Origin of the sequence: Pectinatus sottacetonis (assembly GCF_015732155.1) — a bacterium.
Lineage (GTDB): Bacteria > Bacillota > Negativicutes > Selenomonadales > Selenomonadaceae > Pectinatus > Pectinatus sottacetonis.
Genome location: NZ_WIQK01000001.1, coordinates 1113014 through 1343699, shown reverse-complemented (window position 1 = coordinate 1343699; position 230686 = coordinate 1113014). Strand labels below are relative to the sequence as shown.

Annotated in this window: 210 protein-coding genes, 2 pseudogenes, 1 riboswitch and 1 other annotated feature (2 of these 214 cut by a window edge); of the genes and pseudogenes, 110 read left to right on the top strand and 102 right to left on the bottom strand. The window is 34.0% G+C overall.

Annotated elements, in window-relative coordinates:
- From cydC to I6760_RS06160, 7 genes are all read right to left on the bottom strand, one after another.
- Window positions 1-892, bottom strand: partial view of a thiol reductant ABC exporter subunit CydC gene (cydC, locus tag I6760_RS06190; RefSeq protein WP_196593629.1) — the 5' portion only. The gene continues 797 nt to the left of window position 1, outside the view; 892 of the gene's 1689 nt are visible here — the first part of the coding sequence; its start codon is at window positions 890-892; the stop codon falls past the left edge of the window.
- A 1-nt stretch (window position 893) separates the two neighbouring features.
- Window positions 894-2606, bottom strand: a complete 1713-nt coding sequence (gene cydD, locus I6760_RS06185) for a thiol reductant ABC exporter subunit CydD (protein ID WP_196593628.1) — start codon at window positions 2604-2606, stop codon at window positions 894-896.
- Between the two features lie 58 nt (window positions 2607-2664).
- On the bottom strand, window positions 2665-3675 hold the full coding sequence (gene cydB / locus I6760_RS06180; protein ID WP_196593627.1) for a cytochrome d ubiquinol oxidase subunit II: 1011 nt from the start codon (window positions 3673-3675) through the stop codon (window positions 2665-2667).
- A complete protein-coding gene (locus tag I6760_RS06175) occupies window positions 3675-5030 on the bottom strand; it encodes a cytochrome ubiquinol oxidase subunit I (RefSeq protein WP_196593626.1) in 1356 nt (451 codons plus the stop codon). Before I6760_RS06175 ends, cydB begins: the two co-directional genes overlap by 1 nt.
- Before the next feature lie 465 nt (window positions 5031-5495).
- Window positions 5496-5876 carry a hypothetical protein gene (locus tag I6760_RS06170; RefSeq protein ID WP_196593625.1) on the bottom strand — a complete coding sequence of 127 codons (381 nt, stop codon included), beginning with the start codon at window positions 5874-5876 and terminating at the stop codon, window positions 5496-5498.
- An 11-nt stretch (window positions 5877-5887) separates the two neighbouring features.
- A complete protein-coding gene (gene ptsP, locus I6760_RS06165) occupies window positions 5888-7618 on the bottom strand; it encodes a phosphoenolpyruvate--protein phosphotransferase (RefSeq protein ID WP_196593624.1) in 1731 nt (576 codons plus the stop codon).
- 33 nt (window positions 7619-7651) lie between these two features.
- Window positions 7652-7915: an HPr family phosphocarrier protein gene (locus tag I6760_RS06160; protein WP_196593623.1), complete on the bottom strand. Its 264-nt coding sequence runs from the start codon at window positions 7913-7915 to the stop codon at window positions 7652-7654.
- Between the two features lie 506 nt (window positions 7916-8421).
- On the opposite strand from I6760_RS06160, the gene I6760_RS06155 reads away from it, so the two are divergent.
- Window positions 8422-9600 carry a MalY/PatB family protein gene (locus I6760_RS06155; protein WP_196593622.1) on the top strand — a complete coding sequence of 393 codons (1179 nt, stop codon included), beginning with the start codon at window positions 8422-8424 and terminating at the stop codon, window positions 9598-9600.
- Between the two features lie 69 nt (window positions 9601-9669).
- Here the strand turns inward: I6760_RS06155 and I6760_RS06150 are convergent, their stop codons facing one another.
- The 3 genes from I6760_RS06150 to I6760_RS06140 all read right to left on the bottom strand — a co-directional run bounded on the left by I6760_RS06150 (window position 9670) and on the right by I6760_RS06140 (window position 11436).
- Window positions 9670-10602, bottom strand: coding sequence for an NAD(P)/FAD-dependent oxidoreductase (locus I6760_RS06150; protein ID WP_196593621.1), 933 nt, complete (start codon window positions 10600-10602; stop codon window positions 9670-9672).
- Between the two features lie 4 nt (window positions 10603-10606).
- On the bottom strand, window positions 10607-10939 hold the full coding sequence (gene trxA / locus I6760_RS06145; protein ID WP_196593620.1) for a thioredoxin: 333 nt from the start codon (window positions 10937-10939) through the stop codon (window positions 10607-10609).
- A gap of 119 nt (window positions 10940-11058) precedes the next feature.
- Entirely contained in the window at window positions 11059-11436 is a 378-nt protein-coding gene (locus I6760_RS06140; RefSeq protein WP_196593619.1) for a hypothetical protein, read from the bottom strand.
- A 306-nt stretch (window positions 11437-11742) separates the two neighbouring features.
- Between I6760_RS06140 and I6760_RS06135 the strand changes: the two genes are divergently transcribed.
- The 6 genes from I6760_RS06135 to I6760_RS06110 all read left to right on the top strand — a co-directional run bounded on the left by I6760_RS06135 (window position 11743) and on the right by I6760_RS06110 (window position 18581).
- Window positions 11743-12444 carry a response regulator transcription factor gene (locus tag I6760_RS06135; protein ID WP_196593618.1) on the top strand — a complete coding sequence of 234 codons (702 nt, stop codon included), beginning with the start codon at window positions 11743-11745 and terminating at the stop codon, window positions 12442-12444.
- A complete protein-coding gene (locus I6760_RS06130) occupies window positions 12413-13981 on the top strand; it encodes a sensor histidine kinase (protein ID WP_196593617.1) in 1569 nt (522 codons plus the stop codon). The genes I6760_RS06135 and I6760_RS06130 overlap by 32 nt, the downstream gene beginning before the upstream one ends.
- A gap of 52 nt (window positions 13982-14033) precedes the next feature.
- The gene (locus I6760_RS06125; RefSeq protein WP_231036122.1) at window positions 14034-15398 is read left to right on the top strand and encodes an NAD(P)-dependent oxidoreductase; all 1365 of its coding nucleotides are present in this window, start codon (window positions 14034-14036) and stop codon (window positions 15396-15398) included.
- A gap of 356 nt (window positions 15399-15754) precedes the next feature.
- Complete coding sequence (locus I6760_RS06120) at window positions 15755-16192, top strand: PaaI family thioesterase (RefSeq protein WP_196593616.1); 438 nt, start codon at window positions 15755-15757, stop codon at window positions 16190-16192.
- A 19-nt stretch (window positions 16193-16211) separates the two neighbouring features.
- Complete coding sequence (locus I6760_RS06115) at window positions 16212-17396, top strand: D-alanyl-D-alanine carboxypeptidase family protein (protein ID WP_196593615.1); 1185 nt, start codon at window positions 16212-16214, stop codon at window positions 17394-17396.
- 231 nt (window positions 17397-17627) lie between these two features.
- Window positions 17628-18581, top strand: coding sequence for an AEC family transporter (locus tag I6760_RS06110; RefSeq protein ID WP_196593614.1), 954 nt, complete (start codon window positions 17628-17630; stop codon window positions 18579-18581).
- Window positions 18582-18758: 177 nt separating this feature from the next.
- On the opposite strand, the gene feoB is transcribed toward I6760_RS06110, so the two are convergent.
- From feoB to I6760_RS06095, 3 genes are all read right to left on the bottom strand, one after another.
- Window positions 18759-20795, bottom strand: a complete 2037-nt coding sequence (gene feoB / locus I6760_RS06105) for a ferrous iron transport protein B (protein WP_196593613.1) — start codon at window positions 20793-20795, stop codon at window positions 18759-18761.
- Window positions 20788-21021, bottom strand: coding sequence for a FeoA family protein (locus I6760_RS06100; RefSeq protein WP_196593611.1), 234 nt, complete (start codon window positions 21019-21021; stop codon window positions 20788-20790). Before I6760_RS06100 ends, feoB begins: the two co-directional genes overlap by 8 nt.
- 149 nt (window positions 21022-21170) lie before the next feature.
- Complete coding sequence (locus tag I6760_RS06095) at window positions 21171-22337, bottom strand: pyridoxal phosphate-dependent aminotransferase (protein WP_196593609.1); 1167 nt, start codon at window positions 22335-22337, stop codon at window positions 21171-21173.
- A 381-nt stretch (window positions 22338-22718) separates the two neighbouring features.
- On the opposite strand from I6760_RS06095, the gene I6760_RS06090 reads away from it, so the two are divergent.
- Together I6760_RS06090 and I6760_RS06085 are read left to right on the top strand one after the other, a co-directional pair.
- Window positions 22719-23408 carry a Crp/Fnr family transcriptional regulator gene (locus tag I6760_RS06090; RefSeq protein WP_196593607.1) on the top strand — a complete coding sequence of 230 codons (690 nt, stop codon included), beginning with the start codon at window positions 22719-22721 and terminating at the stop codon, window positions 23406-23408.
- 140 nt (window positions 23409-23548) lie between these two features.
- Window positions 23549-25465 carry an OPT family oligopeptide transporter gene (locus I6760_RS06085; RefSeq protein WP_196593605.1) on the top strand — a complete coding sequence of 639 codons (1917 nt, stop codon included), beginning with the start codon at window positions 23549-23551 and terminating at the stop codon, window positions 25463-25465.
- 86 nt (window positions 25466-25551) lie between these two features.
- On the opposite strand, the gene I6760_RS06080 is transcribed toward I6760_RS06085, so the two are convergent.
- The 4 genes from I6760_RS06080 to I6760_RS06065 form a co-directional block, all read right to left on the bottom strand.
- Window positions 25552-26421, bottom strand: a complete 870-nt coding sequence (locus I6760_RS06080; protein ID WP_196593599.1) for an aldose 1-epimerase family protein — start codon at window positions 26419-26421, stop codon at window positions 25552-25554.
- 45 nt (window positions 26422-26466) lie between these two features.
- Window positions 26467-27174: a flagellar brake protein gene (locus I6760_RS06075; protein ID WP_196593597.1), complete on the bottom strand. Its 708-nt coding sequence runs from the start codon at window positions 27172-27174 to the stop codon at window positions 26467-26469.
- A 57-nt stretch (window positions 27175-27231) separates the two neighbouring features.
- Complete coding sequence (locus I6760_RS06070; RefSeq protein WP_196593589.1) at window positions 27232-27933, bottom strand: flagellar brake protein; 702 nt, start codon at window positions 27931-27933, stop codon at window positions 27232-27234.
- A gap of 261 nt (window positions 27934-28194) precedes the next feature.
- Window positions 28195-28740: an NADH peroxidase gene (locus I6760_RS06065; RefSeq protein WP_196593583.1), complete on the bottom strand. Its 546-nt coding sequence runs from the start codon at window positions 28738-28740 to the stop codon at window positions 28195-28197.
- Window positions 28741-29717: 977 nt separating this feature from the next.
- Between I6760_RS06065 and I6760_RS06060 the strand changes: the two genes are divergently transcribed.
- From I6760_RS06060 to I6760_RS06050, 3 genes are all read left to right on the top strand, one after another.
- Window positions 29718-30287, top strand: a complete 570-nt coding sequence (locus I6760_RS06060) for a DUF3793 family protein (protein ID WP_196593580.1) — start codon at window positions 29718-29720, stop codon at window positions 30285-30287.
- A gap of 20 nt (window positions 30288-30307) precedes the next feature.
- Window positions 30308-30739 (top strand): flavodoxin, encoded by a 432-nt coding sequence (locus tag I6760_RS06055; protein ID WP_196593578.1) that lies wholly within the window; start codon window positions 30308-30310, stop codon window positions 30737-30739.
- A 275-nt stretch (window positions 30740-31014) separates the two neighbouring features.
- On the top strand, window positions 31015-33003 hold the full coding sequence (locus tag I6760_RS06050; protein WP_196593576.1) for a methyl-accepting chemotaxis protein: 1989 nt from the start codon (window positions 31015-31017) through the stop codon (window positions 33001-33003).
- Between the two features lie 75 nt (window positions 33004-33078).
- Here I6760_RS06050 and I6760_RS06045 read toward each other — a convergent pair whose 3' ends face one another.
- Complete coding sequence (locus I6760_RS06045) at window positions 33079-34461, bottom strand: amino acid permease (RefSeq protein WP_196593575.1); 1383 nt, start codon at window positions 34459-34461, stop codon at window positions 33079-33081.
- Between the two features lie 164 nt (window positions 34462-34625).
- The gene (locus tag I6760_RS06040; protein WP_196593573.1) at window positions 34626-36341 is read right to left on the bottom strand and encodes a methyl-accepting chemotaxis protein; all 1716 of its coding nucleotides are present in this window, start codon (window positions 36339-36341) and stop codon (window positions 34626-34628) included.
- A 272-nt stretch (window positions 36342-36613) separates the two neighbouring features.
- Here I6760_RS06040 and larE point away from each other — a divergent pair, with 272 nt between their 5' ends.
- Together larE and uraA are read left to right on the top strand one after the other, a co-directional pair.
- Entirely contained in the window at window positions 36614-37408 is a 795-nt protein-coding gene (gene larE / locus I6760_RS06035; RefSeq protein ID WP_231036120.1) for an ATP-dependent sacrificial sulfur transferase LarE, read from the top strand.
- Window positions 37409-37726: 318 nt separating this feature from the next.
- Window positions 37727-38998 (top strand): uracil permease, encoded by a 1272-nt coding sequence (gene uraA / locus I6760_RS06030; protein ID WP_196593563.1) that lies wholly within the window; start codon window positions 37727-37729, stop codon window positions 38996-38998.
- A gap of 103 nt (window positions 38999-39101) precedes the next feature.
- Here uraA and carB read toward each other — a convergent pair whose 3' ends face one another.
- The 10 genes from carB to I6760_RS05980 all read right to left on the bottom strand — a co-directional run bounded on the left by carB (window position 39102) and on the right by I6760_RS05980 (window position 50703).
- The gene (gene carB / locus I6760_RS06025) at window positions 39102-42329 is read right to left on the bottom strand and encodes a carbamoyl-phosphate synthase large subunit (protein WP_196593555.1); all 3228 of its coding nucleotides are present in this window, start codon (window positions 42327-42329) and stop codon (window positions 39102-39104) included.
- Window positions 42330-42331: 2 nt separating this feature from the next.
- Window positions 42332-43399 carry a carbamoyl phosphate synthase small subunit gene (locus I6760_RS06020; RefSeq protein WP_196593552.1) on the bottom strand — a complete coding sequence of 356 codons (1068 nt, stop codon included), beginning with the start codon at window positions 43397-43399 and terminating at the stop codon, window positions 42332-42334.
- Between the two features lie 120 nt (window positions 43400-43519).
- The gene (locus tag I6760_RS06015) at window positions 43520-44809 is read right to left on the bottom strand and encodes a dihydroorotase (protein ID WP_196593551.1); all 1290 of its coding nucleotides are present in this window, start codon (window positions 44807-44809) and stop codon (window positions 43520-43522) included.
- Window positions 44793-45752 (bottom strand): aspartate carbamoyltransferase catalytic subunit, encoded by a 960-nt coding sequence (locus I6760_RS06010; protein WP_407947297.1) that lies wholly within the window; start codon window positions 45750-45752, stop codon window positions 44793-44795. The genes I6760_RS06015 and I6760_RS06010 overlap by 17 nt, the downstream gene beginning before the upstream one ends.
- Before the next feature lie 183 nt (window positions 45753-45935).
- Window positions 45936-46586 carry a lytic transglycosylase domain-containing protein gene (locus I6760_RS06005; RefSeq protein ID WP_231036118.1) on the bottom strand — a complete coding sequence of 217 codons (651 nt, stop codon included), beginning with the start codon at window positions 46584-46586 and terminating at the stop codon, window positions 45936-45938.
- Window positions 46553-47158: a dephospho-CoA kinase gene (gene coaE / locus I6760_RS06000; RefSeq protein ID WP_196593550.1), complete on the bottom strand. Its 606-nt coding sequence runs from the start codon at window positions 47156-47158 to the stop codon at window positions 46553-46555. The genes I6760_RS06005 and coaE overlap by 34 nt, the downstream gene beginning before the upstream one ends.
- Window positions 47159-47183: 25 nt before the next feature.
- Window positions 47184-48026 (bottom strand): DNA-formamidopyrimidine glycosylase, encoded by an 843-nt coding sequence (gene mutM, locus I6760_RS05995; protein ID WP_231036117.1) that lies wholly within the window; start codon window positions 48024-48026, stop codon window positions 47184-47186.
- A gap of 32 nt (window positions 48027-48058) precedes the next feature.
- Window positions 48059-48721: a hypothetical protein gene (locus I6760_RS05990; RefSeq protein ID WP_196593549.1), complete on the bottom strand. Its 663-nt coding sequence runs from the start codon at window positions 48719-48721 to the stop codon at window positions 48059-48061.
- 26 nt (window positions 48722-48747) lie between these two features.
- The gene (locus tag I6760_RS05985) at window positions 48748-49647 is read right to left on the bottom strand and encodes a DMT family transporter (protein WP_196593548.1); all 900 of its coding nucleotides are present in this window, start codon (window positions 49645-49647) and stop codon (window positions 48748-48750) included.
- A 180-nt stretch (window positions 49648-49827) separates the two neighbouring features.
- The gene (locus tag I6760_RS05980) at window positions 49828-50703 is read right to left on the bottom strand and encodes a LysR family transcriptional regulator (protein WP_196593547.1); all 876 of its coding nucleotides are present in this window, start codon (window positions 50701-50703) and stop codon (window positions 49828-49830) included.
- 259 nt (window positions 50704-50962) lie between these two features.
- Between I6760_RS05980 and I6760_RS05975 the strand changes: the two genes are divergently transcribed.
- Window positions 50963-52303, top strand: coding sequence for a threonine/serine exporter family protein (locus I6760_RS05975; protein ID WP_196593546.1), 1341 nt, complete (start codon window positions 50963-50965; stop codon window positions 52301-52303).
- Window positions 52304-52482: 179 nt separating this feature from the next.
- Window positions 52483-53898, top strand: a complete 1416-nt coding sequence (locus I6760_RS05970; protein WP_196593545.1) for an alanine/glycine:cation symporter family protein — start codon at window positions 52483-52485, stop codon at window positions 53896-53898.
- A gap of 63 nt (window positions 53899-53961) precedes the next feature.
- On the opposite strand, the gene ablB is transcribed toward I6760_RS05970, so the two are convergent.
- The 12 genes from ablB to I6760_RS05915 form a co-directional block, all read right to left on the bottom strand.
- Window positions 53962-54822 carry a putative beta-lysine N-acetyltransferase gene (ablB, locus tag I6760_RS05965; protein WP_196593544.1) on the bottom strand — a complete coding sequence of 287 codons (861 nt, stop codon included), beginning with the start codon at window positions 54820-54822 and terminating at the stop codon, window positions 53962-53964.
- Between the two features lie 15 nt (window positions 54823-54837).
- Entirely contained in the window at window positions 54838-56106 is a 1269-nt protein-coding gene (kamA, locus tag I6760_RS05960; RefSeq protein WP_196593543.1) for a lysine 2,3-aminomutase, read from the bottom strand.
- Between the two features lie 222 nt (window positions 56107-56328).
- Window positions 56329-56844, bottom strand: coding sequence for a YjbQ family protein (locus I6760_RS05955; protein WP_196593542.1), 516 nt, complete (start codon window positions 56842-56844; stop codon window positions 56329-56331).
- Between the two features lie 17 nt (window positions 56845-56861).
- A complete protein-coding gene (locus I6760_RS05950) occupies window positions 56862-57542 on the bottom strand; it encodes a triose-phosphate isomerase (protein WP_196593541.1) in 681 nt (226 codons plus the stop codon).
- A 13-nt stretch (window positions 57543-57555) separates the two neighbouring features.
- Window positions 57556-58398, bottom strand: a complete 843-nt coding sequence (locus I6760_RS05945) for a class II fructose-bisphosphate aldolase (RefSeq protein ID WP_196593540.1) — start codon at window positions 58396-58398, stop codon at window positions 57556-57558.
- Between the two features lie 78 nt (window positions 58399-58476).
- Window positions 58477-59115 (bottom strand): class II aldolase/adducin family protein, encoded by a 639-nt coding sequence (locus I6760_RS05940; protein ID WP_196593539.1) that lies wholly within the window; start codon window positions 59113-59115, stop codon window positions 58477-58479.
- Between the two features lie 14 nt (window positions 59116-59129).
- Window positions 59130-59366 carry a hypothetical protein gene (locus tag I6760_RS12705; protein WP_231036115.1) on the bottom strand — a complete coding sequence of 79 codons (237 nt, stop codon included), beginning with the start codon at window positions 59364-59366 and terminating at the stop codon, window positions 59130-59132.
- Window positions 59367-59604: 238 nt separating this feature from the next.
- Window positions 59605-60981, bottom strand: a complete 1377-nt coding sequence (locus I6760_RS05935; protein WP_196593538.1) for a PTS galactitol transporter subunit IIC — start codon at window positions 60979-60981, stop codon at window positions 59605-59607.
- A 30-nt stretch (window positions 60982-61011) separates the two neighbouring features.
- Window positions 61012-61293: a PTS sugar transporter subunit IIB gene (locus tag I6760_RS05930; RefSeq protein ID WP_196593537.1), complete on the bottom strand. Its 282-nt coding sequence runs from the start codon at window positions 61291-61293 to the stop codon at window positions 61012-61014.
- A gap of 10 nt (window positions 61294-61303) precedes the next feature.
- A complete protein-coding gene (locus tag I6760_RS05925) occupies window positions 61304-61789 on the bottom strand; it encodes a PTS sugar transporter subunit IIA (RefSeq protein ID WP_196593536.1) in 486 nt (161 codons plus the stop codon).
- A gap of 27 nt (window positions 61790-61816) precedes the next feature.
- Entirely contained in the window at window positions 61817-63763 is a 1947-nt protein-coding gene (locus I6760_RS05920; RefSeq protein ID WP_196593535.1) for a BglG family transcription antiterminator, read from the bottom strand.
- Window positions 63764-63991: 228 nt separating this feature from the next.
- On the bottom strand, window positions 63992-64843 hold the full coding sequence (locus I6760_RS05915) for an AraC family transcriptional regulator (RefSeq protein WP_196593534.1): 852 nt from the start codon (window positions 64841-64843) through the stop codon (window positions 63992-63994).
- A 333-nt stretch (window positions 64844-65176) separates the two neighbouring features.
- On the opposite strand from I6760_RS05915, the gene I6760_RS05910 reads away from it, so the two are divergent.
- The 4 genes from I6760_RS05910 to I6760_RS05895 all read left to right on the top strand — a co-directional run bounded on the left by I6760_RS05910 (window position 65177) and on the right by I6760_RS05895 (window position 72820).
- Window positions 65177-66514: an MFS transporter gene (locus I6760_RS05910; protein WP_196593533.1), complete on the top strand. Its 1338-nt coding sequence runs from the start codon at window positions 65177-65179 to the stop codon at window positions 66512-66514.
- Window positions 66515-66644: 130 nt separating this feature from the next.
- A complete protein-coding gene (locus I6760_RS05905; RefSeq protein WP_196593532.1) occupies window positions 66645-67913 on the top strand; it encodes a hypothetical protein in 1269 nt (422 codons plus the stop codon).
- A gap of 29 nt (window positions 67914-67942) precedes the next feature.
- Window positions 67943-69811 (top strand): phosphatase domain-containing putative toxin, encoded by a 1869-nt coding sequence (locus I6760_RS05900; protein ID WP_196593531.1) that lies wholly within the window; start codon window positions 67943-67945, stop codon window positions 69809-69811.
- Between the two features lie 90 nt (window positions 69812-69901).
- Entirely contained in the window at window positions 69902-72820 is a 2919-nt protein-coding gene (locus I6760_RS05895) for a metallophosphoesterase (RefSeq protein ID WP_196593530.1), read from the top strand.
- A gap of 66 nt (window positions 72821-72886) precedes the next feature.
- Here I6760_RS05895 and I6760_RS05890 read toward each other — a convergent pair whose 3' ends face one another.
- The 10 genes from I6760_RS05890 to dnaA all read right to left on the bottom strand — a co-directional run bounded on the left by I6760_RS05890 (window position 72887) and on the right by dnaA (window position 83836).
- Window positions 72887-74500 (bottom strand): peptide chain release factor 3, encoded by a 1614-nt coding sequence (locus I6760_RS05890; protein ID WP_196593529.1) that lies wholly within the window; start codon window positions 74498-74500, stop codon window positions 72887-72889.
- 448 nt (window positions 74501-74948) lie between these two features.
- Window positions 74949-75851, bottom strand: a complete 903-nt coding sequence (sucD, locus tag I6760_RS05885) for a succinate--CoA ligase subunit alpha (RefSeq protein WP_196593528.1) — start codon at window positions 75849-75851, stop codon at window positions 74949-74951.
- Between the two features lie 16 nt (window positions 75852-75867).
- Window positions 75868-77037 carry an ADP-forming succinate--CoA ligase subunit beta gene (gene sucC / locus I6760_RS05880; RefSeq protein ID WP_196593527.1) on the bottom strand — a complete coding sequence of 390 codons (1170 nt, stop codon included), beginning with the start codon at window positions 77035-77037 and terminating at the stop codon, window positions 75868-75870.
- 150 nt (window positions 77038-77187) lie between these two features.
- Window positions 77188-77538 carry a PTS glucitol/sorbitol transporter subunit IIA gene (locus tag I6760_RS05875; RefSeq protein WP_196593526.1) on the bottom strand — a complete coding sequence of 117 codons (351 nt, stop codon included), beginning with the start codon at window positions 77536-77538 and terminating at the stop codon, window positions 77188-77190.
- A 117-nt stretch (window positions 77539-77655) separates the two neighbouring features.
- Window positions 77656-78615, bottom strand: coding sequence for a glycosyltransferase family 8 protein (locus tag I6760_RS05870; RefSeq protein WP_196593525.1), 960 nt, complete (start codon window positions 78613-78615; stop codon window positions 77656-77658).
- The gene (gene remB / locus I6760_RS05865; protein WP_196593524.1) at window positions 78616-78861 is read right to left on the bottom strand and encodes an extracellular matrix regulator RemB; all 246 of its coding nucleotides are present in this window, start codon (window positions 78859-78861) and stop codon (window positions 78616-78618) included. It lies immediately after the preceding gene.
- A gap of 2 nt (window positions 78862-78863) precedes the next feature.
- A complete protein-coding gene (locus I6760_RS05860) occupies window positions 78864-79772 on the bottom strand; it encodes a DUF721 domain-containing protein (RefSeq protein ID WP_196593523.1) in 909 nt (302 codons plus the stop codon).
- Window positions 79773-80882, bottom strand: coding sequence for a DNA replication/repair protein RecF (recF, locus tag I6760_RS05855; RefSeq protein ID WP_196593522.1), 1110 nt, complete (start codon window positions 80880-80882; stop codon window positions 79773-79775).
- Between the two features lie 169 nt (window positions 80883-81051).
- Entirely contained in the window at window positions 81052-82170 is a 1119-nt protein-coding gene (dnaN, locus tag I6760_RS05850) for a DNA polymerase III subunit beta (RefSeq protein ID WP_196593521.1), read from the bottom strand.
- 241 nt (window positions 82171-82411) lie between these two features.
- On the bottom strand, window positions 82412-83836 hold the full coding sequence (dnaA, locus tag I6760_RS05845; RefSeq protein ID WP_196593520.1) for a chromosomal replication initiator protein DnaA: 1425 nt from the start codon (window positions 83834-83836) through the stop codon (window positions 82412-82414).
- Between the two features lie 432 nt (window positions 83837-84268).
- Here dnaA and rpmH point away from each other — a divergent pair, with 432 nt between their 5' ends.
- From rpmH to I6760_RS05800, 9 genes are all read left to right on the top strand, one after another.
- Entirely contained in the window at window positions 84269-84403 is a 135-nt protein-coding gene (gene rpmH / locus I6760_RS05840) for a 50S ribosomal protein L34 (RefSeq protein ID WP_196593519.1), read from the top strand.
- A gap of 119 nt (window positions 84404-84522) precedes the next feature.
- Window positions 84523-84879 carry a ribonuclease P protein component gene (gene rnpA, locus I6760_RS05835; RefSeq protein ID WP_196593518.1) on the top strand — a complete coding sequence of 119 codons (357 nt, stop codon included), beginning with the start codon at window positions 84523-84525 and terminating at the stop codon, window positions 84877-84879.
- On the top strand, window positions 84880-85092 hold the full coding sequence (gene yidD, locus I6760_RS05830; protein WP_196593517.1) for a membrane protein insertion efficiency factor YidD: 213 nt from the start codon (window positions 84880-84882) through the stop codon (window positions 85090-85092).
- Window positions 85093-85122: 30 nt separating this feature from the next.
- Window positions 85123-85791 (top strand): YidC/Oxa1 family membrane protein insertase, encoded by a 669-nt coding sequence (locus I6760_RS05825; protein WP_196593516.1) that lies wholly within the window; start codon window positions 85123-85125, stop codon window positions 85789-85791.
- A 23-nt stretch (window positions 85792-85814) separates the two neighbouring features.
- Window positions 85815-86444, top strand: coding sequence for an RNA-binding cell elongation regulator Jag/EloR (jag, locus tag I6760_RS05820; RefSeq protein ID WP_196593515.1), 630 nt, complete (start codon window positions 85815-85817; stop codon window positions 86442-86444).
- A 197-nt stretch (window positions 86445-86641) separates the two neighbouring features.
- The gene (gene mnmE / locus I6760_RS05815) at window positions 86642-88033 is read left to right on the top strand and encodes a tRNA uridine-5-carboxymethylaminomethyl(34) synthesis GTPase MnmE (RefSeq protein ID WP_196593514.1); all 1392 of its coding nucleotides are present in this window, start codon (window positions 86642-86644) and stop codon (window positions 88031-88033) included.
- A gap of 178 nt (window positions 88034-88211) precedes the next feature.
- On the top strand, window positions 88212-90101 hold the full coding sequence (mnmG, locus tag I6760_RS05810; protein ID WP_196593513.1) for a tRNA uridine-5-carboxymethylaminomethyl(34) synthesis enzyme MnmG: 1890 nt from the start codon (window positions 88212-88214) through the stop codon (window positions 90099-90101).
- On the top strand, window positions 90088-90804 hold the full coding sequence (gene rsmG, locus I6760_RS05805) for a 16S rRNA (guanine(527)-N(7))-methyltransferase RsmG (protein WP_196593512.1): 717 nt from the start codon (window positions 90088-90090) through the stop codon (window positions 90802-90804). Before mnmG ends, rsmG begins: the two co-directional genes overlap by 14 nt.
- A gap of 30 nt (window positions 90805-90834) precedes the next feature.
- A complete protein-coding gene (locus I6760_RS05800) occupies window positions 90835-91515 on the top strand; it encodes a hypothetical protein (RefSeq protein WP_196593511.1) in 681 nt (226 codons plus the stop codon).
- A 278-nt stretch (window positions 91516-91793) separates the two neighbouring features.
- Here I6760_RS05800 and I6760_RS05795 read toward each other — a convergent pair whose 3' ends face one another.
- The gene (locus tag I6760_RS05795) at window positions 91794-92969 is read right to left on the bottom strand and encodes a phosphoribosylaminoimidazolecarboxamide formyltransferase (protein ID WP_196593510.1); all 1176 of its coding nucleotides are present in this window, start codon (window positions 92967-92969) and stop codon (window positions 91794-91796) included.
- A gap of 418 nt (window positions 92970-93387) precedes the next feature.
- On the opposite strand from I6760_RS05795, the gene I6760_RS05790 reads away from it, so the two are divergent.
- Complete coding sequence (locus I6760_RS05790) at window positions 93388-94350, top strand: ATP-dependent 6-phosphofructokinase (protein ID WP_196593509.1); 963 nt, start codon at window positions 93388-93390, stop codon at window positions 94348-94350.
- Between the two features lie 33 nt (window positions 94351-94383).
- Here the strand turns inward: I6760_RS05790 and I6760_RS05785 are convergent, their stop codons facing one another.
- Both I6760_RS05785 and I6760_RS05780 read right to left on the bottom strand, forming a co-directional pair.
- On the bottom strand, window positions 94384-96762 hold the full coding sequence (locus I6760_RS05785) for a homocysteine S-methyltransferase family protein (RefSeq protein WP_196593508.1): 2379 nt from the start codon (window positions 96760-96762) through the stop codon (window positions 94384-94386).
- A 42-nt stretch (window positions 96763-96804) separates the two neighbouring features.
- Window positions 96805-97485, bottom strand: a complete 681-nt coding sequence (locus I6760_RS05780; RefSeq protein ID WP_196593507.1) for a vitamin B12 dependent-methionine synthase activation domain-containing protein — start codon at window positions 97483-97485, stop codon at window positions 96805-96807.
- Window positions 97486-97891: 406 nt separating this feature from the next.
- Here I6760_RS05780 and I6760_RS05775 point away from each other — a divergent pair, with 406 nt between their 5' ends.
- The 21 genes from I6760_RS05775 to I6760_RS05680 all read left to right on the top strand — a co-directional run bounded on the left by I6760_RS05775 (window position 97892) and on the right by I6760_RS05680 (window position 120076).
- Window positions 97892-98650 carry a ParA family protein gene (locus I6760_RS05775; protein WP_196593506.1) on the top strand — a complete coding sequence of 253 codons (759 nt, stop codon included), beginning with the start codon at window positions 97892-97894 and terminating at the stop codon, window positions 98648-98650.
- The gene (locus I6760_RS05770; RefSeq protein WP_196593505.1) at window positions 98643-99554 is read left to right on the top strand and encodes a ParB/RepB/Spo0J family partition protein; all 912 of its coding nucleotides are present in this window, start codon (window positions 98643-98645) and stop codon (window positions 99552-99554) included. The genes I6760_RS05775 and I6760_RS05770 overlap by 8 nt, the downstream gene beginning before the upstream one ends.
- Window positions 99555-100009: 455 nt before the next feature.
- Window positions 100010-100498 (top strand): DUF4446 family protein, encoded by a 489-nt coding sequence (locus tag I6760_RS05765; protein WP_196593504.1) that lies wholly within the window; start codon window positions 100010-100012, stop codon window positions 100496-100498.
- 264 nt (window positions 100499-100762) lie between these two features.
- Window positions 100763-101335, top strand: coding sequence for a TetR/AcrR family transcriptional regulator (locus I6760_RS05760; protein WP_196593503.1), 573 nt, complete (start codon window positions 100763-100765; stop codon window positions 101333-101335).
- A gap of 15 nt (window positions 101336-101350) precedes the next feature.
- Window positions 101351-101902: a TlpA family protein disulfide reductase gene (locus I6760_RS05755; protein WP_196593502.1), complete on the top strand. Its 552-nt coding sequence runs from the start codon at window positions 101351-101353 to the stop codon at window positions 101900-101902.
- The gene (locus I6760_RS05750) at window positions 101895-102590 is read left to right on the top strand and encodes a cytochrome c biogenesis CcdA family protein (RefSeq protein ID WP_196593501.1); all 696 of its coding nucleotides are present in this window, start codon (window positions 101895-101897) and stop codon (window positions 102588-102590) included. The genes I6760_RS05755 and I6760_RS05750 overlap by 8 nt, the downstream gene beginning before the upstream one ends.
- 346 nt (window positions 102591-102936) lie before the next feature.
- Window positions 102937-104127 carry an SAM-dependent methyltransferase gene (locus I6760_RS05745; protein WP_196593500.1) on the top strand — a complete coding sequence of 397 codons (1191 nt, stop codon included), beginning with the start codon at window positions 102937-102939 and terminating at the stop codon, window positions 104125-104127.
- A 390-nt stretch (window positions 104128-104517) separates the two neighbouring features.
- On the top strand, window positions 104518-105159 hold the full coding sequence (locus I6760_RS05740) for an outer membrane beta-barrel protein (RefSeq protein ID WP_196593499.1): 642 nt from the start codon (window positions 104518-104520) through the stop codon (window positions 105157-105159).
- A gap of 431 nt (window positions 105160-105590) precedes the next feature.
- Entirely contained in the window at window positions 105591-105800 is a 210-nt protein-coding gene (locus I6760_RS05735; protein WP_196593498.1) for a hypothetical protein, read from the top strand.
- Window positions 105801-106958: 1158 nt separating this feature from the next.
- Window positions 106959-107136: riboswitch (cobalamin riboswitch) on the bottom strand.
- 236 nt (window positions 107137-107372) lie between these two features.
- Entirely contained in the window at window positions 107373-107735 is a 363-nt protein-coding gene (locus I6760_RS05730; protein ID WP_196593497.1) for a demethoxyubiquinone hydroxylase family protein, read from the top strand.
- A 35-nt stretch (window positions 107736-107770) separates the two neighbouring features.
- Entirely contained in the window at window positions 107771-108586 is an 816-nt protein-coding gene (locus tag I6760_RS05725; RefSeq protein WP_196593496.1) for a family 1 encapsulin nanocompartment shell protein, read from the top strand.
- Window positions 108587-108665: 79 nt separating this feature from the next.
- Complete coding sequence (locus I6760_RS05720) at window positions 108666-109040, top strand: desulfoferrodoxin (RefSeq protein ID WP_196593495.1); 375 nt, start codon at window positions 108666-108668, stop codon at window positions 109038-109040.
- Window positions 109041-109581: 541 nt separating this feature from the next.
- Entirely contained in the window at window positions 109582-111057 is a 1476-nt protein-coding gene (locus I6760_RS05715; RefSeq protein ID WP_196593494.1) for an aldehyde dehydrogenase family protein, read from the top strand.
- Window positions 111058-111092: 35 nt separating this feature from the next.
- Window positions 111093-111698 carry a nitroreductase family protein gene (locus I6760_RS05710; RefSeq protein ID WP_196593493.1) on the top strand — a complete coding sequence of 202 codons (606 nt, stop codon included), beginning with the start codon at window positions 111093-111095 and terminating at the stop codon, window positions 111696-111698.
- 22 nt (window positions 111699-111720) lie between these two features.
- A complete protein-coding gene (locus I6760_RS05705) occupies window positions 111721-112272 on the top strand; it encodes a glutathione peroxidase (protein WP_196593492.1) in 552 nt (183 codons plus the stop codon).
- Window positions 112273-112529: 257 nt separating this feature from the next.
- Complete coding sequence (locus tag I6760_RS05700; RefSeq protein WP_196593491.1) at window positions 112530-114314, top strand: methyl-accepting chemotaxis protein; 1785 nt, start codon at window positions 112530-112532, stop codon at window positions 114312-114314.
- A 366-nt stretch (window positions 114315-114680) separates the two neighbouring features.
- A complete protein-coding gene (locus tag I6760_RS05695) occupies window positions 114681-114950 on the top strand; it encodes a type II toxin-antitoxin system RelB/DinJ family antitoxin (protein WP_196593490.1) in 270 nt (89 codons plus the stop codon).
- Complete coding sequence (locus I6760_RS05690; RefSeq protein WP_196593489.1) at window positions 114943-115215, top strand: type II toxin-antitoxin system YafQ family toxin; 273 nt, start codon at window positions 114943-114945, stop codon at window positions 115213-115215. Before I6760_RS05695 ends, I6760_RS05690 begins: the two co-directional genes overlap by 8 nt.
- Before the next feature lie 480 nt (window positions 115216-115695).
- The gene (locus I6760_RS05685; protein WP_196593488.1) at window positions 115696-116946 is read left to right on the top strand and encodes an efflux RND transporter periplasmic adaptor subunit; all 1251 of its coding nucleotides are present in this window, start codon (window positions 115696-115698) and stop codon (window positions 116944-116946) included.
- Entirely contained in the window at window positions 116943-117464 is a 522-nt protein-coding gene (locus I6760_RS12830; protein ID WP_330997947.1) for an efflux RND transporter permease subunit, read from the top strand. The genes I6760_RS05685 and I6760_RS12830 overlap by 4 nt, the downstream gene beginning before the upstream one ends.
- Window positions 117446-120076: an efflux RND transporter permease subunit gene (locus tag I6760_RS05680; protein WP_330997946.1), complete on the top strand. Its 2631-nt coding sequence runs from the start codon at window positions 117446-117448 to the stop codon at window positions 120074-120076. Before I6760_RS12830 ends, I6760_RS05680 begins: the two co-directional genes overlap by 19 nt.
- Window positions 120077-120201: 125 nt before the next feature.
- Here the strand turns inward: I6760_RS05680 and I6760_RS05675 are convergent, their stop codons facing one another.
- Complete coding sequence (locus tag I6760_RS05675; RefSeq protein ID WP_231036111.1) at window positions 120202-121449, bottom strand: multidrug efflux MFS transporter; 1248 nt, start codon at window positions 121447-121449, stop codon at window positions 120202-120204.
- Complete coding sequence (locus I6760_RS05670; protein ID WP_196593487.1) at window positions 121433-122014, bottom strand: TetR/AcrR family transcriptional regulator; 582 nt, start codon at window positions 122012-122014, stop codon at window positions 121433-121435. Before I6760_RS05670 ends, I6760_RS05675 begins: the two co-directional genes overlap by 17 nt.
- 202 nt (window positions 122015-122216) lie before the next feature.
- On the opposite strand from I6760_RS05670, the gene I6760_RS05665 reads away from it, so the two are divergent.
- The 4 genes from I6760_RS05665 (at window position 122217) to I6760_RS05650 (ending at window position 126692) form a co-directional block, all read left to right on the top strand.
- Window positions 122217-122690 carry a MarR family winged helix-turn-helix transcriptional regulator gene (locus I6760_RS05665; RefSeq protein ID WP_231036109.1) on the top strand — a complete coding sequence of 158 codons (474 nt, stop codon included), beginning with the start codon at window positions 122217-122219 and terminating at the stop codon, window positions 122688-122690.
- A gap of 51 nt (window positions 122691-122741) precedes the next feature.
- Window positions 122742-123911 carry an MFS transporter gene (locus tag I6760_RS05660; RefSeq protein WP_196593485.1) on the top strand — a complete coding sequence of 390 codons (1170 nt, stop codon included), beginning with the start codon at window positions 122742-122744 and terminating at the stop codon, window positions 123909-123911.
- Between the two features lie 389 nt (window positions 123912-124300).
- Window positions 124301-125047 carry a GDSL-type esterase/lipase family protein gene (locus I6760_RS05655; RefSeq protein ID WP_196593484.1) on the top strand — a complete coding sequence of 249 codons (747 nt, stop codon included), beginning with the start codon at window positions 124301-124303 and terminating at the stop codon, window positions 125045-125047.
- Window positions 125048-125114: 67 nt separating this feature from the next.
- Complete coding sequence (locus I6760_RS05650; RefSeq protein WP_196593483.1) at window positions 125115-126692, top strand: ClC family H(+)/Cl(-) exchange transporter; 1578 nt, start codon at window positions 125115-125117, stop codon at window positions 126690-126692.
- 61 nt (window positions 126693-126753) lie between these two features.
- Here the strand turns inward: I6760_RS05650 and I6760_RS05645 are convergent, their stop codons facing one another.
- Entirely contained in the window at window positions 126754-129666 is a 2913-nt protein-coding gene (locus I6760_RS05645) for an EAL domain-containing protein (protein ID WP_196593482.1), read from the bottom strand.
- A gap of 672 nt (window positions 129667-130338) precedes the next feature.
- Between I6760_RS05645 and I6760_RS05640 the strand changes: the two genes are divergently transcribed.
- The 3 genes from I6760_RS05640 (at window position 130339) to bioF (ending at window position 134684) form a co-directional block, all read left to right on the top strand.
- Window positions 130339-130698 carry a helix-turn-helix domain-containing protein gene (locus I6760_RS05640; protein WP_196593481.1) on the top strand — a complete coding sequence of 120 codons (360 nt, stop codon included), beginning with the start codon at window positions 130339-130341 and terminating at the stop codon, window positions 130696-130698.
- 445 nt (window positions 130699-131143) lie between these two features.
- Window positions 131144-132532 (top strand): class II fumarate hydratase, encoded by a 1389-nt coding sequence (gene fumC / locus I6760_RS05635; RefSeq protein WP_196593480.1) that lies wholly within the window; start codon window positions 131144-131146, stop codon window positions 132530-132532.
- A 229-nt stretch (window positions 132533-132761) separates the two neighbouring features.
- Window positions 132762-134684, top strand: a complete 1923-nt coding sequence (gene bioF, locus I6760_RS05630; protein WP_196593479.1) for an 8-amino-7-oxononanoate synthase — start codon at window positions 132762-132764, stop codon at window positions 134682-134684.
- Between the two features lie 202 nt (window positions 134685-134886).
- Here bioF and larA read toward each other — a convergent pair whose 3' ends face one another.
- A complete protein-coding gene (gene larA, locus I6760_RS05625; RefSeq protein ID WP_196593478.1) occupies window positions 134887-136176 on the bottom strand; it encodes a nickel-dependent lactate racemase in 1290 nt (429 codons plus the stop codon).
- Between the two features lie 609 nt (window positions 136177-136785).
- On the opposite strand from larA, the gene gpmA reads away from it, so the two are divergent.
- Window positions 136786-137529 carry a 2,3-diphosphoglycerate-dependent phosphoglycerate mutase gene (gpmA, locus tag I6760_RS05620; RefSeq protein ID WP_196593477.1) on the top strand — a complete coding sequence of 248 codons (744 nt, stop codon included), beginning with the start codon at window positions 136786-136788 and terminating at the stop codon, window positions 137527-137529.
- Between the two features lie 81 nt (window positions 137530-137610).
- Here gpmA and I6760_RS05615 read toward each other — a convergent pair whose 3' ends face one another.
- The 4 genes from I6760_RS05615 to I6760_RS05600 form a co-directional block, all read right to left on the bottom strand.
- Window positions 137611-139455 carry a carbon starvation CstA family protein gene (locus I6760_RS05615; RefSeq protein WP_196593476.1) on the bottom strand — a complete coding sequence of 615 codons (1845 nt, stop codon included), beginning with the start codon at window positions 139453-139455 and terminating at the stop codon, window positions 137611-137613.
- Window positions 139456-139886: 431 nt separating this feature from the next.
- Window positions 139887-140267, bottom strand: coding sequence for a hypothetical protein (locus tag I6760_RS12700; protein WP_231036105.1), 381 nt, complete (start codon window positions 140265-140267; stop codon window positions 139887-139889).
- A gap of 170 nt (window positions 140268-140437) precedes the next feature.
- Entirely contained in the window at window positions 140438-141229 is a 792-nt protein-coding gene (bioC, locus tag I6760_RS05605; RefSeq protein ID WP_196593474.1) for a malonyl-ACP O-methyltransferase BioC, read from the bottom strand.
- 15 nt (window positions 141230-141244) lie between these two features.
- Complete coding sequence (locus I6760_RS05600) at window positions 141245-141916, bottom strand: alpha/beta fold hydrolase (protein ID WP_330997984.1); 672 nt, start codon at window positions 141914-141916, stop codon at window positions 141245-141247.
- A gap of 738 nt (window positions 141917-142654) precedes the next feature.
- Between I6760_RS05600 and I6760_RS05595 the strand changes: the two genes are divergently transcribed.
- Together I6760_RS05595 and I6760_RS05590 are read left to right on the top strand one after the other, a co-directional pair.
- The gene (locus I6760_RS05595) at window positions 142655-143353 is read left to right on the top strand and encodes a hypothetical protein (protein ID WP_231036103.1); all 699 of its coding nucleotides are present in this window, start codon (window positions 142655-142657) and stop codon (window positions 143351-143353) included.
- A 55-nt stretch (window positions 143354-143408) separates the two neighbouring features.
- On the top strand, window positions 143409-145130 hold the full coding sequence (locus tag I6760_RS05590; RefSeq protein ID WP_231036102.1) for a methyl-accepting chemotaxis protein: 1722 nt from the start codon (window positions 143409-143411) through the stop codon (window positions 145128-145130).
- Between the two features lie 126 nt (window positions 145131-145256).
- Here the strand turns inward: I6760_RS05590 and I6760_RS05585 are convergent, their stop codons facing one another.
- From I6760_RS05585 to I6760_RS05570, 4 genes are read right to left on the bottom strand one after another with little or no spacing between them, the layout of a single operon-like run.
- Window positions 145257-145778, bottom strand: a complete 522-nt coding sequence (locus I6760_RS05585; protein ID WP_196593470.1) for a nitroreductase family protein — start codon at window positions 145776-145778, stop codon at window positions 145257-145259.
- A 35-nt stretch (window positions 145779-145813) separates the two neighbouring features.
- Entirely contained in the window at window positions 145814-146443 is a 630-nt protein-coding gene (locus I6760_RS05580) for a class I SAM-dependent methyltransferase (protein WP_231036101.1), read from the bottom strand.
- Window positions 146444-146503: 60 nt separating this feature from the next.
- Window positions 146504-146683, bottom strand: coding sequence for a hypothetical protein (locus I6760_RS05575; protein ID WP_196593468.1), 180 nt, complete (start codon window positions 146681-146683; stop codon window positions 146504-146506).
- A gap of 57 nt (window positions 146684-146740) precedes the next feature.
- Window positions 146741-147151 (bottom strand): Lrp/AsnC family transcriptional regulator, encoded by a 411-nt coding sequence (locus I6760_RS05570; RefSeq protein ID WP_196593467.1) that lies wholly within the window; start codon window positions 147149-147151, stop codon window positions 146741-146743.
- 407 nt (window positions 147152-147558) lie between these two features.
- Between I6760_RS05570 and I6760_RS13125 the strand changes: the two are divergent.
- Both I6760_RS13125 and I6760_RS05565 read left to right on the top strand, forming a co-directional pair.
- Window positions 147559-147729, top strand: a pseudogene (locus I6760_RS13125) (zinc ribbon domain-containing protein); the annotation flags it as partial.
- A 39-nt stretch (window positions 147730-147768) separates the two neighbouring features.
- Window positions 147769-148434 (top strand): isochorismatase family cysteine hydrolase, encoded by a 666-nt coding sequence (locus I6760_RS05565; RefSeq protein ID WP_196593466.1) that lies wholly within the window; start codon window positions 147769-147771, stop codon window positions 148432-148434.
- Window positions 148435-148443: 9 nt separating this feature from the next.
- On the opposite strand, the gene I6760_RS05560 is transcribed toward I6760_RS05565, so the two are convergent.
- From I6760_RS05560 to I6760_RS05520, 9 genes are all read right to left on the bottom strand, one after another.
- Complete coding sequence (locus I6760_RS05560) at window positions 148444-150303, bottom strand: glycosyl hydrolase 53 family protein (RefSeq protein ID WP_196593465.1); 1860 nt, start codon at window positions 150301-150303, stop codon at window positions 148444-148446.
- A gap of 34 nt (window positions 150304-150337) precedes the next feature.
- Entirely contained in the window at window positions 150338-151702 is a 1365-nt protein-coding gene (locus tag I6760_RS05555) for an S-layer homology domain-containing protein (protein ID WP_196593464.1), read from the bottom strand.
- Between the two features lie 131 nt (window positions 151703-151833).
- The gene (lacG, locus tag I6760_RS05550) at window positions 151834-153237 is read right to left on the bottom strand and encodes a 6-phospho-beta-galactosidase (protein WP_196593463.1); all 1404 of its coding nucleotides are present in this window, start codon (window positions 153235-153237) and stop codon (window positions 151834-151836) included.
- A gap of 97 nt (window positions 153238-153334) precedes the next feature.
- A complete protein-coding gene (locus I6760_RS05545) occupies window positions 153335-155011 on the bottom strand; it encodes a PTS lactose transporter subunit IIBC (protein WP_196593462.1) in 1677 nt (558 codons plus the stop codon).
- 14 nt (window positions 155012-155025) lie between these two features.
- Entirely contained in the window at window positions 155026-155343 is a 318-nt protein-coding gene (locus I6760_RS05540) for a PTS lactose/cellobiose transporter subunit IIA (RefSeq protein WP_196593461.1), read from the bottom strand.
- A gap of 137 nt (window positions 155344-155480) precedes the next feature.
- Entirely contained in the window at window positions 155481-155810 is a 330-nt protein-coding gene (locus I6760_RS05535) for a PfkB family carbohydrate kinase (RefSeq protein WP_330997983.1), read from the bottom strand.
- A gap of 42 nt (window positions 155811-155852) precedes the next feature.
- Entirely contained in the window at window positions 155853-156707 is an 855-nt protein-coding gene (locus I6760_RS05530) for a tagatose-bisphosphate aldolase subunit GatY (RefSeq protein WP_196593459.1), read from the bottom strand.
- A gap of 68 nt (window positions 156708-156775) precedes the next feature.
- Window positions 156776-157291, bottom strand: a complete 516-nt coding sequence (gene lacB / locus I6760_RS05525) for a galactose-6-phosphate isomerase subunit LacB (RefSeq protein ID WP_196593458.1) — start codon at window positions 157289-157291, stop codon at window positions 156776-156778.
- 20 nt (window positions 157292-157311) lie between these two features.
- Window positions 157312-157737, bottom strand: coding sequence for an RpiB/LacA/LacB family sugar-phosphate isomerase (locus I6760_RS05520; protein ID WP_196593457.1), 426 nt, complete (start codon window positions 157735-157737; stop codon window positions 157312-157314).
- A gap of 438 nt (window positions 157738-158175) precedes the next feature.
- Between I6760_RS05520 and I6760_RS05515 the strand changes: the two genes are divergently transcribed.
- The gene (locus tag I6760_RS05515; protein ID WP_196593456.1) at window positions 158176-158979 is read left to right on the top strand and encodes a MurR/RpiR family transcriptional regulator; all 804 of its coding nucleotides are present in this window, start codon (window positions 158176-158178) and stop codon (window positions 158977-158979) included.
- A 65-nt stretch (window positions 158980-159044) separates the two neighbouring features.
- Here the strand turns inward: I6760_RS05515 and I6760_RS05510 are convergent, their stop codons facing one another.
- Complete coding sequence (locus I6760_RS05510; protein ID WP_196593455.1) at window positions 159045-159254, bottom strand: cold-shock protein; 210 nt, start codon at window positions 159252-159254, stop codon at window positions 159045-159047.
- A 247-nt stretch (window positions 159255-159501) separates the two neighbouring features.
- Here I6760_RS05510 and I6760_RS05505 point away from each other — a divergent pair, with 247 nt between their 5' ends.
- From I6760_RS05505 to I6760_RS05490, 4 genes are all read left to right on the top strand, one after another.
- A complete protein-coding gene (locus I6760_RS05505) occupies window positions 159502-160167 on the top strand; it encodes a TetR/AcrR family transcriptional regulator (RefSeq protein WP_196593454.1) in 666 nt (221 codons plus the stop codon).
- Between the two features lie 89 nt (window positions 160168-160256).
- On the top strand, window positions 160257-161279 hold the full coding sequence (locus I6760_RS05500; RefSeq protein WP_196593453.1) for an HlyD family secretion protein: 1023 nt from the start codon (window positions 160257-160259) through the stop codon (window positions 161277-161279).
- Window positions 161279-162433, top strand: coding sequence for an ABC transporter permease (locus I6760_RS05495; protein WP_196593452.1), 1155 nt, complete (start codon window positions 161279-161281; stop codon window positions 162431-162433). Before I6760_RS05500 ends, I6760_RS05495 begins: the two co-directional genes overlap by 1 nt.
- A gap of 1 nt (window position 162434) precedes the next feature.
- Window positions 162435-163601, top strand: a complete 1167-nt coding sequence (locus I6760_RS05490; protein ID WP_196593451.1) for an ABC transporter permease — start codon at window positions 162435-162437, stop codon at window positions 163599-163601.
- 141 nt (window positions 163602-163742) lie between these two features.
- Here the strand turns inward: I6760_RS05490 and I6760_RS05485 are convergent, their stop codons facing one another.
- The 3 genes from I6760_RS05485 to I6760_RS05475 form a co-directional block, all read right to left on the bottom strand.
- Complete coding sequence (locus I6760_RS05485; protein WP_196593450.1) at window positions 163743-164204, bottom strand: Fur family transcriptional regulator; 462 nt, start codon at window positions 164202-164204, stop codon at window positions 163743-163745.
- A 107-nt stretch (window positions 164205-164311) separates the two neighbouring features.
- On the bottom strand, window positions 164312-165208 hold the full coding sequence (locus I6760_RS05480; RefSeq protein ID WP_196593449.1) for a cation diffusion facilitator family transporter: 897 nt from the start codon (window positions 165206-165208) through the stop codon (window positions 164312-164314).
- A 58-nt stretch (window positions 165209-165266) separates the two neighbouring features.
- On the bottom strand, window positions 165267-165800 hold the full coding sequence (locus I6760_RS05475) for a MarR family winged helix-turn-helix transcriptional regulator (RefSeq protein ID WP_196593448.1): 534 nt from the start codon (window positions 165798-165800) through the stop codon (window positions 165267-165269).
- Between the two features lie 211 nt (window positions 165801-166011).
- On the opposite strand from I6760_RS05475, the gene I6760_RS05470 reads away from it, so the two are divergent.
- The gene (locus tag I6760_RS05470) at window positions 166012-166401 is read left to right on the top strand and encodes a DUF362 domain-containing protein (protein ID WP_196593447.1); all 390 of its coding nucleotides are present in this window, start codon (window positions 166012-166014) and stop codon (window positions 166399-166401) included.
- A gap of 160 nt (window positions 166402-166561) precedes the next feature.
- On the opposite strand, the gene I6760_RS05465 is transcribed toward I6760_RS05470, so the two are convergent.
- The gene (locus I6760_RS05465) at window positions 166562-168046 is read right to left on the bottom strand and encodes a methyl-accepting chemotaxis protein (protein ID WP_196593446.1); all 1485 of its coding nucleotides are present in this window, start codon (window positions 168044-168046) and stop codon (window positions 166562-166564) included.
- A 247-nt stretch (window positions 168047-168293) separates the two neighbouring features.
- On the opposite strand from I6760_RS05465, the gene I6760_RS05460 reads away from it, so the two are divergent.
- The 10 genes from I6760_RS05460 to I6760_RS05415 all read left to right on the top strand — a co-directional run bounded on the left by I6760_RS05460 (window position 168294) and on the right by I6760_RS05415 (window position 176312).
- A complete protein-coding gene (locus I6760_RS05460) occupies window positions 168294-169691 on the top strand; it encodes an aminotransferase-like domain-containing protein (protein ID WP_196593445.1) in 1398 nt (465 codons plus the stop codon).
- 73 nt (window positions 169692-169764) lie between these two features.
- Window positions 169765-170454, top strand: coding sequence for an aspartate/glutamate racemase family protein (locus I6760_RS05455; protein ID WP_196593444.1), 690 nt, complete (start codon window positions 169765-169767; stop codon window positions 170452-170454).
- A 25-nt stretch (window positions 170455-170479) separates the two neighbouring features.
- Entirely contained in the window at window positions 170480-171742 is a 1263-nt protein-coding gene (locus I6760_RS05450) for an L-cysteine desulfidase family protein (RefSeq protein ID WP_196593443.1), read from the top strand.
- A gap of 204 nt (window positions 171743-171946) precedes the next feature.
- On the top strand, window positions 171947-172147 hold the full coding sequence (locus I6760_RS05445) for a hypothetical protein (protein WP_196593442.1): 201 nt from the start codon (window positions 171947-171949) through the stop codon (window positions 172145-172147).
- A gap of 190 nt (window positions 172148-172337) precedes the next feature.
- Window positions 172338-172700, top strand: a complete 363-nt coding sequence (locus I6760_RS05440; RefSeq protein ID WP_196593441.1) for a NifB/NifX family molybdenum-iron cluster-binding protein — start codon at window positions 172338-172340, stop codon at window positions 172698-172700.
- Window positions 172701-173540, top strand: a complete 840-nt coding sequence (locus tag I6760_RS05435; RefSeq protein WP_196593440.1) for a nucleotide-binding protein — start codon at window positions 172701-172703, stop codon at window positions 173538-173540.
- Window position 173541: 1 nt separating this feature from the next.
- Window positions 173542-174399 carry an ATP-binding protein gene (locus I6760_RS05430; RefSeq protein ID WP_196593439.1) on the top strand — a complete coding sequence of 286 codons (858 nt, stop codon included), beginning with the start codon at window positions 173542-173544 and terminating at the stop codon, window positions 174397-174399.
- Window positions 174400-174498: 99 nt separating this feature from the next.
- Window positions 174499-174855 (top strand): NifB/NifX family molybdenum-iron cluster-binding protein, encoded by a 357-nt coding sequence (locus I6760_RS05425; protein ID WP_196593438.1) that lies wholly within the window; start codon window positions 174499-174501, stop codon window positions 174853-174855.
- A 107-nt stretch (window positions 174856-174962) separates the two neighbouring features.
- Complete coding sequence (locus tag I6760_RS05420; RefSeq protein ID WP_196593437.1) at window positions 174963-175340, top strand: DUF134 domain-containing protein; 378 nt, start codon at window positions 174963-174965, stop codon at window positions 175338-175340.
- A 204-nt stretch (window positions 175341-175544) separates the two neighbouring features.
- Window positions 175545-176312, top strand: a complete 768-nt coding sequence (locus I6760_RS05415) for an EFR1 family ferrodoxin (protein ID WP_196593436.1) — start codon at window positions 175545-175547, stop codon at window positions 176310-176312.
- A gap of 202 nt (window positions 176313-176514) precedes the next feature.
- Here the strand turns inward: I6760_RS05415 and I6760_RS05410 are convergent, their stop codons facing one another.
- Complete coding sequence (locus I6760_RS05410) at window positions 176515-177180, bottom strand: type 1 glutamine amidotransferase domain-containing protein (RefSeq protein ID WP_196593435.1); 666 nt, start codon at window positions 177178-177180, stop codon at window positions 176515-176517.
- A gap of 53 nt (window positions 177181-177233) precedes the next feature.
- The gene (locus tag I6760_RS05405; protein WP_196593434.1) at window positions 177234-177842 is read right to left on the bottom strand and encodes a TetR/AcrR family transcriptional regulator; all 609 of its coding nucleotides are present in this window, start codon (window positions 177840-177842) and stop codon (window positions 177234-177236) included.
- A 354-nt stretch (window positions 177843-178196) separates the two neighbouring features.
- Between I6760_RS05405 and I6760_RS05400 the strand changes: the two genes are divergently transcribed.
- The 8 genes from I6760_RS05400 (at window position 178197) to I6760_RS05365 (ending at window position 190035) form a co-directional block, all read left to right on the top strand.
- On the top strand, window positions 178197-178865 hold the full coding sequence (locus tag I6760_RS05400) for a YjbE family putative metal transport protein (protein WP_196593433.1): 669 nt from the start codon (window positions 178197-178199) through the stop codon (window positions 178863-178865).
- A gap of 171 nt (window positions 178866-179036) precedes the next feature.
- Window positions 179037-181025, top strand: coding sequence for a cache domain-containing protein (locus I6760_RS05395; protein WP_196593432.1), 1989 nt, complete (start codon window positions 179037-179039; stop codon window positions 181023-181025).
- A 2-nt stretch (window positions 181026-181027) separates the two neighbouring features.
- Entirely contained in the window at window positions 181028-182347 is a 1320-nt protein-coding gene (locus tag I6760_RS05390; RefSeq protein WP_196593431.1) for a putative bifunctional diguanylate cyclase/phosphodiesterase, read from the top strand.
- 427 nt (window positions 182348-182774) lie between these two features.
- Window positions 182775-184766, top strand: a complete 1992-nt coding sequence (gene tkt / locus I6760_RS05385; RefSeq protein WP_196593430.1) for a transketolase — start codon at window positions 182775-182777, stop codon at window positions 184764-184766.
- Window positions 184767-184981: 215 nt separating this feature from the next.
- On the top strand, window positions 184982-185206 hold the full coding sequence (locus I6760_RS05380; protein WP_196593429.1) for a helix-turn-helix domain-containing protein: 225 nt from the start codon (window positions 184982-184984) through the stop codon (window positions 185204-185206).
- Between the two features lie 402 nt (window positions 185207-185608).
- On the top strand, window positions 185609-187330 hold the full coding sequence (locus tag I6760_RS05375) for a methyl-accepting chemotaxis protein (protein WP_196593428.1): 1722 nt from the start codon (window positions 185609-185611) through the stop codon (window positions 187328-187330).
- A 75-nt stretch (window positions 187331-187405) separates the two neighbouring features.
- Window positions 187406-188635, top strand: a complete 1230-nt coding sequence (locus I6760_RS05370; protein ID WP_196593427.1) for an EAL and HDOD domain-containing protein — start codon at window positions 187406-187408, stop codon at window positions 188633-188635.
- 56 nt (window positions 188636-188691) lie between these two features.
- Window positions 188692-190035, top strand: coding sequence for a sensor domain-containing protein (locus I6760_RS05365; protein ID WP_196593426.1), 1344 nt, complete (start codon window positions 188692-188694; stop codon window positions 190033-190035).
- A gap of 102 nt (window positions 190036-190137) precedes the next feature.
- Here I6760_RS05365 and I6760_RS05360 read toward each other — a convergent pair whose 3' ends face one another.
- The 6 genes from I6760_RS05360 to I6760_RS05335 all read right to left on the bottom strand — a co-directional run bounded on the left by I6760_RS05360 (window position 190138) and on the right by I6760_RS05335 (window position 195567).
- Window positions 190138-190947, bottom strand: a complete 810-nt coding sequence (locus I6760_RS05360) for an HAD-IIA family hydrolase (RefSeq protein WP_196593425.1) — start codon at window positions 190945-190947, stop codon at window positions 190138-190140.
- Between the two features lie 142 nt (window positions 190948-191089).
- Entirely contained in the window at window positions 191090-192442 is a 1353-nt protein-coding gene (locus tag I6760_RS05355; protein WP_196593424.1) for a sn-glycerol-1-phosphate dehydrogenase, read from the bottom strand.
- Window positions 192443-192478: 36 nt separating this feature from the next.
- Complete coding sequence (locus I6760_RS05350) at window positions 192479-193297, bottom strand: PTS system mannose/fructose/sorbose family transporter subunit IID (RefSeq protein WP_196593423.1); 819 nt, start codon at window positions 193295-193297, stop codon at window positions 192479-192481.
- A complete protein-coding gene (locus I6760_RS05345) occupies window positions 193297-194061 on the bottom strand; it encodes a PTS mannose/fructose/sorbose/N-acetylgalactosamine transporter subunit IIC (RefSeq protein WP_196593422.1) in 765 nt (254 codons plus the stop codon). The genes I6760_RS05350 and I6760_RS05345 overlap by 1 nt, the downstream gene beginning before the upstream one ends.
- Before the next feature lie 35 nt (window positions 194062-194096).
- Window positions 194097-194573 (bottom strand): PTS system mannose/fructose/N-acetylgalactosamine-transporter subunit IIB, encoded by a 477-nt coding sequence (locus I6760_RS05340; RefSeq protein WP_196593421.1) that lies wholly within the window; start codon window positions 194571-194573, stop codon window positions 194097-194099.
- A gap of 580 nt (window positions 194574-195153) precedes the next feature.
- Window positions 195154-195567 (bottom strand): PTS sugar transporter subunit IIA, encoded by a 414-nt coding sequence (locus tag I6760_RS05335; protein WP_196593420.1) that lies wholly within the window; start codon window positions 195565-195567, stop codon window positions 195154-195156.
- Between the two features lie 286 nt (window positions 195568-195853).
- On the opposite strand from I6760_RS05335, the gene I6760_RS05330 reads away from it, so the two are divergent.
- The 4 genes and pseudogenes from I6760_RS05330 to I6760_RS13055 all read left to right on the top strand — a co-directional run.
- Window positions 195854-198481 (top strand): sigma-54-dependent transcriptional regulator, encoded by a 2628-nt coding sequence (locus I6760_RS05330; RefSeq protein WP_196593419.1) that lies wholly within the window; start codon window positions 195854-195856, stop codon window positions 198479-198481.
- Window positions 198482-198557: 76 nt separating this feature from the next.
- Window positions 198558-198821, top strand: coding sequence for a hypothetical protein (locus tag I6760_RS05325; protein WP_196593418.1), 264 nt, complete (start codon window positions 198558-198560; stop codon window positions 198819-198821).
- A 64-nt stretch (window positions 198822-198885) separates the two neighbouring features.
- Window positions 198886-199173 (top strand): transposase, encoded by a 288-nt coding sequence (locus tag I6760_RS05320; protein ID WP_196593417.1) that lies wholly within the window; start codon window positions 198886-198888, stop codon window positions 199171-199173.
- A gap of 133 nt (window positions 199174-199306) precedes the next feature.
- A pseudogene (locus tag I6760_RS13055) lies at window positions 199307-199648 on the top strand (IS3 family transposase); the annotation flags it as partial.
- On the opposite strand, the gene I6760_RS12695 reads toward I6760_RS13055, so the two are convergent.
- Window positions 199546-199842 (bottom strand): phage terminase small subunit-related protein, encoded by a 297-nt coding sequence (locus tag I6760_RS12695; protein WP_231036365.1) that lies wholly within the window; start codon window positions 199840-199842, stop codon window positions 199546-199548. The pseudogene I6760_RS13055 and the gene I6760_RS12695 overlap by 103 nt on opposite strands.
- Window positions 199843-199952: 110 nt before the next feature.
- Here I6760_RS12695 and I6760_RS05305 point away from each other — a divergent pair, with 110 nt between their 5' ends.
- From I6760_RS05305 to I6760_RS05295, 3 genes are all read left to right on the top strand, one after another.
- The gene (locus tag I6760_RS05305; protein WP_196593415.1) at window positions 199953-200696 is read left to right on the top strand and encodes a DUF4393 domain-containing protein; all 744 of its coding nucleotides are present in this window, start codon (window positions 199953-199955) and stop codon (window positions 200694-200696) included.
- Window positions 200697-201054: 358 nt separating this feature from the next.
- A complete protein-coding gene (locus I6760_RS05300; RefSeq protein ID WP_196593414.1) occupies window positions 201055-201402 on the top strand; it encodes a transposase in 348 nt (115 codons plus the stop codon).
- Window positions 201353-202213 (top strand): IS3 family transposase, encoded by an 861-nt coding sequence (locus tag I6760_RS05295; protein WP_330997944.1) that lies wholly within the window; start codon window positions 201353-201355, stop codon window positions 202211-202213. Before I6760_RS05300 ends, I6760_RS05295 begins: the two co-directional genes overlap by 50 nt.
- Here the strand turns inward: I6760_RS05295 and I6760_RS05290 are convergent.
- On the bottom strand, window positions 202167-202586 hold the full coding sequence (locus tag I6760_RS05290) for a hypothetical protein (protein WP_196593412.1): 420 nt from the start codon (window positions 202584-202586) through the stop codon (window positions 202167-202169). The genes I6760_RS05295 and I6760_RS05290 overlap by 47 nt on opposite strands.
- 166 nt (window positions 202587-202752) lie before the next feature.
- Between I6760_RS05290 and I6760_RS05285 the strand changes: the two genes are divergently transcribed.
- On the top strand, window positions 202753-202980 hold the full coding sequence (locus I6760_RS05285; RefSeq protein WP_196593411.1) for a hypothetical protein: 228 nt from the start codon (window positions 202753-202755) through the stop codon (window positions 202978-202980).
- Between the two features lie 24 nt (window positions 202981-203004).
- Here the strand turns inward: I6760_RS05285 and I6760_RS05280 are convergent, their stop codons facing one another.
- Window positions 203005-203187: a hypothetical protein gene (locus I6760_RS05280; RefSeq protein ID WP_196593410.1), complete on the bottom strand. Its 183-nt coding sequence runs from the start codon at window positions 203185-203187 to the stop codon at window positions 203005-203007.
- Window positions 203188-203236: 49 nt separating this feature from the next.
- Here I6760_RS05280 and I6760_RS12825 point away from each other — a divergent pair, with 49 nt between their 5' ends.
- From I6760_RS12825 to I6760_RS05240, 9 genes are all read left to right on the top strand, one after another.
- Window positions 203237-203368 carry a hypothetical protein gene (locus I6760_RS12825; RefSeq protein ID WP_269140273.1) on the top strand — a complete coding sequence of 44 codons (132 nt, stop codon included), beginning with the start codon at window positions 203237-203239 and terminating at the stop codon, window positions 203366-203368.
- Between the two features lie 209 nt (window positions 203369-203577).
- A complete protein-coding gene (locus tag I6760_RS05275) occupies window positions 203578-203826 on the top strand; it encodes a hypothetical protein (protein ID WP_196593409.1) in 249 nt (82 codons plus the stop codon).
- A gap of 114 nt (window positions 203827-203940) precedes the next feature.
- A complete protein-coding gene (locus I6760_RS05270; RefSeq protein WP_196593408.1) occupies window positions 203941-204498 on the top strand; it encodes a hypothetical protein in 558 nt (185 codons plus the stop codon).
- 110 nt (window positions 204499-204608) lie between these two features.
- Entirely contained in the window at window positions 204609-205055 is a 447-nt protein-coding gene (locus I6760_RS05265; RefSeq protein ID WP_196593407.1) for a hypothetical protein, read from the top strand.
- 142 nt (window positions 205056-205197) lie between these two features.
- Window positions 205198-205515: an IS66 family insertion sequence element accessory protein TnpA gene (gene tnpA, locus I6760_RS05260; protein ID WP_407947296.1), complete on the top strand. Its 318-nt coding sequence runs from the start codon at window positions 205198-205200 to the stop codon at window positions 205513-205515.
- A complete protein-coding gene (gene tnpB, locus I6760_RS05255) occupies window positions 205505-205861 on the top strand; it encodes an IS66 family insertion sequence element accessory protein TnpB (protein ID WP_196592910.1) in 357 nt (118 codons plus the stop codon). Before tnpA ends, tnpB begins: the two co-directional genes overlap by 11 nt.
- 456 nt (window positions 205862-206317) lie before the next feature.
- Window positions 206318-207700, top strand: coding sequence for a group II intron reverse transcriptase/maturase (gene ltrA, locus I6760_RS05250; RefSeq protein ID WP_231036100.1), 1383 nt, complete (start codon window positions 206318-206320; stop codon window positions 207698-207700).
- 120 nt (window positions 207701-207820) lie between these two features.
- On the top strand, window positions 207821-209356 hold the full coding sequence (gene tnpC, locus I6760_RS05245; RefSeq protein WP_196593405.1) for an IS66 family transposase: 1536 nt from the start codon (window positions 207821-207823) through the stop codon (window positions 209354-209356).
- Between the two features lie 78 nt (window positions 209357-209434).
- Window positions 209435-209713: a hypothetical protein gene (locus tag I6760_RS05240; protein ID WP_196593404.1), complete on the top strand. Its 279-nt coding sequence runs from the start codon at window positions 209435-209437 to the stop codon at window positions 209711-209713.
- 193 nt (window positions 209714-209906) lie between these two features.
- Here I6760_RS05240 and I6760_RS05235 read toward each other — a convergent pair whose 3' ends face one another.
- Both I6760_RS05235 and I6760_RS05230 read right to left on the bottom strand, forming a co-directional pair.
- Window positions 209907-210467, bottom strand: a complete 561-nt coding sequence (locus I6760_RS05235; protein WP_196593403.1) for an N-acetylmuramoyl-L-alanine amidase family protein — start codon at window positions 210465-210467, stop codon at window positions 209907-209909.
- A 51-nt stretch (window positions 210468-210518) separates the two neighbouring features.
- Window positions 210519-210671 carry a hypothetical protein gene (locus I6760_RS05230; RefSeq protein ID WP_196593402.1) on the bottom strand — a complete coding sequence of 51 codons (153 nt, stop codon included), beginning with the start codon at window positions 210669-210671 and terminating at the stop codon, window positions 210519-210521.
- 83 nt (window positions 210672-210754) lie between these two features.
- On the opposite strand from I6760_RS05230, the gene I6760_RS05225 reads away from it, so the two are divergent.
- Together I6760_RS05225 and I6760_RS05220 are read left to right on the top strand one after the other, a co-directional pair.
- Window positions 210755-211300 (top strand): hypothetical protein, encoded by a 546-nt coding sequence (locus I6760_RS05225; RefSeq protein WP_196593401.1) that lies wholly within the window; start codon window positions 210755-210757, stop codon window positions 211298-211300.
- Between the two features lie 106 nt (window positions 211301-211406).
- Window positions 211407-212636, top strand: coding sequence for a hypothetical protein (locus tag I6760_RS05220; RefSeq protein WP_196593400.1), 1230 nt, complete (start codon window positions 211407-211409; stop codon window positions 212634-212636).
- A gap of 61 nt (window positions 212637-212697) precedes the next feature.
- On the opposite strand, the gene I6760_RS05215 is transcribed toward I6760_RS05220, so the two are convergent.
- The 5 genes from I6760_RS05215 to I6760_RS05195 form a co-directional block, all read right to left on the bottom strand.
- Window positions 212698-214290: a PPC domain-containing protein gene (locus I6760_RS05215; RefSeq protein WP_196593399.1), complete on the bottom strand. Its 1593-nt coding sequence runs from the start codon at window positions 214288-214290 to the stop codon at window positions 212698-212700.
- A gap of 676 nt (window positions 214291-214966) precedes the next feature.
- Complete coding sequence (locus tag I6760_RS05210; RefSeq protein ID WP_196593398.1) at window positions 214967-215221, bottom strand: Txe/YoeB family addiction module toxin; 255 nt, start codon at window positions 215219-215221, stop codon at window positions 214967-214969.
- Window positions 215214-215471 (bottom strand): type II toxin-antitoxin system Phd/YefM family antitoxin, encoded by a 258-nt coding sequence (locus I6760_RS05205; protein WP_196593397.1) that lies wholly within the window; start codon window positions 215469-215471, stop codon window positions 215214-215216. The genes I6760_RS05210 and I6760_RS05205 overlap by 8 nt, the downstream gene beginning before the upstream one ends.
- Before the next feature lie 303 nt (window positions 215472-215774).
- Window positions 215775-216797, bottom strand: a complete 1023-nt coding sequence (locus I6760_RS05200) for a substrate-binding domain-containing protein (RefSeq protein ID WP_196593396.1) — start codon at window positions 216795-216797, stop codon at window positions 215775-215777.
- Between the two features lie 13 nt (window positions 216798-216810).
- A complete protein-coding gene (locus I6760_RS05195) occupies window positions 216811-218508 on the bottom strand; it encodes a methyl-accepting chemotaxis protein (RefSeq protein WP_196593395.1) in 1698 nt (565 codons plus the stop codon).
- Window positions 218509-219129: 621 nt separating this feature from the next.
- On the opposite strand from I6760_RS05195, the gene I6760_RS05190 reads away from it, so the two are divergent.
- Window positions 219130-219483 carry a helix-turn-helix domain-containing protein gene (locus I6760_RS05190; protein WP_196593394.1) on the top strand — a complete coding sequence of 118 codons (354 nt, stop codon included), beginning with the start codon at window positions 219130-219132 and terminating at the stop codon, window positions 219481-219483.
- Between the two features lie 195 nt (window positions 219484-219678).
- Here the strand turns inward: I6760_RS05190 and I6760_RS05185 are convergent, their stop codons facing one another.
- A complete protein-coding gene (locus I6760_RS05185) occupies window positions 219679-221400 on the bottom strand; it encodes a methyl-accepting chemotaxis protein (RefSeq protein ID WP_196593393.1) in 1722 nt (573 codons plus the stop codon).
- 607 nt (window positions 221401-222007) lie between these two features.
- Complete coding sequence (locus tag I6760_RS05180; RefSeq protein WP_196593392.1) at window positions 222008-223465, bottom strand: DASS family sodium-coupled anion symporter; 1458 nt, start codon at window positions 223463-223465, stop codon at window positions 222008-222010.
- 460 nt (window positions 223466-223925) lie between these two features.
- On the opposite strand from I6760_RS05180, the gene panC reads away from it, so the two are divergent.
- Both panC and panD read left to right on the top strand, forming a co-directional pair.
- Window positions 223926-224780, top strand: coding sequence for a pantoate--beta-alanine ligase (gene panC, locus I6760_RS05175; protein WP_196593391.1), 855 nt, complete (start codon window positions 223926-223928; stop codon window positions 224778-224780).
- Complete coding sequence (panD, locus tag I6760_RS05170; protein ID WP_196593390.1) at window positions 224780-225187, top strand: aspartate 1-decarboxylase; 408 nt, start codon at window positions 224780-224782, stop codon at window positions 225185-225187. Before panC ends, panD begins: the two co-directional genes overlap by 1 nt.
- Window positions 225188-225399: 212 nt before the next feature.
- Here the strand turns inward: panD and I6760_RS05165 are convergent, their stop codons facing one another.
- Together I6760_RS05165 and I6760_RS05160 are read right to left on the bottom strand one after the other, a co-directional pair.
- Complete coding sequence (locus tag I6760_RS05165; protein WP_196593389.1) at window positions 225400-226569, bottom strand: aminotransferase class I/II-fold pyridoxal phosphate-dependent enzyme; 1170 nt, start codon at window positions 226567-226569, stop codon at window positions 225400-225402.
- Window positions 226566-227045 carry an Lrp/AsnC family transcriptional regulator gene (locus tag I6760_RS05160; protein ID WP_196593388.1) on the bottom strand — a complete coding sequence of 160 codons (480 nt, stop codon included), beginning with the start codon at window positions 227043-227045 and terminating at the stop codon, window positions 226566-226568. Before I6760_RS05160 ends, I6760_RS05165 begins: the two co-directional genes overlap by 4 nt.
- 139 nt (window positions 227046-227184) lie before the next feature.
- Window positions 227185-227385: a binding site (T-box leader), on the bottom strand.
- A gap of 293 nt (window positions 227386-227678) precedes the next feature.
- On the opposite strand from I6760_RS05160, the gene I6760_RS05155 reads away from it, so the two are divergent.
- Window positions 227679-230686, top strand: the 5' portion of a protein-coding gene (locus I6760_RS05155) for a phosphoribosylformylglycinamidine synthase (protein ID WP_196593387.1). It continues 880 nt past the right edge of the window; 3008 of the gene's 3888 nt are visible here — the first part of the coding sequence; the start codon lies at window positions 227679-227681; its stop codon lies off the right edge, out of view.

Sequence of the window (230686 nt, the reverse complement as noted above, 5' to 3'; positions counted from 1 at the left end):
TTTCCACTGCATCAGCAGCCTTTCTAAATTGACTTCCCAACTCAGAAAGAGGCAGCATGACTTCAAAAGCAGCAGTGACTGCCAATATTATTACTGCTGCATCTATTGCAGTAATCTGTGCAGGAGAAACAATAAAGGCTGCCAACACAGCTACTATGGTCACAGCCGTTGTAATCCGGGCAGACACAGCTGCCAGCATACTAAATCTAAATGAACTATTTTCAACTACCACATTGTTGTTTATTTTATTATAAGCCGTCTTCTTTCTTTCATTTTGATAGCCAAATGCTGCCATATCTTTTGCTCCTTCAAGAAATTCCAATAATTCAGCTTCAAACGATACCATTTTTTTCTGCTTGTATGGATAAAAAATCAACGGTAGTAAAATAGCTGTAACAAAAAAGGCTGTCAAAAATATTTTTGCAGCATATACACTATATGGATATATAAATAAAAACAAAGCCAGTACCATAAAAAGAGCGGTAAATGGCGGTAAAAACAGTCTCAATACAGCATCTCTCAGATCCTCAAGCGAGCTAATTACTGCTGTAAATATATCACCGTCATGCATTGCTTTTTCCGAAAAAGGTAATGCTCTTATGACATTTCTATAAATATTCTTTCTTAACTGCTGCCAAACAGTAAAAGCTGCATTATGAGAAATATATCTTTCTGCATAACGAAAAACTGCTCGAAAAATACCACAGGCCCGTACCCCGGTTATTGCCAAAGCCAGCTTATAAAGAGGTATTTTCAAGGCGGCACTTGTTACAAGATAAGCTGAAGCTGCCATAAGGCCTATAACACTCATATTACAAAAAAAACCTATAATCAAAGACAAAACTATATAAAACTTTACCGATCTAAACAGCTGCCAAAGATTTATCTTCATATCAAAATGCCTCCGTACTTTCCATCATTTTATAATAAAGGCCTTTCTGCTTCAATAAATTTTCATGGCTGCCACTTTCAATGATCTGTCCTTGCGACAGAACATATATCTGATCAGAATTTTTTATTGATTCTAGTCTATGTGCAATGATTATAACAGTTTTATGTTCTGCCAATATGTTAATGCCACGCTGTACAACTTCCTCCGTCGCTAAGTCTAATCCTTCCATTGGTTCATCAAGCAGCAATATTGATGCATCAGACATGAATACCCTTGCTAAAGCTATACGCCTTGCCTGCCCATAACTCAAACCAATTCCTCCATTGCCAATAATCGTATTTATCCCTGCCGACAGATTTTTCACAAAATCAGTCATTCCAGCTTCTTTTATGGCGTTTTTTACAGCACTGTCAGAATAGTTCTTACCCATACAGATATTTTCTCTGACACTTGCACTGAAAATATGAGCCTGTTGGGGTACATAAGCTATATTTTTCCGCCATGCAACTGATTCCAGTGAGTCTAAATTTATCCCATCAACCAAAATACTGCCGCTACAAGGAGCTATAAATTTTAGCAACAACGAAAATATTGTTGACTTACCTGCTCCACTATTCCCTACTAAACTAGTAATTTTTCCTGCGGCAAAAGTAATATTTACATCACATAGAGCTTTTTCTCTCGCAGCATCATACTGAAAATCAATTTTTTCTAAAACGATTTCAGGTGGTTTTGGGATGCAGGGTATTTTATGTCCAAGCCCTATTTCCACTGAAGCATTAACTATAGCATAAATTTTATCTGCATTAGTAAGTGCTCCCATAGCATCATGGAACATACTTCCAGTCTGCCGCAGTGCCTTATAAAATTCCGGTGCCATGAGTAAAATGAAAAAAACCGGCAAAAAATGAGCCTGTCCATATAAAAGCCTTAGCCCTATATTTACTGCTATAATAGCAATACTTAAAGTAGCTGTAAGTTCCAAAAAAAATGCTGACAAAAATGCAATACGCAAAACTTTCAATACTGCCTGAGAAAATTCACTGCCAGTTTTAACTATTTTTTTCAACTGATTTTCTGCTTGATTATACATCTTAATAACAGCAATCCCTGACAGCAATTCCATAAAAACAGCACTTAGCTGTGTTAGTGCTGACCATTGCTTCTTATTTTCCAACTGAGCTTTCTTCCCTATGAGCATCATAAAAAAAGGAATAAGCGGTAATGTAACCAAAAATATCAAACCGGATATCCAGTCATTATAAAAAGCTGTAGGAATAATAAACAATGGAACCAGTACTGTTACAAGCAACTGTGGCAGAAATCGGGAAAAATACGCATCAAAAGAATCTATTCCCGTTGATGCTGTTTGTAAAATATCCATTTTATATACCTGTGACATAAAATCAAACTCTGCCAATTTATCTATAATCTTAAAACGCAATTTTTTTCTAATATCAACAGATATCCCATGTGTAATAAATCGTACCCATAAATTAAGTACAGCCTCCATCATAAAACAGAAAAACAGCAGGGCCAGATACGGCTCTGCTGTTTTTAAATCTAACCGTGAAAATAACATTCTATTGATAATATATGCCAAGCTATAACAGCGGCCAATAATAGTTGCTGCCCCAATTATATCTAAGACAATAATATTATATATTTTTCCTTTATAAGGCTGTAATTCCTTCAATAAATTTTTATCAATCATCTATTATATTCCCTATTGCATCCCTTAAAATATATACATATCTTCTCAGTTTTATTCATTAATACTCTAAATCCTTAGCTGTTATGCGCTTCCGGAAAATCCAATATACCCATATCTGATATATAAGCACTATCGGCACAAAAATAACTGCCGCTACAGTCATTATGGAAAGTGTATATGGAGAAGATGATGCATTAGTAATAGTCAAGCTCCATGCTGGATTCATCGTTGATATCAAAATTCTCGGGAACAATCCTACAAAAACTCCTGCTGTTGTGAGTGCTATAGCCAAAGAACTGCCAATAAAAGCCCAGCCACAACTATTCTGCCTCCGGGCAATAACAGCCAAAACAAATACTATAGCCGCAAACAGCATTAGTCCCAGGGATAACGATGATTTATACATATCAGTATTGGTATAAGTAAATGCCATACAAATAAGATAAAAAATAGCAGCTGTTCCTCCCAGACATGTTCCTACTAAGCGAAGTCTTGGCATAACAACAGACTTTTTATCTAATTTTAACGATAAATATGTCACACCATGAAAAGCAAATACCAATGCGAAAGTTATTCCGCCGATTATAGTATATATTGACAATAAATCCCAAAAAGTTCCCATGTATATTTTATCACTGTTTATCATGAACCCTTTCATAAGATTGGTCACAGCTACGCCCCATAAAAAAGCTGGCAGAATACTGCCTATGAATATCATATAATCCCATAAACTACGCCAGGATGAACTATTATATTGTCCACGAAATTCAAAAGCAACACCACGTACAATAAGTCCCAAAAGCATCAAAAACAAGGCCATGTAAAACATACTGAACATAGTTGCATAAACATGAGGAAATGCTGCAAACATTGCCCCACCAGCAGTTATCATCCATACTTCATTGCCATCCCACACAGGCCCAATACTATTTATAAACATACGTCGTTCTATATCATTTTTAGCAGCAAAAGGCAGTAAAATACCTACGCCGTAATCAAATCCCTCCAGAAAAAAGAAACCAGTAAATAATACTACAATAAGAATAAACCACACCAATTGCAAGTCCATTATAAACCGCCCCCTTCTTCAGCAGTAACATCCTTTTTAATAATCCTGACCGAAACAAAAATAGCAGCTACCGCCAGTAGTGCATATACAACAGTAAATCCGATCAATGATATCCACACTTCTGTAGAAGTAATATTCTGAGATACCGCATCAGCAACTTTTTGCAAACCTTCAACCATCCACGGCTGCCGTCCTCCTTCGGCTATATACCATCCTACAGTATTGGTTATAAATGGCAAAACTATACTCCATACCAAGAGCCTCAACCATCTGGTATTATACTCACTCAAACGTTTTTTCCAAACCAAATATAATGTTATAAGCATCATAGCCAGCATAAGCATACCTAATCCCAGCATTATGCGAAAACTCCAAAATAATAATTCCACATTTGGTATATAATTATAATAGCCGTATTTTTTCTGGTCCTGAAGCTGTAGTGCCTTAATTCCCTTAACTTCACCAGATGGTTTATTGTTAAGCATAAACGACAATGCATATGGTACTTCTATCACATTTGTATTTTTCTGTTTTTTTGTATCTATTGTTGCATAAAGAGTAAAGGGTGCCGGATCAGCATTATTCCATAAAGCTTCCATAGATGCCAGCTTCATCGGTTGATTATGACCTATATATTGAGTATGTAGATGTCCCGTCCCCATAACAGCAAAAAGTCCTATTACTGCATATATAGCACCTATCTTAATTCCCTTTTTAAATATTTCTACATTTTCTCCGCACAACAGCTTATAAGCACTTACTGATACTACTAAAATACCTGCTGTTGTTATTCCCGAAGTTAAAACGTGGGCAAACTGTCCATATACATATGGATTGGTTAATAGCGCCAAAAAATTAGTCATTTCTGCACGTCCATTATTAATAACATAACCTACGGGATGTTGCATAAAAGAATTAGCTACCAAAATCCAATAAGAAGATAAATTACTACCAAATGCAACTAACCATATAGACAGACAATGAATTTTTTTCGGTAACCGATTTTCCCCGAAAATCCAAACTCCCAAAAATACTGATTCTAAAAAAAATGCGGTCAAAGCTTCAAGAGCTAAGGGTGCACCAAAAATATCCCCCATAAATCTGGAATATTCAGACCAATTCATTCCAAAATGGAATTCCTGTACTATGCCTGTAACAACACCCATAGCAAAAGAAACAATAAATAATTTACCAAACAATTTTGCCAGCCGCTTATATGCCATATTACCATTTTTTAAATATATTGTTGACAATATAGCAACCAAAATTGACAATCCTAAGGATATCGGAATAAATAAATAATGATAAATAGTTGTTATCGCAAATTGTAATCGCGATAAAGTAATAACATCCATTTTGTATCCTCCCTATGTAAGTCAAAATATGATTCTTATTATATAGTATAAATTTTTATCGAAAAAAATGCAATCCATTATTAATTAATAATCTTAACTAATACTATGCTTTTTCTCATATGAAAAGACTTATTAATAGAATCCGGCTGTATATTATATAAAATTTATATAATTTTACTTTATAACTGAATTTTTTCTTAAAAAAATGAACTGCTGCACATAAACATCTTCCCTTATAAAATACAATATTCCGTCCTCTGCCCATCTCTTAAAAGACGAATAAGTAACTAAATAACTGTATATTTATGAGATCAATGCCGTTCGTACAGCAGTTCCCTGCCATAATAGTATTACTACTTTATGGAATAATATAAAATCCGTGGTAAAATCTCTCGATGTAAAGTCAAAATAATTTCACCGCATACTATTAAAATGAAATTAATATTATCCTTTTTAAGGCATATATCAAATTCCATTAGCTTTTTTTATTTTTTTTTCTAAAAAAGCAGCAAGCTTTTTATGATGTTCAATAGCAAATTTAATTCGTTTCTTTACATCGTCACTACTAACTTCCGTCAATGATTTTTCTAGTTTATTGCATCTTTCCTGTACCTCAGAAAGTTCCTCAGACAAGGGTTTTTGCTCATCTAGTCCCACACCATAAACCGCATGTATACATTCACGTATATTATCTGCATATCCGCTTTCACCAGATTTTTTTTCCAGATATTCGGCTATATAAAGGATTATCCCATAAGGATCTTTTCCCTCATTAATCATATGCATAATATCTATTTTTATATTTTGCTCTTTTCCATATACTGCCTTAATTTTTTCATCATTCATATTTATGCCGATTATTTTTTACTACTTATATTACCGAATTTTTCATGCAAATATTCTTTAATATCTGATGCATGTTCCATTTCCATAACTTTATTCATAGCTTTTTTAGCATCTGCTATGCTTACACTTCTTATCAATTCTTTAACTCGCGGAATTGACGGTGCACTCATTGAAAGTTCTGTAATTCCCATAGCCATGAGAATAATAGCCGCATATGGATCACTGGCCATTTCGCCACACATTCCTGCCCAAATTTTATTCTTGTTCGCGGAATCAATAGTACGCTTAATAAGAGCAAGTACACCCGGATTAAACGGATCATATAAATAGCTTACATTACTATTGACACGGTCTACTGCCAGTGTATACTGAATAAGATCATTTGTACCAATGCTGAAGAAATCAACATGTTTAGCAAATATAGGTGTCATAACAGCAGCAGCCGGTGTTTCCACCATAATACCCAGCTGAACATTATCAGAATATGCTTTATTTTCCTGTGAAAGTAGTCCCTTAGCTTCTTTTATTATTTCCTTAACTTTATCAACTTCACTAAGTCTTATTACCATAGGAAGCATCATTGCTGCCTTGCCATAAACACCTGCACGCAGTATAGCCTTTACCTGCGGCATAAAAATATCACGACGGGCCAGGCAGATACGAAGTGCGCGCCAGCCAAGGAAAGGATTTTCTTCCTTAGGAATATTAAGATAAGGAAGCGGCTTATCCCCGCCAATATCCATTGTGCGAATAACACATAAATGACCCTTACATTTTTCTACGGCATCCTTATATGCCTGAAATTGAGTTTCTTCATCCGGGGCTTCGCTCCTGCCCATAAATAAAAATTCTGAACGAAAAAGGCCGACACCCTCAGCACCGAAATTAGTAACTGCAGCTTCAACATCAAGATGTGTGCTTATATTAGCAACCAGCATAACTTTATGACCATCAGTTGTTTCTGCCGGCAATGAAGTAAGTTCTGCGTAATGCTGCTTTAGTCTATTTTGTTCCTTAATATGTTCATTAAAAGATTTGATAAGCTCATCTGTAGGATTTACATATACTTCTCCAGTTTCTCCGTTAATAATTAACCGATCACCATTTTTTATATCCTTAAGATTCACTTCAAGTCCGACAACAGTCGGAATTGCACGAGCTTTCGCAATAATAACTGCATGGCAAGTTGTACTGCCCTGCCCTAACAGTACACCGGCAATTTGCTCAGTAGGAATATTTGCAATAACAGATGGTTCTATTTCATGACCGCATAAAATAACCGGTTCATTACCAACATCCGGTCCTTTAAGCCCCAAAATTTGACGGACAACTCTTTTACCTACGTCGCGAATATCAACGGCCCGTTCACGAAAATAAGCATCATCCATATTTTCAAAAATCGCAGCTGACTCTTCAGATGCTGCCAAAACTGCTTTAGGTGCAGACTTTAATTCACCTGCTTTACCCACGGCATTATCTTCAAGCATTGGGTCCTGCACCATAATACGATGTGCTTCCATAATTCCTGCTTGTTCTGCCATTCCCTTACTTTTGAGATTTTTCACATTCTCAGCAAGCATATCTGCGACTTCATTAATAGCTTTTTTTACCTTGCTTATTTCAGCTTCGGCATTTCCCGGTGTATACAAATTAATATATTTATCTAAATCCTGTTCAAGAGTTATAGCTTTTGCTATAGCAATACCGGCAATAACGCCTTTACCGCGTAATTTTACTGACATCAATAGACCTCCCTGGGGCTTTATGAATGAATATTATTCTTCGCCAAATTTAGATTTTACAAGGTCTGTTAACGCTGTAATAGCAGCCTGTGCATCTTCACCTTCAGCACTTACAGTTACATCTGTACCCTGCTGAAGTCCCAGACTCATAATCATAAGAATACTTTTAGCGTCAACACTTTTCCCTTTGGCTGTTAATTTAATTTTTGCTTTAAATTTATTTGCTGTTTGAACAAACATTGATGCAGGACGAGCATGTAAACCTGTTTTGTTTTCAATAGTTAGTGTTTTTTCCATGAATTATATCCCCTTTTATCAAAAAAAATTAATTATAGCAGCTATACTGCACTCTTTAAATTATACCGAATACAAAGAAAAATTACCAGTAAAAATTTACATAAAATATATAATTATTTAACATATATCATGCCCATTTATCATTTTCGTCTTATTATTACTTACAAATCATATTTTTTGAGGCTGTTTGAGTATATTTTAAGAGCAAAATTACATATAAATATATCTATATGTAATTTTTAGTATTTTCATTAGCAATGAAAATACAGCTCTTATCAGTAACAATTAATTTCTTTTATAATCAATTATAGATATATAAATAAACATAATTATACTTGTTTATAATTTCCATTTTACTAAAATTTAATTATAGCTTTTATTCTTTTTTCTCTGCTTTTTCCCATAAAATATAAATTTATTGGAAAAAATAAGCCAAAAATAGTACACTAATAATAGTATATTAACTATTTGTATCTGTTAAAATTTTTTATAAAGAAGGTGTGCTTATGTATGATTTCTCTACAGTTCCCGATAGAACAGCTCTCGGCTCCGTTAAATGGCTGAATATGAAAAAAAATAATCCTGCTGTCCCTGATAATATTCTTCCCTTTTCCATTGCTGATATGGAACTACCTGTTGCACCAGAAATAATTGCCTCCTTACAGGAATTTATCTCTCACAGCTTTTTAGGATACAGTATGCCTACAGAAAACTATTTTCGTGCTGTAAGTATGTGGATGAAAGACCATCATGCATGGCCGATAAAAGCTGACTGGATTCTCCCCTCTCCCGGAGTTGTCCCAGCATTATTCAACGCAGTCCGCGCTTTTACTAAAAAAGGTGATGGAGTCATTGTCATGACTCCTGTTTACTATCCATTTTTCCGAGCTGTTGAAAAAAATGAACGTAAACTCATATCCGTCCCTTTAATCTATAAAAATACTCATTATCAAATAGATTTCGATACATTAGCCAAAGCAGCACATGACAATAATAATAATTTGTTGATTTTATGCAATCCACACAATCCTGTAGGCAGAGTATGGAATAAAAAAGAACTGCTAAAAATTGCTGATATATGTCTTCAAAAAAATGTTCTCATGATTTCTGACGAAATACACTCTGACATAATAATGCCTGGACATGAACATACTGCATTGGCATCTTTAAACGACACTATTGCTAATAATTGCATCACCTGTACTGCTCCCAGCAAAACTTTTAATATTGCGGGTATACAGGTTTCAAATATAATAATAAAAAATCACGCGCTGCGCCACAAATTTATGAATACTGCCTTACAGGCAGGTTATGGCGCTTTAAATATACTAGGATATAAAGCTTGCGAGACTGCATATACAAAATGCAGTAACTGGCTGGATGAATTTATCACTCTCATTGTTCACAATAAAAAATTATCTGAAGATTATATAAAGAAAAATCTACCTCAGATAAAAGTTATTGATATGGAGGGAACCTACCTTCAATGGTGGGATTGCAGCGGACTTGGTTTAACTTATAAGAACCGGGAAATACTTATGAATAAAAAAGCTTTTTTATTTTCTGATAATGGCTATATGTTTGGCAGAGAAGGAATAAATTTTGAACGAATAAATTTAGCCTGCCCCTCCAATGTACTAGAAAATGCTTTAATAAGACTGACAAACGTATTAAAGAACTGCTGAATTTCGTGCAGTAAAAACACCGTGAGACAATAATTAATTATCTCACGGTGTCCCTATTGTTCGTTATTTTTAAATTTCATCTAAATATTTTTCCGCAGCCTGAACCGCAATAGCTCCATCACTTACAGCAGTTACAATCTGCCGCAGAAACTTCTGACAAACATCGCCGGCTCCATAGATTCCTCTGACTTTAGTTGCCATGTTTTCATTAACTATAATATAGCCTCGTTCATCTGTAATCCCCAGATTTTTAACAAATCCAGTTATGGGATCATTGCCAATATAAGGAAATATACCATCCGCATAAACATTCTGTAACTTACCTGTCTTAGCATCCTTTACAGACAGTCCAGCAGCCCGCCCATCTTTAAGCAAAACTTCCTGCGGTAATTTATTCCTTATTATTTCTATTTTATCATTTGCTAAAACTTTTTTTTGTATGACATCATCAGCCCTGAATACATCACGGCGGATAATAATAGTTACCCTTCTGACTACTCGTGACAAATAAACTGATTCTTCAAGTGCAGAGTTACCTCCACCAACTACAATTACATCCTTATCCTTATAAAAAGCTGAATCACAAACAGCACAAAAACTTATGCCCTTGCCAATAGCTTCCTGCTCTCCCGGAATATTCATAAGACGTTCGATTGTTCCTGATGCAATTATGACAACATACCCTTGATATGTCTTACCATCTGCGCAGAAGACAGTTTTTATCCTACCATCATTTTTTATATCAACCACTTTAGTAAATACAAAATCAGGACAAAGCGCTGTTGTCTGTTCATACATCGACCATGCTAAGTCTGCACCATTGACAGATTTCATCCCCGGCCAGTTTTCAATAGAAAATGTCTTGACCAGTTTTCCTCCTGGAGCATCAGCTTCCAATACTACTGCTTTAAAACCTGCCCTGCTTGCATAAACAGCTGCGGTCATGCCTGCTGGTCCGCCGCCAATTATAACAATATCATATAGGTTCTTATTTTCTGTCATAGTATCACTCAGCATTTTTTTCTGCTAAACTCTTTAATTTACCTACCAAAGCTTCTTCTGGAACAAATCCGCTCATAGTTTCCACTGATTCACCATTAGCAATAAAATAGAGTGTCGGCACTACTGACACATTATATTTCTGTGCAAGTTCCGGTTCCTTATCAATATCTATTTTTACAATATCTATATTTACCTCAGATTTTTTATCTATTGATTCAAAAACACGTCCCAGCATCTTACAAGGACCACACCAAGTTGCAAAAAAATCTGCCAAAAAAGTTTTCTTTTCAGCCACCATTTTATCAAAAAGTTGTTTATCTGCATGAATTATAGCCATAACAGATTCCTCCTATCTTATATATCATATCTCTTACTGCTTATATTATAGTTTATAAACTATAAATTGTCACGTGTTTTTAAGTCTTTTTATTTATAAATAATCATTCCCGATAAGCATTATTTATTCTCATTAGCACTACTGTATATAGCAAAATTTGTTTGTGCTGATTCTTTATAGTCAGCAGCTAATTTTTCCAGCATACCTTTTTCCTGTTTCTTATTTATTCGGCTGGAACTATGCTGTTTTAACGTATTATCCTGCACAAAAGAAACCTGCTTTTTAAAATCATCCAGCTTCCCTGCTTCATCAGCAATCTGGGCAAAAGTTTTATGCTGACTATAGCTTTCCCGTAATACACTATCAATACTCCTATTGGTCAGGGTTGCTGCAATTTCTGCTGTTCTTGTCTCTGCTGCCGTAGCCGCGAAAGCTGTAATAGATGCCATAGCTATAGCAACAGCAACTGTAAGCGATATTATAAGTTTATTTCCCATTATTATATTATTCTCTCTTTCATAAAATTCTTAAATTGTTCCTGCACTATTTAATTTTCCAAGTCAATCCGACTAATATTTAAAGTTTAACAATAAAATATGACAAAATTATGGCAAAAGCTATTACCTTTTATTTACAATTACTAGGTTATACAAAGAAATAATTTTATCTCATATCATAAAAAAAACAAATTTATCTGATATTATTTTAGTAAAGTTATCTTATTTATAACATAAAATTACTATAACGCATTCGTTAAATTTTTATACAAATAATCATACCTGTAATAGAGAAAGGAATATATTATGAAAAACATGCTCATTGCGGAAGATAATGAACAAATAGCCGTTGTTTTGGGCGAATATGCCAGACAGGAAGGTTTTAATGTATTTTTTGCAGAAGATGGAATGGCTGCTACTGCTATATTTGACAAAGAAAAACTTGACATAATTCTACTCGATATAATGATGCCCAAAAAAGACGGCTTTGCCGTATGCCGTGAGATTCGTAAGAGTTCTAATGTTCCTGTAATAATGATAACAGCTCGCGGTGAAGATTTTGAACGCATCATGGGACTTGACATTGGCGCTGATGATTATATTGTAAAGCCCTTTTCTCCCGCGGAAGTAATGGCCAGAGTACGAGCCGTACTGCGCCGTATGGATACTACTTCATCAGATAAAAAACATATATTAAAATATGATACTATGGTCATTGATCTAGATAGTTATGCTGTTACAATTGATGAAAAAGATGTTTCTCTGACTAAAAAAGAAATTGAACTTTTATGGCTTCTAGCTTCAAATTATGGTAAAGTTTTCTCCCGTGATAATCTCTTAGACAGTATTTGGGGATATGACTATTTCGGTGATACCAGAACAGTCGACTCCCATATAAAACGTCTACGGGCAAAGTTAAATACTAAAAGTATTTATGGTAAAATGATAAAAACAGTATGGGGAGTGGGATATAAATTTGAAACCGCCGAAACCGAAGATGAAAATTAAAATTGTATATAAATTATTTGCCTTTTTTTCTGTGGTTTTACTCATTTTTATGCTTATAATAAACAGCTTTTTTTATTTTTTCTTTAATAAGCAAACCATTGAACTGCACAGAAATGATTTAAAAGAAAAAGTTGTAACCATTTCTAATACAATTAGTCTTTTTCTGCAAAACGATGTCCCAGAAAAAGAACCACCTCCTTATCTACGTATACACCATCATCACATGGATATGATGGGACAAGATATGCGGATACCCCCTTCTATGGATCCTACAATTCCCTACTATAAGGCACTCGGTTATTATATAAAGCTTCTCAATAATATGGATAAGTGTGATATATGGATAATAAACAATAATCGACAGTTCCTGATAAGTAACAATCATTTTCATCATTCTGTGCAATATAATGAACTTCCCCCCGGAGGTGTTCAGGTTATCAATAAAGCTTTAAAAGGTAACATTGTCGTCGCCAACAGTTTTAGCAGCGTTTTGGGCACACCTTCTACCACAGCAGCTGCCCCCATAAAAGATTCTAACGGTAAATTCGTAGGTGCAGTTCTCATGCATGCGCCTATCAATCAACTAAATAGTTCTATTTTTTATGCCATAAAACTTTTAATAATAAGCTCCTTATTTGCCATGCTCATTTCATTGCCAGCTTCATTATTTCTTTCTTATTACTGTACAGAACCACTGCGTAAAATGAAGAAACTTGCCCTTTCTATTGCTGATGGCAATTATAATAGCAAGACTAATATTAATCAATCTGATGAAATAGGTGATTTAGCTGATTCTCTCGACCAGATGGCTATAAGGCTTGATAAAGCGGCTCAGGAAAGCGGCCGCCTTGATAAGGCTCGCCGTATTTTTACTGCTAATGTATCTCATGAACTTAGAACGCCTGTTACGGTACTGCGTGCCTCACTTGAAGCGCTTACCAGCGGAGTAATAAAAGATGAAACAAAACAAAAAGAATACCATCAACAGATGCTCAATGAAACTATATATCTTGAGCGCCTGGTAAATGACATGCTAGAATTATCCAAATTGCAAAATCCCGATTTTAAAATAGAAATGTCAAAATTTATTTTAAACGATCTTGTAAATGACGCTGCAAGATCAATGCGTCCATTTGCTGCCGCAAAACAGATACAGCTCAAGACAAATATAGAAATTCCTCCTGTAAAATTTCTTGGTGACTATGGACGTTTGCGACAAATGCTAATGATCGTTTTGGACAATGCAATAAAATTTTCCCAGCAGAATAATGAAATAAAAATCCATCTTTATGATAAAGACAGCATTGCTTACCTGCAAATAGCTGATAATGGCTGTGGTATATCACCGCAAATACTCACCCATATTTTCGATCGGTTCCATAAAGTAAATAACGAACGCAACAAAAAGGGAACTGGACTTGGTCTGGCTATAGCTAAACATATAGCAGAAAGACATGACATTACTATAAAAGTAGACAGTATTTTAGATAAAGGAACCACTTTTACTTTTGCTTTCACTAATATTAAAAGGGTATAATATTTATAATAAATGGATTTAGTTTTTAGGAAGTTTACAAAGGAGAATTAGTTTGAAAGAATTAGAAAGGTTCATTGACTACGATCCAGCCGGTTTTACCCTGCGTGAAGCAGTCATTGAAGCAAAGCGCTGTCTGCATTGTGTTAAACCCCTGTGCCGTACTGGCTGTCCTATTGAAAATGAAATACCTGATTTTATTGCTGAAATGGCCAAAGGTAATTTGGGTGCTGCCAGTGCCATAATAGCCCATCACAGCAACTTACCCGCAGTGTGCGGCAGGGTATGTCCCCATGAAAAACAATGCGAGGGTTCCTGTATTTTAAACAAGCGTGGTAAAGGTATAAAAATCGGTAAAATTGAGCGATTTATTGCTGACATGGATGGAGAGTTATCCCTGACTCCTATAGTAATCAAGAAAAAAGTCCCCGGTAGAATTGCTGTTATTGGATCCGGTCCTGCCGGGCTTACCGTAGCCGGTGATTTGAGTAAAATGGGCTTTAGTGTAACAGTTTTTGATGCCCAGCATGAAGCAGGCGGAGTATTAATGTACGGGATTCCTGAATTCAGGCTTCCTAAACAAGTGGTACGGCGCGAAGTAAAAAAAATAGCTAATTTGGGCGTTGAATTTAGGCTCAATACAATGATTGGTACTAAGCTTACACTTGATATGCTTTTTGAAGAGGGATTTGATGCTATTTTCATTGGAACCGGCAACGCTTTATCAAAGTTTTTGCCTCTTCCCGGCATAAGACTTCCAGGAGTTATCCAGGCGACTTATTTCTTACAAATGGTCGCCCTTGCCAAGCAGAAAAGTATTGCTTCACGCGAAGTCCCCATTCATGCTAATGATAATGTCGTAATAATTGGTGCCGGAAACACTGCTATAGATGCTGCCCGCACCGCTATTCGCTGCAAAGCTAAAACTGTAACAGTAATCAACAGAGCCCGTACCAATGAAATAGCCGCTCTTGAGTCCGAAGTAAAATCAGCACAATCAGAAGGCATAAAATTTCTTTCACTGCTCAACCCGCTCGAATTAATCGGCAAATATTTTGTTACTGGTTTACGTTGTAATATAATACATGATCCTGGAAAAGACAAAAATCTCATAATAACGGAAAAAATAACTACAATTCCTGCCAACAAAGTAATAATTGCCATTGGACAACGGCCTGCCAGTCGGATAATAGGCTCCACACGCGGCATTGAAGTCGATGAAAACGGCTATGTAAAAACACGCGATATTCCTTATGGCATGACTATGCGCAGCGGCGTATTTTCCGGTGGCGATGTTGTCAATGGCCCCGCTACTGTTGTAAGAGCAATGAAAGACGCTAAAATGGCAGCAAGGGGAATAGCTCAATATGTAGAAGCAAAAAAACTCATGGAAAAATGTGGCTTAAAAATGACCGACTGATTTATTACAAATTTTTACATTTTTTTAAACCTTTTTTGGATTGAGGTTTATACTGCAAAGGTGTATAATATTAAAATATTTTTAAATAGCAGCAGGATTAAAAAAAATCAATATATCGCCTAGTTTTTCCCAAAAATTTACTTTTGTCTAAGATAATGATAATAAAGTATCTCCTGCACTTACGTGAGTGATGATACTTTATTGCTGTTATATAATATCTCCAGAAACTTAATGCTTTAAAAATATAGAAATAATATTGTTCTCGCGTCTTATATATTATTTTCTACCGTAAAATTATTTTAATGATTCAGAACAAATAATTGTTCTTTACCTACTGTGAAAGGAATGGCTCAAATATGATAAGATCTAATCTTCATTTGGATGACTGTACCCTGAATGAAGCAATAAAATCATTCTATAATGATAATACTTTTACCAAAAATTTAGGAATAATCAGTGATAAAGTTGATGATAATACAACCGTTACTAAACTTGATATAAAGCACTGCCATACAAATGTATATAATATTGCCCATGGCGGTGTCATGATGTCTCTTGCTGATACAGCTATAGGTGCCGCCTGCCTGCGGCTTAATAAACGCGTTGTAACACTAGATTTTAATATAAATATGCTGAAAGCAGTTCCCCAGGGTGATACAATAACAGCCAAAACTCAGGTAATACATAATGGTAAGCAAACTATCGTTGTTGAATGTGCTATTTCAGATAACACTGATAGATTATGCTGTAAAAGCCGTGCTACAATGTTTGTCTTAGGCGAATTTCAAAAATAAAAAATAAAGGGGGATCTTTGTGCGATTTTTACAATACCTGATTTTCACCATAATATTTTCTCTATCATCTGTGTCTTCTGTATTTGCACAAAATACATCCGCACAGCAGTTTAATTTTAATGCTCCGCCCCAATATGGACTTACTGCTCATTCCGCTATTTTGATTGAAGCTTCAACAGGCCGTGTAATATTTGAAAAAAATGCTGATGCTCAAGAATATCCTGCCAGCATGACCAAAATGATGACTGCAATATTATCTTTGGAAATGACCCGCCCAGATGATATCGTGCATATATCTAATGAAGCTGCTAATGTCGACGGTTCGTCTTTATATTTGGAAAAAGGCGATATTATGCTAATGAGCCAATTACGTCAGGGAATGATGCTCGTTTCCGGTAATGATGCTGCTGTTGCTATAGCAGATGCTGTAAGCGGCAGTATCCCTGCTTTTACTAATTTAATGAACAAAAAAGCTATGGAAATAGGCGCAACGCACACACATTTCGCAAATCCTAATGGTCTTCCTAATCCTAGCCATTATTCAACAGCACGTGACATGGCAAAAATCGCAGCCTATTGTTATCGCAACGAAGATTTTCGCAAAATAGTTGCCGCCAAAGAAAAGGCTGTACATTGGATATATCCTAATAAAACGGTTACTTTTGACAATACTAATCATTTACTCTGGACATACCCCTATGCAGATGGCATCAAGACAGGCTATACCGATGAAGCTGGTGGCTGTCTTGCTGCTTCTGCCACGCGCAATGGTGTTACCCTCATTGCCATTGTCATGCATACAAATGATGGTTTAGATCGTTTTTCTGAAGCCAAAGAGCTGCTCAATTACGGTTTTCAACAAGTCTATATGAAATCTGCTTATAAAAAAGGAGAACTTGTAAAAGCTATACATATCCATGATGGTGAAACAGCATCTATAAATGTATCCCCCACCCATGATATAGATTATCCTATAATTAATGGTCAAAATAACAAAGATTATTTTATCAAGGTAAACATACCACGTTATTTAACAGCTCCTATTAAAACAGGCGAAAAAGTTGGTTCAATAGATATATTTTATAACAGCAAAAAAGTAGAAGAAGTTCCTGTTGTTGCTGACAGTTCAAGTAATAAAGGGTTTAGCTTCAAATCACTCTGTTATAATTTATATGATCATTTAACAAGTTTTTTTATGGTATGATTAATCCCGCTGCTACTTTTATAAATATAATACAGTAAAATATATGAGGCTGTCACACAATGGCATTGACCCTCACAAAAATGCAACCTGCTGCCCACTGTGCAGTTTTACTCCACCATTTTTTTATGGACAACAGGGAAAAACGTTATTGCATATTTGTGAAGGAAAACATTTACGTGTAACAGTCTTATTTTATACTTAATATTCTCATATAAACAGGAGGTTATGACTTTGACTGTTTTCCTCAATGCTATAGAAGGGGTATTAACACTTCTTCTAATGGGACTAATTGGCTGGTTTATGGCTCATAAAGGCTGGATTAACGATGACAATAAATCTTTGCTGCCAAAATTAGTAAACTATATATCACTGCCAATGTTTTTTATTTATAATCTCACCACTACATTCTCTAAAAACCAACTTGAAAACTTGATTTCAGGTGCATCTATCCCTTTTCTATCCATGCTCATTTGTTTTCTTCTCAGTACAATAATCATTCATCTATTAAAAATTTCTCATGGTCATCGTGGAACCTTCAGCACCTCTTTTACTAACTGTAATTCTGTATTTGTAGGCATTCCAGTAACAGTTGCATTATTCGGCCAAGCTGCACTCCCCTACGCTCTACTATTTTTCTTTGCCAATACGACTCTTTTCTGGACTTTAGGTAATGCACTCATTCAATCAGATGCCAATAAAAAAAATTATTGGAGAAATTACCTGACCATTGATACTATGAAAAAAATTTTTTCCATACCAATTTGCGGCTTTTTGCTATCACTGCTATTAATATTATTAGATATAAAACTTCCCTCTTTTATCATGGATACCACAAAATATCTCGGCAGTATGACAACGCCAGTTGCTCTTATTTTTATAGGTGCCACCTTGCAATCAATGAACTTTGCCAAATTAAAATTCAATCGAGACCTAAACGGTGTCCTTATCGGACGTTTTATTATTACACCACTGGTCACATACATTGTTGCATCCCAATTTTCTATTCCATCACTTATGTTCAAAGATTTTGTTATCATGTCTTCTCTTCCAGCCATGATACAAACTGTTTTGCTATCCAGTTTATACAAAGCAGACGTTGAATATGCTACTGTTATTGTATCAGTTACTACTATTGCTTCAATTATTACTATACCTATTTATATGGTTATACTAAGTTATATATGATCACCAAAATTATCCTTTTTTTAATATATAGTAATTCACATTGTGTTAGTTAATAAAATAATGTATTTCACAAAAAAGGCTCAACAGGCTATCCTTTTAAGTGTCTAATCCCCAAAAAGTGTAGCGAATGTTGAACCAAAACAGTAATTTTAACTAGCACAACAAGAATATTATTTACTAACTAAATATAATACTTCCCACTTGATAAACTAAGACGGCCGCCACCCAGGCGACAGTAAGTTGAAAAAATACAGAAAAAACAGCCCATTTTATCTTGCCGGTTTCCTTTCTTATTGTGACTATACTAGCTATACATGGTGTATATAAAAGACAGAATACCATCAATGCATATGCGTTAAGCTGAGAAAAGCCCATATTAGAAAGCTGATTAATAACACTAGCCATACCCGTACTTGAACTGATATCTGCCACACCATAAAGAATACTTATACTAGAAACTACTACTTCCTTAGCCGCTATTCCCGATAATAAGGCTACTGCCAGTTGCCATATACCAATTCCTGCCGGTGCTAAAATTGGTGCTGCAAACTTACCAATATATGCACCAAAACTATCACCAATATTGCTTACCATACCCGTCATGTTAAAATGTAAAATAAACCACATAGCCAATGATGCCACAAAAATAGTAGTACCTGCCTTTGACAAATAAGATTTTACTTTTTCCCATGCATAAATAAAAATAGATGCAATATTAGGCGTCTTATATTCCGGCAACTCAATAAGCAATGTATGTGTATTTTTATTTTTATCGACACGGGAAAATAATAACGCCAGCACTATAGCTGTGACAATTCCTATAACATACATAGAAAAGGCCGCATATACAGCCATATCTCCAAAAAACATACCCGATATAAGAATATATATTGGCAGTCTGGCACTGCATGACATAAACGGTGTAATTAATATTGTTTTAAGTCTGTCTCGAGGATTTTCCAATGCCCTTGAGGCCATTATTGCCGGCACACTACAACCAAAACCCAACAGCAGGGGTATAAAAGCACGTCCAGATAAACCAACTTTCCCCATTATTCCATCCATAACATAGGCAACCCGTGACATATATCCGCTATCCTCTAAAACTGCCAAAGCTAAAAACAAAATAAAAATATTCGGCAAAAAAGATAATATACTACCTACTCCTGTAATGGCACCATCAATAAGCAGTGAACTAAGAACCGGAGTAACATGTAAAAACCCCAAAAAATTTCTGATAACTGCTGATATCGTATCAATTCCCATTACTATCCAATCTTGAAAAAAATCACCAATAGTAAATGTTAAGAAAAATATAAATGCCATTATTGCCAAAAATATAGGAATTCCCAGATAACGATGCGTCAATAAAGAATCTATTCTGTCTGTGCTCTTAGATTCCTTTTCTTTATTTACAACTACTTCTTCAATAATTTCTCCAATAAAATCATATTTTTGTTTTATTATCTCTTTTTCATAACTTTTATCCAGCACCTGTGGTAAATCCACTGGATATTTTTTTACTATTTCAGCATCAAAAGCCAGTAATTTCAATGCATACCAGCGAGGATTAGCTATGTCGCCATACTTTTCCTTTAACGCCGTTTGCACCGCTTCGATCTTATCTTCCAACCATTCGCTGTATATCATTACCGCATTTTTTTTTCTTCTGGTCCCATTATAATATTCATGTTTGATATTATCGGCTATAGGCCGGTCCTTATGGTGTGCAACAGCGTGAAGAAGTATTTCCAAGCCTCTCTTACGCCTGGCACAGACGGGAATAACAGGCACCCCCAGCATTTCAGGCAGGCGATGTAAATCTATATCCATACCTCGTTCCTCAATTACATCCATCATATTAAGTGCTATTATCAAGGGTTTGCCTAATTCAATAAGCTGTAAAGCCAGATAGAGATTACGTTCTAACGAAGATGCATCAACAACGTCAACTATAATATCTACCTCATCCTCCAAAATATACTGTCTTGATAACTTTTCTTCCATAGTATAAGAGGTAAGACTATAAATTCCTGGAAGATCCACTAATTTGTAATTATTATTATGATATTTTAATGCCCCTTCTTTTTTCTCTACAGTAACACCCGGCCAATTAGCAACTTTCAAATGTGCCCCAGTATAAGCATTAAATAAAGTTGTCTTACCACAGTTAGGATTACCAATAAAAGCTACATGAACGTCTCTTTTATCCATTTTTCAAACTCTCCCTAATTTTTATTCCATCAGTAATTTCCCGTCCTAATGCAAACCTAGTTCCACGTACTTTTAAAATAGTCGCTCCATTATGCTTCTTATTTAAAATAAGTAGTTTTACGCCAGTTGTCATTCCCAGCATTTCCAGTCGACGTTCGATTTCATTACTAAGCTGTATATCCTCCACGATATATGTACTTCCAATAATTCCCTCAGATACAACCATTAATAATCTTCTCCATTGCTTAAAGAATGAAATACCCTGCCGATGTTTTTCACCACGTCGACAGGGTATCTATATAACAAATAAGTTTAGTATAATAAAATAACTGGCTAAAATCAAGATTAATTTTTATAAAAAAACTGTATAAATATCTATTTACACTTTATAACTTTACGCATTTTTGCCAGTCTTTCCAATGAATCATTTAACACTCTTTCACTTTTAGCAAAATGTAATCTAATAAAACTATTTATATCGCGATGAAAAAATGATGATCCTGGTACTGCCCCGACGCCTACGTCTCGCGCTAAAACTTCACAAAATTTCAGATCATTATCATAGCCAAACTCACTTATATCCACCATAACATAGTAAGCTCCCTGCGGATTAGTATAAATTATCCCCAAATCATCCAACCCTTTTGTGAATAAATCACGCTTTTTAGTATATAACTTCCTTAAATTATCATAATAACTATCTTTCATTTTTAAGCCAGCCACTGCTGCTTGCTGCAATGGTGCTGCTGCCCCGACAGTCAGAAAATCATGTACTTTCCTGGCTCTTTCAATAATATCCGGCGGTGCTATTATATATCCCAGACGCCATCCCGTTATCGAATATGTCTTGGACAAAGAACTACACGATATAGTTCTTTCATACATTCCTGGCAAAGAAGCCATATAGATATGTTTGTAGGGTCTATATACAATATGTTCATAAACTTCATCAGTTATCACAAAAGTATCATATTTCATCGCCAATTGTGAAATTATCTTCAATTCATCATATGAAAATACCTTACCCGTAGGATTAGAAGGATTACACAAAATCAAAGCTTTTGGCTTCTGCTCAAAAGCATCCTCCAGCTCGTCATCATCAAAATGAAAATCAGGTGCATAGAGCGGCACATATATAGGTTCTGCACCACTTAATACCGCATCAGCACCATAATTCTCATAAAAAGGGGAAAACACTATTACCTTATCACCTGGATCAACAGCACTCATCATTGCTGCCATCATTGCCTCTGTACTTCCGCATGTAACAACAATATTTTTATCAGGATCTATGTTAATGCCCATAAAATGTTTCTGTTTTTTTGCTAAAGCCTCGCGAAAATTCTGTGCTCCCCAGGTAACAGCATACTGATGAGGTCCTTCATAAGCAGCTTTGGCAAGAGAATCCATCAATTCCTGCGGCGGGGAAAAATCTGGAAACCCCTGTGACAAATTAATTGCACTATATTTTAACGAAATTCTGGTCATGCGGCGAATTACTGAATCTGTAAAATGCATGGTTCTTTTTGATAAATCTGGCATACAATTCCCCCTTAAAATACTATATTTTTCAACATAGTATATCATATAATATAATAATATACTATTATACTAAGAATACTATTTTTACCTATATAAATTTAATTTACTATATAACATTCATATATTTTATCTGAAATAAATATTCTTTTATAAAAAAATATGTTATTTGTTTTGTTGCCAAAATAAGCACCTATTTTTTTTCTTTTATGACAATAAACATGACATTTATAAAATCCACTTTTTTATAATGTATACATTATAAAACTGTAGCGTCAGCTACAGTTTTATTTATATTTATAACGTATAATTAAAAAGATGCATTTTATACGCTATAATATTAATAAGTTTTAATTTATATATTATTAATCAGGATGTGATAATATGCATCAAAATTTATTTATCGAAGATCAACAAACTTTAATGCGTGACTATTTTCTAAATGAATTAGCACAACATGGTACAATAAAACACTATAATAAACGGCAAACCATAACTGCAGACCCGGTCAGTATGTCCATAGGCATTGTAGTCAAAGGACAGGTAACTATAAGTGTAATAAGTTCCAAGGGACAAGAAAAGATTTTATATACTTTACTGCCAGGAGAATGCTTTGGTGAAATGAATCTTTTATCTGATAGCTTTTTTAACTATATTATAAAGGTAAAAAAAAATACCTGGATATCCTTTGTTCATAATAAAAAGTTTAACCTCATTTTAAAAAATAATCCTGCTGTTTATCAATATTTTATAAATGTTATAATAATAAAATTTAGAATTGTCCTACTGCAAATGGTCAGTAATATATTTAATAATTCTGCCGGTAAAATTGCTGATACCCTGCTTCGTCTTTCATTAGCATCAGTTCCCCTGAAAAATTCTCCAGCAGACAATAATACCATTGCCATTCCATTTACCCAGGGAGAGCTGGCAAATATCACTGGCTGTTCAAGAATTACCGTAACCAGGATATTAAACCAATTTATCAACAAAAATTTCATCAGCATAAGCAATAAAAAAATTATTATAAAAAATCCTGAAGCTCTGCTACAGCAAAGTATTCATCTGCAATAATACTAATCTGCATAAAAATCCATTCAGGATTATATATCTCTCTCCATACAGTTTTCTTATTAAATTATATCCATGACTTACAATCATGAAACTTACCGTTGTAACAATATCTGCTACATTAAAACTTAGGAGGAATCTTCATGACAGAAAACCCCAAATCACCACATTCTTTATCACCATATAAAGAATATAACGAAATCAATATGTATGTCATATTTTGGGGATTATTTTATGCTGCAATTTTTGCTTTAGCAATAGGGTATCTCTGCCTGAAAATTGGTCAGACTGTTGATGCCTTTGCCCCTGTTTCAGCCATGGCCATGGGCATGGGGGTAATACTAAAACGAAAAAATCCCTTTCCAGAAAATATACACATTCAAGCGATTGCCAGTGCCGGCACCAATGGTATCGGCGGTGCAATGTTTATCCTGCCTGCTTTTTACATTTTAGGAAATAACCATCTTACGTACTTTGAATTGGCCGTTCCAATTGTTCTGGGAAGTGTATTAGGCGTTTTGATTGCTGCTGTTTTCCGGCGTTATTTCTGTGAAGAAAAAGCTGATATATATCCCTTTCCTGCCGGACAGGCTGCCGCTGAAGTTCTAACTTCGGGAGAAAAAAGCAAGGTAAAACTAATGGTAGGCAGTGGTATTATTGCTCTTATCTACGATTTTATCCTTAACACTTTTGGCTGGTGGCAGGAAGTAATATCCAGCAATGCCTTCACCTGGGGGCATTATCTAGTTGCAAAAACAAAACTTCTTTTTAGTTTAGATACTGAAACAGCGCTATTAGGTATAGGTTACTTTACTGGGTTGCGCTATGCCGCAATAATAACTGCTGGATCTTTCTTTTCTTGGACCGTATGTGTTCCCATTATATATTATCTGGGTGGCAGCCATACTATGGTAATCAATGGACATAATATTTTACTTGCTAATGCACCTGTGACAGCTGTTTTCAGCGAATACGTTCGTCATATTGGCATTGGTATGCTAGCCATGGCTGGTATCATTGGTCTTTTATCAATGTCAAAAGTTATGCTGCATGTAGTAAAAAATGTATTTGTTGGTATTTTTAAAGGATCCACCAATATAAAAGAAAACTTATTGCGAACCCAGCAGGATATTCCGATTCCAGCTATAGTTATAGGTGCTATTTTAGTAACAATACTATTTACCGTATTCTTCCATATTTATTTTTCGCAGAACATACTTCAGACACTATTGGCATTTATCATTATAGCCATTTTTACCATGCTTTTCTCCGTTGTCGGAATAAGTTCCATTGCTTTTACCAGCAGTGAACCCGTCTCCGGTATGACTATTTTTATGCTTATAATATCATCTGTTGTTTTGGGTAAAGCCGGTATGCATGGTTCTATGGGCATAACAGCCGTTCTGATGATGGCCGCTTTTTTATGCACATCTTTAGGTGTATCTGGTAATTTTATGTCTGAATTAAAAGTTGCCAACTTATTAGGTGCCACTCCGAAAAAAATGGAACAATGGCAAATTGTTTCTCTTATAATGACTTCTGTATTATCCATAGGCGTCATTATCCTGCTCAATCAGGCCTATGGATTTGTCGGGAAAGAAGCTTTACCTGCTCCGCAAGCTAACGCTATGGCTGCCATAGTAAAACCTCTAATGGATGGTGGCAGCGCCCATTGGATGCTGTACCTGGCAGGTGCCTGCATGGCTGTTATTTTATGGATGATAAAAATTCCTCCGCTTGCATTTGCCCTAGGGGCTTACCTTCCCATGCAGATAAGTACACCCCTGCTGGTCGGTGGACTTATTTCCTATCTTGTTTCTCACAGCAGCAAAGATGCTATACTAAATTCGCTGCGTCTAAGCAGAGGACAAACCATTGCTTCAGGTTTAATAGCCGGTGGTGCTATTGGCAGTTTGCTAAGTGCTATAACTAGAATATTAGGTTTTAACTATTTTCAAGAAGCCTGGGCTAAAACTCCAACCGCCACATATCTAGGGTTGTTTCTTTATTTGATTTTATGTGTGTTCATATATAAAAAAGCCATGACAGCAAAAAGATAACTATAAATATTACTTATATAATAAAGGATACATATTATATAATATGTATCCTTTATTATATAGAAATTCAAATAAGTACTTCATATTCAGCCAAGTTCAATCTCATACTTCGTTGAAAAAGCTGCCCCGCCAGGTAAACTATTTCCATATTCCCGGTTCCTTAATTCCCCAGAATAATTTACTGCATCACAGCGGCCATACCATGGTTCAATACAGATAAAAGGTGCATTTTTATGCGCCGGAGACCAAATTCCTACAACTGGTGCCGCAAAATGCATAGTTAGATACGGTTTATCTTCATTATCCAGCATCGCCACTTCCTTAATCTGATAATCTTCAAATACCAGAGCATCATCAGCAAATACATCTTTGGTAAAACTCCATATATTATTTTCTAATGATAAATTATATTCCGTATTTTCCATTAAGGAATCACTATTCAATAATTTATATGTCAACGGTCCAGCCGTATCAAACTGCAAATGACAGATTTTTTCTGCTGGTGCTGACGGACATATGAACGCTGGATGTGCCCCTATAGAAAAATATATTAATTTATTATCTGTATTAATGACTTTCCACCTGACAATTACCTTTTTATCCAACAACTCATATTCTATGAATAAGTTAAACCTAAATGGATAAATTTGATATGTACTCTCATCATCGCATAACAAAAATGTTATTTTATTTTTTTCTTTTTCAAACAATTTAAATTCTTTATCTCGGGCAAATCCATGCTGGCTCATTTCGTATAGCTTACCATTATATCTGTATTTTTGCTCTTTTAACCGTCCCACTACAGGAAACAAAATTGGGGACCGCCTTTTCCAATAAGCAGGATCTCCATTCCACATATTTTCTCTGTTGTTTTCTCGTGAAAACAAAGATTTAAGCTCTGCTCCTAAACTATCCACAGCAATTTTTACATATTTATTTTCTAGACTATATAACATAATCATACCTCTTCCATAAATTTAAAATAAACACCCGTCATAAGCCTAATTAAGTAAATTTAATGGTCTTTTTTTCATTTGTTGTTTACTGCGAATTTTGTCAAAAACATAATGGTTAATATTTTCCTGTACTGCAAATGATGTTCCAATAAATTTCACGGCAACAAGATACTTTCCTTTTTTAGCATTAATTTTAGTGCAACGCAGTACCTCTGCCCTCTGTCGCCGATCTTTTAATTTTGGTGAAATAAATTCCATATCAATTACTATTTCCGTATTTATTTCTAGAGAATTTTTATTATAAAACGCCAGTCCACCACCGCTTATATCAATACTTTTTACATTAGTAACCTTTACATCCATACTTTTAGCCAAAGAATTTATATTTCTTTTTTCCTCTTTATCAATGACAAAAATCAATATATCCCTATCAATATCCACCCGAACAAACTCCCTGTTTTGTTTTCTATGCATGTTTTTGGGATAATCTATGCTCAAGGTGAAAAACTGCCCTTTATGTATACCAATACATCGTTCCTTAAAATTATAGCAGCAATTCTCCATTTTCAAGCTTCCAATAACATATTCTCCCTTTTTAAAAAAATTTTCATTATTATCCATTGCCAATACAAAATCTACTTCACTGTTCATTATTAATTCAATTTTTGCCTTATAGACTTTTTCCTGCCTATGCTCAGGTCGTAGCTCTACACTCAAAACTTTCTGCAAAATATTTTTTATATTGTCTGCCATAACAGTCCTACTTTCTCATCCTTAATAAAATTTCCATTATTCATTTTTCCATCACCATCAAGATGATTTCTTTTTTTCCTGTGCTTTTTTTCTTATCTGCGTAAATACAAATTTATTTATCCGTTCCTGCACTGCAAATGGTATGTCCATAAATTCAGCTGCTGTCATATATAACTCTTTATTATTTTCCACCTTATTACACCGTAATATAGTAGCTTTCTGACGTAAATCACCCAATTCAGGCGCAACAAATTGTAAATCAATAACAACATCTGTACCTGGCTTTATGTATATATTATTATAAAAAGCCATTCCTCCGCCACTTATATCAACACTTTTTACGTTATTCAGCTTTATGGAAAAACTATTTGGCGGCATTTCTACTTTCCTTCTATTTTCATCTCGGCAGACTAAAAACAGCGTTAGTTCTTTATCTATGCTTGTCCTGACAAATTCCCTATTTTGTTCTCGCTGTAAATTGCGAGGATATGTTACACTTAAAGTAAAAAAATAGCCTTTTTTTATATAAGTACACTTTCCTTCAAAGCTATAACAACATTCTTCCGTTTTTAACTTAACTGTAACAAAATCATTTTCCTTAAACGGCAATTTATTTTTATCATATATTCTCAATATTTCAAAATCGATTTCACTATTCATTATCAATTTTATTTTTGCTTTATAATAAAATTGATTAGTATTATCGGCAATTTCCACGCTTAAAACTTTTTTTAGTATGTCCTTTATTTTATCAGCCATAACCCAACACTCTCATCCATAAATATTTTATATTTATATAATATCACAAAATAAATATGACTGGTTAATAAAAACATTTCTATTTATAGAATAAAATATTCAATTCATATTATACTAGTGTACTAATATAATATATATTGCAAATATTACTATACTACAGTCCTTTTTATTTATAAAAAAGAAAGGGCTGTATGTTAATATGCCTTTTCCCTTAAAAACATATTAACATACAGCCCTTTCGCATTCTTATATAATTATATTTTATTTACCAAAATAACGTTTTAAGAGTCCATTAAAGCCACACCCGTGACGGGCTTCATCTTTTGCCATTTCGTGAACAGTATCATGAATAGCATCCAAGTTCAATTCTTTAGCTAATTTAGCTAAATCAAGCTTACCCTGGCAAGCACCATGTTCGGCTGCTACACGCATTTCTAGATTTTTCTTAGTACTATCAGTAACAACTTCACCAAGCAATTCAGCAAACTTGGAAGCATGTTCAGCTTCTTCAAATGCATAGCGCTTATAAGCTTCTGATATTTCAGGATATCCTTCACGTTCAGCCACACGGCTCATAGCAAGATACATCCCTACTTCGGAACATTCACCACTAAAATTCTGACGCAGACCTTCTACCACACGTTCATCAACACCTTTAGCTATTCCGACACGATGTTCGTCAGCAAATACAAGTTCACCGGTCTGTTCTACAAATTTAGCAGCAGGAGCTTTACAAATAGGACATTGCTCAGGTGGCTGTTCTCCTTCATAGACATAACCACAAACGCTGCAAACCCATTTTTTCATAATAAATATTCCTCCAATTTATGTACTATATTATCCAGCCTTACTATAAGCTGTCTTTATCTTTGACGTTTATAATTATAATAATTATTACTTAAAAATAAAATCTCTATATTTAGGATTAACTAATATTTTTTACGAATTTATCTCATTATTTCTAGCGTTTTCATTTTTTATCTTAAATATTTATTTTCCTATAATTTTTTTTATTTTTAAATAATAATTATTGCTAAATAAAAAAGTAACAAAATCAGCTATATCCTTATTCACATATAGCTATTACATAAACAGGAATTTTTTATATTAATACTATTTATAATATCCATTTTATTATTGTCTATTCTATTATTATCCACAACTAAAAAATAAATACATCTATCCTTATTATACATACACCAAATTATAAATATTTTATTAAATACGATAAAGCCTTTTAATAAAAGCTTTACCGTATTTACAATAAAACATTGCATGTGTTTTTTACACACACTCCGCAAAAACATACTACCATATATTTTGTATACGTTTACTCTTTGTTGATAACTATCTAATTATAGGTAGTTATCTTTATTTCTATAAATCCTTTAACCATAAGGTTCTATTATGATATATAGTTGTGCTTTTATTAAATTATCCACAGCCTGTTGATAATTTTGTGCATAACTTATTTACTACAAAAATACTTTTTTTAAAGTTATCAACACTATATTTTTTCTCTTGTGGATAATTTAATACAATAATTATAATACTCTCCAAAAACTTATACACAATTTTATCCACTTATCAACAAAATTGTGTATAAGTTGTGTATAACTTAACAAAAAATAGTTTTGTTGTTTATCCTTCAAGATTTTTCTTTATTTCCATAAATATTATATATATTTTAAGATTTTTTTATTTTATTATTAAAAACAATTATCATTTATATTATAATTGTTTATGCTATTGAAAATCATTATCAATTATTTGGAGGAAAACATATGGGCTCTTTCGACCAATTTGAACACTTACTGGCTTTTCATTGCGCTCCCACTCTTGCTGGAATAAAAGCTGGCAATTTAATTTCCATAAATAAGAATAAACTTAATAATTTCAGGCAGATCCAACAAAAATATCAAAAATGCCTAAAATGCAACGATGTTTATATGTTTACAGTATCTGACTCCTTACATTATCGTCTTATTCTTATTTATCACAAACCTATTTTAAAACAATTGTTATCAAAAAAAGAAATTAAAAATTTTCTCCAGACATATGGTTATAAAGATTTTAATAATGTCCTGTCGTGTCTGCGCTATTTAAAAGTACGGATGCTTTTGCAAAAAGGCTTTCCTCACGAAATAGGAATTTTTTTAGGTTATCCCCTTCCCGATGTTCAAGGATTTATCAAAAATAATGGACAAAATTTTAAATTCTGCGGTCAATGGAAAGTATATTCTGATACAGAAGCCGCAGAAAAATTATTTTCACAATATACAAAATGCTGCCATCGCTTCTGTCGTTATCTGGCCAATGGAATGCATCTTGAAAATATTATGACTGCTGTATAGTAAAAGAAATGAGGTATAATATGGAAAAAACTGCTGTAATTTATTGGAGCGGCACCGGTAATACTGAACAAATGGCTAAAGCTATTGCTGAGGGGATTAGTGATGCAGGTAACAATTGTGAAATATTTGAAATATCAAATTTTTCTTCTGAACGTATAAAAGAATTTCCCAAAATAGCTTTTGGCTGTCCAGCCATGGGTGCCGAAGAATTAGAACCATCTGAATTTGAACCTGTTTTCACCACACTTGAACCTTTTCTAAAAAATAAAAAAATTGCCTTATTTGGTTCTTATGACTGGGGTGATGGTGAATGGATGCGCTTGTGGCAGGAACGCATAAAAGATGATCATGCTTTATTATTCGACAATAAAGGGCTTATTGTACATTCTTCCCCCGATGATAATGATATCAATGCTTGTAAAATTTTTGGAACACTTTTTTCCCAATATTAATATAAATACTATAACTACTTTTTTATTATTTTTTATAGTATACATAAAATGTCTTAACGTACAAATTTATTATGCGTTAAGACATTTTTATTAATATTATTTGCAAAATGTATCCCTCATTTACTATTTTTAATGGACAATATATACAATATAATATAATATATATAGTAACGGATTTGGTAATTTATTATATTCCCAGTCAATGAAGACTAAGCATTATACTTATTGCTATAGTCTTTTTTAGAATATAAGAACATAGAATCGAGGGATACGAAATGAATCTGAAGAAAAAAATGACTCTTGTATTTTCACTATTAATAACGATAATAGTCATAGCAATTTCCTGTGTTGCATATTTCTATGCGGAAAAAATGCTGACTACACAAATTCAGGAAAGATCAAAATCAATAGTAAATGCAACCAGCAATCAGCTTGACGGCTGGCTGACCAGCAGGGCTGCCGTCTTAAAAACAAAAGCAGCTACTATCAATGAATTAGCCGGAGATGGGCCAATAACCTTATCTATGGTAACCGGTTTTAAAAATGCTGATGCTAATATCAGTGATCTATACTTTGGCAGCAAGACTGATGGTTCTATTGTCGACGGTTCTGGATGGACTGCCCCCGCCAACTTTGATTCACGGACGCGCTCGTGGTATAAAGATGCCATAGCTGCCAGCCAGCTCACTTTCGGTGAACCTTACCTTGATAAAGTAACCAATAAGGTAGCCATGCCTATATGTATGCCACTAAAAAATAATGCTGGTGAAACACGTGGAGTCCTATCAGAAGATGTACTTGTAGATACGATTTTTGCAACAGTAAATAAAATTCATCCATTTGAAGGAAGTTCCGCGTTTCTGCTTAACACCAAAGGAATTATTATGGCCTATCCTGATAAAAAACTTTTAAATAAAAATATTAATACATCCAGTGAAACAGCCCCACTCAGCCAGGCATTAAAAACTCTGGATATAACAAATAAAACGACCGGTATAACAACCTATTCTATGAACGGGCAGAAACTTTTGCTTGTATTTGAAAAAATACCTTCTACTCAATGGATTCTCGGCATAAATATTCCTACAACTGTAGCTTATGCTCCGCTTAATACGCTTAAACTGATTTTTATCATTGGAACAATAATTGCTCTATTAATAGTCCTTATATTAACAAGATTAATCGCCGTTAAATTCACCGCACCAGTCAATGCTCTGGTCGAACATGTAGAAAAAATTGCCAAAGGTGATTTTACTCAGGAAATTACCGTATCCAGTGAAGATGAAATTGGCCTTTTAAGTAAAGGCTTTAATAAAATGCGCAAAGAACTATATACCTTAATAAAAAAAGTTCAGGAACAATCCGAGCATATTGCTGCTTCATCGGAAGAACTTACTGCAAGTGCCCATCAGACTGTCCAAGCTGCCAATCAGGTAGCAAATTCCATAACAAATGTTGCTGATGGAATACGCAAACAAACTTCATCTACTGATGAAGTATCATCAACAGTAACGACCATGACTTCAACTATTGAAAAAATAGCAAATGACAGTGTCAACGTTGCCAATGAATCCACTAAGGTAGCTAAATATGCCGACGAAAGCAGCCACAATGTAGATTTAATGGTAAAAAACATGGGCGATATAGAAATATCAGTACAAAACGCAACTGATGTAATTATGAAATTAGGCGAACAATCCAAAAACATCGGTAAAATAACCGAAACTATTTCCAATATTGCTTCCCAAACTAATCTTTTGGCACTCAATGCTGCTATAGAAGCGGCAAGAGCCGGAGAACAAGGCAAGGGCTTTGCCGTTGTTGCCGAAGAAGTACGGAAATTAGCTGAAGAAGTACAGCAGGCAGCACAACAAATATCAGAAGAAATACTTACAGTCCAAAATGATACTGAATCTGCTGTTACAACTATGAGTTCAGGCAATGAAAAGGTAAAATCGGGTGTTAAAAGTGTAAATATAGTCAGTGATAATTTAAAATCAATAACCGGCTTAATCCTGACCAGCAGCAACAGCATAAGAAACATTCATTCTTCACTAAAGGAAATTGCTGATAACAGTAAACTGCTCAATCGTTCTACTAAATCAATTGATGATGTAAGTAAAACTAATACTGATGAGGCACAAATGGTATCGGCAGCAGCTGAACAACAGCTTGCTTCCATGGATGAAATTTCATCTGCCAGCCAAAACCTGGCACAAATGGCCCAGGAATTACAAACAGCTATCAACGTATTCAAAATATAATAATATTGTCTTATTATAAATAAAAAGCCGCTTAGTAAAGCATCCTGAACAAGGAAACTTAACTAAGCGCTTTTTTCATGCTGACTTTTTATTCATGCCGGCAGCATAATATATCACTATAAGTATAATCAACCATACCGGAAAAATAAATAAAGCTATCTGCGTTTTTTCATCAAGTGCTGAAGCGATTACAACACCAGCAATAAACAGTAATGACAAATAATTGGTATACGGTGATAATGGCATCTTATAGTGTAATTTTATCACCTGCTCAGGTGATAATGTCTTTCTATAACATAATTGAGAAATAAGAATAACTACCCATGTCCACATAGCACCAAAAGAAGCCACACTTGTAATATATATAAAAATCCGTGATGGCGCTATATAATTAAGCAGTACTCCGATTAGAAGCACACATGAAGAAATTAATATGCCTCTCTTGGGTACATGATTTTTATTTACTTTAGCCAGAAAAGCCGGTGCTTTTTTCTGTAATGACAAATTATATAACATGCGACCTGTACTAAATAATCCACTGTTGCAGGAAGATAGTGCTGAAGTTATAACCACAAAATTTATAAAATCAGCTGCAAAACCTATTCCCAATTTATTAAACACCAATACAAAAGGACTTCCTATGTCACCTATCTGATCCCATGGATAAATACACATTATTACCGCTAGTGATAACACATAAAACAGTAATATACGCCAAAATACTTTGTCAATTGCCGCTGCCAGAGTTTTGCGCGGATCATGGGCTTCTCCAGCAGTCACTCCGACAATCTCTATACCCAGATATGAATACATAACCATGACCATCGCCAATAATACACCATGTATTCCATTAGGCATAAAGCCTCCATGTGTCCATAAATTCGCTATTCCAGTAGGTATCCCGTTATTGCCTACGCCAAAGACTATAATTCCAATACAACCTATTATCATTAATACTATTGTCACTATTTTTATTAACGCAAACCAAAATTCAAATTCGCCATATGCTGATACAGCAATAAAATTTACTGCTGTCATAAACAAAAGCGCACCCAATGCTGTGAGCCACTGCGGCAGATCGGGAAACCAATGATGCATATAAATCCCAATAGCTGTTATCTCGGCCATTCCTGTCCCTATCCACATAAACCAGTATGACCATCCAGTCAAATATCCCATAAGTGGACCTTGAAATTTAGCTGCATGAGCACTAAACGCTCCTGAAACAGGATATTCAATAAGTACTTCTCCCATTGCCCTCATTATAAAATAAATCACTATCCCGGCAGCAGCATATGCCAGCAAAACTGCCGGTCCAGCGGCCTCTATTGCCGTTGCTGATCCCAGAAACAGCCCTACACCGATTGCTCCGCCAAGGCCGATGAGCTGTATATGACGATCTTTCAGTCCTCGATCAAGATTTTCATTTAAACCATAATTTTCTTTACCCTTTTCCACAAATCCACCTCAAAAATATAATGATACTATTATATCGCTTTAATAAACTTATTACAACATCAACTAACTATATATGTACAGCAAATAAAGCAGGTTGGTTCACTAATGGCAACCAACCTGCTTTATATTACAATTAACTATATTTTTTATTTCACCTTATCTAATTATACACTAAAAATACTGACTTGTTTTTTTAACTGCCTGGATACATCAGTCAATGACCGGCCTGAAGCTGCTATTTCTTCCAAAGATGCTGACTGTTCTTCAATTGCAGCTGATGTACTTTGTATCTGTTCATTAACATTATTTATTTCTATATTTATCTGTCCCACACTTTTAACAACATTTTGTGATGAGCTCGATAATTCTATAATATTATGAGAGATCTTTTCTATTTCAGATGACATTCTGCCGCTTATACCTGCTAATTTCCGGAAAGATTCACCTGATCGGTTTACATCAACTGCCCCTGCATCAACTTCTCTACTATTCATTGTCATTATAGTTACTGTATTATCGGTCTGTGCTTTTATTCCATTTATTATTTTTTCGATTTGCTTGGCAGCATCTTGCGACTGCTCCGCAAGATTGCGCACTTCATCAGCGACTACGGCAAATCCTTTACCATACTGGCCGGCCCGTGATGCTTCTATTGCGGCATTAAGTGCTAAAAGGTTTGTCTGAGAAGCAATACTGGTTATAGTATCTACTATCTGCCCAATCTGGCCTGAATTTTTACCTAATGAATCTATGCCATGTACTAATTTCTGATTAGTTTTTGCAATAGAATCCATTTGTCCTATTGCCTGTTTAATAGAGCTTCCCCCATTATTAGCTATTTCTACGGATGACATTGCTGCTTTGACTGATGATTCTGCCTGTTTTGATATTCCTTCTATATTAGTTGACATTTTATTTACCAGCAAAGCTGTCCCATCAATATTTTTCACTTCATTTTCCACTGAAACTGCTGCTGATGACACCGCCTGTGCTATCTGATTTATTACCTCTGATGACTGCGACGAAACAGCTGTTATCTGCTCTGATGTCTGTGTCACATTATTTGCCGTATCCTGTATTAATTTTATTAGTGAGCGTATCTTAGCAATCATGCTATTATAGGAAGTGGCAATCATGGCAAATTCATCATTTCCAGTAAATTCAAGCTGTTCCTGTAGATTTCCCGCTGCATTTTTCTCAGCTGTAGCAAGAAATTTTCTAATAAATCTATTAATATAATGTCCAAACAGAATTGCTATTATAAGTGTAGCTATAATTACTACAACCACTCCGCCGACAACTGCAGTTGCTGCCTTTTTATATTCACTGTCACTATTTTTTACTGCTATATTCACATATCCTTCATTGAGTTGCTTAAAGCCTTCTGATAAAGTCACTAGTTTACTGTAATCCTTACCTAAATCACCTGTATTTGATAAATTTTTTTCTATTTTTACATTATCAGCATTATTTTCATCATCTATTACTGCTGTCTTAGTCAGTATTTTATAATTTCCCCATGTTTTTTCAATATCATTAATATTATTCTGCTGGTCTTTATCCGCAAATTTTTTCATCAACTTCACATGTCTGTCTATTTTCTCTGCCGTATCATTTATATCCTTGATTATAAAAGTTTTGTCCTGCTGTGAATGCTGCATATTATTTCTTTCCCATAACAGTTTATATGTATCGGCACGATATTGTTCCAATAATCGCACAGTTTCCTGCATAGCTGTCATGCGCGGCAGATTGACGTCTGCCATCATTACCAGATAATTATTTACTGTCTTAAGACAAAAAACAGCATATATTCCAATAATTGCTGTCAAACAAATCGTAACTGCAAAGCTTATTCCCAGCCTGACTTTTATTCCCACACAAAATCCTCCTAATCAATATGACGATATCAAATTTATATTATTAAGTTATCATAATTTTTCCCTGCTTTTTTTAATTCATTGTAAATTTTATGTAAAATATTATCTTTATAATAATAATTTTTTCTATTTGTAAAAATTATATTTTAGCTGTAAACTATTAATTAAATTACCATCCCTAAAAATCATCGTAAAAAAGCATCAGATTCGTAAAAACCTAATGCTTTTTTATCTTCAATTCACAAAACCAGAGGTGTAAAATGGATAAATTTATGAATTTAATCAATATTATAAGAAAATACCAAAAAGTCATTGTTGCCTTTTCAGGTGGTGTTGACAGTTCTGTATTATGCCAAGCAGCCCATTTGGCTTTGGGAAAAGCAGCTATTGCTATAACTGCTGACTCGCCCTTACTACAGGAAAGTGAAAGAACCGATGCTGTCAAAGTTGCTAATATAATTGGTATCAAGCATATTATGCTGAAAAGTGATGACCTTTCTGTCCCAGAAATAACTGTCAATGATAAAAACCGTTGTTACTACTGTAAAAAATTTCGGTTCAATAATATGTGCCTATGGGCTGAAATAAATAATTTTTCATATATCATTGAAGGTTCCAACCTCGATGATAAAAATGATTATCGTCCTGGTATGCGAGCTATAACAGAACTGTCCAGTATGGTCAAATCGCCTTTTTTGGCAGCGGAGATAAATAAACAAGAAATTAGAGAAATTGCCCGAAAATATGGTCTGCCTGTATGGGATAAACCAAGCCAGGCCTGCCTTGCCTCACGCTTATCTTATGGATTAAATCTGACGGATAAACGACTATCGCAGGTTGATAAAGCTGAAAACTTTTTGCATAAATTTATCAATGGACAACTCCGTGTCCGCCATCACGGTAATCTGGCCCGTATTGAAATAATGCCGCAGGAATTTCCCAAGCTGATGGAAAACAACCTACGGACAAAAATTTATACTGAATTTAAAAATTTGGGGTTTACCTTTGTTACCATTGACATGGCCGGCTATAAAATGGGCAGCCAAAATGCTGCTATTATAAATTAGTTTGCTTACTTAAATTTTTTCTCTATTTGTAAAAAACAAGTTATACTTTAAATATAAAGCACTAAATATATTTATCCAGCTTGTTTTTCAATATTCTTTGTGGCAAAATATATAGAGCAAATATATTACTCAGCAAATTATTGCATGTGTGCAGTTATATACCGAATAATTGCCTTGATTTTAGTCTTTATAATTAAATCAAGGCAATTATAATGTAATTATTAAATTTTATTACATCTTCTTATGATAAAATAATCATATTTTATTTTCGCTATCAATAATATATTTGCCACTAATTTTTTACAAAGGACGTATTACATGAAAAAATATTATGATGTCGAGGAAAAAGTTCCTTTATTAGAAGGTATTCCGCTTAGTCTACAGCACTTATTCGCTATGTTCGGCTCCACAGTACTTGTTCCTTTCCTGCTTAAAGTCAATCCGGCTACTGCATTATTTATGAATGGGATAGGTACTATTTTATATTTATTTATCTGTAAAGGACGTCTGCCCGCTTACCTTGGCTCTAGTTTTGCTTTTATATCTCCTATTCTTGCTGTTTTAGGCACAAGCGGTATGAGCTACGGTGATGCTCAGGGAGGCTTCATAGCTTTTGGTATATCCTTTATAATCTTGTCATTAATAATTAATAAAGTCGGCACTAAATGGATCGATTTTATCCTGCCGCCTGCTGCCATGGGTTCAGTAGTTGCCGTTATCGGACTGGAACTTGCTCCATTAGCCTTAACTATGGCCGGTTTTATAACTACACCATCCAGTACATCACATATTCCCCATGATTCAGCAATGATTGCTTCTGGTTTTACATTGCTCGTAACTATCCTCGCTTCTGTATTAGGCCGGGGATTTATCGGCATTATTCCCGTTTTAATTGGTGTAGTAGCCGGTTATATAATTTCTTTTTTTCTTGGCATTGTTGATTGGTCTAGTGTGCAGACAGCTCCATGGTTTGCTGTCCCTACCTTTTATGAACCCAAATTCAATCTAAGTGCCATAATGATGATAATGCCTGCCTTATTTGTTGTTTTTGCTGAACATATTGGCCATCTATTTGTTACCGGCAGTATTGTTCATCGTGACCTTATCAAGGACCCGGGATTGCATCGCTCATTATTTGCTGACGGTCTCTCTAACATAATATCCGGCCTGGTTGGTTCTACTCCCAACACTACCTATGGAGAAAATATGGGAGTAATGGCTATAACACGCGTATACAGTGTATGGGTAATTGGTGGAGCTGCTGTATTTGCCATAGTATTTTCCTTTATTGGTAAAATTGCTGCCATCATTCATGCTATCCCCGTTCCGGTCATGGGCGGCGTAAGTATCCTGTTATTTGGCATCATTGCCTGTTCTGGTATCCGTATGCTCATCGAAAAAAAAGTAGATTATACTAAATCCAAAAACATGATACTCACTGCCGTCACAATGGTAAGCGGGTTAAGCGGAGCTGTTCTTACTATTGGGCCTGTACAATTAAAAGGCATGGGACTAGCCACAGTTGCTGCTATGATTTTAAGTATATTCTTCGGCATTTTTGAAAAATTTAACATAGATAACAAAAACTAATAATATTATTCCTTATCACCATACAGATTTTATACAAATAACCCGTTGGTCTTATAAGACCAACGGGTTATTTGTATAATTATAAAAAACTATATTCAATCATTCAGGCAAGATCATCGCCACCGCCAATATAGTCTTGTAATGCTAATGCATAAACGAGACGGCGTTCACGCATAAACGATAAAACACGCAATACCTGCCATGCAGTATCAAGGGCTGTCAAACATGCAATACCATGTTCTACTGTCGAGCGGCGTATTTTAAATCCATCTTTGGCAAAAGCCCTGCCCGGAGTAAGTGTATTTATTACCATATTTATCTTACCGGCTTTTATCATTTGTAAAATATCGCCTTTACTTTCATGTACTTTTCCTACGACATCTACTTTTATCCCCATTTTTTCAATAGCTTTTGCTGTACCTTGTGTAGCTACAAGCTTGAATCCCAGTTCAAAGAAAGCCTTAGCCAGTTGCTGCATTTCCTCTTTATCTTTATCAGCAACTGTGAATAATATTGTTCCTTTTTTCGGGATATTCATTCCTGCCCCGGTTATTGCTTTATATAAAGCTCGTGAATAATGATAATCTATCCCCATCACTTCACCAGTCGATTTCATTTCCGGCCCAAGTGAAATATCCACATCCTGCATTTTAGCAAAAGAAAATACTGGCGCTTTTAATGCTACATATGGTTTAGGTGTTATCAGCCCTGAATGGTAACCCATTTCCTTCAGCGAATGTCCCAGGGCCACTCTCGTAGCTATATTGACCATTTTTACATCTGTCACCTTGCTAAGAAATGGTATAGTACGGCTTGAGCGGGGGTTTACTTCTATTACATAAACATGTTCATTAAGTATTACATACTGCACATTCATCAAGCCTTTTACGTTAAGCCCTAATGCCAGCCTTTTAGTATAATCAACTATCGTGTATATTACTCTGGCAGAAAGTGTCTGCGGCGGATAGACTGCAATACTGTCACCCGAATGTACTCCGGCACGTTCAATATGTTCCATTATTCCTGGTATAACCACATCAGTGCCATCACAAATAGCATCAACTTCTACTTCCCGTCCCTGCATATAATGATCTATGAGTACAGGATGTTCCGGTGATACTTTAACCGCCCGTGCCATATAATCACGCAGTTCTGTTTCATTATAGACAATTTCCATCGCTCTTCCACCCAAAACATACGATGGACGGATAACACACGGATAATTGATATCTTTTGCGGCTTTTACTGCATCAGCGACATTAGTCACGCTTTCTCCACGCGGACGCAGTATCTGTATTTTTTCCAGTAGTTCATCAAAACGTTCTCTATCTTCAGCACGGTCGATATCGTCAACAGCTGTTCCTAGTACTTTTACACCTGCTTTTTGCAGATCAGCCGCCAGGTTTATTGCTGTCTGTCCACCAAACTGAACTATTACACCTTCAGGTTTTTCTTTATCAATAATATTCAGCACATCTTCTGCCGTCAATGGTTCAAAATAGAGTCTATCCGAAATATCAAAATCTGTACTTACTGTTTCTGGATTATTATTGATGATAATTGCTTCTATCCCCATTTCACGCAAAGCCCATACAGAATGTACCGAGCAATAGTCAAATTCTACTCCCTGCCCTATGCGGATGGGACCAGAACCCAAAACTATTACTTTTCTCTTAGATGAAGTCTTAACTTCATCTTCCTGGGCATGAAAAGTAGAGTAATAATATGGCGTAGCAGCCTCAAATTCAGCCGCACAGGTATCAACCATTTTATAGCATGGTTTTATGCCCATAGATATGCGTGTATTACGTATATCTGTCATATTTTTTCCCGTTATTTCTCCTATGGATTTATCAGCCAAACCGATATTTTTGGCTTCCAGAAGCAATTTTCTCGTTAACTGCTGTGCCTTGAGCTTATTTTCAACATCAGTAATATTCTTTATTTTTCTTATAAACCATTTATCTATCTTTGTTATATCATTTATTTTATCAACCGATGCAATGTTACGGCGCAGTACTTCCGCAATGACAAATATTCTTTCATCGTTAATCAGCTCTAATTTTTTAATGACTTCAGCATCCGTCCATGCCGCTACATGCTCCATGGATAAACGATTGACTCCTATTTCCAAAGACCGTACAGCTTTTAAAATAGCTCCTTCAAAATTACGGTCTATTGACATGACTTCTCCGGTTGCCTTCATCTGTGTACCCAGCGTATGATCAGCTAAAACAAATTTATCAAACGGCCAGCGGGGAAACTTTACCACACAATAGTCCAATGCCGGTTCAAAACAGGCTTTGGTTTTCTGCGTTACCGCATTGGTTATTTCATCAAGAGTATATCCTATAGCAATTTTAGCCGAAACCTTTGCAATAGGATAACCTGTTGCCTTTGATGCCAAGGCCGATGACCTGCTGACACGCGGATTTACTTCAATAACATAGTAATTATTGGTCTTGCTGTCCAAGGCATATTGGGCATTGCAGCCGCCTTCTATCCCTAGTTCACGAATAATACGTAATGATGCCGAACGAAGCATCTGATACTCATGATCAGTCAATGTCTGTGAAGGAGCAACTACAATACTATCGCCGGTATGAACACCTACCGGATCAAAATTTTCCATATTACATACAGTTATACAGTTATCATTACCATCGCGCATCACTTCATATTCTATTTCTTTCCAGCCAGCAACAGAACGCTCTATGAGTACCTGCCCGATCATACTATATTTCAAGCCACGTATAACGATTTCTACCAGTTCATCTTCACTGTCTGCTATACCGCCGCCGGTTCCGCCCATTGTATATGCCGGGCGGACTATTATCGGATATCCTATTTCATTGGCAAATTTTACTGCCGCATCCACATCTTCTACAATTTTACTTTCCGGTATTGGTTCACCAAGTTTCTGCATTGTTTCCTTGAATAATTCGCGATCTTCTGCTTTTTTTATTGCCTCTAAAGGTGTACCTAGAAGTTCTACATTATGTTTTTTCAAAACACCACGTTCATGTAGTTTTACTGCCAGATTCAATCCGGCCTGTCCCCCCAGAGTAGCCAGAAGACCATCCGGTTTTTCTTTAACTATTATTTCTTCTAAAAACTCCACTGTCAGCGGTTCTATATATACACGATCTGCGATATGTGTATCAGTCATTATCGTAGCTGGATTGCTATTTACCAAAACTACTTCTAATCCTTCTTCTTTGAGTGCCCGGCAAGCCTGCGAACCCGCATAATCAAATTCTGCTGCCTGACCAATAATTATCGGGCCGGAACCGATTACCATAACTTTCCTCAGATATTCTTTTTTCGGCACGATTAATTTGCTCCTTTCTTCATCATTGCACAAAATTCATCAAATAGATATGTATTATCATCCGGTCCCGGTGAAGCTTCAGGATGGTACTGCACTGAAAATAATGGTAAACTTTTATGATGTATTCCTTCAATTGTACCATCATTCATAGAAATATGGGTTATAACAAAAGGTAGTTTTTCCAACGACTTTTTATTTACAGCATAGCCATGATTTTGGGAAGAAATGTACACACGTCCTGTCCGCAAATCTTTTACTGGTTGATTAGACCCACGATGTCCGAATTTTAATTTATAAGTATCGGCCCCGCTGGCCAATGCAATTAATTGATGTCCCAGGCAAATACCAAAAATAGGCTTTTTACCAATTAATTGTTTAATAGTTTCTACTATATCCATTACATCTTTAGGATCTCCCGGCCCATTAGACAAAAATATACCATCAGGTTTCAGTGCCAAAACAGCTTCTGACGTCGTATATGCCGGAACAACTGTAATTTTACAGCCTCTTTCATGCATTGATTCCAGCATATGTCTCTTTATACCAAAATCCATTACTACGATATGCATTCCTTTATTATCAAGTACGTATTGTTCAGGTGTTGTCACTTTTTTAACTGTCTTTTTATCAATTGGTAAAGCCATTAATTTTTCACATTCTGCCTTTGGCGTATCTTCACAAACAATAATTCCCTTCATTGTTCCTGATGAGCGCAGGCAACGTGTCAACGCCCGCGTATCCACATTATAAAGACAAGGGATTTGATTATCCTCCAGGAACTGTGCTAATTCATTTTCCTTCTGCCAGTTACTACCCGCCTCACACAATTCTCCTATTACAAGGCCATTAGCAAAACATTTACGACTTTGATTAAACTTCTCAGCCGTACCATAATTTCCTATAAGCGGATATGTCAATGTTATAATTTGCGAACAATAGGAAGGATCCGTAAGTATCTCCTGATATCCCGTCATTCCTGTATTAAATACAACTTCACCGGTTGCTAATCTGTCATCCAGCAAATTTCCAGTAAAAGTACTGCCGTCCTCAAGAATCAATTTACCTTTCAAATAAAGCACCTCCGTAATCATCAGTTATTACCTTCACACTGTTCTTTCTTTTATCTCCAAACAGTGTATATCGGAAAGCCTGCTACCTTAAATCTAAATATTTTATCATACTCAAGTAGATTATTCTATAATTATACCATCTTGCATAATTATTCGTCCATTAATGATAGTCATAACTGGTTTTCCCTTTAATTTTCTTCCAGCAAATGGTGAGTGAGTACCTCGGGTATAAAACTTATCTTCATCAACGGTCCATTGTTCTTCTGTATCTATTATCGTTATATCAGCTACTGCATTTTTACTCAATGTTCCTTTATCAAGGCCAAATAATTCAGCTGGTGCAGCTGTCATTTTATTTATAATAAGCGGCAGATCAACTTTTCCAGTATGATAAAGATCTGTCAGCAACACACCTAATGCTGTTTCTAAGCCGGGAAAACCACTCGGAGCATATCTGAATTCCCTATCTTTTTCTTCTTCAGCATGCGGGGCATGATCCGTTACTATATTATCAATCGTTCCATCAATAAGTCCTTCTATCATCGCAGCCAGATCTTCATCTGTACGCAGCGGTGGATTAACTTTAGTTGCTGAATCAGTAAGATCTACCATATCTTCTGTCATTGTAAGATTATGCGGTGTAACCTCAGCACTTACCTTAACGCCACGTTTCTTTGCCTGTCTGACAAAATCTACTGCCTTCCTTGTACTGATATGGGCTATATGGATGGGGGCATCGGCATACTCGGCCAGTAATATATCGCGCATAACTGCTATATCTTCAGAAACAGCAGGCCGTCCCTTCACTCCGAGCATTGCGCTTCTTTTACCTTCATTCATAATACCATCTTCAACCAGAGTAGGCTCTTCGGCATGTGATATTATTATTTTATGAAAAGGTTTCAGATAATCTAATCCATTAAGCAGGACGTTTGCTTTCTGTACATAATGTCCGTCATCAGAAAAAGCTACTGCACCAGCCTGGCTCATATCCCCGACTTCTGCCAGTTCTTCTCCCTTTTGTCCTTTAGTCAAAGCCCCGATTATTTCAATATTAACTACAGCATCTTCCCTGGCCCGCTGCTTAAGTCCTTTTATTAAAATAGAATTATCTACAACGGGTTTTGTATTAGGCATAGCTGCAATAGTAGTATAACCACCGGCTGCTGCAGCCCTTGAACCTGAAGCAAAATCTTCTTTTGATTCTTGTCCCGGTTCCCGCATATGCGTATGCATATCAATAAGTCCCGGTACTACTATTTTACCAGCAGCATCTATTACTTTTGCATCATCAGCCACTATATTTTCCTCTACTGCAGCAATTTTATCGTTTTCTATAAGTACATCAGCTGTTTTATCTATTTTATTAGCTGGATCTATAACTCGTCCGCCCTTAATCAATAATTTCACTATTTTTTCCTCCTGTCAAAATAAGTGTCAAAAGTGCCATACGCACAGCAACCCCATTCTTAACCTGTTCCTGAATAGCAGAATTACTGCTGTATGCAACTTCAGGAGATATTTCCCAACCTTTATTCATTGGTCCCGGATGCATAATCAAAACATCTTTTTTAGCCAGTGATAACCTTTTTTTATTAAGGCCAAAAATACGGGCATACTCTCTTGTTGAAGGGAAAAGTCCTGATTTTTGACGTTCCAGCTGAATCCTAAGTACATTTATAACATCAGCATTTTCAATAGCTTCTTCTATCCGATCATGGATGAAGATACCTTCTTCTTCATATAAAAAACGCGGCATCAATGTTCTGGGTCCCGCTAAATGTACTTCTATTCCCATTTTTCTCATTCCCCAGATATCACTGCGCGCTACTCGGCTATGCAGAACATCTCCTATTATTGCGCATTTCAGGCCTTTAAACCCACCCTTATACTGTCTTATAGTAAATAAATTGAGCAGACCTTGCGAAGGATGGGCATGTGCTCCATCACCGGCATTAACGATTACTGGTTTTACTACTTTGGCTGCATATTCCGCTGCACCTTCAGCTTTATGACGCATAACAATAGCATCAATCCCCATATCTTCAACTGTCAGCAGAGTGTCTCGTAAACTTTCTCCTTTTACTATACTACTGGAACTAGCCGTTATGTTTATCACATCTGCTCCCAAATATTTACCAGCAAGTTCAAAAGAAGATCGTGTCCTGGTACTAGGTTCATAAAATAAATTAACAATAGCTTTCCCCCGTAAAGCAGGAACCTTCTTTATATCACGATGAATGATATTTTTCATTTCCTTAGCTGTCTGCAGTACCAATTCAATTTCATCGGGAGAAAAATATTCCAGTCCTAAAATATTTTTGCCCCTAAGTGAAACACTCTTATTTTCCACTATATCTGCTCCTTTTCTTATATATAAAAAAAAGCTTTCTCATGCGCAAGGCATAAGAAAGCATAGCTATCCCATCAGTTCATTATAAAAGCTCCCTTTCAACCTCGCTGGATTTTATTAAAGGGTAATACCATATTGCTAAAATAATAGCACACAAAGACTTTAATTGTCAATATTTTATAACTAATTTGGGGAATACAATTTTTTATATGATTTTCTATTATCTAATACTCTTTTTACATAATCCCTGGTTTCCTTATAAGGTATTTTTTTATAATCGGCAAAATTTCTTCCCCAATGATAAATCTGCTGCCACTGCTCAATTTGCCCATGTCCGGCATTATAAGCTGCAACAGCCAATATTTCATTATGCCTGAATTCTCGCATTAAAAATGCCAAATACCATACACCATACCGAATATTAGTTTCCGGATCGTACAATTTATCGTCCGTATAGTTGTTATCACTTATATTCTTAGCTATCCACTGCCCTGTTTCCGGCATTATCTGCATGAGACCGATAGCTCCACGGTGCGATTTTGCATTTGGTACAAATTTACTTTCTGCCAGAATTATACCGGCAACTAAAGTACTGTCCATATTATATTTTTGCGCATATTTATTAATGACTTGTTCATACGGATAGGGATAGAAATATTTTTTTTCTACTTTTTCTATTACGTGTGTCTGGAGTCCCTCATAAATGCCGGCAAAAGTCACTGTTAAAAACAGCAGCATTATCATAAACCCCTGAATAATGCGCATTACATAACTTGTAGACTCATCTTTGGTATTACTCATCATATATCCAGCCTGTTCACAAGGGCATGCCATAATCTTTTTACATTTTTTTTATTTATTTCCAATGGGTTAACCGTATTAATTACCTTATCTGCCAGTTTTATTTTCAACTGCAGGGACATCTGTGACCGTATGCGATGCCTTGCTTCAGCAAAAGTATAGCCATTTCTTTGCCGCAGCCGCTTCAATTGTGTTTTTCTATCAACATATATAACCCATATCTCGTCAACAAACTTATCCCATCCTGTTTCAAATAAAAGTGGTACATCAATAATAACTATTTTTTTTCCTGATAATTCTATTTCCTTTATTTTTTTATCAACTTTTTCCCAAATCAACGGATGGCTTACAGCGTTTATCCATTCCTTTTCTTTTATATTTGCAAATACGATATTGCCTATCATACGCCGGTCAAGCGTATTATCTGCTGCTAATACTTTTTCCCCAAAATGGTCATAATAAGCCTGCCACAAAGCACCACCGGGCTGTACCAACTCATGGGCAATTTTGTCTGTATCAATTATTGCAGCTCCTTCTTGTCGCAAAAAAGAGCATACTGTCGTTTTTCCACAGGCAATTCCGCCTGTTAATCCAATCTTATACATCTGATGATATCCTTCATAATAATTTTTATTTTATTAATTTCTGGCAGTGAGGACAAAAACATGTCCCCCGTCCTCCGACTTTTATTTTTTCTATTATTGTACCACATTTTTTACATTGTTTTTTATCCCGACCATAAACAAATAGTTTTTCCTGATGAGTTCCCTTTTCTCCCTTGCCATTAACATAATCACGAAAAGTAGTTCCTCCGTCATTTATTCCATCCTTTATTACCTTATTAACTGCTTCTATTAATTTTCCTGCCTTTTTTTTATTAATATTGCATGCTTTGGTTTCTGGATATATACCTGCCAAAAACAACGACTCATCTACATATATATTTCCCAGACCTGCTATATTTTTTTGGTTCAATAAAAATGATTTTATTTTCCCCCTATTATTTTTTAATTTACTTTGTAAATATTCTAAAGTAAATTCTGCCGACAATGGTTCTGGCCCTAGTTCATACAAACCTTTTATCTTATCTAATTCTCCCGGTTTTATACAATATAATGTTCCTAAAGTTCTTGTATCTGCATAAATAAGTTTATCTCCATTATTTAATTCAAAAATAATTCTTTCGTATTTATCTTCCTGCTTATTTTTATTTACGTAACAAAGTCTTCCCGTCATCCGTAAATGAAATACTGCCATTATCTCATTATCCATCTGCATTATAAGATATTTGCCACGTCTTTGTATCTGCTTTATTTTATGTCCACTAAGCATTTTTACATAAGAAATACTGTCAGGATACTTTATCATACGCGGCAGCAATACTATAACATTTTTTATAACTTGTCCGTTTATATTTTTTTCCAGCGTTCGCTTAATACTTTCAACTTCAGGCATTTCCGGCATTGAAATCATTCCTTTTACTATTTTATTTGCAACAGTTTTACTTATTTTACATTTTCTGCCCTCAACTCAATAAACTTCATGTACTCTTTCATATTTTTTATTCCAGTAACTTTCCAGGTATTATCAGACAGTTTTTCCATTTCCAATTCCAAAATCATTGATTTATTTTTATCTGTCAAATATATATCAATTCCTACAAGAGCTGTACTGCCACTAACTTTTGTATAAGCAATATTATGAAATTCAATATTTTTCAGACCTATTTTACTACTTGTAGTTCCATTATCTGATATTAACTGTTTATTTGCACTTTCCCTTTTATTTGGCTCATTCTGCCATTTCCCTGTTTTTACGTAGGTATTTATTTCTTTTTTTATTTTATTAACCGCCATAGTTTTAGTCATTTTAACTATTCCTTGTGCTAGCCCTCTCAATGGATTATTTTTCATAAAAGAATCATTAGAAAAATAAACTTCAAAATATACATCGTAAGCACTGCTTATTATATTGTCAACATCTACATGTTTGTTAAATAATTCTGTATTATGCTCCCTTACTGCTTCCATTATTATCTCTATAGAGTGCTGTGGTGTTTTTAACCAGTAAGCTTTATAAAAGATGACTCCTGATGAGAATATTAATATTATAAATACCATAATGTATATTTTTATATTTTTTCCTGATTTTATAAAATTTTCTTTCATATGGTCCTCTCCATAATTAATTATTTTTAATCCAACTTGCTGCCACTCTGCCTATACACATGTTTTTTTCGTTTCTTATTATTTTTTTGCTTAACTAACGTCAAATATATAGAGCCACCTATTATTAACAGTCCACCTATTACTGATAATATATGCATTATTTCCCCGAAAAATAAATATCCCCACAGGATATTAAAAAAAACTCCCAGATATAAGACAAAGCTTACTAGCACCGTATTTGAAGTCCCGTAAGCCTGTGTCATTAAGGCCTGGGCTAATAAAGAAGCCACTCCTATACCTATCATTAATACTATCTCATAACTGCTAGGCATATGGCAGTTTTCTGACATAGTGGTCAGACCAATGACTGTACTACATAAAAGAAAATAGAATACGATTTCCCATGAGTTATGCCCACCACTTTGAAATAATTTATGAATAGTAGTATAAGCAACTGCCGATAAAAACGCTGCCAAAATTACCAATATTGCATAAAAAGAAAAAGAATTATATTCCCATGGACGCAGCAGTAATATTGTCCCTGCGATGATAATTACTAACGGCAGTATAGCCTTTGACGGTATTTTTTCCTTCAGCCATAATGCCGACAAAAATATTACAAATATCGCTGATAGTTGCTGTAATATGGCAACATCGCCCAAATGCATACCAGATATTGCAGTAAAAATAAGAAACATTCCTGTTCCTCCCATAGTCCCGCGAAAAATAAGCAATGGTATATCCTTATGGGAAAATTTAATATCATATTTTTTCATTATTAACAAAAGAATAACTACTCCTACTATACTTCTACCAAAAACTATTTCCCCACTGCCCATTGACCCACTGAGTTCCTTTACCATTAAATTCATTATACTAAAAACTAATGCTGCTCCCATTGCCAAAATCAAACCTTTATTTCCCAATTTCTTTCCTTCTTACATATCATTGTTGATAATATTGTTTATAACTAATATTATCATACACAACTTATTTTTTAAGCATAAAAGCCGCGGTATATATACACCCGCGGCTGTGTGGCTAATAATAACATATTATATAAATAAAATCAATTTTCTATAAAAAATTATTTTTTATTAATACTATTATTTATCATCAGAAAAACTATTTAAGGCAAATTTTTGAAATTCATAAACTGATGCCGATAGCATCCGGCTTGTGTCCCAAGCTATACCTATAGTTCTCCGGCAATGTGGTGAAGATAATTTTAAAAACTTTAAATTCAGATATTCTAATCCCGGTATCTTAGGAATAAGCGATACACCAAGATCTGCTGCTACTAGATTAGCCACCGTAACAATTTCGTCACCTTCGAATTCTATATGTGGTGACATCCCTGACATATCAAAAAGCTGATTAGCTAAGAGCCTTAATCCATAAAATGGTTTAAGTGTTATAAATGATTCATTGGCAATTTCCTTTAAATTAACACTATTCTTTTTTGCTAGAGGATGATCTGCTGGAACTATAACAAATAGCTCTTCTGAACATAACGGCAGCCATCCTATAGTTTCATTCATTAACAAATTAGAGCAAATACATAAATCGGCCTTTCCCTCTATAAGTTGTTCTGTCAAAACGGTAGAATTATTTTGATACAATCTGAATTTACATTGGGGATGCGTTTTTCTAAATTCACCTATAAGCTTGGGAACTATATAACTCCCCAAAGAATGTAGAAATGATAAATTTATTATCTGCCGGTCCGGTTTAAATATTTCCATCTTGGCCGCTGTTTCTTCTTTTACAATCCTCTCTGCATGGGTCAACAGCATTTCCCCGTAATGTGTCAGAGATATTTCCTTTGTACTACGATTTAATAATTTAACTCCGAGTTCTTTTTCTAAACGTATAATGGAACGGCTAAGTGCAGATTGTGTTATTGACACAGCTTTAGCTGCTTTTGTAAAATTTCCAATATGCGCTATCGCCAAAAAATATTCCAATTGTTGTAGTTCCATTTTATCTCCTGTTTATATTATTATGATATTTTATCATAATAATAGTTTCTTATAGTAATAATGATTATTCCTTTATATCCCTATAATTCAAAAATAATTACACTTCTGTATTGATTATAGTCTCTTTTATAATATATTTCCAGTCTGTATAGTGTATTACATTTGGGAATATATATCTCATAAAATAGTAATTTGACTCTTTTACCATTATGGATAAAATTATGTATACACTATACGAAATTTAAAAGGACATGATACCATGATTACAGAAGAAACTTATATTGATGATCCATATTTTGAAATTGGCAGAAAGCTTTTATTAATTCTCAAAACAGGTCAAATATTAATGGAAAGTGCTGCCGATACAAGTCGTATAGCACGAACGATGAAAAGAGTATCTGCGTTTATGATGATTCCCCAAAAGGCACTGCACATTCATATAACTTATACTACAATAATGATCAGCATCAGTGATGGAAATCACTCTATAACAAAATTCCAAAAATGCCTGCGCCATTCTATTGATATGAAAAAAATATCAGCATTAAGTAAATTATCCTGGACAGCAATGGAAAAAAATTATTCGCTTGATGAATATGAAGCCAATTTAAAAAAAATAGCAGAATCTCATAAAGAATATATCTCTACATTTGTTGCAATTGGTGCCGGTTTTGCATGTGGCGGCTTTTGTAAACTATTTGGCTGTGACTGGGTAGCCTTCTTTTATACAGCATTCTGTGCTATGATCGGTTTCAGGATACGTTTTCTATGCAATAACTGCAATATCAACCCTTATGCTTCTATTGCTATTTCGTCTTTTGCTGCTACCACCCTTGCTTATCTGACACATTTACTTCCCGGTTCACTTACTCCATGGCATCCACTTTTAGCCTGTTCTTTATTTATTGTTCCTGGTATTCCTCTGATAAATGCTGTCGACGATTTACTTGATAATTACATTGTTTCTGGAATGACCCGCGCCATAAACACTATATTAATGGTAGGCAGTATGAGTTTCGGCATTGTTTTAGCTATAAAAATCTGCTATGTAACTGATTTTACTATGATAAATACTCGCCCAAACAGCTCTTTTCTTGTCTACGCAGTAGCAGCTGCTATTGCTGCTGTGGGATTTTCTACAATATTTAATGTTCCCAGAAGACTTTTATGGGTGGTCGCACTTGGTGGAATTATTTCCGTATGTACTAGAAATTTTGTTAATTTTAATTTAGATATGGGACTGCCTATGGGCTCTTTTATAGGCGCGATGCTTGTAAGTTGTCTATCAATAAAAGTAGTACATTACGTCCATACACCGATTCATGTAATAACCCTGCCCTCTGTTATTCCCATGATTCCCGGTGTGCTTATGTATCGCCTTATGTTCGGTTTTATAAACATAAGCACAATGGATATTGCTTCTTTTATGCAGCTATTTCAAAGTGGCGTTATCGCAAGTCTTACTATTCTAGCTATAGCAGTAGGAATAGCTATTCCTAATATATTTGCTAGGGGCTATCTTGGTCACAGTAAAAAAGAACATTTTAAACAGCTTCTGCAAAAAAGAAAAGGCATGTGTTTTAAAAAATCCACTGTATAACTTTTTTAATATCATATAATAATTTTAATAAATAATTAAGTAATAAATATAATTTATGCATATATATTAAGTAAATAAATGTTTCGTAAAATAAAAAAAAGGGTTTTATCCATTTCACACGAATAATAAATACTTTGTATAAATATTTATTATCTATAATTTTTAAGGATGGTGTTGTAATGGATATACTTAACAACTTAGTTTCACAAATCAATGGCATATTATGGAGTTATATACTCATAATATTACTCATAGGTGCAGGTCTTATATTTACAATAAGAACTAATTTTGTTCAAATACGTTATTTCACAGAAATGTTCCGTCTAATAACGGATAGTGTTGGTACCAAGACTGAAGGCCACAGTATTTCATCGTTCCAGGCATTTTGCGTAAGCACCGCCTCCCGTGTTGGTGTAGGAAATATTGCTGGTATTGCTATTGCTATTGTCACCGGCGGCCCGGGGGCTATCTTCTGGATGTGGATAATTGCCCTTTTGGGGGCAGCTACCGGTTTTATAGAAAGCACCCTGGCACAGATATATAAAGTTCCCCGCCAGGATGGCAAAGGCGGTTTCTTAGGCGGTCCAGCATATTATATAAGAAATGCCCTTCATGCTCCACATACAGCAATATTTTTTGCTATTCTTATAAGTATTACTTATGGACTTATTTTTAATTCAGTACAAGCTAACACCATATCATTATCACTGCAGACTGCTTTTGGCTTTGATAAGACAATCACCGGTATTGTAATTGGCCTCATTTCTGCTTTAATGGTCTTTGGCGGAATGTCCAGAATTGCTAAAATAACTGAATACATGGTTCCCATAATGGCTGGTATATACATATTGGTTGCCCTTGGAATCTGCATTTATAATTTTGCTAAACTTCCGCTCATTTTCACTATTATCTTCAAAAGTGCCTGGGGAATGGACCAAGTTATTGGCGGCGGACTTGGCGCTGCTATAATGACAGGTATAAAGCGCGGTCTTTTCTCCAATGAAGCCGGTATGGGATCTGTTCCTAATGCCGCAGCAACTGCCGATGCTGAACATCCAGCAAAACAAGGTCTTATCCAGGCTTTTGGTGTATTTGTTGACACTTTATTCATCTGCTCCGCTTCAGCATTTATTATACTTATTACAGGAGATTATTCCACTGTCGGGCTGACCGGTGTGCAATTAGTACAACATGATCTATCTCTGTATTTTGGTAATGCGGCCTTAAGTGCAATGGCTATCATTGTATTTCTCTTTGCTTTTACTTCTATTATTGGCAATTACTATTACGGTGAAATAAATATAAAACATCTTTCTGATAATCCTGTTTATCTAAATCTCTTTCGCATCTTAGTAATACTAATGGTATTTTTTGGTTCTATTGCTAAGCTCAGCCTGGTGTGGAACCTGGCCGATTTATTTATGGCCTTTATGGCAATAACTAATATAATTGCAATACTACGACTTTCCAAACAAGCTTGTATCACTTTAAATGATTATACAAAACAAAAAAAAGCTGGCATAAAGACGCCTGTCTTTGATGCCAGTATTCTTCCCAAACAAGATGGTATTGTATGGTGGAAAAACAATAAATAAAATTTTATAAAAAACAAAGGTAGTATCAATTTAACTTTTTGTTGATATTACCTTTGTTTTTTATTATATAATTTTTGACCAAACATTCATATCTTCAAATTGTCCACAGATATCACAATTTTTTATCAGCTGACCGCAATATTCATATTCCTGGTTATAAAACACTTTATTTATTCCTATGGAACATGCTCTAGCAATTGTATATATTGTCCGCAGGCCCTTCTGTTTTGCTTCCTGTTCCAATGCCTTTATTATGTTAGCCATGAGGCCCTTTCCGCCATAATCTTTAAGTGTTGCACAATCAGTAAGTTCCGCATTTTTATCGGTCATATTTATATCCAGTGACGCCGCACTTACTATATTACCTTTATAACGAACCACTTTAAAAATATAGTCCTTGTGCAGCATCTTTTTAAAATAATCTGGATCATTTATTGGTGTTGGATAAGTTTTAAATATTTTACTATAAAGTTCTGTCAATTCTTTTATATCATTTCTGGCCACACTATCTATAGAAAAATCCTGTCCCAAAGGTTTTAATTTACTTTTAGGATGACTTATAACAGTCTGCAATATTTTCTTATGCAGTATATAATTTTCTGCTTTAAATCTATCTGCCGCTAAAAACAATGACATATGAAAACCATCTTCACCATCATAAAAAGCCGGATGAAGTGCTTCTAAAACAAAACTTTTAACAAAAAATTTTTTCCAGTCATCACTTTTAGCTATAAGCAAAATTTTTTCCAATTTATATTTTTGGGCTGTGCGATAAAGTTCCCGGCATAAGATATCATAGTCACTACAGCGATACTTTACCACTTTTAACCGCCTGTTTATAAAATCTACTAACAGCTTTACTTCCAACTGTTGAGATGATTTTTCTATATAAAAATTTTTATTTACTACCGCATTCATCTGCATAAAAATCTCCCCAAATTAAAAATTACTACGACGGTTACGGCGATTATTATCGTTGGGAACCAGGCTTCTCTTTTTCTCACAAAATAATTTTTCTAAACCTGTTTTACGTAAATCAGCTGATTTTTCACCGCAAATCCCACAATGATGGCAATGTGTTTCTTTGTTTTTAGGTTCATCATAAGTAGTTATGATTCCTTCATAATTTCTTAATATTACCTTACTTTCCGACATTGAAATAAGATATTGCGGTCCTACAGGTATTTTTCCGCCGCCGCCTGGTGCATCAATCACATATGTTGGTACTGCAAATCCCGAAGTATGCCCCCGCAGCATTTCCATTATTTCAATTCCTTTAGAAACCGGCGTTCTAAAATGCTCTATGCCATTAGATAGATCACACTGATACATATAATAAGGACGAACTCGTATCTGCACTAATTTTTGTACCAGCTTTTTCATTATATAAGGACAATCATTTATCCCTTTTAATAAAACAGTTTGATTCCCCACAGGAATTCCTGCATTTGCCAACTTTTCACATGCCTTCCTAGTTTCAGGTGTTATTTCTTTAGGATGGTTAAAATGTGTATTTATCCATATAGGATGATATTTCTTGAGCATATTACAAAGATCATCTGTTATTCGCTGCGGCATGACTACTGGCGTCCTGGTACCAAATCTTATTACTTCCACATGATCAATTTTACGCAGCCGCTGTAAAATATTTTCTAAATATTCATCGTTTAGGACAAATGGATCTCCTCCTGAAATTAATACATCTCTTATTTCTTCATGTTCACGTATATATTCAATGGCAGCTAAAGTTTCTTTTATAGAACGTGGTTCATCTGTCGTACCAGCATAACGCCTTCTCGTACAATGACGGCAATACATAGAACACTGGTTAGTAACCAAAAAAAGAACCCTGTCAGGATAACGATGTGTTATACCCGGAACAGGTGAATCAGTATCTTCAGACAACGGGTCATCTAAATCATAAACAGAATGGGAAAGTTCCTTTGCTGATGGCACCGCTTGTTTTCTTATCGGACATTCGGGGTCATCTGCATCTATTAATGATGCATAATAAGGCGTTATTGCCATTCGCAGACTTTTTAAACAATTTTGTACACCTTTTGTTTCATTATTTGTCAAATTAATATGTTTTTTCAGATTTTCCAAAGTCATTATACGATTTTTTAATTGCCAATGCCAGTCATTCCATTTTTTCTGATCTTCAACCGATATTGGGTGATTGGACTTTATTTCCAGAGTTAGGCTCATTATATCATCCTTTCCTGTCCCAAAGTTTATTAACTAACAATTTAATTTTATATCAAAGTTGTTAGTATGTCAAATTTACACTTAGTATATTACCTTTTCAAACTATTAGTTTACACAAAAAAACTCTTTTCCGCAAAATGATACAAACCTTATTATCATTAAGCTTAAAAGAGTTTTTTATTATAAAATCAACTTATTTTAATACTTTTTATTAAAAAATATTTATTCCCCCATAACAGCTACTTTACATATTCTTTTTCTGGGACGATTTTGATCCCAATCAATAAAATAGTAATAACCTGTTACCTGATTTATCTGTATAATCCCATTTTCTATTGCACTAGTTACACTTTCTCCCACTAAAGAAGCTTTTAAATGAGCTTCGGTATTTAACAATGACCGGCGGTCAGGAACCAGTGATTTTTCACAATCCTTTTCCCCAAAAGCCACATGCTGAGGACCGGGATGATAATATTGATTTTCCGTCAGACAGCGTGGAATTATTTTTTCTAAAATATTATTAAAATCCACTTGCAAATATTCATCACCACAATAATTAAGATCATGGGAATATTCTTCATATATAACTGAACATGTAGTATGTGTTGATGTTATCACTACTATGCCATTTTTTATTTTGCTTTTCTGGACTATCTCACGTACCTGCTTTGTTATTTCATGGTATGACACTCTGTTTCCATTTGATAATACTTCAATTGTTTCTATATATGCAGCCATTTTTGTTCCCCTTTTATTTAATTAATAATTTTGCTTATCGCATCAAGCATTTCTTTTACCATTTTTTTAGGATTATCTGCACACACTATACCACTGGTACAACCTGTACCATCTGCACCATTTTTTATTGTTTCGTATACATCTTCTCCAGTGCTTATACCTGCCGCCTGCATTATAAGTATATCCTTGTTTATACTTTTTATGGCTTCATTGGTTTGTTTTATATATGATTTATCACTTACTTTACCCGTCCCTATAAGCTCTGTTGGTTCACACAATAAAATATCAGGTGCCATCATCGCTATTGCTTTAGCCTCTTCCACAGAATCAGCACAAACAACTGTATATAAACCTAATTTCTTTGCCATTTTGACATCTTTTACGAGATCAGCCATTTTCAAGGGATTTTCTGCATGATTCAAAAAAACTGCCTGTGCACCGGCTGCTTTCAAAGCCTCTGGAATTATATGACCCATCCCTCGTCCGGGAGTCAATGGCTCCATATGCTGAGCTGTAACTATAAGGTTTTTTGTATGTTCAGCAATATTTCTTAAATCTACAAATGGTACAGTAAAAAAAACATCAAAGTTTCTTTTTTCTGCTTCTTTATCTGCTTCCAACGCCAGTTCCAGTAATTTATCTCCATATAAATATGATTTTGGATTTACCATAAAAAACGGTATTCTTATTTTTTTCATTCTGCCACATCCTTTATATTTTCTGCGTATGGAAAACTTTGTAATAATTTTCCAGCGTATTTTTGATGCCATTTTCTAATAATTTTTTTGCTGCAAAATAATCATCATAATCATTATTCTGTAAATTTTTATAAGCATTTACTACAAAATCTGTATATATATTTATCTTGGCAATACCATTCAAAGCACATTTCTCTAAATTACTGTCACCAGAAGAAGAACCACCATGTAATACCAGCGGAATTTTTACAGCTTCAGACAGCTCTTTTAATCTTGCAAAATTTATCTTGGGTGTTCCTTTATAAAGACCATGCGCTGTGCCTATCGAAACCGCCAGGCTGTCTATTCCACTCTGCTCAGACATCTGCCTTGCTTCTTCTGCTGTAGTATAAATACTATCATCATCTACATCTGTTTCTCCCTGTCCGACATTAACACCTGTTCCAACATGGCCTATTTCTGCTTCCACTACTACATTATGCTTATGGGCAAAATCTGCTACTTCTTTTGTCATTTCTATATTTTTTTTAATACCTTTTTGCGAAGCATCGATCATAACAGATGTAAAACCTGCTTCAATGGCTTTTTTTATAAAATCAATATCCATACCATGATCTAAATGCAGTGCTACTGGTACTTTTACTTTTTCTATATAAAATTTCCCCAGCAGTGCCGCTTCTTCTATACTCTGATATGCCCTATGTGCCTGCGCATAGGATAAGATCAGCGGCAATCCATATTTTTCAGCTACTTCAAGTTGTGCTTTGCCTGTTATTTGATCGACAAAATTGACTGATGGTATGGCAAAGCCCTTTTTCTTAGCTTCTTTGAGCATTTTCCTCGTTGATACCAGCATTTTTATTACCCCTTTTTTCCAACGTATAATTATTAGTCAATGTATTAACTTACCTGCAATATGATATCTATCCGTCAGCTATTGCCCATAATGGTTAAATACTTCCACTGCTTCAATTATCTGCTTTTCAGTAAGTTGGGCTATATCTGCCGTTACAGCTCTGGCTGCTAAATATGTTTTGGCTGCTTCTTCCAAATAAACACACGCACAAAGAGCTTGTTTTAAATCAATTCCCACAGATATTACTCCATGATTTTTTAATATTACTGCCAATTTGTCACCAATATTTTTTACTGTTTCCTTTCCCATTTGTATATTAGCAGCAGAACTGAACGGACAGACTTTAACACTGCCTTTCACCGCATTTGCAAGAGTAGTAAGAATACATGGCAGTTCATCCGCAATAAGTCCAACTGCTGTGGCATAAGGCTGATGAGTATGAATAACCGCATTTACCTTCGGCATATTGCTGTATATATATATTAATGCTAATGTATCCACCGAAGGACGTCTTTTGCCCTCCAATATTTTTCCATTGATATCCGCTACTAAAATATCTTTTTCTGTAAGTTCTTCATATATCATCCCAGAAGGAGTCAATAAAATTTCACCGGTCGGCATACGACAGCTTATATTTCCCCCTGAAAGGGCAATTAATCCATATCTGTCTATTTTTATGCCAGTCTCAATAATTTTTCTTTTTTCTTGTTCAAACAATTTTTCTCCCCCATTTATATATACTGATTATTAGCAATACTCTTTAATGACCGCGGATGTATTTTATATTCTAAATTAATTATATATTCATATAATTCTTTACTATCATTAAAACCATTTGCATTTATCCAAAATCTTCCCTTTCCTAGTAATGGTTTATTTATCCTGATAAACATATTTCTAGAATATCTTGCTTCTCTTACTTTAAAATACTTTATTTTGTCATATCTATATTTTTGGAACCGTCCCATAAACCCAAATAAGATATACTTATCTGTTATTATGACCTGGTCAGGATAACTACTTGTAAAAAAAGTGTTATAAATCGTATATAAACACACTATTCCTAACAATCCGCAAAATATAATATATTCATTATAAATATATGCAGTTACTGTCAATATAATTAATCCGCCCAATGAAATTATACAGGGGAACATAATTTGAAAAATAAATTCTCTTTTAGAACAATTATATTTTTTCATGCTGTCACATACCCGAATTGTCAATTGCACCATGTATTTTCTTTGCTTCTTTTATTATCCTTTTTCTATTCATCACTGCCATTATAACAGCTACCACGGTTAGTGCTCCCACTCCTATAATGCCAATATCATTTAAGTGAACAATAGCCCATGTAAGAGGATTGGCTCCATCACATATACTGGAGATTGCCATGGCTCCTTCCGGCATTTTAAACTTAGCATTTACCGCTGCTGTAGTTATCAATGGTGATAAGTTAGTCGCTATCAGCAGCCCTGCCGCAATTGTTAATATACCTGTTACCAACGCTCTGAATCCATTACCGTTTACCATAGGAATTATCAAAACAAACATAAATGGAATAACCGCCAGATCCGCAAATGGTAAAACTCTATTTCCCGGAAGGATCACTGCCATAAAAACTGTCAGGGGAACTAAAATAAGCGAAACTGCTAACGTTATTGGGTGCCCTATTCCTATTGCCGAATCAAGGCCAATATATATTTTTCCTCTGTTTTTGAATCGTTTTTCAATAAATTCAGAAGCTGCATCAGATATCGGCAATAATCCTTCCATAAGCATAGCTGCCATCTTAGGTATTAATACCAGCACACCACCAAGAGTTATTCCTAAAGTGAGCACCGGCCCTATTTCATAGCCGGCCACTATCCCAATAATCAATCCTAATACCGTTCCTACTAAAATAGGTTCGCCAAAAACACCAAATCTATCTTGTATTTTATTAAGATCTATATTTATATCTCTGATACCAGGAATTAAATCTATAACCTTATTAATTATCAGTGCTATTGGCACATATGCTCCACTAAAACCATGCGGCAGAGAAATTCCTGTTAATCCATTAGTTTTTTCCAATGCCGGTGCCGTGTAATCAGCAATTACCATTATTATTATCATATTCAACACAGCTGCTACAATTCCCAATATCTGACTTCCTGTTATTATTGCGACTAATGCTCCGGTAAAGGCAAAATGCCAATAATCCCATATATCTACATCCACAGTTTGTGTTGTATTAGTCAAGAGCATAATAATATTTATAATCAAGCATAAAGGAATTATCACCGTGCCTATCGTTGAAGCAAAAGCTATTGCTGCTGCTGCCGGCCAGCCAACATCAATTACTGATAAACTCAGCCCATATCTTTCCACCATTTGCTGTGCTGCCGGTCCCAAGTTTGAACTCATCATCCCTATTACTAAATTCAGTCCAATAAATCCTATACCTACAGTCAACCCTGCCCTTATTGCTTTTCCTATACCCGTTTTTAATATAACTCCCAAAACGAATATTATTATTGGCATCATTACAGACGGACCTAATCCCTGTATAAATTTAAAACCAGCCAGTATATTATCCATTCATTCCCACCTCTTTGATGATTTTTATTATTATTTTCTCAACTCTGCCAAAATTTGTTCAACCACAGCATCCAGACCTCGTCCTGTTAAAAAAGGAATTCCCATAATAAACGGACATTTTACATCAGATACGGTTGTAGTTGCTACACATAGATCAAAACCTGATGACTTTGACGGCACTTCTGCCACTTTGCATTGTGATAATTCATATTTTCCCTTCATTCCATTATCATCCAATATTTTTTTCATCTTATTCAGTACCGCCGTAGATGTACATACACCTGCTCCACATGCTACAAGAATTTTTTTCATAATTTCTTTCCTACTTTCCTAAAATATTTTTAAATTTATTTAATAATTCTATTTTTGATTCACTTTTTATCAGACTTTTCAATATACCTTTTTTTTGGAACGCAGTCATCAATGTCTGTAAAAATTCCACCTGTCCATGAGCTGTTTTAATTGCCAGCATAAATACTATTTCTACATTTATTTTTGTGTCCGGCATTCCCATTTCACGAAAAACCAATGGTTTTTTTAAAACAGCAATGCTTATTGCCGGCAAATTGACATGTTGTACATCAGTATGCGGAATAGCTATACCAGCTTCATCAAACTGCAGTCCCGTACAAAACTTTTTTTCCCGTTCCAGCACAGCACCTATAAAACTTTTCTTCACCACTCCCTCCTTATTAAAATTAACAGCCATTTTCTTAATTGCATCCATATCACTTTCAGCATCTAAATCTATAAACAAATTATTTAAGCTTATATTCATATTCAATAATTGACTATTGGGGGATATCATTTAACCCCTCCTGACTTTTGTATTATTTTACTGCTTGAGTTCAGCAAGCAATGTTTCAAATTTAGGTGATTTGATCAGATTTTCACTACTTTTGCCTTCTATGAAATTATCATATATCTTTTTGAATATATGTTCCCATACACTATGAAGATTTTGTGGTATCCCCAGCAAAAACACTATTTGGACTCTTTCCTTGTTCCAAATTATAGGTTTCTTCAATACAGCTACTGCTATAGACGGTTTTTCCATATTATTTTCTAAAGGATGCGGAATAGCTATTAAATTAGAAAATTCTGTTGATGCCATTTTTTCTCTGGCAAAAATAGATTTTTTTACATGTTCATCAATATAACCTGTTTTTATCATTTCATCAGCTATTTTTTCTATTACTGTTTCTGCCGATAACGCCTTAAACTCTGAAAAGAATAATCTTTTTTTAAAAAAGTCATCATAATTTACAATATTTTTTTCTGCTGCGTTATTTATTTTTTTACCTGTTTTTATAAGATCATATTCTGTCATTATAGGTTCAACACGTATTATCTTTGCTGATTTAATATGATTTATCGGCACTGTGGTAAATATAAAGTCGGTATTATTTATAATTCCATCATTAAGTTCATAACAGCTCATTACTTTTTTTATCTTTAATATGCTGCCAAACCTCCGTTGTAATTTACTTTTCAGTAAAAGTGCAGTAGAAAGACCTGTGCCGCAGACAATTATGGCCGTTTTGCCCATATCTTTGTAAAGTTTATTACGTTCCATTGCCGCTCCAAAATGAATGGCAAGAAAACCTATTTCATTTTCATTAGTTTTTACATTTTCCTCCCGTTCCATTATTTCACTGGCCATTACTGCCATATCAAATGCCAGCGGATAATTATTTTTTATTGATTTTAATATATCGTTTCTTATGTTCATATTAAAACGCAGCCGACTTATTGCTGCTATAAGATGTATGGTTATTCCTGAAAGCAGCTCTTCATCGCCTGATAAATCAATTCCTATATTTTTTTTAATCTTATATAAAATATTGCCGATCAATTTCTTAAAGTTATTTCTGCTTTTAGATGATTCTATAAACTTTTGACTGGCTATAAAATGCTGCGTCAAATAATATATTTCATTATTAATATCTATTCCCAGCTGTTCTTCTACTATATTAAGAATCTCTGCCGCTGGAACAAAATATACTGATTTTTTTAGTTTATTGCGCTCTTCCCCAGTATATTCAACTGTATTTTCCCGTCCAGCCCGCCGCATTGTAATAATAATATGGACAAGTAAATTCTTAAAAGCAATATCAGTCAAATGTATATTATGTTTCAAAATTATTTTCAGTAAAATATGTTTTACCAGCTCGATTTCCTGTTTAGGAAATATGTCATTAAAAAACTTGTTGTTTGATAAATTCAACAGATCATCACGATTAAAAACATATTCAGATATGCAATACCGTATCTGTGCTTCATCACCATTTATTTTTATACCGTTTTTTCTATCAGTTGTAAGTTTTAAATTAAATCTGGCAACACTTTTCTTTATATCCCCAAGATATTTTTTCAATGTAGATAAACTGATAAATAATTCATCAGAAAGATCTTCCTGTCTCACTACCTTATTATGCAGTGAATTCAGCAAAATTCTGGCAATAATAAACGATATCCGATCATTATAATCAGCAGGAACTATATTTGTCCCCTTATAAGCTTTGGAACTATTAAGCGAATAGTCATCTACAAACTTTTCATATTTTTTCTCATTATCTATTAATAGAGCATATCCACTGCCAGTTTTAGAAACTATATGAACACCCCTTCCTTCTAAAAATTCGGCAGTCTCCCTCATATCACTCCTTATGGTACGACTACTCACACCTATCAAGTCAGCCAGGTATTTTCCTGTCATAATTTTGTTATTCTCATTAAATAATTTTAATATCTGCAAAATTCTCTTATTTTGAATAACCATTTATTTATCCTCCGTTATTTTTATTATATAAATATTATTCTGACAATTCCAGTTATGAAATTTCCTAAATTGCGGAAATAAGTGATTTTTTATTATACACAAAAAAACCCACAAAGAAAACTCCTGTGGGATAAAATAAATAAACAAAAACTTTTTTAGACATACTTGTAAAATTAATTTTTTTACATAAACCATCTCTCTTAGTATGATAATAACTAATCTAATATATCATTCCCGCCAGTTTTTCCTATATTTTCCCGGTGTCATCCCCACAATATTATTAAATACTACTTGAAAATAATTGGAATTATTATACCCGCATTTTAAAGCTATTTCTGTTACCGTTAGATCTGTAGAAATTAATAAATTCTGCGCCTCGGCAATTCGTTTATTTATAATATATTTCATTGGTGTCTGTCCTATGAATTTTTTAAATGTATGTGACAGGTAGTATATATTTATTTTTAGGGCAGCAGCTATACTTGTCAGATTTATTTCTTCCAAATAATGGCTGTCTATATATTCTTTTATTCTTAATCCAATGTTATATTTTTCTTTTTCTGTCCCCGACTTAACATCTTTCATACAATTATTAATCACTATTAAAACAGCTTTCATAATATATTGTGCCGCTTCATCAATATTATAATTTATTCCATTTTTTAGCAAATACTCCAAAATCATGACAATTTTTTGTACCCAAAAAGTCATTTCAGTGTTTGATATAATTGGTGACTGATTTTCGTTAATAAAACAATTTCTTTTATATCCTTTTATATGCATATTTTTAATTCCTATTATATAAAAATCTATTTTCTTATTCTTTTTAACTGAAATACTATATAGTACACTTGTGTTTATTAAAATAATATCATTTTTCTTTATGCTGTATATTTTCCCACCAATTGAACAGTTACCCACACCATTTTTTATAATTATAATTTCAGCACCATCGTTATGCAGACGCTTTTTAGATATTATATCTACCTTGCTGCAAAGCTTACAAAAATATAATAGTTGTGGATTTGTATTCCATTCAAAAATTTTCTTATTTATTTTAGAAAAAAAATATTTCAACATCAAAACTCCTCCTGATATATTTCAATAATTTAATCTGAATATTATTATAAGTTTAATAAAAAGCAATATTATGAAGTTTTATACATATTAAACTAAAAACATAGCAATATTTTAAAGATAAGTTATATTTTTTCATCTTATACTGAGTATTAGAAGATAAGTTGTTGAGTATATTAAGGAAATATATTAATCAAAATATAATCAAAATTATTATTATAATATCAAATAAGTTAACAAAAAACCAGCTTATCTTCTTAATTATTATTTTTATCAGATAATTTAATTAATTTTTATTAACTAAATATATAAAAAAATTTATTAGGAAGTGTTAAAATGCTAAAATGGTTTTTGACAGGACCAAACCTGCCGCGTATAAGTGATAAAAATCTTATACAAAAAATGTATCACAGCTCTCGGCTCCAAGCCGTTTCTTCAATGATAATCGGCTATGGTATGTATTATGTTATGAGAATGACTTTAGGTGTAGCTAAAGAACCTATGATCAATGCCGGTTTTACTCCAACCGAACTTGGGCAAATCGGTGCAGGGATGCTTATTGCTATAGCTGTAGGGAAATGCGCCAATGGATTTATTGCCGATTACTGCAATATTAAGAAAATCGTTCCCCTAGGATTATTAGGTGCAGCCATAGTCAATGCTACACTGGGCTTTTCCAATTCTTATTGGATATTTTTGATATTATGGTTCATAAACGGTTGTTTTCAATCTATGGGATCAGCTCCCTGTATAGTTTCTCTATCCCAATGGTTTTCCAAAAGTCAGCTGGCAACTTACTATGGTGTTTTCAGTATAGCCCATTATGTCGGCGAAGGAGCGACTTATCTTGGTACTGCTATGATAATTGTTGCTTTTGGCTGGCATGCTGCATTTTATATTCCTGGAGTTGCCTGTATTGTCCTTGCCTTTATTATGTACCGATTCATGAAAGATCGTCCTGAAACTTATGGACTGCCTTCTGCTAACGAATTTGAACAGGAAGTAATCCAAGAAAAAAAAGAACAAACCGTTTCTACACATGAAGCGCAGTTGATGGTACTAAAAAATCCCTATGTCTGGCTTTTAGTTGCCGCAGCAATATGTCTAGGAATTTCACGTTATTCAATAAGCAGCTGGGGTGTCATTTTTTTACAGGAATCCAAAGGATTCGATCTTGTAACTGCTGGCAGTATAATGTCACTTTCTCCTATTCTGGGTGGTATAGGTTCATTTTTTTCCGGCATAATTTCCGATAAAATTTTTCAATCACATCATTCTATTACTACCATAGTATTTGGTTTAATTATGCTTTTGGGTATTGCTGGTGTATGTTTTGTTCCAAGCGGCCAGCCTTTCCTAACAGCTATGTTTATTTCTATTTTTGGTTTTGGTTTAGGTGTCATATTATGTTTTGTTGGTGGATTACTCGCAGTCGATCTGTGTCCACGAAAAGCTACAGGGGCAGCTATGGGAGCCATTGGCCTATTCGGTTATGGCGGAGCAGCCCTTCAAGATATAGTAAATGGTATTTTAATGGATGCCGCCAAAGTAGTTACCAATGGTCACGTCATTTATCATTTTGAAACAATAACAACTTTCTGGATTGCTTCAGTGGCAGTAATGACTGCATTAATTATTCCTACATTATGGGCTAAAAAAATAAAAAATTCCTGATTATTATGTAAGCAAATTTTAATAATATTAAAAAAAAATTAATAAATACTTAACTAAACATAAGATTAATATAAATATAATAAATAACTGTATAAAAAATATTTTATCTTATTTTAGGGGGAGTAAAAATTTGCTTGCAAAAAAATTATTAAGTTATATTATTTTAATGGGGTTAGTTTTCAATTTTACGGCATCTACACATGTTTATGCCTCAAGTCCAAGTAATTCTGATAATCAGAAAAATGTTTCCAGTGCTGATATTTTATCTTTAGAAAAAAAAGTAGAAGAACTAACACAAAGGCTGAATACTTTGGAAAATCAACTACAAGAAAAAAAATCCATCAAAAAAATTTCATCAAAACAAAACAACGACCATAAAATGATTTGGTCAGGTTCCACTAAAAATGGCTATATGTATGATGAAACAGGCAGCGGAAAAGTAAAATCTGAAGTCAAGCTTTTTGGTGATACCAATATTGACGATGGATACCATGTTAGACTGGGTTTAAAATTTAAATCCACGACCTCAGAACCATCGGCTTCATCATATCCATCAGAAAAAAATAAGATAAAACTTGAAGCTGCCAATATCAGTAAAAATTTTACCAAAAATTTAAAACTCACAGTTGGTACACAAAAAGTTGAAGTTGGGGAAGGGCTTTGGCTTGATAAGGGTGGTATTAACGCTTTTAAGTTAAATTATAATTTATCCCCTAATGATAAATTACAAGCTGTTTATGGTCGTAATTCCCAGGATTACTTAGTCAATGATACTAATAAATTGACTGATCCGCCATCACGTACCCGTCTACTGAAATTATTAGATTACAAACATAACTTCAACAAAAAAGCTTATGCTGGTATATATCTTGGCGCCCAGCAGCCTGAAAAATATATTGGCTTTTACGGTAAAACACCTTTAAGCGGAAAATGGAGTATTTCCGGTGAATATGTGATCAATACCAATAAAAACAAACCCGAACAAGCTGTAACTGAAAATAAAATACATCTGGATAAAAAATACACCAGTACAGCAAAAATCGGTTACGGTTATGATTATACAGGGGCTAATGATACTACCAGAGGCTATGTTTTAGGATTACATTATGGAAAAGCCAAAAAAACCGGTGACTTTGCCACCAGTCTTGAATTTATAAATGTAGACCAAAATACATTCATGGATAATAATTATACCGACTGGGATGACTATATTGATTCCAGAGGGTTTAAAGGTGTTGGCCTGATCTTTAATTACGCTGTCAGCAAAGCATCAAAACTATCATTATCACGCTATTGGGCACATACAAAACCTGATAAAAATAATGTAGATGATGATGGTAATTCTGCTGCTAAAGAAAATTACAATACCGTATATCTAAAACTAACAACCAAATTTTAGCAATATCTAACCTAGGAGCTGATACATTAATGTGCATAAAAAAGAAACACTTTCTGTCGATATTATTTGTCTCTTTCATCTGTCTGTTACAGGCAAGCAATATAGTTTTTGCCAACCATCATACTAAACAGCCTGTAAATCAGTCTGCCCCTGTCCTAAAAATTGACCGCAGTGATATTTATCAGCTCCCACGCAACTTCAGGATGAGTACAGATAAGTTTCAGGGGCTGACCAAAGACGGCATTATGCCTACACACCGTGGACTCGGCAAACTGCGTGAATCAGGCAGTAGCACCTTCTCTGAAAAAGAGTTTGAAAAAATATTAGCTACTGTACCTGTTTCACCTAATCAATTCTATGATATTGACCTTCGCGGTGAATCACACGGATATTTGAACGGAACTAATGTAAGTTGGTTTTCTGACCATGATTGGGGAAATGATGGACGAAGTCAATACATCATCGAACATATAGAAAAAGACCTGCTACAAAAAACTCTGCATGATTCACCTGTAAAAATATATAGATTTGACGATAAAAAAAATATACTGCTTTCCCCAATAACTATGCAGGTAAATTCAGTACGCACAGAAGAAGAAATGGTACACCAGCATCATGCTCATTACTTCCGTTTAGCTTTAATGGATCATTTTCGTCCCGACGATCAGGCTGTAGATAAATTCCTTAAATTTTATAAAACCCTGCCTCCCAATGCCTGGTTGCATTTCCATTGTTATGCTGGAATGGGACGCACAACAATATTCATGGTAATGGATGACATTTTAAAAAATGCTTCTGATGTAAGTTTCCATGATATAGTAAAACGCCAGGGACTTATTGGTATTGTTGACTTAAGCAATATTCCTGATAAAAAAAAGAACTGGGGACGTAAAGCATATTTTGAACGTTATCAATTTGTCAGACATTTTTATGACTATGTAAAAGCCAATCCTGATTTAAAACTTCCATGGAGTACCTGGGCTAAAAAACATGAATATGAAACATATACACCTGATTATGCTGGATATATATGGTCTTTGGACGCTGCTGATAAGAAAAAACTTCCACGTAATTTCAGGACATCACAATCTCCATATAATGCTCCTAATCCTAAATATAATCTGGATAAAGATTATATTCCTACCCGCAAGGGACTTGATACACTGAATATCTCCGGCAGCGCTCAATTTTCCGTAGAAGAATTTAAAACCATGCTGAAAAAATTAAGAACTTTAACCAGCGGTCCTATTTATGATATTGACTTAAGGCAGGAATCTCATGGCTTTTTCAATAATAATGCTGTAAGCTGGTATGGTTACCATGACTGGGGAAACTATGGAAAAACGAAAAAACAAGTCATAAAAGACGAAAACAAACGTATTGCTGATGCCCTCCACAAAACTTTAATTATTTCCCCGTTAAACAAACAGAAATTGGCAGCAGCACCTGAAAAAAAATATATAAAAACAGCGTTTACTGAAAAGGAACTTGCCCAAAAAGAAGGTGTCAACTATTTAAGAATTACAGCTACTGATCATATCTGGCCGTCTTCGGAATGCGTAGACCAATTTATTAATTTTTCCAAAACACTTCCAGCTGATGCCTGGCTGCATTTTCATTGTCATGCTGGTGTAGGACGGACAACTGCTTATATGGCTATGTATGATATAATGAAAAATCCTTCTGTTTCCTTAAAAGATATACTTTACAGACAACATTTAATTGGCGGTAATTATGTTGCTTACACTGTAGAAAATCCTAAAAAAGGTATTTGGAAAGCAGATTATTATAATGATAAAGCCAGAATGATAAAACTCTTTTACAAATATGTACAGGAAAACTATAAAAACAATTATAAATTAAGCTGGACAAACTGGCTGCAGCAAAACGATAAATAATATCTCTTTATAACTAAACCGCACTTATTATTGAAAAATAATTCAGGGCGGTTTAGTTATAAAAAACAATATGTAATACCGGAGAAAACCATGAATATTATCAATAAAATTATCAATGGACCATATCTTCTTGCTCCTGGCTTAGAAAAAATTACTATTTCCTGGGAAATGGCACAATTAACTAAGCTGCAATTAAAATACCAGCAGGCAAACACCACCACCATTATTTCCATCAATCCCGAATTTATCCATGAGCCCGCTTGCCGCAAGTATCCTGATGGTTGTTTCTTATATACAGCGGTCCTTAAAAAATTGCTCCCGGGAAAATTATATTATTATAAAATTTTCACAGAAGACAATATTCTTCTGTCATCAGGCCACTTTAAAACATTGCCGCAAAAAACAGAAAAGATTAGTATTATTACCATATCTGACTCCCATCTTTTTAATACAGAAAAACAATTTTCCCAAATGGTATCAACAAAACAGCCCGACTTTATCATACACAGCGGTGATATATCATTTGGCACTGGTTATCAACATGAACAATATGTACAAAACTGGTTTCAAAAAATACCAGATATATTAAGGACAACTCCTTTTTATTATATTCCCGGCAACCATGATGAAGGACCTTTCTATAATATATTTTTTGCCCAGCCACAGGCAAAAACCGTCAATGGCATTTATAACGGCCACTCCTATTCCTTCGATTATGGATCTGTACATTTTGCAATGGTTGACAGCAATTCCTGGGGATTATTTGAAATGAATGCTGTAAATTCAGGACTAAACCCTGATAACACTACAAAAAAATGTATAACAAAAACACTACAGTGGCTAAGAAATGATCTGGAACAAAAAAACTCTCGTCATGCCAGTTGGCGAATCTTAATCTTACACCACCCATATACAGACGAATTTAATAATAAATATATAATTCCCATCGCAGAAAAATATAACGTTGATTTAGTAATAAGCGGTCATCTTCATTATTATGTAAAAGCAATATCTATTAATCCTGCCATTGGTACCAAAACCACGTATATTTCTCAAGGCAGCCTGCAGGATCCTAACGCTTCCCTTAATAAATCCGGAGAAAAACGCTTTTTAGGAGATTTTCCTGAAATAACCGCCATGGGCAAAAACAACTATGGACAACTGGAAATAAGCAAAGATTTAATTTGTTATAAATTTTTTGGTTTTTATAAAAATACTGATAAATTAATAGACACTGTTATTTTATCGCATGAACCGCCCAAAATAGAATTAAATAATGTACAGATCAACCGACTTGATAATAATGGGCATATAGAAATAACAGCATCCGCTATAAATAAAAGTAATATTCCTTCTGCTGTAAATATCAACTTATTTGATAATGATAAAAAACATACCATCAATTTATTTGGCAGTAAAAATAACAGCCATGTAGTCGTATTAGATCCCTTTGAAGAAAAAAAATTAACAGCATTATATAAAGCTGTTTACCAGGGAGAACATATCATCACGATTGGCAATACTAACAAAAAAATAGTAGTATTTGAGCCTACGCAGCTATCCTTTTCTCACATGAAATTATTTACAGGAAAACAATTGTCTTCAAATTATTTATCCGCATCAATTGAAGCTGTAAATAATCTTGACAGAGAAATATTCACAGCTATACCTCTTTATATAAACCAGCATATAGCAGTAACAAAAAATTTATTTTTTCGCGGTCATGAACAAAAAAATATCGACTTCGCATATAAATTTTCCCAATGCGGAAATTATCAAATAAGTATTGCTGATCAACTTCCCAAAGAAATATCTATTGAAGGCGGCATCCGCGTAATTCCCCGTATACATGATAAATCAGGGCACGGACACTATGGTCTGCTGCATGGTACACCTAAAATAATTAGTAAAAAAGATTGTGTAGAAATATATCTGGAACAATATGGTGATTATATAGAAATTCCTTCTACACCAGATATGGAAACAGACACTTGTTTTACTGGCATTGTCAATGCAAAAATAGAGCGTCTGGCAAAAGAAAATGAAATGAGCCATAATCCCTTAATGGTAAAAGGAAAATCTGTCGGCTGGGGTGCAACTTATCTCCTGCGAATGGTCGTTGAGCGCAGCGGCAGCTTAAAATGGGGAATATGCCATGACAGTACAGAATATTCCTGGCAGGGCGGCAATGCCAATATAGGCAAATGGACTCAGTATGCAATAACATTTGATAAAAAAACTGGCGGCAATTCATACTGTAACACAGAAAACACTGCTCATGTAACTGGTATTTCTTCCGAATGTCAATTGCGTCAATGGAAAAAAGAACCCATATTTATTGGTTATTCGTATATCGGACATATAATTAAAGAAATAGACCGGCCGAAATATTTCACACATTTACCGGGACATATCAATCAAGTACGATTTTACAAAACAAATTTATCAGAATCTGAGATCCAGTCTGTTTATAATTCTCCTTATAAAGATGGCCCCAAGAAAAAAGATTTAATAGTATGGCTTGATTTCCATAATATTCTCACCGTAGGAACACATATAACAGAATGGCGCCATCCAGCTGTTTATGATCCTGAATATAAAACAGAAAAAAAATATTGGTCGTTTAAGCAATTAAAAACAAAAGCATCCATTCCCTTACCAACTGATATAAAGTCAACCATAGAAGTTTCCGATGACTGTCTTTTTATCAAGGGAAGCATGGAAATAATATTAAAAACCGGGACTAATTACACAGATATTTCTAATCTGCCGCCGGCACAATATATACGCATAATAACAAATTTTTCTGCCCAAATAGGTCCTGAAGGAACGTTTACCCCAGAACTTCAGGAATATCAGATAACAGCTGCCAATGAAAACAATTTTACTGAAATATTTTGGTCAACACGTAAAGACTGGGAAAAAGGTACTTTCAATGGTGCTATAGGTTTCGCCCCTGTCGACAGATTGCGTAATTTTACTGAGTATACCGATATAATACACGGATAATCCATTTCAGAAAAATATCTAAAAGACCGACCTATTAAATAATACTTTTAGTAGGTCGGTCTTATTTTATGCTTCTTTTTTATCAGGTGGTACATTATGCAAAATAAGTTCCGGATTATTATCCATAATCCATCCTAAAGCCCATTCATTATTTACCAACAATACCGGCCGACCCTTCATATCTTTTACAAACATCCCTCTGTCTGCTCCGTTAAGGCTTTCCGGTTTTACTTCCAGTCCATTTTTAAATTCCAGCCATCTTGCTACTTCAAATGGCTGCATTGTTATTACAATATCAACATTATATTCTTTTTCAAGTCTATATTTCAACACATCAAACTGCAGCTGTCCAACCGTACCAACTATATAACTTTCCATCCCAGTTCCAGGCTGTTCAAAAAGCTGTACAGCTCCTTCCTGTGTCAGCTGATTTATTCCTTTGATGAACTGTTTGCGTTTCATAGTGTCCTTGGCTTCAACACGGGCAAAACGTTCTGGTGGAAATACTGGGAAATCAGCAAATCTAAATTTTTTATTAGAATCACATATAGTATCACCTATGCCAAAAATTCCCGGATCAAATAAACCGACAATATCCCCTGGATAAGCATTATCAATAATCTGTCTGTCCTGCGCTAAAAACTGCTGTGGCTGAGAAAGCTTTATTTGCTTATTTTCTTGAACATGCATTACCTGCATATTTCTTTCAAATTTTCCTGAACAAATACGAATAAATGCAAGACGATCATGGTGTGCCGGATTCATATTAGCCTGAATCTTAAATACAAAGGCAGAAAATTTATCATCTTCCGGCGATATTATTCCGCTATCAGAAATATGCGGCTGAGGTGGTGGTGCCAATCTTAAATATTCTTCCAAAAAATTTTTTACACCAAAATTAGTCATAGCACTACCAAAAAACATTGGTGTAAGCTCACCTTTGGCAACCTTATCATCATCCCATGATTCCCCTGCTTCATCTAATAAAGCTATATCTTCTAACAAAGTATTATATTCATGCTCACTTATTTTATTTTTAACCATTTCATCCTGTGCCGCAAAAATAACTGATTCACGTTCTTTTTGTCCATGTGAATCATCCGCAGAAAACAATTCTATCTGTTTTTTTCTTCTGTTATAAACACCTTGATAACGCCCATCAATTCCTATTGGCCAATTCATAGGATATGCTTTTATCCCCAACACATTTTCAATTTCATCCATTAAATCAAGTGGTGCTTTACCATATCTATCTAATTTATTTACAAAAGTAAATATAGGAATATTTCTTTGCTTGCACACCTTAAAAAGTTTCTTTGTCTGTGTTTCTATACCTTTAGCTGCATCTATAACCATTACAGCACTGTCTACTGCCATAAGTGTACGATATGTATCCTCACTAAAATCCTGATGGCCCGGTGTATCCAATATATTTATACGACAGCCCGCATAATCAAACTGCAATACGCTTGATGTAACAGAAATACCCCGCTGTTTTTCTATTTCCATCCAATCTGAAACAGCATGGCGCTGCGTTTTTCGCGACTTTATTGAGCCCGCTAAATGAATAGCTCCTCCGTATAAAAGCAGCTTCTCTGTAAGTGTTGTTTTTCCGGCATCTGGATGTGATATTATAGCAAATGTGCGTCTTCTTTTTATCTCATCTTGCAACTGTCCCATTATTATCTCCTTCTTATGGATGCTAGAAGATTTCTTAATTTAGAGATTAATACTTACATCATCTAAAATCTAAAAATCATTACTTATAAATCCAATTTATCTTTTTAATAATATTTAAATATTCACTTTATTATTTTATCATAACTAAATAATAAAATCATCGTAACACAGTAACAAAAAACATTATTTTATATATATACCGGGAAAAGAACAAAAAATAAAATATTTTATAAAGTATCAAATATATAACAGATATAAAACTATTACAAACTTCCAACGAATAACATTAATAAAACACGATAAAATATTTTATCGTGTTTTATTAATGTTATTGTTATTCTTATTCGTATATATTAATATAGATTAACCTATCATTCTAACTAACGCCTAAAAATTTTTTCTTCTTACTAATTTAAGAAAACTTATTATAAATATTTAGTCAATAATATCAACAATTGTGACAAATATCATATATGCCTGCTCTTTTAAGAGTCTTAACCATTGTTTCTCCCATATGAGCAACAGTATCAGCTACGTCTATTCCAGCAGCATTAAGTGCTTTTATTTTATCAGCAGCTGATCCCTTACCACCGGATATAATAGCACCTGCATGTCCCATACGTTTTCCCGGAGGAGCCTGGCGACCGCTTATAAATGCAGCAACTGGTTTTTTCATATTAGCGCTTATCCAATCTGCAGCATCTTCTTCTGCTGTACCGCCTATTTCACCAATCATTAACACTGCTTTAGTATCATCATCTTTGTTAAAAGCTTCTAAGGCATCTATAAAGTCTGTTCCTTTTACAGGATCTCCACCTATACCAATAATAGTAGTCTGTCCAATACCGGCATTACTCATCTGATACATTGCTTCATAAGTCAATGTTCCTGAGCGGGAAATAATCCCTACATGTCCTTTTTTATGTATTGAACCTGGAATAATACCTATATTGCATTCATCGGCCGTCATAATTCCTGGGCAATTAGGTCCGATGACACGTGTCTTTTTACCTTTTAAATAGCGACGAACTTTGACCATATCCTGTACAGGAATATGTTCTGTTATACATATTACAATATCCATTTCATTATTAATTGCTTCTAAAATACTATCAGCAGCAAATTTAGCAGGAACAAACACTACTGATGCGTTAGCTCCTGTCTGTTCTTTCGCTTCTGCCACGGTATTAAATACCGGTACGCCTTCAACAGTTTGTCCACCTTTTCCCGGAGTTACTCCTGCTACTACATTAGTCCCATAATTCAACATATTTTTTGTATGAAATAATGCTTGTTTACCTGTAATTCCCTGTACTAGCACTCTAGTATTCTTATTTATAAAAATTCCCATTAAAAACCCCCCTTAGTTATGCATTTTTTACAAGTTCAACAACTTTTTTAGCCCCTTCAGTCATTGATTCTACCATAATAACATTAGGAATATTAGCATCTTTAAGTATTTTTCGTCCAGCTTCTACGTTAGTTCCATCAAGACGTACCACAATAGGAAGTTTTAAATCAAGCATTTTATTAGCTTCTATTATTCCTTCTGCAATTATATCGCATTTATTAATTCCGCCAAAAATATTAACGAAAATGCCCTTCGCTTGTCCATCTTCTGTCATTATTTTAAAGGCTTTAGCATCATCTTCAGCTGAGCCTTGACCACCAACATCAAGGAAGTTAGCTGGTTCTCCACCATAATGTTTTATAATGTCAACTGTTGCCATAGCAAGACCCGCACCATTTACCATACAAGCAACGTCTCCACCAAGATTTACATAATTAAGACCTAATTCAGCAGCTTCTCTTTCCTTTGGATCTTCTTCCGATTCATCGCGCAATGCATTGATATCAGGATGACGGAATAATGCACTATCATCAAAATTTAATTTTACATCAAGAGCCATAACATTCTGATCTTCCGTCAATACAAGCGGATTTATTTCGGCAAGTGAACAATCCTTGTCAATAAATACTTTATATAATCCAGTCATTAAAGCAGCTGCTTTATTTACTAATGCTGGTTCAATATTAAGCTTAAATGCCATGCGCCGTGCTTGAAATGGTGCTAACCCTATAAATGGATCTATATACTCTTTAATTATTTTTTCTGGAGTTGATGAAGCTACTTCTTCAATTTCCATGCCACCTGCTTCAGAACCAATCATTACTGTTTGAGCTGTAGTACGATCAATAGTAAAACTTAAATACAGTTCTTTTTTGATTTTGCAACCTGCTTCGATTAAAAGACGATTTACTTTTTTCCCTTCTGGCCCTGTTTGTTTTGTTACTAAAGTCTTACCTAATAAATCTTTAGCGTATCCTGCAACTTCATCAAGAGATTTTGCAATTTTTACGCCGCCAGCTTTACCTCGTCCTCCTGCATGAATCTGTGCTTTTACCACTACTACATCCTGTCCAAGTTCCTTTGCTGCTTCTACTGCTTCATCAGCAGAAAATACAGGTTTACCTACAGGTACTGACACGCCATAAGAACGAAGAATTTCTTTACCTTGATACTCATGAATATTCATTTAAACACCCCAATCCTTTAAATTTAAACAATTTATATATTGGAAATTTTCACAAAAAAAATAAAAGCGGAAAAATTATACTTACACTACTTTATTTAGCTATTAAAAACAGCAAAATAAAATAGAAAATGACATAATATCCGTAAAATATCAGTAAATCTTTACAACTTCACCTGTTCTGAAATGAGGTAAATAAACTCCCTCAACTGCCATCTGTCCAGGTAGATTTACTTTTCCATTGAAAACTATAGTGCAGTGCCCCAATTCAGCTAAGTTTTTATTAACATTAGCACCTATCTCCACTATTTTAAATTTAGACGAACCCCATTCCAAGGTATCTCCAATGGAAATATCAGACTCAAGCTTTCCCTTAGTGTGTACTACTGACATTGCAGCCAACCCTTCACTACAGCCTTCATCAATAATAGTAATACATTTGCTTGTACTGAGAAAATTTGCTACATTTTCTCCAATAGATACAACATCAAATTTGTATTTCATTTTCACACCGCCTTATTTTTTTTCTATTATACCACAATTCAATAAAATCATAAAATAATTTAAATTAATTTCTTTGTAAATATAAGTAATAATTATTATGATTTTTTTTTATTACAGCTATAATTTTTCTCTATCTAAATAATATTTCATCAGTTTTTGTGCCGTAGTCCCATAGTAATATGTTGCCTTTTTATAATCTTTTTTTTCTTCATAATTTCTACCAGCAAGTATCATTAATTCGACACTATCAGGTATAATGAATTCAATATCATTCCATAGAGATTGGGAAACATAAAGTTTATACATTTTATCAAATTTAATCGTATTACCATCAATCCATGGTTTCGCCTCATTAACAAAATGAATTAATATATCTCCCTTCTCACATAAATCCAGAGTAGGGTCATTTGGTGCTGTCATACGATTAAATTTATAGGGAAGACAATAAATGTTATTTTGCAAAACAACATTTATTGCATCTTGGTCCGGTAAAAGAAAAAATTCATAAAATTTATTATAACAATCTATTATTATATCTGTTATATTTTTCACCCGCCATTTTTCCATATTTATTAAAAGAACACCCGAATTAAAATAAAGATTTGTATTTAATCCTAAGCGCTTAATCTGTTCAGGTCCATGTTTTTTTTTATAAGGACAAGCTCCTAATATAAAATTTTCTATATCAATTTGCCATAATTCTTTGATATTACCGATACATAAAATATCCGCATCAAGATACAGTAATTTTTTTATATCTTTATCAATAACATCTGGCAGTAATATTCTGAGCAGTATAGACTTATCAAAACGCTTTGAAGTATATATGGACAAATTTGGCAACTTATCTATTTGTTCTGATAAATCATATATTATGATATTAGCATTATTATATATAAGATTAAACTTATCCTTTTTTTCTTTGTTTATTTTTGATGGTTTTTCACTAAAAGCAACATGAAAAACTATATGTTCTTTAAATGAATTTAATAAAATAGATGTCATCAAAACACCAGCATAGGGGAAATACTTATTATTTACTCCCAAAGCAATATGAATAACATTACTTTTTTCCATTTAAACAACTCCATTTAAATAATTATCACACGCCCTACTTTGCAACGTAATAACTGATATAGCTGATAAATAAATTTTATCAACAGTCACTATACATGACTTTGGCAGACTTTTGGATACATCTACAATTTTCTTTTTTTCTCGCATTGCTAAAATAAATTCATCATCTTGTTTATCCTTTATATTATAAATGGCTATTATATTTTTCAACGGTATTGTTATATTGCAGCCAATATGCAAAAACATTATTATTCACCTTTTTTTCCAGATAATTTTTTCATTTCATCAAATTTAAGATCATATTTTAAATAATTTATATTTTTTTTTACTATTTTTTCGTTAATCTGTTCAGGCGGTAATGCTTTATAAAGCATTACTAAAGTTTTTGCCTGTATGTCATTATAAGAATTTATCCTTAAATTTATAGCCATTCGCTGCACCAAACTAGCACGAGCATCATTTACCATTTCTTGAGTACAGTCCTCTACATAGCTTTTTATTTCGCCATACCTGGCCCACGGTTTTGTCATTAAGATATTGCGAATTTTTGCTGCTCTATTATTTTTTACTTTCCTCCTACAGTTACTACAGTAAGTTTCATTTTCTGGACATAAAGTACCACACATTTTACACTTATGCCATTTTTTCATTTTTTTTACTTTATATATTTTTTTGCTTATAGATAATACTTTCTTTATTTTTTCAGCTAAATCTTTATCTTTTACACTATTACATTTTTTTTCTATTACAATTTTTTCTTGTTCTGATAAAACCATATTAGCTAATATTCTTTTTATATCTTTTCTTTCCTCTATTTTTACCGGAATATTTTTGTTATTTCCCATTTTTCCGTAAGTAAATTTTATATCTTTTATTAATCTATATTTTAAAATATCATTAATTTTATTTATAATATCAAGTTTCATATATAAGAGATTATTTGCCCATACACTACTTGATGTCCCTATATAAAGAACACCAAAAGCAAAATGTTTAGGGACGGCATGTTCAGCTATTTCTTTTCCCACTATATCTTCCCAATAAAATTTAATAAGATAGAATTTATATTCAGGTGAATTAGAAAGATGTTTTATAGCTCTGGGAATTATCTGTCCAACTGTCTTGAAATCATTGTATTTTTTTTTTCTTCTTACCATTTATAATTCTTCTACCCTTCCCCTTGAAACATTATACAGACAAGCATCGCTTATATTATCAAACATAGCTGCATCAGTAGCTGTAATAAAAGTTTGTATACTCCTATTTTGAAAAAACTCGACCATTTTTTCCCTGCGGATACTATCAAGCTCACTCATAACATCATCTAAAAGCAATATAGGATATTGTCCCAGACAATCTTTTATATATTCTAGTTCAGCAAGTTTGAGAGCAAGAACAGCTGTACGCTGCTGCCCCTGTGAACCAAATGTTTTTAAAGCTATATCATTTATAAATAAATCTATATCATCATGATGTGGACCTATCCCGGTAGAACCACGTTTTATATCTAAAAACCTGTTTTCTGTTAATTTTTCCTGATATATTTTTTTTAAATTATCTTTTTCCAGCTGACTTATATCTATGCCACTGATTTTATAGTTAATAGTAAGTTTCTCTGTATTATTTGATATTTCCTGCTGCATCACAGCGGCAAAAGCAGCTAGCTTTTGTACTGCAGAAAATCTCTTTTTCCAGATGAAAAAAGCTGTATCAATAAGCTGAATATCCCATGTTTCAAGCATAGATGCTTTTTGTTGGCGCTCACGAATTTTCTTTAACAGGTTATTGCGCTGCATGACTATTTTATTATATTTTACTAAATTACTATAATAAGCTGGATCAGTTTGCGATAGTTCTATATTCAAAAATCTGCGGCGCAGCGAAGGTGCGCCTTTTACTATAAGTAAATCTTCTGGTGAAAATAAAACTACAGTAATAGTACCTGGAAGGTCTTTTTGCCGTATATTTTCACCATTCAATATTATTTTACGCCGTTTAATTTTACTTAAATAAAATTTAATATTATTTTGAATATCTAAGCGCGAAAATAATATGTTTATAACAGCTTCATTTTCCTTCCAGTTTATAAGGTCACTATCATTTTTTATTCGATATGATGTACCGAGAGCCGCATAGTATACTGATTCTATTATATTTGTTTTTCCCTGAGCATTACAACCAGTAAAAATATTTAAAGAAGGGGATAATAAAATTTTTAGGTCTTTATAATTACGAAAATTTTTTAAAAAAATTGCATGAATATTCATTATAATTCCTTAGTATTAATAATATAAATAAAGTGCTTTTTATATTATTATAAAAAGCACTTTTGTATGAATAACTGTTTCTTTAATATAAATTAATATTCTAAATATAATACAATATATTTTAACATAAAATTTATTTATTAGTCAAAGTTACGTAGAACAAGATATTTTATCTTGTTCTACGTACAGGAGTTACTACGTAAATAAACATATCATCATCAGTCGGTTTTATTAAAGCTGAAGAAGTCTCATTATTAAAGGAAAAATAAATATTTTCGGAATCTATATATTTTAGGACATCAAGAATATATTTAGCATTAAAAGATATATTTATTGGTTGTCCAGTGAGTTTTATAGTTATATTTTCTTCTGCTTTGCCTATTTCTGGATTATTTGATGATAATAATAAATTATCAGTTGTAAAATCCAGATTGATTATATTGTATTGATTAGAGCGTGATATTAATGATACACGATCTATAGCACTTTGCAGATCACGAGTTTTTATAGAGACAGTTGTTATAAAATCAGGTGGAATAACATTATTATAATCAGGAAATTGTCCTTCTATTAAACGAGATACAATATATATATTATCATAAGTAAAACTTATTTGATTGTGAGAATAAGTTATTTTTACATCAATAGGGATATCTGATGTTAGTAGTGAGGATAAATCATTTAATATTTTAGATGGAATTATTAATTTTGTTGATAAGTTAAATTTATTATCATCCATGATTTCTTTTTTTACAGCTAAACGATGAGTATTAGTTGCAGCCATTACTAATATGGCATTATTTATTTCTAGTAAGCAGCCGGTGAATATTGGTCGAATCATTTCTGTTGAGCAGGAAAAGGAGGTCTTTTTTATAAGATCTGTGAGTATGTTACTGCGGAGAGAAAAAGTATTTTCGCTTTTTAATTTTTTTATTTTGGGAAAATCAATAGCAGACATGCTTAATAAATTGAATTTTGCTGTGTTAGATTTTATTGTTATTGTGTTTTGTTCGTTATTTGAGGTTAGTTCGATATTATCTCCAGGTAAAGTTTTGATAACGTCGAAAAAATATCTGCCTGGTAAAACTATCGTTCCTTCTTCTTCTATATCAGCATTTATTTTACAGATTATTCCTATATCATAATCTGTTGTTTCTATACTAAGTGTATTATTTTCTGCATGGATATAAATACCTGAAAGTATTGGCATTTGTGGTTTATTTGATATTGCCTTTGTATTTATTTGTATGGCTTTTGTAAGTTCGTTTTTGGGGCATATAAATTTCATGTTTTTTCTCCTTATTTATTATTATTATATACATATATAAGGTTAGTAGTAATAGTAATAGGGGCTGTGGAAATGTTGATAACTATATTTTGTGTAGTAGGGATAAAGTTTGTTGTTGTTGATAAGTTGTTGATAATTATAAAATTTTTATCCACAAATTCACAAATTTTTAGATATACGAGATTTATCCACAATAAAGTTACAGGTTATACATTTAAAATACACATTTTGTGGATAAATCTTATATGTTTTGAATATGGTGTGTTAATTCTTTAATAGTATTGTCTAGTTTCTTATCAGTTTTTATTTTAGTACTTATTTTATCGTAAGCATGAATAACTGTTGTATGGTCACGACCACCGAAAATTTCGCCAATTCTTGGCAATGAAGCATCAGTCAGTTCACGGCATAGGTACATAGCAATCTGACGAGGAAAAGCAAGATTGCGGGTTCTTTTTTTAGCGACAAGTTCAGAGATGTCTATTTTAAAATAAGATGAAACGATTTCTTGTACCAATTCAAGTGTTACAGTACGGCTTTCATTATTTGTAAATACATTTTTTAATGCTTCTGCAGCAAGTTGTTTTGTTATTATTTGTTTATTGAGGGATGCAAATGCCATTACACGGGTTAATGCTCCCTCGAGTTCACGTATATTATTATCGATACGGCTGGCAATATATACCATTACATCATTAGGAACGGTTAAGTTTTCCAGCAGAGCTTTTTTTCTTAAAATAGCTATACGTGTTTCTAGATCTGGTGCTTGTATATCAGTGATGAGACCCCATTCGAAGCGCGAACGAAGACGATCTTCCAAAGTTTGTATTTCTCTTGGATGGCGATCACTTGAGATTATGATCTGCTTATTGGCATCATGCAGTGTATTGAAAGTATGGAAGAATTCTTCCTGGGTATGTTCTTTTTTTGATAAAAACTGAATGTCGTCTACCAATAGCACATCAATATTACGATATTTTTGTCTGAATGCCTCTGGTTTACCATCACGAATAGAGTTAATGAGTTCATTTGTAAATTTTTCGCTTGATATGTATAAAACGCGCATATCAGGATTATTTTGTAGTATTTTATGACCAATGGCATGCATTAAATGCGTTTTACCTAAGCCTACACCACCATACATAAAAAAAGGGTTATAAACCTTAGATGGTGATTCTGCTACAGCTAAAGCAGCGGCATGGGCAAAGCGATTGGAATTGCCTGTTACAAATGTTTCAAAAGTGTATTTGGGATTTAAAGAAGAAGAATCACCAGGCGTTATTGGTAAGGGAGCATTTGTTTTTGCAAGCTTATTGATAGATAATGTTTCTTCCGTATGTGTGTTATTTATAGTGGTTGTAGGATAAATAAGGGGAATTTGTGTTTCTTCTTCTTCGGGTGCATCATCTTGTAGATGAAAACTTGTGATAATTATATTCAATTTAGCTGTTGTTACTTCATAGCTGGCATCAATAATAAGTTGCATATAATGTTTTTCTATCCAGTCTTTAGAAAAATCTGTAGGCGTACCCAATTCTAATGATGTAGTAGTTAATGCAATTGGTTTTATTGGTTTAAGCCATGTATCGCATACCATTTTTGACAGGGAATTTTCTAATTTTTTTAGTATTTCTTCCCAAGTAGCATGTAATTGTGCCTTCTCCATTAAAAAGATCCTCTCTATACAGGTAAAGTTTCTGATACAGTAATATATTTGATTTATTGAGGGATTAATATATTGCTGGACAATGTTATAGCATAAAAAATTTCTTTAATATGCATGATAAGAAAAAAAGTTATCCACAAAGTTATACACAGTTGTTGATAACTTTAAAACTTACAAAAATCGCTATTAATTATAGGAAATAAAAAAATATGTATAATCAAAAAAGCTATAATATCAGTATATAACAGACTGTTGATAATTATGTTGATAAACATTAATAGATGTGGATAAATATGTGGATATGTATATATCATATTATCAAAAGCTAATAAAGTTAGCAATAATTATTTTGCATTGTTGACACTATAAGCCTTGTAGTCTATAATTTCATATAGCAAATTGTCATTTTATTAACATAAGGAGGTGTAAGTTGTGAAAAGAACTTTTCAACCGAATAATCATTGGAAAAAACAAACTCATGGATTTCGTGAACGCATGAAAACAAAGGGCGGACGGTTAGTTTTAAAAAGAAGACGCGCTCGTGGCAGAAAAACTTTATCTGCATAAGCACGAAGTATAATATAGATTGCCTGAGGATCTGTGTAGTCTTAGAAAAAAATCGTGCGTGGGGAACATCCCCGGGCAAAAGCCACGGGGAATGTCAGCCCCAGTAAATGTGGAGTTATATGAATCAGAAATTATCAAAAAAAATAATAATGCAGTATAACGAGGAATTTCAGCATATTTATAAGAATGCAAAGTCATTGTCTGATCGTTATATAGTAATGCATATAGCATATAGTAATAAGTTTAATCATAAAATCGGCTTTGCGGCAGGAAAAAAATTAGGAAATGCGGTTACCCGTAATCATATTAAAAGGATTTTACGGGAAGTATATAGAAAAAACAAACAAAATGTAAAAGAAAATATTTGTATATTACTAGTAGGAAGAAAAGCAGCAGTAAATGCTGACTATAATGATATTAACAGGTCTTTTTGCAGGTTATGCAAAAGGGCAGGAGTTTGGAAAGTAGCGAAATAATTGGGAAAAAAGATATTGCTTAGTATAATATATTTTTACCGCGGTTTTATATCACCAATGATGATGCCATCATGTAGGTATATACCGACTTGTTCAGAATATGCGGTTATTGCCATAAAAAAATATGGCGCAAGAAAAGGCGGTTATATGGCTGTGAAGCGTATATTGCGTTGTAACCCTTTTCATAAGGGTGGCTATGATCCTGTTAAATAAACAAAAATAATTGAATTAGGATGTGATGAATTGAGTGGTTTTTTTGCTTCACTGTTTCAACCAATAGTAAAAATATTAGAGACTATCGTAGGTCTTTTTTATAATTTTACGCAGCTTTTAGGTGTAGGTAACTATGGCTTAGCAATAATATTAATGACCGTAGTTATTAAAGTACTATTGTACCCGCTTACCGTGAAACAGGTAAAATCGATGAAGGCAATGCAGGATTTACAACCAAAAATAAAAGAATTACAGAAGAAATATAAGGATAAACCGCAGGAACTGCAACAAAAAATGGGACAAATATATAAGGAGGCTGGTGTAAATCCACTGGCAGGGTGTCTGCCGTTAATTGCCCAGATGCCGATTTTGATGGCTATGTTTTATGCTTTACAAAGTGTACATTTTACAAATGATCCATCATTTTTGTGGATTCCCAATTTAGCTATGCCAGATCCGCTATATATACTACCAATATTATCGGCATTAACAACATTTGTAACTCAGTGGCAGACAACTAAAACTTCAGCTCAACAAGGAGCACAGATGAAAATAATGATGGTTGCTATGCCTATTTTCATTGGTTGGATCAGTATTAAATTTGCTGCTGGCCTTGTTTTGTATTGGGTAGTAATGAATATTATGCAGGTATTACAGCAGTGGTGGATGTACCGCAATGAAGAACAGCCAACTAAGTAGTAAAAAGGAGGCTTCTCGAAAATATGGCAAAAGTTATCGAAGTATCTGGAAGGGATATAGATGAAGCAAAACAAAATGCGCTTAAAGAGCTGAATTTGCCGGAAAATAGAGTATTGTTTGAAGTATTAGAAGAACCGTCTAAAGGTTTTTTGGGAATTATTGGTAATAGGGTAGCTAAGATAAGGGCTACTGTAAAAGAACTTTCACCGGAAGATAAGGCTAATGAATTTTTAAATAAAATATTTACTGCCATACAGATGGACGTGGATATAAACCGTCGGGAAATAGATTTTGGCTGTTTATTTGAATTAAGCGGTGATAATATGGGAATTATGATCGGAAAACATGGGCAGACGCTTGATGCACTTCAGTATCTTACTAATCTAGTTGCTAATAAAGGGCTGGATGAAGATAGAAAACATATTGTTCTAGATGTTGAGAATTATCGTAGTCGCAGGGAAGATACACTCAAACATTTGGCATGGCGTATTGCTGATAAAGTGCGTTCACATAAGAAAAAAGTAGTTCTTGAGCCGATGAATCGGCATGAACGTAAAATAATTCACATGGCTCTACAGGATGAGTCAGATATAATGACTTACAGTGATGGAGAGGAACCTTATCGCAGAATTGTTATAGATAATAAAAGGTAAGCTTGTTATTTTATTGACTGTATGACAGGAATTATAATTGTTAAGTTGCTAATTAATAACAAATTATAATTTTATGGCTGTGCCTATGATTTTAATAATAGTATAAAGTTTACAAAAAGCTGTCCAAAAATGGGACAGCTTTTTTAACAAAATGTTATAATATAAAACAGTTTTATTATTTTATTAAGGAGGAAAAATTGTTTAAAGAAATTGATGATACTATTGCAGCGATAGCAACTCCCCCGGGAGAAGGCGGAATAGGTATTATTCGTGTCAGCGGAGTGAAATCTGTAGAACTTGTTGACCAAATTTTTAAGGCGGGTAATGGAAGAACATTGTCTGAACGTCGGTCATATCGTGCGGTCTATGGAAAAATAATCGATATAAATAAAGATGAAATTATTGATGAAGCCTTATGCTTACTGATGCGGGGTCCTCATTCATATACTAAGGAAAATGTAGTAGAAATTCAATGTCACGGCGGTATGATGCCGTTAAAAAGGATATTGTGCCTTTTAATAGATAAGGGGGCAAGACTTGCCGAGCCAGGTGAATTTACAAAACGAGCTTTTTTGAATGGGCGCATTGACTTAGCACAGGCGCAGGCTGTCATGGATGTAATAAAATCAAAGACAGATGCATCTTTAAGAGTAGCCGCCGGTCATTTATCGGGTCAATTTTCTTCTCATATAGCTCAGATAAGAGACCCCTTGCTGGAAATCATAGCACATTATGAAGCTAATATAGATTTTCCCGAAGAGGAAATAGATGCAATTGATAATATTCAGATTATGGAAAAAATCCATGAACTGCAGGAAAGAATAAAAAAGATGCTCTCTACTGCCCGTACAGGAAAGATTTTACGTGATGGTCTTGTTACAGCAATAATAGGGAAACCTAATGTAGGTAAGTCAAGTTTGTTGAATGTGTTTTTGCATTCAGATAGAGCAATTGTGACGGATGTTCCAGGAACCACAAGAGATAGTATAGAAGAATATATCGACATCGGCGGAGTACCACTACGTATAGTTGATACAGCAGGCATAAGACAAACTAATGATAAAGTAGAAAAAATAGGTGTGAATAAATCACGGTCATATATTGAAAATGCGGATTTAATATTAGCAATATTTGATGGAGCAAGACCCATAGATGATGACGATAGAGAAATACTGCACCTTATAAAAGGTAAAAGAGCATTTATTCTCATAAATAAAAATGATTTAACACAGCTATGGGATGAAAGTGATATAAAGGCAATTTGTCCTGATAATAAAGTTATCCATATATCAACGATTAACGAAAAGGGTTTAGCTGAACTGGTAAAAGATATAAAAAATACCGTTTATGCGGGAAATAATGGCAGCCATGCCAGTGAGTATGTTAATGATATAAGACAGATTACGGCATTGAAAAAGGCAGATCAACATTTGAAGGATGCAGTGAAAGGTTTAGATGATGAGCTCCCAGAGGATCTTATTGTTATAGATCTGCGTTCAGCATGGGAGCAATTGGGGGATATAATTGGCGATACTGTTAGTGAAGATATAATAGACGAGATATTTAGTCATTTTTGTATAGGTAAGTGATTAAATTAAAGATATAATATAGTGATTTTTTATAGGCGCAGAATAAGGGTTTATCTGCAGTGCTTGGTAATAATGATAGCTCTTGCTGCTGTATTTCCGAGAAGTTGCCACAAAAATTTTGTAAGTGGTGCGCATGTCAAAAAAATCTCTGGGAGATTAATAATTTGGAGGAACAAAAGTGTTTATTGCCGGAAATTATGATGTTATTGTTATAGGTGCAGGTCACGCAGGAGTAGAAGCAGGATTGGCTTCATCCCGTATTGGCTGCAGGACATTGCTTACTACTTTAAATATGGATAATATAGCATTGATGCCATGCAATCCATCTGTGGGAGGACCAGCTAAAGGGCATTTGGTGCGAGAAGTTGATGCTCTTGGTGGAGAAATGGGCATAAATGCGGATAAGACCTGTATACAATTTAGAATGTTGAATACCAGTAAGGGACCAGCTGTTCAAGCTTTACGGGCTCAGGCAGATAAAAAGAATTACCAGTTTACAATGAAGGAAACATGTGAAAATCAAAAGAATTTGGATGTAAAGCAGCTGCTTGTTGAACGAATATTAACACAAAATAATAAGGTTACAGGAATACAGATTGAAACTGGCGAAATATATACTTGTTCATGTATAGTTCTTGCTTCTGGTACATATCTGCGAGGACGGATAATAATTGGTGAAAAGACCTATGATGGCGGACCGATAGGTCAAAGAGCTGCAATGGCTTTGTCCACATCACTAAAGGATATAGGTATTACTTTAATGAGATTTAAAACGGGAACACCAGCGCGTGTTGATAAGAGATCCCTGGATTTTACCAAAATGAAAGTTCAGCCGGGAGATAATGAATCCCGTAATTTTTCTTTTATGAGTGATGAGGTTACTCGTGAACAGGTTCCTTGCTGGCTGACGTATACTAATGAAAAAACACATAAAATACTACGTGACAATATAAACCGGGCACCTATGGCTAATGGTATAATTGAAGGGGTAGGACCCAGATACTGCCCTTCTATTGAAACAAAGATAATGCGGTTTCCTGATAAGGATAAACATCAATTATTTATCGAACCAGAAGGTCTTAATACCAATGAAATGTATGTGCAGGGAATGTCAACGAGCATGCCTATAGATGTTCAGTTTGAATTTTTGAAAACTATACCAGGGTTGGAGAATGTAAAGATAATGCGGCCTGGTTATGCGATAGAATACGATTGTTTGGATCCGTTACAATTACAACCTTCCTTGGAACATAAGAATATTGAAGGCTTTTTTTCCGCCGGGCAATCGAATGGAACTTCAGGATATGAAGAAGCAGCTGCGCAAGGGCTTATTGCCGGAATAAATGCTGCCTTAAAAGTACAAAAAAAAGACCCGCTTATATTAAAAAGATCAGAGGCTTATATTGGTGTACTTATTGATGACTTGGTAACGAAGGGGACGAATGAACCTTATCGTATGATGACATCACGGGCAGAATACAGACTGATATTGCGCCAGGATAATGCTGATATGCGTCTTACAGAAAAGGGACGCAGAATCGGTTTAGTTAGTGATGCAAGATATGAACGTTTTCTGCAAAAGAAGAATAGGATAGAGGAAATTACCGAGTTATTAAAGAATATAAAAATAAATCCTAACAAAGAAACGAATGCGGTGTTAGAAAAAAATGGTCTGCCGAAAATACGGACGAGTTTTACTTTATATGATTTATTAAAAAGACGTAATATTGATTATGAAAAGCTGCAAAAGGCCTTTGAATTGCCGATTGTAAAGGATGAAGTAAAAAAACAAATAGAAATAAATGCTTCTTATGAAGGATATATAGTAAAACAGCAGGAACAAGTTGACCGAATGGAAAAGTTAGAAAACAAAAAAATTCCTGTCAGTTTAAATTATAATAATGTATCTAATCTGCGTGATGAAGCCAGGGAAAAATTGAAAAAAATAAAACCGATATCATTAGGTCAGGCTGCCAGGATATCAGGAGTTTCACCAGCAGATATTTCAATACTTTTGATATATTTGGAACAATATATGCGAAGGGAAAAAAGCAATGGAATTTTTTAAATGCATGCAGGAAAAAGCTGAGGAATTCGATCTAGAATTAAATAATGATCAGTTGGAAAAGTTTAATATATATTATAATGTCTTAATAGAGTGGAATAAAAAGATGAATCTTACAGCAATAACTGCTCCTGTAGATGTAGCTGTAAAGCATATGATTGATTCATTGAGTGTTTGTGATGATGAGATTATAAAAACAGATAGCAAAATAATAGATATTGGGACCGGGGCAGGTTTTCCGGGGATTCCTTTAAAAATAAAATATCCCCATATTAAATTGACATTGCTGGATTCGCTTAATAAAAGAATAAAATTTTTACAAAATGCGGTTGAAGCAATAGGATTTACTGATATAGAGTTTATTCATGGAAGAGCGGAAGAAATAGCTAGGCAAAAAAAATATCGGGAAAAATATGATATATCTCTTTCACGGGCAGTAGCAAGAATGCCTATATTGTGTGAATATGCTTTGCCATTCGTTAAACAAGGAGGTTTTTTTGCTGCTTTAAAAGGAAAGGTATATAAAGAAGAAATAGAAGAAGCAAAAAATGCATTAAATGTTCTGGGAGGAAAAATATATAAGGTGAAATCAGTGTCATTACCAGGTATTGAAGATGTAAGGGCAATAATATATATAAATAAAATAAATGTAACACCAGCACTTTATCCGCGCAAAGCAGGAACACCTGAGCGGAATCCGTTATAATGAAATATTAAAGGAAACGGGGGATTTTGTATGAAAAAAATTTTTCTGGTAATATTAATAGCTAGTCTTTTTTCATTTAGTATGGAGCCTAGCATGGCAGCAACTGTTGAAAATGTTGGGCAGAATACTGCGTTTACTTCATTAGTTAAACAAGATCAGACTAAAGATGCAGTTAGTAGTAAAAAAAATAGCAGTGTTGATAAAAAAGACGAAGCTGTGTTTAAAAAAGTGGAAAATGCAGAAGAAAACAATAATAAAAGGTTTGTTCTTATTGCTAAGGATGATAAATTTTATTATTATCTTGACCGTAAGTCAGCTCGCTGGATTCTTGAACCGAACACTGATAGACAGATAATGGATGTTTGGATACGGTTAGTAGATGCAAATAAAAAAGATGAACCCTCTAATACCTATTCGAAAATAACGACTGATTCTACGTATTTATTAGATCATTATTATATAAGACCTGTAACAAGACAAGTGCAGTTTTTGTGTGAATTGGAGGTAACAGGGTATCCTGCAAATGATATTAAGCAAAATAATTATTCGGTTAAAAATTGGGAAGATGTTGTTCCTGGAAGTGTTGAGGAAACTATTTATAATGGTGTAATGTTAACAAAAGGTAGTTTAGTGAAAATTCCTGTTAAAAATAAAGGTATTGATAGAGAAGCTAGTGATTTTTTGGATCGTGTGTTAAATATAAGTTTATAATGTAACATACAAGAAGACTGCTGCATATTTTGCAGCAGTCTTCTTGTATGTTATCCACATTATCAACAGAAAAATGTGGGGATAATGTGGATAACATAAGTATATACTTTGTTTTCTGTTAATAAACTGTTAATAAATAGATAAAGTTATCCACAGGAAGTGATTAAGATAAAATTTAGCAATAAAACCTTATTTGTCAAGCTTTGTAAAGTAAAAAAAAATAAAAAAGAAGAATTATCCACAAATTATTTATAAAAATTGTGGATAATTCTTCTTTTTTAATGATGAAATAAACGTATACCGGTCATTGCCATGCTTATATTATATTTATCACAAGTGTCAATGACATTATCATCGCGAATTGAACCACCACTCTGTGCAATATAAGCTACACCGCTTTTATGTGCACGTTCAATATTATCACCAAATGGGAAAAATGCATCAGAGCCAAGTGATACATTAGATATTTTGGTTAGCCAGTCTTGCTTTTCTTTTTTAGATAATATAGGTGGTTTTTCTGTAAATACGCGCTGCCAGTCATCTGCACCAAGTAAATCCATATATTCATCAGAAATATATACATCAATAGCATTATCTCTGTCTGGGCGGCGAATATTTTCTTTAAAGGGAAGATTAAGAACTTTAGGGTGCTGTCTTAGATGCCATGTGTCAGCTTTATTGCCAGCAAGACGAGTACAGTGGACGCGAGATTGCTGCCCGGCTCCTATACCAATTGCTTGCCCGTCTTTAGTATAACAAACAGAGTTTGACTGTGTATATTTTAATGTTATTAAAGCGATGACAAGGTCACGTTTAGCGCTTTCGGTAATATTTTTGTTTTTAGTAGGGATGTTTTCTAAAATAGAAGTATCAATTTTTACGTTATTGCGTTTTTGTTCGAATTTTATGCCAAATACTTCTTTGTGTTCTAATTCAGGCGGTAGGTAATTTTTATCCATTTGTATTATCAGATAATTACCTTTACGTTTAGTTTTTAATATTTCAAGTGCTTTTTCTGAATAAGAGGGAGCAATTATTCCATCAGATACTTCTCTAGCTAAAAAAGATGCTGTTGCTTCATCGCACTCGTCAGACAATGCAGCAAAATCACCGTAAGATGACATTCTATCAGCACCGCGAGCGCGGATGTAAGCACTAGATAACGGAGTTAATTCTATACCTTCGACAAAGTAAACTTTTTTTAGTATGTCGGATAGGGGAAGTCCTACGGCTGCACCAGCAGGACTTACATGTTTAAAAGAAGCGGCCGCAGGAAGTCCTGTTGCTTCTTTTAATTCTTGTACTAACTGCCAGCTGTTAAAAGCATCAAGAAGGTTAATATATCCAGGGCGGCCATTTAATACAGTGAAGGGAAGGTTTGTATTTTCTTTCATAAAAACTCTGGCTGGTTTTTGATTGGGATTGCAGCCATATTTTAGTTCCATTGAATTCATAATTAGGTTCTCCTTTGTTATCAATAATAGTAAAAAAACCATCCAATGTTTTTTGGATGATGTGAGTTGTTTGGAGCTGATAAAGCATTGAATAATATTAGTTCTTAATAAAAAAATATAATTGATCAAAAGAATTGAAGTAATAAGTAAACCTATGGTAAATTAAAAATAATCATTAAAATATGTATTAAATATTTTAATGATATAACACATATTTTAGATAAAATCACTTTATCATTTTAAATGCTGTTTTGTCAAGTAAGGTAGTTTGCTATAGTTTGGATTAGATTATGGACTGGTCAGGTTTGGCAGCATATTTATTTCATGGTAAAGAAAGTATGCTTTATTTTAGGCACGGATGTTTTAAAGTGGTATAATATTAATGATAATATGACTCTTTATAGAGGGGGAATACGTGATGGTAAAAAGTATTGCTGTTTTAACTAGTGGAACAGATAGTCCGGGAATGAATGCTGCTATAAGGGCGGTAACACGAACTGCTTTATTTGAAAAAGCTTCTGTCTGGGGTGTCAAAGATGGTTTTTCTGGATTGGTAAATGATCAAATATATCAGTTGAATTCGGTTTCAGTAAGTGATGTTATACAATGCGGAGGGACTTTTTTAGGAACAAGTTTTTGTCCAGAATTTGAAACTGAAAAAGGTCGTAAACAAGCTTATAATAATCTTAAACGCCATGAGATAGAAGGTATTGTTGTAATTGGCGGTGATGGAACAATGAAGGGTGCTAAGGTTTTTGGGGATGAGTATGATTTCCCAATAGTAGGTATTCCGGCAACAATAGAAAATGATATTTGGGGAACAGACTATACCATAGGCAGTGATACGGCGGCAAATACAATAGTAGAGGCCCTTAATAAACTGCGGGATACTGCCTCTTCGCATCGCCGAGTAATTGTCGTAGAAGTGGCAGGGAAAAAATGTGGTTGGCTGCCATTAGTATCAGGTATTGCCGGCGGTGCGGAATTTATATTAGTACCTGAAGTAGCAACTGATTTGAATCAATTAGTAGAAGATTTAAAGAAAAGACATGCTGAGGGAAAAACCTACAGCCTAATAGTTGTCGGAGATGGTTATGATAATATAATGAATATAGGAAAAACTATTTCAGAAAAAACTAAACTGGATACAAGGATATCTGTATTGGATCTTATATTACGCGGCGGTGCACCTACTGTTGAAGATCGAGTAAAAGCCAGTCAGTTAGGAGAAAAGGCAGCTTTGGCATTAATATCAGGATTATATAATATAGTTTTGGGTTATAATAAAAATGATCTGGTTTCGATTGATTTAAATGATGCTGTTAATAATAAAAAAGAATTAGATAAAGAGTATATGAGAATTGCTAAAATTTTAGTGTAAAAAAATGATAAATAAGCTATGAAGACATTGTTTTCATAGCTTATTTTGTACTAAATTTTTGGCTAATTTAACAGCTATTACACCGTCTTCCGCATATGCATCAGCACCAGCATTATCAGCATATTCCTGCGTTAAAACAGCACCACCTACAATAACATGAGCCTTAGAACCAGCTTTTTTTAAGGAAGAAATTACAGAATCTATCTGAGTCATGGTAGTGGTCATTAAGGAACAGAGGCCTACTATATCGGCATCATTTTCAATAGCAGCACGAACAATAGCTTCGTTAGCCACATCTTTACCTAGATCAATTAATTTAAAGCCATTATTTTCTAATAAAGCTGCAACAATATTTTTACCTAAATCATGGATATCGCCTTTTACTGTAGCAATAACAACAGTTCCATTATTGGCAATTTCCTGGGCGGGAATGATTTCTTTTATTTTTAAAAATGCTTCACGCATGGCTTCAGCAGAAAGCATGACTTGAGGCAGAAAAATTTTTTTTGCTCCAAAATCTTTTCCCACATCATTCATAGCTGCAGAAAGGGCTTTTTCTGTTAGCTCATTGGAAGAATGGCCTTCTTTTAATGCTTGTTCGACCATATTGGCAACATTTTCTTTTTCACCGTTTATTATGGCATTTTTTATTGCCGTTAAAATATTTTTAGGAATATTTTTTTCTTTGACAATAGTTGATTGCTGTTTAGATGCTGTTAAACTGTATTTCTGGCCATTAGGATCTTTAGCAATTAGAGCTGCAGCGGCAGATAATGTATTTTGCATAGATGTATCGTAAGGATTCATTATAGGGGCATCAAGTCCAGCGGCCAAGCACATGGCAAAAAAAGTACTATTTACAAGGGGTCTATTGGGAAGACCAAAGGAAATATTGGAAAGTCCCATAGTTGAGGGATAACCGAATTCATGGCGATATAGATTAAGTGCCTCTAAGACTTCGCATCCTGCTGTCTTATCTGCAGCTATTGTCATTACAAGGCTATCTAAAATAAAATCATTATCTTTCAAACCAGCTTCTTTAGCATGGGTAATGATTTTTTTTAGGATGGTTATTCTGTCACCAGCAGTTTTTGGCAATCCCTTATCTGATAAGGGAAGGCAGAGAATAGCTGCTCCATATTTTTTTGCTAAGGGGATAAAATATTTTAATCTGTCAGGTTCGGCAGAAACAGAATTGATCAAAGCTCGTCCTGGGTAGGCTTTTAATCCTGCTTCTAAACTTTGGGGATCACTTGTGTCTATAGATAAGGGTGTAGAAACTATTTGTGAGATTTCTTTTATTGCTTTTTCCATAGCAGCAGGTTGATCAATGCCGCCAACACCCATGTTTACATCAAGAATATCTGCACCAGCATTTGTTTGTTCTACCGCTTCTTTTTTTACTGATATAAAAGAACCGTTTTTTATTTCTGCCGCTAATTTTTTTCTGCCGGTAGGATTTATTCTTTCACCGATTAGCCTGGTTGGCATATCAATGCCGATAAATACAGTTTTAGTGCGGCTGGTGAGTGCTAAAGAACTAGTAGGTTTTATCCGTATAGGATCGGGTGAATTATATAAAGCTTTTTTTATTTCTGCAATATGATTGGGAGTAGTGCCGCAGCAGCCGCCGATAAAGGATGCTCCGGCACTTATCAGTTTGGGAGCCCATTTGGCCATAGCAATAGGACTCATAGGGAATATTGTTTTGCCATTTATTAAGTGCGGCATACCTGCATTTGGTTGGATACTGATGGGACAGGCACAATTTTTAGCAAGAATTTTAACTATTGGCAGCAGTTGTTCTGGACCTGTGGAACAATTAGCCCCAATTATGTCAGCGCCCATTGCTTCAAGAGTAATAGCAGCAGTTTGGGCATCTGTCCCGGTTACTGTTCTGCCATCTTCGGAATAAGACATTTGGCAGATAACAGGAATATTTGGAGCAGCTTTTTTTGCAGCTAGTAATGCAGTACGCATTTCCTGTAGATCAATGCAAGTTTCAATTAAAATATAGTCAGCACCAGCTTCGGCAAGAGCAGAAGCTTGTTCTAAATATATATCATAAGCCTCATCGAAAGTAAGGTCACCTAAAGGTTCAATAAATTTGCCAGTAGGGCCCATTGATCCAGCTACTTTAGCATTATTGCAGGCAGCAACTCTGGCATTTTTTACACCAGCCATGTTTATTTCCCGTGTACTGCCCTCAAGTCCGAAATGGGCTAATTTTATACGGCTGGCTCCAAAAGTATTTGTTTCTATAATTGTAGAGCCTGCGTTTATATAAGCTTTATGCACATTGATTATATCTGCTGGATGTTTGATATTTAATAATTCGGGACATATGCCTGATTTTAAGATGCCTCGTTCTTGTAATATTGTGCCCATGGCACCATCGAATATATGTATCATAATAATACCTTCTTTTTGTTGCACGTGAAACATGCATTGAATTTAAAAATTTTTATTTGTAACTTTTCGTGAGGGACAGTTTTTTTGTGAACAATTTTGGCAAGAGGGCTTTTCAGGAGAAAAAGGGTCTGTCTGAGGAACAAGGCCAATTATGGCTGTTACGGATTTTCTTGGCGTGAGCATCATAGATGAAGTACAGTGTATGCCTATTTTTTCAGCATTGGCTAACTTGAGTATTTGGGGTTGACATGTTATACTCCAATCGCCATATCCGGGACTAAAACGCCAAATACGTTTGTATCCTAGTGCATTTGCTTTAGGGTCTATATTTTTTTCAAGGGCATCGGCAATTTGTTCTACTGCAGTAGTAGCTGCGGCATCAAGTAACAAACCATGTGAATAAGTACCATTATTAAAAGCCATTTCTATTGATTTTTCTATGACTTCACCAATAGTAACGGCCATGATGATTACTTTTTGGCAATGACTGAGATGATTTAATATTTTACTGCCTGTTATTTGGAAGTCCTTATCAGCTAAAACAATACCATGAATATTATCATAATTATACATATTCCATATACCACGTGGTGTCGCGGAATATACAATTTCATCACAGGCATCTATGATGAAATTTTCATCAAAATCAGCTATTGCCAGTCCGGCATAGCGTCGTGTTTCCTTTTGATCAACTTTTTTTAATGGAGCATTGTATATAGGCATATTTGACACCTCGTAAAAATTTATAAGATTGAGCTGCTGACAAAATATCACGCATACGGATAAAATATATAGAAAAATTTTGTCTTTGCTTTGAAGTTTTCAATATATAAGATAAGATGTTATTTATATGAATGTTTTTCAATTTCTTAGAATGCAAAGTAAAGAATAGGGTATTTTATTGGATCTTTTTAGAATAGAAAATAAACACAATGGAATAGATTTTGTAATTTATATTAACCAGTATAATGAAAATTATTTATATAAAATTAACATATATTTTATCATAAAATATATGTTAATGGTAATAGCTATTAGTTTTATCTAGACATTTATTTATGATATAGTGCAGGAAAATAAGTAATTTTGTGGAAAAATCAATAATAAATAATAAAAAGAAGGTGTTTTTGTGACAAAGATAATTGCGCTTGCTAATCAAAAGGGTGGAGTAGGTAAAACAACAACAGCAATAAATTTAAGTGCAGCACTTGTCGATTTAAAAAAAAAAGTAATGCTTGTAGATGCTGATCCACAGGGAAATGCTACAAGTGGTTGTGGTATAGATAAAACGCATATAAAGAAATCATTATATGATTTGTTATTACGAGGACAAAATATAAGGAATATTTTAATAAAAACAGAATCAGGCATAGAACTTTTACCGGCGATGATTGATTTGGCAGGAGCAGAAGTGGAACTGGTTTCTATGTTTTCACGTGAAACAAAATTAAAAAAGGCTTTGGATAAGGTAAAAAATGAATATGATTATATTTTAATTGATTGTCCCCCTTCATTGGGATTGCTGACAATCAATGCGCTTACAGCAGCAGATTCTGTTATTTTACCATTACAGTGTGAATATTATGCACTGGAAGGGATGACTCAGATACTGAATACGATTAAATTAGTTAAGGAAAATCTTAATGAAAAACTGGTACTGGAAGGTGTAATACTGACTATGTATGATGCCAGAACAAATTTATCTGCTCAAGTTGCTGAGGAAGTAAAGACGCATTTCCCTCATAAAGTATATACCACAGTGATTCCCCGAAATGTACGTTTGAGTGAAGCTCCATCCTACGGCTGCCCGATAAATAAGTATGACTCATTATCAAAAGGAGCATTAGCATATAAATCTTTGGCAGAGGAGATAAATAAAAATGACTAAAAAAACCACACATAATGCATTAGGTCGTGGGCTAGGCGCATTATTAAAGGATGCAGAATCTGATAAGGGGAAAATAGAGCAGATAAATACAGTAGATATTTTATCTAATCCTTTTCAGCCGCGGCATAATTTTGATGATACAAACATAGATGAGCTAGCGCAATCAATAAAAAAATATGGTATATTACAGCCTGTATTAGTTAGAATGGTAGATGGCAAGTATCAGTTGATAGCTGGTGAGCGTCGCTTGCGGGCTTGTAAAAGAATAAATATGCAGGCTATACCAGCTATAGTGTGTGACTATAATGATAAAGAAACAGCACAGATAGCACTTATAGAAAATCTACAGAGAGAAGATTTAAATGCAATCGAAGAGGCAGCTGCTTACCAAAAGTTAATAACAGAAATAGGATTAACGCAAAGTGATGTAGCGCAATATGTGGGGAAAAGCCGTAGCCATATTGCTAATTTTTTGCGGCTGTTAAAATTGAGTGAAACGGTAAAAAAATATGTTGTAGATGATGTATTAAACATGGGACAGGCTAAACCGCTGCTTTCAATCGATGATATACAATTGCAAGAGCAAACGGCATTATATATAATTGCTAATGAGTTATCGGCCCGAGATGCAGAAAATTTAGTAAAAAAAGTATTACAAAATCCGCAGTATTTTACTATGGGAAAAAAAGAAACGGAAAAAACTAAAGATGTCTTTATTAATGATGCAGAAGATAAATTAAAACTTTTGCTGGGGACAAAAGTAAAAATAAAAAAAGGTTTGAAAAAAAGTAAAATAGAAATTGAATTTACTTCAGAACAAGAACTTGATCGTATAGTGGAAACTTTAATAAAGGAAAAAACTACCAATAAAACACAAAAAATGGAAAAAGAATTTTTTGTATAAATTTTGATATCAAAATGAATTATGTGGTATAATATGGCGTGCTTAATCATTATTAGCAGTAAGCGGCAAAGTTATTGAATTTTAATCAAAGAAGATTATAACTTCTTTAACTTTAAGTAATGGTTGAAGGTATAGCAAAAATTTATAAAATTATATGTATTAGAAACAAGTATGGTGATTCTTTTCCGCGGTTGTTAAATAGTGGGAATGTGTGATAATTAGGATTATAATGAAAAACATAAGCTGGTCAATTATGTATATTGTAAAATTGCAGTAAATTGTTTATAGATGATTTCTGTAAAAGGCAGTTATGCTGTTATAAAATCTTAAAGTCAAGCTTATCCCAAGTAGATGTATTATATATCGGTAAATATGCTTATGATTTTATAGGATCAGCTATAAACAATAAAATACAATATTAAAGACTAATACTTATTATAAGGGAGTATCAATAAATGGTAGAAAGTTCTAGTGGTATAATTTATATTATTATAGCAATGATTATTTTATTATTATTCGTATATATAATTGCTATTATATCTTTAGTAAAACTAAATAATATGAAAAAACGTTATAAATTAATGATGACAGGATCAAATGCTAAGTCTTTAGAAAATATGCTTTTGGAACATATTTCTAAAGTTGATAAGGTTATGGATCAGAATGCTGATATTATAGATGATAATAAGCAGATACATAATATACTGCAAAATGTCATTCAGCGGGTAGGAATTGTCAGATTTGCTGCATTTGAAGATGTTGGTGGGGATTTAAGCTATGCAGTGGCTCTTTTAGACAGAAATAATACCGGTTTAGTTTTATCCAGTATATTCAGTCGCAATAATTCTACGACTTATATGAAGCCGATTGATAAGGGAACATCTTCTTATAAACTTTCTAGTGAAGAAAGGGAAGCTTTGAATAGGGCAATGGCAAAAGGATAAAAGAAAATTTTTATTGTACCAGCAAATAAATGTAAGTAAATAATGTTTTTATATTAGATATTAGGATAAGCGGGTTTATAGCTTATCCTAATATTGTTTTTGGGAAAAATAATGTAGTGTAAGTAAAATTTCTAATAGATTAGTAAAATTTTGTATTGAGGCAGAGCAAAATAATTGCATTTTATTTTATTGACGAAAAATAAAATAAAATATATAATATAAAAACCGACTGGTTGGTTTAATGATATAAAGGGAAGCATAGTAATGATACAAAAACGTGAGCATATTGTAAAAAAGGCAGCAAAGCTGATCCATCTTAAGGGATATAGAGATACATCAATGGAAGAAATATTAACAGCTGCTAAAATAAGTAAAGGACAATTTTATTATTATTTTTCGTCAAAAGAAGAACTTGGCTTAGTTATATTGGATTATGTATTTGCGAAGTGGAAAAAAAATATAGTAGAAAATATTTTAGAAACAAACAAACTACCAAAAGAAAAAATTGCGGCCATGCTTGATTATATAATAGAATGTAAAAGTGCAAAAAAAATAAAATATGGTTGTATTTTTGGGAATTTATCTATTGAACTTAGTAATCATAGTGAAGTCTTTAGGAAAAAATTAGCAGCAATATTCGATTTTTGGATAAATGAAGTAAAACTAGTTATTGATGACATAGAAGAAAAAGACAGAGATACAACTTTGGACAGCCGTATATTAGCACAAACAATTGTATCTGTTATTGAGGGAGTTACATTATTAACAAAAAATAATAGAAATATTGCAATGATGGTAGATGTATTCCAAAATATGAAGAAGATTATGAAAATTTAAAAAAGGAAGAAAAAAATGCGTAAATATATTTGGTTTATAGTAATGGTACTATTAGTAGGTTTTAGTGTCTATAATTATATGGCAGCATATAAAAATTATACGGGGAAATCAGCTGAAGAACCAGCTACTGTGGGAGTAGTTATCGGGAAAAAAGCACCCGCGATTACTTTAAAAGACATAGAAGATAAGTCTGTAACAATAAATGCAGCAAAAAATAATAAAGTATATGTATTGAATTTTTGGGCCAGCTGGTGTCCCCCATGTCGTGATGAAATGCCGGAAATAAATGATTTTTATAATAAATACAAAAATAAATTACAATTTTTGGCAATTAACATGCAAGAATCAAAAACAAAAATAAATAGTTTTATGGTACAGAATAATTATGTTTTTCCTGTTTTACTGGATAGTGATGGAAAAGCGGCAGAATTGTTTAAAGTTCGTCAGATTCCGACAACTATCGTAATCGATAAAAATGGAATAATAAAGTATCGGCGGACTGGACAGATTGATTTGGTTGAATTAGAAAAAATCATTGATAGCGCAGGAGATAAAAATAATGATTGATAATGTTAGTGTAACAGCAGCTTTGTTTGCTGGGCTGTTATCGTTTGTTTCCCCCTGTGTTCTACCAATGCTGCCTACCTTTTCGTTAATATTAGCACAATCAATTGATGGACAAGAAGAGAGAAAATGGAACATATATATAAATAGTATTTGTTTTTTGTCGGGATTTACGCTGGTTTTTATTATTATGGGAGCAACGGCGTCATTGATGGGACAATGGTTTTTTAATTATCAGGAAGAGATAAAAAAAGCAGGGGCAATTATTATTATTATTATGGGAATAATATTGACAGGTCATTTTCAGACAACTTTTTTGGGCAGAGACTATCGACCTTTTTTAAAAAAGACTTTTAAAGGACCTGTTGGAGCATTTTTATTAGGTACAGCTTTTACAGCAGGCTGGACACCATGTACTGGACCGATTCTTGCTGCAATACTAATTTATGCGGGACAAACTGGAACAGTTAAAACAGGTATATTTTTATTATTTGTTTATTCTATGGGTTTTTCTATACCATTTTTTTTGTTTGTAGCGGTATTGAAAAAATACTTGATACATATGCGTAAGTTTTATGGATGGCTGCCTATAATACAAAAAGTTGCTGGTTATATGATGATAATTTTAGGTGCTTTTATTTGGCTGGACTGGCTTCAAAAGGGAATAGGAATTATTTTTTCAATATTTTAAATGTAAAGCATAAGTATTATTTTGAATGTATTATCCAAGGAAACACGAGAAGCTATGTTATAAAATTTATTACATAGATTACAAAAAAAAATGATGACTATATATGCTTGTAATAAGGTAAAAATCGTGATAAACTTGAATTAGAGTAATAAATTATGATGTTACACATTAACACATAATTATCACTAAAACAGTTTTGCTTTCGGTAGTATTTTTATAAAAAAAATACTATTTATTTGAAAACCAGCTTATTTTAATAGAATTGAATAACAATAAGTGGTCTAAGTTTTAAAGTGAGTAAAATTTACTTTAAAAAGGAATTTTATCTATCGGCGAGGCGATTTTTATGTTGAAAAAAGCGGCATTGAAAGCTGCATTAAAACTATGGAATAAAGGCGGGTTTACTGTACGATTTTGGGATGGTGAAGAAAAAAATTATGGTAAAGAGAATCCTAATTTTAAAATAATTTTTCACCGTGAACCTGAATTTAAGGATATCACGCAGATAGGTTCAAATATTGTATTGACATTAGGCGAAGCTTATATGGACGGAAGTATAGATTTTGAAGGTTCATTGGATGATGTTATTGCAACTATGTTCAAAAACCAGGCTGGAGATATTAAAAAATATGATTTGGCTGGTTTGAGGAAAAAAATGTTTTCCGGCGTGGAAGAAGAAGAAAAAGAAAATATACACAGTCATTATGATCTTGGCAACGATTTTTATCGAAAGTGGCTTGATAGGACAATGTCATATTCCTGTGCTTATTTTAAACGACCAACAGATACTCTTGAAGAAGCTCAATTACATAAAATAGATCATTCGTTGCAAAAGTTATTGTTAAGAAAAAATGAAACTTTGCTTGATATTGGCTGTGGATGGGGCTGGCTCATAATAAGAGCGGCACAGCTTTATGGTGTTAATGCTGTAGGAATTACTTTAAGTGAAGAACAATATGATGGAGTTACTGCGAGAATAAAAAAATTAGGTTTAGAAGATAAAGTAAAAGTTCATTTATTAAATTATATGGATTTAGATCCAAAACAATATAAATTTGATAAAATTGTCAGTATTGGAATGTTTGAACATGTAGGCAAAGAATTTTTGCCATTATATCTACACAAAGTTAATACACTGTTAAAGGACGGAGGGTTGTTTTTACTCCATTCTATAATGGGCTTTACGGAAGCACCGACTAATGGTTGGATAAAGAAATATATTTTCCCCGGAGGTTATGTCCCAACGGTGCGTGAAACTGTAAGTTTACTGCCTGATTTTAATTTTTATTTACTTCACATGGAAAGTCTGCGTCGGCATTATGCACGTACGTTGGATGAATGGCATAAGAATTTTATGAATTGCAAAGATGAACTACCGGAAAAGTATAATGAAAGATTTAAGCGGATGTGGAGTCTGTATCTTGCCGGCTGTGCGTCTGCATTTAGAACGGGCAATATAGATGTAGTACAGTATCTTTTAAGTAAAGGTGTAAATAACAAATTACCAATGACTGATGAATATATGTATGAAGATTAATAATATAAACTGCTTATAATGTTGCAGGAGGGCAGCTTTTAGTATATATATTCAGGACATACTCCTACTGTTTTATAAGCAGGGAAATTTTGTCACAAATAATTTAATTTTTTTATTTCAGGCAGGAAAAAATTATCATTTATTGAATTTATAATAGATTTACATAAAAAACCGTAGTTTAGCATGGAAAAATAATGTGAGTCTTGCGGGTCTGCGTAAGTAGCTATAGCTGAATGTTCAATAAACGGATAGGATATTATCCGTTTATTGAACACATAAAACTTGTTTTGTAAGGCAGGATTCGGTATCACTCTCTATTTTCCTGATTTTAGCCATGGTGAGTATATCAAAAAGATGTTAAAAGTATATTATAATTTGGGGGCCTTTTTGTTGACAAAAAAAACGTTACTAGGAGTTGCAGTCTGTCTTTCTTTAAGTACGACAGCTTTTGCAGCACCATTGCAGAATTATGATCAGGGAAAAGTTGAAATTAATGCAGGTACAGCTGTTGCACCAGCGATGTCTGTAAAAAACAGCAACACAGGAGAAAAAGTTGACTCTGATGTAAAAAACAGGGTTTTTGGCGGTGCGACAGTAGGTCTTGGCAATAATCTGGCAGTACAGTACAAGTATAATGACAGTCGACTGAAGTTATCGGATTTTGGAGATCAAAATTTTAGAACACAGGAATATAACTTGAGATATAAACTCAATAAAAATGTTTCATTATATGCTGGTAATATGCATGCACGTTTAGGTTTAGATGATAACTGGGGCGATGCCACACGCAGTTTTTTCCAAGCCGGTGCACAGTATGAAGCTCCAATCGCTCCAAATATGACAGGCTGGGCAGCTGCCGGTTTTGGTGACAACATGCAGCATTATGAAGCTGGTGTAGGTTATGCCTTTACCGAAAATGTGGATTTAGATTTACTTTATCAATATACTAAAGTAAATGATTTTCAGGTTCAGAATACTAATATGGATGTAACAGCTAAAGGGTTATATGCAGGATTATCTTTTAAATTTTAACGATCAATAATTAGTCATTTCTGAATAATAGTTGGAGTATGAAACAGTGGTGGAATATTTGGAGTTATTCTGCTTAGGTCTATGCCATAGACATGTCATGCAAAAGATATTTTAGTTTAAAAATAATCATGATTAAGAGATAGAATAAGGCTGCTGCCATATATAGGTTACTTTATAAATAAAATTTATTGATTTAATTATTACAGCCATAATAATAGATTAACTATTATTATGGCTGCTTTTTTTTATAAAGTTAAAAATATGTATGGTATTTATTGAAAAATATTGACAGATATAAAATTATTATTTAGTATATTATACAAGTAGTATAAATTAAATTTATAAATCAGATATGGTTAAGTATAGGTCATATCTTTATTTAGTATCTGAGAATTTAAATTGAATATGTACAGCTTAAATTACAGCTATGGATGGTAAAAGGAGTCTTTTGTATTTTAAAAGTATTTTCTAATGTAGAAAAACAAAAAAATGAGCTGGAAGATATACTTTTGCATGTGAAAACTGATCAAATTATATACAGGCAGAGAAATGAAATAAAAATTGCAAATCGTTTAAAGCTTTTAGAAAATCAGCTTCAGCTCGCAATAAAAAATTTAGATGATGCTATGCAGTTAAAATAGATTTTTATTGCAGCAACAGCCCTATATCATAAAAAAATTATGATATAGGGCTGTTGTTTATCGGAAAAAGAGGTATAATAAATATGAATTAAAAAATAAATTAAGTGTTTTGGCATACTTATATTCTTTGAATATTCATAAAAAACAAAAAATATTTACAAAATGTTTACGATGCCAAAATTATGATTATTGGTTTTTAAAATAATAATTACCTTAGGTTTATGGCGGACCTAAGGTAATTATTTCCGAACTATATTTAAAGATGGAGTTATTTATATGAGAAGGAGGTTCTCTTAAATAAATTATTTTTCTTTTAGTATTTATTAATAACATAGGCTTTTATAGTATTAATAAATACAATAAAGATCATTTCAGTTTAATTGGCTATTAGCATGGCAGACACAATATTATTAATCAAGCGGATGGCTTTTAACTGTTAGAGTTGTTTATTAATGGATAACAACAAAATAAGTTTCTTAGTAATAATAATAACTTTATACCTTGTTATAATGATAGTGATATAAATATTCTCTGGGGAATTCCGAGTTCCGGTTAATAGCCAAATATTTATAGCATGATATTATTGTGAGGCGGCAATAATATATTATGGGATAAAGTGGATTATATCTTCTGGAAAAATAAAAAGCAGAATATATAGGTGGATAAACTGAAAAACTGCCATGTTTAAACAATTAATACAATGGAACCATCTCCTTTCGAGGCTGTTATTGATTTTTATAAATAAAAAAAGGCAAAGATATCATTGCAATAAAAAACCTTTACGATGATATTTTTGCATTTTTAGAATTTATTTCATGCGAATTATAATGGACTAATAGAATAAAAAATATTAAACTAGTAATTTTCATTATCAGGAGATAAATAAAGCATATGTAGAAGTATGACTGTTTATTTAACTGGGGTGATAAAATGGATATTACAAAATAATTAAATTTATTTCTATTAGTCCACTTGTAAATCACAGACTCATCAATGGAATAATAAATTATAAAATTTTACAGAGTCTGTAAAAAATAAAAACCTTCTGCCAAAAAAAGGCAAAAGGCTCCATCGACTAAATCCATATAACAAAAATAAAAGGATGTATTCGAGAAATCCCCTTCCTATCGCTCGCAGGTTCGACAAATTATATTGTCATCGGTGATTGTCAAATAGGCAGTTCTTCTGGCTTCAGATCATAGCTAAACTGTGCCTTCCCAGGATAAATCCCAGTGACATAATACAGCATTACTCCCTGTTACAGCGGCGGGACCGCGCCGGTATTTCACCGGTCTTCCCTATTAAGCCTTGCGGCACCTATTCCTATATAATATTTTAGATAACTAAATTTCTATATAATTTAGTATATACTTACTTTTGACATTTGACAATATTTATTTTATGATAAAATATTTTTATTATTTTATGAAAAAATAAAAATATTTGTATGCACTGATAATATAATAAATTTAGGGAGCATAATTTGTATTTTTAATTGAAAATGAAATGCGTTATATGGTATAATTATTAACGGAAAATAATTTTTCTTAACCTAAGAGGAGGAATAATAATATGGCTGATTTTGCAAATCCGTTTCAGGGAAATGTTGAGCGAAAATTAACTAAGGAAGAATTGATTCAAGCGGTTCGTTTGGATATTTCTGGGGAGCTGGAAGCAATATATCTTTATGATGCACATGTACAGGCAACTGATAATGAAATTGCGAAGAAAGTTATAGCTGATATACGGGATGAAGAAAAAGCGCATGTTGGCGAACTTATGACATTACTTCGTATTCTTGATCCTCAGGAGGCAGAACATTTTATTTCTGGCGAAAATGAAGTAAAAGAGCTTTTGCAGGAATTGGAAAATGAAACTAAGGCTAAAAATACAAATATTATATCTTCAGCTACTATTGGCAGCCTTATGAAATAAATTTTTATGAAGATAATACGAGGAGGGTAATGTTGATGGATTATTTATCCAGAGAGTCAGCTCCATTTAGTGAGGAATTATGGAAGCAAATAGATGATACTGTTGTAAATACAGCAAAAATGGTTTTGCATGGCCGACGATTTATTTCGGTTTTAGGGCCGTTAGGAATTGGCGTTACTAATATTACTATTGATAATGCTGATGAACTGCATGAAGTGGCTAAAAATGGATTGATAATGACTTTAGGACGAAAGTTTTCTGAAATTCCAACACTATATTCTGATTTTACCTTATCAGCTAAGGATATACAGAGTGCTGTTCATTTCGGCTATCCCATTGATTTATCAGAAGCTATTAATGCAGCAGAAAATTGCGCCTTGAAAGAAGACAGACTAATTTTCTTTGGTGATAATACCTTCAATATAGATGGTTTATTCAGTGTAGATGGCGCCAATAAAATTGAACGGTCAGACTGGTCTACTGGAGAAAATGCTTTTGTAAATATTGCGGCAGCGATAAATTTGTTGGTAGAAAAAAGAATATATGGTGCTTATTCATTGGCCCTGAGTCCGGATTTATTCTTGCAAATGCAAAGGCTACAGCAGGGAACAGGACTGCTGGAAATTGACAGAGTAAAAAAACTTTTAAATAAAAATATATATATTACGCCTGCATTAGGAAAAGAAAAAGCGGTCCTTGTATGTGCGGACAGCCGCAATATGGATTTGGTTATTGGACAGGATCTTAAAACTGCATATTTAGAACAGACCGAACTTAATCATAAATTTCGCTTGTTAGAGACATTATTGTTGAGGATTAAACGGCCGCAGGCTATTGTACGTTTTGAATAAAAGAACTGTATAGATATTTACTGTAAAATAACAGTTCTTTATATAAATTATATAATTAATATTTTGGAGGTAATTGAGAATGGACAAAGTTGTTTTTTATCGTTGCGAAAAATGTGGTAATATTGTAGCTCTTATAAATAATGGCGGTGGCACCCTTACTTGTTGTGGTCAGCCAATGACTAAGCTTGTTGCTAACACAACAGATGCTGCACAGGAAAAACACGTTCCTGTAGTAACTAAGACTGATGGTAAGATTAAAGTTGCAGTTGGTTCTACATTACATCCAATGCAGCCGGAACATTATATTCAGTGGATTGCGCTTGTGGCAGATGCCCGTGTACGTCTTCAGTTTCTAGAACCTGGACAAGAACCTAAGGCTGAATTCTGCGGTGCTGAAAGTGGCACAGTATATGAATATTGCAATTTACATGGATTATGGAAAACAGATTTTTAATGTAATATATAAAGAAAGAGATTCTCACATAGGGAATCTCTTTCTTTATATATTGAGTAGATAGTAATTAAAATATATTGAAATTTTTATAGCATAGTAATATAATAATAATTAATCATTGACTGAATGAAGGTTGCAGACTCGTTACGTTAGTCATGAGTTAGACACCACACTAGTCAGTATGTATAGAAATATGCATATAGAGATTGGCATAAGACCAATCCAAGCTATAAAAAATAGTAACGTTTTAACTGTAAAGCTCATCACGGCAGAGATATAAATGCAGCCATAAACATTCGTAATGAAGGATTAAGAATATTAAATAGAAATATATATAATAACCGTAAGAACTACGGGGATAGCCTGTGGAGATAATGTAAGACGTGTTTTTGGCGCAACTATCGGTGAAGGAAGAGCTCCACGACTTTAGTTGTGGGAAGTCCAGAATGCTTTTCATATAAAGAGTAAATTTTATATGAAATTTGTTTTTAGATATCATATGTTTGCCAGTTGGCAGTAAATGAAAGAGGAATGTATTATTATGGAAAAGATATTAGCTGATAAATATAAACTTTGGATTGACGGTGAATGGAAAAATGCAGAAGATGATAAAGTATATGAAAGTATCTGTCCGGCAACTGGAGAACATTTAGCAGTCTGTGCTGATGCATCTAAAAAAGATGTTGATGTGGCAGTAAAGGCAGCATGGAAGGCCTTTCCTACATGGAAAAAAACAAGCGCAGTACAGCGTTCAACAATATTACTGAAAATTGCAGAGATTATAGATAAGAATAAAGATAAACTTGCGATGATTGAAAGTATGGATAATGGTAAACCAATAAGGGAAACAAGTATGATAGATATTCCTTTATCAAGCGATCACTTTAGATATTTTGCCGGAGCAATAAGAACGCAGGAAGGGACAGCTTCTTTTATAGATAAGAATACTTTGAGTATAGTAGTAGAAGAACCATTAGGTGTAGTTGGACAGATTGTTCCCTGGAATTTTCCTTTTTTAATGGCAGCATGGAAGCTTGCTCCAGCATTAGCTGCGGGAAATTGTATAGTATTTAAACCTTCTAGTGAAACCTCATTAAGTGTACTAACACTTGGTAAATTAATAGAAGATGTTTTGCCGGCAGGTGTTCTTAATATTGTGACAGGAAGGGGATCCACCACAGGTGATTATATACTGAAGCATCCTGATATAAGAAAGCTGGCTTTTACCGGTTCAACAGAAATTGGATATAATGTAGCTAAGGCTGCTGCTGATAAACTTATACCGGCAACATTGGAATTAGGTGGTAAATCAGCAAATATTTTCTTTGATGATATGCCATGGGAAAAGGCCATTGAAGGGGCTTGTATGGGAATATTATTCAATCAGGGACAGGTTTGCTGTGCTGGATCAAGAATATTTGTGCAAGATACAATATATGATAAATTTTTACAAGCTGTGAAGGAAAAATTTGAAGCTGTTAAAATAGGATTGCCCTGGGAAAAAGATACAATGATGGGCAGTCAAATCAGCCAAAGACAACTGAAAAAGATATTAACTTATGTGGATATTGCTAAACAGGAAGGTGCTCAAATCATAACTGGTGGTAAAAAAATAAATATAGGAAAATTAAAAAATGGTGCTTATATGGAACCTACCATATTAGGGAATGTTACAAATAATATGCGTGTGGCACAGGAAGAAATATTTGGACCGGTAGTATGTTTTATAAAATTTCATAGTGAAGATGAAGTGGTAAAACTGGCCAATGACAGTGAATATGGTTTAGGTGGGGCTGTATGGACAAAAGATATTAATCGGGCAATAAGAGTTGCCCGAGCAGTAGAAACAGGGCGTATGTGGGTAAATAACTATAATAATCTACCGGCACATGCTCCGTTTGGTGGCTATAAAAAATCAGGTATTGGCAGAGAAACCCATAAAATGATTTTAAAAAATTATTCACAGATAAAAAATATTTTTATTGATATAAATGAATCCCCTGCTGGTTTATACTAAAATTTTTATAAAAGAAAAAGAAGGGAGCTGTGTATATGAGATGCTTTCAGGAGGCGATAAGTAATCGTCGTACCAATTATAATTTAGGAAAAGATATTAAGATTCTGCCATCACAGATTACTGCTGCAATAGAAAAACTTGTGATAGAAGTACCATCTGCGTTTAATATGCAGTCTACCAGAGTGGTAGTGGCAATGGGCAAGAAACATTCTGCAATATGGCATATAACAAAGGAAATTTTGCAGGAAATTGTGCCCAAGGATCGGTGGTCTCAGACAAAAGAAAAAATAAATAGTTTCATGAATGCATATGGAACGGTTTTATTTTTTGATGATATTCAGACAGTGCAGGATATGCAGAAGCAATATACTTCTTATGCAAATAATTTTCCAATATGGGCTCAACAGGCTAATGGTATGCTGCAGTTTGCTGTTTGGACAGCCTTGACTAATATGGGGTTGGGTGTAAATTTACAGCATTATAATCCACTTATTGATGAAAAAGTAAAAATTTTATTTTCCATACCGGAGAATTGGAAGTTAATTGCTCAGATGCCATTTGGTAGACCATTACAAGCTCCGGCAGCAATAGAAAAAATGCCGGTAAGCAGACGGGTAAAAATTTTTTATCCGGATGTTTGATATAATTTAAGGAGGAACTAATATGTCAATTTATGATTTTGTAGTAAAAACGAACCACGGGAAAGAAAAATCTTTAGCAGATTACAAGGGCAAAGTATTAATAATTGCAAATACCGCCAGTAAATGCGGTTTTACTCCGCAATATGAAGAACTTCAGCAGCTTTATGCAAAATATAAAGATCAGGGCTTTACAATATTGGCTTTTCCAAGTAATCAGTTTGCTAAACAAGAACCTGGGACTGCTCAGGAAATAGAACAATTCTGCAAACTTAATTATGGTGTTTCATTTCCTATTTTTGCTAAGGGTGATGTTCGGGGAGAAACAGCGCAGCCGTTATTTAAATATTTGATAAAACAACAGCCGTTTAAAGGGTTTGATAATAATCATCCAAATGCTAAGGGACTGCAGGATGCGATAAATACTAATTTCCCTTCGTTTATGGAAGGTGATTCTATAAAATGGAATTTTACCAAGTTTCTTATAAATAAAAAAGGAGAAGTAGTTGGCCGTTATGAACCTACTACTACTCCAGCACAAATGACAGAAAAAATAGAAGCTTTATTAAAAGAGTAATATCAGGTAGATTGTAACTTTGTGTTAAGAAATGTAATATATAGCAGGTAGTTAATATAAGGCAGTTTGGTGATAAGGCAACTTTTCATATAAATACTGCTATGCATTGACTACCTGCTGTTTTATTGCATATAAATGCAGTAATATATACTTGTATACATATTTTTTTATAAATAAAGGAAAATATTAGAGAATAGAGAATATATACAATAATAGTTATTATTACAGCAGCTGCCACAAGGAAAGAGGCTTTACATATGAAAAATTTACATTCTATTAAAGTAAGATTAACAATTGTTATCGTAGCAGTTTCTATTGTTACAATAATCTGTATAGGTAGTTTTTTTATCTATAACATGGTGCAAAACAGTAATGAACATATCAAAGAATATCGCCAGACATTATCAGATAGTGTGGATCATGAACTGAAAATGCAAACTCAGATGGCGGTGAGTGTTGTCCAAAGTGTATATGAGAAACAGCAGGCGGGTTTATTAACACAGCAGCAAGCTGAAACTCAAGCAGCTTCACTTGTTCGCCAAATGCGCTATGATAATGGTAAAGGTTATTATTGGATAGATACATATGATGGAATAAATGTAGTTTTGTTGGGACGCTCTACTGAGGGGAAATCCCGTATGGATGCAGTAGATCCAAAGGGAAGACACTATATAAGAGAAATAATTGAGAACGGACGTAAACCGGGTGGTGGATATACGGATTTAATGTTTCCTAAACCTAATGAAACTACACCTTTACCTAAACGAAATTATTCCTTAGCTTTTGAACCATATAAATGGGTGCTGGGTACAGGTAAATGGATTGACTATATTGATGATAAGGTAGCACAAAAAGAAAAAGTAGAGGATCAAGGACTTAAAGATAATATTGTAAGAGTTATTATCTATATGCTTATATTACAACTTATACTTATTGGTGTAGCAATTTATATCGGTAAGGTTATAGCTACGCCAATTGAATTTGTGACTAAGAAAATGCATGTACTGGCTACAGGTGACTTTAACGAAACTATTGAGGGAAAGATATTAAGCCGTAAAGATGAGCTGGGGACAATGGGCAAGGCATTACAGACATTGCGAGATAATGTTAAAGAATTGTTGAAAAAAATTGCGGAGTCTTCTGAATATCTGGCAGCTTCATCAGAAGAATTGACTTCTAGTGCAGAACAGTCGGCTACAGCGAGCAATCAAGTTGCTGATTCAATGGTAAATGTAGCTCATTTATGTAATGATCAATTTACTGCAGTTGATAGTGCTACCAAGCAAACTAATAATTTTTCTGGGCAAATGCAGCAATTTATGAGCACAATGGAAGAATCAGGTAAAAAAGTTAAACAGACCAATGAATCAGCTATAAAAGGAAATAAGGAAGTTTATGCAGCAGTTGAGAAAATGAAGTCTATGAAGGAATCGGTAGGTAAATCTGCAGATGTAATAGCCGGGTTAGGTGAAGAATCGAAAAAAATAGGTGTAATAGTCGATACTATTGCAAATATTGCTGGGCAGACAAATCTTTTAGCATTAAATGCGGCTATTGAAGCAGCACGTGCTGGTGAACATGGTAAAGGATTTGCTGTAGTGGCTGAAGAAGTCAGAAAACTTGCGGAGCAGTCACAGTCGGCTGCATCGGAGATAGCGCAGCTTATAGGAACTATTCAAACAGAAGCACAAAATGCAGTTGATGTAATGCAGCAGGGTGTCGATCAGGTTGAGTCTGGTGTAAAAGCCGTAGACAATGCAGGGGGTACTTTTGGCGTTATTGTAGATATGGTAACACAAATAGATAAACAATCAGTGAGTATGGAAAAAATAGCAGCTGGATTGGCAAGGGGAACAGAAAATATAGCGGAATCAGTTACGCAAATGGATTCTATGAGTCGGAGTGTTTCTTCAGAGGCAGAAAATGTTTCTGCCGCGACAGAAGAACAGACAGCATCCATGAATGAAATTGCCGATTCGAGCAGGGCTTTAGCTAAAATGGCGCAGGAATTACAAAATGCAATAAGTAAGTTTAAAATATAAATGAATCGATCTACTGAATTTAAAATATGAGAAATATAGGAAAGCGCGCTGTATGAGATTTTAGGGTTTTATACAGTGCGCTTTCTATTTTAAATTATATATTTTTTATATTTTAATGAGATTAAAAAAAACATTATGGATAAAAAAGTGTTCAATTTGCTATTGTAATTTACGAAATTATAATTTATAGTTTCTATCTAAAAGGAGGAATACAATAAATTTTTTATACTTGATTAAAAAACACCAAAAGCACAAAAACATAACTTATAGTTTTAATTAATTTATGTTTTTTATTCAAAAATATACTTTATATTGCTATCGTATATACTATTAATATATAATGTATATATAAGGAGGTAGATATTTATGCCTAAAAAAGTAATTAGTATAAAAATGGATGAAGATTTAAAAAGAGATACGGAAAAAGTATTAAAAAGTATGGGATTAAATATGTCTACAGCAATTAACTTATTTGCCAGACAAGTGGTAAATAGAGGATATATTCCTTTTGAAATAAAAGCAGCCTATGTACCTAATGCTGAAACCAGAAAAACATTAGATGATGTTAAAGCTGGTAAAAATTTGGTAGGTCCGTTTAAATCAACTAAGGAAATGATGGATTATCTTAATGATTGATTTATGGTTATCTAGTAGATTTAAGAAAGATTATAAAAAAGCTATAAGACGTGGCTGCGATCCTAAAAGACTGGAAAAAGTAGTCAATATATTACGAGAACAAAAAGAGTTGCCTGCAATATATAGAGATCATGCATTAATTGGTGATTATATAGGTTTTAGAGAATGCCATCTTTCACCAGATTGGTTATTAATCTATCAGATACAAAATGATAGGTTAGTCTTATTCTTATCAAGAACAGGTACACATAGTGATTTGTTTTAATCTTCGTAAGGGACTGTGACAAAATGAGAAATCATTTTGTCACAGTCCCTTTCTCTTTAATAATTTTATTTTTTAATGTTCTTTTTTCTTATAGCATATATTCTGTAAATACTTAATTAGACCTTTCGGACGCCGCTTGAGGGGCGCATGTTAGTAATATGCCCTTCCAAGGCTAGAACAAGCCTCCGGTTTACTGGAGATCATGACTAAAATAGTAGAAAATTCTATCTATTGATATTACTATATATTATTAATACGAGTTTGATATAAAAATTTATTCTGACATAGAATTGTAACAAATAAGATTATAAATAGGAATATAATATAAAAAATATAAAGGATAAAATGGGCAGATAGGGAATAGAAAATAGTCATAAAAATTTGTTTGGGAAGTGATGTTTTGTGTAAAATATAATGCTTTTCAAAGAAAAATAAATTATTAGCAGTAGTATATTAATTATTTAAAAGGCGGAAATTTATATGCATATCAGGAATGTAATAAAATCAAAAAATAAACGTCTTATTGTTATAGGAAGTCTTATGATATTAGTAATACTGCTTGGAGGAGCATATAAATTGCTCTATCAAAGACAGGGTATACACGATAAAAAACTTGTTACAGCAGTACATATTGTTAGTGTAAGTAAAAAAGATCTTGTAAAAAACATATCATTAGTAGGACATACAGTACCAAAGGAACAAATTGATATAGCTGCTAAATATCCAGGAAAAATAGAATATGTTGGTGCTGCACTTGGACAAGTTGTTAAAGCAGGACAGGTTTTAATAAAGGAAGATGTTGGTGATGCAGCACTTACTGTAGATGCAGATAGGCATGCATATAATCAAGCAGCTGCAGATGCTCAGACAGCTGAAGTACAGCTTAATGCCAATTATAGCAGAGCAAGGGCTGATTATGATAAAGCTCAAATGACATATCAGCGTAATGAAAAAGTTTATGAGGTAGGAGGTATTTCTGCTGATGATATGGATGCATCCCGACAGCAAATGGAAGATGCTAAGGCTAATTTAGCGGCAATAGAAGATCAGATGAGTAATGGACAAGCTTCTTCCATAGTGTCTGCTAAGGAAAATATGGCAAAAGCAAGAAGTACATTATTAATAGCACAAAAACAGGAAAATGATATGTATTTGACATCATCGGCGGATGGAATAATAGGCTACAGACAGGTAGAAGCTGGCGATGTGGTAACTGCCGGACAGAAACTTTTAAGTGTATATAATAATCGTACGATGTATGTTGACTATCAGGTTTCAGAGCAGGATCTGCCAGCTTTTTCAATGGGAATGCCGGTTGATGTCAATATTGAATCACTAAGTCAAAGTGTTAAGGGCAGCATAATATATATAAGTCCATCTATAGATTCGACATCGATGACGTATGTTTTACGGGTGTCACTTGATAATCCGGATAATCTTTTAAAAGGTGGAATGTTTGCCCGGGCATTGGTTAAAAGTGTTTTAGGCAGTAATGTTATTGCTGTTCCTAAGGCGGCCATAATTGCTAAAAATGGGAAAAATTATGTTTATATAATTGGCAGTAATAATGTAGTACAGCAGAAAGAAGTAGCCGTGGGAATTTCAGGTGATGAAGATACTCAGATAATAAGTGGACTAACAGTAGGAGAAAGGGTAGCAATTGATAATCTTGCCCGTTTGCGCACCGGACTTAAAGTGAATCCTCTTATTGACGGGAGTGATGCAACGTGAATATCACACGGTACTGTATAAAAAAACCTATTGGTATTTCCATGATCGTATTATTTTTTGTTGTATTGGGATTGTTTAGTTTTTACAAGATTGGTGTGGAGCTGTTGCCAGCGATCAATATACCGTATGTAACAGTAACTGTCAATTATCCTGGTGCTGATTCAGAGGAAATAGAACAAGATGTAATTAAGCCTTTGGAAAATTCATTGTCATCATTAACTAATTTGAAGCATATGACAGCTGTAGCCAGACCAGAAAAGGCACAAATTACATTAGAGTTTCAATTCTGGACTAATATTGATGCAGCGGCTATTGATACCAGTCAGTATGTCAATAGTGTCTTGAATAAGCTGCCGACTGGAATACAAACACCTACTGTTTTAAAAAGAGATGTTGATGCATTGCCAATTATGGAAATATCGGTATTATCTAATAAACCACTGGGAGAAGTCTATACTGTGGCGAATGATACTTTTGTAGAACGTCTGCAGCGGGCGGAGTGTCTGATATACAAGTAGATGGTGGTAGAGATAAAGAAATAGCAGTTAATGTAGATAAAGATAAATTAAAATATTTTGGCTTGTCTTTAGCACAGATAATTTCCCAAATAAAGCAGGAAAATGTTTTGGCACCAGCTGGTTCTGTATATGGAAAACAAACAGAAACCAATGTTCGCCTGACGGCAAAATATAAATCACCGGCGGAATTGGCATCAATTTATGTTCGCAATAATAAGGGCGCAGCTATTTCATTATCAAATGTTGCTAATGTACAGGAACAGGATAAGCGTGTTACGCGTTATGCAAGAACTAATGGACAGGATGCTGTATCTCTATCCGTATATAAAAACAGCAATGCTAATATTGTAGAAACATCAAAAGCCGTTTTGACTCAATTGGATCAATTGAGAAAAGACTATCCCGATTATCAATTCGTGGTAGTAACAAATTCCGCTACTTATGTACAGGATGCTCTACATAATACTTTAGAAGCATTGATGGAAGGTTTATTTACCACAGGATTAGTGCTTTTCTTATTCCTGCGCAGTTGGCGATCCACAATGGCAGTTCTTATAGCTATACCAACATCGTTGATAACGACTTTTTTTATGATGTATGTAGCTGGGTTTACTTTTAATATGTTGTCATTAATGGGAATGTCATTATGTGTAGGGATATTGGTCGATGATTCTATAGTTGTGCTGGAAAATATACATCGACATTTGAAAAAGGGAAAAACATCAGAGCAGGCAGCAGAAGATGGGCGAAACGAAATAGGTACAGCGGCAATAGCTATTACTTTATGTGATGTGGTTGTTTTCATGCCAATTGCTTTTATGAATGGGATGACTGGTCAATTTTTTCGACAGTTTGGTCTGACTATTGTTTTTGCAACACTTTGCTCGTTAGCAGTATCATTTACGCTTACACCAATGCTGGCATCACGGTTTTATAAGAATGGAGTAGAAAGTCCACCGTCTGGAAAGTTATGGGGGTTTTTAACGAAAATAGGTAATGAAGTTATATTACATTATGATAAAATATTACAATGGAGTTTTTTTAATACTAAAAAAATTATAGCAGCAGTGATAGTTTTACTTTTATTATCAATAAGCTTATATTATCCACTGGGAATTATTGGCGGTGAATATATGCCAAAGACAGATGAGGGTGGTTTTCGAGTATCTATGCAATTCCCAGTGGGGCAAAATATAGATACTACAAATGGAAAGGTAATGCAGGCAGAAAATTATTTGATGAAGCAGCCAGAAGTTAAAAATTATCTATCAAGCGTCGGACAGCCAGCAGGTAATTATGCGAGGATTAGTGTTCAGCTTGTTGATAAAGGTCAGCGTGGTATAAGTGTATGGCAGGTATGTGATCATGTACGTAGTTATTTAAAAAAGAAGTTTCCGGAAGCTGTGGTACAAGTAACCGCTACTGAAAATTCTATGCCTGGTGTGTCGGGTGGAACAGGAACCGGTGGTGGAAATAAATCACCAGTACAAATAGAAGTAAGCGGTAATAATTTACAAAATACAGTAAAAGCATCTAACATAGTGCAGGATACTTTAAATGAAATAAATGGAATAAAAGATGTTCGCAGTTCTTATACAGAAGGAGCACCAGAATTACGTCTTATTGTTGATCGCGATAAATTAAAGTACTTTAATACAACGGCAAATGACGTTCAGAATGTGTTTTCTGGAGCTATAGCAGGTTCTTTGGCAGGATATCTGGCAAATGATCCCAATAATGATTATCAGGATACTGATATATATGTGCGGCTTAAGGGAAGTGATGGTTTTACGCCGTCTGATATAAGATCTATTCCAGTGAGTACCTCTACCGGTATGGTGGATCTGGGGGAAATTGCTGCAGTAAAATATGATGCTGGACCAGTAATGTTACGGCGAGTTGATAAAAAGGAATCTATCAATATTTCTGCTAATATTGATGATGATAAATCTATGCAGGACATATTAAGTACAATTTCACAGAGGTTGGCAAAAGAAAACTTAGGGAAAGATGTAAGCTATAGATTTATTGGACAAGCTGATAATATGAAGGATACTTTTTCTCAGATGGGGCAGGCAATATTATTATCATTGCTTTTAGTATATATATTGCTGGCAGTTTTGTATGAATCATTGTCAACGCCGCTTATAAGAATGCTTTCCTTGCCTTTTGGATTGATTGGTGCTTTTTTCTTTTTAGCTGTGACAAGGAATACAATTAATCTCTATTCATTATTAGGAATATTAGTTATGGACGGTTTAGTTGCTAAAAATGGTACGTTACTGCTTGATTACACATTAACGCTTATGCATAGAGGGCAAGAGGCTAAAGCTGCCGTGATACAAGCAGCAAAAACACGGATAAGGCCTATTTTTATGACTTCAATAACAATGGTTACGGGTATGCTGCCGACAGCATTGGCAATGACACCGGGTTCTGAAACAAGAGTAAGTATGGCTTGGGTAGTAATTGGAGGATTATTATCATCAACATTTTTTACGTTAATAGTAATACCATTAGTGTTTGTATATTTTACGAAAAAGAAGCTTTCTGTAAAAAAAAATTTTTCCCCTTTAGACAGATGGCTAAACTCTGGAAACATTAAAAAATGAAAATAACGGGGCTGTTGCACGCAGTATTTTTATAAATATTACACAATGCTTTTAATATTTACTAGGAGCAATGAGAAAGTGTATGCTTAATTTAATTATGCGTTAGCGGTTCCGTTATATTAGTTTTACATAGAATGAGAAATAGTATGGGTGAATTTATCATCGGCTCGTTTATAAATAAACTCGCGGACACCAATTAAATTTACAAATAATAAAAAACTGGTAAAAAAGAATAAGTTACGTATACCAGAATGGGCAGCAATTTGTCCACCTAAGACAGAACCACAAAATACACCAAGAAATTGGGCTGTCTGATTATAGCTAAACATGCGGCCGGCAATTTCAGGCGGAATATTTTGTTTTAATATGGTATTGATGGATGGCAGCATAGCACCTGTAGGGATACCTATCAGAAATCGCAGTCCCATTAACTGCCATTCATTTTTTACAAAAGCCTGGGGGATAAATAAAATAGTTGCACAGATAAGAGATGCCAAAATAATTTTATGTGCACCAATTCGGTCAGATAATCGTCCTAGCAATGGAGCGGCAAGTATGCTGGAAAAACCCGAGGAAGCGAATACCAGCCCCGAGATAAAGGCAAGATGTTCTGTTTGCGGAGCTAGAGATGATATATAAACTGTAATTATAGGTTCTATAGAAAAAAGGGCAGCTTGTATAATAAACGTTGTTATAAACATTCCAATGATTAGGGTCTTATCAGGTAAAATGTGCCAGATATTACCAAAAGACATAAGTGCTTTTTGGGGTGGAGTGAAATCTTCCTGAACGAAAAAAAGTGTCAAAAAAAAGGCAATGAGTAAGAATAAACCCATCACAATAAATATACTGCGTATACCTAAGAGTTCTACTAGATACCCACCCATAAGCGGACCCAAAAGCATACCGCTTATAGTACCTGTTGATAATGTACCTAATGCCCAGCCAGCTTTATTTTCAGGTGTTTGTGTAGCTATTAAGGTTATAGCACCAGAATTAAAACCGGAAATAGTACCCATTAAGATACGCAGTCCCACGAGCTGATAAACAGAATTAACTAAACTGATACTGCCAACGACTATTGCCATGCCTAGACTAGCCCGCAAAAGCATAGGTTTTCTGCCGTATTTATCAGCTAATTTCCCCCAAAAGGGTGAAAAAAATGCCATTACAAATGTGGTACTGCCAAAAGCAATACCTGACCAGGTTTCTATTTGAGCCATATCATGCATACCCAGATTTTTTATAAAAAGAGGCAGTACAGGTGCGATCTGGCTCAGGGCTGATGTAGTTGCGAATGATCCTAGCCAGCAGATAAATAAATTTCGTTTCCAATTTTCCAATGTAACACCTGCTTTAAATATTTTTATCATTAATAGAAGAAATACCGTTAATAAATGCCTGAATTAATAATAGATAGCTTTTTTCTTTATCGACAGGATTGTGAAACCAGCCGGATGTTTCGAGGGAAACAAAACCATGCATAACGCTACGCAATCCTCTTACTGCATGAATAAGATTTTCATCGTGGAGATTATCATACTGGGAAAAAACTTTAGATAATACATCCATGAGATTTACGGTAGCAGCTTTAAACTTATCATTACTTTTACATTCCCAGGCGATGGAAATAATAGCTTGATATTGTCCAGGAAAATGGTGAGCAAATTGCCTATATGCTTCAGCAATGTTTAAAACGGCATCATCCTTGGATTTACCAATAGCAGCTTCAACAAGATACTGTTTTAAATGCAGATTGGCATAAATAACGAGCTCACATTTTAAGTGAGCTAGACTGTCGATATGATTATATAATGATTGTTTTTTTATATTCAATTTTTCAGCAATTTTGGTTAAGGTTACAGTATCAAGTCCATCATTATCGGCTATGTGGGCAGCTGTTTTTACCAATATTTCTGTAGTTAATTTATTGCGCATAAACATTACTCCATAATATAAAACTAATTTGATAGAGCTATGTGTAAGAGAGAAAATATATAGCTTACTAAATACATCATAAAACTTACATAGTAAGTTGTCAATAAAATTATCTTGTTGACAGATCATTGTCATGGTGTGATAATAAAATCGTTAGGTACCTTATAAAAAAGTAAAATATAGCTATTGTCACTATATTTATATGGAGAGAATAATTATTATGGAAGAAGAAAAATTAAATGAACTGCATATGATGATTCATCGTTTAAGCAGTCTCCGTGAACGTTTTTTTTATCATGTGAATGATAATCTTCTCCTGCCGCCGGGACAAAGCCGGGTAATTCGTTTTTTATCTGAATATGGAGCGATACGGCAGAATGAACTAGCGGAAAAGCTGGCGATCAGGCCGGGGTCTTTGAGTGAACTGCTAGGCAAATTAGTGAAAAATGAATATATAGAAAAAATTACATGTCTTGATGATAAAAGAAAAATTATAGTAAGACTAACAAAAAAGGGAAGGGAAACATCATTAATCTATCATGCAGCACATTTAAAATTTCTTAATAAAATGTTTGCAATACTTTCTGATACCGAGTTTGAGTCACTTTGTAAAATTTTGACTAAATTAGTAAAGTCATGGGAAATTTTATGCAAGACAGAATTAAAAAATAAATAAAATAGTACATTAGAAATAATATAAACGCATAGAAGAGGAAGAGCAAGAACAATGAGAAATAAATATTTATATTTTTTAGCAGGGTCACATTTGTGTTGTGATATCAATTCTGGTGCACTGCCGGCATTGCTGCCATTTTTTGTTTCGTATTATGGTATGGATTATAAAGCAGTGGCGGGCTTAATGTTTGCTGCTAGTTTTTTATCATCAATAGTACAGCCAGCCTTTGGTTATCTTGCCGATAGAGTTTCACGTCCCTGGTTCATGGCGTTTGGAGTTTTACTTAGTGGGATTTCTCTGGGTATGACAGGTTTTATGAGTAATTATTGGTCAATTTTTGCTGCTGTTACTTGTATGGGAATAGGCAGTGCTATTTTTCATCCTGAAGCAGCACGTTTTGTGAATAAAGTTTCTGGTGATAAAAAAGGATTGGGGATGAGTATTTTTTCTGTAGGGGGAAATGGTGGCTTTGGCATAGGACCACTTATGGCAGTTGCTTTAGTAAGTTTTTGGGGAATGCAGGGGACGGCTGTCTTTACAATTATTTCCCTATTCATGGGGACAGCACTGTTTTTCTTTATGCCTAAGCTGAAACAGGCTGCGGAAACATTTTTCGTACAGGATAAGTTCTGTATAGAAGAAGGCAACACTACATCAGGGAAAAATGACTGGCATGCATTTTCCCGTCTAACTATTGTTATTGTTTGCCGGTCAATAGTATTTTGTGCAATACAAAGTTTTTTACCACTTTACTGTATACATATTTTACTGCAGTCAAATGCAGTAGGGAGTTCTACACTTACTATACTTGCTCTTATTGGAGTAGCGACAACACTTATCGGTGGAGTGTTAGCTGATCGGTTTGGTTATATCAGAGTAATAAAATATTGCATGATTGCCCTAGTGTTTTTTTTGTGCGCGGTATTAATGAGCAAAAATATTATTATAGTTTATCTGCTGCTTATTCCTATGGGGTTTGCTATGTATGCTTCTTATAGTTCGTATGTTGTTTTAGGACAAACTTATTTAGCAAAAAATATTGGGTTTGCTTCTGGTGTTACATTGGGACTTTCTTTTAGTGTAGGAGGTGTTGTTGTCCCTTCATTGGGGTGGTTTGCTGATAATTATGGGTTAACAGCGGTTATGCAGCTTATTGTAATTATTGCCATATTAGGAGCAATGGCAACATTTTTTCTTCCTAAGGTAAATAAGGGTGTTTAGATAAAGTAGCGTATATGATCTTTCAGGTGAAATTGTGATGGAATTGGTAATATTCCACCACAATTTTTTTGCAGTAAAAATAGGTTTATAGAATATAATAAAAATGACTTATTGCTAGATTCAATTAGTAAAATATTTTAAATGAAGAGAAAATGTATGCTGGAAAAATTTATGGTAATTGGTAATAGGTATATAAATAGCAAATTTGCGAAAAAGTAATTGTAAAATTCAAGTGATTTTATGTTAAAATATAATTATTCGCTAAATTTATAATAGAGATTGCAATAATAATAATATTTGTTAATAGTGCATAAGTATTAAATTAATTTAATACTTAAATTAAATGCGTCTCTATTTGGTAAAATAGTTATTAAAAAGGGAGGAGCTATATGAAAAACATATTTTTAAAACGAAAAATATATCTTATTTTGATCTGTATAATGGCGGTGGCAGCGGCAGTTTCTATGCAGGGTGGATGGAAACGCACACAAAAAAGATGGAACTCAGACATTAACGACATCGGGCGTGGACCTGATACTCCGGCATATTTAAGTCTACATTACCGTCTTCGTAAAATGTATTTTATGATAGAACCACATAAACCGAGGCCAATTGTATTTTTAGGAGATAGTATGACAGATGAAGGGAACTGGGAAAGATTGTTTCCAGGACAGAATGTTGTAAATCGTGGCATTGGCGGTGATACTACACTGGGAGTTTTGAACAGATTGGAGCAGATTATAGAGCTGAATCCACCTAAGATATTTCTTATGATAGGAACTAATGATCTTTGTTATAATCGCTCTATAACAAAAACAGTAGAAAATTATGATCGTATTTTATACCTTTTGCACAAAAATCTGCCTGATACAAAAATATATGTAGAAAGTGTTTTTCCTTTTAACGATAAAATTTTTCCCTCAGTTTATTTGAGAACTAATAAGAATATTAAATTGTTGAATGTGCAGATAAAAAAACTGGCTGCTAAATATAATGATCCATATCTCGATATTACAAGACCATTTACAGGAAGTGATGGCAGGTTACCTGCTCAATATACTATAGACGGACTTCATTTTAATGAAAAGGGATATAAGGTTTGGCGTAATCAAATACAAAAATATGTAAAGTCATAATATCATATAAAATACAATTGCTGTTTTATGGCAAAAGAGGTGGTTTTTCCCTGATGGGAGATAAGTTATGGTGAGTAAAAATAGTATATTAAAGGCAGCAAGCGCATTTGAAGACCCTCGTCATTTTAGGTTAAGACTGTGCCTTGAGGGAAGCTTTATAGGAGTAATTACTGGAATTGTCGTATCAGCATATAGATGGATATTAGAAGGTTCCGATAAGTTGCGGCCGATATTATATCGGTATTTTACATGGGATAATTGGCAGTATGTTGTTTTATATTGTTTACTCATGTTGTTGTTTTCCTATTTATTGTATTTTATAGTAAAAAAGGAACCTCTTTCTTCTGGTAGTGGTATTCCGCAGATAAAAGGAATACTTCTTGGGCGTATGCATATGCATTGGTTCAGTGTGTTGATAGCTAAATTTGTAGGGGGCGTTATAGCTATTGGCTCAGGTCTTTCACTAGGACGTGAGGGCCCTAGTGTGCAGTTAGGCGCAGCATTAGCACAGGGCGTAAGTAGGGGAAGAAGACGTTCGCGCATGGAGGAACGTTTTTTATTGACAAGTGGAGCTTGTGCAGGCTTGGCTGCCGCATTTAATGCTCCATTGGCGGGGATTATATTTGGTTTTGAAGAATTATACAGAAATTTTTCTCCCATAGTTCTTATGGGAACAGCAGCCGCATCTGTTGCTGCTACAGCAATGATAGATATATTTTTAGGTGGCAGTACAGTTTTTCATATTGGAAATTTACATATTTTGCCACTGCATATGTATGGGTTGTTGATGTTGTTAGGGGTTTTTATTGGTTTTTTAGGATATGGTTTTAATTATTTATTGTTTTGGATGATGGATTGGTTTGATAAGCAAAAAATATTGAAAAAAATGTGGAAACCAGCACTGCCCTTATTTTTAGCTGTTGTTTTGGGGTTTGTACTGCCTCAGGTTTTAGGCGGTGGGAACCAGTTAGTAGATGTTTTAGTACGTGAACACTATGGAATACTGTTTTTAATCGTTTTATATTTAGGTAAATTTATTTTTACAACGTTATCATTTGGTTCGGGCGTTCCAGGCGGAATTTTTCTTCCTATGCTTGTTTTAGGTGCAGTAGCTGGTAGTGTTTTTAGCTATGCAGCTTTATCATTAGGACTTATAGATTCTATTTATGCAGCTAATTTTATAGTATTTGCTATGGCAGCATATTTTGCTGCAGTGGTAAAAGCACCTATAACGGGAAGTATACTTATAATGGAAATGACTGGTTCCTTCCAGCATATGCTGGCCTTGATTTTTGTGTCTATGACAGCATATGTAGTAATGGATATGATAGGTGGGCAGGCTGTTTATGATGCGCTTTTAAGCCGTTCCTTGAAGAAAAATAAAAAAGTAAAAGAAGCACTTAGTTATAAACGAGTGATACTAGAAAGAGTTGTCGGTAATGGGAGCTTTGCTGATACAAAGTGTATAAAATCTATTGAATGGCCAAAACACAGTTTGGTAATTAACATTAAACGTGGTGAAGAAGAATTCGTTCCAGATGGAGAAACAAGATTGCAGGCAGGGGATTATTTATATATACTAGCATATAATAATCAGATAGAAACATTGCAGAATTTATTGGCAGAAAAAGAGCTTACACATTAAATAAAAAACCTTCTATTTTAAATTATAGAAGGTTTTTTTGACAAAATTTATATCTGTTATATTATTTATCTAAGGGATAAAGGTCATTGAATAATGTTATTTTAGAAGAAGCTTTTTTTAAATAGGCATAACAGATTAAATTACCTGCTTTTGTTTTACGGGCATTAATAGAGGAAATTATTGTCAGCTCACCTTCATCAACAGTTTTAAGAAGATGTTTAACATGTACAGTTATATTTTTACTGCAAGAGTAGTCAATAGCCTTTTTTAATAAAATCAGGCTTTTTTTATCAAAAAGTTCATTAATATTACTATTGGTGAGCATCATGAGTTTTTGTGGTGTGCAGCCGGTCATATAGGAAAGCTGTCTGCTGGTCTGCCGCAGATAAAAGTCATTGCCGCATAACTCATATATGCAAAAAGCGGCTGGTATATTATCCAAAAGTACATGCGTTTTGATAAAGTTGTCATTATCGAATTGGGAATAACTTTCTATAGAAATGTATAATAGGCAATATTCTTTTTCTTTAACGATGCGACTTATGTGAAGATGCAGATACAGCAGATGTTGATCACTGGTATAGCGTCTGATATAACATTGTGTAACAATATCTTTTTGGCATGTTTTTTCTATTGATTGTAAAAATATATGCTGGTCTTCTTTATGAATAGAATTAAGGATATGTCTATTTACGCTATAAAAAGTTTCTAAATCATAGTTGAACATGTTGAGATAACTATCATTAGCGCGCAGTATCTGTAGACCATCGGTGGAATATTCATAAATACCAATACCACAGGTCATGCTGTTGAATAATAGGTTGAATTTAGTATTGGGATTAAAAAATTCCTCTATATTTACAGTTTTTCCTGGTGTAGTTGTATTTGTAATACATGTTTTGTAATCACTTTTAGAAATGATAGCTTCATAGTCATCAACGGAAAGTGGCTTGGAATAATAATAACCTTGGGCCCAATTACAGCCTATAGAGCGCAGAAATTCAGCCTGCTGCTGCGTTTCGACTCCTTCTATAATGACTGGGAGGTTAATTGTTTTGGCCATGTGAACAATAGAATTTAATATTTTACCACTACGACTGGATTGGTCTGTTCCCTGTAAAAATTTTAAATCTATTTTTAAAACATTGACATTTACGTCCTTTAACATATTAAGAGAGGAAAAGCCACTGCCAAAATCGTCCATTAATATTATAAAGCCAATTGATTGTAATTCCTTGGTTATTGTAATTATTTGCTCAGCATTATTTATATAAGCACTTTCAGTAAGTTCCAGCTCAAGAAAGTGAGGTGGGATATCATATTTTTTTACAAGTGCATCAAGAAAACTCACAAGATTATCGCTATAAAGGTCTATACGAGAAATATTTATAGAGATGGGATAAAGAGGCATGTTATTGTCGTGCCACTTTTTAAGCAGCTTACATACTTCTTCCCATATATATTTATCCAGCTGTAGAATAAAGCCATTTTGCTCAAATATGGGGATAAACTTATCAGGGCCGATAAATCCTTTTGTAGGGTGAATCCAACGTACTAGAGCTTCAGCACCTAGAATTTTTTTTGTATTCATTTCATATTTTGGCTGTAGATAAAAAGTAAATTCATTATTAATTAAGGCAAAATTCATATCATTAACAAAAGATTGTTCATTTATTAATATTTGATGCATTTTTTCATCATATTTACCATAAGGTACAATATAATGTCCCTTTACTTTTTTTAAGGCAAGATTAGCCTTATCGCACATTACACTTACAGATATATTTCTATCAGTTATAGAATAAATACCAAAACATAAAATTACTTTATAATTGGATTTAAAGTTTGAAGCAATATTTTTTAGGGAATTAATAAAAAAATTTCTATTATTGTTTTGTGCCGGATAACATAAAATGAATTTATCAGCATATAGTCTGCCATAAACTAAGAAGTCGATCTGAGCATGTTTTAAAAATTCACTTATTTGTATTAGTAAGTTATTGCCTGTTTTTTTACCAAAGACTTCATTTATTATTTTAAAACGTTCAATATCTATACACATGAGCTCAAAAGGAATATTGTCATTTTCTATTATTACATAGTGAGTTTGTTTATAAAAAGTTTCTTTATTATATATACCTGTAAGATTGTCATAAAACAGACAGGAAACAAAGTAATCATTTATTTCTTTTAACGGGCTAACATCAATGATAATACTGTTCAAGATAAAAGTATTATTTTCAGCAATGAGTTTGTAGCCTGATTCAATAATATATACGGGAAAACCTGACTTTGTTTTTAATCTGTATTTTAGCTGGTAAGTATCATTTTGAGTTAGCTGATGCTGTTGTTTAGTATGTACATTTTTTAAATCAGCATCATAAATTAAATCTTTCATTGTAGTTAGAATATCATTAGGTGAATAGCCCAGCATTTTAGAAAATTCATTATCATAAAATTGAATAGAATTATTACGGCCTATTGTATAAATTAAGCGGGCCTGTCTAATACTTTTATCATGAAAGTTTGTTATGTTTGGTATGTTTACGTCATTGTTATTAATTTTATGCAAATGGTTAAAGTTCATAAAATTTTCATTTGCACTTTCTAAAATATGTATGCCATATATATGTATGCAGTTGTCTACCGTTTTGTACATTATTAAAATACGATAATATTTTAGAGCATGGATTTTTTCTACATAAAGGATAATATCACTTTTAATAGTGTGTTTATCATCCTTGGAATATTTTTCAGAAAGATAATTATCTACTATTCTGCATGGTGAAAGATGTTTATATTCCTGTTGGAAAAAAGAAATTAAGTCTTTTTTCCCTATGGAATATTTAAAAAAGTGAGAGCTAAAACCAACAGTAGTTTCATCCATTAATGAAAGTATATTGTCAAAATTTCCTGAACTGTAAAATTTATTAATAAGCTTTTTAGTCAAAGTAAGTAAATTGTTTGCTGTCATAAAATACCTCAACTTTCATTAGTTGATATAGCAATATTTTAGAAAATAATAAATTATAGTACAGTTGTTCTCATAATTCAAAGCAAATAATAATTAGGTCTTTATGTAATAAGCTTATTGCTGGCAGCAAATTTTTAGTTTTGGAAATTTTAATTATAGACTTAATTATTTTTACTTATGCTTAAAGATGAAAAAAACAAATAATATTTATTTGAAACAAAATTATCACTATATCAAGTTATACTAAAATATTTTTAATGTTCTACATATATATTATTACCAAGAACTACTATAACATATATTATTAATAGTTTATCTTATATCTATTATACTTTTTTATAAAAATTCCTCTTTTTATTTAGTAAATAGATACAGAATTAAAGTTTTGTTTTTTATGTTTATTTGTTTATTGCATATAAAATTTAAGGACAAAATATATTATAAATATAATTAATATAAAAAAATAATATATATATAAAATTTAACAATTTAATTATTTTTTTTAACGAATATATTGATAATCAAAGTAAAAAAAATATCTACATAATGTATAACATTAATTAAATAATAGCCCATAAATATAAAACCGTCAATCGAAAGTATACATTTAATAGATTCAATTGTTTTTCTACAATATGTAGCTTAAACTTTCAATTGTGGGGAGGGGGGATTATGCTGAAGAGCCGATTTACATATAGGCTTAAAGAGGTTCGTAAAAAAATGGGATTAACACAAAAAGAAGCGGCAAAAAGACTTAACATCGGTTATACAAAATACAATCATTACGAAACCGGCAGAAATGAACCCGATATGGATACGATTATTTTATTAGCTAAATTTTATAAGGTAAGTATCGATTATCTTATGGGAAATGATGATAATTGTATTAATAAACAGAATATATCGTCATTAAAGGAAAACTTAATTAATGATATTCTCTCTGTTGATGATGAGATTAACGCAGAAATAGGACAGTACTTAAATTATTTGAAGACAAAAAAGAAAGCTGTTGGTGAAGATGAAAAAAAGTGAGTGTTTTTATCCCGTGGTTTGCGAAACTGGATAAAATGGCATAAAAGCAAAAATAATAATTATAGAAATTATTAAATAAATACAAAAACAAGTCAAGTAACTGATTCAAATATATATATACGCAGTAATAGTATTTTCAAATAGTTGATAATGCATATTAAAAATTCAGCTTTTATTTATAAAAAAATAAGAGTAATATAATATATAGAATATAATTAAAGTAATTCATGCAATAGTGGCAGGGACTATGATTAATTATATAGAACTGTTATAGATGAAAATGAATATCAATAATATACTATTTTTTATGTAGAACACCAGTCGTATTATTCATATTATGTAATGTAATAACCACGTTTTGCTGAATACAATAAAAAATGAAGTGTCTATATTTAAACTGTATATTTATTTTCAGACAAATAATAATTAGCAGGGGGAATTGTGTATGCAGTATCGTATTGAAAAAGATTCTATTGGTGAAGTCAAGGTTCCATGTGATAAGTTGTGGGGACCACAGACCGAAAGAAGCTATGAAAATTTTAAAATAGGGATAGAAAAAATACCAATGGAGCTTGTTCGTGTGTTTTCACGGTTAAAGCGTGCGGCTGCAAAAGTTAATCTTGATTTAAAATTAGTTGATAAAGAACGCGTTGACGCTATTATAAAGGCGTGTGATGAAATTAATGAAGGGAAATTGGATGAGAATTTTCCTTTAGCTGTATGGCAAACAGGCAGTGGTACACAATTTAATATGAATATGAATGAAGTTATAGCACATCGTGCGATGCAGATACTGCATGAACAAGGGCATGATATAAAAGTTCATCCTAATGACCATGTAAATCATTCTCAAAGCTCGAATGATATATTTCCTACGGCACTTCATGTAGTTTCTCTTACAATGATAAAAAAATATTTATTCCCGGCAATGGATAATTTTATTGTAACACTGGATAAAAAGGCAACTGAGTTTGCTGATATTATAAAAATTGGCCGTACACATCTCATGGATGCAACTCCATTAACGCTTGGACAGGAAATAAGCGGCTGGGCTGGTATAATAAAAAGAGATCGGGAGATTTTAAACAGCGGCATAGAATTTATTCATTATATGGCTATGGGTGGTACTGCCGTTGGTACAGGCATAAATACTCATCCAGAATTTGCGGAAAGAGTTGCAGTTGAAGTCAGCCATCTTACAGGGGAAAATTTTGTTACAGCACCGAATAAGTTTCAGGCACTTTCAAGTAAATCAGAATTGGCAGCTGTGCATGGTTTATTGAAAGCATTGGCAGCAGATCTAATGAAAATAGCCAATGATGTCCGCTGGCTTGCAAGTGGTCCTAGATGCGGTATTGGTGAAATAACCATACCGGCGAATGAACCGGGCAGTTCCATAATGCCTTCGAAAGTAAATCCTACACAGGCTGAAGCAGTTACTATGGTTGCTGCCCAGGTAATGGGTAATGATGCAACTGTTGGTTTTGCGGCCAGTCAGGGAAACTTCCAACTCAACGTATTTATGCCGGTAATTGCGTACAATATGGTTCAGAGTATAAGACTTTTAAGTGATTCAATAAATTCATTTAATCATAAATGTGCAGTAGGAATCAAACCTAACTTGTCAAGAATTGAAGATCATTTGAAACATTCATTGATATTAGTTACAGGATTAGTACCATTGATTGGATATGATAAATCTGCAGAAATAGGTAAAAAGGCGGCTAAAGAAAATATTACGTTAAAAGAAGCTGCTCTATCATTAGGCTATGTATCAGAAAAGGATTTTGATTTTTATATGAATCCGCAGCGGTTGATAAAACCAGAAGAATAAAGAAAAATTTTATATATACCAATGTGTTATAAATACTCTGTTTTAGTACATAGTGCTGAACCAGAGTATTTTATTTTGGTAAAATAACTGAATTCTTATTAAATTATTATTATAAACTTTAAATAAAATTTAAGTTGACAATAATGCAAAGCATTTGTATTATATATGAAGGATTTATTTAAGTTTTTAAGGGAGGAATCCTGCATATATAATAGGAGATGGACAAAATATGGCTTTATATAGTTTAAAGATGAGAGCTAGTAAAAAAATCAATAATGGAAACATGCATATTTCTGGTGCAGAAAAAATTATTGCTGAGGAGAAAATTAATAAAGATGCATCTTCTTTGTTACAACGGGCACTGCATCATGCTAAAGGAAAACCTGATTTTATTAATCTGAAAGTGGAATCGGTAAATCCCCGGAAAATAGAGCATATTAAAGCATTGCCGGTAACTTCTATAGAAGTAAAAGATGCTGATATGGGCCAACGGCAAATATTAGCATTATTGGAGAAACTGCATATAAAAAATGGTTTGGAAATAATGAAAAAATTTAAGGATACATATGCTATGCGGGGAGCAATGCTGCTTGATGCTGATACATTGGAAAGACTAGAGCCAGATCCTCAGCGCGGCATACGGGCAACTTATATGGATGCTGAAGATTCCGGCTGTCCAGCCGATAAAGATCACTATAAGGAAGCAATTGTCCTTGCCAGCAAAGTGGTGAATTCACCATATATTGTGGCAGAGATATGTATGTCTGATGATCCTGATTATGTGACTGGATATGTAGCAGCCAAAGATATAGGTTATGTAAGAATTACAAAGCTTAAAGAGATGGGTTGTCCTGATGGCGGGAGGATATTTTTATTTCGCGGGAAGAAAGAAAATATTCCCGACTGTATTAACTATTTAGAAAAACAATATGTACTTGTTGGTAATATTCCGCAACTAAAGTCTGATAATAAAGAAAATATTAGGCAAAATAATTTTATTCAGAAAATTTCTATAGATATAGACACTTTACAGAAACAACATCTCTATCGTACAATGTATGAAATATCATCTGCGCAAAATAATCATATAAAATGTGAAAATAAAGATATGATTATGCTTGCTTCTAATAATTATCTGGGGTTAATTAATAATCCACAGATTAAAGCAACGGCTGTTAAAGCTATACATGACTTTGGTACAGGTTCAGGGGGCTCACGTTTAACAACAGGGAATATGACACTTCATGTTCAGTGGGAAAATGAACTGGCTGAATTTAAAAATACAGAAGCTGCACTTACGTATAATACAGGATATATGGCTAACGTAGGGATAATATCTGCCTTATGTGATAAAAATACAATTATTTTTAGCGATGAATTAAATCATGCCAGTATTATTGATGGATGCCGTCTGAGTAAAGCCAGAACTATTGTTTATCGGCATAATGATATGAAAGACCTTGAGAGAAAAATATGCTTGTATTCTCCCTGCCGTGCTCTAATAGTAAGTGATGCGGTTTTCAGTATGGATGGAGATATTGCCAATATGCCCGGAATAATTTATCTGGCAAAAAAATACCATTTTTTATCCATGTTGGATGAAGCTCATTCTACAGGTGTTATAGGGAAGACGGGCAGAGGAATTGTTGAATACTATAATAGCAGTGATAAACCGGATATACTTATGGGAACAATGAGTAAAGCCCTTGCTAGTGAAGGTGGATTTGTCTGCGGCAGTCAGATCCTTATAGATTATCTGCGCAATAAGTCCCGTAGTTTTATTTTTTCTACAAGTCTTTCCCCGGCAGTAATAGCAGCAGCGCTAAAAGCATTAGAGCTGATTGAAAAAAATCCTTCTATTGTACAGCAGCTTCAGAAGAATACAGCTTATTTCAGCCATTGTTTGGCGCAAAACGGAATTCCGGTTAATACTTCATCGGCCATAGTGCCCATAAAAACAGGTGGGGAAAAATGTACGATGGAAATAGCAGAAAAGTTGTTTGCCGTTGGTATATACATATCCGCTATTCGCTATCCGACTGTAAAAAAAGGTGAAGCGAGGCTCAGAGCGGCCATTATGGCAACACATAATAATGAAGATTTATCTTTTGCCGCTGATAAAATAGCAGAAATCATAAAAAAGTATAAATAACAGCAAAAAAGGAACTACCATATATAACATTATTTTCATAAACAGATATGCTCTCTTAGTTAATATCAGCTAAAGAAAAAGTTACAGTGGCAAAGGAGAAGAAATTTTATGAGGCTGATGTTATTGCGGGCAGATCCTTTTTTATTATACTTGTATGTCAGGCAAAAGATAGAAATTTGCTCTGGCTTGTTAATGTGGGTAATTATTCTACTATTACAGAAAGGCCGTCTGGGATGACTGTTATTTTGGCATTAATTCCTTTCAAAGCATAGGCTTTATTTAAGGCTTCATCTAACGTTAGGGCAATATCCATATGAAGATTTTTTACTATCTGGGGGTCTATAAGATCAGAAACGAGAATCACATGGTGATACGTGAGTATTCTCGCTAGTATCTGAGAGGTCCATTGTTCGGGAATAGTTTCCTGGCGAGGTGTGTGAAGCGATTTTATCAAAAAATCTTCAGGCGTTTTTACATCAGCCAGATTTCTGTAGAAACCTTCACCACCATGACCATCACAGCAGCCGGCAATAATAATAATGACACCGTTTTTATTATTGGCTGCTTCAGCGGCTGTCATGCCTTTTACAGCCTGATAAATATTTTGGTCCAGGGGATAGCCACCATTTGTTGTTATAGTAATATCGCTGGGGATATTTTTTACACGGGCTAGGTTTTGTAAAAATTTACAGCCTTTAATATGTGCTGTTTCACTATTTCCTGCAAAGGAAGCAATTATTTTTTTGTCTTCGTCAAGAACGACATTTAAAATAAATTTTAATTTCGCAGTTTTAGCAGCATAAACCATGTCTTCATGAATGGGATTGTGCAGTAAATTTCCGGTACGCGCTTTATCTGAAGCAATAAATTCACCACAATGATTAGCCATTATTGTTTTATAAGAAGCAATTCCCGGTAAAACAGATTTTCTTCCGCCAGAGAAGCCGGCAAAGAAGTGTGATTCGATAAATCCTTCTGCTAACAGCAGATCAGCTTCAACTGCAAGCTTATTAATAATACAAGGGCCACCGGAGGGAAGCGTGCCTATTTTTGTCATAGCTGTATCATCTGTAGAAACATGCATAATAATTTTTTCATTGTTTACTATATCGGTGCCATATTTATTAATTAATTCTTCTTTTGTTGATGGTCGATGAAACCCAGTGGCTACTAAGATAGTAATATTTGCATTCGGAGCAGTCTGGCGAAGTCTGCTGAGCAATATAGGAGTTATTATTTTAGAAGGAACTGGTCGAGTATGATCTGAACTAATGATAACGATATTTTTTTTCCCTTTAGCCAGTTCTTCCAGTTTGGGAGAATTAATAGGTGTATCAAGCGATTTTTCTACAATGTCTTTTTCCGACATATCGGCACGAAAATTGGCAGTTTTTGATGAAAGAATACCTGCTAAATTATTACGAGGTATTTTGGCGATTATTTTACCTTTGTGGTAGGGCAGGGAAATGTTTATAAAATTATTATTTTCCATTTTGTCATCTCCATATAGTGTTTATCATCTTATGCTTTAGTATAATTCAGTATATTTTTAATGTAAAGATAATTTATTTTATAATAAAATAAATATATTTAATAGAATAATAGGGAAAATTATGCAGAAAAAACAGGCAGTATTATCTGCCTGTTTTTTCTGCAAGGGGGAGTGAGTGTATATGTTTAGCGATAGAATAATATGAAAAAATCTGTATTAATTACAAGATACAACATCATTATAGAACATAATAATACCGTATACGTTAAATATATATTAACTTTGTGTTATTCTTATTGTAAATATATTTATAAAATTTGTTATATTTTTAGGAGAAAATAAAAATAAATTATTATTGAGCATAGTGATAATTTATTGAATTTTAAGCAGTGGCTATATATAATAATAAGTAGTAATTGAGAGTATATTCAAAAAAATATAACTAGAGTAGAGCTGTTTTTATTGTTTTAGAAAGATTGTTTGGCTGGTAGCTTTATTTCAGAATTGAGCGGTTTCATGATGTTGGTAAAATATATTTATGGACATATTAAAAAGGTTGGTTTTCCCCAAATGATGATAGTTTTTATTTTATAGAAAGAGGTGTGATTTATGAAGTTAGTTTTAGTAAGACATGGTGAAAGTGAATGGAATCAGAAAAATTTATTTACAGGCTGGACAGATGTTGACCTGACAGAAAAAGGTAGAGAAGAAGCCAGTACAGCCGGTATATGGCTAAAAAAGAAGGATTTTGATTTTGATATTTGTTATACATCTTATTTAAAAAGGGCAATACATACCCTTAATATTGTTCTTGATGAAATGGATAGGGTCTGGCTGCCTATAGAAAAAACATGGAAATTGAATGAACGCCATTATGGAGCCCTGCAGGGACTTAATAAGGCTAAAACAGCGGAAAAATATGGCGAAGAACAGGTGAAAATCTGGCGTAGATCTTTTGATGTATGTCCACCGTTACTGACTAAAGATGATGATAGAAATCCAGCCTTAATGCCTGCATACAGAAAAGTGGATAACGAAGAACTACCACTAGGAGAAAGTCTAAAGGATACAATAGCAAGGGTGGTTCCTTATTATGAAGAAAATGTTTTGCGCGATATGAAACAGGGGAAAAGGGTTTTAATAGTAGCACATGGCAATTCATTAAGAGCATTGGTGAAAATTCTCGATAATTTGTCAGAAAAAGAAATTGTTAGTGTGAACATACCGACAGGAGTACCATTGGTATATGAATTTGATGATGATTGGTATGTTAAAAATAAATATTATCTGGGTGATCCGGAAATGATAAAGAATAAAATAAATAAAGTTGCGGCTCAGGGAAAAGCCAAATAATAAACAAGAAAAAGCCATCACTATATGCCTGTTGTGATGGCTTTTAAAATAAAATTTATAATTAATAAATTTTTTAGAATATCATTTTATGAAAACAGCTTGTCCAGATTTTTCCAATTCTGCCTTAGTTTCAGCTTCTATTTCAGCTTGAGTTCTATAGTCCTGTGGGATAGTGTTGCGATAACGTAGCCAGCTACGAATTGACTCTACCATTACAATGGAAACAAGAACAAACATAATAACGCTTATAGAAACAAGGAGCCACTTACCACTGGGGATATAACTGTTGAAAATATTTAGATAGTCAGCATAGTAAGTTATTACAGCCATGAATAGACAGGGAGCCATAGTTACCCAAGCATAGCGACCTCGGCCGGTTCGATAAATATATGATGTACCTATTGCCAGGGTAATAGTTCCTAAAAGCTGGTTGGAAACACCAAATAATGGCCATATTTCGCTGATATTGCCTTGTAATACCAGATAGCCCCAGCAGATACTTATCAAGGCGCTGCAGAAGATGATTCCCGGCCACCATTCGGTATTGCTAAATGGTTTATAAACTCTGCCCAAAAGTTCCTGTAGAAGATAGCGGCCTACACGTGAGCCGGCATCTATGAGTGTAAGGATAAAGAGTGCTTCGAACATTATACAGAAATGATACCAGAATCCCATGAATTGGTCCATGAAAGGGATTTTAGAAAATACATCGGCCATGCCAACAGCAAGTGAAACAGCTCCACCGGGTCTGTGCATAAGATTTTCTCCTACAAGATGGGATAACATAGGTAAGTCTTGCACATGTATTCCTAATGCGGCAAAAGCCTGCTGAGAGGAATTTATCGCAAAATAGTCTGAAGGATGCAGACTGGTAGCAGCAATCAAGGCCATCATGGAAATAAATGCTTCCGTGAGCATAGCACCGTAGCCTATAGGAAGTATCTGTCGTTCATTCATTATCATTTTAGGAGTAGTACCGGTAGATATGATGCTGTGGAAACCAGATATGGCGCCGCAGGCAATAGTTATAAAAACAAAGGGAATAACAGATCCTTTTATAACGGGACCGCCGCCCCAGATAAATTGTGATGCAGCTGGCATACGTATTGCTGGCGCTACAATTAAAATACCAATAGCTAATGCTGCTATAGTACCAATTTTCATATAAGTACTAAGATAATCACGTGGGGCTAAGAGCAGCCATACCGGTAGAACAGAAGCAAAAAAGCCATAGATAGCAATACCTATTTCTATCTGTACTACGCTGAAGGTGAAGAAAGGAGCTAATACAGGAGAATTTTTGATTGCCGGGCCAAAAATAACGGCAAGTAAAATTAAAGTTACACCTAAAATAGTAGCTTCTCGTATTTTGCCAGGCCGAAGAAATTTAAGATAAAGACCGATAAATATAGCAATAGGAATAGTAGAACCAACTGTAAAGGTACCCCAGGGACTGTTGAATAAAGAATTTGCCACTACAACAGCCATACCAGCTTCTGTTATTATAAGCAGAAATAAAGTTGCCCAAAGTGCACTGGTACCAGCTAGCTTACTAATCTCTGCTTTAGCAATTTCAGCAATTGATTTGCCGTCATGGCGTATGGATGCCAACAGTATTACCATATCGTGGACTGCACCGGCCAATACTGATCCAAAAAGAATCCATAGCATACCAGGCAGATAACCAAACTGAGCGGCAATAACAGGTCCGACTAATGGGCCGGCACCAGCAATGGCAGCAAAATGATGTCCGAATACCACCCATTTGTTTGTCGGGACATAATCGTGTCCATCTTTTAAACGAATTGAAGGTGGTGTACGGAATTCATTGAGCGTGAGTACTTTTGCCGCAATAAAAGCACCATAAAAGCGATAAGCCAAAATTAAGAAACAAGCTGTGATCACAACCAGGTAAACACCATTCATAAAAAAGGCCTCCTTTAATATTATGACAATAATGTAACACAAATATACTAAATTGTCCATAAAGTAAAAAAATTTAGTATATTTCTATAAAATAAAATTTATTGTTAAAAATTTCACAATAATGATTGACACTGCCTATAGATAAGTGATAGTATAAAAGTAAAAGATATTAAGATTGTGTTTTCTGGTAAATAACTGAAAAATTTGAATTATTAAAAGCACTGTAGAATCAATAAATTTCATTATAAAAGTATGTAATATATTATTTTGATAATTTGTTTTTTAATTATATATTTCCTATATTTCAATTATAGAAAATATTAATAAAATTGCCTTGCAATATAATAAATATAGAATAACATGTAAAAAGAGCTGTAAGATCAAATTAATTTATTGACCAAGCAGCTCTTTTTACGTGCTATATTTTTTATTTAAATATCAGTGTCAAACAGGGAACCAGCTGCAGTAATACTACTTGCTGAGCTGTCATTGAATTTATCTAACTGGTTTGCGGATTGGGATGCTCCTGAAAGATTTTGGGCAAGATTATTTGTCGCGGGGGGAGCTGTTTTGGTTTCAGATATTATTTTGTCACCTTTTGTAACTACTATTAACATAGATCCATCTGATAAGACACGAGTAGTTGTGACAGTTGCGTCATCACTGCTGCTGCTGTCGTTGCCGGATGATTTGCCGGCTGTGCCGGAAACTGTCGACGATGATGTAGTAGTCATGCTTTTAGAAGATGTTTTTGGTGTAACATAAGAATCGAGCAGTGATGATAGACTGTTGATAGAATTGATAGTATTCATGTTTTCCTCCTATTTATATTTATTTGCGATCCTTGCATATATTATGGGATTTATGCGTTTTAATACGCAGTTTTAATAAAAAATTGAGCTTGTTTTAAAAATTGCGAAACAAGATCCCTGTTCCTTTTAAATGATTTTACATATATTATATCGTAAATTTTTTTATAATGTTAAATTTTTTTATTTATACCATATATTACATTGTAAGTAGCATAAATTTTATTATTATAGCAGAAATTTTTTTGGTAGTAGGACAACATATTAAGCATGATTTTTTTTCTGATGAAGCAGGAATGGGAAGATGCGTTATTGGCACCTATTTTTTTTACACTTTTTAGAAAGTCTCTTACGGTCTTAAAATATTCAATATAATCAGCAGTTTTAAAAGTACTTTCAAATTTATTATGTTTGCATAATTCGGTTAAATTTTGTATGGAAATAAATTGATGATTATTGGGATAGCCGGAAAAATTATTTTTATCATAAGCATATGCAAATGATTTGTGCAGTTCAACAAAAGTATTTTTGCCAAAAGTGGCGTATATTAATATGCCTCTTTTTTTTAAACAGGAATAAAAGCCTTTAAATGCTTTATTGTAATCAGAGAACCATTGAAAAGCAGCATTGGAAATAATTAGGTCGTATTTATCGTTTGTATGGATATTTTCACCATCCATGACTTTAAACTGGATATTGGGGTATAGTGATAAGTTATCTTTGGCAGTTTTAAGCATAGATTCAGAAATATCAGTAGCCAGAATGTGCGCTGTGGGAAACTGCTGGGCAATAATTTTGGTAAGACAGCCCGTACCACAGCCTATTTCCAGAATGTTTTCAAATGAGTGTCTGTCATTGAGCATAGCTGATAATTTTACAGCCATTTTTTTTTGAACATTTGCATATTTATCATATTCAGTACTGGCTTGGGAAAAATGTTTCATAATAATATTTTTGTTTAACATAATTAAATTACTCCGCTATTTAAAAAGTAGTTTTTGGCAAATACTGCGTTGCGTAAAAAAAGGAATATGACCGCAGCATGGCAATACTGCAAGCTGTGAATCAGGAAGAGCTTTATGGAGATATTCTGCGGCACTGAAGGGACATATGATATCATCTGTGCCATGAATAATTTGCGTGGGTACTTTTATAAAGGGCAGAATTTTTCGCAAATCTTTTGTTAATAAATAATTTAATCCGGTTTGCAGGGAGAGGTTATTTGTTACCAAAATATCCGGAATACAAGTTTTAAAAAAAATATTTCTGGCTGTCCGTTCAGCGGGAGAAAACATTTGTTTGTAGAATGCTTTTTGTGCCAACAAAGGATTTTGTCTAACTTTGTCTGATAAATTTTTAACAGCGGCTTTTTCTGTCCCGTATACATAGTCGTTGTCATTAATAAATTTTGCTGTTCCAGATATGAGGATAAGTTTATTGATTTTCTGGGGAAATTTATAAGCTAATTCCAGGGATACCATTGCCCCCCAGGACCAGCCTATAATAGTTATAGGCTGGGAAGAAACAGGAAGCTCTAAAAAAAAGGCGTTTAAATGTTCATATGTACTATACTGAGACATATCATACATTATACAATTATGACTGGGCTGTAATGATGCCCATATATTTGCAGTGGTAGCCCAGCCATTTATTAATAAAAAAATTTTATTTTCCTCCTTTTATTGTTAACTTAATATTTTTTTAGGTTGATTATAAAATTATAACATTATATTTTTATAGGAGCAATCGTTCATTTTAGAACAATAAGGTAAATTGGCAAATAGTTTATATATACAAAATATAGATTTATATATGATGTTTTTTATTTATTCTAGTAAAGAAAATAACGGTATAACTTGAAAAATATAGTTTTTTATGATAATATAACACAAGATTATAATTACTAAGTTTAAAGTGCAGGTTTAAATTTTTGCAGAGTATAATTTGCTGGAGATTTGAATTGTACTGTTATAAATGAAGCTTATATGTGATAAAACAATTTAATATGCTGTATATAATTTGTAGATAACTTTGATAAAGTCGAATAGTGGACACTTAGTGTTTGGGCTATATGGACATCTATATCTTTGAGATATAGATGTTTTTTTTTTGACATGGGGATTTTGAGAGAATGATTAATGATTGTAGTAGTAATATGATTGGCACAGAAGTATTTTTTATTATATGTGTTTTATATTCTACAAAGAAAAAATAGCAGCATCGGCTGGAGATTGTTAAAAGTGTTTATAAAGTTATATTTGGTTAATTTGTAGTTACTAGGATAATGCTGGAATATATATTATTAATGATATTTAAAGGAGTTATGTTTGTGATTAAAAAAAAATCTTTTGCTGCAGTCAGTTGAATCAATTGTAGATTATCAAATTAAATTGAAGCAATACATCCATGAAACTTATCAGTTTCCCGTATTGGCAAAATTAAAATATCTTATAGTTGGTAGGCAGGTAGAACTTATCGTATATGTAGAAAATTTTTCTAAATGGGAACGAGCGCTGCTTCAATATAGCAATGAAGCCACTAAATTTGGCAAGTATTATCCGCTGTTACTAGGATTCATAAAGACACATGTACTACCTAGAAAGGAAAAGTCATATGGTTCTAATGTCCGCTATTATCATTTATTTAAGCCATGTAATATAAAAACAATGTCTTATAGTATATCTTTAACAGTATATGAGGATAATATATTTAAGCATTTGACAAAAACACAGGGAATTAGTGATGATGCAATGGCATCAGATATATCTAAATATTATCGTGAACAGAATTTACGTGGGCCTGAATGGGTAAGTGTTGTGAGCCTGGATAAAATTTTTATTGCAGTTGTCATTTATGGTGTGTCATCGCCCTTTTGGAAGCGATATCAACAGATTTCACCTGAAATAAAGACTTTATTTACTGCGGCTATAGAAAGATTATCCAAAGAAGCGGTAGAATATTCACTTGAGCATCATAAAATCAAGGAGGGGAAAATTTTGTTTATGGATTTTCAAAGCAATGATGATACGGTATTTGTTGTGGTTGTGAGAAGTATAGATAAATGGGAAGATCTTTTAATATCGTCATAGCTTTAAAGAAAAATGTATAAATAATATTTTGATAGAATCAAGGGAGATGATTTTTTTGCAATGGTTTAAAAATTTAAAAGTCGGGGCAAAAATAGGATTACTGGGATTAGGTTCAATTATAATGATGTTTGTAGTAGGCATCATGGGCTATTATTTTTTAAATGAGAGTACTGTCGTTATGAATCATATGTATAATGATAATTTAATGGCAGTTCAGTTTGTCAATGATAGCAGAGTACAAGGGCGAAAAATTGAAGCTGATATGTATGCAATACTCGCAGCAAAACAACATAGTTTGAAGGAAGAATTCCAAGCAGATATAAATAGAAGGGTAGAACTTTTCAACAAAAATGCGGCAGATTTTGCTAAGATAAAATTAAATGATAATGAACAAAATCAATATAAAAAAGTTATGGAGGACTTGAAGCAATACCGTCAAGTGAGAGGCAGAGTGATTGATCTGTCTTTACAAGACAAAAATGAAGAAGCATTTAATTTGTTTATCCAGCAAGGCCGGCCATTAGCAGACAAATTTAGCAATGATTTGAAAATACTTTCATCTCAGGTTAAGCAGTCTGCTGATGAATTAAATACGCAAAATAAAAGTAATGCTCAATTTGTTAAGATAGTGTTCACAATAATTATTTTGGTGTCAATGGTTATCATAGTTGGTTTGAGTGTACTGATAATAAAACAGATAACAAACCGTTTGAATGATTTTATCAAATATCTGGAAATTTTGGCCCAGGGGGATTTTTCTAAAAATATTGCAGAAGAAAGTCTTCAGGATAAAACGGAATTTGGCAGTGTTTCAAGAGCTGTTGATAAAATGAAAAATAGTATTTATAATTTGATTCGAACTCTATCGGGCAATATAGAACAATTGGCAGCTTCATCTGAACAGTTAACAGCCAGTTCAGAACAGTCCGCTCAGGCCTCAGATCAAATAGCAGGTGCTGTTTCAAAGGTTGCTGCAGGTTCAGAAAAACAATTGGAAGCGGCTAATAATACCAGTAGTATAGTTGAACAAATTTCTATTGCTATTAATCAGGTCGCTGTTAACACGGAAACAGTGGCAAATTCAGCTGAAAGTACTGCATCAGCGGCTAGTGATGGTGAAGATGCTATTAAAAAAGCTGTAAATCAAATGAATACGATTGAAGTTAAAACCAATGCCACAGCCGTAGTTATAGGTGAGTTGGAAGAAAAATCGAAACAGATAGGCCAAATTGTAGATGTTATTTCAAATATAGCAGGGCAGACGAATCTTTTAGCATTGAATGCAGCTATAGAGGCAGCAAGAGCAGGTGAAGCAGGTAAGGGCTTTGCCGTGGTGGCAGAAGAAGTACGGAAATTGGCAGAACAATCACAGGATGCCGCAAAGCAGATAACCGAGCTTATAGGGGAAGTACAGGCCAAGACAGATAACGCTGTTATTTATATGAATGATGGGAAAAAAGAAGTAGATATGGGTGCCAGAGTCGTAGAAGGAGCAGGAACAAGTTTTGAAAAAATATTATCCATGGTCAAGAATATGACAGGCCAGATCCATGAAATATCAGCTGCTGTTCAGGAAATTACGAGCAGTTCACAGGATGTTGTTAAGGCAGTGGACAGCATTGATGATGAAACTAAAAAGAATTCAGCACAGACACAGACAATTTCGGCTTCAACAGAAGAACAATCATCTTCGGTAGAAGAAATTGCCACAGCAAGTGAACATTTGGCAAAAATGGCCGAACAACTGGAAAAAGAAGTCAGTAAGTTTAAGATTTGATGCGAACATAGTAAAAATAGCACAAAGTATTATTGGACATTAATATAAGTAAAAGAAATCCCCAGGCTGTTTAGCCTGAGGATTTTTTATGGCCTTATGATCCTTTATTAAGTGGTGGAGCGTATGTCACTGCCAACTAAGAATACTATTGCTTACATCATTCCGTTTTCCTTTAGAAATAGTTTTAGGATATCCTACCGTTATTAAGGCCATAAACTTCATATCGGCAGACACATTCAAAAGTGTTTTTACTTTTTCTTCATTCTTGAGTATTTCACCAATCCAACACGTTCCTAAATCAAGTTCATGCGCTGCTAAAAGTATATTTTGTATGGCTGCTCCAATAGCTTGAACATGTTTTGTATATGGTTTTTCTGTTTCAATATTTTTCATACTTTTAGAATCTAGGAAGACAGCAATCATACATGGTGCTGTTTTTACCCATTGCTCATATATTGTTAATGATGCTAATTTTTTTATTAATGTTTTATTTTTCATGATTATAGCAAACTTCCAAGGCTGTATATTATTACCCGAAGGAGCCCAGGTACTAGCTTTTAAAATGGTTTCAATATCTTCTCTTTTTACGGCCTTATCCCTATAAGCTCTAACACTCCTGCGAGTTAATATATTTAATAATGTGTTCATATTTTCACCTATCTATATATTTCATGTAAAATTCTTTATATTTTCTGTCCAATAAAAAAAATATCCTTTGTTATCACCCCATTGTTTTCTACATAATCACTACTATCTTCTTGAATTATTTTTATTCCATTTTTTATTAACAGCTTTTTTATTTCATTACTTTGATAGTAATTAAAGAATATTGGTTCACTTGAAAAACTAGTAGTTTCATATCCTGGTTTCTTACCTTCCATAAAGCTTAAATAAATAAAACCGTCTTTTTTTAGCCATTTTATTGCCCTGGATAATAGTTCCAATGCCATATTTGTCTCTAAATGCACTATACAAAAAGAAAATACTATACAATTAAAATTATTACGAGGAAAATTTACCTGTGTTATATCCTGCACTGAAAATTTCCCGTTTTTGTTATTTCCTTGTGCAAGTTTAATCATTTCTTCTGATAAGTCTATTCCTAAATAATTAAGTTTTTTGCCTCTTTGTAGCTGTCTAGACACATTACCAGGACCACAACCTAAATCTAATACAGAAACTCCATCTTCTAATAAATCATATAATTTAGCAATCTGTTTCATATAAGAAGGAAATTCCATAAATTTTTCAGCATAAGCTTTTACATTTTTATTATATGATTCAATAGTTATCACTGTTTCTTTCAATTTCAATTGCCCCCGATGGTTATTAGTTTTATAGTTAAACAACTTAGTAAATAGAAAGTCCAATAGTTAAACTTTTTTATAAAAATTACTTTGTATATTGGTAATATTTGCGATAAAGACAGTTATCCCATCAAACATTACTATAAGATGCTCATATTTCTTTATTTTTTTAACATAGCCAATGTTTGTCACATATTCTCCACCAGATTTTTTTATATTAGGCACAAAATATGTAATCTGTATCATTTGATTAAATGAGAGCCGCACACGCGTAATTTTATATTGGCTTTTTTATGCATGGTTTTATTTTATTTGTGCAATGCTTGTATTTATTTGGTGTGTTCCATATAAGCTTATCTGGTCCAAAAATGTGATTAAATCATTATCATTTTTATAAATAAATTTAATTAAATAGCAACCATTGCCACTAATTCGGTAAGCTTCTAAAACACCGATATTATTTTTTAAAAAATGTTGGAGTTGTTCGTGTGAAGTTGTTTTCATAAATAGTGTAATAAATGATATGAACTTTCTTTTTTCTAAAGTGCTAGAGACTTTTATAGTAAATGATTCAATCAGTTTGTTTTTGATAAGCTTATCCATTCGAGATTTTACAGCGGGTGCAGTTAAATTGATTTTTTTACTGATGTTTTTAATAGTAATTCTAGAATTTTCTTTTAATAAATATATAATTTTTAAATCTAAATTATCCAATCTAAATTTCCTCGATGTATTTAATGGTTTATTTTATAAAGTTTAACACAAAATAAATTTTGTAAAAATAAAGTATAAAAATACAATTATTTGTTAAAAAAATGAGTCAATTAGGTATGATTGATATGTAAAAAGTGATTTTTGCCGGGGGGATAATAAATGAAAACATAATAAGAAAAAAATTTGTTATATAATTGGATATGTTGGATAAAAATGTCACTTATAACAAATATGAAGCATCTTAAATATATTATGCTACATTTGCTGCAAAAAAATAATATTAGTATTCAGTATACGTAGATAATATAGTTACAATGCAATTAATGTATATTATAACATTTTTTTAGTGGATATATTGCTGTTATATAATGATACGATTGGTATATTTATGAAAATATCAGTTTAATAAATTTTATCCAAGTTCGCAAATTTGTCACATATGCGGATATAAAAATAGATATACAAAAGACCTATCCATACGTGAATGAGAATGTCTAGAATGTAAGTCACATCATGACAGAGATATAAATGCCGCTATAAATATTCGTGAAGAAGGCAGAAGAATATTATCTGCCTAACTATTATGAAACCGTGGTACATACGGGGTTAGCTTGCTTATGCTTACGACATTAGCCGTATCGAACAAGAAGATCCCACTTCAAATGTCGCAGGAGGCATTAAGTGGTGGGAGTATGTCACATGTATCTATTTTGGTAATAATATTTTTTTGTAAATTAATAACTTTTTTAGGAGTAAAAATGTCAAATATTTTAGTTGTCGTAGATATTCAGAAAGAATATATTACAAAAGGACGGGCTTTTTATATTAATAATATAGGAAAATCATTGACAAACGCTAAGAAAATATTAGAAAAAGCAAGAAAAGAAAAGTGGAATGTTATTCATATTAAGCATTTGCAGGATGGTAAAATTTTTAACCCCAATTCTGGATATAGTGATTTTGTAGATGGATTTATTCCACTAGATAATGAAATTGTATTAGAAAAACATAATTTTTCATGTTTTTCTAATACAAAATTTGCGTTAGAAATGAAAAACATTAATCAAGATGATAATGTTTTTGTAATAGGTTATAGTTCCACATTATGTTGTTTAGCAACAATTATAGATGGGTATTGCAGAGGTATAAAATTTAATTATATTTCAGATGCTTCAAATGCAAAAAAATCAGAAAAGTTTAATGAAGCTGAACTTCATTCTGTAATGACTGATGTTTTATCAAGATATGCTAATATAATTAATTCTGAAGAATTATTGTTTTAAGATGAAAGGTTATTTTTGCAGATAAAATTCAATATCGTCTATAGAACCCCAGCTGCCTGCTTTTCCTTTTAAGATAAACCCAATATCAGCAGTTCCATTTTCAATTTTAACGTTTTTTATAATGCTTTGGTGCCATTTATTCCAGCCGGTATTTTTAATTGTCACATAATGTTTGTTGGTACCTGTTGTCAAAAATAATTCATAGCTGTTTTCATTGCCGCTGCCTTGAGTCCAGCAGGAAAGGGTATAAATACCGGGTTTCAAATGAGAGATTTTTTGTTGGATTTTACATGAAAAATCTTTGGGAGCCCAATAATGCATCGCACTTTTTCCCAGGGCATTCCCTGAAGTGCCTACATTGTTTACAGCAGTCTTATCACCGGTTATAGTCCAGCCGGCCAAATTTCCTGTTTCAAAATCACCATTTGTTATTAAATTGGTTTTATCTATAATATTAAGAATAATTGTCGCGGGGATCTCAGTGTCTGCTACTTTACCATGAAGAGTATATGTGCCAGTTTGGGAATAAGAGGGAAGAGGGGTATTCCAAATAACAGGGAGGGATGTCACAGAATCATTAGAAAAGATGATATCAACTTTTGTCGGCAAGTTGATAATTTTATTAACAGGAGCAGATATTGTTACAGGTTCAGCTCTTTTAGGAAGAGGCTTAATGTATTTATTATCAGGATCAGACACAAGCTTGAATACATTTAGTGAATCCAAGGCATTACCTTTAAAGTCAAACATTGCCAGATTGTCCCATTCATTGCCTTCATTTGTTTTCCAGCCGGCATTTGGGGTAGGAATCCAATCTGGTTCCCAGTAAAAGATACCCAGACCACAGCTGTTTTTTACTTTGGATACTGCTGCCATTACATCTCTGATGCCGGAAGCTTGTCCCTGGACTGTGCTTTTATAGCCACTGAGTTTTTCTTCAGCCGAACCATAGACATTTTTTTGGGAATCACCGTTGGCATTGGTAAAACCGAAAGCGGTTTCAACAACGACGATTTTTTTATTATAACGGGAACTTATATCATTCATCGTGTTTTCTAATTTAGGAAGAGTCCCATGCCAAAATGGATAAAATGACATGCCGATAATATCAAAATCATTGACTTTGTTTTTTATTATTAATTCGTCAAAGAAAGTCTGATAAAAAGCATCATCACAGCCTGCAACATGAATCATTTTTTTGATTTTATGCTGTGGGTCGTTATCGCTGACAGCTTTTAGACCAGCATTGAGCATATTGGCAAGATTTTTATAACCATTAGGTGAAGTCGTTTTGCCATCAGGCCATAAAATACCGTTATTAACTTCATTGCCAATTTGAATCATATCAGGTGTAAGGTCTTTATTATTAAAATCTTTAACTACTTTTGCGGTAAAATCATAGATATCATGGGTCAGTTTTTGCGGATTATCATTTGCCCAGGCGGCTGGTTTATTTTGTTTGCCGGGATCAGCCCAAAAATCACTATAATGAAAATCAAGGAGAACTTTTAAGCCTAGTTTTTTAGCGCGTGCAGCCATTAGCAAGGCTTTTGACTCGTCAGTGTTTCCGCCGCCCACGGGTACTCCATTTTGATAAGGATTGTTCCAAATGCGAAGACGAATCCAATTAATGCCATGATTTTTTAGAATTTCCAGGCAGTCTTTAGAGGTACCATTTTCATAAAATTTACCGCCTTGTTTTTCTATTTCCGGCAGCATTGATACATCGGCGCCCTTTATAAAATCGGGAGGAAGATTAGGAATAGGGTTAACATGAATAGCAGCAACGGCTGTAGAAAAAGGACTTAAAATAACAAATAAACTACTTAATAGCAATATTGCTAGTGAGTATATAAAACTTTTTTTCATGATATTATACCTCTTTTATAATAAGTTATCTTAGTTAAAAGGAGAAGGCTAAAGAGACATTATAGGAATTTTTATAATTGGAGAAACCAGAATAATTGCTGTCATATGGACGCAGTTTATAGAAATTGACGTCTAAGTTTGTATTAGCAGCTAACATGTAGCTTACACCGATGCCAAAACCTTTTTCCCCATCACAGCCAAGACCATTGCCGCCGGCTGTATTAAGAATATGCCCCCAGCCTGTAGAATCAGTACTCCAATTGCCTAATGAGAGATAATCAGCATAAATATTATATGTATTTGCTTTACTCCAGTCCTGTTTGCCATAGGTTAGTCTTGACCACCAACCATTTTTTTGGGCATTACTTGGCAGATCGCTGGCACGGTTGGTGACTCCTTCAACAAGTAGATTTAGTTTAGGGAATAATTGTCTGTTAATACCATAAGAAATTTGTTTTAGTTTATAAGGCGCAGTCCAGGAATCATGAATAGAATCATAATGAGTTAAGTCGACAGTATTATTTTTGCTTTTGCCGGTAGATAAATAGCCAAGGGTCGTAGAAGTTTTATCATCAATACCTACTTTAAGATTGGCTAAAAAGGCATTCATGGATTTATCTTTCCAGTTTTCTGCTGTTAAATCGCCCCAGCCAGCAGAAAGAGAAGAATTTTTGCCGAATTTTTGGGTGACATAAATACCATCAACAGGATTTTCCCACCAAATTATGCCTTGACCGATGCTGACCTCTTGCCGACCTACACTTACGGTAGTGTCTTTTTGCTGCCAGGATAGTGCCAGTAAATCCATATAGGCTGAATTATGCTGACCGGAATCATCATGAGTATTTCCCCAGCCGTCATTATTATTATTGGTATTTTCCATTTTTAGTCGGCCGGTAACAGAGAGATGAGGGGCTGGAGTCCCATAAAAGCCTAAGCGGAGTCGTTCTTGCAGGCGGCTGGAGTTACCAGAATCATTATCCTGATGAATATTATTGTTATAATTGCGTTGATAACGAATACGGGCATCACCAAACCATTTAAATGATGATAACTTATTTTCTATATTTGAAATACGAATGTTCATGCTGTCTAATTCGTTGCTGTATTCTTTTTCTAATTTTTCAATTAAGTTTTTATCATCAGTGCTGGCTTTTTCTTGGTTGGACATAGCTTTTGCTAATATTTGAGCCATTTCATAACGGGTAATAAATTTTTCTCCGCGGAAATCAGCATCACCGTAACCATCGACAAGACCATCTTGTACTAATTTTTCTACGGCAGAATAAGCCCAATGATCTTTAGGCACACTGGAAAAGGGGTTTTCTGCAGCAAAAGCTGCTGGCGTGTTTAATAATATGCCAGTTGTCAGCAGGGTTAATAATAATTTCTTTTTCATTATACATACCTTCTATTCTCAAAATTTTTAATATTGCAACAACATTATATATAACTACTAAATTAATGTAATTTTTAGTAGTTATATATAATAGGGGAATAAGATGTGTTAATAATAATTTTCGTTACTGTCTACAAGATTTTTTTATGGGCTATAGATTTATACCAATAAGCACTTTTTTTGGGATAGCGCTTTTGTGTATTAAAATCAACATAAAATAGACCATAGCGCTTGTTGTAACCATTACTCCACGACAGTACATCCATTAATGACCAGATGTAATAGCCTTTTATATTTACACCAGCAGAAATGGCATTTAAAATAGCTTCTAAGTGTTCCTGTACATATTTTATACGCGGTGTATCGTCAATTTTTCCGTTTATGAAGTCATCTTTATAGCCCATGCCATTTTCAGCAATATATATTTTTTTATAATTGGGATAATCCTTTTTTATACGCAATAGCATATCGTACATTCCCTGTGGATATATGGGCCAGTCCCAATCAGTTGTTTCTACGGCTGGGTTTGTTACCCGGGCACCGATTCCTCTTAGGGCAAAAATACTTGTTCCTTTTTCACCAGTGCCATTGTGATGAATCAGGCTTTCCCCATTATATGCTTGTAAAAAATGGCTGGAGTAGTAATTCATGCCAAGAAAATCTATTTGAGATGCGGCTTTAGTAAGTAGCTCAATATCACCTGGTTCGATTCGCAGAGTGCCATCATTTTGGGCAAGAATTTCTTGTATGTCAGTAAGTGTGTCTTTAGCATAATGACCTTTAAAACAGGCATCGAGCATAAATTTATTAGAGATAGTATCATCGAGGCGGCAGGCCTTTACGTCTTCAGAACTATTTGAAATAGGTACTTTACCCTCTAAGGTATGGACTATACCAATTTCTCCTGGCAGTGACATTTCTTTGTAAAGGTTTACTGTTTTAGCATGTGCAATCATTAGATTGTGCAGTATTTGGACAGCAGAATTGATGTCATATTTTTTATATGGGGGAAATGAACCAGAGATATAACCATTTTGTGCAATAGACCAGGGTTCATTGAATGTGGCCCATTTTTTTACGCGATCGCCAAAAGTTTCAAAACAAATTCTGGCAAAGTTGAGGTAATGTTTTATTATATTTCGGTTTAACCAATGACCATCATTGAAAAATGGCAGAGGAGTATCAAAATGGTGCAGGGTGACAAAAGGTTCTACACCGCACTTGATACATTCATTTATCAGGTCATTGTAATATTTAATACCTTTAGGATTTATTTTGCCGCATCCCTGAGGTAAAATACGTGTCCATGAGATAGAAATACGAATACCATTGATACCAAAGTCACGGCATAATTGGAGATCATCCTTATACCGGTGATAGAAATCACTGGCATTGTCTGCGGTAAAGTGGCTGCCAGGCTGGTTCATATAATAGTCCCAGGCACATGGACCGCGTCCGTCCGTCTGAGTGGCGCCTTCTACCTGATAAGCTGCTGTAGCACCGCCAAAAATAAAATCATCTGCAAATTTTTTCATATAGCACCTCGTTGATTGTGTTTTAAGTTGTTTGTTTAACCATTGCATATTGGTGAAAGATAAAATATGTAACGGTTTTTTATGGAATGGTTATATTTTAGGAATTTGATAATAAATTTAAAGCAAAATTAAGTGCTGCTTTGGGATCACGGGTAAGTTTTACATATTCACGTCCTGAAGTAGTGGCTGATTTTACCCCTTTTTCATCGCAGTCATGTTTTAATTCATCATACATTGACGCCATTTGCGGAGCGAGTATTATCAGATCAAAATCAGTGATTTTTTCTTTATGTTGTCCATAGGCCATGGCAATAGAATCCATGGCAACGCCTAATGCTTTTGCCCCTTTGGCTATGGATTTTGCCAGCATACTGCTTGTTGCACCGCTGGCACATAGTACCAGTACATTAAGCTCTTTTGATGAGGCTGATGGTTTGTCAGCAGCATATAAACTGGGGACAGCATCGGGAATAGGTGCAGATGGAAGGTCCTCTTCGCTGTATCCATGGGCAGCTTCGCGGTCTACAAGCTGTTTATCATATACGCGGAAAAATGGATAATAAATAACAGTATCTACAATGAGAAGCAGGGGAGCAAGAACAAAAGCTAATTTAGCAAAGCCAGTAGCAATAATCAGGCCTATGGTTCCCGGAGTTGTCCAGGGAAGAATGTAAATAAAAGAATTCATGCCTAGACCATCAACAAAAAACTTAAAAAGCCATACATTAGCTATAGGCGCTAAAATAAAAGGAACAAACATTACAGGATTTAAAACAATTGGCGCACCAAATAGGATTGGTTCATTTACAGCAAAGAGAACAGGGATAATAGAGGTTTTGCCGACGGCTCGCAGCTGTTTGGATTTAGCAATGAAAGCACACATCGCAGCAAACATCAAAGTAGCACCAGTACCGCCAAGTGTAGCAACAAAGTATGATGTGCCATGCGTGAGAATATGGGCAGCATGAGTACCTGCCTGAAATGCTTTTAAATTTGCTTCTACATTAGCAATATAAATAGCCGTTACGGCTGGTTCTACTATAGAAGGACCGTGGATGCCAACGAACCAGAACATTGCCATGGCACCATAAATTATGGCAATACCGGTATAGCCGTCAGCAGCGGTGAATAATGGTTTAAATACATCCAGTATCCATGCACTGAAAATATGGCCGAATACATGTTTAAAAGCTATGCTGAATGCCCAAAAAACAAGTACAGATATTGCCAAAGGGATTAGATCGGCAAAAGTTTGTGCAATATTATGGGGGACTTCATCAGGCAGTTTTATAGTAATATTGCGCTTTACGAAAAATTTATAAATATTCGGAATAATGAAAGCTACAACAAAAGCGGATAAAAGACCTTTAGTGCCCATATATTCGGCAGAAAAACCACCTTTTACACTGTCTACGCTGAGCAGCAGAAAACATACTATGGATACTATCATTATGGAAATAGGATTTATTTGTCGTAATTTTGGCATCTTTTGATTAAAATTATCCGTTAGACTTTTGGCTATAGTTGCTACCATAAGGATAGATAATATACCCATAGAATAGTTATAAGCCTGCCATAAAGTGGCGTTGACAGTTGAAGACCATTTGTATCCGAAGATCTCGGGTACGCAGGCTATAAGTATGAATAAACTGGAAAATAAAACTACTGGAATACAGCTGATGAAACCATCACGTATTGAACGCAGATAAGGGTTGTTGGAGATTTTTTCAAAGAATGGTTTCATTTTTTCTATTAGTTTTATGAGTTGTTCCATAACATAAGAACCTCCTATTTGTTAGTCTTTTTATAAAGACGCATAAAGTTTTTTACCAGATCCCTGAATAACATTGCAGTCATTAAATGGTCTTGGGCATGTACTGTTAAAAAAGTCATTTCGATAGATTCCCCGGAAGCCTCTTTGTTTAACAGTTCAGTTTGGGTGTTGTGTGACTCAGTTATAAGTTCATTACCTTCGGCAATGGTTGCATCAGCTTTTTCAAAATTGCCCTCGTTGGCATAATCTAGGGCTTCCATATACTTGGTACGTGCATCACCGGCATATGCTACAATTTCAACAGCAGTCATGGCTAATTCATCTTTGTTCATAATAATCACTCCTGAATTTTTTCTAGACATAAGGCTAATATAGCATAGACAATTTTTATAATAAAGTATATTTTCAGTATTATCATTTTATAGTTATATTTTTATGAATTTTTTTATACATAAAATTCTTTATAATATCATAAAGTGAATGGTGTGACATGGATGTCATTAAAAAAGGCATTGACAGTTTTGGGATCAATAAAACCGTTTTCTTCTTTCATAGCATTGGCAGTTCCGCAGTCAGCACCTAGTTTTAAAGTATTGATAATAGAATAATTTCTGTATAATCCAGCTGCGATGCCGGCAATAAATGAATCACCTGAGCCTACGGTGTTTATGGGAACAATTGAAGGACCAGTTATTTTGTAAATCTTATTATTGAATCCGGCAATAGCTCCATCGGTTCCTAATGATATTATTGGCAGAGAAATATCCTGCTCCATGAAATAATGTATTTTAGCGGCAATATCGACTTTAGAAGCTGATAAACTACCAGTATTTGTCCCTTTTTAATAGCGGTTCATACTGTTGCATATTTTTATTTTCTGCTGTACAACTTTTTTCATAGCTTCTTTTGCTGGTGTAAGATATTTACGAGGGTCGTTAACTTGTGGATTATGGGCAAAAAATGTTTTTACGGCATTAGAAAAAGGTATTTTTAAATCAGTAGCAATATTTACTTTGCAAATACCTAATGAAATAGCTTTACTTACAAGTTCATCAGGAACATCAGAAGCCCCATGCAGAACTAAGGGAATGCTGACTTTTTCACGGATTTTTTTCAAGCGGTCAAAATCAAGTCGGGGTATTCCTTTGTAAAGGCCATGTGCTGTTCCAATAGCAACAGCTAGAGAATCTACCCTTGTGGCTTCGACAAATTTTACAGCATCATCAGGATTAGTGTAAACATTGTTTTCCTCAGATACTATTAGATCGTCTTCTATACCGACAAGTTTTCCTAATTCGGCTTCCACTGTGGCTCCGCAGATATGGGCAAAGGCTACTATATCCTTTACCTTGGCAATGTTGTCAGAAAATGGTAGTCTTGATGCATCTATCATAACGCTGCGGCAGCCAGCGGCAATAGTTCGTTTTATATCATTACTGTCTTCGTGATGATCAAGGTGAAACGATATGGGAATATCTACTTTTTCCATAGCTGCGGCAGTAAGGCTTATAAGATAATCTTTATCGGCATATGCTACAGTTGAAGGAGTGGCAGCAATAATAACAGGGGAGTGAAGTTCATTACAGGTATCAGTTACAACCTGAAATGTTTCCAGATTATGAATATTGAAAGCCGGGACAGCATAATGTCCTTTTTGGGCAGTTAGTAACATTTGTTTTGTATTACGCAGTTTCATATCAATGACCTTCTTTTTGTAAATTAAGGTGAATGTAATATTTATAGCAGATTTTCGTAAAATATGTATCAGTCGTGGTAGAAACCATTCTGCCATTTTTTTAAATATTCATCAAAAATGTTATCGTTTTCTATACAATCATTAGCAGGAATCATATTGTTTATTTTTTGGATCAAAGCATTCCTTTCTGGAGTAGGTTTATATTCAGCTTTTAAAAATGCATCCAGTATATATTCTATTGTTCCAACTCCTACAACGCGTCCACCAGTACCAACAACATTGGCATTAAAGTCTTCTTTTGCGGCAATGGCTGTCTGCACGTCACAAACTAGTGCGCCGCGGACTCCTTTTACTTTTTGGGCAGCAGTATTTATTCCAACACCGGTTCCACAAATACATATGCCAAGATCCACTTCATTTTCTGCAACCAGCTTGCCAACCTTTCTGCCGAAAATAGGATAATGGGTACGCAGAAAATCATGGGTACCCACGTCAATAACAGTGTGGCCTTGTTTTTTAAGGAATTCAGCTGCCTTGATTTTTATATCAGTAACAATATGATCGCATCCAATAGCAATTTTCATTTTATTTTTCCTTTCCTTTCTTAAAGCATTCTATTCAGCATATCTACACGTATTTGGTGTCGTCCGCCAGCATATTCTGATTTGAGAAAATTGTAGGCAAGTTTGCAGGATAAATTATCAGCGGTTATTTTAGCACCAAGACATATTATCTGAGTATTATTATGGGTGCGGGTCATTTGAGCAGTGTAGTCTTCATAAATTGAAGCACAAATAATGCCGTGGTTTTTATTGGCTATCATAAATGGGGCAACAGCGTAAGCATCAACGATTATCCCTCTGTCAGCGGTTTTGTTCGTAATAGCGTTTACTACATTCATTGTAGATGTATAAATATCTGAGTCTGATAAATCAACAATTTTGTAATCGTTTTCTTTTGCTTCTAAAAAAATTCTTATTAGCTGTTTTAATTTTTGGCCTGATTTATCGGCGGCAATGACAACGTTCATAAAATTCTCTCCTTATATAATAAAAATAGATAAGTAAGGTATATAAATATACCCAATACTTTTATTGACAAAAGCTATTTCCTTTTGTTATTTTTATTATAAAGCATAATACTAAGGTTTTGTTTCCAGGATTTGGAAGAATTTTCATAAGTATAAAAATATTGCAGGGACTTTTAAAACGGGCAATACTTTGTTAAGCAAAATATATTGGTATATAATTATAAATATAAAAAATTATTGTGAATATTTACTAAAATTTTAGTAAGAGTATTATTGACAGTGCTACTGAATAAAAGGTACAGTTCCCTCCTAGGCCAATGCTGTTTATCATCTTTTTAAATTTGGCCAGAGAGAATAATTTTGCACATTTATAAATGAAAATATTTATGTGCGGTGGTCTCAGACAGTTAAATTTATAAAATAACAAAAGGTGATTGTATGTTGATAAAAATCGATTATAATTTTCATGAACATTTAACGGATACAGAAAAACAGGTAATTAATTTTATTAACGCAAATGTAAAAAAGATATCATCAATGTCGATAATGGATATTGCGGAACAAACATATTCCTCGCCGGCAACAGTTTCCAGAACGATAAAAAAATGCGGGATCAGTGGTTTTGCAGAACTGCGTTATTTGCTGACTAAAAAAATGAATACAGAGAAACAATCTATTGAAATAAATGAAATTTTTAATAAATCGCGTTTGGAAGTTACTAATACCATTGATCATTTATCAATAGACACTATTTTGAAAATAGTAAAAGAGATAAAAAAAGCTAAGCGTATATATTTGCTGTCACGCGGCCTTACTGAATTAGTGGCACAGGAATTTTCTCTTAAACTGCAGATACTGGGATATAATGTTTTTTCCATAACAGACCCAGCAGTTATGGAAAAAGTTACTGATGAAATTAAACAGGATGAATTGTGCTTTATTTTTTCTTTATCAGGGATGACAAAAGAACTGGTTAGTTCGGCAGAAAATGCTGCTTCTCTTGGTGCAAGGATAGTATGCTGTACTTGTGGTGAGAGAAATGCTCCACTGGTCAAATTATCACAGGTAGCAGTTTTTGGTTATAAGCATCAACATGTTTCTATAAAAAATATTGATGCGACATCACGCTTTCCGCTATACGTTTTATCGCGTATAATTGTTGATTATCTTATTTTGCAGCAGCAGAAAAGCAGCAGAGATTGCAAGGAAAAAACCAACAGGAAATATCCCTGTAAAGAATAAAATATAAAAAACAGCCCAAGCGGATAAATTCCGCTTGGGCTGTTAAGCAAAATAATACTAAGATATTATAATACTTGAACGTTGACAGCTCTGAACTTTTCAGCATTTTTAGGATCTTGTTCTATGTCAAAACTAACGTTTTGGTTTTCGCTGAGTGATTTGAAACCATCGGACTGTATTGCTGAAAAATGTACGAAAACGTCACCTTCACCGTCTTCTCTTGTAATAAATCCGAATCCCTTGTCTGCGTTAAACCATTTTACTGTACCTGTCATTTTATAGGTACCTCCTAAATTAAATAAATTATATCTGCAAAAAGAAAACTCACATATTTTTGTAAATCATTGCACAAACAATAACTTACAAAAATATGTGAGTTTAATTAGCACATTCTGAATACATCTTAATGATAGCATTCCTTTTTTATATTGTCAATATTTATTTAAACAAAAAAGGAGATGAACTTGACAATTAAATATTTTTAGGGTAATCTTGAACATGTTCAAGAAAGAAGGAGATTTTTTGCCAAAAAAAGTTTTGACAATGCAATCTGATAGTGTCGCCAATAAAATTTTGACAACAGCTAAAAAGCTTTTTGTAAAACAGGGCTATAAAAAAACAACTATAAGGCAAATAGTGAAAGAATCAGGAGTATTAACAGGGAGCATATATCATTTTTATAAAAATAAAGAAGATGTTTTTCGTGTTCTTTTGCTTCTGGTTTTAAAACAAAGCACAATGCTTATAAATAAATATTTTGAAAATGAATCGCCTGCTTTTAGATATGCAGCAATGAATATAGTAGGAATAAAAGCAGCAGAAGTTAACGAGTTTGTCAGAGAATCGTATTATGAAGGTTACACGGCTAATACAATTTTTGAACAAATGGTAGAATACATAACGGATATTTCTAAGGAAATGTTCAAAAATAATATATACTATACTAGGGAAGATTATTATATAAGAACGCTTCTTGTAAGAGGGGCTATGCGTAGCTGTATTGCAAAATTTTATTTTAAAAAAAATATTTCATCAGAAAAGTGTTCTGCAATATTGGTAAATATGGCACTTTCTTTATTTGGTTTTGATAAAAGAGCGATAGAAGTTGTTTTACAGCGTTTGGAAGATTTAGATGATAAGTTGTCAGAAATTACAAATCAGTTAATAAAGGAATCAGTGAAAATATAATGTTTGTTTAACAATAAAAAAAGGCTAAAAAAACATTAGGGGTTTTTAGCCTTTTTATTTGAACATGTTCAAATAATGGAGGGGATACAATGAAGGAAATGTTATGGAAAAATCGTAGAATTTTAAGTATAGGACTTGTTATTATTGTTATTACAGTAGTTTTTGGTTGTAGTAGAAAAACTACCGGAATGCAGCATCAATTATGGGGACGTGCTGACGCTAAGGAAATTGATATTAATTCGAAGGTTGCAGGCAGGGTAGTTAAATTATTAGTAACAGATGGTGATAAAGTAAAAAAAGGACAAATATTAGCTTATATGGATAAACGAGATTTAGTGGCCCAAAAAAATCAGTTAGAAGCTAATATTGAAGCACTTAAAGTGCAGGAAAATCAAGCAATGGTGCAAACGTCACTTGTTAAAGGTACTTCAAATGCAACTATGGGAACGGCACAAGCACAATTACAATCAGCACAAGCTGACATGGCATTAGCAAAAACAAATTATAAACGTTTTTCTGCTTTGGTAAATACAGGGGCAGTGTCGCAACAGACTTTTGATACTTATAAGACAAAATATCAGGCAGCGCAGGCAGCATACGAGCAAGCTTTAGCAGGGGTAAATAAAGCTGATTCCGGGTTACTTCAGGCAAATGTAGAAAAAGTCAATGAAAAAGTTATTGACAAAAAAATAGAACAGGCCCAGGCAGCTTTACAGCAATTAGAGGTACAACTGGGAGAAGCGGTTATTAAAGCTCCTTTTGATGGGGTAATTACAGAAAAATATGTTGAAGAAGGCTCAATGATTTCGTTGGGTACACCATTACTGGCAATACAAGATCCCAGCGACAATTGGGTTAATTTTAAAGTTCCTGAAACAGATTTGGCGGAATTTCATTTGCAGCAGAAAGTGGAATTAATTGGCAGAGATAATAAGACTAAGATTCAAGGGATTGTCACGGACATAAGTAAAAAAGCGGAATTTGCTACACAACGGGCAACTAGTGAACGTGGGGACAGTACAGATATAATAAGCTTTAATGTTAAAGTTCAGGTTAATTCTAATAAGCTGTGGCCTGGAATGAGATTTAGGCTATTTAATGGTGAAAAATAATGCAGTTAAAAAGGGTAATTAAAAATGAATTTTATCGTTTATTCTGTGGGCGGTATCCTCTTGTTTTGATCATTTTTTTGTTGCCATTGTTTTTTACGATAGTTTTTGGAATGGCCTATGAAGAAAATGTTGTAAATGATATATCATTAGTTGTTTATGACCAGGATCAAAGTATGCTTAGTCGCAAATTGATACAGTCATATAGTGATTCGGAACGTTTTAAGATTATTGCCTATGTTGATGATGAAAAGACAATGGAGGATATGCTGCAGTCGGGGAAAGTTTTAACAGGATTAGAAATTCCAGCTGATTTTTCCCAAAATATAAAATTAGGAAATGGAACAAACCTTTTATTATTGGCGAATTCGACAAATAATATTTTTGCTAATGCAGGAATAAATGCTGCTAGAGAAATAAATAAGTCTTTTTCTATATCTGTTGCACAAAAAACTATGGAGTCGTTTGGAATATTGCCAACAGCAGCAATGAATATGGTTTATCCAGTACGAATGGGAGTACGTATAATAAACAACCCAGTTAATGGATATAATCCCTTTATGTTATCAGGGCTTATGCTTAATGGATTGCAAATTGCATTGCTATTGGTTGTTTCACCCCTATTGGTTGATGAATATGAAAATAAACGATATGGAGTAAATTATAATAATATAAGTTTATTTGTAGGCAAGGCAGTTCCCTGCTGGATAACAGCTGTAGCAGCATATATTATATCTTTATTAGCGCTGAAGTATGTTTTTGATATAGCATGGCAGGGACCGTTTTACCAGCTTGTCTTGTTGGGGAGTGCATTTTCTTTTATGGTAATACAGATAATGTTTTTATTTTCCGCAATGAATAAAAATACTACGTTAGCTATGGAAACCCCATTGTTGTATATTATGCCAGGATTACTTTTTAGTGGAATAAGCTGGCCGGAATTTTCTATGAATAAATTTTCAATAATTTTTTCATCATTATTGCCTATGACTTATGCAGCAGATAATTTACGGGATTTATTATTGGCAGGATATGCGCCTTGCTTATGGAGAGATATGTTAATTATGCTCTTATTTGGATTACTTTTAGGAACGATAGCATTTTTTATATTCAAATTTAGAAGAAAACATGTATATAAAAATGAAGGGAAAGTATAAAATGTCGTTTTTGCAAATTATGAAACGTGAAGTATGGCAATTTTTTACAGCAGACGAAAAAACCCGTGTTTTATTTTTATTTGGTGCGGGGTTAGCCTATTTATTCCTTTTTGGTTTTTTATATAAACCTGGTATTGTAAAAAATATACCATTGGTTATTTATGATCAGGATCAATCAAAATTGAGTCGCGAACTTATATGGAATTTTGAATGCGATGAAAGTTTTAAACTTATTGAACAAGTTGATACCAGAGAAAAAATGTTGCAGGATATGAAACAGAAAAAAACTTATACTGCTTTGGAAATACCAAAGAATTTTTCTAAAAATTCTAAGACAGGCAGTTGTTCTACAGCGTTATTTATGATAAATGGAGCTAATATTATTATTACTAATATTGCCAGTAATGAAGCTTTATCTATTTTAGATAATTTTTCTGATAAACTAGCTGTTCATCAAATAGCTTTGCGATTAGGAGTAATGGAAGAATCATTAAAAAATAGAATTAATCCTATCAATGGGCAGTTTCGTATAATGGGAAATCCTACACAAAGTTATTTGTTGTTTTTTATTATAGGACTTTCTATGGCTGCTTTTCAACAGGGGATTTTTTTATCAGTTGGTTCTGCGTTGCAATATGAATATAAAAATGTTTATATATTGAAAGAGAAAAGGGTAAGTTGTAGTAAACTTTTGTTAGCCAAAGTCATATTATATTGGCTGTTGGCTATGCTGACATTCTTGCTTATTATATTTTTAATTATAAATATATGGGGAATATTTATGAAATCATCTTTATACATGGTGATTTTATTAGGAGGTACATTCGTCTTTGCGGCAGTTTCATTTGGATTAATGATGGCAGCAATGTTTAAGACTTTACCTCAATTTGTGAGGGGCTCAATAATGTATACTGTGCCGGCCTTTGTGTTAGCGGGTTATACCTTTCCACAGCAGTCAATGTTGTTGATACCGCGAATTGTTTCGTATTTTTTTCCGTTTTCATGGTTTGTTAATTCGTTACGTGAACTATTTTTACTAGGATATTCTGCTAATCTGGGGCAGCACATAGCTATATTATTAATTATGGGAGTAAGTTGCTGTAGTTTAGCTGATATTGCATTTAATGCAAGGGTAAAAAGGCATTATGATAATAATATAGGTAACTGAAAAGTGTATGAAAATGTGACAACAAAGAAGTATTTATAAAAATTATTGGATTATACATGATGATAATTTATACATAAAAACTGCTATCCATAAAACTGGTTCTTGAATCTGGTTTATGGATAGCAGTTTTTAAATGTTTTATTATTCTTCTGTATCAAGACAATTTTTGCACAGGCCATAATATAATATTTCTGAGTACTTTATTTTAAAATGATAGGTAGCAGCTATTTTTTGTTCACAGGCAGATAGCTTTTTTATAGTATCTTCATCACCCAGATCAAATACTTTTCCACACTTTTGACATATAAAATGAGGATAGGACATCAGATTGCTGTGTTCTATTAATTCATAGCAGTAATGATTGGAGTCAATCTGAACTCTGCGCAGAATATTGTTTTTGGTCAAAAAATTAACTATCCGATAAACTGTTATAAGCGATATGTTGTCATTATTTTCGAGAGCATATTTGTATATATCATTTATTGTCATATGTTCATGGGCATGAGCTGTTATAATTTCAAGAATGATTCGTCTTTGTGCAGTAAGGCGATGCCCATCTGTGGTAAATTTCTGCATTATTTTAGAAGATGTATTTTTTAGCATTATTAAAATCACCTTTTCATAATAGATTATTGTCCTCCAATCAATATAGTTATGCTATATTTTTGTTTATGACAGAATTATAGAGTAGGATGTGTTAGTATAGTTTTTTAAGCTACAGGATCAGGATGGATGGTTAATTCTATACCTTTTTGCCGTAAAGCTTGTTCAATGTTTTCAATGGAAATATGAGCACTGGAAAATGATATGTCAGAAGGTACTTCGGCGTGGATAGAAGCAACTATTTTTCCTGGGCCATAGTCATGGATGATTAAATTGTGGCAGCCAAGTATATTTGGTCCTTTTTTTACTGCTGTAAGGATAGAGTCAGCAATGATGGGGTCAGGTGTTTTGCCGATAAGTGTATCAGCGGCCTGCTTTATTGTAGAATAACCAGAATACAGGATAACTGCCGATATTAAGGTGCCTAGTAAACCGTCCGCATGGATACCAGTAAAGCGCATAATTATTAGTGAAAGTAATGCGGCTGATAATGTAAGTACATCGGTAAAAGCATCCCAATAAGTTGCTTTTAAGGCTGAAGAAATTATTTTTCTGGCGTAGTTGCGGCTCAATATGCTATAAGCCAGCTTGAGTATAAGAGAAAAAATCATAGCAATAAAAGCTGATATATGAAATTGCACAATTGACGGAGTTAAAATTTTTTGTATAGATGCATACCCGAAAAATATGCCTATTGTCAGCAGTAAGATACCAAGACAAAAAGAACATAGATACTCAGTCCGTCCAAAACCAAATGGATGGGCGGTATCAGAAGGTTTTCCTGCTATTACAAAGGAAAATACAGTAACGATGGAAAAGATGCTGTCGACAAGGTTATGGAAAGAATCAGCTGTCAGGCTAGTACTGTTTACGGTTAACCCGGAATAAAATTCTAATAGAAAAATAGAAAAATTAATGAGGATTCCTATGCAGCCGATATAAATACCAGTCTTTTTCCTTTTTAAACTATCAGACGAATTGTTAAATAAAATAAATTGATTCAAGATATTTTCACCAACTTTTTTATAATAAAAAGTTATATGTTGATTGATTACACAGATATTACTGTTTTGCATGGTCTTCTGAATTATGATGTGCCAGAGAACTGCGTATATGGCGGCCAAATTTATGAAATTGTTCATGAAGGCAGCCATAATGCGGCTCGATTGTGGTTAGATGGACGGAAAGCTTTTCTGTAAGACGCAACATTTCATCTACTTCTTCAGCTGTAAGCCCGTTAAATAATGATGTGGTCAAAATAGTATCGTTTTCTTGTGATTCTTTTACAATGGAACGTCCCTGATCCGTTAAAAAAATATGCATTATTCGCTGATCTTTGGTATCATGCTGCCGCAGGATAAAACCTGATTTTTCTATTTTGGCAAGCATTTCAGTCATTGAAGAAGGGCGGACATCCATTTTTTCGGCTAGATCCCGCTGTATAATCCCTTCATTTTCGGCAATGAGGCGTAGCAGGCGGGACTGCTCCCGATAACGGCCGCGGCGATGAAGATGATGTTCATAATGATGGGCTCGATGAAGTTGTCTGCCAAGACGATGCAGGGCAGTGAATAATTTATAAGTATTATTTGTCATGTGTGTTCTCCCTGTAATAAACGGTGATAATAGTATGTTAAAAATTAATTAGGAACCTAACTTGTTTTTAGTATAACACAAATAAAGCTTATGTCAATAAAAAATTAGGAACCTAACTTGTTCTTGACTTATGAAGAACATAATGATAGTATTAAAAATAGTTAGGAGCCTAATTTTATTGCAAAGTTACTTATTAATAGGAGGAATTTATATGGCTTATGAAATAACAGCAGCATGCCGGGCTTGTGGCAAGTGTGCGCGTAATTGTCCTGCCGGGGCAATAAAAAAAAGTGACAGCATATATAAAATAGATACAGCTTTATGTATAGAATGCGGAAAATGTTATTCTTTATGTCCTTTTCAGGCAATTGCGGTAGTAGGAAACAGTGATACTGTTGTTCAGCCTGTGCATAATACTGAAAAAAATATATTATCGGAACAAAAAAACAATAGTCAGAATGTAAGTGGTCAGGGATGTAACTGTTTTAATCAGAGAACTTCAAAAGCAGCGGCAGACTCGGGTACTTTCTCCCGGCTTAAAAGATATTTCAGTGGGAAAAAATGCGGACGGGGTAACAGACGGCGGCGTAAATTCCGCTAAACGGTAAGGCCGCAGTCAAGGAAAAGTTTATGATAGTAGTAATAGAAGATATATAACTAAAATAAAGACAAAACCCCCATTGTAGATTATTTTTTCTACGATGGGGGGTTATTGAAATAATGTGTGGATCGTTGCCAGCCAGATGTATTAGGGAAATAAATTATTTTTGTAAAATTTCCTGTCCACGAGCATCTTTTTGGTCTATAGCAGCGATAGTGGCATCTATTTTAGTAAATATTTCATGGGAAAGCTGGTCAGCTTCATTATATAATTTTTTAGCTTCAGCCGAATCATTATTTTCTACAGCAGTAAGAACTTTTTTCCCAGTTGTGTGTAATTGATTATGGGATGAATCAATAGCCGCCCATTTTTTTTGGATATCAGGCTGTTTTATGGTAATGGCATGGTAAAAATGACCAAATGCACAGCGCTGCGAGTCTGTCTGGATAGGAGCCAGTTTCATTTCATCAACTATTTTTTTTAGGCTCTTCATCCAATTTTTATGAGCGTCTTTTGCCTGAAGTAGACTGTGAATTATTTCTTTATTGGAAAGAGCATGTATACCACCGTTAAGTGCTGAGAACAATTCATGGACAATAGCACTGAGCTTTTTATCAATTTCTGAAATATCATGTGCCTGACCGGTTTCTTTTACGGCATCATCATGAATACCTTGTGTCATATTATGCAGTTTTTCTGCATCCTGGGCAGAAATATTCATTGCCTGGTTGACCTGGTCAGCAGATTCCTTTACCTGATCCATTAATTTGGATATATCGTGGACATCATTAATAGTATTTTTCATCATGGAAACATTTTTTTTGATGGTATCGGAAATTGTATCTAGTTTTTCATTCATTAAATTGGTAGAATTCAAAGTATTAGTAAGACTAGTCCTGCCGCCTTTGGCAGCTTCCTGGATATTATTGACAAATACACGCATGTTTTTAAGGTTTCCCTTGGTATCATCAGCTAATTTACGTATTTCATTAGCAACAACAGAAAATCCCTTACCCTTTTCGCCAGCACGGGCGGCTTCAATAGATGCATTGAGTGCCAGCAGGTTTGTCTGCTCTGCGATTGCCCCTACACCATTTACGATATCATTTACCCGGTCAGCCATATCAACTAAATGCTCAATTTGATTGCTCATAGAATGGGTATCAGCAATGACTTCTGTTTTTAAAGTGTTTACTTCTTCAATTTGATGGATGCTGTTATCGTTTTTAGCGATAAGTTCCTCAGAAGATTGGGATAAATGGACCATTTTATCAGAAGTGTGCATGATGTTTTCATTTACATTATTCATACTTGCCGTTATTTGTTCGACAATAGCCAGATTAGATTCACTCAGTTCAGCTATCTTCTGGGAAAATTTGGATAAGTTATGGGCAGAGTCCGTCATTTTTACATCAAACTCACTTAATGACGTAACAACAGTAAGAATGTTTTTACAGGCAGCAGCCATTTTTGCTTCATTCTTTACAAGCTTATCAAAACGTGCCAGCATTTCCTGATGAATGGGATATTCTATTTCCAGGTCATTTAGATCAGCGGAAGCATCTCCATTCATTTTTTTTTCAACAGTTTGTAAAATACAGACTGCTTCATCACATGGATGGTCTTTTTTTAAAAATCCCAGCATTGTTATAATCCTCCTAAATTAAGTTTACCGCAACAGGCGGGTGGATTAGATTCGTATATTGATATAATTGTAAAATAGTATGCTTTAATAAAGCAGTATATTATAAAATATTACTATCGGAATTAAAAAAATAAATATACCAATATATTAACTTCATTATATATAAAAAGATGCTATACTTCAATTTATTAAGTAAATATATATTCTGGAATAAAAAGAATGTTTAGGAAAAGAAAGGCTGGATTATATGTCAATAAATTCTTTTGCAGATTATCCAATGAGCTGGCAACCAGTAATTGAAAAGAAAGGAGTTATTTATAGAAATTTAGCCCAACAGTTGGAAACGGATATAAAGACAGGTGTATTATTGCCGGGGACAAAGATGCCACCGCAAAGAGAATTAGCTGATTTTCTCGATATTAATTTAAGTACAATTACAAAAGCTTTCAAGATTTGTATACTTAAGGGACTTCTAAGTACCTGCATTGGTAGTGGTACATATGTTTCTTATGATGCTTTATCGAATATGTATCTTTTACCTGATACCAGAGGGAAAAAAGTTATTTCATTAGGAGCAACACGGCCTGATAAAGAGTCTTATGAACAAATTAACATTCAATTGCAGAAAATGCTTAAAGAGGCAGATTATGCAAAATGGTTTGATTATGGCAATACAGATGAAATGTACTGGCATAGAAAAGCGGGTGTCTTACTGATAGAAAAAGAAGGTTTTAAAACTTGTGTCAATAATGTATTTTTGACAAGTGGCGGGCAGAATGCCTTAATGGCAGCACTTTTTTCTATATGTAAACATGGTGATCGCATTGGAGCTGATCCTGAGACTTATCCAGGACTTAAAACAGCTGCCGGTATGTTGGGGATACAAATAGTTTCTATCAGACATGATAAAAATGATGAAATGGATGAAAGAAGTTTAATTTATGCTTGTGAACACGATAATATTAAGGCTCTTTATGTAATGCCGCAGTACCAAAATCCTACAGCGCATAATATGACGGAAAAAATAAGGCGGAAGATAGCAGCTATTGCTCAAACTTATAAAATATATATAATTGAAGATGCTACATATAATTTATCAATAACTAAAAAAAGTGTTCCTATAGCAAAACTATTGCCTGAACAGACTTTTTTTATTGCAGGGTTATCAAAAGCTTTGGCCCCTGGATTACGATTGGCATATATTTCTGTTCCAGAAAACAACCGTGAACATATACGCAATGCATTATATAATATGATAGTCACTGTATCGCCGCTGATGAGTGAATTGGCTGCGAGAATGATAGTGTCAGGACAGATGAAGAAAATTGTAGAGCAGCATCAAAAGGAAAATAATTATCGTAATAAAATAGTTGATGAAATTTTGTCAGACTTCGATTGCCGCGGCGATAAGAACTGTTTATTTCGCTGGCTATTGCTGCCTTCATCAATTACAGGAAAACAATTGGAAGGGATGGCTTTAAAAGCAGGAGTGCAGGTTTTTGCCGCAGAACGATTTGCGGTTGGCAAGAGCAGGCCGACGCGGGCGGTGAGGATATCTGTATGTGCACCACAGTCGATAGAAGATTTGAAAAAAGGATTATTCATTTTACGTGATATGTTAAATAATTGTATGCCATACAAATAAAATATTGTATGGCATATTTTTTTATGATATTCTGAAAATGAACAATAACATTAATATAATTGAGGGGCAAATTATGAAAAAAATCGGGTTATTAGGTGGTATGAGCTGGGAAAGTACGGTGACTTATTATCAGAAAATAAATGAAATGATAAAAAATAAACTGGGAGGGCTGCATTCGGCAGAAATAATTTTATATAGTGTTGATTTTGCGGAAATAGAAGAGTGCCAAGCAAAAGGGGACTGGACAAGAACGGCAGAGATTTTGTCAGCGGCGGCGTCAGCCCTGGAAAAAGCGGGTGCTGATTTTATTGTATTGTGTACAAATACGATGCATAAAATTGTTCCTCAGCTGGAGAAAAATATTAATATTCCTGTTTTACATATTGCAGAAGCAACAGCTATCGAGCTATTGAAAAGAGATATACATAAAGTGGCTCTTTTAGGTACTAAGTATACGATGCAGCAGGATTTTTATAAGGAAAAGCTGGAAAAACACGGAATTAATGTGATAATACCTGAAAATAATGATGTAGATGTTGTTAATCAAATAATATATGAAGAATTATGTAAGGGAATTATCAGTGATGAATCAAGGAGAAAATATCTTTCAGTGATTGATAAATTGGCACTGGAACATATTGGCGGGGTTATTTTGGGATGTACAGAAATAGGTCTTTTGTTACACCAGTCAGATACGAAACTGCCTATTTTTGACACGACACTGATCCATGCGGCAAAAGCGGTAGAAATTTCATTAAAATAATTTTATGTACATTGGGGGCGGTTTTATGAAAAAGGAACAATATGATAATTATATAAATATATTGAAAGAAGAACTGCTTCCAGCAATGGGCTGTACAGAACCTATAGCTATAGCATATGCAGCAGCAAAAGCACGGGAAGTACTTGGTAATATGCCGGAATCACTTATAGTGCGGTGTAGTGGTAATATTATAAAAAATGTAAAAGGTGTGGTTGTGCCGAATTCCGGGGGACAAAAGGGGGTAAAGGCAGCAGCAATACTGGGAATGCTGGCGGGAAGAGCTGATATGCAGCTTGAGGTTATCAGCACAGTTTCTCCTGCGGATAGGGACAATGCAAAATATTTATGCGGTCTGGGTATCTGCCAATGTGAGCTGCAGGAAAATGAAGAAAATCTGTTTATTCGTGTTGAAGTTGTGCGTAAAAATGAATCAGCAGCTGTAGAAATACGATCACAGCACAATCATATAGCCAGAATAGAAAGAAATGGTAAGGTCACATTTGAACAAAAAGATTTAGCAGTTAGCAGCAGTGGAGATAAATCAAAACTGAATATAAAAGATATAATAGAATTTGCTAATAAAGTAGATTTATCAGCAGTAGAAGAAGTTATTACCAGACAAATAAAATATAATAGTGCTATTTCAGAAGAAGGGCTCAGCCATGAATGGGGAGCACAAGTAGGCCGTACTTTGCGGGAATGTGGTGATGATATTAGGACAAAAGCCAAGGCTGCTGCTGCAGCAGGATCAGATGCCAGAATGAATGGCTGTGCCCTGCCGGTAATAATTAATTCCGGCAGCGGCAATCAGGGAATAGCCTGTACGATGCCGGTACTTGTTTATGCCCGCGCGATAAAAGCTGATAGGGAAAAATTGTATAGAGCATTATTGCTTACCAATCTTATTGCTATACACCAAAAACGATTTATAGGTAATTTATCCGCGTATTGCGGAGCAGTATCGGCTGGAGCCGCTGCAGCCTGCGGCATTGCTTATTTGCATGGAGCGGATGAAACGACGATTGGCATGACTTTAACAAATACGCTGGGAACAACAGCCGGGATAGTCTGTGATGGAGCAAAAGCTTCCTGCGCGGCTAAAATAGCCAGTGCTGTTGAAGCAGGGATACTAGGTTATGAAATGGCATGCCGGGGACGAGTGTTTCCTTTTGGTGAGGGCCTTGTTGAAGGAAATTATGAGCAGACGATACGAAACATAGGAAGAATGGGAAAAGTCGGCATGAAAGCAACTGATATAGAAATTTTACATATCATGCTGGGAAAATAAGACAAAAGCAGCAGTATGCCAGCGGGGAGTTTATATATTGAAAATTAAGCAGGGAATAGGCTGGTAATAAAATTTTTCCCTGCTTAATATATTTTAAGACAAATAATTATTATTGACATATGTCATAAATATGCTATAATAAGAATTATAAACAACATATGTCATAAACATATGCAGAATATACCAGCTATGGAGGTGTTAAAGATGCCAAACAGAGATGGAACAGGACCGGATGGAATGAGCGGCTGCGCAGGTCAGGGCAGACAGTCCGGCAACGGATCAGGTGCCGCACAAGCAGGTAGCAGTAAAAATGCAGGAAACGGCATGGGCAGAGGTCGCGGCGGCAAAGGAATGGGACAGGCAAACAGAATGCAGCGCGGCAATGGCAGAAATGGCGGCAAATAATTTTGCGGCAGCTGCCGCACACAATGGTTTTTATGAATGTGCAGTATACTGAAAAATCAATACTTTACCGTAGTGGGAATTATTCAGTGCAATTAAAAGAACGGCATATTTGTAAGAAATATTCATTGGTGTGGCAGCTTTTTTATTTGTCAGAAGATGTTAAAATATATGTTATGTAAGGAGAAAATAAGTGAAAATAACAATACCGGCAGATGATAAGACCGTTCAGAGCAAGGTGAGCCAGACATTTGGCAGAGCCAGATATTTTATCATATATAATACGGAAGCCAAAACCAGCCGTTGCATAGAAAACAAAGCGGCGTCTAGTCAGGGCGGCGCAGGAATAAAAGCAGCTCAAATAGTTGCCGATAATGGTGGTGAAGTTTTAATAACACCGCAGTGTGGACAAAATGCAGCTGATGTCTTACAGGAAGCAAACATAAAAGTATACAAGAGTATAGAAGGAACAGTTGAACAGAATATTACTGACTTTACTGCGGGCAGATTAGCGGTTATTAATGGTTTCCATGAAGGCTATCATGGGGGAAAATAAATGAATATTGCGGTACTGAGCGGTAAAGGCGGTACCGGAAAAACGCTGGTATCAGTCAACTTGGCAGCCGCGGCAAAAGAATCTGTTTATATTGATTGTGATGTGGAAGAACCAAATGGAATGTTGTTTTTTAAGCCAGACCAGATAATAAAAGAACCGGTTACAGTAAAAATACCGGAGATTGATAGAAAAAAGTGCATAGGATGTCGAAAGTGTATCGATTTTTGTAAATTTAATGCATTAGCATATATTAGAAAGAATGTGCTTGTGTTTGAAGAATTATGTCATTCCTGCGGAGGCTGTATAATAGCGTGTCCGCAGGGAGCTGTGAATGAAAAAAATAAGAGCATTGGGGAGATATGTTCAGGAATATCGGAACATGTAAAAGTGTTTACAGGAGAAATGAATATAGGAGAAACCTCAGGAGTTCCTATTATAAAAAAATTATTGCTGACAGCAGGAAAACAGGACACACTTTATACATTTATTGATTGCCCGCCTGGGAGTGCATGTACTACAATGGAAAGTATTAAGGATGCTGATTATTGTATATTGGTAGCAGAATCAACGCTGTTTGGCCTGCATAATTTTGAAATGGTTTATAAACTGGTGAAGTTTTTCTCTAAACGGTGTGGTGTGATTTTAAATAAATGCGATGAAAATATAATTAACCCAGTAGAAAGCTTCTGTAAAAAAGAAAATATAGAAATATTGGGAAAAATATTTTATGATCGGGAATTAGCAACAATGAATACTGCTGGGCTGATTCTTAGTAGAACATCAGAAAAATATGGTAGTTTATTTGAGCAATTATTACAGACAGTTGTGGGGAAAATATGATATGAAACAGCTTTTAATTCTTAGTGGCAAAGGTGGTACCGGCAAAACTACAGTAGCTGGCGCTCTTATTGAGCTATCAAAGGCAAAAGCTTTAGCGGATTGCGATGTGGACGCACCCAATCTGCACCTGATTACCAAAATGCAGGGGCAATTTGCAACAACACCTTTTTATGGCATGGATAAAGCATCTATAGATCAGAAACGATGCATAAAATGCGGTGCCTGTGTAGATAACTGTAGATTTACAGCAATAAGTGATGACTATGTGGTAGATCCATATGCATGCGAAGGCTGCGGAGTGTGTCAGCTGGTCTGTAAATATGCGGCAGTAACATTGAAACCATTTATTGCCGGTAAACTGATGCTATATAAAAAAAATAAACTTTTTTCTACGGCAGAATTAAAAATGGGCAGCGGAAATTCAGGGTTATTGGTAGATAGTGTGAAAAAGCAGCTTATAAAAAATAGTACAGATGAAAAATTTGCTATCATTGATGGGTCGCCAGGAATAGGATGTCCGGTCATAGCGTCTTTAAACGGGGCAGATATGGTTTTAATAGTTGCAGAAGCTTCTGTTTCCGGAGTTAATGATATGAAACGCATTATTAAAACAGCACGGCGATTTCAAATTGAAATAGCAGTGTGTATCAATAAATACGATGTAAATGATGTAGAAACTAAAAAAATAGAAAAATTTTGTACTAAGGAAAACCTATTATTGGCAGGGAAAATTCCTTTTGATAAAAAAATAGTCGAGGCTGTTAATAAAGGTGTGTCTATAGTGAATATTGGAGATAGTAAGGCTGGTGCAGCAATATATGATTTGTTCAATAATATAAAAACATTTTTTGCTGTTTAATAAAACCGCTGGGCATGCGGAGCAGTTTGCCTGGAGTTGTTCCATTAGGCAAAAGACTGTATCAATGCTACTAAATAAATATTTATGGGAGAGAATAAAATGAAAATAGCAGTTGCTAGTGAAAATGAAATGGTTGCAGGACATTTTGGTCATTGTTCAAATTTTAATATTTTTGATGTGGAAGATAAAAAAATTGTTAATAGTGAATCTGTAGCTAATCCGGGACACAAACCAGGATTTTTGCCGGTATTTTTAGGAGATAAAGGCGTTGAGGTAATAATTTCTGGTGGTATGGGACAGGGAGCCATTGATATATTTAATAAGAAAAACATTGAAGTAGTGACAGGTGCTGCCGGAAAAGCAGAAAAGGCAGTTATGGATTATATAAATGGAGCACTTATTTCTAACGGTTCAGTGTGCAATAAACATGAACATCATGATGAATGCCACGAATGATGTTTGAATAAGTTTTAGTGAGTTTATAAGACGCTAATCAGCCATAAAAGAATATTCTTTTATGGCTGATTAGGTTTATCAATATAATATTATATAGAGGTGAAAATATGGCCAGACCGAAAAAATGGCGAAAAGTATGCTGTTTGCCAAAACAAAACAGATATGGGCCTTTAATGGGCGGAAGAATGGCAGAAGAAAGTATAAATATGACAATTGACGAATATGAAACAATTCGTCTAATAGATTTGGAAGAATTTACGCAGGAGGACTGTGCTAAGCAAATGAATATAGCACGGACAACTGTTCAAGGGATATATAATAGTGCCAGAATGAAACTGGCTGATTCACTGGTAAATGGAAAAATATTGCTTATAAAAGGCGGTGAATATGAACTGTGTGATGGACTGGAAGAGTTTTGCAGATGTGGTGGCTGCCATAAGCACAGATGTGCAGCACTTTTGCAGCAGGAAAGAGAAAAAAGATAGATTTAAATTTATTGCGGCGAAAAATTCCTTATTTTTACAGTAACATGATTGATCGTTGTGAGATAGAATGTAAAGCCGTGATATGGGTAAGGGCAGCTTGTTTATACTTATGGTATTAGCAATTATAAAACAAGAAAGCCTGTCTTTTTAGTACAGGCAAGGAGAATATGGCACTATAAAATTTAATTTGAAAGGGATATAAGAATGAAAACAACAGCAATTTATTTTTCACCAACGGAAACTTCTAAAAAGGGGGCAGTTGCTATAGCTGATGTCCTGCAGCCTGATGCCGCTAAAGTAGATATAACAATAGGACAGGAAATGGTTGAAAAGAAATTTTCTTCAGAAGATTTGGTAATATTTGGTGCCCCGGTTTATAGTGGACGAATTTTTAAAGGAATCAAGCAGAGACTTCAGGCTGTACAGGGAAATAATACGCCATGTGTGGTAACGGTAACTTATGGAAACAGGGATTATGATGATGCTTTACTCGAACTAGCTGATATTGTAAAAGAAAAAGGATTTTTACCAGTTGCGGGAGCGGCATTGATCGGGCAGCATACTTACGGAGAAATTCAGGTAGGACGTCCTGATAAAAATGATATAAATGAAGATAAAAAATTTGCGGCAAAAGTTTTAACTAAACTACAATCAGGCCAGAAAAATACTGTAAAACTGCCGGGAAATCCAGATTATATACATAATGATGGCGGGAATGGTGGTAAATTCAGGCCGCTTACGGATGAAAAAAAGTGTGTGCAGTGTGGAATTTGTGCCCAGCAATGTCCTGAAGGAGCCATAGATATGGCAGATTACAGCAAAATAGATAATAATAAGTGTATTGCTTGTTTCCGCTGTATACGTATTTGTCCAACAGGTGCTAAGAATATGGATACACCGGAATATAAAAATTTTGCAGCTGATTTTAGCAGGAAATTATCGCAGCCGCGTAAGAATGAATACTTTATTTAGTTAATCCAAGTATATTAATATAATAAAAAAGGCTATTGCATATAAACATTTTATTCATAAACATGCAAGCTGCCATTATCCCCAATTAATTTTAAAAAAAATGTGGGGACTGCATAGTGACAGGTTGTATCCTTATGAGGTCAATGCTATTAATACAATAGTCTTTTTTTAGTTATACATATGATGGCTGGTAGAAAAATTTTCAGGTATTCAGATTGTCAATGACAGCCTTGGTAAACAAAGCACTGGACTGAGGATTTTGTCCGGTGATAAGATTGCCATCAATAACTATGTGTTCCTGCCATGGGCCATTTTTTATATATCTGGCGCCTAGTTGTTTAAGCTTATCCTCTAAAGAAAACGGCAGAATTTTATCCAATTTGGTAAAGGATTCTTCTTCATTAGTAAAACCAGTTATATTTCGATCAACTAGTATAGATCGATTATTTTTATCAACAGCAGCAGTTAATGCAGCAGCTCCGTGGCATATGGAAGCGATGAGTTTGTTATTGCTGGCAAAATAAAGAATGATTTTTGCTACTAACGTATTTTTGGCTAAGTCAAGCATGGGACCATGTCCTCCAGGGATGATAACAGCATCAAAATTTTCATATGGAATATCAGCAAGTGGTTTTGTATCGTTTAAAATATCTAAAGCCGGCTGCCATTCTTTAGGTAGTTTTTCGGGAATACTCAAGGGATCAACTGGTGCTTTACCGCCTATCGGACTGGCTATTGTCATATCATAATTTGCCCTTAGAAATTTATTATAAGGAATGGAAAACTCTTCCAGCCAAACACCTGTAGGATGATTTTTATCTATAGCATCTACATTAGTAACAATAATTAAAATCTTTTTTGTGTTCATAATGTTTAACCTCACATTTTATTATTTATATAAATTTTGTTTTATTAATGCTCTCAAGGACAGAGCAGATATTTAAAAATGATGTTCAAGTTTTGCTGTACCGGAACAATGGATTTTTTGACGCGCATGTTAAGCATGCTGCCTTGCCAGCAATCCCATATCAGATCAGCTAAATTTTCCGCAGGAATATCCCTACGGATTTTGTTCTTTTGCTGTGCTGTATTTAAGCAGTCAATTAAAATAATTTTGAATTGTTCAATTGCTTCTTTTAATGCTGTTCTGCATTCTTCGCTGGCTTCACTAAGCTCAGCAGACAAAGTTCCTAGCAGGCAGCCTTTTTTTATTTCTGTGCAGTAATATTTCTGTGTTATAGCCAAAAAGGAAGAACTGAGAGTTTCGCAAGGATTATCAACATTTACAGGAGTAGCTAAAAGTTCACGCCATAAATTTGTAGTTATTTTTGCATAGTAATGAATAACAGCAACTCCAAAAGCTTCTTTACTGGGAAAATAGTTATAAAATGATCCCTTGGGAATATTGGAAAGAGTTGCTATTTCCTGAATTCCAGTAGCATTATAACCTCTTTTTTGTAGTAAAAAAAGTCCATTTTCTAATAGGCATTGTTTTGTTTTTTCCATAGCGGTAGTTGATTTGCGTGCCATATATTATTAGCACCTCTTCTTAATAGTATATATTATATGACCAGTCATTTTAAAACTAAGACTGAATCTATTATACACTAAAAGCTAAAATCATGGTAGTACATAATAAATAAAAATTATATTATAAATATAATTAATGAAATAATTTTATAAAACATATGGAATACTTGAATATATAGCATACTTATAGTATACTACATATACATAGTTTACCTATAAGGGGAGTAGCTTAACAGCTGATAACCGTCAATACGGGCATTTGCTCCGGTGCAGCTGGGCAATATCATTGTATGCAAGACCTTATTCTGCTTGATTTTAGCAGGATAAGGTCTTTTTTGATTGTGAGGGATATATATGAACGAATTCTTTTCTGTAAGCTGGTGGACAGCACTTAGCAGTATATTATTAATAGATTTGACGATGAGTGGTGATAATGCGATTTTAATAGCTCTTGTCTGCAAGAATATATCATCGCAGTATAGATATAAAGCAATGATATTAGGATGTGCCGGAGCCGTACTCACGCGTATTGTATTTACTGCATTTGCGCTAAAAATATTATCCATAGCATATATTCAATTTTTAGGAGGAATTGTTTTGCTCTATGTTGCTGGTAATCTGCTGACAAATAGTGATGAACAGAGTAATAAAAAAATGCCAGTGACACTTTTCAGTGCAGTTAAAACTATTATCATCGCTGATTTAATAATGAGCATAGATAATATTTTATCTATGGCCGGAGTGGCAAGTACCGTACCAGGTAATAAATGGAGTCTTGTAATATGCGGTGTTTTGATAAGTCTGCCTATAATAGTCTGCGGAGCAAAATTTTTTTTAGTCATTTTAAAAAAATTTCCTTTGGTTATTTATGCCGGAGGGGCAGTTTTGGCATTTACCGCAGCTAAGATGGTAGCATCAGATAAAGCCATGGGGATTTATCTGGCTGATTTTACAGGATATATAGAAATTATTTTTGTGATGGGAATTATATTATATGGCATTTTAAAAAAAACTAAGTTTTGAGATTAAGTTTTTAGAGACAATAACTGTTATGTAAAAATAAAAGTTTTATAAAATATAGTCATTATAAAGGATTTGTGCATATATATAGAGAAATTGAAATACAGGAATATTCAAAATATTAGAGAACGACTTACATCTATAAACAGTATTGAAGGAACGGAGATGTAATTTATGAAAGGATTAATGCATAAACAGGTTTATGATGATGCGTTTAGATTAGCGAGCATTAGAACACGATTATTATTAATAATGCTGGTACTTATGTTTATGTCACTGGGATTGTTTACAGCGATCAGTTATTATTTTTCCGATAAGGCACTAACAAAAAGTGTAAATTCGAACGCTGCTGCAATCGGGGCTGATTATGCGAATCGCACGTATGGATTTTTGAATGGATTAACAGTGTATATAAAAGATGTTGCAGCAAACCCTCATATAGTACATCCAGAAAATAAAAATCAGATAGTAGAAGCATTGGACGATTCATTACAGCGCAATCATCATTTTTCCGGTATGAATTATATAGATTTAGAGGGAAACATGATAAGAGCGGATGGCAGTACAGCATATATTGGTAACCGTGAATATTATAAAAAAGTTTTGCAGACTAAAAAAGTAGTAATATCAGAACCAATATTATCCAGAGAATCAGGACGCAAATCATTGGCGATCTCTGCTCCGATAATGTATAAAGGACAATTGAGGGCGGTTATTCAAGGTACTATGCCACTGGATAGTTTGATGAAGTTTGTTAATAAAATAAAATTTATGGATACAGGGTATGGGTTTATTGTTAATCAGTCAGGGGTTATTATAGCGCATAAATTACATCCTGAAATGAATGGAAAGATAAATTTACTGCAAGAGCAAACAGCAATGGGGAAAAAAATATCTGAAATGGATACAAGGCTGATTACATTACTAAAAACCGGGTTAAAAAGCGATAAGCCTGTTCATGGCATATATGACTCAAAACATGGAGCCATTTTTACGGTATTTACACCATTGGATCTGCCAGGTGGAACACGTTGGCTGGTAGCTGTTTCAGCCCCGGAAAAAGAAGTTACTGGGCCGATATCATCATTGAATAAGGTTCTTTTGTTAACGGCATTTGGTTGTATTTTAATGGGGGCATTAATTGTTTTATTGATAAGTAAGCGTTTTGCTAGACCGGAGGAAAAATATTTTAAAGCATTTAAAAATGTTGCTGATGCCATTGGTATAATAAATTTAGGAAATGAAAGAATTATCGAAGTAAATGATGCTTTTTATAAAATACTTGGATATGAGCATAATGAAATAGTGGGAAAAACATCCAGAGAGCTTAATTTGTGGGATGATAGGCAGCGGAAAACTATTTATGAAGCATTGCGGCGGGAAAAATCTGTTTATGGGGTAGAATGCTTTTGGTACACAAAAAACAGGGACAGACGTACAGGTATGTTGTCAGCTGATGCAATAAAAATTGGAGATGATTTCTATGCCGTATTTATTTGGCATGATGTTACTGTGCAGAAACAAAGTGAGCTCAAATTAAAACAGGCATATGATGCAATGGAACAAAAGGTCGAAGAAAGGACACAGGAATTGTTTGCGGCAAATCAGGAGCTTACAGCGATGAATGAAGAAATGACGGCAATAAATGAAGAGCTTGCGCAGAGCAATGATAATTTACACGAGGAAAATCATATTCGTCAGCAGACTGAAGATAAGCTGCTGCTGCGGGAAAAGCAATATAGGGCAACGACTAATTTATTGATTCGTTCTACTAATGATAACGAACAGCTGACAGCAACAATCATGTCTAATGCTATTCAGCTAGTTGCGGCAGAATCTGGATTCATTGGTAGTTATATTAAAGATGGGCAGAGCTTTGTTATTCATTATGGTATGGGAAAATATAAAAAACTTATGGCGCAGGAAATCATAGTTGAAGAAGGCCCTTTAAAAACGTTGTATAATGAAGGTCGGGTAATTCACGATAGAGATAGGTGGCACTACAATGGACAACAATCAAATAATGATACTAAATTTGCAAACATGATTTTTGTTCCATTAAAACAAAACCAGGCCGTTAAAGGATTATTGGTTGCTGCGTGGAATGATAAGTACGAAATACCACTTGAGGATATTGAAGTATTGCAACAGTTTGCGGATTAGCTATGGAAAAAGAGCAGACGCAGCAGCAGATACGCCATATAGCGTTTAATGATACTCTGACAAGCTTGCCAAACCGTATAAGTTTAAATGTGGCATTGGCAGATGTATTAGCGCAGGCCAGCCATGGAGGAGAAGGCGGAATTTTGTTTTCCATTGATTTAGATGATTTTAAAACGGTTAATGATACTTTTGGTCATTCTGCCGGTGATAAAGTTATTATTGCAGCAGGAAAGACTCTACAGGAATTTTTTACGGAAAATGCATCCGTATTCAGAGTCAGCAGTGATGAATTTATCGTGATATTGCGCGGTAACAGCGATAAATATGCAGCAGCAAATATTGCTGAGCGGCTTTTAGGAAAACTTTGCCAGGAATATGATATTGAGAATGAACAGCAGATACAGCTTTCTGCCAGTATGGGACTTGTATTATATCCGCAACAGGGAGATAAATTGGAAGATATTCTAAAGAAAGCTGATGCAGCAATGTATGCTGCTAAAACAGCAGGGAGAAATTGCTGGCGATTCTTTACTCCTGAACTGCTGCAGAAAACGGCAGAAGATACAATGATGATCAACAGACTGCATCGGGCTTTGATTAGCAATGAGCTTTTTCTACAGTACCAGCCGCAGATGACAGTCGATGGCAGTCGTCTTATAGGATTAGAGGCTTTACTGCGCTGGGATAGCCCTGACTATGGACTTGTTTCTCCAGGGAGATTTATCCCGCTGGCGGAAAGAAGCTGGCTTATTGTCGACATTGGCAAATGGGTTTTGCAAAGAGTATGCAGTTTTGCCAGAGTATTATCTGACATGGGGAAAGCAGATATAAGAATAGCAGTAAATATATCGCCTCGGCAGATAAAAGATGATAATTTTGTAGAATATGTACGCAAAACAATAAAAGCAGCGGAAATTTCACCACAGCAAATAGAAATTGAAGTCACAGAAAGTGTGTTGATGGAAAATTTGGCGGATAATGTACCTAAACTCAAGGGATTACAGAACGATGGTATGAGTCTGGCTTTGGATGATTTTGGTACAGGGTTTTCATCATTGACATATTTACGTACACTGCCAGTAAATTGTTTAAAGATTGATAAATCTTTTATTGACAAAATTGCTTTTGACAATATGCAGATGCGCGTGGTAGCTTCTATTGTTGAACTGGGACATACGCTGGGAATGGAAATCGTTGCAGAAGGTGTAGAAACGCAGGAACAGCTTGAAAAGCTGCGTGGATGCAGTTGTGATTATATCCAGGGGTATATTTTCAGTAAACCAATTGATGAAAAAGAAGCGGTAAAATTTTGCTTGAGGTAAATTTTATCTAAGGTAAGTACAGTTTTACTTTACCTTGTTTATTAAAGCAGATATACTATATTTGCAGGTTGAATTAATTATATTCATTATATTATACCAGATAATACAGACTATAAAGCGGTAAAATATTACTGTACAAATATTGGGAAGGAATAATGCTGCACATATGGTGGCAACTGATAAAACTAATTAATGCTTGTGCTTTCTTTAACAGTGAGAGTACTATATATTTTGAATTATAGAAAAACATGTAATTTTACTTCAAACGCAGCATAAATAATTTTGTCATATGATTTACAAGTTTCAGACAAAATAATTTTATTTGAAATAAGAAATAATTTGTGTTATTTTTATAAGTAGTATGTTTAAAAGACATATTGTTCTGATGGATAATGGCAGGTATGAAAAAGGTAAAGAGGAGAAATGTATGGGTAATATTGATATGGAATGTGTGAATGCTATTCGTGTTTTATCAGCAGATGCAGTACAAAAGGCCAATTCAGGTCATCCGGGACTTCCCTTGGGGGCTGCGGCAATGGCATATGAATTATGGGCTAATCACATGAAACATAATCCTAAAGATCCCCAATGGGTAAATAGGGATCGGTTTATTCTTTCCGGTGGGCATGGCTCGGCACTACTTTATTCGTTGCTGCACTTTTTTGGCTACGGGTTGACTATGGATGATATGAAAAACTTTCGACAGGAAGATTCACTTACACCGGGCCATCCGGAATATGGACATACTGTAGGAGTTGAAGCTACAACTGGTCCGTTGGGAGCAGGGATGGCAATGGCTGTTGGGATGGCAATGGCAGAAGCCCACTTAGCAGCAACCTTTAACAAGCCTGATTTTCCCCTCGTTGACCATTATACGTTCGCTCTCGGCGGAGATGGATGCATGATGGAGGGAATTTCTTCGGAGGCTTTTTCTTTAGCAGGAACTCTGGGGCTGTCTAAATTGATTATTTTATATGACAGCAATAAAATTTCTATTGAAGGAAGTACAGACATTGCATTTACTGAAAATGTACAGAAACGTATGGAAGCTTTTGGTTTTCAAACGATTACAGTAGAAGATGGCAATGACCTGCAGGCCATCGGCAATGCCATTGAAAAAGCAAAGGCAGATAAAAAACATCCATCATTTATTACGGTAAAAACTCAGATCGGATACGGTTGTCCAGCAAAGCAGGGAAAAGCAAGTGCCCATGGAGAACCATTGGGTGAAGAAAATATAAGAGCCTTAAAAGAAAATCTTGGCTGGCCGACACAGAAAGCTTTTTCTATTCCGGCAGAAGTTTATGCCCATTATAAACAAATGGCTGAAAAAGGTGCAGAGACGGAACGCCAATGGCAGAAAATGTTCGCTGATTATGCAGATGCTTTTCCGAAAGAAAAGAAAATATGGGAACAGATTCATACTGAAATAGATGCACAGAGCCTTTTATACGATGAAGCTTTTTGGTCTTATGAAGATAAACCTCAGGCGACAAGAAGTGTTTCCGGCATTATGATAAATCGTATTAAGGATATATTACCGCAGTTTATTGGCGGCAGTGCTGATTTAGCTCCTTCTAATAAGACTCATATGAATGGGGAAACAGATTTTTCCTGTGAAAATTATGCGGGACGCAACTTACATTTTGGGGTGCGGGAATTAGCAATGGCGGGTATTACTAATGGTTTGCTGCTGCATGGGGGACTGCGTCCGTATGCTGCTACTTTCTTTGTTTTTAGTGATTATATGAAGCCGATGATACGTTTGGCGTCACTTATGAAAATTCCGGCCATTTATGTATTGACACATGACAGTATCGGCGTAGGTGAAGATGGTCCTACACATGAACCAGTTGAACAGTTAGCAATGCTCAGGGCATTACCAAATATTAATGTATTCCGGCCAGCGGATGCTACAGAAACAGCAGCGGGATGGTATCAGGCTTTGATAAGTAAAAATACGCCGACGGCATTAGTATTGACACGGCAGAATCTTCCACAGCTGAAAGGCAGTAGCAAAGAAGCTTTAAAAGGTGCATATATAATAGATGATGCGGCAAAATCAGTTCCAGATGGGATTTTAATTGCAAGCGGTTCAGAAGTAGCATTGGTAATAGAAGCCAAGAAGATTTTAGCAGCAGAAAACATAGATGTACGTGTTGTAAGTATGCCCTGTATGGATCTTTTTGAACAACAAAGTGAAGCTTATAAGGAAAGTATTTTACCAGCAGAAGTCCGTGGCCGTGTAGCTGTTGAAGCAGCAGTTGATTTTGGCTGGGGCAGATATATAGGAATAGATGGTGCTACTGTTACGATGAGGGGTTTTGGCGCATCAGCACCAGCAGAAAAATTATTTAAAAAATTTGGTTTTACAAAAGAAAATGTAGTTAATGCAATGAAAATGGTTTTGCATAAATAAAATTTAACGTAAAAAAATAGTGCCTCACAATAAAAAAATTGTGAGGCACTATTTTTTTCGCTATTTACTTGAATAGTTACACTGTTTGTACAAATAGTGTATATATAATACTTATTAAGACAATATTATTGACTATAATTGAAATAATATTCATTTATAGTCAATTTTAATTTTACAGAAAAATGTTCATAATTATAAAAAGGAGGAAATTTCAGATGACTAAGCATATTGATAATAAACTTTTGGGATTAAAAATTTCTTATTATAGAAAGCGTAAGGGCTATACACAGGCACAGTTAGCAGAACAAGTTGATATAAGCCAAAGTTACATGGCAAAAATTGAATGTGGGTTTTTATCAAATTGTGTTTCATTAAATGTTTTAAATAATATTTCTAATGAACTTGGAGTTACTATTGATAGATTAATCAGTCAAGATTAAAATTGCTTCATAATTCTTATTTACATATAAAAACCGCATACAATGCTAATATACATATATTTAATTAATAGTGAAATTATTATACATGAATACTTTTAAAGAATAATTTTATTCACAAATTTTTATTAGAAGCATAGAAGATGGATAGTATTTTTCTTTTTATAGTAGATTTTATAGGAAAGCGAGGATATTGATAGAATAGTTTGATAATTTAATTATAAAATACAAAATTTATATATGTATATATTATGGTAATTTGTAAATAAACAGCAGTAAATTTAGAAAATTAAAAGAGACTAATAAATGAATATTATGTGGAAAGTTTGTAAATAGGAAGAAACAGCTTTTAATATAGAAAATTGGCTTGTGGTAAATAATAGGGTAGACAAAGGAGTGTTATTTTTGAATTGGTTAAATAATCTTAAAGTAAGGCAGAAACTGTTTTTTTTGATCATAGTCTTACTGGCAGGAGTTATTTGTATCGGTGTAATAGGGCATTATTTTCTTGATAAAACGAATGCCACGGCAGATAAAATATATAATGAGAATTTGATTGCTGTAAAATTAGTAAATGAAAATAGGGCTAATTTACAAAAGGTAGAAGCCGATATTTATTCTATGCTGTTGACAAAAAACGAAACAAGAAATCAAGAACTGATGAATGATATCACGAAAAGAACAAAAGATTTTGACAATAATACATTAAAATATGAAAAACTTCCTTTAAATAATAAAATAAAAGCTGAACTGTCAGCGATGAAAAATGACCTGTCCAGCTATAATAATATTAAGGAAGAAACCATAAAACTGGCAGGCCAAAATAAAAATGATGAAGCATATGCTTTATACGATCAGCAGGGAAGAATTTTGACAGTAAAGCTGGCAAATGATTTGCAAGCGATTGCGGAAGATACTGATCGAGCTGCTTCTGTGATAAATAACAGGGCAAAGGAAGATTTTGTTTTTGCTAATATCTTGTTTGCTGCGATAGTGGGGTTAACTATTGTTCTGGGAATTGTTCTGGGCTGGCTTGTAACTAAGCAGATCAGTACCAGACTGGCAGAGGTAGTTAGTTTTTTGAATATACTTGCTGATGGTAATTTTTCTCAGGATGTACCTGAGAAGAGTATGGCTGATGAAAGTGAGTTTGGTGAAGTGTCAAGAGCTGTTTCAGCTATGGTAAAGAATATTAGAAAGCTTGTACAAAATTTAACAAATGCTTCGCAGCAACTTGCGGCATCATCAGAACAGCTTAACGCTAGTGCGGAACAATCTGCCCAGGCATCAAATCAGGTGGCGGGTTCAGTCACGGAAGTAGCTCACGGATCAGAGCAACAGGTACAGCTTTCTGATAAAGCTAATAATGTTGTTGAACAGATTGCCAAAGCAATAGGGCAGGTATCATTAAATACGCAGACGGTATCAGGGGCAGCAGAAAAAACGGCATCAACGGCTGATGCTGGAGAAAAGATAATTCAAAAAGCTGTAAAGCAAATGAAACTTATACAGGAAAAAACAGATGCGATGTCAAATGTTGTTGGAGAACTGGAAAATAAATCAAAACAAATTGGACAGATCGTAGATGCTATTTCTAATATTTCCGGGCAGACAAATCTGCTGGCACTTAATGCAGCAATTGAAGCCGCCAGAGCTGGCAGTGCTGGAAAAGGATTTGCAGTAGTTGCTGAAGAAGTAAGGAAGCTGGCGGAACAATCTCAGGATGCGGCTAAAAAAATTACTGATCTGATAAATGAAGTCCAAATAAAAACCAATGGTGTGGTTACAGTTATGGGTGATAGTAAAAATCATGTTACAGAAGGCAGTAAAGTAGTGTCTGATGCTGGTGATAATTTTGAACAGATATATCATATGGTGTGTGACATGACAAGCCAGATCCAGAAAAATTCTGCTGCGGTGGAAAAGATAACTAATAATACTAAAGAAGTGGTAGGTGCTGTACAAAAAATAAATGATGCAAGTAAAAAAAATTCAGGAGAAACCCAGAATATTTCAGCGGCTACAGAAGAACAGTCAGCATCAGTAGAAGAGATAGCGTCGGCTAGCCAGCATTTAGCAAAAATGGCAGAAAAGCTGCAGGCTAATGTAGTCAAATTTAAAGTTTAATTATATATAAATGGGAAGAACACCTCCTGCCTTTTAACGGGCAGGAGGCGTTATGTTAATAATTAGGGAAAATAAATGATGAATAACATATATGTAGCACGACAGGCTATATTAAATAAAAATAAAGATACTATTGCCTATGAACTTCTTTTTCGTGATGGTTTAAAAAATAATTATATGAATGAAAATGTAGATGGATACATAGCGACAAAAGATGTATTGCTTAATAGTATGGTATTTTTGGGGTTACATAAACTGGCAGGAAACAAAAAGGTTTTTATTAATTTCACGGGACAAAATATCATAGATGGTAATGTACAATTATTACCTGCTGAAATGGTATTTATTGAAATACTTGAAAATACTGAACCGACAAATAATTTATTAAATAAATGTCAGCTGTTAAAAGAAAAGGGTTATAAATTTGTACTGGATGATTTTATGTTTGCGGAAAAATATCAAAAATTTATTGATTTGGCAGATATAATAAAAATAGATTTTATGGCAATAACCGATCCACTTGAAAGACAGTGCATGCGTAAGATAATCCCGGCACATGTAAAATTATTGGCAGAAAAAGTTGAAACAGAAAATGATTATGAACAAGCACTGACCTTTGGATACGAATTATTTCAAGGATATTTTTTTTGTCGTCCTATTATTGTAACTGGTAGAGTTTATCCTATTAATGATATTTCACAAATTTCTTTATTAAAAGAAGTAAATCAAAGTGATGTAGATGTAGAGCACATAGAAAATATTATTAAACGGGATGTTTCATTGGTTCATAAATTGCTTAAATATATAAACTCACCAGGAGTAGGTATTCCCAATACAGTTCATAATATTAAACAAGCTGTTACTCTTTTAGGGGTAAAGGGGATGCAGAACTGGACGAATTTACTCTGCCTGAGAGAATTAATGACTGAAAAACCAAATGAAATATTTGTTTTATCGCTTATAAGGGCAAAATTTTGTGAGCTTGTGGCAGCCAATATACCTGAGCTGTCCTTGGAGAAAGATACAGCATTTTTGGTTGGGATATTGTCTTTATCAGATATAGTTTTAGAAGAACCAATGGAAAAGATAGCGGAAGATCTGGGATTGACCAATGAAGTACGAAAAGCTTTGCTTAGTAATAATAATCAGCTGGGAGCATTACTTTCATTGGCATTAAAATATGAGCAGGCATCATGGAGTGATATAGCTGATTGGTGCATTATATATAATATCCCAGAAAACCTGTTGGCATTATTTTATAATGAGGCTATCGAGTGGTCTAATAATATAAATCATAGTATATAGCTTAAATAGCAATAATTATTTAGTAGTTAAGAAAGTTGAGAAATTAAAATATGTGTTTGTCCAATAATATAAAAATAGATTATAGTCAGCCTAATAAGTTCTTTTGCTTTCGAAGTATTATAATACAGCATAATGCTATAGTAAAGGCATCTTTTGATATTATAATTGATGATGATGAGCTCGGTATGATCATTAGTTGGAACGATAAATCATCCCGGATATATGGATATACAGCAAAAGAAATAATCGGGAAATCTATATTTACGTTATTCCCAAATGATAAAAAAGAAGATGTAAGACAAGTTATTGAAAAAATTCAAGCAGGAAAGAAAATAGATAATTATGAAATAGTACAAATAGATAGAAAGGGAAAAACGTTAAATACATTAATTAAAATATTTCCCGTAACAGATATGGAAGAAATAATTAACTATAAAATAGAAATTATAAAAGACATTGCCTGTAAATTAAAATTTAAAAAAGCACTGGATAAAAAAATAGAAACATTACGGACGTCTTTTATAAAATTAAATGCAGCAGAGCAAATATTTGAAAATGCCAACGATGGATTTGTCATTACTGACAAAAATAAAATCATACAAATGATAAATCCTGCATTTATAAACGTTACAGGATATACAGCAAAAGATGTGACAGGTATTTCTATAGAAATATTAAAATCCGACAGACATAAAAAATGTTTTTATGAAAATATCCAGCGATTATTGGAAAGCGACGGATATTGGACCGGGGAAATATGGGTAAAGAAAAAAAATCAGGGTGAATATCTGTCATGGACATCGGTAAATCCTATCTGTGATTCCGAAGGAAAAGTAAAAATGTATGCCTATATGATATGTGATTTGACAGAACGATTTAATTATGAAGAAAAACTCAAATATCAGGCATTACACGATATTTTGACAGGATTGCCTAATAGGCGCTGTTTCTATTTTAAATTGAGGACAATTATTGCTGATTTAAAAAATACTGCCAATATGATGGCGGTGTTTTTCCTTGACCTTGATAATTTCAAAAAAGTAAATGATACATTGGGACATAATATGGGAGATGCCTTGCTGAAAATTATTGCCAAGCGATTAAAAGATAACTTGTATAGTACGGATTTAATAGCCAGAATGGGGGGCGATGAATTTACCATTATTTTAAATAATATTGTAAAACATGAAGATGTCGTTAAGGTTGCAGATAAGATAATCAGGATAGTATCACAGCCACTTGTTTTGGAAGGACACATTATAAATGTTGCTACCAGTATTGGTATAAGCCGGTATCCACAGGACGGAAAAACTGTCCAGATGCTGTTGAAAAAAGCTGATGTGGCCATGTATGCTGCCAAGAATTCCGGGAATAATAAATACTGTTTTTATTCAAATTAAGCTGTTTGATTTACCAGAACGATACATTTTGTTGCTATTAAATAAAGACTATTGATGGACTTTTAAAAGGATGAGAGCCTGTCAATAGCCTTTTTAGATTTCTTATAATAGTGGAATAATTTCCTTTACTGAATCGAAAATTAAATTAGGTTTAATTTTCGATTCAGCAACATCTTCAAGTTTGGTTTCACCGCTTAATACTAATATGCTGCAAAGACCATTATCAACTCCAGCAGCAATATCTGTATAAAGGCGATCACCGACTATAGCTACATAACTACTAGTAGTATGAAGATGGATTAATAGATATTTTATAATATCAATATTAGGTTTGCCAATAATGCGATCAGGATAGCGGAAAGAAGAGGCATGGATAAAGGCTTGGATTGCACCTGAGTCAGGAATAAATCCAGTTTTTGTTGGACAATTGTGGTCGGGATGTGTTGAAATATAGGGTAATCCAGTACGTACAAAATCACATACTTTGCACATTTTTTTGTAGTCAAGGCTAGTATCAAAGGCAGTAACTACAATATCAGGATTTTTTTCGTCTAAGATGATGCCATTTTTTATAAATTCTTTATGCAATGATTCATTACCTAATAAAAACACTTTTTTGCCAGGATAATGTTGCTGTAAATAGTAAATTGTAGCCTGACCAGAGGTGATTATTTGCTTAGAATCAATATCAAGGCCCATATGATGCAGTTTTTCAATATAGTTTTGAGAACTCTTGGAAGAATTATTAGTTAGAAAAACATACTTTCTTCCTGATTGTTCAATTTTGTGTAAAAAATCTTTAGCACCATCTATCCAATAGTCGTCTAAATAAATAGTACCATCCATATCTAAAACAAAATATTTTATATTTTCTAAAAAATTATTCTTATCCATATTTATATTTGGTAACATTTTGTTTATGCTCCTTTTTGTTGATTAAAATATTGTTAAAATATTTTAAAGTTTTGATAGAAGAAAATTCACATATAAAATATCCAGACAATGACTAGAAATACTGCCTGGATGTTTTATCATTAAATGAAGTATATAAGTTTTATGATTTATTCATAGCATTAAGTTCATGGCATATTTCGTTGGCAAACTCTTCCTGCCAACCACAATCAAATAATAGCTGCAATATCCCATATCTATTACGTAATTCCTTAGCATAAATTATAGCATTTTTTACCATTTCCTCAGTAACTCCTATTTGTGCAGGATGATATGGTGCATTTATTTTTCTCATCAGCTCGATCAATTTACTGATATTAGGCAATTTTTCTGCTAAATTAATAATATTGTTTTTATATTTTTTAATATTACTAAGCCTGGTAGCAACTTTAGCATCATCATTTTTTTGTGCATATTCTTCTAAAGCTATAACTCCAGGAGCGGCTTTGCCATATACATTCTTTATATTTGCTATCCAGGTGGATTTGTTAAAATGTTTTTGTGGAAAAGTAGTTGTTAGTTTTAATTTTTCCGCTAATTTTTTATATAACATCAATGAAATAATTGTTCCAACTCCTACTTTTGTTCCATGGTGAACCCCTTCATGTCCTTGTTGCAAAAATATCATTTCCCAATAATGCGACATATGATGTTCACTTCCTGAGGCTGGCCTGGAATTGCCACTGTAACTCATATCAATACCCGCTAGAATTAATCCTTCCATTACAGAGCCAATAGCTTTTTCATTTCTTTGTATTATTCCTTCATTAGCGGCATCAGTAACAGCAAGTACTGCTTTATTCATTATATCAACTAATTTTTGGCAATAATATTCTCCGGTTATAATATGGGATAACTGCCAGTCAGTAAGACATATATATTTGCCGAAGATATCACCGATACCTGCTGTGATTAGATGCATGGGAGCATTTTTCAATATGCTGGTATCAGCTATTATTGCTTTGGGACGGCCTACTTTTTCATAAGTAGTTTTCAAATTGTCTATAATTAAAGCTGCACCATCTGATGCGTATCCATCCATTGATGGAGCTGTCGCAACAATAAAATAATCTATTTTTAATGTATAAGATATAAATTTACATAAATCATTAATCACGCCAGAACCAATGCCAATAAGTAATTCACATTTTTTTGCTAGGTGGGTAATAATTTTTCCTACAGCAATTTCGTCAGGTACTAGTTCATTTTCAGAAAATACATATTTTGTATATACTATGTTATTTTGTTCTAGTATTTCGTAAAGTTTAGTTGCAGCTGCTTTTTCAGTATTTTTATCAGCAATGATACAAATACCATTGTAAGAAGCTGTTTTTATATAGCTTACTATTTTAATTAAGGCATTTTTTTCTACTACTATGTGCTGAATGTCGCATTCATGAATATGACCACACTGACACTTATAGCGTTTTCCTATAAATTCTGACCAATTATACAATTAAATTCTCCTTTTTCTTACAATAGAATAATTTAGTTAAAAAATTCCCATGCAACCTGTGATAATTCCAAATAAAATTAATGCACCCATTAATTTTATAGGAGAAGTACCCTTTTTTACGTAATGTAGCACGGCTAGTGTTAATACTAGTGGGATGAGTCCGGGCATTAATTTATCTAATAAATCGTATTGCAGATTAAATGTACTGTTACCACCCAAATTGAAATTTAAATAAAATTTTAAGGGAATGAATCTGCCTACCAGGCCACCCATAACCATTGTACCTAAAAGTGAAGCAGCTTCAATAACACGGTTTATTTTACCGCCGGACATTATTTCTTCTACAGCTTTTCTACCATATTTATAACCATTAAACCACATATTATAAGAAATTCCCGTCATTACCATAAATTGTGCTAATAAAAAAATTATGGGACCAGCAATATTATTGTTGTTTGTTATACCAATGCAGATAGCAAGCATTATCGGAGTTATAACGCCTTGCGTTAGGGTGTCTCCAACGCCAGCTAATGGTCCCATTAAGCCTGTTTTTATTCCATCAAAAGCTTCATCGGTTATAGGCTGACCTTTAGCTCGTTCTTCTTCCATTGCGACAGTTACACCGTGGATAACAGAGCCACATATTGGTTCTGTGTTAAAGAATGACATATGGCGTGTAATACCGGATTTCTGTTGAGCTTTATCTTTGGGATAAAGTTTTTTTATGATTGGCAGCATTGAATGTGCAAAAGCGAGAGCTTGCAGTCGTTCATAATTATAACTGGATTGTGCAAACATAAACCAATTAAACCATGATTTGCGGACATCTTTTTTACTAAGATTTATATCTTTCATTACACTATACCTCCCTTATCTCCATTACGATAATTAATAGCACTGATTGTTAAAGCTATGACAATGCCGATTATTGAAATTATAATTATGTCCATATGGAAGTATACAGAACATAATATTCCTAAAACAAAGAAGGGCATTGTGAAATTGTTACCAATTAATTTTAAATTCATCGCAATTCCTAAGGCAGGAAGCATTGCACCGATTACATTAAATACATGAAGTATGTTGGGAGTTAATATATTCAACATCCCATTTACAGCAGTTGGACCATAATATACAACTAATGTTGCTGGTATAAAGCTCATAACAAATAGTAAAATCTGTGGTGGTACTATATTTATAAACGGTACCATATTTATATTTCCCTTTTCCACTTCTTTGTCAGCCCAATGAATAAAAAATGAATTAATTGTCATTTTAGCAATCCATAATACTGTAGCAATTGTTCCCAATGGAACAGAGATGGCCATTGCTGTTGAAATATCAAGATTTGAGGCAATGGCTAATGCGGTTCCTACATATCCGGCAAAGGAGGGATCGCCCATTTGAGCACCGCCGGCTGATATGAAACCTAGGTAAATAACATTTATCCCCGCACCTATCAGTGCACCTTCCAGAGGATTTCCTAAAATTATCCCCGTTATAAAACCGGCTAATAAAGGTCTGTTAAAAGTAAAGAATCCAACATATGTTAACCAAGGACTCCACGAAAGATAGTAAAATAATCCTATTAATGCTGCTTGTAAAAAAGTAACTTCCATATTAGTCTCCCCTTTATTTAATTATATGATAAATATTATTTAAAAAAGTTTTTAATATCTTTAGGTGAATCATCTGGGACGATTTGGACAAATACATTAACGTTTTTATCCATTAATGACTCAAAACATTTTTTTTCATCTTCAGAAATAGAAATATTACGATATAATTGTTTTCTTCCTTTAGTGGCGCCCATACCACCTAAATCAAGGTTCTTTATTTTTACGCCTTTATCCATTAATGCTTTTACTGTTACAGGTGTCTTAACTAAAACAATTACGCGCTCTCCGGTATCATCACTTTTTAGAATGTTAGCTGCCTGTTCTATAGTATGTATTCCTATTTTAAAGGAAGCAGGAGCAGCCATGGTGATTATTTTTGACATAAATTCATCATTAGCTACACCATCATCTACTACTATGATACGATTTCCCTTGGTTACTTTTGCCCAGGCTGTAACTACCTGACCGTGAATTAATCTATCATCGATTCTTGTTAATACAATATTTAACATTTTCTTACTCTTCCTTATATAACTATAGGTTTTTCTCAGTATTTAAAAAAATTCAAAGTGCTTGTATAATAAGTTTTGTAAGCAAGATATTCGCCTTACTTACAAAACTTATTTTTTATTTTATTTAGGTATTTTAGGAACTTCTAGTGCTACACTAGACTCTAGTGATCTTGTAGCAAGAGTTACGTCTTTTCACTCCTTCAGCGCGTTACAGCGACTGCTTAGAAAGCTTGACGCCTCCTTATTCGTAAGATGCCGTTTACACAGATATTGCATCCCTGGATGAAAGTGTTTTTGCCAGCAACTTATTTTTTCACAGGTGAATGCTCATTCGCTAGGGTGCGGTCAGCGTTTAAGATCAGGATATTCCTTTTCTACTCTTCCAATTCTTAGCTGGAAAAGTGTGTATTTCTCATGAAGAAGGCGGATATTCTTTCTACTTTGTTCGTTGGAATAGATATTAGTTCTTGAGAAAATGTGGTTGCACTACCCGATTTTGAATCATCGAAGCCGCTCATATCTTTATCTCTTTAGATGTTGCTAATAACCAATCCGGTGCTGTGGAATTGACTCAAAAGCTTTATTTGTCAATTTTTGATAATTCATTAAATAATTCTTTTATTCCTGTTTTGCCTGATTCTATACAAAATTTGGTTAATGCGGATAGTTTATAATTATTGCGCATAGTTAATGCTTCTAAAAGCATTGGGAAGTTAAGACCTGTGATACATTTATAGGGTACTTTAATTTTGGAACTTGCTATTGCTGCTGCATTATAAGGACTGGCACCAAATAAATCAGTAAAAACTAATACACCATCATTTTGATTTAACAATTCAATTTCATTTTTTACACTGTCACAAAATTTTTCTATATCATCTCCTCTGTGTAGTCCTAATGTTTTTACTCTGTCTACAGTTCCCAATACAAGTTCAGCACTTTTTAGCATAGCTTTACCAAAGTCTTCATGTGTTAATAATAAAATTCCGATCATTTAAGCATCTCCCTTCCTTTTAATTTTTACACTATTAATCATAATGCAAGATATATGCCAATACACATTATATTTATGTTTTATAATAATTATTATTACAAAAGAAATTTAAAGTTATCATTGTTAACGGCATTTTGTTAATGGTATTTTTACAAGATAAAAATTTTTTTATTAATTCTAAAATAGCAATTATTTTTTTATTGATACACATTATTATGGTATAATAATGTGTATCAATTTACTGTATTATAATATTTATTAGATTTTTAAGAAAAATCATATAATAATGGAGGGTGTTGTCATGGCACATCTACGCAATAAAAAGATTCTAGATTTTTTAAGCGGTTATATAGAAGAGAAAATAACTGATGTTTCTGTATTACCTCCCGATGATTTAGGATGTTCTACTAATTATATTGCACAAAAAACAGGTATCTTACGTAATAATGTAAGTATGGAACTTAATTTAGCTTTTAAAAGGGGAATAGTCATAAAAATTATTGGGAAACCAGTATTGTATATAGATAAAACTACTTTTGAAAACAAATATAATATAAAAATTAGTAGTAATTTATTTAAAAATTTTGATGATTTGCGAAATACTATTTCTGAAGGTCCTTTAAATAAAAGTTCATTGTATAGTGGTTGTGTAATAACAACTTGCTCTGATGTACAACAAACACCAATTAAAATATCAAATAATGTTTTTGATAGTTTAATTGGTATTGAGGATGATTTAAGTACTCAGGTCAAGCAAGCTAAAGCAGCTATATTTTATCCACCAAATGGGTTGCATACATTGATAACAGGACCAACTGGAAGCGGTAAAACTACATTTGCTAATATTATGTATCGTTATGCTGTGGAAACTAACAAATTGTCTACTAAGGCACCATTTATTGTTTTTAATTGTTCTGATTATGCAGAAAATACACAATTGCTTTTGTCGCATCTTTTTGGACACACAAGAGGAGCATATACTGGGGCTGTAAAGGAAACAATAGGTTTAGTTGGACAGGCAAACGGGGGGATTTTGTTTCTTGATGAGATACATAGACTACCACCTGAGGGACAGGAAATGTTATTTTCTTTAATTGACCATGGTAAATATCGTAAATTGGGTGAAACGGGAACATACCACACTGCTACGGTTCTTATTATAGCGGCAACTACCGAAAATCCTCAATCAGCTATATTGAAGACTTTTTTCCGCCGTATACCTATACTTATAACACTTCCTGGACTAAATGAGCGTTCTTTAAAAGTCAGGATGAAGTTGATAAATCATTTTTTTCAAACTGAATCACAAATTATAAAAAAACCATTAACAGTATCCAGAGAAGTTTTAAAAGTGCTATTATCATATAATTGTAGTGGTAATATAGGACAATTACATAATGATATTCAGGTGTTATGTGCTACAGCATTTATTGAAGCAACTCTTTCACATGTTACAGAAGATACAATTCATATAAAATTATCACATATTAATGATAATTTAAAAAATGAATTTTTTCAGTCTTCTTTTAATCGGCAGGAATTTTATAAAACCTTTAAATTTGATGACATAAAAAATATTACATTTAGTAAAAATATTGACCAATTTAATAATTTATTCCAGGAAAATGATTGTAATACAGATAATAACTTATATGAATATATTTTAAAAACGGCGAAGTATTTTTATAAAAATGGTTCATCTATTAATGATATAAAAGAAAAAATTTATTCTAAACTAGCCTTTCCCAGAAACATTACAAATAAATCTAATATAAAGATTGATAAAGATATTTTAAACAAAATTATAAATACTGATTTGATAAATATTATCAAAAATAATCTATCAGCGAGTAATATATTTGATTCGACTGATAATAAAATGATTTATAGTCTTGCCTTACATTTAGAATTATTAAAAGATAGATTGGAAAATGGACAACTAACCACGATTATAAATGTTAAAGAAATTATTGCAAAATATACTGATGAATTTAAATTAGCTCAAAAAATTTGCAATGATATTAATAAGTTTTTTGAGCTAAGGATTCCTCTATCAGAAGTTGCAGTAATAGCATCTTTTTTTCATACTTTGAAGCAAAATCAACTAATAATTTATCCTATAATAGTTATTTGCCATGGACGTAATACCGCAACCAGTATGGCGGATGTTGTAAAAAATCTGATTGGAAATCCAGAAATTTATCCTATTGATATGCCGCTTGATGCTAAGATAAGTACAATCTTAAATATTGCAATTAATTTAGTTAAAAGTTTAAATTCTAAAAGAGGTTTATTAATGTTGGTTGATATGGGGTCGTTAATGAATTTTGCTGAGATAATTTCTAATAGGACAAATTTGGTAATAAAAACAATGGGTAATATATCTACTCCCTTATTATTAGAAGCTGCACGTCGTTGTATGATGCCAAATACTACACTGGATAAAATTATTAGTTCGCTTAATAATCCACCATCTGCTGCACAAATTATTTTTGATGAGTCCCCCATGTTTCCCTTTTATAAAAATATTGATGCAAATTTATTAAGTCAACTGATTTCCAGTTTATCTGATATAACTATTTTTATAGATGTAAAGAAAGCAGTTTATCTTCTGAGTCAAACACTTAATAAGTTATTATCCACTTATAAATTAAATATTTCTGAAAGTTTTTTTGTAAAATTTATATTTCATTCAATTTGTATGTTAGAACGTGTAATACGTAAAGAATCATTACCTTATAAAAACGTTTATAAAAAAAAGACATTAGACTTATTTTATATAATGAGGGAGAATTTTATTATATTAGAAGAAAATTATGGTATAAGCATTCCAGATACAGAAATTGCATATATTGTAGATTTGTTTTTACTAAATTTTCCTGAAGTAATGAATTTACAAAGATGTGTTAAGTAAGAACTAATAAGCGTTTAATTATTTTGCTAAACAGAGATCATGTAAATAATAAAAAGTTATTTATATTGAATGCTTCATGATATTAAAACATCCACTAGACACATTAAACGATATAAGAAAAATGGTAGCAGAAATATATGATACACCGAGCCTTTTAGCACAAATAGGAAAAAATGAACTAAATAAATTACAAAACGAATTAGACAAAACAGTAAATGGAACAGCCTACGAAACAGGAAAAGGAATAGGAAAATTATCTGTAGAAGTAGCAATAGCAATGGCAGGAGCAGGGTTAGGAGAAAAATTAGCAGCAAAAGTCTATAATGAACCCATAAATTAAGACAAAAAATCAGTTGTTTTTAAGTTAGGTATTGACTAATATTTTAGATGAAGGAGACATTCCTATGAAACGTAATCCGCACACACCTAACGAAAAAGCGAAACTGGTTCTTGAAGTCTTAAAATGTGAACGCACGCTCAACGAAATTACTTCAGAACATGGCATTCATCCAAACATGCTTTCAAGATGGAAAAACGAAGCTATCGCTGGATTAGCGTCTGTTTTTGAAAACGATGCTGCCCAGAAACGTAAAGAGAAAAAAGAACACGAGGCCGAAATTGATGAACTCTATGCTCAAATTGGCAAACTAACTACTCAAAATGAGTGGTTGAAAAAAAAATCTGGTCTGTGATTTTTCTTCGACTGCCAGGCAATCGCTGGTAGATTGGTCTAATGCAAATGTTTCTATTGCTGAGCAGGCCAGCCTGCTGTCCATTAATAGAACTACGTTATACTACAGACACAGATTACCGGATACTGATGATTTGGAAGTTAAACGACATATTGATGAAATATATACAGCACATCCAGAGTTTGGATACCGCCGCATATGCGCCTGGTTAAACTGCTATGAAAGTATTCACATTAATCATAAAGCAGTATTGAGACATATGCAGCAAATGGGCATACAGGCTATTTATCCTAGGCAGAATACCTCTCGGCCCAATCCGCAAAATCCCATATATCCGTATCTGCTGAAAGGCTTAACAATAGAACATCCTGATCAAGTCTGGAGCATTGACATAACATATATCCCAATTCGTTCTTCATGGTTGTACCTGACAGTCATTATTGACTGGTATTCACGGTACATCATCGCTTGGATGTTAGATGACACAATGGATATCGGTTTTGCATCCTCATTTTGTATGCGTACTTTTTCTTTTTTTGTACGCGTACTTTTTTTATTTTGTACGCATACCTTTTTAGCTTTATCTCTTGACCATTTATAGCGTGTTTTCCAGCTTTTAACAGTTGAAAGGCTTACATCATATTTAGCGGCAATGTCTTTATACTTCATACCGCTGACATAATCTATTTCAGTCTGATCTATATTATTCACATAATCACCACCACCTATTAAAGAATGATATAATATTAATTATTATATTAATGAAAGGATTGATAAATATGGATCCCCAAATTACTTCTGCATTAATTTCATTAGGAACATCATTAGGAACATCCGTAATGACTAAAGGGGCTGAAGCTCCAGCCAACACCTTAAATCTCGTTTGGAAAGCTACTTTTGGAAGATATGACAAAGCTTTACAAAATTATATTGATCAATTATCCTATATTGACGAAATCAAAGAAGAATCAAAAAAAATTCCTAGAGAATGCATAAAAAAAGATACTGATATCAGCTTAATTGGACCAGCATTAGAAGCATCTAAATATTATATAGAGAATGAAATAATTAGAAAAATGTTTGCAAAAATAATTGCGGCCTCGTATGATTCCAGAAAAGACGGAATGGTACATCATGCCTATATTGAAGTAATAAAACAATTAAATCCATTAGATGCTAGCATTTTTCAGTATTTACGTAATCCTACATTACTAATTTATTACCAATTAAATTCCGATGAAGAAGATAATTTTGTAGAAAATATTTTTATGTCTGATAAATTTATGGAACCTACTTTTGAGACAATTTTAGCTGTAAGCAATTTAGAACGATTAGGCTTAGTTTATATTGAAAGAGCAAGATCCAGTTTTGTTATTGATCATCCTAATCAAGATGAATATATAAATCATTTTAAAACGACTAACTTTTATAAAAATCTTCCACCAGCAAAAAAACCTTTTTTTTCAATAGAACAATTGCAAATTACAACATTCGGACAAAAATTTAAAGAGATATGCTTATAATAAATACGCATAAAAAAAGTACCCCGAAGGATGCTTTAAATGATATACATTTTATTATAATTTCAAACTTTTGTTGAATCCAATTTGCAATCTTTATCTACCATTTCTACAACGATCAAATTACTACCTAATAAGTGATCATATCATTAGCAATTTAAAAACTTCCCTTAAAACCATAATAATGTTCTTTTTTAGTTGAATTATATCCAATATCTGCATATTTATTTAAAGCTCTTGCCTTGAAATTACGCAACAGTTTGCATAAGGGATATAATGGTCTCATAAATTAAGACATTTTCTGAACACGTTTATAATGAACCTGATATACTGTAGATAACACTCGAAAGAAGGTTCATTTATGTCTCGGAAAAGAAGAAATTTCACAGCAAAATTCAAATCGGATCTTGTTCTTGAACTGCTCAAAGGCGAGAAAGATCTCAACTCGATAGCTACCGAAAATAGCATACAGCCAAATCTTTTGCGAAACTGGAAAAAGGAATTTCTTGATAAAGCCTCTGTTGTATTCGATGATTCCCGTGAGGAGAATATCAGAGAAAAGCTTGATGAGGAACGCAAAGAGAAAGAAGAATATGCGAAAAAGGTTGGCCAGCTCACCATGCAGGTGGACTGGTTGAAAAAAAAATCTACAGAACTCCTTGGACCTGACTACGAAAGTAAATTTAGTCCGAAACCTTTTGACGACTAAGGAACTTCCAGCTCAAAAAGGCGCTGAATTACTTGAAGTAAATCGTACTAGCATTTATTACAAAGGAACGCCAGTTTCAGAAGAAGAGCTTGCATGTAAGGCCATTATAGACCGTATTCATACAGATAATCCCGCTTGGGGCGCACGTCAAATGTCATCTCAACTTAAAAGCCTTGGTTATTTAGTAGGCCGCAGGAAAGTACGCCGATATATGACGGAAATGGGAATTGACGCAATATATCCGAAGATGAATCTTTCAAAGCGCATGCAGCAGGCAAAGGTATGTCCTTACTTAATGCGTAATGCCGTAATATCTCGGCCAAATCAAGCCTGGTCAATAGACATCACCTATATTCCCATCAAGCGAGGATTCCTTTATTTGACTGCTGTCATCGATTGGTATAGCCGATGTATTGTTGGCTGGGAAGTAGATGATACATTGGATACAAGAATGGTCATTCATGCACTTGGAAAAGCTTTTAGAGTTGCCAAGCCACTAATTTTAAATTCAGATCAGGGGTGTCAATTCACCAGCAATGAATATATTGAATTTCTCAAGGGGAATAATATCCGTCAAAGCATGGATGGGAAGAGCCAATGGGCTGACAATATCATGATTGAACGTTGGTTTCGAAGTTTCAAGTATGAAGAAGCTTATCTGACCCAATATGCCAACCTAAAAGAGGCGCGTCAAGCAATTAAGAAGTATATCTATACCTACAATTTTAAACGGCATCATTCAGCAATTGATTATCAGGTGCCAGCTACGCTGTACTATCCAGCAATGCTGATAGACTATGCCACGGCTTAAGGTTCATTATAAAATCTTTAAATTTCTGTCTTGACAAGTGAGCCATTATAGGAAGTGGTAAACTGTCAATAACTGTATAGTCCGGTTTAGATGTATAATCTGATGTTATTCCATTACGAATTAGTTGTAATGAAATGGCTGTATTACGACATATTCTATTAAATCGTGACCTTTCAGGTAAAAAACCTTCTTCAAAAATACAGTTTTTTAAAAATTGATAATATCTTGACTGAACAGTAATTTTTAATTCAACCTGCCAACACATTAATGTTAATACAGTAACATCATCTAATTTTGATTGTTTTATATTACGACGCTTACGAATTGATTCTGGAACATATTTTTTATACAATACAATAAATTTTGATACCAATTTGATAAATATAATTGTAATTTTAAGTTATTTTGTCTATACTTAAATTGGTTCAACATTTGCTACACTTCTTTGGGCTTAGATACTTAGAAGGATAGTCTGTTGAACCTTTTTTGTAAAGTTAATTATTTTATCAACTAGCACAATGCGCAAGAGGAGAAATACAATGAATTTTTTACACTTGATAGCTGACGCTATAACAGTATTTACTACATTATCATTAACGTCACAAAAAAAACATTATTTAAGAAAAGCTATTTTCGCTACTGTTATTAATTTTTTATTTGCTGTAATAGTAAATACTATCATTATTATACATTGGCCTATATATTTAGGTATTATTATGATAGCTATAATGATTGTTTTTTCACTATTAATATTATATAAAAGATAATTATTTTAAATAATTGGGGCTGTTTCATAGTTTGTGTAACCCTTTAAGCTGATGTAATGTAGAATGTACTTTCGTTGAATAGGTTTTACAATATGGGCATTGGACCATAGTTTGTGATGAAGCAACTTGAATAATTAGCGTATCTCCTTTTATTTTATGAGCAATATATATTAAATTTTTATCAAGCATTGTTACAAAATCATGCATATTCATCTTCTCCTAACTTTAGTGTAATTATATTTATTACTTTAATATTATGAAATCAACTAAAGTTAGAAAGAACCGATGTGCTGCTTACAAAAGAATAACAAATTATCCTATTGCTGCTAATATTTTAGACCGTAATTTAATGTTAATAACCCAGAATACGAAAAAACATCGTCATTAGATGATGCAGAAAAAAGCTATGAAGAGGATTATATAAAAAAAGCTAAAGCAATAAATGATTCAAGAAAAGAAAATATTGATAAGATATATGATAATATTGAAGAATCAACTGAAAATCCTTATAGAATTAGTGATGCTAATAATATTTCACAAAAAGAACGTATTAATGCAGCTGATATAGTACTAACTAGTAATGGAAAAAAGAATATATTGAATATCGATACAAGTAATATAAATAACAAACAAAATGATAATAATTCGGATAATAATCAATTAATAGTGCCAATATCATCAAGTGATAAGGAAAACATTGTAAATAAAGCTGAAGCTAAAAAGAACTATAAGAATATTTTAGAAAAAGACAGAACAAATAATGCATTAAATCATATTTTTAATGAAGATGCAGCTGATAAAAGTGTAAAAAGGAATATAGAAAATATAATTAATGAAATTTTTTAAAAAAAATCTTATTAAAATATAAAAAATATATAATTTAAGTCTCCTTTATTAATAGAGAAAAAAATACAAGCCTGTATTTAAATTTATTCTCGATTTAATAAAGGAGATTTTAGTATGTTAAAAGAAAAGGAATTAGAAGTAAATAACCTGAAAGAATTAGAAAAAGTAGATTTGACTAAAATTTATTGCAATCCCAAAAGGCTCTTTAGTAAGGGGAAAAATGGAAAAATTAATAATACTTTAGAGAAATCTTTATTAAAAACAAATTTACTTGCAGCGACAGCTAAAAATATTAATGCGGTTATAAAAGCAAATAATGTTTATAATGCTGGATTAGCAAGTGCTGGAGATCAATTTTTATTACAAATTGCAACAAATAATAATACTAAATTATCTGTACAAACAAGCTTTGATAATAATGTAACATATGTAACTACTGTATTTTTTGTAGAAAATAACATAGCTACCGTAGTTACCCAGTCACAAAATTTATTGGGAAATTATGATATAACATCTTTTTTACCTAAAGGTGGAGTGTATTATATACAAATAAGAATTTTATCTGGTTCAGGTAATTTTAAATTTGTTGTACCAGAAATTCTAAAATATAGTAATTCTGAACCAATAGATAATTTATATCAAGCAATAAATTTAGTTCCTAGCGAAATATAAACGCAACAGATTTTTTTGATAATAGTAATGATTTTGATTTCTATGCGATAACTTCACCTTCAGATAATACAACTGCATATATTAATTTTTCATTCGATAATTTAGCATTAATGAAAACCATTAATGCTAAAGAACCAAGTATTGAAAATGCAAAAATTGAATTGTTAGGATTTTATGTAAATGAAAATAAAAATATTGATTGGCAAATAAATGAAACATTTTTAGATTCGTTAATTGATCATAAAATTACTTTTAAAAATAAGGGAACATATATTTTAGGAGTGTATCATACAAATCAAACACAACAGGGACAATTAGAAGAAAATTATAGTATAGATGTTGATTTTGAAAGAAAAATTATAACAGATTTGGTTTCTAATGGTACTAATTTTACTATTCAAAGTTACAAAGGCTCATATGATGAAGGAACCTATGATTCAGATTATGCTAAAACATCAGATTTTTGGATTAACGGATGTGCTGTTGAAATTAGTGGATTAGTAAGAGATTGGATTAAAGGGCAAACTGGAAAAGTTATAGCTAGAGTAAAAAAGTAAGCGAATAATAAAACAGTGGATGTAAAATACTCCATAAACATGAGATAATTTCTTTAGAGTTTTCAGAGCAGGTCGAAAAACTCGAAAAAGTCTAAAGGGGGATTTTCTCATAAGTACTAAAGAATTAACCAGACAATATCGTTTGCAGCAATGGCGGAAGTATTTGAAAGAGCGAGCGGGCAGCAATCTTACAGTAAAATCTTTTTGTGAAAAGTATGGTTTAAACGTAAAAAGTTATTATTATTGGCAGAAATTAATCCGTAATGAAGCAGGTAAGTCTTTAGCAGGTGCTATTGTTCCTATTAATATTTCTGCCTCATTAAAATCAGCAAATGTTCCAGCAAAGATCACCATTCGTTATGGTAATTTTTGCTTGGAAACACAGGATAATATACATCCTCAATATTTGGAAGAAACACTGGCGTTATTTATAAAAATGGAACAGAAGTATGCTCGGTGACATATCTTCAGTAGAACATATTTATATAGCCTGTGGTCATACGGATATGAGAAAGTCAATAGATGGTCTTTGCTGTTTAGTACAGCAAAAATTCAAGATGGATCCGTTTGACAAGAGTTTGTTTTTATTCAGCGGCAGGAAACACGACCGGCTTAAAGCATTATTATTTGAAGGTGATGGTTTTGTCCTTTTATATAAACGGCTGGAAAATGGCAAATTCCAGTGGCCGGATACACCTGAAGAAGTACTGGATTTAAGCCGGCAGCAATTACGCTGGCTGCTGGAAGGTTTATGCATAAACCAGCCTAAAGCTGTAAAGAAAATAACCGCTAAAAATTGTATATGACCGGTAAATTCATAAATTGCTATGAATTTACCGGTCTTTCTGCTAGTGTGCCCGGCATGGGCGCAGTCTAACGGGTGAAAGTCCCGAGTGCAGGTTAATAGTGCCAAGCACATAGCTTAAGGCAAGGGTGTCCATCGCGAGGTGGAATCTAAAGGAAGCCAGCGGCAAATCTCTGGTCTGACGAACAGAAATCACATATAAGGCAGGAGTAACCGGGTAAGGTTGCTAGACAAACCAAAGCCCAAAACTATTCGAGGCCAATCCTGTAAATGTGGCAGATGGATGGAGAGAAAGACTGCGTTCTTACCCGGGGAGGTCTCGCGGACATGCAGAAATAAAATTGAAACATGGTTGAAATAAGATTTATCGTGAGAAGTCAGCTGAGGTCATAGTACTGGAAGAAATCCAGGAAGGACCGAACAATAATAGCGTTCTTGGGCAGAGGGAGGAGAAGTCATGCAAAGAAAGCAGAAAACCAATAAAATGGACTGCCCTTGTAAGGGTATGTTGGAAACAGATAGTAGCAAGGGAGCGCAGAGCATGACATCGCTGGGAACTGCAACAAAGAACCGTGTGAACCTGTTAGAAATAATCCTAAGTCCGGCAAATCTCAATGAAGCCTATCTCAGGGTAAAGCGAAAGAAAGGCGCAGCCGGAGTAGATGGCATGAAAGTTGACGAAATGTACGGATGGTTAAAAGAACATAAGGAAGAATTCCTTGAATCGCTAAAGAACGGGAAATATAAACCACAGCCGGTACGGCGGGTAGAAATACCTAAGCCAGACGGAGGGAAAAGAAAGCTTGGCATACCAACAGTACTGGACGGAGTAATACAACAAGCAATAATGCAGGTACTACAGCCAATTTTCGAACAGACATTCTCAGACAACAGTTATGGATTCAGACCGGGAAAGAGTGCGCACCTGGCCATAAAACAGGCGGAAGCCTATTATAAAGAAGGATACACTAAAATAGTGGACCTTGACCTTGCACAGTACTTTGACACGGTAAATCATGACATGCTCATAAACATGCTCCGAGAAGAAATACAGGATGAGCGCGCAATAGCACTCATCCGAAAATATTTAAAGAGCGGAGTAATGGAAGGCGGAATAATAAGCCCGACAATGGCAGGAACGCCGCAGGGAGGAAACCTGTCACCATTACTGTCTAACATCTATCTTACAAAATTTGACAAACTGCTAGAAAGCAGGGGACATAAATTTGTAAGATACGCCGATGACTGTAACATCTATGTAAAAACGCCAAGAGCGGCAAAACGTGTAATGGAGAGCTGTATAAACTATCTTGAAGGAAAACTGAAACTAAAAGTCAACCGGAAGAAAAGTAAAATAGGCAGCCCATTGCGGGAAAAGTTTTTAGGATTTTCTCTGCACAAAGTAGTAGGGAAAATAGGAATCAGGCCACACCAAAATGTAATCCGGAAATTCAAGCAAAAGGTGAAAGAAATAACCGGCCGCAGTCGCGGCCGGTCAATAGAAAGCATCTTGCTTGAATTAAAAAATTATACAATAGGCTGGCTTAATTACTTTTCCATAAGCGATATGCGCAGCAGAATACAAGATTTAAACCAGTGGATTAGGCGTAGATTGAGAATGTATCTGTGGAAACAGTGGAAGAAAATTTCCGCGAGATTTAAAAATCTGAATCGATTAGGATTGTACAAAGGCAAGGCGTGGGAGTATGCCAATACAAGACTGGGGTACTGGCGCATCGCAAACAGTCCAATATTAGGCAAAACACTAACAGATAAATATCTTGAGTCGCTTGGTTATATGAATATAGCCAAGAAATATGAGATGTTTCATTCACGTTAAATTATTGAACCGCCGTATACTGAACAGTAAGTACGGTGGTGTGAGAGGTCGGTCATTCAATTAATGAGTGACCTCCTACTCGATTACTGTAAACATCTTTTTATTAAAGGACGGTTATTTATGACACAGCTGGAAGCTTCAATGAAAAAACGCATAACAACATTAGAAGAAGAAAACCTGCGTCTTAAAGAACAGGTTGCTTATCTACGCAAACATGTATTTGGCCGTAAAACAGAAAAAACAGCTGTTATTTGTGAAGATCAATTAAGCCTGTTTGACGAAGCAGAACAGCAAACAAAGAAAAATGTTCCCGAACCAGAAATACAGATAATAAAAGAACATAAACGCAAAAAATATTCCGGGCAGAAAAAAGAACTGCTAGAAAACCTGCCACATGAAAAGAAAATTATAACACTACCTGAAGATAAAAGAATTTGTAACCGCTGCCAAAGTAACCTTGTCTCCATGGGTGAAGAATTTATCCGCAGCGAATTAGAATATATCCCAGCTAAAGTAAAAGTAATAGACCTTTACCGGGAGACATTTGAATGCCGCACTTGCCGAAAAAATGAACACTTCAGTATAGAAAAACCACAAATACCAGCATCCGTAATACCACATAGTATAGCCACACCGTCAGCAATAGCTCATACCATGCAGCAAAAATATGAATATGCAGTACCACTTTACCGTCAGGAAAAACAATGGCAGCAATTAGGCATAAAACTAAACAGAGCAACGCTTGCCAACTGGATAGTTTTAGCAGCACAAGAGTGGCTGCTGCCCATAATAAAAAAAATGCATGAATATCTTTTACAAGAAAAAGTTATTCATGCAGACGAAACACCAGTACAGGTAATGGGCGAAAAAAACCGTAAAAACACAGCAAAATCCTATATGTGGCTGTATAGCAGCGGTAAATATGACCCAATACATAACATCCGGATATTCGAATACCAGCCAGGAAGAAAAGGCGATTATGCCCAAAACTTTCTCCAAGGATATAACGGGTATTTGCACACCGATGCCTATATTGGCTATGAAAAAGTAGAAAACATAAAACATTGTCTGTGCTGGGCCCATGCCAGAAGATACTTCGTTGAAGCAATACCTTCTGACACTGACGAACTTTCCGGGACAATAGCACAAGAAAGCATAAAACAAATAAATAAACTGTTTGCCATAGAAAAACTATTAATAAAAGAACCCATACAAAACAGGCAAAAAGAACGTCTCCAGCAAGAAAAACCGCTGCTGGAGGCCTATTGGTCATACCTTAAAATAAACAAAAATAAAATACTGCCAAAATCCAAACTAGGCAAAGCAATAAACTATGCCCTAAACAACCAGCAAAAATTGCAGACCTACCTAGAAAATGGTCATTGTGACATATCCAATAACCTAGCAGAAAACAGCATCCGTCCATTTACCATAGGCCGGAAAAACTGGCTGTTTTCCGGTTCGCCCAAAGGAGCCAAAGCAAGCGCCGCAGTATACAGCATAATAGAAACCTGCAAAGCAAATAAAATAGATGCTTATAAATATCTTGAATACATATTTAAAAAGCTGCCTAACCAGCCAATTATTCATAATCCTGCGCTGATAGAAAATTATCTGCCATGGAGTGACGAAATAAAAAATAACTGTAGTCAATAATTATAAAGTTATAAAAATGCCGCTAGTCCTTGTATGTAGAATACAGGATTAGCGGCATTTTTTCTATACACTATTTGATTGATCGCTTACGTAAAAAATGATTATAATGAAGTAATTTTATCATGTTTCGATATCGGAAAAGATGGAGGATATAAAGCAGTTATACCTCTACCAAAATGTCAAAATAGAGATATGTACGCTATATATCATCAAGAAAAATTAGAGTGGAATACACTTGAATTTATTGGAAGTAATGACAGTGATGTATTAGATAATAATGATAAAAAAGTAAAAGGATTATCTATAAATGGTAAATCAAAATTGGTTATAGGGGTATGTTATGATCCAGTAGTATAAATAATAATTATCTACTTATATAGTGAGTGTATATATTCTTGGACAGTCTATAATAATAGATTGGCCTATTATTTACCATTATAGCTAGGGTATATTTCGTTGCTATTATAAAATATCCATATTAATGATATAATTTTTTAGAATAATAAAAAAAGGCAGTCTATAATAATAGACTGCCTTTTTTTCTGATATACTAATTGATATAACTGATAACACCAGAACTAATAGCTTGAGCAAGAGTATCCTGAAAATTAGTTAAAATAGCAGCGTCATTTTTCTGATCAATAAAACCAAGCTCAATTAAAACAGCTGGCATATTCGTATAACGTAGTACGGCTAAATCGCCACGAGGTTTAACTCCTCGATTAGGAAAAGTGGTATCGACAGATTGTATTGCAGTAATCAGATTAGATTGAATATTATTAGCCAAAGATAATCCTTTAATTGAATCAGGATATATTAAAGTTTCAGCACCGCGAGCTTTACTGTTAAAGCTATTACAATGAATAGACACAAAAATGTCTGCTGACCATGAATTAGCAGTATAAGTTACATTAGGCTGTGAAGGGGATTCACCACATAAATTATTACTTTGCAGTAAGCGTACATTATAGTTATTTTGCAGTAGAAGAGTACGAACTTTATTACCTACAGATAAAGCAATATCACATTCACGTAAATTAAGACTTAAATTGCAGGCACCGGGATCGGGATTACCATTGGGAGAATGACCGGGATTTAAAAAGATATTCATAATTAATAAAACCTCATTTCTATAAAGTGCATAAATACCTTATCTGTTTTATTAATTATTTTTATTAAACTTACATTTTAGATAATATAACCCTAAAGGAATTACTACAGCAATAATAATAACTGCAATAACTATGGAAAAAAGTAAATAATCGTTATTAGTCTTATTTATTATTGCTGACAGTATTGTTACGATATTTTCCATATAGATCACCACCTGAATATTTATATAATTCAGCTAAAATTTTCAAAAATTATATCTCTTTATACATTTAGGAGGTATTAATTATGAAAAGGAATTTAGATGAATTAATAACGTTAGCGCACCATAAGAATCAAGCTGCAATGAATGAAATAATTTCTATTTTTTCAGTGCAGTTAAAAAGTTATAAGTACCAGCTAAACGGAGAAGATACTTCGCAAGATCTAAAATTACTAATAATAGAAATAGTAAATAAAATAGACCTTGAGAAGTTCAACAAAAAAACAGATAAGGTATTTATGTCCTATATATCAAAGAGCTTATTGCATGAAAAATTTAAGCTTTACAAGAAAAATAAAGAAAAAAAAGAGCATGAAGAATATTTTTCTGAAGGATATGAAATTCCATATGATAAAAATGACTATAGTAATATTTTGTTAAAACATTCTTTAGATTACTTAAGCAACGAAGAAATGTCAGTGATTTATTACATATATTTTATTGGATATACAGTAAAAATGGTTTCAATAAAAAATCATTTAAGTATTTACAGAATATATGCTATAAGAAAAAGAGCATTAAAAAAAATTAAAGAGCAAATGTATACTTACTTGAAAAAGAAAGGCAGTTAATGATTTAATTAAAAAAATAAAATTATTAAAAAAAAAGGAATATAGTATATATTTACCTAAAATAAATACTGTACATTATGTTTTTTTAACAAAGGAGTGTTTTTATATGTCGATGATAAATCGAAGTCAGGGAAGTATCTTTAGTATTGCCGGAAAAGCTTTAAATGCACCTAATAGTATATTAAAGGCAAAGTCACTGCTTACACAAAACAAGCAGCAGACTGACTATAAATTGGATGTTGATATCAAGGGAGATACTGTAAAAGATAAATTATTTAGAAAACGTGTACAGCTTTTAGAAGAAAGCAATAAAAAGAATCATACTGTAAAAACTACTAGTGTTGATACTTTATCGGCCAGTTCAAGTGCTGATACTCCATTGATTAATAATGCTGATATTTCATCATTAATGGAAATACTAAAAAAAAGCAGCAGTACAGAGAACACTGCCGGCACGCAATCTAATTATGATGATGATAATTTACAGGCATTAAGTGATTATCTAAATTCTACCGATAAACCGATAATCGATATTACAGCTAAAGGACAAAAACCGACAGAAGAAGCTATTGCGATTTCAACGACACTAGGTGGAAAAGACGTAATACTGCGTTATGATAAATCAACAATCACGACTAATGAATCCAATTTGGCATTTACTGCCAATGGTATTGATGCTAGTGCATTAATAGATTTAGGGGGAAAAGAATCAGAAGAAAATACTATGATTAATGATATAAATCATGTTTTTAATGAATTAGGTAGCCGAATGTCAGAATTCAAAACAATGGAAGCAACTGGTCACATGGGTGCAGGTACTGCTGCAGCAGATCTAAATATTTGTTTAGAGAGTATAGCTAGAAATATAAATAGTTATAATAAATCTTATAATGATAAATCTGTTTTTGATACAGTAATAAATTCTTTACAATCAGCTAAACAATCGCTATTTACAGATCCAACTGTTAAAAATGACTCTAAAAAAATGTCGGTAGTAGGAACAACAAAATTAATTGATTATATTACAGATATGTTTAAACAAGGAAAAAATGGTGATGTACTTCGTGAAGTCGACTATTGGGATGATTCAAATATTATATTAAGTAGTGAATTTGGCGGTGATAGTGGAGATTCATTGGCAACAGTTGATGATAAATTATTATCATGGAAATATGCTGAATATAAAAAGCGGTTTATGGCTGAATTAGGTAACCAGACACCTAATGAAAAAAATAATATATTACTAAAAAATCTACAAGATAATAATGGAAAGGTTGACTATGTTAAATGGTTTAAAAGTTTAATAACACCATTTAAGGATGCTTATCATAAATAAAAAAAATGCTGTTGCACGGTCTTATGTGCAACAGCATTTTTTTGACTAATTAATAACTAGATTATTTCTGGGTAAAAGTATGGGTGCCGTTACCAGATACACCTGCTCTATCTTTCATAGTACCGTAAAAGAAATTAGGAGCATACATATCTACTACTTTCATTTGGTCAATATCGATAACAAACTGTATTTGAATATCATTATATTTATTGCGCCAAACACCTGTATAGCAAGGTGTGCCAAATCGATCAGTGCCACTATAGTAAGTGTAATTAGGTTGACCATAAGCAGCTGGGTAATCATGATAAAATTTTTCTCTAAGCTGCCAAAAATATAAAGCATTATCAGCCGTGCATATCAGGGCATTACTAACATTAATAAGATCCGAGGTATAGGTACCAACGCCTAAATTAGTTTTAGTAAATACTGTTTTATTGATTTCACCTAGACCGCCGCACTGATAACCAGGCATGGAAGCACGACCAGTAGAAAAATCAATAAACTGAGGATCAAATTCTTTACGGTCTACAGTTAAGGCATTACGTTTAAGATCTTTTACAGCACCTGGTTCTAAAAATTCAATAAGCTGTTTTCCTGATGTAGAAAGCATAGCTGTGTATTTGCTGGTATCAATTACATCAGAAGGCATTAAAATTAATGAGAAGTTATATTTTACTGTAGGATCAACTTTGTTATCAGTAGATACAATTTTAAGATAATAGCCGCCAGGTGCTACATTAGGGAAGTTTGTTGTCTTATTTTGATCAAGAGTAGTAATTAAGTTCTGGCTGCTGGACAATATCTGTACCTGATATTTTAAGTCAGTGGATGGAACGGTAAGCTGCAATTGATAATTGCCGGTTTCTTTGACAAGCCACAAGCGGCAGTCTTGATCAAGGCTGTTATCCAATGTGCCAATTATTTCACTGTTTACAGGCATTTCTTTAGCCATAGACATACTATCATCGCCTTCGGCTTCATCCCATGTATCGCTGGTACGAGCCATGATCTGAAAATTATTGGCAGCAGTGCAGGCATAAGAATTAACAGAAACAAAATAAATACCTGCCGGGGCAACATAGCTTAAAAGTTCATACATACCGGCTTTGTTTCTTGACTGTGCTACAACGGTAACAGATCCGTTAGTCTGGTCGAATTTATATAAAAATAAATCGTTATCGACAGTAGTATCGGCCACAGGAGCCATATAAAGTGTTAATTTCTTTTCGGCAGGCAGCTGAAAAGCATACCAGCGTTGATCACCTTTGGCGGCAATTGAGTCAGTATAGAGTGTATTAAAGTTTATAGCATAAGCACCATTAGGTGTACTGTTTGGGGCAGCCGCAGTAGCAGCGGCATTGGCTGATAATTTCATAGAGCCTAAAGAGTTAGCTAACATAGATTTTGGCATTGGCATAATAACTTTTCTTTCTGCTGCACTATCTACCAGTTTACTGGTTTCAACGAAAGATTCTTTATTTTTGATTAAATTGCTAATCAATTTCTCTGTATTATCGGTAGAATTTAGAATATCTGCATATTCGCCTTCCTGCTGTGCCTGCATAACTTCTTTAATGGATTCTTTTGGACCAAAAATTTTTTTGGTATCAAAATCCATTTTTACATTTTGGGGAATTTTAAATTCTTTTGACATTTTAATCACCTTTTATATTAAATTTTATAGAACAAATTCGTTGTGAGCTCCCAATAAATTTGCGCTATATTTAATAAAGAGCATATAGTCTTTAATTTTTTAGTGATTTTTAAAAAAAATAATAAAATAAATATAAAAAGTCCGCAGTAACAAGGTTTATGTTTGTTACTGCGGACTTTTTAATAAGTGATTTTATTTGTTAGTATAAAAATACTGTTCTATAATTTCATTAATGACTTTTATTTTTACACCTTTTTCGCCATTTAATTTACGGTGTTGTGCCAACTTATCTATTTTACACTCCCCCTGAACACTACTATTATATCTCGAAAGGTGATTTTTTTATATAATTTTTTATCTTCACCCGCATAGCAGGTGGTTTATTATTTCGTACGCTTTGCGTACTCAACAAGCTAAAGCGGTTTATATACTGCTTTAGCCTATTTTAAATCATGACAGAGATATAAATGCCGCTATAAATATTCGTGAAGAAGGCAGAAGAATATTATCTGCCTAACTATTATGAAACCGTGGGACACACAGGGTTAGCTTGCTTATGCTTACGACATTAGCCGTATCGAACAAGAAGCCCCCACTTCAAATGCCGCAGGAGGCATTAAGTGGTGGGAGTATGTCACCAACCTAATACAATTAATTATATCAGAACTTGATTATATTAGTAGTGTCCTCTACATTGTAAAATAAAAATATTATCTGTATCTATTTTATAAATTAATCTGTGCTCCGGCGATATTCTCCGACTCCAATAACCATCCAAATCATATTTTAATGGTTCTGGTTTACCAATACCTTCATTGCCATTACGCTCAATATCTTTTATTAATTCATTAACTTTTTTCAATATCTTTTTATCATTTGTCTGCCAATAACAATAATCTTCCCAGCCTATTGCTGTAAATACCTTATTCATCGATATTAATATTCCTTATAGCAGCTTGACCTTTTTCTAACTGCTTTATTGATTCTTTTAATCTGGAATAAGTTTCTTTATTACTGCGGACAAATAAATTTTCCATTATATTATTATATTCTGTTTCAGACATTAAAACAGCGTTACCGCCTTCTTTTCTAGTAATAATAACTGTTTCTAAATCTTTATTAGCAGTATCACAATAACTTTTAAAATTCTTTCTAACTGTAGAAAAATTTGCAGCTAACATATTAATCACCTCTTACATCAATTGTACCATATATAGTACAACGATTATATAGTTATTTCTTTACTTTGAAACAATTCTCATTTTTAAGATATAAATAAACACAATAATTATATAAGAACATTGTGCATTGTGCTAGTTGATAAGATAATTCACTTTACAAAAAAGGTTCAACAGGCTATCCTTCTAAGTATCTAACTTCAAAGAAGTGTAGCGAATGTTGAACCAATTCAAGTATAGATAAAACAACTTAAAATTACAATCAGATTTATTAAATTGATAGCAAAAATTATTGGTATCAGAGCATCAATGCACTTGTGCAATATTATTTTTATCGATTATCAAAGGTATGCAAAGATATGACGGTACTGTGATTACGCCATTATTGTAAGTTTTTACATCATTTATTTCTAACTGGCTGCCATCAATTACAGCTTTTACCATTCTTATACATTTACTGTTTATAAGATCAGCACTCTTTAAAATAGTAAATCCTTGTTTCCCCTGTTCAACATAGGCAAGATTTTTTTTGGTGGCATCCTGTCCTGTAATAAACGGCCAGCTTCCGCTGTAGCCTGCGTTCATCAGCCCTTGTATGACTCCATCAGTAACACTGTCTGATGCTGACAATACTATATCCAGATTGCGGGTGCCATAATATTGTGCTACCAGTTTTTCCATTCGTTTAGCAGCATTCTGAGGCGACCACTCAGGTGTATTAGTAGCCTTAAAATCAATCTGTCCTGATGGGACAACAAGCTGTCCGTCATCCATATAAGGCTTAAGCACAGACATAACACCTTTATTTATTATATGAGCATTATTATCATCATCGGCACCTTGAAAAAACTCTATAGTATATGGCCCTGCTCCACTTTTTAAATTGTATTTATTTACAATGTATTTTCCCATGGCAATGCCGATACCTTCATTATCAAAAGTGGCATAGTAACTAACCGCATTTGTATTCATTGGTAAACGGTCATAAGCAATTATTGGTATATTATTCTTTTTAGCTTTTTCTAAAGCTTTACCAATAGTCTTAGAATCTACTGCGCCAATAACAACACAGTTTGCTTTATCTTTTATGGCATTTTCTACCTGTTTGGATTGTTCATCTGCGGTTTTGGCAAATAAAAGATTCACTTTAAAACCCTGTTTTTCCAATTCTGTTTTAAACTGCTGACCACTTTTTTCCCATCTTTCCATACCGGCCGGGAAAAAAATATCTACTTTCTTATCACTATTGGAACTCTTACTGCATCCGCCAATAAAAAAAGACCCTGTTACAACTGCCAAAATAAAAAATATAATAAATATTTTTTTCACGCTGTTTACCCCCTTATAATTTAAATTTAGCTGTTGAATTTTGCAGTGACTGCGCTAGTTCTGCCAGCTTTTGGCTTGCTCCGGCGATTTCATCCATAGATGCTGACTGCTGTTCCGTTGCCGCTGATACAGATTCTGTTTCTTCTGCCACACTGCCGCTGGTAGTATTTATATCATTCATTATTTTAACGACATTTTGTACTTCAGTTGCCGAATTTTTGGCCGCCGAAAGAATATTTTCCGCGTTATTTGTCAATTCATCAACCGCATCAGCAATGATCCCAAAGGTTTTACTAGCTTTTCCCACAACTTTTTTCCCATTTTTAACTTCAACCGTACCTTTTTTCATTCGTTCTACTGCTTGTTCTGTATCTGTTTGTATCGTTGTTATAAGCCCGGCTATCTGTTGTGCTGCCTTTCCTGATTCTTCAGCTAATTTCCGGACTTCTTCAGCAACAACAGAAAATCCTTTACCAGCTTCTCCAGCCCTTGCCGCTTCTATAGCTGCATTTAGTGCCAGCAGATTTGTCTGATCAGCTATATTGGATATAGTATCACTGATTTGTCCTATTTCCACAGAGCGTTTAGCCAATTTTTCGATAACTCCCGATGATTCTACTACAGAATCCGTTATTTTATTTATTTGCGCCATAGCTCTATCAACCGCTGTTTTTCCATCAGCTGCTATTTTTCCCACATGATTGGCAGATTTGGAAGACGCCGCTGCCCGTTCCTGAAAATTATTTATATTAGCTGACATTTTATTTACACTATCTGCTGATATCCCGGCAGATTCCTTTTGTCTGTTAGCTGAAACAGCTACCTTGCTTATCGAGGCAGCCACCTGCTGTGTTGCCTGAGCTGATTGCCCAGCATTAGCAGTTAATTGTTCAGAAAAAGCTGCTACATGTTCTGCCGTTTCCTTTATATTATTGATAAGTGTCCGTAATTCTCCTACTGTATCTTTATAAGCATTAGTCAGTATACCAAATTCATCTTCTGTTTTTGCTGTTATTGCTAAATTAAGTTCTCCTTTTGCAATTTTTTTGGAAATTTTCATAAGATACTGTACAGCATAATTTATTGATGAACTTAAATACCATGCCATAAAGCAAGACAATATTATTACACACAGAATAGATATCACTAAAATTATCCTTGCTCTTTCATACTGCGCTGCTGCGGCTAAACTTTCTTTATGAATAAAATCTTTGCGATTATCAAGAACAAGTCCTAATTTGTAACCAATCTGCTGATATTCAGGATTAGATGCCCCTAGAAGATTGATTGCTCTGCCTTCTTGATTATTTTCCGCATAATTTATGAGCTTAGGCATATCTTTTTTATACTTATCCCATATTTGGTTCATCTGAGAAAAATTCTGTATGGCATCACCGGAAAGTGTTGGTTTAATTCCATTGAAAGTAATGTCAATCTGGTCCGCAAGCTTTTTTGTTTCCTGCTCTGCTCTCACCCTGTCTGGCAACGTTTCTGCTGTAACAATAGCATATTCTTTCTGTCGATAATTTGACATGGCAGCACTACTGTCTTCCACTGCTAAAACACTTCGCAGGTGTTTCGTTGCAATACGCAATGCCCCATTGCTTATACTGCTCAACGTATATGCCGAGTAAATGCCATTACAGATAAAAATGATAATAAGTACACCAAAAATACTATATAACTTCTTTTTAATAGTAAGCTTTCCCATATATAATGCCCCTCACGTAAAATTAATTGACCAGTTTTATACTATTTCCTATTTCAATAAATCCTTACTACAAAATATCTTATTGTCATACATATTACTTTAATTTTCCATGGTATATTATATTTTTAAATATTAGGTAGTCTTATATTATAGGGCAAAAAATTTTACCCTTACTTTTTAATTTTTCCTCCTTGCCTTTTTAATAAGTTTATTTATAAAACAATAAAAAAAACATCATTTTATGTTTTTTTGTTATTTTACAATAACATTCTAATTATTAGGTTTTTCCCAAAAAAAATAAATTTACTCCTAAATATATAGTAAATAAAAAATATTTTTTTGTTCTAAGTTTCTTTTTTTTCTGAGTATAACTTTAAAATATCACTATATGAAATCTATAAAATTCTGATCATACAAAGAAATAATAATCTTTTTAGTGCCATATATTCTCTATTTTTAAGCTTGTTATTTTATTTTTTGATATATTATAACTTTTAAAATTAATATTATGGTAATTAATTTTAAAAGTAATGTCAATAATATTATTAGATAGTGTATTAATAGTACCCTTGATTTTAGGTGAAATTTATGCTACATTTCATAAAAAAGGAGGGACGACAATTGAATTCCGTTAAAGACGAACTTGCCAAAAATTTAGCATACTATAGAAAAAGATTAAAATTAACGCAGCGTGATCTTGCTGTCAAGTTAGGAGTAAAACACAATACTATTTCCAGCTGGGAAAACGGAACCAATTCAATAGATTTAGACATATTATTAAGAATATGCAAAATATTAAATATTACTCTACTGGACATTTATGGTAAATATGCGGAAAAATATAATCCTTTTACTCCCAGTGAAAGAGAACATATAGAAAAATACCGTGCCTTAGATCAACGCGGTAAAAATACGATTGATTTTCTTTTGCAATATGAGTGTACTATAAAGGACACACATTCCGGTATAAAATAATTACTTATTTTCCAAATAAAACAGCATTTGTTTTACTGTTTTTTAACCATAGTAAAACAAATGCTGTTTTATTTTAATTACATATCTAGAGGTAGTAAATGAACACTATTATCATACGACTGCCATCATTATGAAGACAGTAAAATACTAATGGCTTACATTCCATTCAGTATCTTTTTTATTTTTGGGCAAAAATTATATTTTAAACTTTCGAATAGCATTTTGAAGTTCTTCTGCCATTTTTGCTAAATGCTGGCTGGCTGATGCTATTTCTTCTGTAGAGGCAGATTGCTGCTGCGTGGCGGCAGAAATATTCTGGCTTTCCCCGGAAGCTTTTTTACTTTGGCTATCAATATCACCAACAGCTGTTACTACATTATGGATATTACCAGTAATTTCTTCAATACCAGCGGATATGTTACGTATCTGTGCTGTCATATCACGAACCATGTGCAATATAGTTTCGAAACTCTTACCTGCTCCTGATACAATATTAGTCCCGGCATTGACCTGTTCTTTAGTCGCTGACATATATATAACCGCATCGTCAGTCTTTGTCTGCACTTGTGTTATCAATTCTGTTATTTGTTTAGCTGCTTCCTGTGACTGTTCAGCCAGCTTTCTTACTTCTTCTGCTACTACAGCAAATCCCTTACCTGCTTCTCCTGCTCTAGCTGCTTCTATTGCTGCATTTAAGGCCAGCAAATTTGTTTGCCCGGCAATATTAGAAATAACATCTACTATTTGACCTATTTGTTTTGATTTATCTTCCAGCTCATCAACTACACCTGCTGTATTAATCGTTTTTTCTTCAATAAGCTGCATCTGGTCAACAGCCTTCTTTATATTCACTTCTCCACTATTGGCTGCTTCTGCAGTCTGGTCAGCGTAGCTTGAGACCGTCTGGGCATTTGAAGCTGCCTGCGATATAGCAGTAGAAATCTGCTGTACAATATTATTGGCATTGCCTATAACTTCAAGCTGTTTTTCCGCTGCATGGGCTACTTCGGTAACAGAACCAGCCACTTGATTGGATGCTTGAGCTGATTGTTCAGCACTAGCTGTCAGTTCCTGTGAAGATGAAGCAAGCTGTGTTGAGGAATCTGACAGTCTTTTAATAAGCTGCCTTATCCCCTTGCTCATTGCATCAACAGCCCTTGCAACATCACCAAATTCACTTTTATCGTATAAATGTTCTTGCGCTATCTTTTGTGAAAAATCCCCCACTGCTAAAACTTTCAAAAAGGCTACAGTTTCTGCCAAACGTTCTGTAATCTGTTTTACAATTATCCAGCCCAGCAATATTCCTAAAATCACAGAAACTATTACTATTACAATGAATAATGTATTGGCTAGTACAAATTTATCTTCATTTTCCTTATTCATTTCCTGGGCTGATTTGTCCATCGAAGCTGCCAGTTTAATTAGTTCGTTATTAAAACTTTCAATTACTGCTGCGCCATTAGCTTTATAATATGTATACGCTTGTGATGTCTTGTCCTGACGCACCAACTCTACGGTATTATTATTGATATCATTATATTGCCTTAAATCAAGCTTTATCTTATCTATTTCCTGCCTGTTTGCGTTATCTAGTGGCAGCTTGGCAAGTTTTTCAAAACTGGTAGTAAATTTTTTATTTCTATCTTTCATATCATCAATTAATGACTGTCTGTTATTTGCATCAGATGTTAGCATTATTTCATACATATCTGATTCAATTTTGCGGGGATGAACTCTGCAGTCATTAATCCACTGTACTGCCAATAATTTTTCTTTATACATTTTGTCTGCACTTATATTTGCTTCATGCAAAAAATAATAGCCTATTAACCCTATGCATACTAGAGCAGCTAATAAAATTGAAAGTAAAAAAACTATTCTTCCCTTTACTTTAAGGCTTTGTAAATAATTCAAAATATTATCTCCCTTATTTTACTCTTTATACATCCTTGTTATGAATCTGAATATTAGTATAATTTAAATAAATAATAGTTTATTAGCACATACTTGTCAATATATATTTTCAGTTTTTATGAATAAATATTTTTTCTAAAAACTTTTTTTAAAAAAAATTAACAATTATTATTTTTTATGTTTTAAAACTATTTTCATTAGTATACTTATTATTTAATAAAATTTCCTTACAATGTTTATAATATCAGTATGAATTATTTGTTTTTTTACATAAGATGTTAGAACTATTATTTCTATTTTATAAGTTGTTTTTAATATTTTTTATCATTATCCATGAAATTAATCCTTTTACGAGCTTCATATTATAAAAAAATGACTGTTATACAATGCATTTTTATTTATAAACTATTTTATGAAAGCTTATAACACATAAATCCATCATAAATAAGCAGTTTTGCCATTTTATCTTTCCTTAAAAAACAGGGAAATATTTAATGATAATAAATTGCGTCTTTATAAGATTTATGCTCATTCATGCAATAGTGCCATAATAGTTATAGTTTATAAATCTAATATCATTCATATAACAGTCATTAAAGATAAACAATTATAATATAATTCCCAGCCATTTCCAATAAGTTGCCGCCATTAATAAAATGAGTAGATAGGCTGCTATTGTTATGGGAATACCAGTGCGAATAAAGTCACGTGCAGTAACGGTATCCGTACTGAAAACGACCATATTCTGCGGTGCATTAACCGGCAGTATAAAACCAAAACATATTACATACTGCAATATCATTGTCATTCCAACAACGTTGATTGCCTGATGCTGGTTAACACCCTGCAGTATAGATATCATTATGGGAATCATCGCTGCCGACAATGCTGTAGCACTGGCAAATCCCAAATGTATAACAATTAAAAATATACTCAAAACTGCTAATATGCCAAATGCTGTCATAGTATATAAATCCAGCTTATTTACTATACCCCCTGCGATCCAGTGTGCTGCCTTTGTCGATAATATTGTTGAACCAAGGCTTATTCCTGTGCCAAATAACATCAATGTCCCCCAACTTATACGGTTCTGCACATATTTCCAATCCATAATACCAATGCCGGGCAGCATCATAACCGCAACTGCCAGAATAGTTATTGTAGTCGTATCAAGTGGATGAAGAATTTTTTCTGTAGACCATAAAAACAGCATCCCCAATGATATAACCATCAGTTTTTTTTCATCGGTTGACATAGGGCCTAATTTTTGTAAAGCTTTCGCTACAGCTTCTTTTCCTCCGGCTATTTCCTTAGTTTCTGGTGGTATCAATTTAAGTAAAATAAAGTACAGTACCACGGACATAATTGCAGCAAAAGGTGCCGCTGCAATAAACCATTCGCCCCAGCTTATATAATATCCCAGCTGTTTTTCTATAAAATTCAGTGCAATCATATTCTGCGCGGCGGCCGTTTTTATACCCACATTCCAGATACTGTCTGCCTGCGCTACCGCTATCATCATCACAGCAGCAAAACGACTGTTCTTTGAAACACCAAAAGAATTAATAATACCCAATATTATAGGAACCATGCAGGAAACTCTGGCTGTAGTACTTGGAACAAAAAAGCTTAGAATAAACCCAACTGCTATTACACCTATTAACACTCTGTTTGTTTTTGTGCCTATCCTTGATAAAATAACCAAAGCAATTCGCTCATCAAGTCCCGTTTTGACCATTGCTACCGCAATGAACATAGCTCCGCCGACCAGTGTCACGGCATTTGTACTAAAACCAGATAAAGCATATTTCAATGCATGCGATGTTCCCAGCATCTTTACCGGATTAGACGGATCAGGTGAAAATCCCAGCAAAAATGCCATTAATAAAACAATAATCACTGAGCTTACTGGATAAGAAACTGCCTCTGTCATCCAAATCACCACAGAAAATATCAATATACCAAGAATTCTCTGCCCGGCTATAGACAAACCATCCGGTGTAGGTAAAAATAATATTATTCCCAAAATCAATATTCCTAAAATAAGACCATATCGTTTTCCCATACACAAGCCTCCTAAAAACAAAAAGGCTCCAAAACATTTATTACTAACACATTCATTATCTGTCAAACACATACTGCACAAAACAGCATATCTGACAGTTTGGCAGTTTTTACTCTAAATGTATTATTGTAATAAGTTTCGAAGCTTCATTGCTTATAAATATTTAAATATATATAATTATAGTATAAAAAATCTACAGTTTCAATATAAAAAACAGTATAAAATGTTTGCATAGATATTTTATCTATGCTATTATATGCGAGTAACAAGCATAAGATGAACAGTATCTCATGAACTGTATCACAGCTGCTTATTCAAATATTATACATAATATCGCTTGGATCACTGTGACCGAGACGAATAGCAAAGGATATTTGCGCACTTTTCTCACAGTGCGTTTTTTTTATTATCTTTCTCTTCTTTGTTTGTTACAAAATACACCTTTAAGGAGAGATATACCTTGATTCTATGCAAATCTATATTAGAGTTAAAAAACCTGCTTAACTCCGCTCACCATAATGGAAAATCAATAGGCCTCGTTCCAACGATGGGCGCACTGCATGAAGGACACGCCTCACTTATCACTGCATGCCACAAAGAAAACGACTTGACTGTTGTTAGTATATTTGTTAACCCTACCCAGTTTGGGCCCAACGAAGATTACGAAAAATATCCCCGAAATTTAACAAAAGACTGCCAGACTGCCGATACTGCCGGTGCTGATATAATTTTTTCTCCTAAACCAAAAGAACTCTATCCTAGCAATGATATGACTTGGGTAGAAGTCACTGGCAATATTGTAAAAGTTCTGTGTGGCCGAACCAGACCTATTCATTTTCGCGGAGTAGCTACTATTATAACCAAGTTATTCCATATTATTAACCCTGATAAAGCTTATTTTGGACAAAAAGATGCCCAGCAGGTTGAAGTCCTAAAAAAAATGGTTAAAGATTTATTTTTCCCTGTACAATTACGGATAATGCCCATCATCCGTGAAAGTGACGGACTAGCAAAAAGTTCCCGTAACACATATTTGACTAGTGAACAGCGGAAAGCTGCTGTGGTATTATATAAAAGCCTGCAGTATGCCAAAAAACTATTTACCGTAGGAGAGCGCCGTCCTCAGACGCTTATATCAGCAGTAACCTCAATGATAGCTGCTGAGCCTCTGAGCCATATAGATTATGTGGAGCTATACGGGTTGCCTGGATTAGTCCCTGTACCAACAACGATTACTCAGCCTGTTTTACTCGCTGTAGCTGTTAAATTTGGTGAAACCAGGCTCATTGACAACATAATTCTGGAGGCAGAATAATGATATATAATATGTTTCATGGAAAAATACATCGTGCCATCGTCACCCAGGCTGATCTTTCTTATGTGGGAAGCATAATTATCGATGAAACGCTCATGGAACTGGCAGGAATACTACCAGGTGAACGAGTACAGATAGTAAATAATAATAATGGTGCCCGTCTGGAAACTTATGTAATAGCCGGTAAAAAGGACAGCGGTATTATCTGCTTAAATGGAGCTGCTGCCCGTAAAGCAGCTATAGGTGACACTATCATCATCATTGCTTATGCCCTTATGAATGAGACTGAAGCCCGCACATTAAAACCCAAAGTTGTTATTGTGGATGCCAATAATCACCCGGTTACAACCACGCACATTGAACAACCATGTCAGACTACACAAATGGCCCTTAAGGAAAACATTTAAGTATTGTATTATGAGCAGCTTTATTAAACTATCCCCAAAACAAATAAAGTCAGCCATTTATCTTCAACCGTAATTTATTTTTACATCATTTTATGAAATACAATGTAAGAAGTCATGATAAAACTATATATATCCATTAATTTCATAAAAATACATTTACGCAAAATACAGCCCCCGGCTCTTTAAGCCAAGGGCTGTATTTTTCCATATAATCATAAATGTTGCAAAAAGTTTTCTATCCGATTCAATGCCTCCGCTATTTTATCAATAGACGTAGCATACGAACAGCGAATAAAACCTTCCCCGCTTTCACCAAAAGCATTTCCCGGAATAGCTGCTACATGTTCTCGTTTTAATAATTCCTCAACAAACTGTTCTGAGGATAATCCTGTACTTTCAATATTGGGGAATATATAAAAAGCTCCTTTAGGTTCAAATGTTTTCAAACCCATCCTGCAGAATCCTTCATAAATGAGATGCCGCCGCCTGTCATACTCATGGATCATCTTATGCATGCTGTTTTCCCCATTCTGCAGAGCCTCTATACCAGCGACTTGTGCAGTAACCGGTGCACAGAGCATAGTATACTGGTGAATTTTATTCATGGCTTCTATAAACACAGGATTAGCCAAAGCATATCCCAGCCGCCAGCCAGTCATTGCATATGCTTTAGAAAATCCATTAAAAACAATTGTACGATCTTTCATTCCTGGGAGAGTTGAAAAACAGACATGTTTCATTCCGCCATATGTTAAATCACCATATATTTCATCAGATAAAACTATAAGATCGTATTTTTGGGCAAATTCTGCCAGCCCATTCAGTTCATCCCTGGTCAAAACAGTCCCGGTAGGATTATTGGGATATCCTATTAAAAGCATCTTTGTCTTATTTGTAACATATTTTTCCAAATCATCTGCTGTGACACGGAATTCATTTTCTATTGTTGTAGGTACAGGTACCGGTCTGCCTCCTGCCAAAATCACGCAGGACTTATACGAAACATAGCAAGGCTCAGGAATCAGCACCTCATCTCCAGGATTTATGACTGCCCGCATAGCCAGATCAACGGCTTCGCTTACTCCGACAGTGACAATTATTTCTTCAGCCGGATCATATTCTATAGCATAATTTTTTTTATATAAATTTGCTATCTCCTGCCGTAAGGGCAGCATTCCCTTATTGGTAGAATAAGAAGTATATCCTTTTTCTAATCCGTAAACACAGCTCTCACGAATATGCCATGGCGTCACAAAGTCAGGTTCGCCTATTCCCAAAGTTATTATATCATCCATCTTTGCCGCGACATCAAAGAACTTTCTAATCCCGGAAGGCGGTACTTTGTTAACTAAATCAGAAGTCTTATGCTGCCATTTATTCATGGTGTCATCACCAGCCTGCGGTCATTTTCCTTATCATCCATTATTGTGCCGTCTTTTTTATAGGCCTTGAGCATAAAATGACTGCGTGTCGAAGTGACGCCTTCTATCGTTGATAAGCGACGTGCTACAAAATCAGCAACTTTATTCAGAGATTGCCCTTCAATTATCACCAGCAGATCAAAACTACCCGACATCAAATATACCGTTTTTACTTCATCAAAACGGTATATTCTTTCTGCAATGGCATCAAACCCTACTTCCCGCTGCGGTGAAACATTTACTTCTATGATAGATGTTACCGTGTGATCTCCGGCTTTTTCCCAGTCAATCAGTGTATTATAGCTCATTATTACCTTATTATCTTCCAGCTTTTTTATTGCATCTTCAATCTCATATTCAGATTTATCCAGCATTACTGCCAGTTCTTTTACCGAACGGCGAGCGTCATGTTCTAAAAGTTTTAATAACTCTTTCATAATAAATTTCTCCCTTTACAAAATCATCATTTCAGCTGCACTTTCTGAAATTTTCTATAAACCACTTTAAAAATATTTAGAACTTGTACTATCTTATTCGCGAATATCTAATAAAAAAAGATAAAAAAAGTCCCCGTCCGAAAAGGACGAGGACATTGTTCCCGTGGTACCACCTTAGTTAGCATAATGCTCACTTTATATCCTGTAACGCCAGATAAAGCGGTCAATTTTTTATTGACAGCTCACAAGTAGCCTTCCAATATACAGCTTTTACGGCTCACACCACCCGCCGTTTCTCTGAAAAGTCGATATATCGTACTCATTTGTTCATCGCTATTTTTTATATGACAATATACTATCACAACCATGTGTGTATTTGCAAGTAAAAAGCTTTACAAATTTATCGAAATTTTATCTTTTCAGTTAAATATTTTCCATATAATAGACAACATAACATTTCTAATGTAAAATATTATTATATAAGTTATGGTATCGTTTCTGTCCAATAGGTGAATAATGTTCTCACGCCCCTATAATATATAAGTTTGCTATTATTTACGGATGCGGCGTATGCACCTATTTTTCCAGAGGATACTTATACATATGTAGTTATTTTATTATGGAGGCTGGATAATGTCAGTTAAACGAATTTATGTGGAAAAACGTCCCGGATTTTTTGATATTCCGGCACAAAAACTTTGTGCTGATCTCAAAAGTATGTTTACTATACCCGACTTAAGAATCGTACGTATTTTTCGTCGTTACGATATAGAAAATATTACCAATGAAGAATTCACTAAAGCCAAAAATGTAATTTTTGCAGAACCCCCTGTCGATGTTATTTACGACGAAAATTTGCCGCATATGAAAAACACCCGTATGTTTGCAGTAGAATTTCTGCCCGGTCAATTTGACCAAACAGCTGATTCAGCAGCACAATGTGTCCAGCTTATTACACAAAAAGAACGTCCGCTTGTCAGAACCGCTAAAATAATTGCCCTGATGGGTAACATAGATGATGATTCTTTCGCTAAGATAAAAAAATACTGCATAAATGAAGTTGAATGCCGTGAAGCCTCCATGGAAAAACCGCATACGCTTGCCATGAAAACTGACATACCCGCAGATGTTGCACAACTTGAAAATTTTATAATAATGACCGATACTGAAATACATAAACTGCACGAAAAATTAGGTCTGGCCATGAGCTATGAAGACTTTCTGTTCTGTCGCAAATATTTTCGCGATCAGGAAAACCGCAATCCAACCATAACCGAAATACGTGTTATTGATACCTATTGGTCTGACCACTGTCGTCATACTACTTTTACCACTGCTATTGATTCTGTTTTTATTGACAGCAACGAATTTACAGAAAGCCTGCAAAGTTCTTATATGCTCTACCAGCAAGACCGCAGCAGTATTTATGATACACCGCGGCCCATGACTTTAATGGATCTGGCCGTAATAGGCATGAAAAAGTTAAAAAAGCTTGGCAAACTCGATGACCTTGATGTTTCAGAGGAAATTAATGCCTGCAGTATTGTTGTTCCTGCTATTGTAAATGGACAAAAGGAAAACTGGCTGGTTATGTTCAAAAATGAAACCCATAATCATCCTACTGAAATAGAACCTTTCGGTGGCGCGGCTACCTGTCTCGGTGGAGCAATTCGAGACCCATTATCGGGCCGTGCTTATGTATACCAGGCCATGCGTGTCACAGGAGCAGCCGATCCGCGCCGCAGCCTGGATGAAACTATAGAAGGTAAGCTGCCGCAAAGGAAAATCACCCGTGATGCCGCCCATGGATATAGTTCTTACGGTAACCAAATTGGCCTTGCTACAGGACAGGTTCATGAAGTCTACCATGATGGTTTTTTAGCCAAACGCCTTGAAGTAGGTGCCGTAATTGGTGCTGTTCCCCAGAAAAATGTGGTACGGAAACAACCGCAGCCTGGCGATGTAATAATCCTTGTAGGCGGGCGAACCGGCCGCGATGGCATTGGCGGTGCCACAGGTTCATCGAAAGAGCACACTGTGGAATCATTGGAAACCTGCGGAGCCGAAGTCCAAAAGGGTAATCCACCTACAGAAAGAAAGCTCCAGCGTTTATTTAGAGATAAAAATGTAAGCCAGCTCATAAAACGTTGCAACGATTTTGGTGCCGGTGGTGTAGCCGTTGCCATTGGAGAACTTGCAGACGGACTTTATATTGAATTAGATAGAATAAAGAAAAAATATGCCGGTTTAGATGGTACGGAACTAGCTATCTCTGAATCACAGGAACGCATGGCTGTTGTCGTTGATAAAAATGACGCCCCAAAATTTATCAACTATGCCAGTGCAGAAAATCTTGAAGCCACAGTAGTCGCAGTTGTTACTGATAATAATCGCCTGCGCATGGTTTGGCGGGAAAAAACTATTGTCGATATAAGCCGTTCTTTCCTCCAGACAAATGGTGTACAACAGCATGTTACGGTAAAAGTAACTGCTCCCGATAAATACAAGACCTATTTCTCCCAGCTGCCATCCCTGAAATATGGAAAAGATGCTGTGGAGCATTTATGGCTGGAAAATTTGCAGGATCTGAATGTCTGCAATCAAAAAGGTCTTGCTGAACAGTTTGACTCATCAATTGGTGCAGGGACTGTATTAATGCCTTATGGCGGTTATACACAGCGCACTCCGGCAGAAGGCATGGCTGCCAAGCTGCCTGTTATCGGCGGAAATACGGATACAGCAACCCTTATGTCTTTTGGCTTTGACCCCTATCTACTAGAATGGAGTCCTTATCATGGTGCTATTTATTCCATCGTAGCTGCACTTGCCAAAATAACCGCTATGGGTGGTGACTATACGAGAGCTCGTTTGACACTACAGGAATATTTTGAAAGCCTGGGGACTGATCCAGTAAAATGGGGCAAACCATTTGCAGCACTCTTAGGTGCTTTAAAAGCACAGCATGAATTTGGTACAGCTGCCATTGGTGGTAAAGATTCTATGTCAGGAACATTCATGAATCTGACTGTTCCGCCTTCACTTATTGCCTTTGCTGTATGTCCTGTTTCCGTAAAAAAAGTCATATCTTCCGAATTTAAATTAAGCGGCAATCTTGTATATGTAGTTCCTGCCCATAAAGATAAAGCCTATCTACCTTTATTTGACAAGCTAAAAGCAAATTTTACGGCCATTTACAATCTAATCGACAGCAGAAAAATTTATTCTGCCATGAGTGTTGGGAAAGGTGGTATTGCCGCAACAATAAGTAAAATGTGTCTGGGTGAGAATATCGGCTTTAAATTCAATGATAATATTTCTTATGATATTCCTAAAATGTTTGGCAGTTCATATGGTACGATAATTATTGAAGTAGCCAAGGGGGCCGAATTGTCGGAACTAAAAAATACTGGTGCTTACCTGCTAGGCTATACTTCAAGTAATCCTAGCATTGTTTATGGCAATGTCACTATTGCGCTTGATACTATCGACAAAGCTTTCAACTCTCCGTTGGAAAGTATATTTCCCACACAAATAAAAAGTCCTGTAAAACGCAATATCAAACCTTTTTCTGAAACAGCAAATAATAATCTAGGTTTAGAAGCAGAAAAAGTATTCGCTACAAATAGCCCCAGTATTTCCCC

Excerpts from the sequence above, each read along its gene's own strand:
- cydD (WP_196593628.1), bottom strand. The coding sequence starts at position 2,606 with ATGATTGATAAAAATTTATTGAAGGAATTACAGCCTTATAAAGGAAAA.
- cydB (WP_196593627.1), bottom strand. The coding sequence starts at position 3,675 with ATGGACTTGCAATTGGTGTGGTTTATTCTTATTGTAGTATTATTTACT.
- I6760_RS06175 (WP_196593626.1), bottom strand. The coding sequence starts at position 5,030 with ATGGATGTTATTACTTTATCGCGATTACAATTTGCGATAACAACTATT.
- I6760_RS06170 (WP_196593625.1), bottom strand. The coding sequence starts at position 5,876 with ATGAATGATGAAAAAATTAAGGCAGTATATGGAAAAGAGCAAAATATA.
- ptsP (WP_196593624.1), bottom strand. The coding sequence starts at position 7,618 with ATGTCAGTAAAATTACGCGGTAAAGGCGTTATTGCCGGTATTGCTATA.
- I6760_RS06160 (WP_196593623.1), bottom strand. The coding sequence starts at position 7,915 with ATGGAAAAAACACTAACTATTGAAAACAAAACAGGTTTACATGCTCGT.
- I6760_RS06155 (WP_196593622.1), top strand. The coding sequence starts at position 8,422 with ATGTATGATTTCTCTACAGTTCCCGATAGAACAGCTCTCGGCTCCGTT.
- I6760_RS06150 (WP_196593621.1), bottom strand. The coding sequence starts at position 10,602 with ATGACAGAAAATAAGAACCTATATGATATTGTTATAATTGGCGGCGGA.
- trxA (WP_196593620.1), bottom strand. The coding sequence starts at position 10,939 with ATGGCTATAATTCATGCAGATAAACAACTTTTTGATAAAATGGTGGCT.
- I6760_RS06140 (WP_196593619.1), bottom strand. The coding sequence starts at position 11,436 with ATGGGAAATAAACTTATAATATCGCTTACAGTTGCTGTTGCTATAGCT.
- I6760_RS06135 (WP_196593618.1), top strand. The coding sequence starts at position 11,743 with ATGAAAAACATGCTCATTGCGGAAGATAATGAACAAATAGCCGTTGTT.
- I6760_RS06120 (WP_196593616.1), top strand. The coding sequence starts at position 15,755 with ATGATAAGATCTAATCTTCATTTGGATGACTGTACCCTGAATGAAGCA.
- feoB (WP_196593613.1), bottom strand. The coding sequence starts at position 20,795 with ATGGATAAAAGAGACGTTCATGTAGCTTTTATTGGTAATCCTAACTGT.
- I6760_RS06100 (WP_196593611.1), bottom strand. The coding sequence starts at position 21,021 with ATGGTTGTATCTGAGGGAATTATTGGAAGTACATATATCGTGGAGGAT.
- I6760_RS06095 (WP_196593609.1), bottom strand. The coding sequence starts at position 22,337 with ATGCCAGATTTATCAAAAAGAACCATGCATTTTACAGATTCAGTAATT.
- I6760_RS06090 (WP_196593607.1), top strand. The coding sequence starts at position 22,719 with ATGCATCAAAATTTATTTATCGAAGATCAACAAACTTTAATGCGTGAC.
- I6760_RS06085 (WP_196593605.1), top strand. The coding sequence starts at position 23,549 with ATGACAGAAAACCCCAAATCACCACATTCTTTATCACCATATAAAGAA.
- I6760_RS06080 (WP_196593599.1), bottom strand. The coding sequence starts at position 26,421 with ATGTTATATAGTCTAGAAAATAAATATGTAAAAATTGCTGTGGATAGT.
- I6760_RS06075 (WP_196593597.1), bottom strand. The coding sequence starts at position 27,174 with ATGGCAGACAATATAAAAAATATTTTGCAGAAAGTTTTGAGTGTAGAG.
- I6760_RS06070 (WP_196593589.1), bottom strand. The coding sequence starts at position 27,933 with ATGGCTGATAAAATAAAGGACATACTAAAAAAAGTTTTAAGCGTGGAA.
- I6760_RS06065 (WP_196593583.1), bottom strand. The coding sequence starts at position 28,740 with ATGAAAAAATGGGTTTGCAGCGTTTGTGGTTATGTCTATGAAGGAGAA.
- I6760_RS06060 (WP_196593580.1), top strand. The coding sequence starts at position 29,718 with ATGGGCTCTTTCGACCAATTTGAACACTTACTGGCTTTTCATTGCGCT.
- I6760_RS06055 (WP_196593578.1), top strand. The coding sequence starts at position 30,308 with ATGGAAAAAACTGCTGTAATTTATTGGAGCGGCACCGGTAATACTGAA.
- I6760_RS06050 (WP_196593576.1), top strand. The coding sequence starts at position 31,015 with ATGAATCTGAAGAAAAAAATGACTCTTGTATTTTCACTATTAATAACG.
- larE (WP_231036120.1), top strand. The coding sequence starts at position 36,614 with ATGAATTTAATCAATATTATAAGAAAATACCAAAAAGTCATTGTTGCC.
- uraA (WP_196593563.1), top strand. The coding sequence starts at position 37,727 with ATGAAAAAATATTATGATGTCGAGGAAAAAGTTCCTTTATTAGAAGGT.
- I6760_RS06005 (WP_231036118.1), bottom strand. The coding sequence starts at position 46,586 with ATGGCATGCCCTTGTGAACAGGCTGGATATATGATGAGTAATACCAAA.
- coaE (WP_196593550.1), bottom strand. The coding sequence starts at position 47,158 with ATGTATAAGATTGGATTAACAGGCGGAATTGCCTGTGGAAAAACGACA.
- mutM (WP_231036117.1), bottom strand. The coding sequence starts at position 48,026 with ATGATTTCAATGCCGGAAATGCCTGAAGTTGAAAGTATTAAGCGAACG.
- I6760_RS05990 (WP_196593549.1), bottom strand. The coding sequence starts at position 48,721 with ATGAAAGAAAATTTTATAAAATCAGGAAAAAATATAAAAATATACATT.
- I6760_RS05980 (WP_196593547.1), bottom strand. The coding sequence starts at position 50,703 with ATGGAACTACAACAATTGGAATATTTTTTGGCGATAGCGCATATTGGA.
- I6760_RS05975 (WP_196593546.1), top strand. The coding sequence starts at position 50,963 with ATGATTACAGAAGAAACTTATATTGATGATCCATATTTTGAAATTGGC.
- I6760_RS05970 (WP_196593545.1), top strand. The coding sequence starts at position 52,483 with ATGGATATACTTAACAACTTAGTTTCACAAATCAATGGCATATTATGG.
- ablB (WP_196593544.1), bottom strand. The coding sequence starts at position 54,822 with ATGCAGATGAATGCGGTAGTAAATAAAAATTTTTATATAGAAAAATCA.
- kamA (WP_196593543.1), bottom strand. The coding sequence starts at position 56,106 with ATGAGCCTAACTCTGGAAATAAAGTCCAATCACCCAATATCGGTTGAA.
- I6760_RS05955 (WP_196593542.1), bottom strand. The coding sequence starts at position 56,844 with ATGGCTGCATATATAGAAACAATTGAAGTATTATCAAATGGAAACAGA.
- I6760_RS05950 (WP_196593541.1), bottom strand. The coding sequence starts at position 57,542 with ATGAAAAAAATAAGAATACCGTTTTTTATGGTAAATCCAAAATCATAT.
- I6760_RS05945 (WP_196593540.1), bottom strand. The coding sequence starts at position 58,398 with ATGCTGGTATCAACGAGGAAAATGCTCAAAGAAGCTAAGAAAAAGGGC.
- I6760_RS12705 (WP_231036115.1), bottom strand. The coding sequence starts at position 59,366 with ATGGGACGGTTCCAAAAATATAGATATGACAAAATAAAGTATTTTAAA.
- I6760_RS05935 (WP_196593538.1), bottom strand. The coding sequence starts at position 60,981 with ATGGATAATATACTGGCTGGTTTTAAATTTATACAGGGATTAGGTCCG.
- I6760_RS05930 (WP_196593537.1), bottom strand. The coding sequence starts at position 61,293 with ATGAAAAAAATTCTTGTAGCATGTGGAGCAGGTGTATGTACATCTACG.
- I6760_RS05925 (WP_196593536.1), bottom strand. The coding sequence starts at position 61,789 with ATGATATCCCCCAATAGTCAATTATTGAATATGAATATAAGCTTAAAT.
- I6760_RS05920 (WP_196593535.1), bottom strand. The coding sequence starts at position 63,763 with ATGGTTATTCAAAATAAGAGAATTTTGCAGATATTAAAATTATTTAAT.
- I6760_RS05915 (WP_196593534.1), bottom strand. The coding sequence starts at position 64,843 with ATGTTGAAATATTTTTTTTCTAAAATAAATAAGAAAATTTTTGAATGG.
- I6760_RS05910 (WP_196593533.1), top strand. The coding sequence starts at position 65,177 with ATGCTAAAATGGTTTTTGACAGGACCAAACCTGCCGCGTATAAGTGAT.
- I6760_RS05900 (WP_196593531.1), top strand. The coding sequence starts at position 67,943 with ATGTGCATAAAAAAGAAACACTTTCTGTCGATATTATTTGTCTCTTTC.
- I6760_RS05895 (WP_196593530.1), top strand. The coding sequence starts at position 69,902 with ATGAATATTATCAATAAAATTATCAATGGACCATATCTTCTTGCTCCT.
- I6760_RS05890 (WP_196593529.1), bottom strand. The coding sequence starts at position 74,500 with ATGGGACAGTTGCAAGATGAGATAAAAAGAAGACGCACATTTGCTATA.
- sucD (WP_196593528.1), bottom strand. The coding sequence starts at position 75,851 with ATGGGAATTTTTATAAATAAGAATACTAGAGTGCTAGTACAGGGAATT.
- sucC (WP_196593527.1), bottom strand. The coding sequence starts at position 77,037 with ATGAATATTCATGAGTATCAAGGTAAAGAAATTCTTCGTTCTTATGGC.
- I6760_RS05875 (WP_196593526.1), bottom strand. The coding sequence starts at position 77,538 with ATGAAATACAAATTTGATGTTGTATCTATTGGAGAAAATGTAGCAAAT.
- I6760_RS05870 (WP_196593525.1), bottom strand. The coding sequence starts at position 78,615 with ATGGAAAAAAGTAATGTTATTCATATTGCTTTGGGAGTAAATAATAAG.
- remB (WP_196593524.1), bottom strand. The coding sequence starts at position 78,861 with ATGTTTTTGCATATTGGCTGCAATATAACAATACCGTTGAAAAATATA.
- I6760_RS05860 (WP_196593523.1), bottom strand. The coding sequence starts at position 79,772 with ATGGTAAGAAGAAAAAAAAAATACAATGATTTCAAGACAGTTGGACAG.
- recF (WP_196593522.1), bottom strand. The coding sequence starts at position 80,882 with ATGAATATTCATGCAATTTTTTTAAAAAATTTTCGTAATTATAAAGAC.
- dnaN (WP_196593521.1), bottom strand. The coding sequence starts at position 82,170 with ATGAAATTTATATGCCCCAAAAACGAACTTACAAAAGCCATACAAATA.
- dnaA (WP_196593520.1), bottom strand. The coding sequence starts at position 83,836 with ATGGAGAAGGCACAATTACATGCTACTTGGGAAGAAATACTAAAAAAA.
- rnpA (WP_196593518.1), top strand. The coding sequence starts at position 84,523 with ATGAATCAGAAATTATCAAAAAAAATAATAATGCAGTATAACGAGGAA.
- jag (WP_196593515.1), top strand. The coding sequence starts at position 85,815 with ATGGCAAAAGTTATCGAAGTATCTGGAAGGGATATAGATGAAGCAAAA.
- rsmG (WP_196593512.1), top strand. The coding sequence starts at position 90,088 with ATGGAATTTTTTAAATGCATGCAGGAAAAAGCTGAGGAATTCGATCTA.
- I6760_RS05800 (WP_196593511.1), top strand. The coding sequence starts at position 90,835 with ATGAAAAAAATTTTTCTGGTAATATTAATAGCTAGTCTTTTTTCATTT.
- I6760_RS05795 (WP_196593510.1), bottom strand. The coding sequence starts at position 92,969 with ATGAATTCAATGGAACTAAAATATGGCTGCAATCCCAATCAAAAACCA.
- I6760_RS05790 (WP_196593509.1), top strand. The coding sequence starts at position 93,388 with ATGGTAAAAAGTATTGCTGTTTTAACTAGTGGAACAGATAGTCCGGGA.
- I6760_RS05785 (WP_196593508.1), bottom strand. The coding sequence starts at position 96,762 with ATGATACATATATTCGATGGTGCCATGGGCACAATATTACAAGAACGA.
- I6760_RS05780 (WP_196593507.1), bottom strand. The coding sequence starts at position 97,485 with ATGCCTATATACAATGCTCCATTAAAAAAAGTTGATCAAAAGGAAACA.
- I6760_RS05770 (WP_196593505.1), top strand. The coding sequence starts at position 98,643 with ATGACTAAAAAAACCACACATAATGCATTAGGTCGTGGGCTAGGCGCA.
- I6760_RS05765 (WP_196593504.1), top strand. The coding sequence starts at position 100,010 with ATGGTAGAAAGTTCTAGTGGTATAATTTATATTATTATAGCAATGATT.
- I6760_RS05760 (WP_196593503.1), top strand. The coding sequence starts at position 100,763 with ATGATACAAAAACGTGAGCATATTGTAAAAAAGGCAGCAAAGCTGATC.
- I6760_RS05755 (WP_196593502.1), top strand. The coding sequence starts at position 101,351 with ATGCGTAAATATATTTGGTTTATAGTAATGGTACTATTAGTAGGTTTT.
- I6760_RS05750 (WP_196593501.1), top strand. The coding sequence starts at position 101,895 with ATGATTGATAATGTTAGTGTAACAGCAGCTTTGTTTGCTGGGCTGTTA.
- I6760_RS05745 (WP_196593500.1), top strand. The coding sequence starts at position 102,937 with ATGTTGAAAAAAGCGGCATTGAAAGCTGCATTAAAACTATGGAATAAA.
- I6760_RS05735 (WP_196593498.1), top strand. The coding sequence starts at position 105,591 with ATGGTAAAAGGAGTCTTTTGTATTTTAAAAGTATTTTCTAATGTAGAA.
- I6760_RS05730 (WP_196593497.1), top strand. The coding sequence starts at position 107,373 with ATGGCTGATTTTGCAAATCCGTTTCAGGGAAATGTTGAGCGAAAATTA.
- I6760_RS05725 (WP_196593496.1), top strand. The coding sequence starts at position 107,771 with ATGGATTATTTATCCAGAGAGTCAGCTCCATTTAGTGAGGAATTATGG.
- I6760_RS05720 (WP_196593495.1), top strand. The coding sequence starts at position 108,666 with ATGGACAAAGTTGTTTTTTATCGTTGCGAAAAATGTGGTAATATTGTA.
- I6760_RS05715 (WP_196593494.1), top strand. The coding sequence starts at position 109,582 with ATGGAAAAGATATTAGCTGATAAATATAAACTTTGGATTGACGGTGAA.
- I6760_RS05710 (WP_196593493.1), top strand. The coding sequence starts at position 111,093 with ATGAGATGCTTTCAGGAGGCGATAAGTAATCGTCGTACCAATTATAAT.
- I6760_RS05705 (WP_196593492.1), top strand. The coding sequence starts at position 111,721 with ATGTCAATTTATGATTTTGTAGTAAAAACGAACCACGGGAAAGAAAAA.
- I6760_RS05700 (WP_196593491.1), top strand. The coding sequence starts at position 112,530 with ATGAAAAATTTACATTCTATTAAAGTAAGATTAACAATTGTTATCGTA.
- I6760_RS05695 (WP_196593490.1), top strand. The coding sequence starts at position 114,681 with ATGCCTAAAAAAGTAATTAGTATAAAAATGGATGAAGATTTAAAAAGA.
- I6760_RS05690 (WP_196593489.1), top strand. The coding sequence starts at position 114,943 with ATGATTGATTTATGGTTATCTAGTAGATTTAAGAAAGATTATAAAAAA.
- I6760_RS05685 (WP_196593488.1), top strand. The coding sequence starts at position 115,696 with ATGCATATCAGGAATGTAATAAAATCAAAAAATAAACGTCTTATTGTT.
- I6760_RS05675 (WP_231036111.1), bottom strand. The coding sequence starts at position 121,449 with ATGATAAAAATATTTAAAGCAGGTGTTACATTGGAAAATTGGAAACGA.
- I6760_RS05670 (WP_196593487.1), bottom strand. The coding sequence starts at position 122,014 with ATGCGCAATAAATTAACTACAGAAATATTGGTAAAAACAGCTGCCCAC.
- I6760_RS05665 (WP_231036109.1), top strand. The coding sequence starts at position 122,217 with ATGGAGAGAATAATTATTATGGAAGAAGAAAAATTAAATGAACTGCAT.
- I6760_RS05660 (WP_196593485.1), top strand. The coding sequence starts at position 122,742 with ATGAGAAATAAATATTTATATTTTTTAGCAGGGTCACATTTGTGTTGT.
- I6760_RS05655 (WP_196593484.1), top strand. The coding sequence starts at position 124,301 with ATGAAAAACATATTTTTAAAACGAAAAATATATCTTATTTTGATCTGT.
- I6760_RS05650 (WP_196593483.1), top strand. The coding sequence starts at position 125,115 with ATGGTGAGTAAAAATAGTATATTAAAGGCAGCAAGCGCATTTGAAGAC.
- I6760_RS05645 (WP_196593482.1), bottom strand. The coding sequence starts at position 129,666 with ATGACAGCAAACAATTTACTTACTTTGACTAAAAAGCTTATTAATAAA.
- I6760_RS05640 (WP_196593481.1), top strand. The coding sequence starts at position 130,339 with ATGCTGAAGAGCCGATTTACATATAGGCTTAAAGAGGTTCGTAAAAAA.
- fumC (WP_196593480.1), top strand. The coding sequence starts at position 131,144 with ATGCAGTATCGTATTGAAAAAGATTCTATTGGTGAAGTCAAGGTTCCA.
- bioF (WP_196593479.1), top strand. The coding sequence starts at position 132,762 with ATGGCTTTATATAGTTTAAAGATGAGAGCTAGTAAAAAAATCAATAAT.
- larA (WP_196593478.1), bottom strand. The coding sequence starts at position 136,176 with ATGGAAAATAATAATTTTATAAACATTTCCCTGCCCTACCACAAAGGT.
- gpmA (WP_196593477.1), top strand. The coding sequence starts at position 136,786 with ATGAAGTTAGTTTTAGTAAGACATGGTGAAAGTGAATGGAATCAGAAA.
- I6760_RS05615 (WP_196593476.1), bottom strand. The coding sequence starts at position 139,455 with ATGAATGGTGTTTACCTGGTTGTGATCACAGCTTGTTTCTTAATTTTG.
- I6760_RS12700 (WP_231036105.1), bottom strand. The coding sequence starts at position 140,267 with ATGAATACTATCAATTCTATCAACAGTCTATCATCACTGCTCGATTCT.
- bioC (WP_196593474.1), bottom strand. The coding sequence starts at position 141,229 with ATGTTAAACAAAAATATTATTATGAAACATTTTTCCCAAGCCAGTACT.
- I6760_RS05585 (WP_196593470.1), bottom strand. The coding sequence starts at position 145,778 with ATGAACACATTATTAAATATATTAACTCGCAGGAGTGTTAGAGCTTAT.
- I6760_RS05575 (WP_196593468.1), bottom strand. The coding sequence starts at position 146,683 with ATGATACAGATTACATATTTTGTGCCTAATATAAAAAAATCTGGTGGA.
- I6760_RS05565 (WP_196593466.1), top strand. The coding sequence starts at position 147,769 with ATGCTTACGACATTAGCCGTATCGAACAAGAAGATCCCACTTCAAATG.
- I6760_RS05560 (WP_196593465.1), bottom strand. The coding sequence starts at position 150,303 with ATGAAAAAAAGTTTTATATACTCACTAGCAATATTGCTATTAAGTAGT.
- I6760_RS05555 (WP_196593464.1), bottom strand. The coding sequence starts at position 151,702 with ATGAAAAAGAAATTATTATTAACCCTGCTGACAACTGGCATATTATTA.
- lacG (WP_196593463.1), bottom strand. The coding sequence starts at position 153,237 with ATGAAAAAATTTGCAGATGATTTTATTTTTGGCGGTGCTACAGCAGCT.
- I6760_RS05545 (WP_196593462.1), bottom strand. The coding sequence starts at position 155,011 with ATGGAACAACTCATAAAACTAATAGAAAAAATGAAACCATTCTTTGAA.
- I6760_RS05540 (WP_196593461.1), bottom strand. The coding sequence starts at position 155,343 with ATGAACAAAGATGAATTAGCCATGACTGCTGTTGAAATTGTAGCATAT.
- I6760_RS05530 (WP_196593459.1), bottom strand. The coding sequence starts at position 156,707 with ATGAAACTGCGTAATACAAAACAAATGTTACTAACTGCCCAAAAAGGA.
- lacB (WP_196593458.1), bottom strand. The coding sequence starts at position 157,291 with ATGAAAATTGCTATTGGATGCGATCATATTGTTACTGATATAAAAATC.
- I6760_RS05520 (WP_196593457.1), bottom strand. The coding sequence starts at position 157,737 with ATGAACGTTGTCATTGCCGCCGATAAATCAGGCCAAAAATTAAAACAG.
- I6760_RS05515 (WP_196593456.1), top strand. The coding sequence starts at position 158,176 with ATGTTGATAAAAATCGATTATAATTTTCATGAACATTTAACGGATACA.
- I6760_RS05510 (WP_196593455.1), bottom strand. The coding sequence starts at position 159,254 with ATGACAGGTACAGTAAAATGGTTTAACGCAGACAAGGGATTCGGATTT.
- I6760_RS05500 (WP_196593453.1), top strand. The coding sequence starts at position 160,257 with ATGAAGGAAATGTTATGGAAAAATCGTAGAATTTTAAGTATAGGACTT.
- I6760_RS05495 (WP_196593452.1), top strand. The coding sequence starts at position 161,279 with ATGCAGTTAAAAAGGGTAATTAAAAATGAATTTTATCGTTTATTCTGT.
- I6760_RS05490 (WP_196593451.1), top strand. The coding sequence starts at position 162,435 with ATGTCGTTTTTGCAAATTATGAAACGTGAAGTATGGCAATTTTTTACA.
- I6760_RS05485 (WP_196593450.1), bottom strand. The coding sequence starts at position 164,204 with ATGCTAAAAAATACATCTTCTAAAATAATGCAGAAATTTACCACAGAT.
- I6760_RS05475 (WP_196593448.1), bottom strand. The coding sequence starts at position 165,800 with ATGACAAATAATACTTATAAATTATTCACTGCCCTGCATCGTCTTGGC.
- I6760_RS05470 (WP_196593447.1), top strand. The coding sequence starts at position 166,012 with ATGGCTTATGAAATAACAGCAGCATGCCGGGCTTGTGGCAAGTGTGCG.
- I6760_RS05465 (WP_196593446.1), bottom strand. The coding sequence starts at position 168,046 with ATGCTGGGATTTTTAAAAAAAGACCATCCATGTGATGAAGCAGTCTGT.
- I6760_RS05460 (WP_196593445.1), top strand. The coding sequence starts at position 168,294 with ATGTCAATAAATTCTTTTGCAGATTATCCAATGAGCTGGCAACCAGTA.
- I6760_RS05455 (WP_196593444.1), top strand. The coding sequence starts at position 169,765 with ATGAAAAAAATCGGGTTATTAGGTGGTATGAGCTGGGAAAGTACGGTG.
- I6760_RS05450 (WP_196593443.1), top strand. The coding sequence starts at position 170,480 with ATGAAAAAGGAACAATATGATAATTATATAAATATATTGAAAGAAGAA.
- I6760_RS05445 (WP_196593442.1), top strand. The coding sequence starts at position 171,947 with ATGCCAAACAGAGATGGAACAGGACCGGATGGAATGAGCGGCTGCGCA.
- I6760_RS05435 (WP_196593440.1), top strand. The coding sequence starts at position 172,701 with ATGAATATTGCGGTACTGAGCGGTAAAGGCGGTACCGGAAAAACGCTG.
- I6760_RS05430 (WP_196593439.1), top strand. The coding sequence starts at position 173,542 with ATGAAACAGCTTTTAATTCTTAGTGGCAAAGGTGGTACCGGCAAAACT.
- I6760_RS05425 (WP_196593438.1), top strand. The coding sequence starts at position 174,499 with ATGAAAATAGCAGTTGCTAGTGAAAATGAAATGGTTGCAGGACATTTT.
- I6760_RS05420 (WP_196593437.1), top strand. The coding sequence starts at position 174,963 with ATGGCCAGACCGAAAAAATGGCGAAAAGTATGCTGTTTGCCAAAACAA.
- I6760_RS05415 (WP_196593436.1), top strand. The coding sequence starts at position 175,545 with ATGAAAACAACAGCAATTTATTTTTCACCAACGGAAACTTCTAAAAAG.
- I6760_RS05410 (WP_196593435.1), bottom strand. The coding sequence starts at position 177,180 with ATGAACACAAAAAAGATTTTAATTATTGTTACTAATGTAGATGCTATA.
- I6760_RS05405 (WP_196593434.1), bottom strand. The coding sequence starts at position 177,842 with ATGGCACGCAAATCAACTACCGCTATGGAAAAAACAAAACAATGCCTA.
- I6760_RS05400 (WP_196593433.1), top strand. The coding sequence starts at position 178,197 with ATGAACGAATTCTTTTCTGTAAGCTGGTGGACAGCACTTAGCAGTATA.
- I6760_RS05395 (WP_196593432.1), top strand. The coding sequence starts at position 179,037 with ATGAAAGGATTAATGCATAAACAGGTTTATGATGATGCGTTTAGATTA.
- I6760_RS05390 (WP_196593431.1), top strand. The coding sequence starts at position 181,028 with ATGGAAAAAGAGCAGACGCAGCAGCAGATACGCCATATAGCGTTTAAT.
- tkt (WP_196593430.1), top strand. The coding sequence starts at position 182,775 with ATGGGTAATATTGATATGGAATGTGTGAATGCTATTCGTGTTTTATCA.
- I6760_RS05380 (WP_196593429.1), top strand. The coding sequence starts at position 184,982 with ATGACTAAGCATATTGATAATAAACTTTTGGGATTAAAAATTTCTTAT.
- I6760_RS05370 (WP_196593427.1), top strand. The coding sequence starts at position 187,406 with ATGATGAATAACATATATGTAGCACGACAGGCTATATTAAATAAAAAT.
- I6760_RS05360 (WP_196593425.1), bottom strand. The coding sequence starts at position 190,947 with ATGTTACCAAATATAAATATGGATAAGAATAATTTTTTAGAAAATATA.
- I6760_RS05350 (WP_196593423.1), bottom strand. The coding sequence starts at position 193,297 with ATGAAAGATATAAATCTTAGTAAAAAAGATGTCCGCAAATCATGGTTT.
- I6760_RS05345 (WP_196593422.1), bottom strand. The coding sequence starts at position 194,061 with ATGGAAGTTACTTTTTTACAAGCAGCATTAATAGGATTATTTTACTAT.
- I6760_RS05340 (WP_196593421.1), bottom strand. The coding sequence starts at position 194,573 with ATGTTAAATATTGTATTAACAAGAATCGATGATAGATTAATTCACGGT.
- I6760_RS05335 (WP_196593420.1), bottom strand. The coding sequence starts at position 195,567 with ATGATCGGAATTTTATTATTAACACATGAAGACTTTGGTAAAGCTATG.
- I6760_RS05330 (WP_196593419.1), top strand. The coding sequence starts at position 195,854 with ATGGAGGGTGTTGTCATGGCACATCTACGCAATAAAAAGATTCTAGAT.
- I6760_RS05325 (WP_196593418.1), top strand. The coding sequence starts at position 198,558 with ATGATATTAAAACATCCACTAGACACATTAAACGATATAAGAAAAATG.
- I6760_RS05320 (WP_196593417.1), top strand. The coding sequence starts at position 198,886 with ATGAAACGTAATCCGCACACACCTAACGAAAAAGCGAAACTGGTTCTT.
- I6760_RS12695 (WP_231036365.1), bottom strand. The coding sequence starts at position 199,842 with ATGAAGTATAAAGACATTGCCGCTAAATATGATGTAAGCCTTTCAACT.
- I6760_RS05305 (WP_196593415.1), top strand. The coding sequence starts at position 199,953 with ATGGATCCCCAAATTACTTCTGCATTAATTTCATTAGGAACATCATTA.
- I6760_RS05300 (WP_196593414.1), top strand. The coding sequence starts at position 201,055 with ATGTCTCGGAAAAGAAGAAATTTCACAGCAAAATTCAAATCGGATCTT.
- I6760_RS05285 (WP_196593411.1), top strand. The coding sequence starts at position 202,753 with ATGAATTTTTTACACTTGATAGCTGACGCTATAACAGTATTTACTACA.
- I6760_RS05280 (WP_196593410.1), bottom strand. The coding sequence starts at position 203,187 with ATGCATGATTTTGTAACAATGCTTGATAAAAATTTAATATATATTGCT.
- I6760_RS12825 (WP_269140273.1), top strand. The coding sequence starts at position 203,237 with ATGAAATCAACTAAAGTTAGAAAGAACCGATGTGCTGCTTACAAAAGA.
- I6760_RS05270 (WP_196593408.1), top strand. The coding sequence starts at position 203,941 with ATGTTAAAAGAAAAGGAATTAGAAGTAAATAACCTGAAAGAATTAGAA.
- I6760_RS05265 (WP_196593407.1), top strand. The coding sequence starts at position 204,609 with ATGAAAACCATTAATGCTAAAGAACCAAGTATTGAAAATGCAAAAATT.
- tnpB (WP_196592910.1), top strand. The coding sequence starts at position 205,505 with ATGCTCGGTGACATATCTTCAGTAGAACATATTTATATAGCCTGTGGT.
- ltrA (WP_231036100.1), top strand. The coding sequence starts at position 206,318 with ATGCAAAGAAAGCAGAAAACCAATAAAATGGACTGCCCTTGTAAGGGT.
- tnpC (WP_196593405.1), top strand. The coding sequence starts at position 207,821 with ATGACACAGCTGGAAGCTTCAATGAAAAAACGCATAACAACATTAGAA.
- I6760_RS05235 (WP_196593403.1), bottom strand. The coding sequence starts at position 210,467 with ATGAATATCTTTTTAAATCCCGGTCATTCTCCCAATGGTAATCCCGAT.
- I6760_RS05230 (WP_196593402.1), bottom strand. The coding sequence starts at position 210,671 with ATGGAAAATATCGTAACAATACTGTCAGCAATAATAAATAAGACTAAT.
- I6760_RS05225 (WP_196593401.1), top strand. The coding sequence starts at position 210,755 with ATGAAAAGGAATTTAGATGAATTAATAACGTTAGCGCACCATAAGAAT.
- I6760_RS05220 (WP_196593400.1), top strand. The coding sequence starts at position 211,407 with ATGTCGATGATAAATCGAAGTCAGGGAAGTATCTTTAGTATTGCCGGA.
- I6760_RS05215 (WP_196593399.1), bottom strand. The coding sequence starts at position 214,290 with ATGTCAAAAGAATTTAAAATTCCCCAAAATGTAAAAATGGATTTTGAT.
- I6760_RS05210 (WP_196593398.1), bottom strand. The coding sequence starts at position 215,221 with ATGAATAAGGTATTTACAGCAATAGGCTGGGAAGATTATTGTTATTGG.
- I6760_RS05205 (WP_196593397.1), bottom strand. The coding sequence starts at position 215,471 with ATGTTAGCTGCAAATTTTTCTACAGTTAGAAAGAATTTTAAAAGTTAT.
- I6760_RS05195 (WP_196593395.1), bottom strand. The coding sequence starts at position 218,508 with ATGGGAAAGCTTACTATTAAAAAGAAGTTATATAGTATTTTTGGTGTA.
- I6760_RS05180 (WP_196593392.1), bottom strand. The coding sequence starts at position 223,465 with ATGGGAAAACGATATGGTCTTATTTTAGGAATATTGATTTTGGGAATA.
- panD (WP_196593390.1), top strand. The coding sequence starts at position 224,780 with ATGATATATAATATGTTTCATGGAAAAATACATCGTGCCATCGTCACC.
- I6760_RS05165 (WP_196593389.1), bottom strand. The coding sequence starts at position 226,569 with ATGAATAAATGGCAGCATAAGACTTCTGATTTAGTTAACAAAGTACCG.
- I6760_RS05160 (WP_196593388.1), bottom strand. The coding sequence starts at position 227,045 with ATGAAAGAGTTATTAAAACTTTTAGAACATGACGCTCGCCGTTCGGTA.